The sequence below is a fragment of the Ammoniphilus sp. CFH 90114 genome (genome assembly GCF_004123195.1).
Classification (GTDB): Bacteria; Bacillota; Bacilli; order Aneurinibacillales; family RAOX-1; genus YIM-78166.
Window position 1 is genome coordinate 56985 of sequence record NZ_SDLI01000004.1, and the last position, 230686, is coordinate 287670.

General features: G+C 42.9%; 246 protein-coding genes, 4 pseudogenes and 3 riboswitches (1 of these 253 running past the window's edge). Of the genes and pseudogenes, 61 read left to right on the forward strand and 189 right to left on the reverse strand.

From position 1 onward, the window contains the following. From EIZ39_RS10390 to EIZ39_RS10460, 15 genes are all read right to left on the reverse strand, one after another. Positions 1 to 673, reverse strand: partial view of a pilus assembly protein TadG-related protein gene (locus EIZ39_RS10390; protein WP_129199908.1) — the 5' portion only. Its footprint begins 14 nt before the window's first position; 673 of the gene's 687 nt are visible here — the first part of the coding sequence; the start codon lies at positions 671 to 673; the stop codon falls past the left edge of the window. A gap of 26 nt (positions 674 to 699) precedes the next feature. Further along, a complete protein-coding gene (locus tag EIZ39_RS10395) occupies positions 700 to 2100 on the reverse strand; it encodes an S-layer homology domain-containing protein (RefSeq protein WP_129199909.1) in 1401 nt (466 codons plus the stop codon). Between the two features lie 21 nt (positions 2101 to 2121). Beyond that, complete coding sequence (locus EIZ39_RS10400; protein WP_129199910.1) at positions 2122 to 2388, reverse strand: hypothetical protein; 267 nt, start codon at positions 2386 to 2388, stop codon at positions 2122 to 2124. A gap of 34 nt (positions 2389 to 2422) precedes the next feature. After that, positions 2423 to 4273 carry a hypothetical protein gene (locus EIZ39_RS10405; RefSeq protein WP_129199911.1) on the reverse strand — a complete coding sequence of 617 codons (1851 nt, stop codon included), beginning with the start codon at positions 4271 to 4273 and terminating at the stop codon, positions 2423 to 2425. 72 nt (positions 4274 to 4345) lie between these two features. Next, the gene (locus EIZ39_RS10410; RefSeq protein WP_129199912.1) at positions 4346 to 4720 is read right to left on the reverse strand and encodes a TadE/TadG family type IV pilus assembly protein; all 375 of its coding nucleotides are present in this window, start codon (positions 4718 to 4720) and stop codon (positions 4346 to 4348) included. Next, positions 4714 to 4905: a hypothetical protein gene (locus EIZ39_RS10415; protein WP_129199913.1), complete on the reverse strand. Its 192-nt coding sequence runs from the start codon at positions 4903 to 4905 to the stop codon at positions 4714 to 4716. Before EIZ39_RS10415 ends, EIZ39_RS10410 begins: the two co-directional genes overlap by 7 nt. Positions 4906 to 4935: 30 nt before the next feature. Then, the gene (locus tag EIZ39_RS10420; RefSeq protein WP_129199914.1) at positions 4936 to 5856 is read right to left on the reverse strand and encodes a type II secretion system F family protein; all 921 of its coding nucleotides are present in this window, start codon (positions 5854 to 5856) and stop codon (positions 4936 to 4938) included. A gap of 5 nt (positions 5857 to 5861) precedes the next feature. Beyond that, complete coding sequence (locus tag EIZ39_RS10425; RefSeq protein WP_164985006.1) at positions 5862 to 6806, reverse strand: type II secretion system F family protein; 945 nt, start codon at positions 6804 to 6806, stop codon at positions 5862 to 5864. Then, entirely contained in the window at positions 6803 to 8137 is a 1335-nt protein-coding gene (locus EIZ39_RS10430; protein ID WP_129199916.1) for a TadA family conjugal transfer-associated ATPase, read from the reverse strand. Before EIZ39_RS10430 ends, EIZ39_RS10425 begins: the two co-directional genes overlap by 4 nt. Before the next feature lies 1 nt (position 8138). Beyond that, entirely contained in the window at positions 8139 to 9311 is a 1173-nt protein-coding gene (locus tag EIZ39_RS10435) for a CpaE/TadZ family protein (protein WP_129199917.1), read from the reverse strand. Between the two features lie 19 nt (positions 9312 to 9330). Continuing rightward, positions 9331 to 9963: a Flp pilus assembly protein CpaB gene (gene cpaB, locus EIZ39_RS10440; protein ID WP_129199918.1), complete on the reverse strand. Its 633-nt coding sequence runs from the start codon at positions 9961 to 9963 to the stop codon at positions 9331 to 9333. A gap of 336 nt (positions 9964 to 10299) precedes the next feature. After that, positions 10300 to 11334 carry a cytochrome d ubiquinol oxidase subunit II gene (locus tag EIZ39_RS10445; RefSeq protein WP_483296033.1) on the reverse strand — a complete coding sequence of 345 codons (1035 nt, stop codon included), beginning with the start codon at positions 11332 to 11334 and terminating at the stop codon, positions 10300 to 10302. Further along, entirely contained in the window at positions 11331 to 12653 is a 1323-nt protein-coding gene (locus tag EIZ39_RS10450; RefSeq protein WP_129199919.1) for a cytochrome ubiquinol oxidase subunit I, read from the reverse strand. Before EIZ39_RS10450 ends, EIZ39_RS10445 begins: the two co-directional genes overlap by 4 nt. Before the next feature lie 300 nt (positions 12654 to 12953). Next, entirely contained in the window at positions 12954 to 13760 is an 807-nt protein-coding gene (locus EIZ39_RS10455; protein ID WP_164985007.1) for a C39 family peptidase, read from the reverse strand. Between the two features lie 65 nt (positions 13761 to 13825). After that, the gene (locus EIZ39_RS10460) at positions 13826 to 14569 is read right to left on the reverse strand and encodes a thermonuclease family protein (RefSeq protein ID WP_164985008.1); all 744 of its coding nucleotides are present in this window, start codon (positions 14567 to 14569) and stop codon (positions 13826 to 13828) included. 134 nt (positions 14570 to 14703) lie between these two features. Between EIZ39_RS10460 and EIZ39_RS10465 the strand changes: the two genes are divergently transcribed. Beyond that, positions 14704 to 15003 (forward strand): DUF1292 domain-containing protein, encoded by a 300-nt coding sequence (locus tag EIZ39_RS10465; protein ID WP_129200255.1) that lies wholly within the window; start codon positions 14704 to 14706, stop codon positions 15001 to 15003. 38 nt (positions 15004 to 15041) lie between these two features. Here EIZ39_RS10465 and EIZ39_RS10470 read toward each other — a convergent pair whose 3' ends face one another. Beyond that, positions 15042 to 15590, reverse strand: a complete 549-nt coding sequence (locus EIZ39_RS10470; RefSeq protein WP_129199922.1) for an SLOG family protein — start codon at positions 15588 to 15590, stop codon at positions 15042 to 15044. Next, complete coding sequence (locus tag EIZ39_RS26550; RefSeq protein ID WP_164985009.1) at positions 15590 to 15751, reverse strand: hypothetical protein; 162 nt, start codon at positions 15749 to 15751, stop codon at positions 15590 to 15592. The genes EIZ39_RS10470 and EIZ39_RS26550 overlap by 1 nt, the downstream gene beginning before the upstream one ends. A 103-nt stretch (positions 15752 to 15854) precedes the next feature. Here EIZ39_RS26550 and EIZ39_RS10475 point away from each other — a divergent pair, with 103 nt between their 5' ends. Beyond that, complete coding sequence (locus EIZ39_RS10475; RefSeq protein WP_129199923.1) at positions 15855 to 16262, forward strand: hypothetical protein; 408 nt, start codon at positions 15855 to 15857, stop codon at positions 16260 to 16262. Here EIZ39_RS10475 and EIZ39_RS10480 read toward each other — a convergent pair. The 5 genes from EIZ39_RS10480 to EIZ39_RS10495 all read right to left on the reverse strand — a co-directional run bounded on the left by EIZ39_RS10480 (position 16259) and on the right by EIZ39_RS10495 (position 19409). Continuing rightward, the gene (locus EIZ39_RS10480) at positions 16259 to 17092 is read right to left on the reverse strand and encodes a deoxyribonuclease IV (RefSeq protein ID WP_129199924.1); all 834 of its coding nucleotides are present in this window, start codon (positions 17090 to 17092) and stop codon (positions 16259 to 16261) included. The two genes, EIZ39_RS10475 and EIZ39_RS10480, sit on opposite strands and share 4 nt — an antisense overlap. 59 nt (positions 17093 to 17151) lie before the next feature. After that, positions 17152 to 17319, reverse strand: coding sequence for a hypothetical protein (locus EIZ39_RS26555; protein WP_164985010.1), 168 nt, complete (start codon positions 17317 to 17319; stop codon positions 17152 to 17154). A gap of 56 nt (positions 17320 to 17375) precedes the next feature. Then, the gene (locus tag EIZ39_RS10485; RefSeq protein WP_129199925.1) at positions 17376 to 17732 is read right to left on the reverse strand and encodes a YolD-like family protein; all 357 of its coding nucleotides are present in this window, start codon (positions 17730 to 17732) and stop codon (positions 17376 to 17378) included. A 289-nt stretch (positions 17733 to 18021) separates the two neighbouring features. Continuing rightward, positions 18022 to 18828 carry an alpha/beta hydrolase gene (locus EIZ39_RS10490; RefSeq protein ID WP_129199926.1) on the reverse strand — a complete coding sequence of 269 codons (807 nt, stop codon included), beginning with the start codon at positions 18826 to 18828 and terminating at the stop codon, positions 18022 to 18024. Positions 18829 to 18908: 80 nt separating this feature from the next. Continuing rightward, entirely contained in the window at positions 18909 to 19409 is a 501-nt protein-coding gene (locus EIZ39_RS10495) for a hypothetical protein (RefSeq protein ID WP_129199927.1), read from the reverse strand. 255 nt (positions 19410 to 19664) lie between these two features. Between EIZ39_RS10495 and yhfH the strand changes: the two genes are divergently transcribed. Beyond that, on the forward strand, positions 19665 to 19814 hold the full coding sequence (gene yhfH / locus EIZ39_RS10500) for a protein YhfH (protein ID WP_129199928.1): 150 nt from the start codon (positions 19665 to 19667) through the stop codon (positions 19812 to 19814). Between the two features lie 50 nt (positions 19815 to 19864). Here yhfH and lpdA read toward each other — a convergent pair whose 3' ends face one another. From lpdA to EIZ39_RS10525, 5 genes are all read right to left on the reverse strand, one after another. Further along, positions 19865 to 21277, reverse strand: a complete 1413-nt coding sequence (lpdA, locus tag EIZ39_RS10505) for a dihydrolipoyl dehydrogenase (RefSeq protein ID WP_129199929.1) — start codon at positions 21275 to 21277, stop codon at positions 19865 to 19867. A 4-nt stretch (positions 21278 to 21281) separates the two neighbouring features. Continuing rightward, positions 21282 to 22601: a dihydrolipoamide acetyltransferase family protein gene (locus EIZ39_RS10510; RefSeq protein ID WP_129199930.1), complete on the reverse strand. Its 1320-nt coding sequence runs from the start codon at positions 22599 to 22601 to the stop codon at positions 21282 to 21284. Between the two features lie 27 nt (positions 22602 to 22628). Then, positions 22629 to 23609, reverse strand: a complete 981-nt coding sequence (locus EIZ39_RS10515) for an alpha-ketoacid dehydrogenase subunit beta (RefSeq protein WP_129199931.1) — start codon at positions 23607 to 23609, stop codon at positions 22629 to 22631. 2 nt (positions 23610 to 23611) lie between these two features. Further along, positions 23612 to 24703 (reverse strand): pyruvate dehydrogenase (acetyl-transferring) E1 component subunit alpha, encoded by a 1092-nt coding sequence (gene pdhA, locus EIZ39_RS10520; RefSeq protein ID WP_129199932.1) that lies wholly within the window; start codon positions 24701 to 24703, stop codon positions 23612 to 23614. Positions 24704 to 25109: 406 nt separating this feature from the next. Continuing rightward, positions 25110 to 25922: a lipoate--protein ligase family protein gene (locus tag EIZ39_RS10525; protein ID WP_129199933.1), complete on the reverse strand. Its 813-nt coding sequence runs from the start codon at positions 25920 to 25922 to the stop codon at positions 25110 to 25112. 188 nt (positions 25923 to 26110) lie between these two features. Here EIZ39_RS10525 and EIZ39_RS10530 point away from each other — a divergent pair, with 188 nt between their 5' ends. Together EIZ39_RS10530 and EIZ39_RS10535 are read left to right on the forward strand one after the other, a co-directional pair. Next, positions 26111 to 26569 (forward strand): YhcN/YlaJ family sporulation lipoprotein, encoded by a 459-nt coding sequence (locus EIZ39_RS10530; protein ID WP_129199934.1) that lies wholly within the window; start codon positions 26111 to 26113, stop codon positions 26567 to 26569. Between the two features lie 70 nt (positions 26570 to 26639). Continuing rightward, a complete protein-coding gene (locus EIZ39_RS10535) occupies positions 26640 to 26981 on the forward strand; it encodes a hypothetical protein (protein WP_129199935.1) in 342 nt (113 codons plus the stop codon). A gap of 37 nt (positions 26982 to 27018) precedes the next feature. On the opposite strand, the gene EIZ39_RS10540 is transcribed toward EIZ39_RS10535, so the two are convergent. The 3 genes from EIZ39_RS10540 to EIZ39_RS10550 all read right to left on the reverse strand — a co-directional run bounded on the left by EIZ39_RS10540 (position 27019) and on the right by EIZ39_RS10550 (position 28935). Further along, on the reverse strand, positions 27019 to 27363 hold the full coding sequence (locus EIZ39_RS10540; protein WP_240675765.1) for a carboxymuconolactone decarboxylase family protein: 345 nt from the start codon (positions 27361 to 27363) through the stop codon (positions 27019 to 27021). A 17-nt stretch (positions 27364 to 27380) separates the two neighbouring features. Next, complete coding sequence (locus tag EIZ39_RS10545) at positions 27381 to 27665, reverse strand: hypothetical protein (protein WP_205668538.1); 285 nt, start codon at positions 27663 to 27665, stop codon at positions 27381 to 27383. A gap of 157 nt (positions 27666 to 27822) precedes the next feature. After that, complete coding sequence (locus tag EIZ39_RS10550; protein WP_129199936.1) at positions 27823 to 28935, reverse strand: DUF2515 family protein; 1113 nt, start codon at positions 28933 to 28935, stop codon at positions 27823 to 27825. A gap of 171 nt (positions 28936 to 29106) precedes the next feature. Here EIZ39_RS10550 and EIZ39_RS10555 point away from each other — a divergent pair, with 171 nt between their 5' ends. Then, positions 29107 to 30240, forward strand: a complete 1134-nt coding sequence (locus tag EIZ39_RS10555; RefSeq protein WP_129199937.1) for a tyrosine-type recombinase/integrase — start codon at positions 29107 to 29109, stop codon at positions 30238 to 30240. A 221-nt stretch (positions 30241 to 30461) separates the two neighbouring features. Here the strand turns inward: EIZ39_RS10555 and EIZ39_RS10560 are convergent, their stop codons facing one another. From EIZ39_RS10560 to EIZ39_RS10575, 4 genes are all read right to left on the reverse strand, one after another. After that, positions 30462 to 30659, reverse strand: coding sequence for a cold shock domain-containing protein (locus tag EIZ39_RS10560; RefSeq protein WP_129199938.1), 198 nt, complete (start codon positions 30657 to 30659; stop codon positions 30462 to 30464). 227 nt (positions 30660 to 30886) lie between these two features. Then, the gene (locus EIZ39_RS10565) at positions 30887 to 33160 is read right to left on the reverse strand and encodes a YcdB/YcdC domain-containing protein (RefSeq protein WP_164985011.1); all 2274 of its coding nucleotides are present in this window, start codon (positions 33158 to 33160) and stop codon (positions 30887 to 30889) included. A 90-nt stretch (positions 33161 to 33250) separates the two neighbouring features. Continuing rightward, the gene (locus tag EIZ39_RS10570) at positions 33251 to 33799 is read right to left on the reverse strand and encodes a SprT-like domain-containing protein (RefSeq protein ID WP_164985012.1); all 549 of its coding nucleotides are present in this window, start codon (positions 33797 to 33799) and stop codon (positions 33251 to 33253) included. A gap of 65 nt (positions 33800 to 33864) precedes the next feature. Next, positions 33865 to 34416: a DUF502 domain-containing protein gene (locus EIZ39_RS10575; RefSeq protein ID WP_164985013.1), complete on the reverse strand. Its 552-nt coding sequence runs from the start codon at positions 34414 to 34416 to the stop codon at positions 33865 to 33867. A gap of 81 nt (positions 34417 to 34497) precedes the next feature. Here EIZ39_RS10575 and EIZ39_RS10580 point away from each other — a divergent pair, with 81 nt between their 5' ends. Continuing rightward, positions 34498 to 35226: a ZIP family metal transporter gene (locus EIZ39_RS10580; RefSeq protein WP_129199942.1), complete on the forward strand. Its 729-nt coding sequence runs from the start codon at positions 34498 to 34500 to the stop codon at positions 35224 to 35226. 225 nt (positions 35227 to 35451) lie between these two features. Here the strand turns inward: EIZ39_RS10580 and EIZ39_RS10585 are convergent, their stop codons facing one another. Then, positions 35452 to 35883, reverse strand: coding sequence for a hypothetical protein (locus EIZ39_RS10585; RefSeq protein WP_129199943.1), 432 nt, complete (start codon positions 35881 to 35883; stop codon positions 35452 to 35454). A gap of 149 nt (positions 35884 to 36032) precedes the next feature. On the opposite strand from EIZ39_RS10585, the gene EIZ39_RS10590 reads away from it, so the two are divergent. The 6 genes from EIZ39_RS10590 to EIZ39_RS10615 all read left to right on the forward strand — a co-directional run bounded on the left by EIZ39_RS10590 (position 36033) and on the right by EIZ39_RS10615 (position 42345). Continuing rightward, the gene (locus EIZ39_RS10590; protein ID WP_129199944.1) at positions 36033 to 38084 is read left to right on the forward strand and encodes an ATP-dependent DNA helicase; all 2052 of its coding nucleotides are present in this window, start codon (positions 36033 to 36035) and stop codon (positions 38082 to 38084) included. A gap of 563 nt (positions 38085 to 38647) precedes the next feature. Next, on the forward strand, positions 38648 to 38971 hold the full coding sequence (locus EIZ39_RS10595; protein ID WP_129199945.1) for an ArsR/SmtB family transcription factor: 324 nt from the start codon (positions 38648 to 38650) through the stop codon (positions 38969 to 38971). Between the two features lie 14 nt (positions 38972 to 38985). After that, positions 38986 to 40272 carry an arsenic transporter gene (locus EIZ39_RS10600; RefSeq protein WP_129199946.1) on the forward strand — a complete coding sequence of 429 codons (1287 nt, stop codon included), beginning with the start codon at positions 38986 to 38988 and terminating at the stop codon, positions 40270 to 40272. A gap of 17 nt (positions 40273 to 40289) precedes the next feature. Continuing rightward, positions 40290 to 40712 (forward strand): arsenate reductase (thioredoxin), encoded by a 423-nt coding sequence (gene arsC / locus EIZ39_RS10605; RefSeq protein ID WP_129199947.1) that lies wholly within the window; start codon positions 40290 to 40292, stop codon positions 40710 to 40712. Positions 40713 to 40744: 32 nt separating this feature from the next. Next, on the forward strand, positions 40745 to 41215 hold the full coding sequence (locus tag EIZ39_RS10610; protein ID WP_483296034.1) for an ArsI/CadI family heavy metal resistance metalloenzyme: 471 nt from the start codon (positions 40745 to 40747) through the stop codon (positions 41213 to 41215). Positions 41216 to 41718: 503 nt separating this feature from the next. Beyond that, positions 41719 to 42345 (forward strand): LysE family translocator, encoded by a 627-nt coding sequence (locus EIZ39_RS10615; RefSeq protein ID WP_129199949.1) that lies wholly within the window; start codon positions 41719 to 41721, stop codon positions 42343 to 42345. Positions 42346 to 42510: 165 nt separating this feature from the next. Here EIZ39_RS10615 and EIZ39_RS10620 read toward each other — a convergent pair whose 3' ends face one another. Continuing rightward, positions 42511 to 43317, reverse strand: a complete 807-nt coding sequence (locus EIZ39_RS10620) for a serine hydrolase (RefSeq protein ID WP_129199950.1) — start codon at positions 43315 to 43317, stop codon at positions 42511 to 42513. Positions 43318 to 43500: 183 nt separating this feature from the next. Between EIZ39_RS10620 and EIZ39_RS10625 the strand changes: the two genes are divergently transcribed. The 6 genes from EIZ39_RS10625 (at position 43501) to EIZ39_RS10650 (ending at position 48701) form a co-directional block, all read left to right on the forward strand. After that, a complete protein-coding gene (locus EIZ39_RS10625) occupies positions 43501 to 45492 on the forward strand; it encodes a transglycosylase domain-containing protein (RefSeq protein ID WP_164985014.1) in 1992 nt (663 codons plus the stop codon). An 82-nt stretch (positions 45493 to 45574) separates the two neighbouring features. Then, positions 45575 to 46054: a hypothetical protein gene (locus EIZ39_RS10630; RefSeq protein ID WP_129199952.1), complete on the forward strand. Its 480-nt coding sequence runs from the start codon at positions 45575 to 45577 to the stop codon at positions 46052 to 46054. A 24-nt stretch (positions 46055 to 46078) separates the two neighbouring features. Next, a complete protein-coding gene (locus EIZ39_RS10635; protein ID WP_129199953.1) occupies positions 46079 to 46618 on the forward strand; it encodes a hypothetical protein in 540 nt (179 codons plus the stop codon). A 3-nt stretch (positions 46619 to 46621) separates the two neighbouring features. Further along, complete coding sequence (locus EIZ39_RS10640; RefSeq protein ID WP_129199954.1) at positions 46622 to 47920, forward strand: glutathionylspermidine synthase family protein; 1299 nt, start codon at positions 46622 to 46624, stop codon at positions 47918 to 47920. 14 nt (positions 47921 to 47934) lie between these two features. Continuing rightward, positions 47935 to 48324, forward strand: coding sequence for a DUF350 domain-containing protein (locus tag EIZ39_RS10645; RefSeq protein ID WP_129200257.1), 390 nt, complete (start codon positions 47935 to 47937; stop codon positions 48322 to 48324). Between the two features lie 134 nt (positions 48325 to 48458). Further along, entirely contained in the window at positions 48459 to 48701 is a 243-nt protein-coding gene (locus tag EIZ39_RS10650; protein ID WP_129199955.1) for a hypothetical protein, read from the forward strand. Between the two features lie 22 nt (positions 48702 to 48723). On the opposite strand, the gene metA is transcribed toward EIZ39_RS10650, so the two are convergent. The 4 genes from metA to EIZ39_RS10665 form a co-directional block, all read right to left on the reverse strand. After that, complete coding sequence (gene metA / locus EIZ39_RS10655; protein ID WP_129199956.1) at positions 48724 to 49656, reverse strand: homoserine O-acetyltransferase MetA; 933 nt, start codon at positions 49654 to 49656, stop codon at positions 48724 to 48726. Between the two features lie 209 nt (positions 49657 to 49865). Further along, complete coding sequence (locus EIZ39_RS10660; protein WP_164985015.1) at positions 49866 to 51053, reverse strand: dihydrolipoyl dehydrogenase family protein; 1188 nt, start codon at positions 51051 to 51053, stop codon at positions 49866 to 49868. Positions 51054 to 51080: 27 nt separating this feature from the next. Further along, positions 51081 to 51221: a hypothetical protein gene (locus EIZ39_RS26560; RefSeq protein ID WP_164985016.1), complete on the reverse strand. Its 141-nt coding sequence runs from the start codon at positions 51219 to 51221 to the stop codon at positions 51081 to 51083. A 229-nt stretch (positions 51222 to 51450) separates the two neighbouring features. Beyond that, entirely contained in the window at positions 51451 to 51927 is a 477-nt protein-coding gene (locus EIZ39_RS10665) for a DUF3939 domain-containing protein (protein ID WP_164985017.1), read from the reverse strand. 210 nt (positions 51928 to 52137) lie between these two features. Here EIZ39_RS10665 and EIZ39_RS10670 point away from each other — a divergent pair, with 210 nt between their 5' ends. Beyond that, on the forward strand, positions 52138 to 53034 hold the full coding sequence (locus tag EIZ39_RS10670; protein ID WP_368666313.1) for an oxidoreductase: 897 nt from the start codon (positions 52138 to 52140) through the stop codon (positions 53032 to 53034). A gap of 69 nt (positions 53035 to 53103) precedes the next feature. Here the strand turns inward: EIZ39_RS10670 and EIZ39_RS10675 are convergent, their stop codons facing one another. After that, complete coding sequence (locus EIZ39_RS10675) at positions 53104 to 53982, reverse strand: LysR family transcriptional regulator (protein WP_129199960.1); 879 nt, start codon at positions 53980 to 53982, stop codon at positions 53104 to 53106. 125 nt (positions 53983 to 54107) lie between these two features. Here EIZ39_RS10675 and EIZ39_RS10680 point away from each other — a divergent pair, with 125 nt between their 5' ends. Further along, positions 54108 to 54848 carry an SDR family NAD(P)-dependent oxidoreductase gene (locus tag EIZ39_RS10680; RefSeq protein ID WP_129199961.1) on the forward strand — a complete coding sequence of 247 codons (741 nt, stop codon included), beginning with the start codon at positions 54108 to 54110 and terminating at the stop codon, positions 54846 to 54848. A 234-nt stretch (positions 54849 to 55082) separates the two neighbouring features. Here the strand turns inward: EIZ39_RS10680 and dat are convergent, their stop codons facing one another. From dat to EIZ39_RS10705, 5 genes are all read right to left on the reverse strand, one after another. Next, a complete protein-coding gene (gene dat, locus EIZ39_RS10685) occupies positions 55083 to 55937 on the reverse strand; it encodes a D-amino-acid transaminase (RefSeq protein ID WP_129199962.1) in 855 nt (284 codons plus the stop codon). A gap of 56 nt (positions 55938 to 55993) precedes the next feature. Beyond that, positions 55994 to 57076: a DmpA family aminopeptidase gene (locus EIZ39_RS10690; RefSeq protein WP_129200258.1), complete on the reverse strand. Its 1083-nt coding sequence runs from the start codon at positions 57074 to 57076 to the stop codon at positions 55994 to 55996. 114 nt (positions 57077 to 57190) lie between these two features. After that, a complete protein-coding gene (locus EIZ39_RS10695; RefSeq protein ID WP_129199963.1) occupies positions 57191 to 57931 on the reverse strand; it encodes an amino acid ABC transporter ATP-binding protein in 741 nt (246 codons plus the stop codon). Positions 57932 to 57940: 9 nt separating this feature from the next. Continuing rightward, positions 57941 to 58603 carry an amino acid ABC transporter permease gene (locus tag EIZ39_RS10700; protein WP_129199964.1) on the reverse strand — a complete coding sequence of 221 codons (663 nt, stop codon included), beginning with the start codon at positions 58601 to 58603 and terminating at the stop codon, positions 57941 to 57943. A gap of 47 nt (positions 58604 to 58650) precedes the next feature. Beyond that, positions 58651 to 59457 carry a transporter substrate-binding domain-containing protein gene (locus tag EIZ39_RS10705; RefSeq protein ID WP_240675766.1) on the reverse strand — a complete coding sequence of 269 codons (807 nt, stop codon included), beginning with the start codon at positions 59455 to 59457 and terminating at the stop codon, positions 58651 to 58653. Positions 59458 to 59830: 373 nt separating this feature from the next. Here EIZ39_RS10705 and EIZ39_RS10710 point away from each other — a divergent pair, with 373 nt between their 5' ends. From EIZ39_RS10710 to EIZ39_RS10720, 3 genes are all read left to right on the forward strand, one after another. Beyond that, complete coding sequence (locus EIZ39_RS10710) at positions 59831 to 60718, forward strand: LysR family transcriptional regulator (protein ID WP_129199965.1); 888 nt, start codon at positions 59831 to 59833, stop codon at positions 60716 to 60718. A gap of 113 nt (positions 60719 to 60831) precedes the next feature. Next, the gene (locus tag EIZ39_RS10715; protein WP_129199966.1) at positions 60832 to 62169 is read left to right on the forward strand and encodes a PepSY-associated TM helix domain-containing protein; all 1338 of its coding nucleotides are present in this window, start codon (positions 60832 to 60834) and stop codon (positions 62167 to 62169) included. Between the two features lie 31 nt (positions 62170 to 62200). Next, positions 62201 to 62671, forward strand: a complete 471-nt coding sequence (locus tag EIZ39_RS10720) for a FixH family protein (RefSeq protein ID WP_240675788.1) — start codon at positions 62201 to 62203, stop codon at positions 62669 to 62671. A gap of 513 nt (positions 62672 to 63184) precedes the next feature. Here the strand turns inward: EIZ39_RS10720 and mobA are convergent. The 7 genes from mobA to fdhD all read right to left on the reverse strand — a co-directional run bounded on the left by mobA (position 63185) and on the right by fdhD (position 70391). Continuing rightward, entirely contained in the window at positions 63185 to 63775 is a 591-nt protein-coding gene (gene mobA, locus EIZ39_RS10725) for a molybdenum cofactor guanylyltransferase (protein WP_129199968.1), read from the reverse strand. A 24-nt stretch (positions 63776 to 63799) separates the two neighbouring features. Next, complete coding sequence (locus EIZ39_RS10730) at positions 63800 to 64627, reverse strand: formate dehydrogenase accessory protein FdhE (RefSeq protein WP_129199969.1); 828 nt, start codon at positions 64625 to 64627, stop codon at positions 63800 to 63802. An 85-nt stretch (positions 64628 to 64712) separates the two neighbouring features. Beyond that, entirely contained in the window at positions 64713 to 65633 is a 921-nt protein-coding gene (gene nrfD, locus EIZ39_RS10735; protein ID WP_129199970.1) for an NrfD/PsrC family molybdoenzyme membrane anchor subunit, read from the reverse strand. A gap of 12 nt (positions 65634 to 65645) precedes the next feature. Beyond that, a complete protein-coding gene (locus EIZ39_RS10740; RefSeq protein WP_129199971.1) occupies positions 65646 to 66446 on the reverse strand; it encodes a 4Fe-4S dicluster domain-containing protein in 801 nt (266 codons plus the stop codon). A gap of 3 nt (positions 66447 to 66449) precedes the next feature. After that, positions 66450 to 69002 carry a formate dehydrogenase-N subunit alpha gene (fdnG, locus tag EIZ39_RS10745; protein ID WP_205668539.1) on the reverse strand — a complete coding sequence of 851 codons (2553 nt, stop codon included), beginning with the start codon at positions 69000 to 69002 and terminating at the stop codon, positions 66450 to 66452. A gap of 12 nt (positions 69003 to 69014) precedes the next feature. Next, positions 69015 to 69590 carry a twin-arginine translocation signal domain-containing protein gene (locus tag EIZ39_RS27065; protein WP_205668546.1) on the reverse strand — a complete coding sequence of 192 codons (576 nt, stop codon included), beginning with the start codon at positions 69588 to 69590 and terminating at the stop codon, positions 69015 to 69017. Between the two features lie 36 nt (positions 69591 to 69626). Next, positions 69627 to 70391, reverse strand: coding sequence for a formate dehydrogenase accessory sulfurtransferase FdhD (gene fdhD, locus EIZ39_RS10750; RefSeq protein WP_129199973.1), 765 nt, complete (start codon positions 70389 to 70391; stop codon positions 69627 to 69629). A gap of 207 nt (positions 70392 to 70598) precedes the next feature. Between fdhD and tatA the strand changes: the two genes are divergently transcribed. After that, positions 70599 to 70784, forward strand: a complete 186-nt coding sequence (tatA, locus tag EIZ39_RS10755; RefSeq protein ID WP_129199974.1) for a twin-arginine translocase TatA/TatE family subunit — start codon at positions 70599 to 70601, stop codon at positions 70782 to 70784. A gap of 16 nt (positions 70785 to 70800) precedes the next feature. Continuing rightward, positions 70801 to 71343, forward strand: a complete 543-nt coding sequence (locus EIZ39_RS10760; protein WP_129199975.1) for a hypothetical protein — start codon at positions 70801 to 70803, stop codon at positions 71341 to 71343. Between the two features lie 829 nt (positions 71344 to 72172). Here EIZ39_RS10760 and EIZ39_RS10765 read toward each other — a convergent pair. From EIZ39_RS10765 to EIZ39_RS10780, 4 genes are all read right to left on the reverse strand, one after another. Further along, on the reverse strand, positions 72173 to 72931 hold the full coding sequence (locus EIZ39_RS10765) for an SIMPL domain-containing protein (protein WP_164985018.1): 759 nt from the start codon (positions 72929 to 72931) through the stop codon (positions 72173 to 72175). Positions 72932 to 73235: 304 nt separating this feature from the next. Then, positions 73236 to 74954: an assimilatory sulfite reductase (NADPH) hemoprotein subunit gene (cysI, locus tag EIZ39_RS10770; protein ID WP_129199977.1), complete on the reverse strand. Its 1719-nt coding sequence runs from the start codon at positions 74952 to 74954 to the stop codon at positions 73236 to 73238. 27 nt (positions 74955 to 74981) lie between these two features. Continuing rightward, positions 74982 to 76808, reverse strand: a complete 1827-nt coding sequence (locus EIZ39_RS10775) for an assimilatory sulfite reductase (NADPH) flavoprotein subunit (protein WP_129199978.1) — start codon at positions 76806 to 76808, stop codon at positions 74982 to 74984. Between the two features lie 247 nt (positions 76809 to 77055). Continuing rightward, positions 77056 to 77586 (reverse strand): acyl-CoA thioesterase, encoded by a 531-nt coding sequence (locus EIZ39_RS10780; RefSeq protein ID WP_129199979.1) that lies wholly within the window; start codon positions 77584 to 77586, stop codon positions 77056 to 77058. Between the two features lie 185 nt (positions 77587 to 77771). Between EIZ39_RS10780 and EIZ39_RS10785 the strand changes: the two genes are divergently transcribed. Beyond that, positions 77772 to 78371, forward strand: coding sequence for a nitroreductase family protein (locus EIZ39_RS10785; protein WP_129199980.1), 600 nt, complete (start codon positions 77772 to 77774; stop codon positions 78369 to 78371). 901 nt (positions 78372 to 79272) lie between these two features. On the opposite strand, the gene EIZ39_RS10790 is transcribed toward EIZ39_RS10785, so the two are convergent. Further along, positions 79273 to 79821 (reverse strand): GNAT family N-acetyltransferase, encoded by a 549-nt coding sequence (locus tag EIZ39_RS10790; protein ID WP_129199981.1) that lies wholly within the window; start codon positions 79819 to 79821, stop codon positions 79273 to 79275. 128 nt (positions 79822 to 79949) lie between these two features. On the opposite strand from EIZ39_RS10790, the gene EIZ39_RS10795 reads away from it, so the two are divergent. Beyond that, positions 79950 to 80285 carry a winged helix-turn-helix transcriptional regulator gene (locus EIZ39_RS10795; protein ID WP_129199982.1) on the forward strand — a complete coding sequence of 112 codons (336 nt, stop codon included), beginning with the start codon at positions 79950 to 79952 and terminating at the stop codon, positions 80283 to 80285. 50 nt (positions 80286 to 80335) lie between these two features. On the opposite strand, the gene EIZ39_RS10800 is transcribed toward EIZ39_RS10795, so the two are convergent. The 4 genes from EIZ39_RS10800 to gucD all read right to left on the reverse strand — a co-directional run bounded on the left by EIZ39_RS10800 (position 80336) and on the right by gucD (position 84686). Further along, positions 80336 to 81316: an ABC transporter permease gene (locus EIZ39_RS10800; protein WP_129199983.1), complete on the reverse strand. Its 981-nt coding sequence runs from the start codon at positions 81314 to 81316 to the stop codon at positions 80336 to 80338. After that, complete coding sequence (locus EIZ39_RS10805; RefSeq protein ID WP_129199984.1) at positions 81309 to 82220, reverse strand: ABC transporter ATP-binding protein; 912 nt, start codon at positions 82218 to 82220, stop codon at positions 81309 to 81311. Before EIZ39_RS10805 ends, EIZ39_RS10800 begins: the two co-directional genes overlap by 8 nt. A 13-nt stretch (positions 82221 to 82233) precedes the next feature. After that, entirely contained in the window at positions 82234 to 83010 is a 777-nt protein-coding gene (locus EIZ39_RS10810) for an SGNH/GDSL hydrolase family protein (protein WP_240675767.1), read from the reverse strand. Between the two features lie 209 nt (positions 83011 to 83219). Beyond that, positions 83220 to 84686, reverse strand: a complete 1467-nt coding sequence (gene gucD, locus EIZ39_RS10815) for an alpha-ketoglutaric semialdehyde dehydrogenase GucD (RefSeq protein WP_129199985.1) — start codon at positions 84684 to 84686, stop codon at positions 83220 to 83222. 412 nt (positions 84687 to 85098) lie between these two features. On the opposite strand from gucD, the gene EIZ39_RS26565 reads away from it, so the two are divergent. Then, positions 85099 to 85263, forward strand: a complete 165-nt coding sequence (locus tag EIZ39_RS26565) for a hypothetical protein (protein WP_164985019.1) — start codon at positions 85099 to 85101, stop codon at positions 85261 to 85263. Positions 85264 to 85513: 250 nt separating this feature from the next. On the opposite strand, the gene EIZ39_RS10820 is transcribed toward EIZ39_RS26565, so the two are convergent. From EIZ39_RS10820 to EIZ39_RS11030, 46 genes and pseudogenes are all read right to left on the reverse strand, one after another. Further along, positions 85514 to 86044, reverse strand: a complete 531-nt coding sequence (locus tag EIZ39_RS10820) for a hypothetical protein (protein ID WP_129199986.1) — start codon at positions 86042 to 86044, stop codon at positions 85514 to 85516. A gap of 87 nt (positions 86045 to 86131) precedes the next feature. Then, the gene (locus tag EIZ39_RS10825) at positions 86132 to 87007 is read right to left on the reverse strand and encodes a radical SAM/SPASM domain-containing protein (RefSeq protein ID WP_129199987.1); all 876 of its coding nucleotides are present in this window, start codon (positions 87005 to 87007) and stop codon (positions 86132 to 86134) included. Positions 87008 to 87216: 209 nt separating this feature from the next. After that, the gene (locus EIZ39_RS10830; RefSeq protein WP_129199988.1) at positions 87217 to 88206 is read right to left on the reverse strand and encodes an ABC transporter ATP-binding protein; all 990 of its coding nucleotides are present in this window, start codon (positions 88204 to 88206) and stop codon (positions 87217 to 87219) included. Continuing rightward, on the reverse strand, positions 88206 to 89183 hold the full coding sequence (locus EIZ39_RS10835) for an ABC transporter ATP-binding protein (RefSeq protein ID WP_129200261.1): 978 nt from the start codon (positions 89181 to 89183) through the stop codon (positions 88206 to 88208). The genes EIZ39_RS10830 and EIZ39_RS10835 overlap by 1 nt, the downstream gene beginning before the upstream one ends. A gap of 32 nt (positions 89184 to 89215) precedes the next feature. Next, on the reverse strand, positions 89216 to 90043 hold the full coding sequence (locus EIZ39_RS10840; protein ID WP_129199989.1) for a M55 family metallopeptidase: 828 nt from the start codon (positions 90041 to 90043) through the stop codon (positions 89216 to 89218). A gap of 17 nt (positions 90044 to 90060) precedes the next feature. Beyond that, positions 90061 to 90930 carry an ABC transporter permease gene (locus EIZ39_RS10845; RefSeq protein ID WP_205668540.1) on the reverse strand — a complete coding sequence of 290 codons (870 nt, stop codon included), beginning with the start codon at positions 90928 to 90930 and terminating at the stop codon, positions 90061 to 90063. A gap of 9 nt (positions 90931 to 90939) precedes the next feature. Further along, complete coding sequence (locus EIZ39_RS10850) at positions 90940 to 91887, reverse strand: ABC transporter permease (protein WP_129199990.1); 948 nt, start codon at positions 91885 to 91887, stop codon at positions 90940 to 90942. Between the two features lie 8 nt (positions 91888 to 91895). Next, positions 91896 to 93530 (reverse strand): ABC transporter substrate-binding protein, encoded by a 1635-nt coding sequence (locus EIZ39_RS10855; protein WP_164985020.1) that lies wholly within the window; start codon positions 93528 to 93530, stop codon positions 91896 to 91898. Positions 93531 to 93581: 51 nt separating this feature from the next. After that, the gene (locus EIZ39_RS10860; RefSeq protein ID WP_129199992.1) at positions 93582 to 94739 is read right to left on the reverse strand and encodes a hypothetical protein; all 1158 of its coding nucleotides are present in this window, start codon (positions 94737 to 94739) and stop codon (positions 93582 to 93584) included. Next, on the reverse strand, positions 94736 to 95797 hold the full coding sequence (locus EIZ39_RS10865; protein ID WP_164985021.1) for a response regulator: 1062 nt from the start codon (positions 95795 to 95797) through the stop codon (positions 94736 to 94738). Before EIZ39_RS10865 ends, EIZ39_RS10860 begins: the two co-directional genes overlap by 4 nt. Next, positions 95794 to 96462 carry a sensor histidine kinase gene (locus EIZ39_RS10870; RefSeq protein WP_164985022.1) on the reverse strand — a complete coding sequence of 223 codons (669 nt, stop codon included), beginning with the start codon at positions 96460 to 96462 and terminating at the stop codon, positions 95794 to 95796. The genes EIZ39_RS10865 and EIZ39_RS10870 overlap by 4 nt, the downstream gene beginning before the upstream one ends. Before the next feature lie 100 nt (positions 96463 to 96562). Further along, the gene (locus EIZ39_RS10875; protein WP_129199995.1) at positions 96563 to 98200 is read right to left on the reverse strand and encodes an ABC transporter substrate-binding protein; all 1638 of its coding nucleotides are present in this window, start codon (positions 98198 to 98200) and stop codon (positions 96563 to 96565) included. 235 nt (positions 98201 to 98435) lie between these two features. Further along, a pseudogene (locus EIZ39_RS10880) lies at positions 98436 to 98762 on the reverse strand (isocitrate/isopropylmalate family dehydrogenase); the annotation flags it as partial. A gap of 175 nt (positions 98763 to 98937) precedes the next feature. Next, positions 98938 to 99543, reverse strand: coding sequence for a class I SAM-dependent methyltransferase (locus EIZ39_RS10885; RefSeq protein WP_129199996.1), 606 nt, complete (start codon positions 99541 to 99543; stop codon positions 98938 to 98940). A 22-nt stretch (positions 99544 to 99565) separates the two neighbouring features. Further along, positions 99566 to 100144, reverse strand: coding sequence for a 5' nucleotidase, NT5C type (locus EIZ39_RS10890; RefSeq protein WP_240675768.1), 579 nt, complete (start codon positions 100142 to 100144; stop codon positions 99566 to 99568). Between the two features lie 511 nt (positions 100145 to 100655). Then, on the reverse strand, positions 100656 to 101984 hold the full coding sequence (locus EIZ39_RS10895; protein WP_129200263.1) for a hemolysin family protein: 1329 nt from the start codon (positions 101982 to 101984) through the stop codon (positions 100656 to 100658). Between the two features lie 192 nt (positions 101985 to 102176). After that, the gene (locus EIZ39_RS10900; protein WP_129199998.1) at positions 102177 to 103487 is read right to left on the reverse strand and encodes a hemolysin family protein; all 1311 of its coding nucleotides are present in this window, start codon (positions 103485 to 103487) and stop codon (positions 102177 to 102179) included. Between the two features lie 251 nt (positions 103488 to 103738). After that, on the reverse strand, positions 103739 to 103912 hold the full coding sequence (locus EIZ39_RS26570; protein WP_164985023.1) for a hypothetical protein: 174 nt from the start codon (positions 103910 to 103912) through the stop codon (positions 103739 to 103741). A 59-nt stretch (positions 103913 to 103971) separates the two neighbouring features. After that, positions 103972 to 104280, reverse strand: coding sequence for an HPr family phosphocarrier protein (locus EIZ39_RS10905; RefSeq protein ID WP_129199999.1), 309 nt, complete (start codon positions 104278 to 104280; stop codon positions 103972 to 103974). Positions 104281 to 104748: 468 nt separating this feature from the next. Beyond that, entirely contained in the window at positions 104749 to 105318 is a 570-nt protein-coding gene (locus EIZ39_RS10910) for a class I SAM-dependent methyltransferase (RefSeq protein WP_129200000.1), read from the reverse strand. A gap of 11 nt (positions 105319 to 105329) precedes the next feature. Further along, positions 105330 to 105719, reverse strand: a complete 390-nt coding sequence (locus EIZ39_RS10915) for a DUF302 domain-containing protein (protein WP_129200001.1) — start codon at positions 105717 to 105719, stop codon at positions 105330 to 105332. 96 nt (positions 105720 to 105815) lie between these two features. Next, a complete protein-coding gene (locus tag EIZ39_RS26575; RefSeq protein ID WP_164985024.1) occupies positions 105816 to 105980 on the reverse strand; it encodes a hypothetical protein in 165 nt (54 codons plus the stop codon). Positions 105981 to 106131: 151 nt separating this feature from the next. Continuing rightward, positions 106132 to 106509 carry a rhodanese-like domain-containing protein gene (locus EIZ39_RS10920; RefSeq protein WP_129200002.1) on the reverse strand — a complete coding sequence of 126 codons (378 nt, stop codon included), beginning with the start codon at positions 106507 to 106509 and terminating at the stop codon, positions 106132 to 106134. Between the two features lie 26 nt (positions 106510 to 106535). Then, entirely contained in the window at positions 106536 to 106796 is a 261-nt protein-coding gene (locus EIZ39_RS10925) for a metal-sensitive transcriptional regulator (RefSeq protein WP_129200003.1), read from the reverse strand. Between the two features lie 81 nt (positions 106797 to 106877). Next, positions 106878 to 107360, reverse strand: coding sequence for a DsrE/DsrF/DrsH-like family protein (locus tag EIZ39_RS10930; protein ID WP_129200004.1), 483 nt, complete (start codon positions 107358 to 107360; stop codon positions 106878 to 106880). A gap of 107 nt (positions 107361 to 107467) precedes the next feature. Beyond that, positions 107468 to 108256: a sulfite exporter TauE/SafE family protein gene (locus EIZ39_RS10935; protein ID WP_129200005.1), complete on the reverse strand. Its 789-nt coding sequence runs from the start codon at positions 108254 to 108256 to the stop codon at positions 107468 to 107470. Between the two features lie 70 nt (positions 108257 to 108326). Beyond that, positions 108327 to 108554, reverse strand: coding sequence for a sulfurtransferase TusA family protein (locus EIZ39_RS10940; RefSeq protein ID WP_129200006.1), 228 nt, complete (start codon positions 108552 to 108554; stop codon positions 108327 to 108329). Positions 108555 to 108583: 29 nt separating this feature from the next. Then, entirely contained in the window at positions 108584 to 109723 is a 1140-nt protein-coding gene (locus EIZ39_RS10945) for an MBL fold metallo-hydrolase (protein ID WP_129200007.1), read from the reverse strand. Positions 109724 to 109754: 31 nt separating this feature from the next. Then, the gene (locus EIZ39_RS10950; protein WP_129200264.1) at positions 109755 to 110324 is read right to left on the reverse strand and encodes a sulfurtransferase TusA family protein; all 570 of its coding nucleotides are present in this window, start codon (positions 110322 to 110324) and stop codon (positions 109755 to 109757) included. Between the two features lie 133 nt (positions 110325 to 110457). Then, entirely contained in the window at positions 110458 to 110613 is a 156-nt protein-coding gene (locus EIZ39_RS26580; protein ID WP_164985025.1) for a hypothetical protein, read from the reverse strand. Positions 110614 to 110812: 199 nt separating this feature from the next. Then, positions 110813 to 111601, reverse strand: coding sequence for a sulfite exporter TauE/SafE family protein (locus tag EIZ39_RS10955; protein WP_129200008.1), 789 nt, complete (start codon positions 111599 to 111601; stop codon positions 110813 to 110815). A 302-nt stretch (positions 111602 to 111903) separates the two neighbouring features. Next, complete coding sequence (locus tag EIZ39_RS10960) at positions 111904 to 113052, reverse strand: MBL fold metallo-hydrolase (protein ID WP_129200009.1); 1149 nt, start codon at positions 113050 to 113052, stop codon at positions 111904 to 111906. Positions 113053 to 113081: 29 nt separating this feature from the next. Continuing rightward, positions 113082 to 113309: a sulfurtransferase TusA family protein gene (locus EIZ39_RS10965; protein ID WP_129200010.1), complete on the reverse strand. Its 228-nt coding sequence runs from the start codon at positions 113307 to 113309 to the stop codon at positions 113082 to 113084. 14 nt (positions 113310 to 113323) lie between these two features. Next, positions 113324 to 113719, reverse strand: coding sequence for a DsrE/DsrF/DrsH-like family protein (locus tag EIZ39_RS10970; protein WP_129200011.1), 396 nt, complete (start codon positions 113717 to 113719; stop codon positions 113324 to 113326). 26 nt (positions 113720 to 113745) lie between these two features. Further along, the gene (locus EIZ39_RS10975; RefSeq protein ID WP_129200265.1) at positions 113746 to 114291 is read right to left on the reverse strand and encodes a sulfurtransferase TusA family protein; all 546 of its coding nucleotides are present in this window, start codon (positions 114289 to 114291) and stop codon (positions 113746 to 113748) included. Positions 114292 to 114421: 130 nt separating this feature from the next. Continuing rightward, positions 114422 to 115069, reverse strand: coding sequence for a thioredoxin family protein (locus EIZ39_RS10980; protein WP_129200012.1), 648 nt, complete (start codon positions 115067 to 115069; stop codon positions 114422 to 114424). Between the two features lie 19 nt (positions 115070 to 115088). Next, the gene (locus tag EIZ39_RS10985; protein WP_129200013.1) at positions 115089 to 115646 is read right to left on the reverse strand and encodes a peroxiredoxin family protein; all 558 of its coding nucleotides are present in this window, start codon (positions 115644 to 115646) and stop codon (positions 115089 to 115091) included. Positions 115647 to 115661: 15 nt separating this feature from the next. Continuing rightward, positions 115662 to 116378 (reverse strand): cytochrome c biogenesis CcdA family protein, encoded by a 717-nt coding sequence (locus EIZ39_RS10990; protein WP_129200014.1) that lies wholly within the window; start codon positions 116376 to 116378, stop codon positions 115662 to 115664. Position 116379: 1 nt separating this feature from the next. Next, entirely contained in the window at positions 116380 to 117060 is a 681-nt protein-coding gene (locus EIZ39_RS10995; RefSeq protein ID WP_129200015.1) for a hypothetical protein, read from the reverse strand. A 71-nt stretch (positions 117061 to 117131) separates the two neighbouring features. Further along, the gene (locus EIZ39_RS11000) at positions 117132 to 118235 is read right to left on the reverse strand and encodes a sensor histidine kinase (protein ID WP_240675769.1); all 1104 of its coding nucleotides are present in this window, start codon (positions 118233 to 118235) and stop codon (positions 117132 to 117134) included. Further along, positions 118222 to 118911, reverse strand: coding sequence for a response regulator (locus EIZ39_RS11005; RefSeq protein WP_129200017.1), 690 nt, complete (start codon positions 118909 to 118911; stop codon positions 118222 to 118224). The genes EIZ39_RS11000 and EIZ39_RS11005 overlap by 14 nt, the downstream gene beginning before the upstream one ends. 83 nt (positions 118912 to 118994) lie before the next feature. After that, positions 118995 to 119402, reverse strand: a complete 408-nt coding sequence (locus EIZ39_RS11010) for a class I SAM-dependent methyltransferase (RefSeq protein WP_240675770.1) — start codon at positions 119400 to 119402, stop codon at positions 118995 to 118997. A 965-nt stretch (positions 119403 to 120367) separates the two neighbouring features. Further along, positions 120368 to 120610: a hypothetical protein gene (locus EIZ39_RS11015; RefSeq protein ID WP_129200018.1), complete on the reverse strand. Its 243-nt coding sequence runs from the start codon at positions 120608 to 120610 to the stop codon at positions 120368 to 120370. Positions 120611 to 120762: 152 nt separating this feature from the next. Next, positions 120763 to 123750 carry a PAS domain S-box protein gene (locus EIZ39_RS11020; RefSeq protein ID WP_129200019.1) on the reverse strand — a complete coding sequence of 996 codons (2988 nt, stop codon included), beginning with the start codon at positions 123748 to 123750 and terminating at the stop codon, positions 120763 to 120765. 135 nt (positions 123751 to 123885) lie between these two features. Further along, the gene (locus tag EIZ39_RS11025) at positions 123886 to 124539 is read right to left on the reverse strand and encodes a DUF421 domain-containing protein (RefSeq protein WP_240675771.1); all 654 of its coding nucleotides are present in this window, start codon (positions 124537 to 124539) and stop codon (positions 123886 to 123888) included. 252 nt (positions 124540 to 124791) lie between these two features. After that, positions 124792 to 126003 (reverse strand): threonine synthase, encoded by a 1212-nt coding sequence (locus tag EIZ39_RS11030; RefSeq protein WP_129200021.1) that lies wholly within the window; start codon positions 126001 to 126003, stop codon positions 124792 to 124794. 178 nt (positions 126004 to 126181) lie between these two features. Here EIZ39_RS11030 and panD point away from each other — a divergent pair, with 178 nt between their 5' ends. Continuing rightward, on the forward strand, positions 126182 to 126586 hold the full coding sequence (panD, locus tag EIZ39_RS11035) for an aspartate 1-decarboxylase (protein ID WP_129200022.1): 405 nt from the start codon (positions 126182 to 126184) through the stop codon (positions 126584 to 126586). After that, positions 126576 to 127313, forward strand: coding sequence for a YheC/YheD family protein (locus tag EIZ39_RS11040; RefSeq protein WP_129200023.1), 738 nt, complete (start codon positions 126576 to 126578; stop codon positions 127311 to 127313). The genes panD and EIZ39_RS11040 overlap by 11 nt, the downstream gene beginning before the upstream one ends. Before the next feature lie 173 nt (positions 127314 to 127486). Here the strand turns inward: EIZ39_RS11040 and EIZ39_RS11045 are convergent, their stop codons facing one another. The 5 genes from EIZ39_RS11045 to EIZ39_RS11065 form a co-directional block, all read right to left on the reverse strand. Next, on the reverse strand, positions 127487 to 128908 hold the full coding sequence (locus tag EIZ39_RS11045) for a hypothetical protein (RefSeq protein WP_129200024.1): 1422 nt from the start codon (positions 128906 to 128908) through the stop codon (positions 127487 to 127489). Positions 128909 to 129214: 306 nt separating this feature from the next. After that, entirely contained in the window at positions 129215 to 130003 is a 789-nt protein-coding gene (locus EIZ39_RS11050) for a class I SAM-dependent methyltransferase (protein WP_129200025.1), read from the reverse strand. Between the two features lie 58 nt (positions 130004 to 130061). Continuing rightward, positions 130062 to 130742, reverse strand: a complete 681-nt coding sequence (locus tag EIZ39_RS11055) for a formate dehydrogenase subunit gamma (RefSeq protein WP_129200266.1) — start codon at positions 130740 to 130742, stop codon at positions 130062 to 130064. Further along, positions 130735 to 131754, reverse strand: coding sequence for a 4Fe-4S dicluster domain-containing protein (locus EIZ39_RS11060; RefSeq protein ID WP_129200026.1), 1020 nt, complete (start codon positions 131752 to 131754; stop codon positions 130735 to 130737). The genes EIZ39_RS11055 and EIZ39_RS11060 overlap by 8 nt, the downstream gene beginning before the upstream one ends. A 155-nt stretch (positions 131755 to 131909) precedes the next feature. Further along, positions 131910 to 133844, reverse strand: coding sequence for a CoA-disulfide reductase (locus tag EIZ39_RS11065; RefSeq protein ID WP_129200027.1), 1935 nt, complete (start codon positions 133842 to 133844; stop codon positions 131910 to 131912). Between the two features lie 273 nt (positions 133845 to 134117). Here EIZ39_RS11065 and EIZ39_RS27070 point away from each other — a divergent pair, with 273 nt between their 5' ends. Further along, the gene (locus tag EIZ39_RS27070) at positions 134118 to 134654 is read left to right on the forward strand and encodes a CueP family metal-binding protein (RefSeq protein WP_205668541.1); all 537 of its coding nucleotides are present in this window, start codon (positions 134118 to 134120) and stop codon (positions 134652 to 134654) included. 80 nt (positions 134655 to 134734) lie between these two features. On the opposite strand, the gene EIZ39_RS11080 is transcribed toward EIZ39_RS27070, so the two are convergent. From EIZ39_RS11080 to EIZ39_RS11130, 11 genes are all read right to left on the reverse strand, one after another. Further along, positions 134735 to 135184, reverse strand: coding sequence for a hydrogenase maturation protease (locus EIZ39_RS11080; RefSeq protein WP_129200030.1), 450 nt, complete (start codon positions 135182 to 135184; stop codon positions 134735 to 134737). Continuing rightward, the gene (locus EIZ39_RS11085; RefSeq protein ID WP_129200031.1) at positions 135181 to 136590 is read right to left on the reverse strand and encodes a nickel-dependent hydrogenase large subunit; all 1410 of its coding nucleotides are present in this window, start codon (positions 136588 to 136590) and stop codon (positions 135181 to 135183) included. Before EIZ39_RS11085 ends, EIZ39_RS11080 begins: the two co-directional genes overlap by 4 nt. Before the next feature lie 3 nt (positions 136591 to 136593). Beyond that, on the reverse strand, positions 136594 to 137484 hold the full coding sequence (locus EIZ39_RS11090) for a hydrogenase small subunit (protein WP_129200032.1): 891 nt from the start codon (positions 137482 to 137484) through the stop codon (positions 136594 to 136596). After that, positions 137485 to 137985, reverse strand: a complete 501-nt coding sequence (locus EIZ39_RS11095) for a cytochrome b5 domain-containing protein (protein ID WP_129200033.1) — start codon at positions 137983 to 137985, stop codon at positions 137485 to 137487. It lies immediately after the preceding gene. A gap of 69 nt (positions 137986 to 138054) precedes the next feature. Beyond that, positions 138055 to 138312 (reverse strand): hypothetical protein, encoded by a 258-nt coding sequence (locus EIZ39_RS11100; protein ID WP_129200034.1) that lies wholly within the window; start codon positions 138310 to 138312, stop codon positions 138055 to 138057. Between the two features lie 19 nt (positions 138313 to 138331). Further along, positions 138332 to 139330: a hydrogenase expression/formation protein HypE gene (gene hypE, locus EIZ39_RS11105; protein WP_129200035.1), complete on the reverse strand. Its 999-nt coding sequence runs from the start codon at positions 139328 to 139330 to the stop codon at positions 138332 to 138334. Further along, a complete protein-coding gene (gene hypD, locus EIZ39_RS11110) occupies positions 139327 to 140433 on the reverse strand; it encodes a hydrogenase formation protein HypD (protein WP_129200036.1) in 1107 nt (368 codons plus the stop codon). The genes hypE and hypD overlap by 4 nt, the downstream gene beginning before the upstream one ends. Then, entirely contained in the window at positions 140430 to 140654 is a 225-nt protein-coding gene (locus EIZ39_RS11115) for a HypC/HybG/HupF family hydrogenase formation chaperone (RefSeq protein WP_129200037.1), read from the reverse strand. The genes hypD and EIZ39_RS11115 overlap by 4 nt, the downstream gene beginning before the upstream one ends. Beyond that, a complete protein-coding gene (gene hypF / locus EIZ39_RS11120; protein ID WP_129200038.1) occupies positions 140623 to 142995 on the reverse strand; it encodes a carbamoyltransferase HypF in 2373 nt (790 codons plus the stop codon). The genes EIZ39_RS11115 and hypF overlap by 32 nt, the downstream gene beginning before the upstream one ends. Next, on the reverse strand, positions 142908 to 143609 hold the full coding sequence (hypB, locus tag EIZ39_RS11125) for a hydrogenase nickel incorporation protein HypB (protein ID WP_129200039.1): 702 nt from the start codon (positions 143607 to 143609) through the stop codon (positions 142908 to 142910). Before hypB ends, hypF begins: the two co-directional genes overlap by 88 nt. A 6-nt stretch (positions 143610 to 143615) precedes the next feature. Then, the gene (locus EIZ39_RS11130; RefSeq protein ID WP_129200040.1) at positions 143616 to 143858 is read right to left on the reverse strand and encodes a hydrogenase maturation nickel metallochaperone HypA/HybF; all 243 of its coding nucleotides are present in this window, start codon (positions 143856 to 143858) and stop codon (positions 143616 to 143618) included. A gap of 183 nt (positions 143859 to 144041) precedes the next feature. Continuing rightward, a riboswitch (cyclic di-AMP (ydaO/yuaA leader) is annotated at positions 144042 to 144215 on the forward strand. 6 nt (positions 144216 to 144221) lie between these two features. Between EIZ39_RS11130 and EIZ39_RS11135 the strand changes: the two genes are divergently transcribed. Then, the gene (locus tag EIZ39_RS11135; RefSeq protein WP_129200041.1) at positions 144222 to 144767 is read left to right on the forward strand and encodes a C40 family peptidase; all 546 of its coding nucleotides are present in this window, start codon (positions 144222 to 144224) and stop codon (positions 144765 to 144767) included. A gap of 412 nt (positions 144768 to 145179) precedes the next feature. Beyond that, positions 145180 to 145386, forward strand: a pseudogene (locus tag EIZ39_RS11140) (GyrI-like domain-containing protein); the annotation flags it as partial. 117 nt (positions 145387 to 145503) lie between these two features. Here the strand turns inward: EIZ39_RS11140 and EIZ39_RS11145 are convergent. The 5 genes from EIZ39_RS11145 to EIZ39_RS11160 form a co-directional block, all read right to left on the reverse strand. After that, a complete protein-coding gene (locus EIZ39_RS11145) occupies positions 145504 to 146403 on the reverse strand; it encodes a response regulator (protein ID WP_129200043.1) in 900 nt (299 codons plus the stop codon). A gap of 3 nt (positions 146404 to 146406) precedes the next feature. Continuing rightward, positions 146407 to 147687 carry an ATP-binding protein gene (locus EIZ39_RS11150; RefSeq protein ID WP_129200044.1) on the reverse strand — a complete coding sequence of 427 codons (1281 nt, stop codon included), beginning with the start codon at positions 147685 to 147687 and terminating at the stop codon, positions 146407 to 146409. Positions 147688 to 147756: 69 nt separating this feature from the next. Continuing rightward, positions 147757 to 149721: a TRAP transporter permease gene (locus EIZ39_RS11155; RefSeq protein ID WP_129200045.1), complete on the reverse strand. Its 1965-nt coding sequence runs from the start codon at positions 149719 to 149721 to the stop codon at positions 147757 to 147759. Between the two features lie 173 nt (positions 149722 to 149894). Beyond that, the gene (locus EIZ39_RS26585) at positions 149895 to 150047 is read right to left on the reverse strand and encodes a hypothetical protein (protein WP_164985026.1); all 153 of its coding nucleotides are present in this window, start codon (positions 150045 to 150047) and stop codon (positions 149895 to 149897) included. A gap of 29 nt (positions 150048 to 150076) precedes the next feature. Then, positions 150077 to 150418, reverse strand: coding sequence for a hypothetical protein (locus EIZ39_RS11160; RefSeq protein ID WP_164985027.1), 342 nt, complete (start codon positions 150416 to 150418; stop codon positions 150077 to 150079). 274 nt (positions 150419 to 150692) lie between these two features. On the opposite strand from EIZ39_RS11160, the gene EIZ39_RS27720 reads away from it, so the two are divergent. Next, on the forward strand, positions 150693 to 150881 hold the full coding sequence (locus EIZ39_RS27720; RefSeq protein WP_368666315.1) for an IDEAL domain-containing protein: 189 nt from the start codon (positions 150693 to 150695) through the stop codon (positions 150879 to 150881). Positions 150882 to 150926: 45 nt separating this feature from the next. Here EIZ39_RS27720 and EIZ39_RS11170 read toward each other — a convergent pair whose 3' ends face one another. Next, positions 150927 to 151583: an FMN-dependent NADH-azoreductase gene (locus EIZ39_RS11170; protein ID WP_129200048.1), complete on the reverse strand. Its 657-nt coding sequence runs from the start codon at positions 151581 to 151583 to the stop codon at positions 150927 to 150929. A 21-nt stretch (positions 151584 to 151604) separates the two neighbouring features. After that, a complete protein-coding gene (locus EIZ39_RS26590) occupies positions 151605 to 151745 on the reverse strand; it encodes a hypothetical protein (protein WP_164985029.1) in 141 nt (46 codons plus the stop codon). 200 nt (positions 151746 to 151945) lie between these two features. On the opposite strand from EIZ39_RS26590, the gene EIZ39_RS11175 reads away from it, so the two are divergent. The 3 genes from EIZ39_RS11175 to EIZ39_RS11185 all read left to right on the forward strand — a co-directional run bounded on the left by EIZ39_RS11175 (position 151946) and on the right by EIZ39_RS11185 (position 154965). Then, positions 151946 to 152668: a DsbA family protein gene (locus tag EIZ39_RS11175; RefSeq protein ID WP_164985030.1), complete on the forward strand. Its 723-nt coding sequence runs from the start codon at positions 151946 to 151948 to the stop codon at positions 152666 to 152668. Between the two features lie 435 nt (positions 152669 to 153103). Continuing rightward, positions 153104 to 154435: a hypothetical protein gene (locus EIZ39_RS11180; RefSeq protein ID WP_164985031.1), complete on the forward strand. Its 1332-nt coding sequence runs from the start codon at positions 153104 to 153106 to the stop codon at positions 154433 to 154435. 125 nt (positions 154436 to 154560) lie between these two features. After that, the gene (locus EIZ39_RS11185; protein WP_129200051.1) at positions 154561 to 154965 is read left to right on the forward strand and encodes a RidA family protein; all 405 of its coding nucleotides are present in this window, start codon (positions 154561 to 154563) and stop codon (positions 154963 to 154965) included. A 99-nt stretch (positions 154966 to 155064) separates the two neighbouring features. Here the strand turns inward: EIZ39_RS11185 and EIZ39_RS11190 are convergent, their stop codons facing one another. The 7 genes from EIZ39_RS11190 to EIZ39_RS11220 form a co-directional block, all read right to left on the reverse strand. Beyond that, positions 155065 to 155445 (reverse strand): sulfurtransferase, encoded by a 381-nt coding sequence (locus EIZ39_RS11190; protein ID WP_129200052.1) that lies wholly within the window; start codon positions 155443 to 155445, stop codon positions 155065 to 155067. A gap of 18 nt (positions 155446 to 155463) precedes the next feature. Then, complete coding sequence (locus EIZ39_RS11195; RefSeq protein WP_129200053.1) at positions 155464 to 156111, reverse strand: DsbA family oxidoreductase; 648 nt, start codon at positions 156109 to 156111, stop codon at positions 155464 to 155466. 122 nt (positions 156112 to 156233) lie between these two features. Then, positions 156234 to 157445 carry an iron-containing alcohol dehydrogenase gene (locus tag EIZ39_RS11200; RefSeq protein WP_129200054.1) on the reverse strand — a complete coding sequence of 404 codons (1212 nt, stop codon included), beginning with the start codon at positions 157443 to 157445 and terminating at the stop codon, positions 156234 to 156236. A gap of 123 nt (positions 157446 to 157568) precedes the next feature. Continuing rightward, the gene (locus EIZ39_RS11205; RefSeq protein ID WP_129200055.1) at positions 157569 to 157988 is read right to left on the reverse strand and encodes an Rrf2 family transcriptional regulator; all 420 of its coding nucleotides are present in this window, start codon (positions 157986 to 157988) and stop codon (positions 157569 to 157571) included. A gap of 57 nt (positions 157989 to 158045) precedes the next feature. Beyond that, positions 158046 to 159275, reverse strand: coding sequence for an MDR family MFS transporter (locus tag EIZ39_RS11210; protein ID WP_129200056.1), 1230 nt, complete (start codon positions 159273 to 159275; stop codon positions 158046 to 158048). Continuing rightward, the gene (locus tag EIZ39_RS11215; protein WP_240675772.1) at positions 159272 to 160186 is read right to left on the reverse strand and encodes an ArsR/SmtB family transcription factor; all 915 of its coding nucleotides are present in this window, start codon (positions 160184 to 160186) and stop codon (positions 159272 to 159274) included. Before EIZ39_RS11215 ends, EIZ39_RS11210 begins: the two co-directional genes overlap by 4 nt. A 116-nt stretch (positions 160187 to 160302) precedes the next feature. Then, positions 160303 to 161295, reverse strand: a complete 993-nt coding sequence (locus EIZ39_RS11220) for an NADPH:quinone oxidoreductase family protein (protein WP_129200268.1) — start codon at positions 161293 to 161295, stop codon at positions 160303 to 160305. Between the two features lie 138 nt (positions 161296 to 161433). After that, positions 161434 to 161522: riboswitch (cyclic di-GMP riboswitch) on the forward strand. Between the two features lie 13 nt (positions 161523 to 161535). Between EIZ39_RS11220 and EIZ39_RS11225 the strand changes: the two genes are divergently transcribed. Further along, on the forward strand, positions 161536 to 161733 hold the full coding sequence (locus EIZ39_RS11225; RefSeq protein ID WP_129200057.1) for a hypothetical protein: 198 nt from the start codon (positions 161536 to 161538) through the stop codon (positions 161731 to 161733). Between the two features lie 89 nt (positions 161734 to 161822). On the opposite strand, the gene EIZ39_RS26595 is transcribed toward EIZ39_RS11225, so the two are convergent. Next, positions 161823 to 161966 (reverse strand): hypothetical protein, encoded by a 144-nt coding sequence (locus EIZ39_RS26595; protein ID WP_164985032.1) that lies wholly within the window; start codon positions 161964 to 161966, stop codon positions 161823 to 161825. A 232-nt stretch (positions 161967 to 162198) separates the two neighbouring features. Here EIZ39_RS26595 and EIZ39_RS11230 point away from each other — a divergent pair, with 232 nt between their 5' ends. Together EIZ39_RS11230 and EIZ39_RS11235 are read left to right on the forward strand one after the other, a co-directional pair. Next, on the forward strand, positions 162199 to 162972 hold the full coding sequence (locus EIZ39_RS11230; RefSeq protein WP_129200058.1) for a sporulation protein: 774 nt from the start codon (positions 162199 to 162201) through the stop codon (positions 162970 to 162972). 187 nt (positions 162973 to 163159) lie between these two features. Next, positions 163160 to 163402, forward strand: a complete 243-nt coding sequence (locus EIZ39_RS11235) for a DUF1450 domain-containing protein (protein ID WP_129200059.1) — start codon at positions 163160 to 163162, stop codon at positions 163400 to 163402. 53 nt (positions 163403 to 163455) lie between these two features. On the opposite strand, the gene EIZ39_RS11240 is transcribed toward EIZ39_RS11235, so the two are convergent. Then, on the reverse strand, positions 163456 to 164868 hold the full coding sequence (locus tag EIZ39_RS11240) for a cryptochrome/photolyase family protein (protein ID WP_129200060.1): 1413 nt from the start codon (positions 164866 to 164868) through the stop codon (positions 163456 to 163458). Between the two features lie 158 nt (positions 164869 to 165026). On the opposite strand from EIZ39_RS11240, the gene ric reads away from it, so the two are divergent. Further along, complete coding sequence (ric, locus tag EIZ39_RS11245; RefSeq protein ID WP_129200061.1) at positions 165027 to 165728, forward strand: iron-sulfur cluster repair di-iron protein; 702 nt, start codon at positions 165027 to 165029, stop codon at positions 165726 to 165728. Positions 165729 to 165776: 48 nt separating this feature from the next. Here ric and EIZ39_RS11250 read toward each other — a convergent pair whose 3' ends face one another. The 5 genes and pseudogenes from EIZ39_RS11250 to EIZ39_RS11270 all read right to left on the reverse strand — a co-directional run bounded on the left by EIZ39_RS11250 (position 165777) and on the right by EIZ39_RS11270 (position 171093). Then, on the reverse strand, positions 165777 to 167477 hold the full coding sequence (locus tag EIZ39_RS11250) for a methyl-accepting chemotaxis protein (RefSeq protein WP_129200062.1): 1701 nt from the start codon (positions 167475 to 167477) through the stop codon (positions 165777 to 165779). A gap of 177 nt (positions 167478 to 167654) precedes the next feature. After that, a pseudogene (locus EIZ39_RS11255) lies at positions 167655 to 168866 on the reverse strand (sulfite reductase subunit alpha); the annotation flags it as partial. Positions 168867 to 169043: 177 nt separating this feature from the next. Then, a complete protein-coding gene (locus EIZ39_RS11260; protein WP_129200064.1) occupies positions 169044 to 169655 on the reverse strand; it encodes an FMN-binding negative transcriptional regulator in 612 nt (203 codons plus the stop codon). Between the two features lie 15 nt (positions 169656 to 169670). Further along, on the reverse strand, positions 169671 to 169874 hold the full coding sequence (locus tag EIZ39_RS11265) for a tautomerase family protein (protein WP_240675773.1): 204 nt from the start codon (positions 169872 to 169874) through the stop codon (positions 169671 to 169673). A 25-nt stretch (positions 169875 to 169899) separates the two neighbouring features. Beyond that, positions 169900 to 171093: a YbfB/YjiJ family MFS transporter gene (locus tag EIZ39_RS11270; protein WP_129200066.1), complete on the reverse strand. Its 1194-nt coding sequence runs from the start codon at positions 171091 to 171093 to the stop codon at positions 169900 to 169902. A gap of 148 nt (positions 171094 to 171241) precedes the next feature. On the opposite strand from EIZ39_RS11270, the gene EIZ39_RS11275 reads away from it, so the two are divergent. Continuing rightward, on the forward strand, positions 171242 to 172123 hold the full coding sequence (locus tag EIZ39_RS11275; protein WP_129200067.1) for a LysR family transcriptional regulator: 882 nt from the start codon (positions 171242 to 171244) through the stop codon (positions 172121 to 172123). Between the two features lie 131 nt (positions 172124 to 172254). Here EIZ39_RS11275 and EIZ39_RS11280 read toward each other — a convergent pair whose 3' ends face one another. Further along, the gene (locus EIZ39_RS11280; protein WP_164985034.1) at positions 172255 to 173514 is read right to left on the reverse strand and encodes an ATP-binding protein; all 1260 of its coding nucleotides are present in this window, start codon (positions 173512 to 173514) and stop codon (positions 172255 to 172257) included. A 278-nt stretch (positions 173515 to 173792) separates the two neighbouring features. Here EIZ39_RS11280 and EIZ39_RS11285 point away from each other — a divergent pair, with 278 nt between their 5' ends. Then, the gene (locus EIZ39_RS11285; protein ID WP_129200069.1) at positions 173793 to 174323 is read left to right on the forward strand and encodes a helix-turn-helix domain-containing protein; all 531 of its coding nucleotides are present in this window, start codon (positions 173793 to 173795) and stop codon (positions 174321 to 174323) included. Positions 174324 to 174462: 139 nt separating this feature from the next. On the opposite strand, the gene EIZ39_RS11290 is transcribed toward EIZ39_RS11285, so the two are convergent. Together EIZ39_RS11290 and EIZ39_RS11295 are read right to left on the reverse strand one after the other, a co-directional pair. Continuing rightward, entirely contained in the window at positions 174463 to 175440 is a 978-nt protein-coding gene (locus EIZ39_RS11290) for an aldo/keto reductase (protein WP_129200070.1), read from the reverse strand. A 27-nt stretch (positions 175441 to 175467) separates the two neighbouring features. Next, positions 175468 to 176892 (reverse strand): MDR family MFS transporter, encoded by a 1425-nt coding sequence (locus EIZ39_RS11295; RefSeq protein ID WP_129200269.1) that lies wholly within the window; start codon positions 176890 to 176892, stop codon positions 175468 to 175470. Positions 176893 to 177140: 248 nt separating this feature from the next. Here EIZ39_RS11295 and EIZ39_RS11300 point away from each other — a divergent pair, with 248 nt between their 5' ends. Together EIZ39_RS11300 and EIZ39_RS11305 are read left to right on the forward strand one after the other, a co-directional pair. Then, the gene (locus EIZ39_RS11300; RefSeq protein WP_129200071.1) at positions 177141 to 177635 is read left to right on the forward strand and encodes a hypothetical protein; all 495 of its coding nucleotides are present in this window, start codon (positions 177141 to 177143) and stop codon (positions 177633 to 177635) included. Beyond that, positions 177610 to 178119, forward strand: a complete 510-nt coding sequence (locus EIZ39_RS11305; RefSeq protein ID WP_129200072.1) for a hypothetical protein — start codon at positions 177610 to 177612, stop codon at positions 178117 to 178119. The genes EIZ39_RS11300 and EIZ39_RS11305 overlap by 26 nt, the downstream gene beginning before the upstream one ends. A gap of 18 nt (positions 178120 to 178137) precedes the next feature. Here the strand turns inward: EIZ39_RS11305 and EIZ39_RS11310 are convergent, their stop codons facing one another. Then, complete coding sequence (locus EIZ39_RS11310; protein WP_129200073.1) at positions 178138 to 178764, reverse strand: bifunctional 4-hydroxy-2-oxoglutarate aldolase/2-dehydro-3-deoxy-phosphogluconate aldolase; 627 nt, start codon at positions 178762 to 178764, stop codon at positions 178138 to 178140. Positions 178765 to 178932: 168 nt separating this feature from the next. On the opposite strand from EIZ39_RS11310, the gene EIZ39_RS11315 reads away from it, so the two are divergent. The 5 genes from EIZ39_RS11315 (at position 178933) to EIZ39_RS11335 (ending at position 181292) form a co-directional block, all read left to right on the forward strand. Beyond that, positions 178933 to 179175, forward strand: coding sequence for a spore germination protein (locus tag EIZ39_RS11315; RefSeq protein WP_129200074.1), 243 nt, complete (start codon positions 178933 to 178935; stop codon positions 179173 to 179175). Positions 179176 to 179195: 20 nt separating this feature from the next. Then, positions 179196 to 179438, forward strand: coding sequence for a spore germination protein (locus EIZ39_RS11320; protein ID WP_129200075.1), 243 nt, complete (start codon positions 179196 to 179198; stop codon positions 179436 to 179438). Between the two features lie 136 nt (positions 179439 to 179574). Beyond that, the gene (locus EIZ39_RS11325; RefSeq protein ID WP_164985036.1) at positions 179575 to 180012 is read left to right on the forward strand and encodes an Hsp20/alpha crystallin family protein; all 438 of its coding nucleotides are present in this window, start codon (positions 179575 to 179577) and stop codon (positions 180010 to 180012) included. A gap of 32 nt (positions 180013 to 180044) precedes the next feature. Further along, positions 180045 to 180620, forward strand: a complete 576-nt coding sequence (locus EIZ39_RS11330) for a hypothetical protein (protein WP_129200077.1) — start codon at positions 180045 to 180047, stop codon at positions 180618 to 180620. A 435-nt stretch (positions 180621 to 181055) separates the two neighbouring features. Next, positions 181056 to 181292, forward strand: a complete 237-nt coding sequence (locus EIZ39_RS11335) for a spore germination protein (RefSeq protein WP_129200078.1) — start codon at positions 181056 to 181058, stop codon at positions 181290 to 181292. 47 nt (positions 181293 to 181339) lie between these two features. Here the strand turns inward: EIZ39_RS11335 and EIZ39_RS11340 are convergent, their stop codons facing one another. The 9 genes from EIZ39_RS11340 to EIZ39_RS11380 form a co-directional block, all read right to left on the reverse strand. Continuing rightward, complete coding sequence (locus EIZ39_RS11340; protein WP_129200079.1) at positions 181340 to 182134, reverse strand: sulfite exporter TauE/SafE family protein; 795 nt, start codon at positions 182132 to 182134, stop codon at positions 181340 to 181342. A gap of 100 nt (positions 182135 to 182234) precedes the next feature. Continuing rightward, positions 182235 to 183626, reverse strand: a complete 1392-nt coding sequence (gene fumC / locus EIZ39_RS11345) for a class II fumarate hydratase (protein ID WP_129200080.1) — start codon at positions 183624 to 183626, stop codon at positions 182235 to 182237. Between the two features lie 135 nt (positions 183627 to 183761). Further along, complete coding sequence (locus EIZ39_RS11350) at positions 183762 to 185591, reverse strand: homocysteine synthase (RefSeq protein ID WP_129200081.1); 1830 nt, start codon at positions 185589 to 185591, stop codon at positions 183762 to 183764. 25 nt (positions 185592 to 185616) lie between these two features. Next, positions 185617 to 186543, reverse strand: coding sequence for an ABC transporter permease (locus EIZ39_RS11355; RefSeq protein WP_129200082.1), 927 nt, complete (start codon positions 186541 to 186543; stop codon positions 185617 to 185619). Continuing rightward, entirely contained in the window at positions 186540 to 187340 is an 801-nt protein-coding gene (locus EIZ39_RS11360; RefSeq protein ID WP_129200083.1) for an ABC transporter ATP-binding protein, read from the reverse strand. The genes EIZ39_RS11355 and EIZ39_RS11360 overlap by 4 nt, the downstream gene beginning before the upstream one ends. 9 nt (positions 187341 to 187349) lie before the next feature. After that, positions 187350 to 188459, reverse strand: coding sequence for an ABC transporter substrate-binding protein (locus tag EIZ39_RS11365; protein ID WP_129200084.1), 1110 nt, complete (start codon positions 188457 to 188459; stop codon positions 187350 to 187352). A gap of 21 nt (positions 188460 to 188480) precedes the next feature. Continuing rightward, positions 188481 to 188963, reverse strand: a complete 483-nt coding sequence (locus EIZ39_RS11370) for a TlpA family protein disulfide reductase (RefSeq protein ID WP_129200085.1) — start codon at positions 188961 to 188963, stop codon at positions 188481 to 188483. Next, positions 188960 to 189619 carry a 3-oxoacid CoA-transferase subunit B gene (locus EIZ39_RS11375; protein WP_129200086.1) on the reverse strand — a complete coding sequence of 220 codons (660 nt, stop codon included), beginning with the start codon at positions 189617 to 189619 and terminating at the stop codon, positions 188960 to 188962. The genes EIZ39_RS11370 and EIZ39_RS11375 overlap by 4 nt, the downstream gene beginning before the upstream one ends. Continuing rightward, positions 189609 to 190274: a CoA transferase subunit A gene (locus EIZ39_RS11380; protein WP_255433922.1), complete on the reverse strand. Its 666-nt coding sequence runs from the start codon at positions 190272 to 190274 to the stop codon at positions 189609 to 189611. Before EIZ39_RS11380 ends, EIZ39_RS11375 begins: the two co-directional genes overlap by 11 nt. A gap of 244 nt (positions 190275 to 190518) precedes the next feature. Beyond that, positions 190519 to 190634, reverse strand: a riboswitch (SAM riboswitch). Positions 190635 to 190804: 170 nt separating this feature from the next. Between EIZ39_RS11380 and EIZ39_RS11385 the strand changes: the two genes are divergently transcribed. From EIZ39_RS11385 to EIZ39_RS11395, 3 genes are all read left to right on the forward strand, one after another. Continuing rightward, positions 190805 to 191578, forward strand: a complete 774-nt coding sequence (locus EIZ39_RS11385) for an enoyl-CoA hydratase (RefSeq protein WP_129200088.1) — start codon at positions 190805 to 190807, stop codon at positions 191576 to 191578. 427 nt (positions 191579 to 192005) lie between these two features. Further along, the gene (locus EIZ39_RS11390; RefSeq protein ID WP_129200089.1) at positions 192006 to 192257 is read left to right on the forward strand and encodes a DUF1450 domain-containing protein; all 252 of its coding nucleotides are present in this window, start codon (positions 192006 to 192008) and stop codon (positions 192255 to 192257) included. A 47-nt stretch (positions 192258 to 192304) separates the two neighbouring features. After that, positions 192305 to 192496 (forward strand): CDGSH iron-sulfur domain-containing protein, encoded by a 192-nt coding sequence (locus EIZ39_RS11395; RefSeq protein ID WP_129200090.1) that lies wholly within the window; start codon positions 192305 to 192307, stop codon positions 192494 to 192496. A gap of 35 nt (positions 192497 to 192531) precedes the next feature. On the opposite strand, the gene EIZ39_RS11400 is transcribed toward EIZ39_RS11395, so the two are convergent. The 3 genes from EIZ39_RS11400 to EIZ39_RS11410 form a co-directional block, all read right to left on the reverse strand. Next, positions 192532 to 192996 carry a CBO0543 family protein gene (locus EIZ39_RS11400; RefSeq protein ID WP_129200091.1) on the reverse strand — a complete coding sequence of 155 codons (465 nt, stop codon included), beginning with the start codon at positions 192994 to 192996 and terminating at the stop codon, positions 192532 to 192534. Positions 192997 to 193542: 546 nt separating this feature from the next. Further along, entirely contained in the window at positions 193543 to 194385 is an 843-nt protein-coding gene (locus EIZ39_RS11405) for an MBL fold metallo-hydrolase (protein ID WP_129200092.1), read from the reverse strand. Between the two features lie 70 nt (positions 194386 to 194455). Then, the gene (locus EIZ39_RS11410) at positions 194456 to 194902 is read right to left on the reverse strand and encodes a MarR family winged helix-turn-helix transcriptional regulator (RefSeq protein WP_129200093.1); all 447 of its coding nucleotides are present in this window, start codon (positions 194900 to 194902) and stop codon (positions 194456 to 194458) included. A gap of 136 nt (positions 194903 to 195038) precedes the next feature. Here EIZ39_RS11410 and EIZ39_RS11415 point away from each other — a divergent pair, with 136 nt between their 5' ends. From EIZ39_RS11415 to EIZ39_RS26600, 3 genes are read left to right on the forward strand one after another with little or no spacing between them, the layout of a single operon-like run. Then, positions 195039 to 196160, forward strand: coding sequence for an NAD(P)/FAD-dependent oxidoreductase (locus tag EIZ39_RS11415; RefSeq protein WP_129200094.1), 1122 nt, complete (start codon positions 195039 to 195041; stop codon positions 196158 to 196160). A gap of 45 nt (positions 196161 to 196205) precedes the next feature. Next, the gene (locus EIZ39_RS11420; RefSeq protein WP_129200095.1) at positions 196206 to 196460 is read left to right on the forward strand and encodes a hypothetical protein; all 255 of its coding nucleotides are present in this window, start codon (positions 196206 to 196208) and stop codon (positions 196458 to 196460) included. A 27-nt stretch (positions 196461 to 196487) separates the two neighbouring features. After that, complete coding sequence (locus EIZ39_RS26600; RefSeq protein WP_164985037.1) at positions 196488 to 196628, forward strand: protein-tyrosine phosphatase family protein; 141 nt, start codon at positions 196488 to 196490, stop codon at positions 196626 to 196628. A gap of 56 nt (positions 196629 to 196684) precedes the next feature. On the opposite strand, the gene EIZ39_RS11425 is transcribed toward EIZ39_RS26600, so the two are convergent. From EIZ39_RS11425 to EIZ39_RS11445, 5 genes are all read right to left on the reverse strand, one after another. Next, positions 196685 to 198073, reverse strand: coding sequence for an L-cystine transporter (locus EIZ39_RS11425; protein ID WP_129200096.1), 1389 nt, complete (start codon positions 198071 to 198073; stop codon positions 196685 to 196687). A 78-nt stretch (positions 198074 to 198151) separates the two neighbouring features. Beyond that, positions 198152 to 199615 carry a cardiolipin synthase gene (gene cls, locus EIZ39_RS11430; protein WP_240675775.1) on the reverse strand — a complete coding sequence of 488 codons (1464 nt, stop codon included), beginning with the start codon at positions 199613 to 199615 and terminating at the stop codon, positions 198152 to 198154. A gap of 131 nt (positions 199616 to 199746) precedes the next feature. After that, positions 199747 to 200577: a 1,4-dihydroxy-6-naphtoate synthase gene (locus EIZ39_RS11435; protein WP_129200098.1), complete on the reverse strand. Its 831-nt coding sequence runs from the start codon at positions 200575 to 200577 to the stop codon at positions 199747 to 199749. Next, entirely contained in the window at positions 200574 to 201251 is a 678-nt protein-coding gene (locus tag EIZ39_RS11440; RefSeq protein ID WP_129200099.1) for a futalosine hydrolase, read from the reverse strand. Before EIZ39_RS11440 ends, EIZ39_RS11435 begins: the two co-directional genes overlap by 4 nt. 133 nt (positions 201252 to 201384) lie before the next feature. Further along, a complete protein-coding gene (locus EIZ39_RS11445; protein ID WP_129200100.1) occupies positions 201385 to 203562 on the reverse strand; it encodes a malate synthase G in 2178 nt (725 codons plus the stop codon). Positions 203563 to 203738: 176 nt separating this feature from the next. Here EIZ39_RS11445 and EIZ39_RS11450 point away from each other — a divergent pair, with 176 nt between their 5' ends. Continuing rightward, the gene (locus EIZ39_RS11450) at positions 203739 to 204641 is read left to right on the forward strand and encodes a LysR family transcriptional regulator (RefSeq protein ID WP_129200101.1); all 903 of its coding nucleotides are present in this window, start codon (positions 203739 to 203741) and stop codon (positions 204639 to 204641) included. A gap of 26 nt (positions 204642 to 204667) precedes the next feature. Here the strand turns inward: EIZ39_RS11450 and EIZ39_RS11455 are convergent, their stop codons facing one another. From EIZ39_RS11455 to EIZ39_RS11480, 6 genes are all read right to left on the reverse strand, one after another. Continuing rightward, positions 204668 to 206497 carry an SLC13 family permease gene (locus EIZ39_RS11455; protein ID WP_129200102.1) on the reverse strand — a complete coding sequence of 610 codons (1830 nt, stop codon included), beginning with the start codon at positions 206495 to 206497 and terminating at the stop codon, positions 204668 to 204670. Between the two features lie 137 nt (positions 206498 to 206634). After that, positions 206635 to 207735, reverse strand: coding sequence for a metallophosphoesterase (locus EIZ39_RS11460; protein ID WP_129200270.1), 1101 nt, complete (start codon positions 207733 to 207735; stop codon positions 206635 to 206637). Between the two features lie 15 nt (positions 207736 to 207750). Next, complete coding sequence (locus tag EIZ39_RS11465) at positions 207751 to 208443, reverse strand: dienelactone hydrolase family protein (protein WP_164985038.1); 693 nt, start codon at positions 208441 to 208443, stop codon at positions 207751 to 207753. Between the two features lie 154 nt (positions 208444 to 208597). Further along, positions 208598 to 209767, reverse strand: a complete 1170-nt coding sequence (locus tag EIZ39_RS11470) for an aminotransferase class V-fold PLP-dependent enzyme (protein WP_129200104.1) — start codon at positions 209765 to 209767, stop codon at positions 208598 to 208600. Further along, a complete protein-coding gene (locus EIZ39_RS11475; protein WP_129200105.1) occupies positions 209768 to 211222 on the reverse strand; it encodes a Na+/H+ antiporter NhaC family protein in 1455 nt (484 codons plus the stop codon). 90 nt (positions 211223 to 211312) lie between these two features. Beyond that, positions 211313 to 212446: an aminotransferase class V-fold PLP-dependent enzyme gene (locus tag EIZ39_RS11480; RefSeq protein WP_129200106.1), complete on the reverse strand. Its 1134-nt coding sequence runs from the start codon at positions 212444 to 212446 to the stop codon at positions 211313 to 211315. Positions 212447 to 212499: 53 nt separating this feature from the next. On the opposite strand from EIZ39_RS11480, the gene EIZ39_RS11485 reads away from it, so the two are divergent. Further along, the gene (locus tag EIZ39_RS11485) at positions 212500 to 213234 is read left to right on the forward strand and encodes a Crp/Fnr family transcriptional regulator (protein ID WP_164985039.1); all 735 of its coding nucleotides are present in this window, start codon (positions 212500 to 212502) and stop codon (positions 213232 to 213234) included. 105 nt (positions 213235 to 213339) lie between these two features. Here EIZ39_RS11485 and EIZ39_RS27865 read toward each other — a convergent pair. The 9 genes and pseudogenes from EIZ39_RS27865 to EIZ39_RS11530 all read right to left on the reverse strand — a co-directional run. Then, positions 213340 to 213633, reverse strand: a pseudogene (locus tag EIZ39_RS27865) (IS110 family transposase); the annotation flags it as partial. 652 nt (positions 213634 to 214285) lie between these two features. Continuing rightward, complete coding sequence (locus EIZ39_RS11495) at positions 214286 to 214708, reverse strand: acyl-CoA thioesterase (protein WP_129200108.1); 423 nt, start codon at positions 214706 to 214708, stop codon at positions 214286 to 214288. Positions 214709 to 214737: 29 nt separating this feature from the next. Further along, on the reverse strand, positions 214738 to 215526 hold the full coding sequence (locus tag EIZ39_RS11500; RefSeq protein WP_129200109.1) for a cyclase family protein: 789 nt from the start codon (positions 215524 to 215526) through the stop codon (positions 214738 to 214740). Beyond that, entirely contained in the window at positions 215523 to 215819 is a 297-nt protein-coding gene (locus EIZ39_RS11505) for a hypothetical protein (RefSeq protein WP_129200110.1), read from the reverse strand. The genes EIZ39_RS11500 and EIZ39_RS11505 overlap by 4 nt, the downstream gene beginning before the upstream one ends. Further along, positions 215807 to 216847: a thiamine pyrophosphate-dependent enzyme gene (locus EIZ39_RS11510; protein WP_129200111.1), complete on the reverse strand. Its 1041-nt coding sequence runs from the start codon at positions 216845 to 216847 to the stop codon at positions 215807 to 215809. Before EIZ39_RS11510 ends, EIZ39_RS11505 begins: the two co-directional genes overlap by 13 nt. Beyond that, positions 216847 to 218112 carry a phenylglyoxylate dehydrogenase gene (locus EIZ39_RS11515; protein WP_129200112.1) on the reverse strand — a complete coding sequence of 422 codons (1266 nt, stop codon included), beginning with the start codon at positions 218110 to 218112 and terminating at the stop codon, positions 216847 to 216849. Before EIZ39_RS11515 ends, EIZ39_RS11510 begins: the two co-directional genes overlap by 1 nt. A 1-nt stretch (position 218113) precedes the next feature. Continuing rightward, positions 218114 to 218410, reverse strand: coding sequence for a 4Fe-4S binding protein (locus tag EIZ39_RS11520; protein ID WP_205668543.1), 297 nt, complete (start codon positions 218408 to 218410; stop codon positions 218114 to 218116). 7 nt (positions 218411 to 218417) lie between these two features. Next, on the reverse strand, positions 218418 to 218993 hold the full coding sequence (locus tag EIZ39_RS11525) for a 2-oxoacid:acceptor oxidoreductase family protein (RefSeq protein ID WP_129200113.1): 576 nt from the start codon (positions 218991 to 218993) through the stop codon (positions 218418 to 218420). Between the two features lie 91 nt (positions 218994 to 219084). After that, positions 219085 to 220647 carry a phytoene desaturase family protein gene (locus tag EIZ39_RS11530; RefSeq protein WP_240675790.1) on the reverse strand — a complete coding sequence of 521 codons (1563 nt, stop codon included), beginning with the start codon at positions 220645 to 220647 and terminating at the stop codon, positions 219085 to 219087. Positions 220648 to 220840: 193 nt separating this feature from the next. Between EIZ39_RS11530 and EIZ39_RS11535 the strand changes: the two genes are divergently transcribed. After that, positions 220841 to 221491: a Crp/Fnr family transcriptional regulator gene (locus tag EIZ39_RS11535; RefSeq protein WP_129200115.1), complete on the forward strand. Its 651-nt coding sequence runs from the start codon at positions 220841 to 220843 to the stop codon at positions 221489 to 221491. A gap of 113 nt (positions 221492 to 221604) precedes the next feature. Then, positions 221605 to 222243: a Crp/Fnr family transcriptional regulator gene (locus tag EIZ39_RS11540; RefSeq protein WP_240675776.1), complete on the forward strand. Its 639-nt coding sequence runs from the start codon at positions 221605 to 221607 to the stop codon at positions 222241 to 222243. Between the two features lie 84 nt (positions 222244 to 222327). On the opposite strand, the gene EIZ39_RS11545 is transcribed toward EIZ39_RS11540, so the two are convergent. The 8 genes from EIZ39_RS11545 to EIZ39_RS11580 form a co-directional block, all read right to left on the reverse strand. After that, a complete protein-coding gene (locus EIZ39_RS11545) occupies positions 222328 to 223776 on the reverse strand; it encodes a purine-cytosine permease family protein (RefSeq protein WP_129200116.1) in 1449 nt (482 codons plus the stop codon). 102 nt (positions 223777 to 223878) lie between these two features. Further along, on the reverse strand, positions 223879 to 224658 hold the full coding sequence (locus tag EIZ39_RS11550; protein WP_129200117.1) for an SDR family NAD(P)-dependent oxidoreductase: 780 nt from the start codon (positions 224656 to 224658) through the stop codon (positions 223879 to 223881). Further along, complete coding sequence (locus EIZ39_RS11555; RefSeq protein ID WP_129200118.1) at positions 224658 to 225914, reverse strand: acyl-CoA dehydrogenase family protein; 1257 nt, start codon at positions 225912 to 225914, stop codon at positions 224658 to 224660. The genes EIZ39_RS11550 and EIZ39_RS11555 overlap by 1 nt, the downstream gene beginning before the upstream one ends. Positions 225915 to 225992: 78 nt before the next feature. Next, a complete protein-coding gene (locus EIZ39_RS11560) occupies positions 225993 to 226397 on the reverse strand; it encodes a riboflavin kinase (RefSeq protein ID WP_164985042.1) in 405 nt (134 codons plus the stop codon). Positions 226398 to 226427: 30 nt separating this feature from the next. Further along, positions 226428 to 227744 carry a TRAP transporter large permease gene (locus tag EIZ39_RS11565; protein ID WP_129200120.1) on the reverse strand — a complete coding sequence of 439 codons (1317 nt, stop codon included), beginning with the start codon at positions 227742 to 227744 and terminating at the stop codon, positions 226428 to 226430. Between the two features lie 13 nt (positions 227745 to 227757). Further along, the gene (locus EIZ39_RS11570; RefSeq protein ID WP_129200121.1) at positions 227758 to 228270 is read right to left on the reverse strand and encodes a TRAP transporter small permease; all 513 of its coding nucleotides are present in this window, start codon (positions 228268 to 228270) and stop codon (positions 227758 to 227760) included. A 72-nt stretch (positions 228271 to 228342) separates the two neighbouring features. Beyond that, the gene (gene dctP, locus EIZ39_RS11575; RefSeq protein WP_129200122.1) at positions 228343 to 229383 is read right to left on the reverse strand and encodes a TRAP transporter substrate-binding protein DctP; all 1041 of its coding nucleotides are present in this window, start codon (positions 229381 to 229383) and stop codon (positions 228343 to 228345) included. Between the two features lie 155 nt (positions 229384 to 229538). Beyond that, on the reverse strand, positions 229539 to 230615 hold the full coding sequence (locus tag EIZ39_RS11580; RefSeq protein ID WP_129200123.1) for an LLM class flavin-dependent oxidoreductase: 1077 nt from the start codon (positions 230613 to 230615) through the stop codon (positions 229539 to 229541). Between the last annotated feature and the right edge of the window lie 71 nt (positions 230616 to 230686).

The following is a 230686-nucleotide window of genomic DNA, read 5'->3' on the forward strand; positions in this document are numbered from 1 at the left end:
GTACCTTGTGCGACACATCGATGTCAAAGGAAGTTTGCAACCCTGCGGCGGAGTAAGAAGGAATGTCTTCACTAAAGGTTACAATCTGATCGATGTTGATTGTCTTATGTCCCTTTACTTGAACCTTAGGCTCTCCATCGACAGGAAATGTTAAGGTAAGCTGGCTGCTTCCCTCATTCCTTACGGATAGATCAAGAGCGGCAGCTCGGATGGCCGAAGCTTCTCTTCTACACACATCATATAACCGATCTCCGTTCTTCTGAGCTGTAAACTCCCCACTAAAATAGGGTTCCGTGACCACCAGCAGCCACTCCACTTCGCTCGTCGGATCTAGCAGCATCTGTCTGAGTCTAGCGTCCTGAATTCTCTGCTCCACTAGCTCCTCTTTCGTTAGACAAGGAAGCACACCGCTTGCTAGGCAGGTGGCGATCTCCAAGTCGATATCCACCCAAAATTCATGGAGCACATAGTCTACCTTATCCTTCATTTCTTCTTCATACTTCTGTTTTAGCACTTGTACGGCTGCGAGTGATGCACTGTCTGCTACATTCTGAGATTGTCTCTTCACAACGTAAACCCCAAAGAAGTGAGAGATGATCATCGTGCCCGCAATAACAGCTAAAACCGTATAGAGAGCAAGGATCGCAATGCTTCCTCTTTCGTTGCTGAACAAAACCGTCTTCTCCTCTCTGAAGGTCCTTACGGATGAGTCGTATCAACGATCCACTGCACCGCTTCTGCCCGTGTGACCGGTACTTGAGGATTAATAATCGGAGTATTGCCGAATACCGTTCTCATCATAGGGAAATAAGCGCCGACAGCGTATCGGTAGGCGTCTCCTACCTTATCCCCGTCTTTTGCGTATTTTAAGGCGTTCAATGTATGCCCAGCCTTTTCTGTAATGGAACGGTGCTGCACATACTCTCCCCACAACAAAACGAGTTCTTCACGTGTTAATAAATCGTCTAATCGCAGGGTTCCCTCGGGGTCTCCCATAAGTCTTTGTTTGGCAACCATCCCTTCCACAATCCCATAGGACGGATCATCAGAAGCAACGTCAGAAAACGTAGGTTGACTTGGAGACATCGGTTCAATCCCTTTGGCATCATTCTGATACATCCAGTGGATGAAGTCACGACGCGTGATCCGATGATCGGGGCGGAATCTCTTCTCTCCTTGCATGTCGATTACCCCAGACTCAATCATCCAAACAATTTTGTCTTGGACCGGGTGGCCCGTAATATCAATGATCTCAACCTGTTGGACGACCTCGGAAGATGACTCCATGTTTAACCTCGCTCTTGGGGGCGATTCCACTTGTTCAACTTCTCCTCCAACCCCTTTTGGCCCTTTGACCATCCAACGGGCCGCTTCAGCTCGAGTGACCGCTTGTTTCGGACGCAGCTCTTCCTCATCTCCAAACACTTCCTTATACAACTGACGATAACCGCCAACAGCGTAGATATAAAGCTGGCTAATTTTTTCTTTATCTTTGTAAGGAATCAAGGCCTGAATATTGTCAAAAGGGTTCATCACATTCCCGTCCTGTTGATATCTACCCCAGATGAGTCCAATTTCCTCACGAGACAGGGGCAGATCCACACCAATCGTCCCGTCCGGATAACCCATCACGACTCCAGCCGCGGTGATTCCCTCAATGGTAGAAAAATACGGATGTTCCGCACTTAAGTCAGGGTATGTCCCCCGGTTGGGCCTGTGAGGCTTAATCCCCTTGGAATCATAACGATACATCCAAGTCATGAATTCTCCTCGGGTCACTTTCTCCTCGGGTCTAAACTGACCATCTTCCGACAGAAGGACGGCCCCCGACTCAATGACTTCCTGAATTTCAGCCAGAGCCGCATGGTCAGCAATATCTACAGCGGACTGAGGCAACTCGGATTGCTCCAAACTCGGCAGGATAACTTCTATTCTTGGAGCAGGCGAGAAGATTTCTTCTACTTTCTCTTGATCGACCAAGACCTCTGCTTGCATTTCTACCGGTTCTGTTTCAACAGGAGGTTCACTGTTACTTGTACATCCACTAACCCCTAAGACTATCACAAACAGAAGACATCCATTCCGTAAACTCTTATTCATATTTCTCCTCACCTATTTTTCTCAAGTAAACACCATTTTTAATAGATAGAAAGCGGAGGTGAGTCCTAGTCCAATCAGGACCACCCTCCGATTCGCAGCCTCCATGACGAGCAGCCACGGTATACCGGAAACGACCAGCGCGCCGATGAGAACGGACATGGCCGTCCAATATTGATCATTTCCCATGACCTTTAAGTCTCCCGCTAAATAAGACAACAAAAAGGAAATGAGGATAAATAGCCCTAAGGTCCATAGAAAGATTTTTTTGGCGACTTTCTCATTTAGCATCTTTTACACCTTCCCCCCTTCCTGCCCCATTGCCTTAGTTTCCGGACGTCCCCGTCTTCTTCAATGAATCCTCCTTACTCGTATCGAGCAGATCCGACACTTTCGAATCCACATCCTCAAATTTCTGATCGAGATACTGGTTCATTTTTGCATCGGTTTCACTGATGATATCCGTTGCCTTCTCCCCAGCCTTCTCTGCCAAATCGACACCCGATTCCATTCCAGGTTTTAAAATATGAGTATTGAACTCATTTTTAAGCGCTTTTTCGCCTAAACCATAAATCCCCTTTTGCATCTCTAACTGATTCATGGCTTTTGTATTTTCTAGCAACTGATCCATCTGTCTTTGAGTGACCTGCCCCTGAGAATGCTTCAATCGATCAATGGCTTGCTCGGTTTGACGCCCTTCAGTTGTTCCGATTTGATCTAACCTTTTATTCGTCACCGTTTTTTGACCTAGAGTCGGTTGAATTCCATGCTGATTTAATTCGGTGATCGTCGTTCCGATCTTTCGCTTTTCTCTTAACTTCTTAAAATAATGGGTGACGGGCTTAGGCAAAAAGCTTCCAGCCACACCAGCCAAGTAGCCGGATACCGTATGAGCTCCACCTTTTATTGTCGTAGCCACACCTGATTCTAGGACACCTACGGCTGATTCGCTTAATCGTTTGGTAAACCAATTTTTCCGTTTCGAAGCAACAGCACTTGCCACCTTTCCAAATACGAGGGCAGACAGAGCACTCGTGCCGAGCATCACCCCAAATTCACCGGCGGTAGGGGGTCTACTCCAATTGTTTTTCATCCCAAAATCCAGGACATTCCACACCATGGAAAATCCAAAACTATAGTACACTCCAGGGTTAAATACTTGCCCCTTTAAGAAAGCTATAGGAGCTTGCTTAATAGCTTGGAAGCCATTCTTCACCGCTTGAAGGCCACTCATGGCCCCTCGCTTCAAGAAGCCGCCTGCAGCCCTTGCAATGGCTACAGCTCCCATCTTTGCTATTCCCATAGCGGCAATCGAAGCCAAACCGCTGATCGCTGCTCCCTTCAAAAAACTGAAGTTATCGCCTGAAACAAAGGAATACACAACGCCTGCAGCAACTCCCACTCCCAATCCAATGAGAATCACGGGTGCGGAGAGCGTAACCCCAACGAGAGCAGCCACCCCGGCAACGATGGCGACCACAACCCCTGCCCCAACGGCTCCTGCCGCAAGGCCGCGTCCTAACTTCTTACCAGCATCCTTTACTTTATCCCACGTTTTAGATGCGGTTTCTTTGACTTTATTAAGGAGTTTTTCTTTCCAAGTAAGAGGGGGAACCTCGCTGCCGTCTCCTGTCTCTACCTGGCCACTGCCAACGGACGGATCTCCAACCTCCTTGGAACCGATCTCCCCACTGCCCACTTTACCGCTCTCGACCCCTCCAGGGGTCACATTGCCTACCTTCAATGGATTTACCGGATTATGGTTATCTGGATTGATATTTCCGGGGTTATTAGAGTCTGGATCCACACCCCCCGTGCTAACATCACCGGGGTTTACCCCTGGAGGATTCACCCCATCACGTCCAATATCAGGGGGATCTACATCACTAGGATTGATTTTTTCAACGTTCGTGTCCCTCTCTCCATCGATGTCCCCATCGCCAATCGACGGATCACCGTCGACATCTCCAGGGGTGATACCAGGAGGGTTAACGGAAGGGTCCACATGACGGATCGGAGCCTCAATTACTTCAATTGGACTGCTGTTCTTTTCCCCAATCGTGTGGCTTCGATATTGCACCTGTATGGCATCCTCATCCTCCGCCCCTACGATCCCACCGCTCATGGACGACAGGAAGAGGACGGTAATGATGAAAGAAAGCCATGATTTATTCATCAGAGCCTTCTCTCCTTTAAATGGTTATTCCCCGCCTTCTCTGTTAAAAAACGGGGAATATACGCTATATTTTTAATTTTCTTTTCGAAGCGTGACATCCGAGGATATCGGCAGAGATAATCCGGTTGTATTGAAAAAAGCATTACTAAATAACGGAACCTCTAGTCGAACCGATACGGTTACATAGTCCCCGCTTTCTGCTTTCGTTACGACGACACCTTGATAGCGACTGGCTACATTTTGCGCAGCAGCCTGATAGTCCCCATCTACGATCGCCATTCTAGCTCCATCCATCGCTGCCGCTTCTGCCGTCAGTTTAGCTCCGGCCCCCGCTGCAAATTGCCACACAATCGTGACCATAAGGAAAAATAGCGGCAGGACAGCAACAAATTCGATCGCTTGGGACCCTCTCTCATTACGGATCCACCCTACGAGTTGGCTTACCATTGATTCACAAACCCTCTTAATTTATTCAGCACCGCAGTGGCAATGGAATTATCCCCTTGGATCATCGTGATGATGGTTCCGAGCAAGGCTACGACTAATGCTGCAACCGCTACATACTCAATCGCCTGAGCCCCTCTTTCGTTACGCAAGTAAGAAAATACTTTCTTTCCCCAATTTTTCAACATTTCCGGTCACCTCCTTTCAAGTATACGTTCCTAGAATGGCCAACCACTAAGCCCCATTCCCTCGCGATTATAGATAAAATTCAGAATGAGCAGACCCATAATACAGAGAATGACTCCGGGTAAAATACAAAACGAGGTAATCAGGGTAATCTTCGGACCAGCTTTTCCTGCCTTTTCTTTGATTTTCCCGATCCGTGATTCCCGCATATCTTCCGCCATAACACTAAACGTCTTCGCGATTGGAACCCCGAGCTTACTGCCCTGCAATAAAGACAGCACTAAGGTCTCCAATTCAGGACAATCGTTACGCTTCATCAATCTCTGGTAGGCCTCTTCTCTCGGTACACCAAAGTCTAACTCTTGTTGGAAGCGTATCAATTCCTCCGACAAGGGACCCTCCATATGACTAGTGATTTGTTTCATCGCCGCATCCATTGGAGCACCTGCTTGCAGCGTCACACTCATGGTATCGAGGAAATCAGGAAGATCTAACCCGATCTGCTCTTGGCGTCGTTTTGCTAGCCACCTGATCCATAGACTAGGTCCGAACAGCCCTGCCGATACAAGAAGAAGCAGCACAAGCCCTCCGAATCCAAGCCAGCTAAACACATTTCCGATCAAGAGAGCCGCGACAAGCATGACAAAACGTAGTCCAAGAAAGGCGGATACCGTAAGTCCTTCTGGAAAACCTGCCAAGTGCAACTGACGTTCAAGGTCCTTCTCATTAACAAACAGGGTGAATCTCTTTCCTGCTGGAGAAAATCGATTAGACCATTGCAAGAGAAGCATCTTTAACTCTTGTGACCAACTCATTTTTTTCTTCTTCGGAGAGATCAGAGATAAGTTTTTTAACAACTTGATCTTCTTCAAGTGGTACCGCAAGAAAAAATACATGGCCAAGACCCAACTCAAAAGGGATAACCCAAGCAATATATAAATCCATATGCTCATGCCATTCACACCTTTATATTGGCCACATTACGGATGAGAAGTAATCCAGCACCTATGAGTAGTAATACAACAGCGAGAAGAATCAGTCCTGGCAAGGTAAACAACGGCATCAGGAATCCCTGAAACACCATGTTAAAGATCATGATAATAAATACAGGCATAAGGCTTAACGTTAAAGCTATATAGCGGGCTTCTGTCGTGTTGTTCTTGAGTTCCTGATTAATTCTTTCCCGCTCCTCTAGTGTTTTAGCTAGATGATCCAAGGCCTGGCTGAGCTGACCTCCTGTCCGTTGCTGGATGATGATCGTATGATTCATGAGATGGACATCCTTACTGTTTACTCTCTCATTCATCCTTTCCAGCACCACTTGTAACGCTGTTCCCATCTTCAGTTCGGAAGCCATCACCTGATAGAGATCCCCAACCGGCTTTTTCATCTCCTTCGCCACCATCTCAATGCTTTGCTGGATGCTTAACCCCGCACGAATACTGCTGCCCATCAAGCGACAAACTTCAGGAAGCTGTTGATTGACGGCTTGAGCCAGCTTGCTTTGCCTTGACTCAAACCATTTTTTAACCGAGAGCTTCAAGACGAGATAAGCCAACAAAAATTGATAAGGAAACGTTACACCTAGCAACAGTAGAGCGAGATAGCTGAGCACCAACCAAGTCGTGACATAGATGAGTATCCATTGGAAAGGCGTTAACCTCAGGTTAGATGCCTTTAGCGTGACTTCGATCTCTTTTCCATACTCGGACTTATTAAACTTCGCCGCCAGTTTATCAAAGAGACTGTGGCTTACATAAGCATCCTCCCTGTACAAAGGCTTGATTTGCTTATTCAGCTGCTTGAGAAATTTCCTCGTGGCTAAGGCTTCTAACAACCCGAGTACCCCACAGCCTACTGCCGCAAACAATAAAACGACAAGCGTCCATTCTTGTGGAGTCATAGAGACCCCTCCCCTCGGGAAAAGAATTCCACAGGGATCTCCTGCCCGAAGGCTTTCAACCTGGTGTAGCATTGCGGGACAAAGCCCGTAGCCTGAAATTCCCCAAGTACGGTGCCATCAAGCTCAACGCCTTCGCGCTGGAACTTAAAGATGTCATGCAAGATCAGACCGCCCCCCTTCCCCTGCACTTCAGAGACGGAAACGACTTTTCTTGTTCCATCAGAGAGACGGATGGTTTGAACGATTAAGTTCACAGCAGACGAAATATAAGGCTTCACGACATCTACCGTCAGGGATGGATTACTCATGATAATCATGGCTTCCAGACGTGAGAGTGCATCTTGTGCTGTATTGGCATGAATCGTCGTGAGAGAACCCTCATGTCCCGTATTCATCGCTTGCAGCATATCCAAGGCTTCCCCTCCACGAACCTCCCCTACAATAATGCGGTCAGGCCTCATTCTTAGGGCATTCTTCACCAATTGACGAATCCCGATCTCACCGGTCCCTTCCATATTGGCAGGCCGCGCTTCGAGTGACACCACATTCCTGCGGTTCAACCTTAACTCGGCCATATCCTCAATCGTAATCACTCTCTCCCCGTGGGGGATCGCAGCGGAAAGGACATTCAACAAGGTCGTTTTCCCGCTTCCTGTTCCTCCAGAGATAATGATGTTAAGCTTCGATGCCACTGCTGCTTCTAAGAACTGAGCCATCTTCTCTGACATACTTGTGAAGTCAATCAGGTTCTGGATGGTGTAGGGGTCTTTCTTAAATTTTCGAATGGTTAATACCGGTCCATACAAGGCAACGGGAGGGATGGCGGCATTGACCCTGCTTCCGTCCTCTAGTCGTCCATCTACTAAGGGAGAGCTCTCATCTACCCTTCTCCCAATTGGAGCGATGATTCGATCGATAATATTGCGGATATGCTCATGGTTCTTAAAGGTAATCGGGGTAAGAGAGATCTTTCCTGCCTTTTCCACATAGACCTCGTTGGGGGCATTCACCATGATCTCGGTAATTTCCTCATCCCCAAGCAGAGGCTCTAAAGGACCGTACCCGACTGAATCATCAAGAATCATTCGTAATAGACGTTCCTTATCTTCCGACGGAATAATAACCTTCTCTTCTTCCATCATGTCATGAATGAGCTTCTCAATGGTTCTACGCTTTTGATGAACGGGCAGTCGAATCAGCTGATCCAAATTGGTCTCTTTCAACAGTCTTTCTTTATAATGCTCGAACATGACATCGATAGGATCGGTATACTTCTTATCTGCAAGGGGATTCTCAGCCAAGCGAGCCCCTAATTTATTGAAAATCGCCATTCTACTCACCACCAATAACAGCTAAAGTAGAATTTTTTAGATCCAACAGACTTTTTACCGGGCCCTTCTTAACTTTCACCTTGGGGTCGGTATACCATGGCTGCCCTAAGTTGATATAGGGTTGAAGCAACTTGAAGTCATCGGCCACCGTGCCAAGCACAGGGAAGCGAGTCATCTTCTGCAGCTCCGTTAAACTAATGTCATGTTGCTTGTTGAATCGATTGACGATGACGGAGACATTATCATCCTTGATAACGTGGTATCTCTCTAACAAATCAAGGACGCTCTGCATATTGACGATGGCAGGCCGCTCCAGGTGCACCACATAAAAGATATGATCTGAACCATTTAAGGCACTGATGGAAATCTCATTTAACTCTTTCGGAATATCTAGGATGATGACATCAAAGTATAATCGACAGGCATTTAATAGCATCTCAATTTCTTCACTCTTGAACTGCTCGGCTTCTTCTGGACTGTTGGGGGACAGCAGAATATGTAATCCTGACTCTTCCATTCGGTAGATGACGTTTTTCACTTGGGATTCCGTCAACTCGCGGATCACCGGTTTGAGATCACCGATATGGCGACTATGATTTATATTAAATAACGTATGAATCGCGCCAAACTGGAGGTTCAAATCCACCAGGAGAACATTGAGCGAACGATCAAGAGCCAGGGTGTGGGCTAGATTTGCACTCAGCAAACTGGTCCCTGTCCCGCCTTTTCCACTGTACAGGGATATAATGGTTCCGGCTCCTTTACGCAGGCTGGATTTTTCCTTCTCTGCCTTATGCAAGTTTTTCTGAAGCCGATCCAATGTCTTCTCTAGGGCTTTCTCTAAGTCTTCCAGCTCATCAGGAAGCTGAAGAAGATCCGAAACGCCCTCTCGAAATAATTGTCTGATTTTTCTGAAATCGTTCGTCTTACTGAAATACAGGATCGGAGCTGTTTCGTTTACTTTTTTCATTTGCTTTACAATCTGTTCTGCCGATTCATCCTCTTCTGGTTCAACAAATAGGATGACTCTAGGCTCACTAGAGGTAATTTTCAAATAAGCCTCCCTTGGACGGTCAACAATTTCCCCTACCCGTACATCCAAGAGACCAAGCATTTGTACGAGACGTTGCGTCAGTCGCTGATCATCACTTATTATCGCTACCTTTACGCTCATAACCCAACTCCCACTTTCCTCACTTAACTAACGTATTGTTGCTTTTTAATACCCTTATTTCCTTCCCGTAATTTAGCATCCAGATCACTCTCTTCGCCTGCTCTTGGGTAAGGGCGACTCCAATGGCATTTATGGTTCCATCTTGTTTTGTCACGCGAAGGACCTCCACGTCCGTAAGAAGAAGATCGGTCATACGGCTGTCTGCTGCTGGATTTCCATTCCCAGCCAATTCATACGATCCATACAAATCCACCCGATCCAACACATCGACTTGATCATCGAATATCGCCATCGGAGTTCGAAGCTGAACCAGCCGATGCTGACTTGGTACATTCGAAATATCGCGTAGCATCGCTGTTGTCAGGACTTCCCCTGATGGAATCGGCACGAGGGAGATCTTATTTTTGAAGTCCTCAGCACTCTGTAAAAACGATGCCGAAGCATATTTCACCGGAACCTCCATCGTGGTCAGCATGTCGGTTTGGATGGGACTTCCTGCCGGGATATCCTTCTGAGCCACATAAATCGAGACAAGCTCCCCTAGATTTCTCTTGGTCTCATTCATATAATTTGAGAACAGAAAGGCCGCCGCTAAAGCGAAGGAAACAGAAAGAATCGTAAAGATGAACACGCGCTTTCTCGATTCAAACAATCTTGAGTTCTCCTTCCAGTTACAACTTGTGAAGATCCTCAAGGAGGATCTTCCTAGCTTCTGTGCAGGTCTTAAGTACGTCTTAGTAAACCTTACCAACACTTAACACTATTTTACTTATATACTAAATTACTGGGTATAGGGCGGATTTACTGTATTATCCAGATATGCCTTTGTAACCATTCTCGCTGATCTCAGGGTGTTTTTTATCAGAAAACACGTGTTATGTCTGGGAAAAAATAACTAAATGATCCGTGAAGAGCAAATAAAACGGTGTTGTAACAATCGTTTTGTTTTAAATTAAAATATTCTAGAACAACAAAGAAGCGAGCCTCCTTAAGACCCGCTTCCTTTCACATATCTTGCATTAAATAAGAACAAACGAACCAGTAAATAGAGGGAAGGCAAGAGAAGCATTAGTCCCGCTAAAAAAGCAAGAATCAAAGCGTCTAGCATTTGTGGATTCGTAACGCTGTCTTGAATCGTAATGTACGGGTACAGAATATAAGGCAGATGCGAAGCTCCATAGCCATAGAAAGCAAACCCAAATTGACACATCACACATAAAAAAGCGCAACCATATGCTGCCTTACTCCAAAGCAGTCCAACCGCAATACTAAAAAAGAATAGAGAAGCCCCAAACATCCACGCTAACTCTACTATCGATTCAAAGTGCCATGGACTGTGTTGTCGCAGCGAAAGAAATACAAATATGCTCGCTAGAATCGTAGGCACACTCCAACTTAAGGCAAACCCCCGCAACACCCGTTCTGCAGGCTGATCCTGCGCTTTCCTTGCGTAATAAGTTAAGAAGCTAGCGCTGATGAAAAGCACACTCACGATCGCAAGAAGCACCACAGACCAGGAGTATGGGTTAAGCAGTAGCTCTTTGGCTTTAAAGACAATAAGGCCATTTTGTTCCTCTATAAATCCTCCTTGCGATATCGTCAGCACAGTTGAAAGAGAAGCGGGAATCAGCAAACCTGTACTCCCATAGAGAAACATGTAGAGAGAACTCTCTCGTGCCCCATACCGGGAAAAAGCGTAAAAGGAGCCTCGAATAACAAGGAGAACTAAAGCCAAGCTTCCTGGAATGAGTAATGCTGTTCCGTAGTAATAGGCCGTGTCTGGGAAAAAACCGATTAACCCTACCATAAAGAAAATAAGAAAAACATTGGTAACTTCCCACACGGGGGACAGATAGCGATGAATCAATCCGTTGGTTATGTGATCCTTCTTTTTCAGCTTGCAGTAATAAGAATAAAAACCCGCCCCAAAGTCGATGGAAGCCACAATCAGGTAGCCATATAAGAACAGCCACAAAATGCTGATGCCAAACACTTCGGGATGAATACCAAGCCATTGACTCACCCTATTCCCCTCCTTATTATCTCAGCTTCTGCTGTATTGTTCCGATACAATCGAAGGAGAACACCAATACAGGTCACTGCCAAGACCCCATACAACAAGCTGAAAAGAAACAGCATTTCACCTACATTTGAAGCCGTAGTTACCCCATGAGCGGTTTTCATATACCCTCGAAGAATCCAAGGCTGCCTTCCCGCCTCCGTAAAGATCCACCCAGCTTCAATCGCAAGCATAGCGAGAGGCCCTCCCGCGATAATGAAGCGGTAAATTCCGTTCGGCATTCTGTTCTTCTTCATGAGAAAGTAAAAATAAACGATCGGGACGATGATGAGGTAGATCCCAATCCCTACCATCAGATCGAACAGGTAATGAATAAACAACGGTGGCCAAAGCTCTCTTTGAAAGTCATGAAGTCCCTTCACTTCCGCTGTAGGATTCCCATACGCTAGGAGGCTCAGAGCATACGGAATCCGAATGGCGCCTCTCACCTCATTCTCCTCCGTTAGATAACCTCCAAGAATGAGATCCGCATTTCTCTCCGTGTGAAAATGCCACTCTGCCGCTGCCAGCTTTTCCGGTTGATATTCCGCTAGGAACTTCCCTGAAAAATCACCAATGACAGCCGTTAAAATGCCAAACAGCAAGCAAAAGAACATCGTAAAGGTCAGCGCCTTCCGATAATAAACATGCCTTCTCCCCTTTAACAGTTGAAAACCAGCAATAGAACCTAAGATGAATGCCGAGGTCAAATAGGCTGAGGCAAGCACATGCAGCACCTTCGTCGGCGTAGCAGGGTTAAACATGGCTTTCCATGGCTCGATAGCGGTAATCATCCCGTTCTCCAAGGTAAAACCGGTAGGGGTATTCATGAAGGCATTCACGGTCGTAATAAAAAAAGCAGACCCTGCAGACCCGATGACCACCGGAATGGAAAAGCTCCAGTGAATCCACGGATTTTTAAACCGATCCCATGTGTACAAGTAAATCCCCAGGAAGATCGCTTCAAAGAAAAAAGCAAAGGTCTCAAGAAATAAAGGCAGCCCAATCACTTGTCCGGCAATTTGCATAAAGCTAGGCCAAAGCAAGGACAACTGCAAACCAATACAAGTCCCTGTGACCACTCCAATCGCGACCGTAATTACGAATCCGCGCGCCCAGCGGCGAGCAAGCAGTATGTAGTGAGGATCGTTCTTACGGATCCCCCACCATTCAGCCAAACAAATCAATAAGGGAACCCCAACCCCAATGGTAGCAAAAATGATATGAAACCCTAGTGTCATTGAGGTTAATAACCGACTTAACATGAATGTATCCCATTCCATGCCTCTCCCCTCCTCCTTTTGTTCATATGATAGGAAGAGCGAAGGTATGATGGTTTTTGTTCGATGTTTCAAATGAGTGAGAGGTGGTGGACAGGATCCTTAAGCGTAGATTTTTCCGTTATTTTGTTTGATAGGGGTAAAACAGGGGGAATAGGGGGATTTTTTTCCGTAATGTTGGTGAAAATACCCTTTTTATTTGATTTCGAAGGGAGTAGGCGGAATCTGTTCCGTTATTTGACCACTTAGAATGAAAAAAGCGAAAATAAGCGGAATCTCTCCGGCTATTTTCGCCTATCGGTTCTATCTATTCAATACATACCAGTGCTCGTGATCCACAATCGTCACAGCTTGACTTCCCAGCTGCTTCCAGCTCTCGATAAAAGAGCTCTTCGGCACCTTCGCTGCCTTAGATCCTGGGAGCGGATCATTGATATACACATAGTTCTCATCATAGCCCACTAACAGGACAGCATGCAGTTGAAAGGTAGCCTTAATGGCTTGATCGTCTTTCTTCCACGATACCCAACGCTCTGTCGGTTGGTAAGAAACGGTTGTCCAGACGACGACGGGATTGCCCTGACTGAGAACCCATTCCAGGGAGGCAAAATCTTTTCCTGTTAGATTGACAGCCCCAACCGATACATACTCCTTCAGCAACTCAAATAAAGGACCGTTATAAACGCCATAGCCTTTTTTCTTTCCTGTGATGTCTCCAACAAAGCCCTGGTTTGGGTCACCCCATTCCTGAATCTTCTGTAAGGAAGTTCCTTTAAACGGAGTGGGATCTTTCTTGACTTTTTGAGCGAGTTCCATCTTGTCCACCGGTCGCCCTGAAGCTGCTAAGAGCATCGCAAGACTCGTGACCTCACAGCCGTTATACAGCTCAGGCATCTGACGAACAACAGGGGCATCAAGCAGCACGGAATCGGCGCGTTGCGCAAAGGTGTCCATCACATTGACACTCGTCACTTGAGAGATGGGCTGAGAAGGGACGGACTGCTGATCAACCGTTTGGGCTTGGATCTTAATTATAGGGCTTACGGTCGTTTCTTGGAAAAGAAAGAACCCGGCAAGTAGGGTGATGGGTATGATACATGCTTTTCTCATAAATAACCTCAATAAAAAGAATCCTGTCAAAACTACATATTCGACAGGATCCTGTTCTATTCCTTCTATCCCTTCGTACATCCAGAAACTTTACACATCCGGCGTCCGCTCTCTTTGGCTTCTTCTTCACTCTTAAAATACAATTTATTATCTTCTGCGATATTAACAGCTCCTGGGCAGCCGACCTCGTGATACACCTCCGAGTTCTTGGAAGCAAGAAAGGAACCTTGCGAAGCAGGAACCGCAGACGTTGTGCTAGGTTGAGTTGGTTCCGCTGTCTCCTCGGTCTCTAGTGGCTCTACTGGCTCTTTCCCCCACAAGCCTCGTACCTCTTCTCTTGCCTTCTTTTGTAATTCTAACAAATACTCAGCATGATCGGGATTATCCTTAAACGTATAGACTTGTGCATATCCCTCCGCTACAAAGTGTCCATTCACAAAGGTGCCATCCGGTAACCAAACCCAAGCTAACCAACGATCATATCGATCCTTAGGGGTTCTTCCCCACTGAATCAGCACCTGCTTACCCTCTAACAGCTTCTTGGTATACGCACTGGCTTCCTTTCCGTAAAACTCCACAGGTCGACGAGGATCCACGGATTCCGGAGTATTAATGCCAATCAGACGAACCTTTCGGTTATCCTCCAAAACGAAGGTATCCCCATCCACCACTCTTTTTACTACTAATTTTTTAGCATCTTTCGGCATAGCAGGTCCGTCCTGTGATTGTGACACACAGCCGCTTAAGAGTCCACTTACAATAAGAATCAAAAATCCGATAAAATATGGAATCTTCACTTTTCTAACCAAACGCTCTCCACCTCTATGTATTTGTAAATTTTTCGTATAAAATGAATTTGTCATTGGGAAGATAGGCAATGATAAGATATACTGATAATAACCTTACTCTAGATGGTAAGGAATGGAAAGGGGAATTTAACAATATGGATCAAATCGAAGTAGGAGAAATTTTTACCCTTGTAGACGAAAACAATGAAGAGCAAGAAGTCGAAGTTTTAGGCATGATGGAGATTGAAGGCTCCAATTATATTGCAGTTAGCTTTGTCCAAGAAATTGAAGAAAACGAAGAGGAAGATATCGACGTGTTTTTCCTTCGCGTGGATGGTGACGGCGAACTCGCTGCCATTGAAAGCGATGAAGAATTCGACAAAGTGGCTCAAGCGTTTGAATCCGCAATGGATGCCGAGCACGATTGCGACGATCCTACACATAACCACGGATAATAGAATCCCCCTTCTTCCCGAAGGGGGATTTATTCATGTTACCATCCCTGATTTAGATCATCGACTAGGCCCTGCAATTCCTCGGGCTCCATCACCCACAGCTTGTAAGCTTCTTTTTCCTGCTTTTTTTTAGCTTCCATAATGTAGTACCAAGGATACGTTCGCTCGACCCCATTAAAAAAGGTAATCAGTCCCTCGCTCTTCTCAATCAAATATTTGTTCTTCTGTGCCAATTGCCAGGGCTGAACATACTCTCTCTTCGATATATAATCCACGTAGTCAGCCTGAGCCAGCACCTCGTGGTAGAGCTCTTGGGCATCTTCTTTCCAATTCTTCTCTTGATCAAAAAAGGGCAACAGCATCGCTAATTTAATATGGCGATACTCCTTGCGCAGTTCGGCTAGCCATCTGGCACTGTAGAGCTCTAAACCTTGGCCTCCACTGCATAGGAACCATTCTGCACCCTCCTCAATCGCTTGTACTATTTTCCTTTGATAGGCGGTCTTCAAGTAAGGAAAGGCCGGATGCTTCTCCCCCCACAGCCCGATCTCTTGCTTCTTATGCCCGGTTAGGACAACCGTTTTCATTATCGTTTCGATTTCGCCTGGATATGGCTCGAAAACGCCTCTTGGGCCATTTTGTCATAGTCCACCTTAAACTTTCCACGAGCAACCTGGATCCCCGCTATAACAAGAGCACCGCCATAGACAGCCACAATCAGCAAACCTATAATCATCATGATACTCACGGATTCACCACTCCTTCCTTGAGGTATTATATCATACTGTCCTTGCACACGGGCTTTTCAATTGGATAAAATAAGCCTATGAGAAAATATGGGGGACAAATAAATGAACTTCTGCTGCGGGGCTGATATGCTTCTTACCATTGCCCATCTGAATTTAGAAGAAACAACCATGAGAAATGTACCGATTTTGTTTTGTCTTGCTTGCGAAAATATGAACATCCATCCGGATGTGGAATTAGAGTTTGAACTGTTAAAGGAATACGCATGTGGAGACCGAGCAGGAGAGGTGGATCTTCAACCTTACGTAAACAGATTGGCAAGAGAAAGGCTTTATGACCCTAAAAACCATGTGGAATATTTACGAATGGAACATGTGGTCAAAGAACAGATTGATCGGGCCTTAGAGATGTACTCCGTAGCTCAGTCGACCGAAGACCCTGAATGGAAAGAAGAGCTCGTCCAACGCCTTGTGGCACTGAACGAGAAGGGGAAGAAAAAAGTACAGTCTTAATGAAGCAACTCTTGCCTGATAAATTGAATTTCATCCTGATGGGTGTAGTTGTCCATATTTGGCGTTTCCAAGATGAGGGGTAATTCTTGAATCACATGTGAGCGTAGAAACTCTATCATGGCTTCTCTTCCGATATGCCCCCTCCCGACATTGGCATGCCGATCCCGAAAGGAGGCATAGCCATAAGCGGAATCATTCAGGTGAACGGCTTTGAGATGGGAGAAATAGTCCAACGCTTCCCCTTGGGAGACAATCTCGTCCCAATTGGATCCACTCCATAAACCGCTCGCATAGGCATGACAGGTATCGAGGCAATATCCAATCTTCTCTGGATAATCCGTTAACTTCCTTACCTGGACAAGCTCCTCGAGCGTGGTCCCCATCCTCACGCCTTGGCCGGCGTTATTTTCAATCAGAAGGAGGAGCTGACCCTTCCAGTCTCTCAGTACACTGTTTAGCATATCGATCATTAACTTATAGCCCTCTAGTGCATCTGCCCCTTTATATTTTCCGAAGTGCACCACTAACCCAATGGACCCACACGCTTCTGCTATTTCCATGTCATTGGCTAAAGACGCCTTTAACACCTCACGCAGGTCGGGTTCCTCCTCAGAAAGATTCACAGGATAAGGAGCATGGGCGATGGATTCGATTCCATTTTCCCTGCAGAATACCGCACATCTGGCTGCATCCTTCGTATCGAATGCCTTCACCGTCAAGCTGCGGGGATTCTTAGGGAAGTATTGAAAGGATTGTGCCCCTATCTTCACCGCATGCTGTGCTGCCCCGATGTAACCATTCCGTATACTCACATGACTGCCAAGTTTCATCTAAGTCCCTCCGATGACTAGCAAAAACACACCCTTATTCGAAGAGTGTGTCCTCTGGTTTACCGTATTCTTTGTTTTTGCCGAACGAAAAATCGAATAGCATAGAGGGCTCCTGCCCAAACCAGGGTAGCGAGTGCCGCTGTACTAATCCAATTTTCTGTTCCCAAGGCAAAATACAGAGCAATATGAGCAACAAATATAATCCCAATCCAAGCTAGTAAGTTCATGCTCTGCTCCCTCCTAATCCCTTTGATTTTTCCAGTATGTGATAATCGAAGGGACTTTATTCGAAGAATTCTCTTCTAGAGGCGTGAACCGCATCCACTAAGGAAGCAACCGATATAGGATAAGTATACTCATCCTCACCTACTACATGAAGGGTCTGGCGGAGAGGATCAAACTTTTTTACTTTACCTGTAAAGTGTTTAAATCTTTTATCCGCAAAGAAAGTAAGAGTGACCTCTACCCCTTCTCCCATCGCTTCCTGAATGATATATTGAATTTCTTCCCATCGATCTTCCGTCAGTTCTGGACAGCTCTCTTCCTCTTGAGAGAGTTCAAGTTGCTGCAGTAACTTGCGATGCTCCGGCAACATCATCGTTGACCACTTTATATTCCCACGATCCCGAAGGTTATCCATATTCCCCTCCAAAAAAGAAACGTTTGTTCTCTTATTATACCATCCTCACCTGTAGGTATGCAAACAAACGTTCTTGTTCAGAGGGGATAACCGACGTAACTTCCGCTATTTCAGAAAATGAGGCCATACCGGTCAAAATAAGGGGACAGACTCCGCTTATCGGCTTCAAACTCAAGGGATTTAAGCATTTTTAGCAACATAAAGGAAAAAAATCCGCCTAAACTAGCCTATTTTCACACCAACAGCAAAATAAGGGAAAAATCTCCGGCTATTCCTCAGAGGACCAACCCTAAGTACGAACCAACCCTAGAAACTGAACCGCTTCCTCACCTGCTTGAATCAAGGCCTCCGTGGCTGTTGGGGTATCAAAGGAATGAGGAGCAGATGCAACCTCAAGTATCTTCTTTTCCTGTGTTCCAAGGGTGTTAAAAAGGCGAACGGATTGCGATGGAGGGACTACGGGATCTTCGTTGGAGTAGATGATCACCGAACGTGCCTGTATCCCTTGATAATCAACAGGGTTAAAACGAGACAGATCGCGGTAGAACTCATAGGCAAGCGGATAGCTTGTTTGATCCTTCTGGTTATAAATAGGAAACGTCTTTTCCTGCTCCCATTTCGCTAGAGCAGCCTTCACATCGCCATACGTCGCCTTAGCCACACCTAAGATGATATCTCGAATGGAAAAGGGAGGAGCGACTAACAGTAAACCATCCACCTCGTTTTGCAAAGCGAAGTTGGCGGACACCGTGCAGCCCATACTGTGGCCGATTAAATAGATCCTTTCATAACGATTACGATAGGCATCATAGACCACCTTTAGGTCCTCAATCTCTCCTGTGATCGTATGGTCGCGAAAGGATCCATCGGAGTCATTCAAGTTATTCGTAAAATCAACGGAAACATTCGAAATTTCTTTATGATTCAAGTATTTTCTGAGTGAGGCGATCACATGGGAGTTGGAACTTCCCGTAAATCCATGGGAAAGTATAAAGAGTTGCTTATCGTCATGATGATGTTCTACATGGTGGATTTTTAGACCTTGCTGATTATGTAAATATCGTTTCACTTTTGGCTTCCCTCTCTTTTCCTCCATAATATATTAGTTTCCCCCAAATTTCGGTTGAAAGCAACCTGTCATACCAGAAAAAAACACACTCGCTTCAAGCACGAGTGCTACGACTTATAGAATGTGTTTGTCTTTTCCATCAACTCTTTAAGCAAGGATAATGCCCGCTTGAGTCCTTCTTCCTTGCCGAGCAGGAACTGAGCTTCTGCCTTTGTTTCAGTAGGGAGCTTCGAAACAATACTAGCCTCCTCCTCAAACATTTTACATAGAACATTAAGCTGAAGCTTGCCTAACTCTCGATCCATTTCTTTGTCTTTTTCCTTCGCCTTATTCCTCAGTACAGCCTCTTCCACATATCGATCAACTTCGTTATCTTTGTAACGCTTCGCGCTCTTAATAATGTCCGAAAACTCATCTGTGCGGTTGGGAATGGCTTTAATGTGGTGCCCTAAATGACAGAGAAGGAAACGACAGAGCAATTCATCACTCTGCATCCGCTGATTATGCAACAAAGAATACTCCCCTTCAAAGTGCCCTTCCTTCTCCACGTAGTGCCCTAAAGAACTGTATTCATCACAGTACGTGCAGTAGAGAAGATATTCCCTCAAGTTATCACCTCAAAAAAGGATTTATACCAGTATATGTGACATAACCTAGTCTTCGTGAGTCCATTTCCTTCTTCTTACACTGTTTTGTAACAACTTAAAATTTTTTCTTTTTGTTTAATAACACGAGATAAAGAAAGAAAATTCGAGCAAAAGGGGTAAAACAACGGGATAAGCCTCTAAAACAGCATTTTGTGATTTCTTACTGTTATAGTACATTATATATAAATCAAACACACATCATGGAGGGGATAGAAGATGATCCAATCAACAACTGAATTTTTTAGAATGCTACCTTCGAAGTGCTGCACGAAGTGCGGGAATAAAATAAATGAACAAGCTGATTGCTATACGGTAACTTGTGAAGACTGTAATGATTTCCAACACTATGCTATTCATCAGAACTAAATAAAAAAGTCATTCCACAAGGTAATCCCCATGGAATGACTTTTCTCTTGTTATTTATTGATTTGATGAATCGCGTGACCTAAGGCTCCTTCAGCCGCTTCCATCACAATCTCTCCTAATGTCGGATGAGCATGGATCGTGAGAGTAATATCCTCTAGCGTAGTTCCCATCTCAATCGCTAAGGCCACTTCTGCAATTAGGTTAGACGCTTCCGGCCCCACAATTTGTGCACCAAGGACAAGTCCTGTTTCTTTATCTCCGATAATCTTTACAAAACCTTCCCCTACATTCATTGATAAGGCACGACCATTCGCAGCATAAGGGAATTTTCCTACTAACACCTCATACCCCTGATCTTTAGCTTCCGTTTCACTTAAACCGACACTAGCAATCTCCGGATCGCAGAAGACGACGGCAGGAATTGCTTTATAATCAATCATGCTAGGAAGACCTGCAATGACTTCAGCCGCTACTTTTCCTTCATAGGAAGCCTTATGGGCCAAGGCTGGTCCTTCGATGACATCCCCAATGGCATAGACATTTGGAACATTCGTCTTACACTGATGATCCACTTTAATCAAGCCACGATCGGTCATCTCCATATTAATTGCTTCTAGTCCTAATTCATCTGTATTCGGGCGTCGTCCGACCGTAACCAATACATAATCAGCTGTTACTTTCTTTTCTTCACCCTTCACGGTGAACGTAACCGTAGCTTCGCTATCTGTTTGTTCCACACTTTGAGCTAGAGCTTCCGTGTGTGTTGTAACACCAAGCTTCTTGAGATTACGTTCTACCCAGCGTGACATTTCCTTCTCAAAACCAGGAAGAATGGAATTGGATCCTTCAAGAATCGTGACTTCCGTACCGAATTTAGCATAGGTTTGCCCCAACTCAATCCCGATATAGCCACCACCAATGACGACCATACTCTTTGGAATTTCTTGAAGTTCAAGAGCTTCCGTAGAAGAGAGAACGCGGTTTCCATATGGGAAAGCCTTCAACTCAATCGGACGAGATCCTGTTGCAATGATGCAGTGCTCAAAACGGTAGCGATTCACTTCATAGTTATCGAAGACGCGAACCTCATTCTCATTCACAAACAGCACTTCACCCTTCAGGCGTTGAATCTTGTTCCCTTTAAGCAAGGAAGCGACTCCGCCCGTGAGCTTGTTTACCACACTCTTTTTCCACTCTTGAACCTTAGAGAAGTCCACTTGAACATTCTCCGCACGGATTCCGATATCGGAAGCATGGTGCATCGATTCGTATTGATGCGCTGCTGTAATCAAGGCCTTCGAAGGAATGCAGCCACGATTTAAGCAAACGCCACCCACTTCATCTTTATCGACGATGGCAACAGACTTTCCTAATTGAGCTGCACGGATCGCCGCTACGTAACCGCCAGGACCTGCTCCGATGACAAGAACATCAATTTCTGTTGTAAATTCTCCTACAACCATGGAATTAAACCTCCATCACAAGCAGCTGAGGATCTGCAAGCAACTGCTTGATATAGTTTAAAAAGTTCTGGGCTGTCGCACCGTCAATCAAACGATGGTCAAAGCTTAGAGATAGCGCCATAACAGGAGCAGCCACGATCTGTCCATCTTTTACGACTGGCTTTTCTGTGATACGACCAGTTCCAAGAATCGCCACTTCCGGGTGGTTGATCACAGGAGTGAAGAACATTCCACCAGCAGACCCGATGTTCGTAATCGTAATCGTGCTTCCCTTCAATTCATGAGAAGCAAGTTTGCCTTCGCGTCCACGGGCAGCAAGATCCTTAATCTCTCCGGCAATGCTCCAGATGCTCTTACGATCGGCGTCCGTTACCACAGGAACAATCAATCCATTATCCGTATCGGTAGCAATGCCCACGTTATAGTACTTCTTGTAGACAATTTCGTTCTTCTCATCATCAATAGAAGCATTCAACTCTGGATACTGACGGCATGCTGCAACGAGCGCCTTCGCAATGAATGGCAAGTACGTAAGCTTCAAGCCTTTCTTCTCAGCAAAAGCCTTGTTCGCCTTGCTGCGAAGAGCCACTAATTCTGTTACGTCTACTTCATCCATTAAGGTTACATGCGGTGCCGTCTGCTTAGATTTCACCATGGCATTCGCAATGACTTTACGGATTCCTTTTAATGGTACGCGTTCTTCTACACGATCTCCCGTAGTTACTGTAACTGTAGGAGCAGAAGGTGCTGAGACTTTCGCTTCAACAGCTGGAGTGGCTTCTTGAGCCGGTGCAGCCGCTTCTACCGCCGGTTGAGCTCCACCGGATACGAAGTTCAACACATCCTCACGCGTGATACGGCCGTTTCTTCCTGTACCCGTTACTTCTACTAAGAAGATTCCTTTTTCTCTAGCCAACTTGCGCACGCTTGGAGTCGCCATGACTTTACGGTTGGTCGTTGCTGGTGCAGCTACAGAAACAGCGCCTGCTGCCATAGGGGTTTCGATCGTAGCTGCAGCTACATTAGCCGCTACTCCTCCACCTACTGCACATTCCACTCTTTCTTCTTCCGCGTTGCCTGCTCCCTCTACTTCAAACACAAGGATGACATCTTCCACTGTACATACCGTACCTTCTGCCACCTTAATTTCTACGATCTTTCCGCTCACAGGAGAAGGCAATTCTACAACAGACTTGTCGTTTTGGACATCTGCTATAATTTGGTCTTCTTCTACTTGATCGCCTGGCTTAATATGCCACTTGACGATTTCCCCTTCGTGGATTCCTTCACCCAATTCTGGGAGTTTCATCTGATACAATGCCATCTCGAAAACCTCCGATCTTCTTGTGATTTAGAAATCAAGTACTTTATTCAACGCATCGACAACTCGAGCTGGATTCGGTAACCATTCATCTTCAATTTGTGCGAATGGATATACGGTATCTGGAGCTGTTACACGCAGTACAGGAGCTTCAAGAGAAAGGATGGCTTTCTCATTGATCTGGGCAATAATCTCAGCAGCTACACCGGAAGTCTTTTGAGCTTCTTGAACAACGATTGCACGGTTCGTTTTCTCCACAGAGGCAACGATCGTATCGATATCGATCGGGCTAATCGTGCGAAGGTCGATCACTTCCACTTTCGCTCCTCTTGCCTTTTCAATTTCTTCTGCCGCTTTTAACGAAGTATGAACCATCGCACCATACGTAATAATGGTCACGTCGCTTCCTTCTCTAACGACATTCGCTTTTCCTAATGGAATGGAATAGTCACCTTCAGGAACTTCTCCACGGAAAGAACGATACAACTTCATATGCTCTAAGAAAATAACAGGGTCATTATCTCGAATAGCGGAAATTAATAGTCCCTTTGCATCGTAAGGGTTGGAAGGGATAACGACCTTCAACCCTGGAGTTTGAAGCATTAAGCCTTCTAAGCTGTCGGCATGAAGCTCAGGTGTCTTTACCCCACCCCCGAACGGAGAACGGAAGGTAATTGGGCTGCTATACTTTCCGCCGGAACGATAACGCATACGTGCTGCTTGAGCCGCTACAGAATCAAACACTTCAAATACAAATCCAAAGAACTGAATCTCTGCAATAGGACGGAACCCTTGTAAAGTAAGACCTACGGCCAATCCACCGATTCCGGATTCAGCAAGCGGAGTATCGAATACACGATCTTCCCCAAATTGCTTTTGCAATCCATCCGTCGCACGGAATACCCCTCCGTTCAACCCTACATCTTCCCCGAACAATAGTACGTTCGGATCGCGTTCTAATTCTACGCGCATCGCATCCGTAATCGCTTGAATCATAGTCATTTGAGCCATGATTATTTACCCTCCTTAGCCACGTAATCTGCCTTCTGTTCTTCCAAATGCGCAGGAGTTGTTTCAAACATCGTATCGATTAACCCTGTAACGGTCATCTTCGGTGTTTCGTCTGCTTTCTTAATTGCGTCAGCTACAGCAGCCTTCGCCTCTTCAATCACTTGATTCTCATCTACTTCTGTCCATAACCCCTTGTTTTCCAAGAACTTGCGGAAACGAGTTAATGGATCCTTCTGTTCCCACTCACTAGCTTCTTCACCTGTACGGTAACGAGTAGGATCATCACCTGCCATCGTGTGAGGACCAAAACGATAAGTAAGAGCTTCAATCAAGGTTGGACCTTCACCGTTTCTACCACGCTCAGCTGCATCAGCAACCGCTTTGTACACCGCAAGAACATCCATCCCGTCAACTTGAACCCCAACAATACCCGCCGCAACGGCTTTATCCGCTAGAGTCTTAGCTTTCGTTTGCTTCTCAATCGGGGTAGAAATCGCATAACGGTTGTTCTGTACGACAAAGATAGCCGGAAGCTGATACGCACCCGCAAAGTTTAAGCCTTCATAGAAGTCACCTTGGGAGGTACCGCCGTCTCCAATATAGGTGATAGCTACATTCTTCTTGTTGCGCTTCTTAAAGCCCATCGCTACGCCGGAGCACTGGATAATCTGAGCACCGATGATAATTTGAGGCATCAGGACATTCACTCCATCAGGAATCTGTCCTCCATGCTGATGACCACGGGAATACAGGAATGCTTGGTAAAGCGGAAGCCCGTGCCATACAATTTGAGGGATATCACGATAGCTTGGTAGAATGAAATCTTCTTTTACTAGAGCGGATTGGCTACCAATCATACTCGCTTCTTGCCCTGCAACCGGAGCATAGAATCCTAAACGACCTTGACGATTCAAGCTAATCGCGCGTTGATCCCATACACGGGTGAAAACCATCTTTCTCATTAACTCTCTTAATTGCTCGTCACTTAGCTTAGGCATTGCCTCTTCATTAACGACTGAACCATCGGGAGCGAGGATGGACAATGTTTGAACTTGTTCAGCACGAACCTCAGAAACCGCTTTACTCAACTTCATCACCTCATATAAAAGTTAGGTTAATTATGATCCTAAACATATCTGTTACATAAAACACTAGATCCTGTATTATTACAATTTGGTTAATATTGTTTACAACATCAACACTGTAAATATTGGTTTTATAACAGTCAAGAATCATTATATAGTACAATCCAATACAAATCTACCCTTATTTCTCATGATATGCTCTGATGTTCTTTGTGGTGTTACAGTGAGGTACTTATTTATATTCAAACAGATCAATACACCAAAGTTATACAACTTAATTTTAGAACACCCCAGAGTTATGATAGATACAGAATGAGGATTTTGGTCGGGAGGTTGGAAGGATCCGCAGAATAAACAGAGTTAAAAAACAAAGAAAATAGCCGGAAGGCTTCCGACTACTTAGCTACAGAGATGGCTAACTCCTCTTCTCATACCGATTTCTCAGTTCAACTATCGTCCTCTCCATTTCCGGCATGAATAAGGACAATCCATCACCTGGCGCTGCTACTCCACCATAGTTACTCAACACACCTTTCAGCCCTTCAACATAGGTTACAACGGATCCAACATCAACCAACTCTTGCAAACTAGCCATACGATCCACACTCACCAACGGATAGTTCCCTTTCTCTTCTCCTCCTGATGCGATCTCATAGAACCTCCGGACCAGCTCAGCTCGTTCATCCCCTTTCCCTTCCACTACAATAAAGGCTTGAACGACAAACGCTTTCGTCTGGCGACGCTGAGCTATTCCACAGAATTTTTTCCCCTTTACACTCAGATCAAAATCACCAGGACAGTATGAACCTACGATTTCCCCTTTTTCAACGAACGACCCCAAGCTATCTCGAATGATCTGGTACATTAGTTCAAAATCCTGGTGGAAATCGATCTTGGATGTTGGATTCGGCAGGATGATAGATAGGTTGACTACACCAGGATCCAGCGGGACCGCTGCCCCTCCCGAGTTTCGTACCGTAACCGCATATCCTTGGCGCTCCAGCCACTCCATCGCTTGGTCGGAGTAAGGCAATTTTCGATCCCTTAACCCCATAACAAACGCTTTCTGATGGCGCCACAGATGGACAAGCGGTCCAAGAGTCCCCTCCCCTACCTTTCTAGCACAGAGCTCATCGAGAGCAAACGGATAAAGGATATCCCCCTTCATAACATCGACGGTAGAATCTACTATATTAAATTGAGCTGGCAATAACGTAGCTTGAGACATTCCGTTCCTAATCCCCTTCTTAAGTAACATAATAGAAAATAATTATGCCCATTATACCCTATCATCTAAAAGAATGTCCTCATCATCAACTTTGATATCACCAAGCATTTCGCACGCATAAAAACCTCCATTCTTGTAAAAAATACCCTTATGTTCCATGCGAAATTAAAGGAGGAAGCTTACCGACCATGAAACGATCGCACTTTTCCCTACCCCTATTATTGGTCCTATGGGTACTTAGCGGCTGTCAAGCTGCCGAACCGAACCAACCAAGAGTTCAAAGTCAAGAAACCGATGCAGTCTATCAACAAATAGGGTACAACCCAGTACTGTCTAATCACACGGCATCCATGGTAAAAAAGAGAATAAATGGAGTAGATGACGCGGTTTCTGTTGTTATAGGAGAGGATGTTTCCATCGCCCTAAAGGTTACAGGGATTGATCGTTTCCGATTGAAAGGAATAAAGAAGGAAGTGGCTAGTCAACTCAAGAAAGACTTATCCGACCGATATACGATTCATGTTACAACTGATAAGAAACTCTTTCAGGACTTACAAACATTAAAAAGAAAAGTAAACCACGGCGAAGGAACCCCTAAGGCTATCATAAAAACCTATAACAAAATTAACAAAGACATGCATGGATAGGCTTTTATCATACCTAGTCCCTCCAAACGAATGATGTGCTATATTAGAATAGACAAAAGGAGGGATGCATGTGGGAAAGAAAAGAAAAACCTACTATTTAGATGAAGAAATCATTCAAAGAGTCAAAACACACGCACAACAGCAACAGATTAGCGAGAATGATGCCTTCGAGCAAGCCGTCTTTATTTATGAAAAATTTTATGAACACGCCAATCAATACATCCCCATATCCAAAGAGTTTCAACCCTTATTACTCGAAGCGGTAGATCATATGATTTATCAAAGCGAACGGATGATGCAAACACCATATCCAGACCCTCTGTTAGCTCAGAACGTTCAAGACAGCCTTTCCGCGCGTATTGCCTATTTATACGAAATACGAAAAGTCTTAACAGATACAAAAAACGGCTAAGTCTACGAAGAGACTTGAGCCGTTTTTTTGCATTTCCTTATTGTTGCGTTCCGTTCCTCATGGAGATCGTATCCGATACCCAATGGACACTTTGCGAGACAATCATTCCACCACTCATCGCCATCGCTACGTTGACTGTTTCCCAAATCTCCTGATCCGTTGCCCCCTTGTGCAGCGCTTCTCCTACGTGGTACCGAACACAATTTTCATCTCGATGACTCAAACTGATACCAAGAGCAATTAATTCTTTGTTCTTTTTACTCACGACACCTTCTTCAAAACAAACCCCTGTAAAATCATTATACCGATCCACCACATCAGGCATGATATGGTGCAGCTCCTGAATGCCGAGTTTATAGTTGTCTTCCTGTTGCATACTCATTCCTTTGCCCACCTCCCTTATTGCTTCTCGTAATTGGCTTGAGTTTCCTCTTCCGTCCCATCCCCTTTATAACGTATCGGGTCTGCTGCTGGATCTAAGCGCGGTAGTCCCGTGTGAAGTTGCTCAAACTCATAGCCGAAGCGTTGTTCATTTTCTTCACCCGTATCCCAACCGGAGCTCTTCCCGAGGTTTTCTGTCAGCAGCGTACTCCCATAAGGCCCTTCCGGAAATTCTTCCAAGGTTCGTGAATGAAGGTGTATTTGCTCTGTGGACAACAAGGAATGTTTCGGTTCTTCTGCCATATTTTAGCCCTCCTTTAAGCCATTAATCACGGTAATCAACTATAGAATTCCCCGACAAAAGGAAAACTAGTTCGATAATTTATCTACAAAATACACTACCTTGTACAAAGTTTGTACACTCATTCAGGTGTACAACTTTTGTATAATTTAATTCTCTTTAAGAATCAACAACCACTTGTTTTGCGTGAACTAATAAGTCCATCTTTTGAATGACCTGACAGTATTCTTGCTCACACCGGCGCACCTTGCTTTCAGACGGCCTTAACGCTTCAACTACTTCACTCGTTTCATACCAGTCTTCTCGCTTTGGCGGTTGATGATCGACATCGGCCCATACATCCATGAGCTTAGGACTATAGATCATGGGTGATTCTTTTTTTACACGGCAACGTTCTATGCGATTTTCGTAGGGGAAATTAAGGTTTTCAGATAACCCTGAGGAAAATAAGCCCGGCCAATAGACTTCGCGTGAGCCCGTATGTGGATTCCGTTTTGACCATTCCAGAACATAGGGAAGCACATCTCTATCGAACAACAGGTCATAGAGCTCCTTGCCCAGTTTTATTCTTTTCTTTAGATTCGGAAATGATTCGACTTGTTGTCCGAACAATTGAGGTTCTCCATCCACCAAGGCGGGGAAAAGAATCATACATAAATCTAGCCAATCTTCTACGAGGAATTTCATATCTCCAAATACTGGCTCCGCATACAAACTATTTTTCACAATTCTAGACTGAATGTAATTCTGTTCATTGATGATTAACGCAATCGTAATGGTTTGTTGATCTCGCTGTAGCCAGAAATCACTCCAGATGACTTGCATAAATTTAGAAATATGAAACGTTGGTAAAAGATGAAATAAATTCTCGTCCATTTGTTTAGATAATTCATAAAGAAGCAACTGAGGGTAAGCATCCTGGAAGATAAGCCAATTGGAACGCTCTAAAAAACGAAAGTACTCCTCCCCTTCTAATTTTTTCATCAATCTCGAGCACCAATCCCCTTTTAGATCGGTCATATTCCATCCTGCATTTCGTGACACCATATGGGCTAACAGGGCCCAATGAATTTCGGGATTGCGGTTATAGTACTCCCAATAAGCCATCGTTCTTGTTATATTGTTCCGGTTACTTTCTACGGTTTTCGCGCGTATAGCGTCGACCCAACGCCTGTCTTTAGTGGACAGCTGAGGTGTAACAGGTTCATAACGTTCGAGTTGCTCTTTTAATTCGGGATTAACAGAGGGATGAAACCATGATAACCAACTCATCGAAGACCTCCCCCTTTTTCGCTCAACTATTACTTCTTAAGATTGAAGAGATCGACCATTTCTATGCATGTTCTTTCAACTTGTTATATAATGGTGCAAAAACCAAAAGGTGTTTAGGTTATTTACAGAATAAACATTATGTAAACCAAGTATGAAAGTGAGGTAAATATCGTGACTTTCGAATCCTTATCAGGCTTTGTAAAGAAAGATCCCTTCCAACAGCTGGATGAATCTGTTCGAATGATGGTGATGAAGCTTCCAAATGAAGCCCAGCAGTATATTGCAGATTTAATTGCAGAGGAACTTTCCTTACTTTCCATTAAAAACTATGTATATGATTTAAATTTATTGTGGGATTATTGTAGAGCCGAAGGCATCTCTTCTATTCAAGAGATCGACTTTCGTGTCCTTAAATCCTTTTTTCTCTATATTGCTAATGGATATGAACGAATTGTATTCACCAAGGTTGTTAAAACCCATGCTGAAACCGGAGAAACGACGGAAGAATGGGTGGAAAAGCGCTATTTTCGCAAGAATTCCATGACAGGCGGTCAAGCCCGCAAGGTATCTACCTATAATTCTTTCTTCGATTATCTGTTACGGAATTACGAAGTCGAAGTCAACCCGATGAAAGAACTGGAGAAGAAAAAAGCCAGCAAACGAGGCGGTTCAAAAGTCCAAAATGAACCGATCTTCCTCACCTACCAAGAATGCTTGGATTATCTAAATGCCATCAATAAATATTACGCGGACCATCCGGATGATAAGCGATTCAAAGCCGAACTCGAGATTCGCGACAGAGCCATTATCCTATTGTTCCTTAATTCAGGCCTGCGTGTCTCGGAGTTATGCAGTTTAAACACGGAAAGTCTGCGACTTCATCGTGAAACAACGACCTTATCTGTTCTGGGTAAAGGGAAAAAGAACCGCACCCTGCACGTCAATGATCAGACCTTTCAAGCGATCAGCGATTATTTAGAATCTAGACCTAAAAAAATCCCGAAGGAGCATAAGAATGCCCTCTTCTTAAACCGGGATCATACGCGAATTAGCCGAAAAGCCGTTTATGAAATTGTGAAAAAATATGCTCGGATAGCTAACATTGATGAAACCTCGGTCAGCAAGCTTTCACCACATAAGCTTCGTCATACCTTCGCTACCCTCCTATTGCAGAATGGAGCGAACATTAAAGTAGTTCAGGAGCTACTAGGCCATGAAAACATTTCAACGACTAATATTTACGTCCATGCCGTTGACCGTGAAAAAGAAGCTGCCATATCCTCACTCAATCAGTTGTTTTCTTAAAGACTAGGGGTAGGATTCCCGGGGATTCCGCTGATTTTACGTCCATTCGACAAGTTAGTTAATCGACTAACTAAATAAATGCATTTTTCTGACGAATGGAGGCGGAAAGGGAAGGTCGGCTCAACACCCTGGTCGTTCCATAACAAGCAAAAAGAAAGAGGGTGCCACTAAGGATTCGGTTTTACCGACCTTTTGGGTTACCCTCTTTTCCTACCTGTCTATTAGAGTTTTACTACATTAGAAGCTTGAGGCCCACGGTTGCCGTCCACGATATCAAATTGCACGGATTGGCCTTCCTCTAACGTCTTAAAACCTTCTGACTTAATTGCACTATAGTGAACGAATACATCTCCACCATCTTCTCTTTCAATGAATCCGTATCCCTTCTCCGCATTAAACCATTTAACTTTTCCTACCATATGCTTGAAAACCTCCTTAGGGCTAATAGATCAGTGTCGAAAAGCGGACAACAAAGCTTCTTCAGCCTTAAAGCTGGTCAAGCAGATATGGCTTGTAAGAACGCGTAGTCTTTAACCACTCTCAAACACCCTTCACCTTAATCATATTCACTATGGGGACCATGAACGAGTGTCGTTCTCCTCACCCTGATCCTCATGTGATATTCTATGCAGGAGGCTAAATTTGGTTAGTATCTTAATTCATTTCTTTTGCTTAAATAACGAGAGAACGCTACGGCTGCATCAGCTCGAGTCACGGTTCCTTGAGGAATAAATTTACCCTCTTGTGTCTCCATAATGCCAAGCTTCGAAATCAGGATGGCTGCGCCAACGGCCTTAATGGAATCCGCATCTTGTAGGTCATTAATAAATAAGTTATCGATCTTCGCTAAATGCTCAAAGCCTAGGGCCCGAATAATCATCGTAGCCATTTCTTCTCGGTTAATTTTTTCATCTGGTTTGAAGTTTTCTTGGTTGCGGTCAATCCAGTTACGCTCTACTGCATTCTCTATATAAGCAAAGTATGGAGAACTTTTCTGTACATCTTTAAATGTAGATGATCTCGCCTCATCGTACCATACCTTATATCCATTGTTTTCAAGTAAGACAAGCATTTTAATCATTTCCCCGCGAGAGATCTCTTCGTCAGGCTTAATCTGTTTGTTCTCCACGTCAAAGACATTGTAACGCAGAAGTAATTGAAGCTCCTTCTCGGCTCGGTGCCCGCGGATATCTGTTACACTTCCCGACTCTACAACCAGCTGTCCTGTTTCCCTATGGGTCCACTTGCCTGTTTCGGCATCCAAGTATACCGGCTCTCCAAATTCCTTCACTCTTGGCTGGTAAACTAACATGGCTTCAAGATTACGCTTTACTGCTCCAGGAACCAAGGACGGCTTTTCATTCGGAAGAACATAGACTAATGGCATATCAAGACGTGCTACGTAAGCCTCTAACGCCTCCCCTGGACTCATCACTTTCTTTTTGTTTTCAGAAATTAACAGATTATCAGCATTGAACCAGTAATTGCCGACTTCACCTGTCATCATATCGACATTGACATGGATCCCGCCATGCTCTAGGGAAATCCCATTCACTTCGCGCATAAAGGTAAATGATTGGAAGCGTCCATTATAGACTTCTTCATGAGGCATTCTCGGCATTTTCATCAAGTAAAGCTGGTGAGCAATATCCGGGTGTAGGGCTTTCATGAGCTCTATCGCTTTCTTCTCGGCTTGCTCTTTTGTAATCTTTGTTTTTTGGTCCTGTTGGACCCCTTCCTTCTCCATAATGACATGTCTTTCGTTACTGTAGTTTAGGATTCGACCTGTTTTCGCATCTACAGCCGCCATCGCCCAGCTGTTCATCATACCTTCGTTTCTTATTTCCCAATTAAACTCCCAAACGGAGGTTTGCGTCTCTCCCCACTGTTCGCGGAACGATGCCCGAATCATATTTTCGTCCTTCGGCAGTTCAAAGTGTGCCTTCAGGATCTCCATGGCTTTCTCCTGTGTCACCTTCCCGTGGTTTAGCTCCCCGAGCTTTTTATCTGATAAGACGACACGCCCCACATCACCTGTCTTCACTTCATCCCCCCACAAAGTGACTTGTGAACCATCCGTAGCACGGATATAGATGGGTTCATAGTAGTAGGAGGTATTGTCTGGCATATATCCCAGCTTCATCGTCCTGGCAACTCCGGGACCCCATAAAGAAAGTTGCTTTACAGCAAGATTGACTTTTTCCTGGTAGACCTTCAGCGCTTGTTCTTTTGTAATGAGCTTATCAAAGGACGGAAATTGAATAGCATCGTCCCATCGATAGCCTATATTTACGACCTTCCCATCCCCATTCACATTGATGCGGATCTCATTATTTTCGAATGGAATTCCATTGACTTGTCTCTTATAAGTAATGGGGTATTCTACATGACCATTTAAAGGGGGTTTGGCAGCCTGCTCGTAGCGATCATCGTAGACGATTTCCTTCGCTTTATCCGGGAAGTTCTTCTGAATATATTCCATAGCGATATCTTTAGCCTTTGTGATATCCACCTTCGGAGGGTAAGTAGACTTAGTATTTTCACCGTTGTACATCTCGACTTGAAGGACATGACCATCGTTTGCATCTATGACGATGTGGATATGACCGTAATTCGGAGGGGTTTGTTTGTCCCAATAAACAATCCATGCCGCTGTTTGATTCCCCCACCAGTTTGACTGGAACTCAATATTTCGCTGGGTAAAGCCATCTGGAATCGGGATCGTCTGCTTGGCAATCTCCAGTGCTTGATCCTTGGAGATCTTAGCCGATGCCATCGCTTTGCTGTCCTGTACGGCAACAGGGGCAGGAGCGGGCTTTGTCGTGGCAACGTCTTGGGCATAAGAGGGGAGAACACCGCTCGTAAACATTAAGGTACTGGCCAATAATATAGGAAAACCTTTCTTCTGAAAGCGTCTCATTGTAATCATTTCCTTTCCAGGTAAGATGTTCTTCTTACTGGATTAGACGAGGGCTTCTAAAGAAAGGTTGCATGAAAATGAGGCACGAAATTATGACAAAATAATCCTTACTTTGCTATTCTTCAAGATCCTCCCATCATATTGGAAGGATCCCATCCAGTCTTCCTCCCGTTGGATAGGAGCCTGACAGCAGCCGCTTCGATAGCGGTCTGGATTAAACCGCTTCATCATTCCTAGAGATTTCTTACAGTGCTGGCAGGTGAGTTTATACACCTTCGTGGGAAGTTTGACAGTGTTCGTAGAGATGGCACCCACCCGTCGCAATTCCTGCTCAAACACGGGATGATGATCCTGATAAGGTTTGTTCTGGATAAAAAGATGATAATGGCACATCTCATGAAGTAAGACAGCAATAAAAATCTCTCGATCCACAAACTGGGCTGCATATTTGCTCATCTCAATTTTTAGGGGTTCCCGCTTCTTTCCTTGCTGGCGAAAAACAAACCGACCCATTGCTCTTGTCAGTCTGCCGTTCCAGACAACAGGAATTTGCAGTTTATCCTGCCAAAAATGTTGGGATAACTTGTCAGCTAAAGCTTGTAATTTCTCAGGGTCAAAATCAATTTCACGTTTCTCCACCGCTTTTCCCTCCAACCTCTCCTCATTATACACAGAGATGACAGGAAAATACAGCACAAACGTTCTTATTCTTTCTTCTTCGAAGCCACGCCAGCGCTCACACAAAATTGGAGAGCTTCCTGGACAGGTGTATCCACAAACACTAATTTTTCTCGCGGCAGCAAACGAATCTCACCAGACACTTGCAGCCCGTGCGGAAAATAGACGGAAACATACTCTGGCCCCAATTGAAACTGATGGACATCTTCCGTTGTGAGAAAACCGATCCTCATTACATCTTCCTGCTCCTTATAGAGTACCACTTGAGAAAAGGCACGTTTTTCACCTGCTAATGAGGAGATGGTTTCTTTCGTCATTAAGTAAAGGGTCTTCACCCCAGGAAATTTCGTAATAATGGCTTCCATGATCGCAATCCCTTTTTTTCCAACCCACCATTGACTAACAAAGCCAATTAGAGAGATAATCAAAAAGATATAGATTACACCTGAGCCCGGAAACTCCGGAAGGGGAATAAACGCAGACAATGAGTGCAGCCAATGATAGATGAGATAGAGTACATAAAAGGTAATTCCAATCGGTACAGTAACCATTAGTCCGCTAAAGAGAATCTTCTTCAACACTTTCGTCTCCTTTATTTCCATATTCATTCTTTAATGTATACGTACAACCAGATCACAAGTTTCACGGAGGGAACAACCATGGAAATTTATATAGGTAGTATCTTATCCGCCTTAGCTACTGGAGTCGGTGCTCTACCCATTCTCTTCTTTAAAGAAGTCACCCATCGCTGGCGTGATATTCTACTAGCGTTGACTGCAGGCGTGATGATGGCCGCTGCAACATTTAGTCTCATCCCAGAAGCGCTAGCGTTATCTAATATTTTCGTATTATGCTTTGGAGTGTTATTAGGGACGGTTTCCTTAACGATCTTGGAACGATACATACCACACATGGATCTCGAGCATACCCGCTTTAATATAGCTATGGATCAGAAAGCTCTTTTAGTCCTGACTGCAATTACTCTACATAATCTGCCAGAAGGATTGTCAGTTGGAGTGAGTTACGCCAGTGGGCATGAAGAATTAGGCGGGCTTATCGCCTTTGCCATTGGGATTCAGAACGCACCCGAAGGCTTTCTTATTGCACTCTTCCTCATTAATCAGCAGGTAGGCCGATGGAAAGCCTTCTTCCTCGCCTCCATGACGGGTGCTGTAGAGATCGTGACAGCCGTTATGGGCTACCATCTAACCTCCTATGTATCTGGCCTTGTCCCCTATGGACTGTCCTTTGCTGCAGGAGCCATGCTCTATATCGTGTATAAGGAATTAATCCCCGAGAGCCATGGTGACGGACATGAAACAGGTGCTACCTTCTCTTTTATTATCGGGCTATTAATTATGGTCAGCTTGATTCAATGGTTTGGATAGAGGGTGAGTTTTAGAGTGAGTTGAGGTTTGGAAACCAAAATAGAGGCAAGGTTTTCCGTTATTTTGGAAAGTTAGATCAAAACACGCAAAATAAGGGGAGATTTTTCCCCTATTCTTCTAAAAGAGACTCCTAGATGTCCTTTTTTTCAAATTAGCGGGAAATCGTTCCCTTATTTACCGACTTTTCCTCAGCTTTAACAAAATAAGGGGAAAATTTCCCCTTATTTAGTCTTCTTCACCGAACACCTCTATGATATCTTCAGTGAAGGTCGTCTTTTCCCCTGCATTGTAACGATCGATCATTCGATCTAGGAATTGCTCAAACATGCCATTATAGAAAGTAGATGAAAATTGTCCCTTCTCCCCTTCTCCGTATTGGAACACGACCTCATCTGGCTGTTCTAACAAGTGGTTCCAATCCTTCTTTAAGAGGGCAATATAAAACTCCCCATTGGCATTGCGAAGGCGAAATCCAATGACGGATTGTCCTTCTAATTCCCCACCATCGAAGTCAAGCGTGGCCTGAGTAGCTCCATCTAGCAATTTCTTAAAATGTTCAGCAGCCTGCGGGACCTGACAATGAAGAATGGCATCCCCCTCTGCTTCATTATATTCCAACTCTGTCTGTTGACTGATATGATATATCTCCCATTCCATCGTTCAAAAAACTCCTTACTTATTTATATATGGTTCATGTCTATGGTAATCTTCTCCACGTAGAATTGCAAATCCTAACTAGACCCACAGGGTCGAAACACGATATAGTAGAGGGACGGACTCGACTTTGTTAGAAGCAGGGAAATAATATGACACATTTTCTTTATGATATATTCAAACGAGACGGACACTTGTCTAAACGACTTCAGCCTTACCAACCGCGTAAGGCTCAATTTCGCATGGCAAGAACCGTATGGGAAAGTTTATCTTCTAGTCAACACGGTTTGATTGAAGCGGGAACCGGCACGGGAAAATCGTTCGGTTATGCCCTCCCCGCTGCTTACTGGGCGATGAAAGAGGAAAAGCGTGTCGTCATCTCTACGAACACGATCACTCTCCAAAATCAACTATTACAAAAAGAACTCCCTCTCGTGAAGTCCATACTTGCCGACATGGACCCCGAATGGGGGGAGACCTTTCGTTATGAGCTGGCAAAGGGCCGTGGGAACTATATTTGCAAACGTAAACTTGATCAATTGATTTCTTCTTCCCTTATGAAGGAATCCCCTTATGCAGCTCTCGCCAATCAAGTTCAACAGCAACTAAAAGGAATGAAAAATGGGGACAAGGATGACGTACCTTTTCCGATCCCTGGAGCGTTCTTTGATGAGATCCGAGGGGACGCAGATGACTGTATGGGCAAGGAAAGCCCATTCCATGACTCTTGCTTTATTCAGAATGCAAGGCGGAAGTTGCAGAAAGCTCAAGTAATCGTAGCCAATCATGCCCTGTTTTTTACGGACTTGGTCCTGCGAAGTCAAGGGGCAAGTCTCTTGCCCGACTATGATTGTGTCATTATGGATGAAGCTCATCGGATTGAAGATCAAGTAACGAAACAATTTCAATACACGGTTAACCTCGACTTAATTACGAATCTTTTTTTCCGTTTTACAAGAGGTCGGACCCACTGGGCCAGATCCGTCGAAGACCAAGAACTGAAAGCTACGGTAGAAGCCAAGTACACTCAGTTTTATAGTCGCTTGGTAGAATTGTTTGCACCCTTAGGCAAAAATCTAGCCACCCGTGATCGGACACAATATTTGCTCCAACGCCCCATAGTCGAGCATTATCCGTTTGAGGACGTGTTCAAAGAAACGATCCAACTTATTATAGACAAGAAGAACTTCCTTGAATTAGAGCACGGCGAAAATGAAACGACAGCCGGGTTAGGACGCTACGTCAGCCACTTAACCGCCATGGATCATATGCTTCGTCACGTACTATTACGATTGAAGTCAGCCGAATGGGCCACTTGGGTAGAATTCACCCCTCCTAAGAAGGATCAATTAGTGAAAGATGACACGTATTGGGCCCATTGTTTAACCCTGAATTCTGCCCCTATTGAAATTGCGGATATTCTAAGAGAAGAACTTTTCCAAAAGAAAACAGTGATTCTAACATCGGCTACCCTAACGACACAGGGGAACTTCGGCTTTGTCGCGGAGCGATTGGGGATTGATGAATACGGTACGTTTGAGGCCCCGAGTCCATTTAACTATGACGAGCAATCTCTTCTCATCGTTCCCGACAAGGTGCCGGAGCCGACTCATCCCTCATTTGATTCGTTTGTCATGGCTGCCATGAAGGAGATTCTCATGCAAACAAAAGGTCGGACGTTTCTCCTATTCACATCCTATCAACAGATGAACCGAGTCTATCAAGAGCTTCAGCCGTGGCTCAGTAAGTCTGGCATGAAAGGGCTTCTCCATGAATCAGGAGTTTCTCGCGAGCAACTTTTAAAAGATTTCAAGAATGACTCCAATACCGTGTTGTTTGGCTGTGAATCCTTCTGGGAAGGTGTCGACGTTCCTGGACACGACCTCATTTGTGTCGTCATCAGTAAGCTTCCGTTTCCTGTTCCGACCGATCCGATAACCAAGGCGCGAACCGACCGCCTCGAATCACTGGGTAAGAGTTCGTTTGAAGAATATACCCTTCCGTTCTCGATCCTCCGATTAAAACAGGGATACGGGAGATTAATTCGAACCAAAAATGATAAAGGTGTCGTCGTCATTTTAGACTCACGCTTAAATACCAAGCGCTACGGGAAAAAAGTACTGGATAGCTTGCCGAACAGCCCCATATCAACGCACCTTGATGATATTGGCTCGGCTTTAAAGCGATTTAATATCCAGCCTTAAGGTGGTGGGGGGTGACCTCTGGGTTCGGGCAATTCGCCTTAGATTTCGGGCGATTCTACGCCACTTTTGGGCAATCCCCTAGAGAAAGTCGCGTTTTTCGTAGTGAGACATCTCCGATGTCCGAGTAGATCCTCTGATCTTACCGCTGCGAGTTATCCGGACATAGAGTACGTTATTTAACATAAAAAGTCGCATCTTACGTGTTTGGCGGTCATGGAGTACGTTATTTACTCAAAATCATACCGGAATATGATAATTTTACCCAGGTAACGGAACCAATGTCCGATCAGCCTCAAGAAATGGCGTTTTCTTTAAAAATAACGGCTCTGATGTCCGAACGAATAGTCCCCTTTGATCTCATCGTTACGGGTTATCTGGACACGTCGTACGCTTTCTTTCTCGCATAAGGTGGGGCACGCCAAATCTGATAATAAAAACGCAGTGGTTCACCTATGATAAGGTGGACCACTTTTTTTGTTAATCTTATGTTAAGATTTTTCGCTTTATATTGATATAACGATATGGTTATATTATGATATAGCAGGAGAGGAGGAATGGAGTTTATGGAGATTGAAAAAATTGCGGATAGTCTCAAAGCGCTGGGAGATCCTACTCGCTTGCAAATGGTGGCCATGCTTAAGCATAGGGATTGTTGTGTGTGCGAATTTGTTCCGGTGTTTGGGATTTCTCAACCTGCCATTTCGAAGCATCTCTATCGTTTGAAATCATCCGGGTTAGTCAGGGAAACGCGAAAAGGTCAGTGGGTATTCTATTCTCTCAACCCTGAGCAGTTTGATTTAATTGGTTTTTCTCTAGCTCAACTTCCTGACCTGTCAGAAAAACTGCATGAATTAGAAAAACAAGGTCTTCTTGTTCAATGTGATTAAAGGAGAGAAGAAACATGTTAGCAGCCATTATTTTTGCCATCACGTTAGTTTTTGTGATTTGGCAACCGAGAGGTCTTTCCATTGGCTGGTCCGCCTCTGTTGGGGCACTACTCGCCCTCACTTTTGGGGTGGTAACCTTACAAGATGTTTGGACGGTTACCGGTATCGTCTGGAACGCCACTTTAGCGTTTGTAGCCATTATCTTAATTTCTTTAATTCTTGATGAGATTGGTTTCTTTGAGTGGGCCGCATTGCATATGGCTCGACTGGCAAAAGGAAACGGAAAATTAATGTTTGTGTACGTCATCTTCCTTGGTGCGGCGGTTGCTGCGTTCTTTGCCAACGATGGTGCAGCCCTTATCTTAACCCCCATCGTTCTAGCTATGGTTCGTGCCCTTAAGTTTGATGAGAAAATGATCATCGCCTATGTCATTGCGAGTGGGTTTATCGCCGACACGACCTCATTGCCCTTGATTGTAAGTAACTTAGTGAATATTGTTTCTGCAGACTTCTTTGGGATTGGCTTCGTCGAATATGCGAGCAGGATGATTGTTCCTAACTTCTTTGCCTTATTCGCTAGCTTAGGTGTTCTGTATCTATATTTTCGTAAGACCATTCCTAAAACTTACGATCTAAGCCAACTAAAAGTACCTCGTGAGGCCATTCGGGATATGAGATTATTCCGTTTATCTTGGGTCATTCTAGTGGTTTTACTTCTAGGATATTTACTAAGTGAAACCCTTCATATTCCGGTATCCTTTGTTGTCGGTATTGTAGCCATCTTTTTCATTATTGCGGCCAAGCGAAGTCAGCATGTGAATACTTGGAAACTAGTTAAAGATGCACCTTGGGCTGTCGTAGTTTTCTCCATTGGGATGTATGTGGTGGTGTATGGTCTTCGCAACGCTGGACTAACCGATATGTTAGGGCAAGTGATCCAGTGGACAGCAGATTATGGATTGTTCTCCGCTACCATGGGGATGGGATTCATAGCGGCTATTCTGTCCTCCATCATGAATAACATGCCTACGGTCATGATTGACGCTCTAGCTATACAAGGTACTGCAACCGAAGGGGTCATCCGCGAAGCCCTCATTTATGCCAATGTCATTGGTTCTGACTTAGGACCTAAGATCACTCCAATCGGTTCCTTAGCTACCCTTTTGTGGCTGCACGTACTTTCTCGTAAAGATATTAAAATTACCTGGGGACAATATTTTCGAACAGGAATTGTATTAACGATCCCTACCCTATTTATTACCCTTCTTGGGCTGTATTTATGGTTAATCATTATTCACTGATATTGGAGGAAAATACAATGAAAAAACCCCTTGTTTACTTCTTGTGTACAGGAAACTCTTGTCGGAGTCAGATGGCTCATGGCTGGTTGCAAGCCGTTGCAGGTGATCAATATGAAGTGAAAAGCGCAGGGCTTGAAGCACATGGGTTGAACCCGCGTGCGGTACAAGTCATGAAAGAAGCCGGGGTGGATATCAGCCATCACACTTCCGATGTGATTGACGCTGAAACCTTGAAAAATGCAGACTATATCATTACCTTATGCGGGCACGCCAACGATAACTGTCCCGTTGTGTCCAACCCAAAAGCGGAGAGATGGCATTGGGGTTTCGATGACCCTGCAAAAGCGACAGGAACGGAAGAAGAGATCATGGCTCAGTTCCGGATTGTCCGCGATGAAATCAAGGCACGTATGGAGCAGTTTGCAAGAGAAGGAAAATAAATAATCCGTTAAGTGAGGGAAAGAGAATCATGATAAAAAGAATGCATGTTGCGGTCAATTGCCAAGACCTAGAAAAGTCACTCCAATTTTATCGAGCTTTCTTTGGAACAGAACCTACGAAGGTTAAAGAGAACTATGCAAAATTTGAACTGGATGATCCCGCTTTGCACTTCTCACTGAATGTGAGACCGTTTGAAAAAAAAGGGGCACTAAACCATTTAGGCTTCCAAGTGAACACGACCGAAGAAGTATTAGCAATGGGAGAGAGATTAAAAGAAGCCGGACTCGTAACCATTGATGAGATGGGAACCACTTGCTGCTATGCGGTTCAAGACAAGGTTTGGGTTTATGATCCAGACGATAACGCATGGGAAATCTTCTATACGAAGGAAGACTCTGAATTTGAGTCTGCTGGAGACGCACGTGATCTATCCCTCTGCTGCGCACCTAGCCCGAACCAAGCAACTCCAGTCACTATTGAACTGGGGAGCTTTAAAAAATAGCTCGGTGTGGTATAAGCGTAGATTCATATTGAATCACGCTTTTTTTATTATTTAACATTAAATCGGACAATGGACCACTGTTGGGCATCCTGGGTTAACCGGAATTTTTTCCGTTAAGCAACTGGATCATCCATTTCAGCCCAAAATAAGCGGAGAATTTCCTGTTAATTGCCCAAAAGCAGCTAATCCTAGGCTTTTAGAGACCATTAAACGGAATTCGTTCCGCTATTTTGGTCATTTTGGGCTACTTGGGAGGAATAGACGGAAATAGTCCGCTTATTTTTCTGGCATGATGAGGCCGTCCCCCGCCACTGTTGGGCACCCTGTGGCTAACAGGTATCTTTTCCGTTAAGCAACTGGATCATCCATTTTAGCACCAAATAATCGGAGAATTTCCTGTTAAATGTAAAAATCCTCCTTGTTAATACAGGAAAAAATTCGTATTATATTCTCTATATTAAGAATTTATATTGAACAAGAAACCATGTATTCGAGGAGGAGCCATGTTTTTAAAATCTCTATTACTTTTTATCCCTGCATGCTTTGCTTTGAATATGGCATTTGGTCCTAACAATCTGCTGTCCTTGATGAACGGAGCCCATCGTGGTGCAACCCCAGCTATCATGGCAGCTATGGGTAGACTCCTTGCTTTTCTCATCATGATTATGATCACTGCTGTAGGTCTTGGTGCACTTCTGATGGCGTCTGAGATGCTTTTCTCGCTCGTCAAATGGGTGGGTGCAGCTTATTTAGTCTGGATAGGCATAAAATTATTTTTAACTAAATCCACTCAGAGCATCTCTCCTACTCGAAGCAGCGATTATTCCTTATTGGACATGGCAAAGAAGGAATTTATGGTTGCGGCAGGTAACCCAAAAGCCATCCTTATATTTACGGCATTCTTCCCTCAGTTTATTGAGCCGAATGCCTATGCTCAAAGTTTCATTTCTATGGGCATTATATTCCTTGTTCTAGAGGTTGTAGCGGTTGCTATCTATGCACTAATTGGTGCTCGCATTGGAACCTATGCTAAGAACCCGAATGTTTTTCAATGGATAAATAAAGTTAGTGGTTCTCTCATGATCTTTTTCGGAGTGTTACTAGCATTTGCGCGTAAACCAGCAACTTAAGAAGTAAACCGAGCCCTAGGCTGGACGCCGAAGAAATCAACCTAATCTCAGGCTCAGTCCTGGATTACCTATCACTGATCTAGAAACAGAACAAACAGGGCTATTTAAGAGTAGCCCTAACTTTCCTCTTATTATGTTCTTCCATTATCCAAAAAGGGCACGCCTTTATTCCCCCATATAGTCATACACAGCAAGCCCAATGTTAGCCATCGTTTGTCTAGCTTCCTTCGTTTCTAAGCCGCGTGAAAACACACTCAAGAGAACAGCTCGCCCGTTGCGATATAAAACCCCCACATCATGGTGAATCTGAGTCACCATCCCGGTTTTATGAGCGAAAGCCCAACTTGGTGGCATACCGGATATCTCCCCATCAGGATCCGAATAGTAAGAAGGCAGGAAATCATTTAGCTGTTGTTTTTTCATAATCTCTATCATTTGCTCACAAGCCTGCCAAGAAATGACTTTCTGTGTTACTAATCGTTTCATCAACTGGGCTGCGTCGCCTGCGGTCATCTGATTACTGCCCTTCAGTGGATAAGGGATCACTTGCAATTTATTAAAGAAAACGGTTCCTGAGAGTTCAAGCTCTTTTATTACTTCACGAATCCGCTTCTTTCCTACCAGGTCAATCAGCATATTTGTCGCTGTGTTATCGCTTTGAATAATCATTAAGGTCACCAGATCATAAATGGAAAGACGCGTCCCCGCCGTCATGTGTTGAAGGACCCCTGCTCCCGACGTCATATCCTCTCTACGCAGAGCAAGTGTGTCAGATAAATGGAACTTCCCTTCATTCGCAGCGTCGAACACAGCCACCATAATCGGAACCTTAATAATACTTGCCGCATAGAATCGTTCCTCAGCATTATGGCGAAACTCTTCCCCAGTCTGAAGGTCTTCAATTACGACTCCCCACACTCCGCCCGATGATTCCGTCAATTCCTTCACATGATCCACAAGTTGACTAAACATATATTATGTAACCCCTCTCTCATTCTTCGAATTCCTAAACTATAAACCTTATAAAACTATGAATTTTCTCATAATGTACCATTCTGTTTTTAACAATACAAGAGTTTATCCCCGACCCACAAAATCGAAAGCTCCATGCCGAATCAATTAGGAGTAAAAGACTACCCAGAAAGAGGAATGGATATGAAAAAAAGATGGCTAGTGGGCATACTTCTAGTCCTCATGGCACTATCGGTAACAGCAATAGGGGGCGCTGTTGCCTATGTCTATCAGACGGTCGAACAATTAGATATCAAACAACTTTCCAGTGAACCTGTCCCACCTACAGTGATTTACGATAAAGAAGAACAACTCATCGCAGAATTAAGCATAGCAAAAAGTGAACCCATAGCTTTCGACAAGATCCCGAGCCGATTAATTCAAGCCGTCGTAGCCACGGAGGATCGTCGTTTCTATGATCATGTAGGGATTGATTGGATAGGAATACTGCGGGCCGGCTGGGTGAACTTCCGTGCGGGGCAGGTTCTGGAAGGCGGAAGCAGTATTACGCAACAATTGGTAAAGAATGCTTTCCTTTCATCTGAGAGAACAATGGATCGAAAAATCCAAGAAGCTTTTGGTGCAGTTCAAATGGAGCGAACCTATTCAAAGGACCAGATCATTACCTTATATCTCAACACCATATACTTTGGTGAAGGAGCTTGGGGAGTACAACGGGCAGCCCAAATTTATTTCGGGAAAAGTGTGGATGAACTAACTCTTCCTGAGGTAGCTTTACTTGCCGCCTTACCTAAAGCGCCTAACCATTATTCCCCTTTCAAAGATGCAAAACGATCTCTAGAGAGGCGAAACCTTGTGCTTCACCTCATGCAGGAAAACGGGTATATCACGGCGAAGGAACATGACCAGGCATCTGAAGCTCCTCTTCCTGAAACCAAACATGAAATCAACCGAGACATTAAACATCCTTCCTTCGTATATCAAGTCATCCGAGAATTGAAGCAACATTATAAGATCTCTGAAGATGAGGTATGGGGGGGCGGACTCAAGATTTATACGACCATGGATCGCCATTTACAAGATACTATCGAGAAACTCTATCAGAATAACGCTCACTTTCCCAAAAGTGCAGATGGAACGACCGCACAAAGCGGTGCCGTGGTCTTAGACGTGAAAACAGGCGAGATTCAAGCCTTGATGGCAGGGCGTGGTGAAATTCCTTACCTCGGTTTTCATCGTGCGACAGATCTCAAACGCCAACCTGGTTCGTCCATTAAGCCGGTTGTTGTCTATGGGCCAGCGCTTGAACAAGGCTATCATCCCGACTCCATGCTCTATGATAAACCGCTCGACATTGCGGGATACCAACCCCAAAACTGGGACAGAAGCTATCGTGGGGAAGTGACCCTTCAAGAAGCCGTGAATAAGTCATGGAATATTCCAGCCGTGTGGCTGCTTCATCAGATGGGGATTGATCAGGGCTTAAACTTTGCTAAGAAGCTGGGTATCCCCTTTGACAAAGACGACCGCGTTCTTCCCGTGGCTCTTGGCGGGATGAAGCATGGCGTTTCTCCCTTACACATGGCACAAGCCTACGCTGCTTTTGCCAATCAAGGACTTTTGCATGAGGCGCATACAATTAAGGCTATATATGATTATGACGATCAGGAAATCGCCATCTGGGAGGCTTCCCCTCATCAGGTCATGAAGAAAGAAACCGCTCTGCTTATGAGCCATGTTCTGCAAGGCGTCTTACAATCGGGAACAGGTGCGCGTGCAGCCATCGGCCGCCCAGCTGCAGGTAAGACGGGAACGACTCAGCTCCCTCCCGCCCTTGCCTCAAGTTCAAATGGTTTATTAGATTCATGGTTTGTGGGGTACACCCCTCAATTATCAGCTGCAGTTTGGATCGGCTACGATTCAACCACCGCCCAGCACCACCTGCCTAGTGATGGAGGAAGGTATTCGGCTTTATTATGGAAGGAAATCATGCAGCACGCCCATCAGGGACTGCCCGCCGAGGCCTTTCCACAACCGCCAGCATGGAAAAAGCCAGAACTATTGCCTGCCCCACCTGTTGTAAAGAGAGCGCCACAACCTAAGGCTAAAAAAGATAAGAGATCAGAAAAGAAGAAGGAAGAAAAAGGAAGAGGGAAAGGAAAACGCGACGATTAAGGTCGCGTTTTTTTTCAGTGAAACCTTATCCCCTCTTCCTACGTCTATAAAAGATGTAGAAAAAAATAAAGGAGGTGTTCCCATGGACCAACTGCCTCTCATCTACAGTGAGTGGAAGGAAACTGAACAACAGGCGGGAGAAACACTTGCCCAAGTTTTAGTGGATCAGCATGTTCTTTTTTTACGCAAGCTTGTCAATGCTACAATAATCCGAAATCAGATTTATCAACATACCTCTAATGAAAGCGATGAGAAATATTCTTATATCTACCTGCAGCCTTTTTCTGAGACTTCAATAGAGGAAAAAGAGGCCATAGAACAGGCTGTATTTTCTCGTCATGATGTAGCCCCGCGCTATGAAGCAGAATATTGGACAGCTGGAGATCACAGCTTTATCTGCAGACAAACACAGCGGTTTGAACTTCCATTGGATGCTGCCATGCTGTTACTAGACCATTTTATACACTTGAACGGTATTCATTATGAGTACCTGTATGCGGTTTTAGATCCGGCCCGTCGCAAACTGCTCCTATTTCTCAAGAGAACGGTATATAATCCTTAAGGGAGAAGAAGAAAGGAGTCTATCATGAACCGACAACAGATAGAAGAATGGTATGAAGAAGAATGTCAGAAAGCAGGTCAACCCCAATCCAAGGTATCTGTTCCCTTCCAGGAAAAGTGGTTGGCTTACTCCCTAGTAGCAGCGGTGCCAGCTGTCTTAATTGGTTGTTCACCTGAACCCGTTATCCAATCCTCCCCGCCTAAGGTTCAAAATACAGCAACAACGGTGAGTCATCCCACGAGTAACCGGGAACTAACAGCCTATGAGGAATGCATGTGGGAACGAGAATCGCTTGGGGATTGGGAACTGGATTGCGGCGATGACTCATCCACCTGGTATAGCAGCCGCGGCTACAGTTCAAGGCATTCCTATGTTCCGTCGTCCTCCAAGTATTATCAAAAAATGAAAGGAGGAGCCTCATCAAGCTCAAGTCCGAAGGCCGTTACATCATCACCGAAACAAGTGACACCATCCCCTTCTAGTATGAGTTCGGGTTCAGGCTCCTATAAATCGGGTGTCGGAACCGGTGGTATGAGCAGCGGCGGAACTTCAACAGGGGGTTAAAGCATGACTAGGGTTTACTCGTTGCCAATCAGCCATGATGAATGCTTTCACGGAGATCGTGGAGAGCATATTCCCTATCACAGAATGCATGGAAAGGAATACTGTCTTCCTTCCCTTATCCTTTACAGCAAACAGGAATACGAAGACTTAAAATTCGCTTCCATTCAGGTGGATCGAATCTTTCGTAAAGCCCTTCGCTTCGTCCAGCGATACCTTCCGGATCCGATGCTTGTTAATCAGTTAGGCATCCATCCTTCGCTCATACCCGCCGCAAGAATAGAAGTTCCTTTCCATGGGGTATCGAGACAAGATTGGATTATTCGGAATGGGAGCATGAAGGTCATTGAAAACAATACAGATACACCAACAGGCATACCAGAGACAGCCTATTTGGCAAATTCGCTATTAAGCGAGTTCTCTGATTTTAACAATCCTTCTGACAAAATGAATAGTTCCATTGTAGAGGCTTTCTCCTCTCTTATTACCTATTATCAGCAGCTAGGATTCGGTTCCGATATCGTGTTCTCTTGTTACGATTGGCATGAAGAGGATCTCTGTAATACCCTTTATCTCATGCATCTCGTTCAACAAGCAGGCTATTCTGTTCGATTTGCCCCCTTAGATAAGCTAGAGGTTCGAACAGGAGAAGGATTGTTTTTTGAGGGCAGAAAAATAGACATCTGGTATCGACTCTATCCGCTAGAATATTTGGTTTATGATCAGGATGAGAATGGGTTTGCGACAGGCGAGGAAATCCTCTCTTTAATAAGTCAGAAAAAACTTGCTGTCATTAATCCTGTACAAAGCATCATTACCCAATCTAAAGGATTCATGGCTATGATCTGGTCCCTATATGAAAGGCGGGAGTTCTTGCCAGAGGTGTTCAGCGATGAAGAATGCTCGGTGATTGAACGTTACTTTTTGCCCACTTATTTTCATGATGAGCCCCTTCTTATACAGAAAATTCCTTATGTGTCGAAGGCCTTGTTTGGAAGAGAGGGAAAAGGGACCCTCCTTTATGATCAGAGAGGCATTCAAGAAAAGGTTGGGCTTGAGGATGAACCCGCCGACTCATCCGAGGAAGACCTGTACTATCTTAACCAGCCTCGTATTTTTCAGAAGAGAGTAGAGCTAGAGGAAGTTACGGTACATACGGAAGAGGGAGACTTTAGGGGTTATTTACTTACAGGTGTTTATGTCATTGGAGGAAAGTATGCAGGACTTCTCCCAAGGATTGGCGGGAAGATCACAGGAAATTTAGCGTACTTTGCCCCCGCGGCATTAAAAGATAAGGAGGCATAAAAGCAGTGATAATTATGGATTTAATCAACATCGTTATCGGGATGGTCTTTATTATTATCATTTTATTTCTCGGATCCTTTGTGTTTAGCAAATTAACTCGTTTTCAAGATATGGAGGAAATTCAGAAGGGAAATGAAGCAGCCGGTATCTACATGGGCAGTAAATTACTCGGTTTATCCATTATCGTGGCTATGGTTTCTTATAGCAGTCACTCCTGGCTAGCAATGGCTGGTTGGTCGCTTATCGGTATTCTTGCGCTGAGTCTAATCTATCTCGTTTTCGATTTCTTGACACCGAAATTCAAAGTATGTGACGAAATCGCCCGTGGAAACAAGGCGGTAGCTCGACTGTTAAGTGCGGTTATCATCGGTTCGTCTATCGTCCTTGGAACGATCCTCATGTAGCATCATCTCTAACGAAAAGAGCGTTGATTTCCAATCGGAATCAACGCTCTTATTGGTTTTGAAGAAATGTTTATTTTCAAGCAAGAAATGGCAACCTAAACCAGACATCTTCTCTACAGGGAGGGACTATCCGCATGAAACTCTCAGAATTCAAGTCCTTGTTACCTAATCAAGAAGTGGAATTTGGTGAAGAGATAGCTGGTGATGAGGTGTTCCGATTAATGGTGAAACTAGCCCAAGAGCAGTCAGAAACCCTCGATCCGGCTAGCTATGTGCACCACGAATGGGTAGAGTCTGCGCCCGATCAATATCGGCTAAAGGTCAAAAACATTACCGGAAGTCCGATTTATGTAGCTATGGGGGACGCCAATGAGTAATTGGCGTCCTTCCTTTTTCTAATTACTTCTCCTGTTTGACTGCCTTTCTCGGAAGTTCATACGGAGTTTCTTGATAGACATAGTAATTCAACCAATTAGAGAAAAGTAAGTTCGCATGAGATCTCCAGGTTTGCACAGGTCGCTTGCTTGGGTCGTTGCCTGGAAAGTAATTTCTTGGCACCTCGATCTCAAGCCCCTGCTGAACATCTCGATCATACTCACTCTTAAGGGTAAGTGGATCATATTCGGAATGTCCGGTTACAAAGATTTGTCTTCCATCCTTAGAGGCTACGATATAGATGCCTGATTCTTCTGACTCTGACAAGATCTCAAGCTCCTCTACCTTCTCAATATCTTCTCTTCTTACCTCCGTATGACGAGATTGAGGTACATAAAACACATCGTCAAAACCCCGAAGAAGCTTCATATTTTTCTTCTCTACTGTATGTGGGAACACTCCGAACATTTTCCCTAGCAGAGGATACTTCGGAACCCCGTAATGATAATATAAACCAGCTTGGGCTCCCCAACAGATATGAAGAGTGGAAGTCACGGACTCCATCTTCCAATCCATGATCTCCTTTAGCTCCTCCCAGTAGGTCACGTCCTCAAAATCCAATAGCTCGATAGGCGCCCCTGTTATAATCATCCCATCATAGGATTGATCCTTAATGTCATCGAAAGTCTTATAGAAAGACTCCAGATGAGCGGCAGAAGTATTCTTCGATACATGTGTCTTCGGATGAATCAGATCAATCTCCACTTGCAATGGGGTGTTTCCAAGCAAGCGAAGAATTTGAGTTTCTGTCGTTTCTTTCGTTGGCATGAGGTTAAGAATAACAATCTTTAGCGGACGAATATCTTGATGGTAGGCACGACTCTCAGACATAACAAATATATTTTCATTATTGAGAACTTCCATGGCAGGAAGATGGTCTGGAATTTTAATAGGCATGGTCTTCTCTCCTTCACAACACAGCGTTTTATAAATAATAAAAAGTTCGTTTATATTCTATATTTTTTTTATTTCTATATTTTATATTAAAATATCTGGACTTAACAGAAAAAATTCCTACGGAAACTCTTTTTCGCTTTAAAACGTAAAAAGTGATTCCAGGATACCCTCCTTAAGAATCACTTTTCACGGCTTTATTCTGATGTAACTTACCTTATTCCCCTTAAGAATTCGATCAGTGACTCAGCCAATGTGGGGTGAACGGGAATAATGTCAACAAAATCATCGATCGTCAAATTCCCCTTTATAGCCACCGTGATGAGATGAATTAACTCATCAGCATCTTGCCCGACAAAATGACCCCCTACAATCCGTCGAGTGTTCCGATCGACTATGACTTTAAAATGACCCTCTGTTTCCCCTAATAGGATGGCCGTACCGGAGTGGGCATAAGGCAGCTTGCCAACCGCGATGTCGATCCCTTGCTTCTTCGCTTCCTCTTCGGTCAAGCCGACACTCCCAATCGGAGGTAAGGTAAAGATCGCTCGTGTCATATACTGATAATCCGGCTTCTGATGATTACCCTTTAGCGCATTACGAACAGCTACTTGAGCCTGCTTCGCGGCAATCGGCGTAAACATATATCCACCAATGGAGTCTCCCGCTGCATAGATGCTTTCCGAGGTCGTTTGCAGATAATCATTGACCTTGATCCCCCGATCTGTATATTCCACCCCTGCTGCATCTAGTCCAAGCCCTTGGATGGCTGGCTTTCTTCCCGTGGCAAGGAGGACCACTTCGGCTTCAACCGCCTTATCTCCGTCCTGTGTGGTGACGTGAACGGTTTTTCGCTCCCCTTCGGCTGTAATCTTCTGAACGTTACAACTCAGGAGAATATCCATGCCTCTCTTACGAGAGACCTCTTCGATTATCCGAGAGCTCTCCACATCTTCCGTCATTAACACACGATCCGCACGCTGTACTACGGTCACACGGGTCCCGGCACTCGCAAACACATGACCAAACTCCATCCCGATAATCCCGCCGCCGATGACGACCATACTCTCAGGCAGCTTCTCCATGAACAAAAGCTCTTTACTCGTGATCCCATGCTCCACGCCTTCTATAGATGGAATCACGGACTCCGAGCCTACCCCGATTAAAAAACGTTGGGCCTTATACCGTTGTCCGCTGACCTCAATCTCTTGCGGTGAAACGAATCGGGCCTCTCCCATCACTAAATCAACACCCATTTTTTCTAAATAAGGTCCTTTTCCCCCAACAAATCTCCCAATAATCTCATTCTTACGCTTGACTACATGAGACCAATCTAGAGTACGTTCCGGTAAAAAGATTCCAAATTCAGAGGCATTCTTTACCGCATTCCATATTGCCATAGACCTTACCAAGGCCTTCTTCGGCATTCATCCCCAATTCAAACAGGTGCCGCCGACTCTTTCTTTCTCCACCAGTAAGACCTTGGCTCCGAGCGCTCTTGCTTCCCTTAGTCCATCAAACCCGACGGTTCCTGCTCCAATAATGATTAAATCATATTCTTGAGTCATTCGTTTCCTCCAAAAGAAATTATTGTCATGAATTAGCCTTTGTAGGGAAAAGAGAAGATATACAAAAACCCAACCGGACTTAGAGGTCTGGGTGGGTATGCTTCATACACAGATTGCAAATGAGCGGCATATTCCGCTTGGTCATATAAACGAACGCCAATACTTTAGCAAAAGAGCGATTATCCTTTTTCCGACCGCATCGTTCACACTTTCTCATCATATTTCACCATTATTGAAGAATCGGCTTTCTCCAAGTAATCAGATTCTCATCAGCCGTTAAGTAGGTTTCAAATGAAGGAGTATCGTTTAGATAACTCCGTAGCTTCATATAACAAATCTTCATCTCAGGATTTCCATCTTGTATCGGGAATTTCCCTTCCATATCCACATAATCATCCACGGCACGCTGAATTTTATCAATCGTCTTGGCAAAATTTCTATCCTCAAAAATCTCATACGTCTCCCGCGACATATAGTAAGTCTGTCTAGGAATCGCTTTAAGATAAGGAGTTAAGAAAGTATAATCTATCTCATGATCATCCTTAATCAAGACACTAAAAGGGATGCCTTCAGGCTTTTCCTTCAGGAATGCAGCAGCCGCCTTCCGTACTTGGCCAATCGAAATGTCTTTCACTGGCCATTGTACCTCTACCGGGGGCTTAGGGGAGTTTGGAGAGCCAAACCATTTCTTTATAAAGTTTAACAAGACCCTCACCTCCATGATTTAACTTCTATCCTTATTATACCATGTCCTGTGTGATATTTACGCGTAGATCGCTATGAAAATAAGAAGAAATAGACACAAAAAGTTTTATCTCTCCTTCGCTTTAAAAAGGGAATGAAAATAGCATATGATCCCTCAATGTGGTAAGGTACTACGTATTGGATCATTTGGATATAAATGGAGGGAATCAGCTTGGAAATACGAAAAGTAAAGGGTATGAAGATCATCATTACCGGAGCGAATAGCGGTATTGGTTATGAAGCAGCCAAGTTTCTTGCAAGGCATGGTGCCCATATTGTACTTGCAGTTCGGAGTGAGGAAAAAGGCCGGTATGCAGTACAAAGTATTGAGAAAGAACATCAGGGCGCAAGCGTTTCGACCATGAAGCTGGATCTGTCAGATCTAGCCAGTGTAAAAAGATTTTCCGATGCCTATCAAGAACGGTTCGACCAACTGGGCATCTTGATTAACAATGCGGGTGTGATGGCTCCTCCCTACCAGAAAACGAAGGACGGTTTCGAATTGCAATTTGGCGCTAACCATTTAGGTCACTTTGCCTTAACCGGACAGCTACTACCTTTGTTGAAAGCGACACCCTCTGCCCGTGTAGTTACTTTGAGCAGCATTGCACACAGAGGAGCCTCCATCGACTTTAACAACCTTGATGGTTCGAAAGGGTACAACAAGATGAAGTTTTATGGGCAAAGCAAGCTTGCCAACCTTCTTTTTGCCAAAGAACTTGACAATAGACTGAAGAAAGCTGAAATAAACGTCATCAGCTTGGCCTGTCACCCGGGAATTGCTTCAACGAATCTGTTTAAGCTCGGCGGGGAACGCATGCAGTCGTTCTTGAAGACCTTGCTCCAAGCGTTCTTTCAGTCACCGGAGATGGGAGTTTTGCCTACGCTGTACGCGGCGACCGAACCCACGCTGAAAGGTGGGGAATACATTGGACCCGACGGAAGAGGAAACCGCAAAGGGAACCCTCATATCGAAGTGCCAGCCAAGGAGGTCTACAATGAAGCAACCATGAAGAAACTGTGGGATGTGTCCGAGGAATTAACAGGTGTCGTGTATGATTTTTCTTAAGCTCCATCGGGGACATGATGATTTCAGTTTCCACCACACCACCGACTTTTATTTGCAAGATAAGGGTGGTTATTTGCAATTCTCTTTTAAGAATTCATAGAGCTTGGCACTTGCCTGCTTTAATGGATAATCCGATGATTTGAAGAGGACGCCGAAGGTCATATGAACAAGGCTGCCGTTCAAAGGCCGAATCGTTGTGCCTGCAGGAATAGGTTTTAAAGCGATTTCTGGCACGAGTGCTATACCTAACCCGCTTTCGACATAATAGGGTAAAGCGGTCATGCTGCCAATTTCCATGGTTTCTATCGGTATATTCCCTGATTCTTGTAAAACCATCTCCAGTTTCTTGCGGTATGGACAAGTGGCTGAAGTAATGAGGAGACGATGTGACCGAATATCCTCCGGCGAAACCGCTGAAAGATGGGCAAGAGGATGATTTTCCGGCATCAAGACCACAAAGCTTTCCTTAAACCACGGTTCAAAATGCAGGTCAGAACCGATATCCGGTGTTGAACATAGAGCTAGGTCCAGATCCCCTTTAAGAAGCCGCTCGCTTAGCGTTGGCGTGTTAGCAACCTCTATGGCGATTCGAATCTTGGGATACTGAGTTAAAAAGCTCTCTAAGATCCTCGGCAATCGGTAACTGGCTGTTGGCTCCGTAACCCCTAAACGAATATTACCACTTTCCCCTAGTTGTAAATCCAATAAATTCTTTTCTAACCGATCAATGTCCTTCATGATCGGCAAACTTTGTTCGTAGAATAGCCTTCCCGCTTCGGTTAAGCGGATTTTTTTCCCGCGTTCGATAAGCAGAATGCCCAATTCAGACTCAAGCTTCTGTATCTGCATCGTGACAGTAGATTGCACATAGTTCATTTCATCAGCTGCACGATGGAAGCTGCCATACTTCACGATCATATGGAAAGTTTTTAACGTTTTAAGATCCATCACTATGCCTCATCTCAATAAATATTCATTTTTTTTGAACCGAATGTTCAATTAATTCAATTATACAAATAGATTACAGGATTATACAATAATTTATATCATTGTGAAAAAAGGAGATGACAAACATGGATTTAAAAGATAAAGTGGCTCTTGTTACAGGCGGTGGCACAGGAATTGGGAGGGCTACTTCTCTTGCACTAGCCGAACGAGGGGCATACGTCGCCGTAAACTATTCGCGCTCAAAAACTGACGCTGATGAAACCGTTCAACTCATCATGAACAAAGGTGGACGCGCTATAGCCATTCAAGCCGATGTCTCGAGGGATCAGGAGGTTCGAGAAATGGTAAGACAAGTGGTCGAGCAATTTGGAACCATTGATGTACTCGTGAATAATGCCAGTATTACACGACACATTCCCTTTGATGATCTAGAAGCGGCTACAGAAGAAGTGTGGGACGAACTGTATAACGTCAATGTCAAAGGAATGTACTACTGCGCGCGCGCTGTTGCTTCTTTCATGAAAACGAATCAGCAAGGTGCCATCGTGAATCTTGGTAGTATTGCTGGGCAAACAGGATTAGGCTCCTCTCTTCCTTACGCCGTTTCGAAAGCAGCCGTTCACGGTCTGACGAAATCGCTAGCACGTGCCTTGGCACCGGATATTCGAGTCAACTGCGTGGTACCGGGCGCCGTGTCGACAAGATGGTGGGCGGGAAGAGAAGAACAAATGAAGAGATTAGCCCCTCATCTTTTATTGCAACGGATCTCCACACCTGAAGATATAGCTACACTGATTTGTGCAGCCTTAGAACAAGAAGCCATGACAGGCCAAATCATTACAGTGGACAGCGGACAAACGTTGTAAGACTTACACTCAAAATAAAATGACCGAACAAGTAAACGCTTGTTTCGGTCATTTCTTTTACATCGTCTTATTTCACGCTTTGTAGATTCTCTCAGAGCTAAGCTAGAATAACAGTCATATTTATTAGTAGAACAAAGCAGTCACTTTCAAGGGACGAGATGTCTCCATAATTCAGTAGGATCCACTCCCAATACAGAGGTAGTACGGCCTAGCGGTCCACCTCTCTATTGTTTTTCATTTATTAATAGTGCCTTTACTACTAAGCATTACTTGATGTTCATATACTTTTTGTAGCATTTGAGTAACAGGACCAGGACTGCCATTGCCAATTACTTCTTGATCAACCTGGATTACAGGTGCAATTTCCATTGTAGTACTTGTGACAAAAACTTCATCAGCATTAAGTAATTCTTTTACCGATATGGGCTCTTCAATAATTTCACGTGTGATCTCCCTTGCTAGACGGAATACTTCTGCTCGCGTTATCCCTTCCAGAATTAGATTGTTGGCTGGGTGTGTATATATCAATTCATTTTTAACTATAAACACATTTGTAGAGCTTCCTTCTGATACAATATTGCCACGATGTAATATGGCCTCTTCACATCCAGATTCCTTTGCTGCTTGCTTTGCTAATACATTTCCTAGTAAATTTAAGCTTTTTATGTCACAGCGATGCCAACGAATATCCTCACTTAATATTGCTTTTATTCCGTGTTTGTTCTGTTCGATAGGTCGCTTCGTTTCTTGGGTATATGCAACTACCACTGGAGTAGATTGGTAAGGAAAATGATGTGTTCTAGGTGCTACGCCGCGCGTAACCTGGATGTATATATTGCCATCTTGTAGTCCATTTCTTTTAACAAGCTCTAGCAATCTATTACTAACTTCCTCCGATGAAAATGGCAAAGTCATTTTAATTTTGGATGCACTTTGTTCTAAACGATGAATATGAGCATTTAGTCTAAAACAGCCGCCATTGTAAACACGAATTACTTCATACACTCCATCACCAAATTGGTAGCCACGGTCTTCGATATTAATCGAATCTTCGGCATCTTCGATAAACCTATCATTTAACAGAATCATTTTTGCCACATCCTTGATAATTATATGTTATTGCGATGAGCAATACTTTCCGTTTATTATTCAGTTAATAGACTGTAAGGAAAACTTTCTACCTGTCTACCTTTTCTTCCGGTCGTAGTCACAGCACAACTTATTGAATTTAAGATTGCTTCTTCCGTCACTTCTGCTGCCGCGGTAAATAAATTATTCATAATAGGTTTATCTTCCCTAAGCGTGGTTAATTTCTCTTTACTGTCATTATTAAAATGCTGGCATATTTGAGCTGTTGAGAAGGCAATTACGATATCCCCACTTCCATGGCTCATATGACTTCCCGTTCTACCTAAGCCTATTCCACACCGTTTGGCAACTCTATTCAACTGCCGCTCGCTCAGTGGTGCATCCGTTGCTAAAACGATCATGATGGAACCATCCATTGACCTTTCTTGTGAGGAGGAATTATTTCCTTCACCATCTGAGTTATTACGTTTTATAAAACGACTGTAATTATACAACTCTTCTTGTTTACCAAAATTACTTAATACAAGACAACCTACCGTATATGTTTCTCCACTTTCAGATATAGTTATCAAACGAGATGAACAACCAATGCCTCCCTTATAATCGAAACAGATCATTCCAGTGCCAGCACCCACCGCACCTTCTTCAACTCTATTGGTTGAAGCTTTAAAAATAGCTTCCCTAGCATGCTCAGTTTGGACAGGCATATACCTAATTGAGTTTAAGTAGCTGTCATTGCATTCTCCAACCACGATATTGATTGTCCCAGTTGTTTCACCAATTTCCGGATTTTGCTCTAGCATATACTCTAAAGTCCCTTGCGTAACAGAAGGTACAGCAAATGTGTTAGTTAACATGATTGGAGATTCTAGCTGCCCTAATTCGTTCACTTGCACTAGTCCTGTGGATTTACCAAAACCATTAAAGACATAGGTCGTGGCAATAACCTTTTCTTTAAAAAGGTTCTTACTGTGAGGTAAAATAGCAGTTACACCAGTGCATGCATATTCGTTAACTCGGTCTGTAATGGGATGATTCAGCGTAACATGCCCAACTCTTACGCCTGTCACATCAGTAATACAGTTCTTTTCACCCGTAGGTAAACGGCCTATAGAATAACCAAGTTCTCTGATTTTCATTCTTTTCAACTAAAACTCACCTCAATTCTTTATATCTTTTATATGTAAGTCAGCAGACATTTCCATATAAGGAAAATACCCCACATCCTAACGGACATGAGGTACAATTATCCGCTATAACACCCTGCTCAAAAAATCCCTCGTCCTTTCGTTTTTCGGTGATTCAAATATTTCAATTGGACTACCTTGTTCAACTATCCGGCCGTCATGCATATATATGACAACATCAGCAACTTCTCGGGCAAATCCCATTTCATGAGTCACTACTACCATAGTCATTCCTTCTTCAGCCAGCTGTTTCATTGTTGTCAGAACCTCGCCCACTAGTTCTGGATCTAGAGCAGATGTCGGTTCATCAAATAGAAGGATTTCCGGTTTCATGGCTAATGACCGAGCTATAGCAACTCTCTGTTTCTGCCCACCAGAAAGTTTTGATGGATATACATCAATCTTGTCAATTAGCCCCACTTTTTCTAGCAATCTCTTTCCTTCCTCAATTGCATGTTGTTTAGGTATTTTCTTTACATAAATAGGGGCTTCAATAACATTCTCAAGTACTGTTTTATGTGGAAAAAGATTAAAATGCTGGAATACCATCCCTACTCTTTCCCGATGTTTATTCATGTCCTGACTCTTAGGATTAACTGCAATTCCATCAAGCAATATTGTTCCACTATCGCATTGTTCAAGAAAGTTTAAACATCTTAACAAAGTACTCTTTCCCGATCCACTAGCCCCAATTAAAACCACAACTTCACTTTGATTTACAGACAGATCAATATCCTTTAGTACGTGCAATTTTCCAAAACACTTATTAAGTTTATCTACTCTTAAGATCTTATGACGATTCTCCATGTTAACCTCCTAATTACTTACCTTTAATCTCTTTTCAAGAATCTTCACAAAGAAAGTAAAGACATAAACTATAAAGAGGTAATAAACGGAAACTATCAATAAATAGGTCATAAAGTCAAAATTGGTTGATCCTTCAAGGTTAGCGACTCCAAACAATTCCTGCATACCGATGAAGGAAGCTAGCGCGGAGTCTTTTAGAGCAATTATAAATTGGTTGCCCAATGAAGGAATTGCACGCCGAAATGCCTGCGGTAAAATTATTCTTCTCATCGTCAGAGAGGCACTCATACCCAAAGATCTTCCCGCTTCCATTTGACCATCGTCTATAGATTCAATGGATCCTCTTATAATTTCAGTTAAGTAACCTCCCACATGGAACGCAAGGCCAATTGTTACAGCCCAAAAAGTTGGTATTAAAACTATGTTGGTTAACCCATAGAACAAAACGAATATTTGCACAACTAAAGGTGTACCTCGGATAATCCAAACGTAAAAATCTGAGATCCACATAAGCGGCTTTATCTTCGAGACTTTTAAGAATCCAAAAAACAAACCAAAAACAAGGGCTATTGAAAAGGCGCAGACTGTAACCGCTATCGTCCAGAACATGGCTACAATAAATAAATCAAAACTATCAATGAATGTTGTAATAAAATGACTGATACCTTCCAAGCTGTTCACTCCTAACCATTTAAACAACAGGTTATTAAACAGGGTAATTAATCCACAGTATTTTTTGGTGGTTCAGTAACATCAACCCCAATCCACTTCATGGATAGTTCCTTTAATTTCCCGTTCGCTCTTAACTGATCCATTGCATCATTAATTGCTTCTAGTAATTTTTCATTATCCTTGTCTATAGGAATCGCTTGTTCTGTCTTATTAAATTGTTGTTGCGCCTCTAGTTTTAAACCGTTTTGGATAGCCAATTGCCCGAGTATGGCATCAGTAATTCCTGCATCTCCATGGCCACTAGCAACAGCTTGTAATGCGCGTAAATCATCATCATAAAAGTCGAATTTATCCGTGTACTGCTGTGCTTCTTGGTAGTAGTTTGAGCTTCTATTTAAAGCGATTGTGGCACCTTTTAAGTCGTCTACTGTTTTTATGTTACTTCCAGGTGGGGAAAAGATCATAGATCCTGAATAGTAATAAGGTTGTGTAAAATTCACTTGTTTCTTACGGTCTTCAGTAATAGTATGACTGTTAATGGCTATATCGTATCTTCCCTGTTGTATTCCTGTAATCATCCCGCTAAAATCAGCTTTTTCAAACTTCGGCTCCAAACCTAATATCTTTGCAATTTCTCTACCAACGTCGATATCATAACCTACCATTTCTCCATTTTGCATGTCAGTAAATGGTACAAATCCTCCGGATGAAACAATGGTCAGTTTTCCTGGCTCTACAAGATCAAATTCTTGAGATATGTCCTTACTGCCAGTCTCAACGCTATTACTTTGACCGCAAGCAGTCAGTATCATCAATATTATGAATAAAAAAAGAGTGCTAAGTTTCCTCATCATTTTATCTCCTTTACATTTTGATTTATTACTATAGCTTATTAATTTTGGATTTCTTCCTTTTATTTACTAGTCGATTCCACTCACCCCTTGACCTATTAAATTACATCTGAATTGATCCTCAACAAATATGGCTTGTGATCCCTCCTTATTAAGTCACAGTGATGAATTTTATAAATAAACCAGCAATAAACACTGGATATTTACATAAGTAATATCCTTTCAACATACGTGCCAAGAAGTAAGAGTTGGCTCTTTTGTTTTTTATAAAATTTCTGTATATTTCATATAAACTATATTAGATTAGTTAAATTAATAGATCCAATCGATTTTTTAATTTTTAGAATTATACATTTCTATTACAGGTGGGATGAAATTGAATATCGAACAAATTGAGGCTTTTCTATATGTATCTTTAACAAAAAGTTTTAAAAAGGCGGGAGAACTGCTATATATCTCCCAACCAACAGTTAGTGCAAGAATAAAAACTCTGGAAAATGAAATAGGTCATCAGCTTTTTGTCAGAAACGGCAAGCAAATAACATTAACCAAGGAAGGAGAAGCATTTATCCCTTATGCAAAAAAAGGAGTAGAATTCTTACAAGATGGATTATTAGCTATTGATGATACCAAGGGTAAAACTAAAGGAAATATCAGCGTTTCAATAGTATTAACAATGACCAATTATATTTTTCCAAGCCTGATCAGGGACTTTAATCAATCATTTCCTGAGGTGAAGTTAACTGTACATACAGGACACTCCCATAATGTACTGAATATGGTTCTGAACCATGATGTCTCACTCGGAATCTCACGTTCTGTAGACCACCCCAAAATTAAAACGATTCACTTATTAGATGATGAAATGGTACTTGTTATCTATCGTGACCATCCTTTTTTCTCTCGAAATTCCATTCTCTTAGAAGAAGTTGTAAACGAACCCTTAATATTATTTAATCGAGGTTCACTTGATTGGGCACTAATAAACAATGCTTTTGGTCATTTGAACCGAAAACCCAACGTAGTTCTAGAAGCTGATAATATCGAATTTGTAAAGCAGATGATAATGGAGAAAATGGGCATAGGGATTCTTCCACGAACCTCCATTGAGAGAGAGTTAGAGTTTAATAATCTTTGCGTTGTGAAGATAAAAGACCTCCCCCAATTAAGTCGTCCTTTTCAACTAATCTATCTAAAGGAGACAAAGGTAGAAGGCATACTAAAGGTTTTTATTGACTTTGTGCGTGAAAGAATGACCCTTTAACCCCAATGTATTTTTAATAAATAGCCAGAATGGGTCATATACACGATAGATTAGAGTTCCTATAATATTCACTAGTAGCAGAAATCCAAAGTAAACAGCAAGGAGTGCTAGGAATGAAAAAGCAGGAATCCTCATTCTATCAAATCATTTGGAGATGGCATTTTTATGCAGGCCTTATTTTTGCCCCTTTTATATTCATCCTAGCTGTAACGGGCTCCGTTTATTTGTTTAAACCACAAATAGAGCAATGGATGTACAAGGATTATTACCATGTTGAACAACAGCACCACAAGATGCTTCCATCTGGGCAAATTGAAGCCGTCAGGCAGCAGTATCCTGAAGCTCAAGTAACTAAATATCGTCCAGGAGAAAGTTCCACACGTTCCGCTGAGGTGAAAATCAATATGCACGGGGAATCTCTAACCGTATTTGTGGATCCTTACACCGGAGAGATCATGGGAGAACTGAACGATAAGAACAGATTAATCGATAGAATCGAAGAGTTTCACGGAGAGTTGATGTTAGGAACCGTTGGAGACCGAATCGTAGAGTTGACCGCTTGCTGGACCATTATCCTCATTGTGACCGGGATTTACTTATGGAGTCCGAAAGGGAAAAGAACAATTGCAGGAGTTCTGATTCCACGTTTCAGTAGTGGAAGGAAAAACTTAATCAGAGATTTACATGTCGTTCCCGGTTTCTGGTTATCTGCTGCTATACTTTTTCTTGTTATCACCGGTTTGTTGTGGTCTGGACTATGGGGAACGAAGGTTCAATACTTTGCTACGAATGCGGGAGTCGGATACCCTCCTTCGGTTTGGGTAGGCAGCGCTCCGACCACCATCGTAAAGACCAAAGAGATTGCGGATGTTCCATGGGCGGCTCAGAATTTAGATGTCCCCCAATCCCAACTTCAAGGTTATATTCCCTTAAGCATTGATGATGTCGTAACGATTACGAATGGACAAAACATACACCCCACTTACACGGTGATCTTCCCCAAAAAGCCAGAAGGGGTTTATACGATATCCGTCTTCCCTCCCAGAGCGAGAGATGAGGCTACGTTGCATATCGATCAATACACCGGCGCTATCCTAGCCGACTACCGATATGACCACTATCAACAGATAGGTAAACTCATGGCATGGGGGATCACGGTTCATAAAGGATTGGAATACGGATTACCCAATCAGATCTTAGGTTTAATCGTTTGCATAGGGATCGTCGGTCTAGTAGTAAGCGGATTTATCTTGTGGTGGAAACGTAAACCAATAGGTCATTTAGGAGCGCCAAAGTCTCCCGGCTTAAAGAAAATAAAAGGATTAGTCGTAATCCTTACTCTTTTTGGAATCGCATTTCCTTTAGTAGGAGTCTCCCTTGTTTTCGTTTATGTACTAGACAGATTCGTTATCCAGAGAGTAGATCGCTTAAAGAGAGTCTTTAATGCATAGAGGCTAGGAAAGGAGCCGATGGGAAGTGAAAATGTATAAGTATGCCCTAACGTATAGTTTGATTTTCTTATTAACAGCCTGTTCCTTCGATTCGTTAAGCGAAGACGCGGCAGGACATTATAAGGTAGAAAGTCCACTTCAAGTAGATATCCTTTTACCTGAGCCAGTTTTATTACATGAACCGCAATTCTTAAACGTCATACTCGTGCAAAATGGCAAACCCGTAAATGGATTGGACGATGTTCAGTTTACCGTATGGAAAAATGGGAGTCCTGACTCGAACGAAGTCATGATGGCAAACCGCGACGGTAGGGGCCAATATTACGTGGAAAAAACCTTTATTGAAGAAGGCTTATATTATGTCAAAGTACAAGCCAGCTCGAATGGTTCTACTATTATGCCAACGAAGCAGTTTATTGTAGGGGAATTATCTGAAAAAGATCTACTAGAACTTCAAAAAGGCCACCAGGCACCTAAACAGAGTCATGAAAACCATCATTAGGGAAAAGAGACCATCAGGGATGATGGTCTTTAGAGCAAAGTTTTTAATGATTAAGTCTATTTTCAACCCTATTTTTTGTTTTATTTGGAGACTAGAACAAAAAACCACCAGTTTAGAGCACCTGATCCGGTTAAAGATCTTTCTATTTTTGGATAGTCGAGGAAAATCTTATTCACCAAGCAAGAAAAGAGCTTCCTACCCTAAGGATGATGCCTTAAAGTGTACGGAAACTCACGATTTTCTTAAAATACTCACGTAATTATTCATTTTTATCACGAAAAGTTTCCCGAAACTCCCAAAGCCGTAATCGTTACAAATTAAGATGCCCATAAACTCACGAATTAAGGTGCTTTTCTCACGTTGGTGTAGCCATTCCAAATAATTCAGCTCTACTCCGATATCCAGCAAACCATATTTAAAAGAAACTCACAAATTGTAATCCCTTTGTCACGAACAATTGTTACGGACTCACGAACCAGCAATCATTACAAATTAGAACGCTGGCCCATCAACCTACTCCTTCCCCGCCCACTCCTTAGCCTGCTCAAAGTCACTCGGACGGTTCATATTAAAGAACGCTTTTTCGAGATCCATCTCTAATGAGGAATCCTCTACATGGATCTCGTTCACCTGGATCTGCTTTAGAAAGTCAAACATCCGTAGTCTTTCCTGTTCCAAGCACTCTTCAACTACCGGCAATGTTGACTTACGGTAGACGGCAAATAAGGGATGGTGCTTTCCGTTTAATACCGGGACAACGGCATCGTAACCTTCAAGCTGACTCCATAGAAACTCACCTAACCTACTAGAAGCAAAAGGCATATCGCACGCAACGAGGAGATTATCCTCATAAGGCGAAGCCATCAGGCCCGCATGCAAACCGGCCAAAGGTCCTTTTCCAGGGTATTTATCCCCAATCATCTTTAAACCAATCGTTTCATAGTCCTCTGGTTGATTCGTAACGAGAATCGGCGGTGGGAAAACGCGGGTTAATTCTTCAATAATACGTACGATATTTTGTTGTCCGTTAATCGGAAGGAGCGCCTTATTCATTCCCATCCGGCTTGATTGTCCTCCTGCAAGAAGGATGACTCCAGCATTCATGTCTATTAGCACCTCTTTATAATTTCAGTAACGATAGAAGCCTTTTTCCTGAGCCATCATATCGAGATGAAGGGTCGCAAGATCTTCAATTAATAGGAGCGGATACTCTTGGGCGGACAAGGCATTGACCCCTTTGACATAGCATTGGCATTTTTCGCAAACATCAACCCGATGCTTCGTCTCCCCCTCTAAGTACAAATAATCTAGAGTATGATAATCTTGATTATGACATTGAGGGCATCCGACCCGAGGGAAAACCCAATCACAAGCACAAGACCCACAGCGTAAAAACCGAAACTTCTCCGATTCCCGGTATTCAGCTAGAATCGGGTGCGACCCGCAAACCGGACAGTAGCCTTGATGCCAACCATCCAATGAAAAGTCTTTCGTCCATTCCTTATTCACTCGGTTTAAGGTAGGCAGCAAGCTGTATTGCACTAACAACGCCAGCATGTCCGCTTCCAGCTCATAGCGTTCAATAAAAGAGGAAAAAAGAGCTTCATCATTAGAAAGTCCAGACCAAAGTACAGCATCGACCTCTTCGTCTGCAAGGCTCTTGCCAAACTTTTTGAGTGATCGTTTAGCTTTACCTACTCCCTCCCATTCTAGCAAATCCCGAAAGAGACAGCGAGCAAAAGAGAGATCAACTTGGTCCTCCCATTCATACAAGAGATAGTCACCGCGAGCTAATTTATCTGCTTTCTCCTCTTCACTGACCTGGACTACGTTAATCACCGGAGTCCACTTGTTCATCCGCTTGATGAGATCGGCCTGAATCCCGGCTAAGGTCTTCATGGATTTATTTTGTGCTTTCAGCTTCTTCAAACGGTTTTCGACAACATCCGCAAGCATCACGAATCCCCTCCCAACTTTCCCCGTACTACTTTGATAGAAAAAAGAGTGGCGAAAAAGCCTTTTCACCACTCAAACAGGCACCTTATTGAATGCCTACGACCATTAAGTAGCGCAGTATTAACCCGCCGAACAAGATCAGACTACTCGACAAGATTAAACTGTTTTTCTTTCCTAAGAGAGGCCGATATCTGAGATACAGCGGAAGCAGTAATCCAGCTATGATAACCCCTCCAATCATCAGAACGGCATTGCTTCCACTGAGCAAGACACTTGCCCACGGCCCAAGGCTCAATAAGAAAATCGCAATAATCACAATTTCTCCTACCATGATATAGGTATCTGCTTTCTCCAAACGATGGATATAACCTTTAGCCTGATCGAGACGCTTCAATAAGGTTAAAACCATCGCTGCAAGTCCCGTTGATACCCCAGATATGAGGAATAACAGCGGAATTAACGGGGTCGAGGACCACACAGGCCAATGCGTCGTCGTTAGCAAAATTCCCGTGTAGGTTCCAATATACGCTGCAGATAAGATGCCAATCCCCAGATAAATCCCTTTGTAAGACCCTTCATGTAAAGAAATAAGCATCTTTGCTAAAGGAACTTTATTCTCCCATTGATATCGCTTGACGAGAGCATATCCGAATGAAATTGTGGATAGGACGCTAAACAAAAGAATCACCCAAGACCCTAAGGACATCACGGATTCGAGTTTAAACGTCAGCCCGCCGTCCCGCGGATTCCACATCATATGGAAAAATCGAATAAATCGATCCGGAACGGATAAATCAAGGATCAGCATCAAGCCGCTAATCACCATCATCGGCATCGCGAAAAAATACCCCGTCACCGAATGCTGCCGGTCGGAACGACTTCCCCATAATTGTCCGAAGGCGGCAAACATGTAAGTCCCAACCGCAATTCCAGCTACGAAGAAATAAACGACGATTTCCCATTTCCAGAGGGGATTTTGCAATCCTGCTTCATACACATATCCCATATTTTGTCCCCCCTAGTTCTGGTCCTTGTGTTGTTCTTCTGCTTGTTCCTTCATCCGGTTCGCTCTAAAGGATAAGAGACCGACGAGGCCGACACCGAGAAAACCTAGTAAACTGCTGAAGTATCCCATACCCGCCTTCTTGCTCGGGAGCTTAGGGTTCGACGGAAGCCCGTAGACTTCTGGCTTATCTAAAAGTAGATAAAATACATTCAAGCCGCCCAACACATCTTTTTTACCATAAATCGAGACTTCCTGTTCCCCAGTCTGCTTAAGATGATCCATTCTCTCATCGGCCATGGCCTGCAATTCATCCACATCACCAAATTGAATACAATCCGTCGGACAAACCTGAGCACATGCCGGCTGTTCCCCTTCCTGCAGACGATCATAGCAAAGCGTACATTTCTGAGCTGTACCTGTAATATGATCCATGCCAATGACGCCAAACGGACATCCAGAGATACAATATCGGCAACCAATACAGACATCGTGATCAATATACACCGTGTCAAATTCGGTACGGATAATGGCGTTCGTTGGACAAACTTCCATACATCCTGCATCCTGGCAATGCTTACAGGAGTCACTCAAAAATAGCCAGCGCTGCTTCGATCGATCATCGGAAAATTGCTCAATGAACTTGACATGCCGCCAGTTCTCTGCACTTAATTTACCGGTATTATCATAGCTGTTGGCCGTAAACGCCATCTCGCCCATCGGGAGCTGATTCCACTCTTTGCATCCGACCTGACAGGCTTTACACCCCGTACACGTGGACGTATCGATAAACATCCCTTTACTACTCTCAGCCATGGCTTACACCCCCATCCGAATTCGACCTTTGCGCACGTCGCATGTAAAAGCCTTCGATTCATGAATAAAGACATTCGGATCAGCGACAATGGCAGTCAATTCATTGGAAGCGGATCCTGTGGCTATCCCCGCATATCCCCAGTGGATGGGCATCCCCACTTGATGGACAATCTTTCCTCCTAGATTGAAAGGGCGCATCCTTCTGGTAACCAGGGCCTTCGCTTCGGCCTGGCCCCGAGCGGTTGTGATCGTAACCCAGTCGCCATTTTTGATCCCTAATGGACCTGCCATCTCCGGACTGATCTCGAGGAATACTTCCGGCATAATCTCTGCTAACCAGGGGAGCCAGCGTGACATCGGTCCGCTTAAATGATGCTCTGTCACCCGATACGTGGTCATGACATAAGGGTATTGAGTGTTGCCCACCCCATGCACTTCGTTATGCGGCAGATCCTTATAATAGACAGCTACTGGGTTATGAGGATATTTGGGATACAGTTTATTGCCAATGGGCGTATCGACCGGTTCATAATGTGTGGGCAAAGGACCGTCGGCCAATGGCCCGAATAATTGAATCCTTCCGTCCAGATTCATAATAAACGGCTCAAATCCAGCATGCGCATCCATTCCAATGCCTTCAGGCTTAGCCAGAGTGTCTGGGGCCTTCGTAGCGATAAAATCAGGGATGTCGAGTCCGGTCCATTTCTTTTCGGCAGCGTCCCACCAAACATATTTCTTCCGTTCGGACCACGGACGTCCGTCTGGGGCCGCGGAAGCCCGATTGTACAAAATATGGCGATTAGCCGGCCAGCAGAATCCCCAGCCTAAGCTGACATAATCATCGCCATCTCTCGCGGCTGCGCGATTCGTCTTATCATCCGGCATGATTCCCGTATAGATCCAAGCTCCCGATATCGTCGACCCATCATCCTTTAGGTTCGCGAAGCTTGCAATCGGTTTTCCGGTGGTCACCTCATAGCCATTGATTTCCTTCAGAATGGCATGATCATCAGGTTCGTGGACCTTAAATCCATCATTCATGTCTGGTTCATAGTTCCACAGTAAGTTCTTGATCGGCCAGTCACGTTTCGCTGAACTGTTTTGATACAGTTGTTTCAGACTCTTTCCTAGTTCGTAAGTGAACCACATATCGGATCGACAATCCCCTGGCGGATCTGCTGCCTTCTCCTTCCATTGAGCCATCCGGTTGGTGTTGGTAAAGCTGCCTCCTGTCTCCGCAAACACGGCGGTCGGGAAGAAGAAGATTTCCGTCTGAATGTCCTTCGCCTGCACCTCCCCATTCACTACTTCGGGAGCCTGATACCAGAAGGTCGCCGTTTCCGTAAGGAAGGGATCGCGGATGACCAACCAATCGAGCTTCGCCATCGCTTCTCGGTGGAACCGCGCATTCTGCCCCCCTGCCGCCGGATTTTGACCCATGACGAAAAAGCCTTTGATCTTTCCTTGATACATACTCTGGAACATATTGTAATGAGAGTGATTGCCAATCAACTTCGGCAAAGCATCATAGCCGTAGTCATTCTCGGCCGTAGCTGCATCCCCGAAAAACGCTTTGAGCTGACTGATCATATATTTGGGGTAATTCACCCACCATCCCGTCGCCCGCGTCTCGGTTAGGAGATAGTCTTCAAGGGTATTATGATTTTTCTTGACGGACGGCACAGCTAAATAACCAGGGAGTACGTCATAGAGTGTCGCTAGATCTGTTGCTCCTTGAACATTAGCATGGCCTCTCAGCGCCATGATGCCTCCTCCAGGGCGCCCCATATTCCCAAGTAAAGATTGAAGTAGACCTGCAATACGAATGGTTTGCACGCCGAGTGTATGCTGCGTCCAGCCCATCGCATAACAGAATGCACTGGTTCGATCTTTACCCGAATTGGCCGCAAGAGCCTCGGCCACCTTGAGAAAATCAGCCTTTGGCGTACCGCAAACTTCCTCCACCAGCTCGGGTGTATAGCGAGCATAATGTCTTTTCATAATTTGGAAGACACTTCTTGGGTGCTGCAAGGTCTCGTCTCGCTTGGGTCTTCCTACCTTTTTTTTGCGAGCCAGTTGCTCGGTCAGAGTAGCCGCTTCCCCTTCAGGGAGAAGGGGCTCATCTCTTTCAAAATCCCAAGTCGAGCGATCATAAGTTTGTGTATCAGGATTATACCCGGAGAAAATACCCTCGAGATCCTCCGTATCCCGATAATTCTCATTCAGGATAAAAGGGGCGTTCGTATAATGTACAACGTATTCTTTAAAGTATTTCTCATGCTGAATCATGTAGTTAATGAGGGCTCCCAAAAAGACGATATCCGATCCGGATCGCATGGGAACATAATCTGTCGCTAACGCCGATGTCCGCGTAAAACGAGGGTCCACATGAATCACTTTGGCCCCTTTGTTCTTCGCTTGGATTACCCATCGGAAGCCGACCGGATGGTTTTCAGCAAAATTGGAGCCCATAATCACAATACAGTCACTTTCTGCCAAATCTCTAGGAGTCGTCGTAGCTCCGCCACGACCAAATGAAGTACCCAGCCCGGGCACTGTAGAACTGTGTCAAATACGGGCCTGATTTTCCATATAAACGATGCCAAGGGACCTCATCAGCTTCTGATGGATATAGTTCCACTCATTTTCCATCGTGGAACCTCCAAGAGAAGCAATAGCTGGGTTGGTGTTCACCGTTTTCCCATCCACCGTCTCAATAAAATACTTATCGCGCGTTTCTTTCACTTTTTCCGCTACCCGTTGCATAGCCCAATCCAGCGGTTTTTCCTCCCATTTGTCGCTGTAAGGAGCTCTGTAGAGGACTTTCGTCTGTCTCTCTTGATTATCCACCATCTGATAGGCAGCTGCCCCTTTAGGACAAAGCGCTCCTAGGTTGACCGGGCTATCTGGATTGCCTTCAATATTAATGATTTTCCCTGCGGATTCCGTGATCAGCATTCCGCAGCCCACAGCACAATAAGGACATACACTCGGCACTTGTTTACCCTTTCTGACCTCGAGCTTAATCCGGGTAACTTGGGCTTGAACCGGCTTCATATTCACCCCTGCCATCGAGGCGACTGTCAAGCCTGCTACGGTTACCCCCGTTCTCTTCAGAAAGTCACGGCGTGAAATCTGACCCATGCTTCCCCTTTCCCCCTTCAATGGAGATAAAATCTGCTAGAATCCCCCGCCAACCTTTTCTTCATTCTCAAGGACGCGACCGACTGTCGTGTAGACGGAAGCCATCTGACCGCGTATGTAACCGACCACTTCCACTTGCAACTCCTCAGCTAATTCAACCGCCTGACTGGTGGCAGCCGTACGGGACCCGACGATTCCTACTCCGAATCTGGCGGCCTTCGCCAGCATCTCATAGGAGATGCGCCCCGATGTCAAGAGAATCAAGGAGTCCGCTGATCCAGAACGTCCCTCTCTCAGGGCGTACCCGATCACCTTATCTACCGCATTATGACGGCCGATATCTTCTCGGACCACCACGAAGCTGCCTTGCCTATCTACGAGACAAGCCGCATGAACTCCTCCTGTTTGATGATATAACGGCGTCTTTTTTGCGAACTGCCGCATATACTCCTGGACTTCATGAATCGTGGCTCTTCTGCTGCCGATCACCGGTTTGAATTTTTTCACATCCGCTTGTGAGTGGAAAGTTACCCCCTTACCGCAGCCCGCGGTCAGATGACGACGACGCTTGAGTAAGCCTTCGACATCCATGCCTGGCTTTAAGTCGGCCCAAACCTTAAGACGATGCTCATCTATGATTAACCTTTTGAGGTCGTGGGGCGAATCAATCATACCTTCAGAATACAAATAACCAACAGCCCAATCTTCCCAATCTGTCCGACTTAACTGCAGGGTTGCCAATTCGTAACGATTGACATAGAGCGTCACAGATAATTCTTCAGGACACCTTTTATTCAGCACCTTTAACACCCTTTTCTCTTCATAAAGTGACAGGATCTTATTATTACTAGCAAACGCTTACATTTCTCCTACAACTTATGAAAAAAAAGGAGGAGCTATTCCTCTCTTAAAAATGTTTTTTAAATACTAATAAAATTTAGATTAAGTTTGCACCTAGAGAATATATCTAATAGAAACAACCTCAGTCTCTCAAAGGGGGTGAAAAGAGTGTTTAACAATATTGGTGTTCCCGGACTCATTTTGATCCTCACGCTTGCTTTGATCATTTTTGGACCAAGTAAACTGCCAGAACTCGGCAAAGCCGTCGGACGCACCCTTCGAGAATTTAAATCTTCCGTCAACGGGTTAGTCGACGATGGTCCTGAAAAAGAAAAAGAACAAATTCAGAAGTAAAAAAAGGAGCCTTGTCATGATTATTCATCCTCAAGGAAAATGGGAAAAATGGATCCTACGATTCGAAGGGGTGGGGAACAGCATTGCTCTATACTTGCTGCTAGGCATTATTTGTCTATCTGTCTGGCAGCTCTCCCCCCTTCCGAGTCCTGATTGGTCACCTAGTGGTACAGCCTTTGGCTTTGCCGCCCTGATCTTTATCGGACTGACAAGCCTTCACGGTATCCTGTGGTGGATCTTGACCCGAGAATTTCTCCCGTTAACACCGGTGATCAAACGCTTTCTGTCGAGTTCAATTCGACTCGTCCGCCCTCTGCACATGATGACGGGGATGGTCGGTTTAGGTCTGGCGATATTTCATGCCATCGCCTTCCTCTCGCTAACTATGGTATGGAATGGGGCAGCAATCACAGGAATCATTGGTTTAGTAACCCTTGTCCTCTTGGCGATTGATGGAATCGGCCTGATGGTCAGTCCTTTCCTCAGCCGAGCTGTGCATCGATGGATTGCTCTAGTATTTCTCGTGGTTACCGTGATCCACTTGGTTATTGTGTTGTAAACGGTTTAAGGAACAGGGAGTGATGCTGTTCCTTTTTCGTATTTATTGGGGGTATGGAGACTCAGATTGATCTGAGCCTTTTTAACATTTATAACGAATTTCATTCCTGTTTTTTAGTCTATTTTTATAATTAGTACAGAAAAGGATAGGGTTGATCCTTGGATCTGTTCAAAAAGGCCTTCCTTTTTTGGGCAGTATAGAAAGATATCTTTCTCCAGGAAAGAAAAAAGCTGCCCACCCTTCATATGAGGCTTTAAACCAAACCGAAACTCACAATTTTTTCTGTATACTCACGATTTTTTCATTTTTTGTCACGAGAAACCTCCCCAAACTCCCAAAGCCGCAACTATTACAAATTAATACACCAATAACCTCACGTATCTCACTATTTTTCTCACGTTGATGTAATGATTCCTAATAATTTAACAATACTAAGGCATTCAGCAATCAGGGCTGGTACGAAACTCACGAATTCTAACTCGTTTATCACGAACAATAGTTACAGATTCACGAACCAATAATGATTATAAATTAAATGGACAATCAAATAGCCTCTATAAGAGTCCTAACTCTTATAGAGGCATTACTGCAATTAACTAACTTAAATTCATTATCGAAAAAGTTTATAAAGCTTGTCTCATTTTTTCCCAGAGCCTGGTAATCATCGGTTCAGGTTAAATAATCAGAATAAGTGTACTTTTTATCCGGATCACTCTTGGGCACGCTCATTCTAAGAACCTCCCTTTCGTTTGACTACTCTAATTATTGTCTGAAAAACAGGAAACAGGATCACCACAAGCAATATGACGACTGCTCTAACTAGCTCCTATCAAAACTCATAGGTTACTTGCACTTGTGTAATCATTTTCAACTCGCCTTGGTTAATTACTGTAGATGAATCTTGCACGGCCGCTTCCGACTTCATCAGGTTGGCTTCACGATAAACTATGGGAGGAGTAGATGTACCTAATTCCTCGATAATAATGACGTCCTTTATCTTCTTTCCTGATCTTGCAGCTAGGGCTTCGGCTTTCTTTTTCGCATGATCTATTGCCTGTTCTAGTGCCTCAATTTGATACTCGTCCTCTTTTTCCGTACTAAATCGGATGTTTTCAACTCGATTCACGCCTGCATTAGATACCGTATCTAGAAAATAACCTATGTCATCCATCTTTCGGTATGTAACTTCTACGATATGCTCCGTTCTATATCCTTTCAGTACGTTTTGTTCCTTCTCCCATCGATAATCCGGTTGAGTATAGTACCTGACTGTTTTAATATCCGCTTTATCTACCCCTTGTTTTTGGATTGCATCTTGAATTTGAGAGAATAATTGTGCATTTTTTTGTTGCGCCTCTTGTGCCGTTTTCCCTTCCGTATTCAGCCCAAATTGAACGTATGCTACATCTGGAGTGATGGTTATTTCTCCTTTTCCTGCTACCGTTATGGTATTAATTCGTGATTCACTTATCGCACTTACAGAAACAGGTTGTAATGCAGAAGAAATAGCAAAACCTGCACCGACCATTAGCGCCAAAACAACAGGGACGGTAATACTTTTCCTCCAAATACGTCTTGAATCTTTCATAACGTCATCTCCTTTATGCTTTTCTATCTCTTTAGACATAGCATATCCAACAAATGTTGCATAAATAGAGTGTTAAAATCCAGCCCAAACCAATACATACATAATACACATTATGTAATCTAAAAAAAGACATGGAGTCCGCTATTCGCGTTACACCAATTTGAAGGATAACCTTTTGTTCACGCCCAATATCACCTACAAAATTAAAGAAGGGCTCCTTCATCAATTAATAGTTGAGAGAAGCCCTTCTTTTGTGATTTTTGATCTGATTATAGTTGGTCAAAACACCTAAAATCTATTCCCATTATTCATGAAAATTAGTGCCGTCAGTCACAGCTTCAATAATTCCTGCGCGGATCACAAAGTCACCGAAGTGCTCGCCATCCTGGCGCTCTTTCGCATAACGAGGAAGAAGGGTTCGAAGCACAGTTAGTATCTCTTCTTCTCCGATATTTTCACGGTACATTTTACTTAAACGACTTCCGTCGAAGGCAGCTCCGAGATACATATTGTATTTTCCAGGCGCCTTACCGATAAAGGCAATCTCACCTAATGCATGGCGGCCGCAACCATTCGGGCACCCCGTCATACGGATGGTGATTTCCTTGTCTCGTAGGCCGTTCTCATCCATTATCTCATCAATCTTATCCACGAGAACAGGCAAGTAGCGTTCCGCTTCCGCCATGGCAAGACCGCAAGTGGGTAGCGCCACACAGGCCAGAGAACTGCGACGTAAAGCGGAATAATGTTTTCCATCCGTTAAGCCATATTGCTCGATGAGCTCTGTAATCTTCTTCTTTTTCTGACTCGATACGTTCGCGATCATCAAGTTTTGGTTGGCGGTCAGACGAAAATCCCCTGTATGAATTTTGGCGATTTCGCGCAAGCCTGTCATCAGCTTGTATTCTTCTAGATCTGTGATGCGTCCACCTTCTACGAACAAAGTGAAGTGCCATTTTCCTTGATGTCCTTTTACCCAACCGTATCGGTCACCATTATGATCGAAGTGAAACGGCTTCGCCTCAGACAGGCTCCAGCCAAGACGAGCTTCTAATTCCGCAACAACCGTCTCAAGACCTAGACGGTCTACCGTGTACTTAAAGCGGGCATGCTTACGTGCGGAGCGGTTTCCATAATCGCGCTGAATCGTAATGATTTTTTCGGCTACATCATATATTTTTTCCGGCTTACAGAATCCAATCACCTTAGCCAATTGCGGATACGTTGTTTTGTCCCCGTGCGACATCCCCATACCGCCGCCAATCGCCACGTTAAACCCAGCTAATTTTCCGTCCTCTACGATGGCGATGAAGCCAAGATCTTGGGAATAGACATCGATATCGTTGGATGGCGGCACCGCGATTCCAATTTTAAACTTACGGGGTAAATACAACGGTCCATACATAGGCTCGATTTCTTCCACATCTGAAGTACCAGCCACTTTTTCTTCATCCAACCATAGCTCATGGTACGCTCTAGTACGCGGTAATAGATCATCACTGAGTTTTTTCGACCATTCAAAAACTTCGCTGTGAAGCTCCGATAAATCTGGATTGGGGTTACACATGACGTTACGGTTTACGTCGCCGCAAGCCGCAATCGTGTCTAAAAGGGAAGCATGAATTTCTTGAATTGTCTTTTTCATATTCCACTTTAGGATTCCGTGCATCTGGAATGCTTGACGCGTCGTCAGCTTCAAGGTCCCATTTCCATACTTTTGGGCGAGATCGTCCATCACCAGCCATTGTTCTGGTGTCGCCACACCACCTGGCGTACGTACACGAAGCATGAACTGATAAGCAGGTTCTAGCTTTTGCTTTTGACGCTCGTTGCGTAAGTCTCGATCATCCTGCAAGTAGCTGCCGTGAAATTTCATCAGACGATTATCATCATCCGAAATTCCCGCGCTTAAATGTTCTAGCATCGATTCTTTTAACGTCCCGCGCAAGTAATTACTTTCGTCTTTAATCCGCTCCACATCACTCGGCGGGCCTTCCGGTGCTTTTAATATTTGGTTTGCCATATGGAAACAACCCCTTTCTCATCCAAATCAATATACATCGCGCTGATAGCGTTTTTGCTGTTGCATATCGGCTAGGTAAGCCTCTGCTTGCTCACGACTGATCCCGCCTTCTTTTTCAATAATCTCGACCAGCGTGTTATGAACATCACGTGCCATATTCTTTTCATCTCCACAGATGTAAACAACGGCACCTTCCTGCAGCCAAGCAAACAATTCTTTACTGTTTTCGAGCATCCGGTGCTGAACATATACTTTCTCATCCCTATCACGCGAAAACGCAACATCCATCTTCGTGAGGACCCCGTTTTTGATCCACTTTTGCCATTCCGTCTGGTAAAGGAAGTCTGTGACAAAATGCTGATCCCCGAAGAACATCCAAGACTTTCCTTCTGCTCCACTTTCTTCGCGCTCTTGCATAAAGGAACGAAACGGTGCAACCCCAGTCCCTGGACCTACCATGATGATCGGCGTATCTGGATTGGCCGGAAGCTTAAAGTTTTGGTTCTGTTGGAGGTAAATAGAAACCTTATCTCCTGGCTGTAAACGCTCCGCACAATAGATCGAGCACACCCCTTTTCTCTCACGTCCATGCGCATCATAGCGAACCGCTCCCATCGTAAGATGCACTTCATCCGGATTGGCCGCTAAGCTGCTTGCAATCGAATAAAGACGAGGGGGGATCTTGCGTAATACGGAGATAAAGTCTTGAGCAGATCCTTTCCATGGTCCATAATCACGGATTAAATCAAGCAAATCGCGCCCCTGGAGATAAGCCTTTAACTTATCTTCGTTGCCCGCTGCTATCAGCTCTTTCGCTTCATCCTTCGATAAGAAACTTGCTGCCTGCTGAAGAAGCGGTTTAGTTAAAACCGTTATCTCAAAGTGAGAGGTCAATGCTTCCTTGAGCGCACGAATCTCTCCTTGTTTATTGACCGTCACGGTCCCTTGCGGATCCCATTTCAACTCCTCAAGAAGTTGGTCTACGAGGACAGGATCATTTTCCGGATAAATCCCGAGACTATCTCCCGGTTCAAAGCTCAGTCCAGAACCTTCTAAAGAGATTTCAAGGTGACGCGTTTCCTTATTCGATCCACGTCCATTTAAATTGATATTTTCGAGGACCTCTGCGTAAAAGGGATTCGTTCTAGAATAAACGGATTCCTTGACTTGAGCAGCCGTTGCTGAAGTGCCGGTTGGCATGGAAACCGAACCTTCCCCTAAGCGGCTTAGAACGCCTTCGAACCATTCAGCTGCCGGCTCATCATAATCCACATCACAGTCTACACGAGGGAAAAGACGTTCTCCACCCAGCTCTTCTAGACGCTGATCAAAATCGATACCCGTCTTACAGAAGAATTCATAAGAACTATCTCCTAGTGCCAGCACCGAGAAGCGCAAACCTTCGAGCTTAGGAGCTCGTTTGCTATGAAGAAACTCATGGAACGACAACGCATTATCCGGTGGCTCGCCTTCCCCATGCGTGCTCACGAAAACAAGCAGGTTGCTTAATTTTTTTAAGTTATTTGGCTTGAAATCACTCATGGACGAAACGGTGACTTGATAGCCACGTCCTTCTAGCGATTTTCCTGCTTTTACACCAAGACGCTGAGCATTACCGGATTGCGATCCGTAAAGAATTGCTACCTCCTTCGAAATCGGCTGGGGCGCGGCTGGGGCAGAAGCTTGCGTTTGCGATACTTGTGCTTCTGTGGATTCTATAGCCGTTGTAACCTGAGATGCAGCCAAAAAGCCGCTCAACCAGACCTTTTGGGATGGTGTTAATGTAGGCAGAAGACGATTGAGGAGCTCTGCCTGCTCCTGATTAAACGGACTGTTCACAACTTGAAGTTGCATGAGATACCACCTCACAAAGGAATCTTCACTTATGTACCTAACGATTACGTTCATAATTGGGTTGAACTTTTTTAACGTACACATTTATATAGGAGAATAAGTAACTTCATTATATCCTATCTATTCCGATAAGTTAAGTCACCTTACAAGGAATTATAAAAATAAATCTGAATGACAAACCAAAAAGGGGAGTATGCGTTCCCCTACTCCCCTCTCTACTCTGGCTTTTTTCTATTCCAAGTCTCAATCACTTTCCTAATTCCATTTGATCCCAATAATCGGCTGTTGATAAATAAGAAGCAAATTGCTTACTTTCTTCGCGTCGTGCTTTCCTCATCATCGCTCTCTGAGGAGCCATTTCGTTCAACTTTTTTTCCTCTTCCGTGCTTGGGACGACAGCAGGTACCTGCAGCGGTTTCTTATTCTCATCTAAGGCCACAAAGGTTAAGAACGAGGTCGCCGCAATCCGACGTTCTCCCGTAAACAGATTTTCTGCAATAACCTTAACAAAAACCTCCATGGATGTCTTCCCAGTAGATACCACATAGGATTCAAGGGTCACAGAGTCGTCTAAAGTAATCGGCATTAAAAAATCAACAGAATCCGTAGATGCCGTCACAACTTTTTGATGGCTGTGTCTGATGGCAGACAAGGAGGCAACATCGTCAATGTCAGACATTAATTTCCCTCCAAATAAGGTACCATGGGTATTCGTATTCGGTGGCATAACTCGACTCGTTTTCACAATACGGGATTCTTTACAATGCTTTGGTTCCATCCTTGCCCATAGCTCCTTTGATCACCTTCTATGTTATGTATCCTATCATTTATAGGAAGCGAAATGCTAGATTAATTTATTATTCCTAACCATCTCTACGATAATACATCAGTAACTTCCATTAAATAAGTAAACAAGTTATAATAACAGAATTAAATATACACAAATGAAAAGGAGTATGAAACATGAGCAACTTACAATCTGTCGTTGAAAAGTTTCGTCAACCTACATATGATATTAATCCTATATTCTTAAATCGCTGGTCTCCTCGTTCCTTCCTAGAGAAGGATGTCCCTGAAGACGTCCTGCTAAGCCTGTTCGAAGCAGCACGTTGGGCCCCTTCTGCCTTCAATCTGCAGCCATGGCGATTCATTCTTGCCCGCACGAAGGAAGATCGCGAAAAATTTTACACTTTTATCGGAGAATTCAACCGGACATGGTGTGAGAACGCTCCCGTCTTGGCTCTTATCGTTTCACAGAACACCACAGATAAAGGCAAAAATAAATCACACTCGTTTGATGCAGGATCTGCTTGGGGTTATTTATCTTTGGAGGCTGTTAATAAAGGTCTCATTACCCATCCTATGACAGGTTTTGACTTCGATCAGGCACGTGAAGTTTTAAATGTACCGGAAGAATACTCCATTGAAGCCCTCATCGCTATTGGGTACCAAGGGGAAAACAACAGCCTACCTGAGAACTTACAGCAAAGGGAGCAACCATCTCCTCGTCGTGAGTTAAGAGAATCCCTGTTTGAAGGCGGATTTGGTCGAGAGATAAAGTAGATCGGGAAACTAAATCACAAAAGAAGGGCTTCATCCGACCACTTTGACGCCCTCAAATCGTGGCCACGCCATTTTCAGGGCTTCATTCGACACGGTTGACGCCCTCAAATCGTGGCCACCCCATTTTTAGGGCTTCATTCAACCACTTTGACGCCCTCAAATCGTGGCCACCCCATTTTTAGGGCTTCATTCAACCACTTTGACGCCCTCAAATCATAGCCACCCCATTTTCGGGGCTTCATTCGACACGGTTGACGCCCTCAAATCATGGCCACGCCATTTTCAGGGCTTCATTCGACACGGTTGACGCCCTCAAATCATGGCCAGCTCGTTTTCCGGGCTTCATTCGACACGATTGACGCCCTCAAATCGTGGCCACCCCATTTTTAGGGCTTCATTCAACCACTTTGACGCCCTCAAATCATGGCCACCCCATTTTTAGGGCTTCATTCAACCACTTTGACGCCCTCAAATCATAGCCACCCCATTTTCGGGGCTTCATTCGACACGGTTGACGCCCTCAAATCATGGCCACGCCATTTTCAGGGCTTCATTCGACACGGTTGACGCCCTCAAATCATGGCCAGCTCGTTTTCCGGGCTTCATTCGACACGATTGACGCCCTCAAATCGTGGCCACCCCATTTTTAGGGCTTCATTCAACCACTTTGACGCCCTCAAATCATGGCCAGCTCGTTTTCAGGGCTTCATTCAACCACTTTGACGCCCACAAATCACAGCCAGCTCGTTTTCAGGGCTTCATTCAACCACTTTGACGCCCACAAATCACAGCCAGCTCGTTTTCAGGGCTTCATTCAACCACAGCCCACATTCGTACAGCCTTGCACTTTCCCCCCTCACCCTGTCCGAATAAGACCCGCTTTCAGACTCCCTTACGTTTGCTAGGCTCTTCTCAAATCTTCTTTCTTACTCCGTAAAACGGTTATAAAACCATCCAAGATATCATGACTAACAGCAAAGCCCTTTCTTTTATAGAATTCAAGGGCGTTGTAATTCCCATTAGAAACGTAAATAAAATAATCCTCTACATCATCAAATCCCTTCAACCATTCCATCGACATATCAAACAAGGTTGAACCAACCCCGTGTTTCTGATACTCTTCTCTGATATAGAATTGGGATAAACACCCCACATTTTTTCTGCGAACAGAATCAAGGTCAAAGAAAGTGGCAAACTCATTAGAATACGTTTCTTTAGGAGAGATATTAGAATAAACGTAACCTACTATTCTATCGGCGTCCTTCACTACTACAATAAAATTATGTATGGCCTTTTTTATAGAAGGTACCATTCTCGTTTCAAAGTTCATACTATCAAATAACTCTGTTCTGATGTGGGATTTGGATTTTTGGAAAGCCATGAGTTCGTTACACAAGTCTCTACAAACTTCCATTTTTTCTTCCGATATGACCTCATATACTAGATTCATATTTTTCACTCCTATTAATCTGATCTATCATACTCTAGCTAAATTCATTTTAATGTATAATGAAAAGAAAACAAGAATGCAGGTATTTCTTACTAAGTCAGGAAAAACTGATTAAAGGAGACTCTTTGATGAGTAGTGAAAAAAAAGAAATAAATAATTATAATGACTGTCCTTTAACCTTCGCCTTGAACATCATTGGAGGAAAATGGAGACTTCCTATCATCTGGGCGTTGTGGAAAAACAAGACGTTGCGTTACAACGAATTGAAAAGAAATGTATCTGGCATAACAAATATGATGTTAGCTCAATCCTTAAAAGAAATGGAGACTTACGGACTTATTGTTCGAAAACAATATATGGAAATTCCCCCAAGGGTTGAATATTCCTTGACTAATGCAGGGGTAGATCTTGTACAAAACCTGGAATCACTAGCCAAATGGGGGAAGAGGATGCAGGAGAAATAGAAAAAAAAGGACAGAAGAACGAATTCTTTCTTCTGCCCTTTTATTTATTGTTAATACACATCCTGCCTAGTAAAGACGCTAAAGGAAACAAGCAGTGCACCAATCCCCCATACGGCTAGTACAACTAAAGAAAAGCCGAGGGTCATACCTTCAATAGGCGGTGTGTTTCCTGCCAAATAATCGGTAACCTTTAAATTAATCATAAATAGATACTTTGCGGATTCCCATGAAGCCACCATGTTGTTTAATATAGCTCCAGAAATCAAAGCCGCTAACATCACTCCCATACCCGCCGCTGTGCTTCGCATTAAAACAGACAGCATGAAGGTAAGGGTACCCACGATCAACGCCACAAACCATACTAAACCGAAAACCATCAGCAAATATTGCCATTGTGGGATCAGGTGAACACCAGCTGTATTCAACTCTCCCCCCTCAACCGTAAATCCGGTAATGACCGGTGCTGCCCATCCTCCATAACCGAAGACGACGCCAGAGATGAGATAGGAAAGCAGACCGAACATAGCCACAATGAAGGAAACCGAGAGCACTAAGGTGATATACTTGCTCATGAGGATTTTCCAGCGCCGAACCGGCCGAGTTAGAAGGAGCTTCACTGTCCCCCCGCTCCGTTCGGAGGAAACCAAGTCGGCAGCCACTACCATAACCATCAGCGGGATAAACAGATTGATTGCATTCTCTGCAAACATGCGCATGAACGTTGGAGCTCCCGGCTCCATCGGATTAATATCACTATCTAGGTAATACTGCTGCTGCTGAATACGTAATTGCAGTTGGCTTCTCCATTCATCCGAAATTCTGCTGCTAGTAAGGCGATTCTGGGTGTCGATAATTTGTTGCTGAAGCGTCGTCCGCCAATCCACTGTCCCTAATCTCTCGACTGTTCTTTCCACAACCTTAAATTGAGCATAAGTGAACATTCCCACGAGCACACTAATAATCAGGGCAATCACGACCAGCTTTTTCTTACGGACGAGCTTAAGCATTTCATTTTGAACTAGATTAATCAACCGTTTCACCTCCTGTCAATTCAAGGAATAGATCCTCCAGCGCAGGGAGTTTTCTTTGCATTTCTTTTACCTCTACGCCCTGTTCCACTAGATTTCGATTCCACACCGCTGCATACTCATCGCTATATGTCGTGACAAGTGTCCCTTCAGGCCCAACAGATACAGGCGTCCATTGTTCTAGTAAGGCTTTAGCCTTGTCCTGAGGAGTCACCCGCCAAATTAATCTTTCCTGCAAAGATAGAAGAGAATCAACCGTATCTACTTTAATGATTTCTCCTCTTGATATAATCGCGACTCGATCACACATGAGTTGAATTTCACTCAGCAAGTGACTAGAAACCAAGACACTAAGTCCTTCTTCCTCTGCCAAGTATCGAATAAAACCGCGCATCTCTCGAATTCCAGCCGGGTCAAGACCGTTTGTTGGTTCATCGAGGATCAGAACCTTCGGCTTTCCAAGAAGAGCCTGAGCAATGCCCAGCCGCTGTCTCATTCCTAAGGAGTACGTCTTAACCGGATCATGGATTCGTTCCTGTAACCGTACTAGTTTCACAACAGAATCCATGTGCTCACGATCGACTTGGGGCAGCATATGGGCAAAATGTTCGAGATTTTCCCACCCTGTTAGATAAGGATAGAGCTCGGGATTTTCTACGATACACCCTAGTTGACTCATGGCTTTGACAAAGTCCTTTTCCACATTATATCCGCAAATTTCAATCGAGCCTGCCGTGGGTTTAATTAAGCTTACGAGCATGCGAATGGTCGTGGTCTTCCCCGCCCCGTTAGGCCCTAGAAAACCAAAGACCTCTCCTCTTTTCAGTTCAAAGTCCAGCCCCTTAATAATTTCCTTTTTGCCGATCGTTTTTCGAAGTCCTTTCACCGAAAGCGTAATCTCGCTCATCTTTTATTCCCCTTTACTTTGTAATCAATGCAGCGACACGCTCCGCCATCATCTGATACCCGATTGTATTCGGGTGGAATTTATCTGAGAATAAAAAGTCATCTACTTGTAATTGAAAGAGATCAAAAGTAGGTACGAACACACTATGCTTGTCCTGGTCGAGCCACTCATTGGTCTCATAGTTCCACTGGCGTACCGCCTTTGTCGTGATATCTGAATCATCGAGGTTAATGAATGGGTTATACAACCCTAAATAATAGATCGTAGCGTCCTGATTGACAGACCGAATTTCATTCGTAATTTGCTTAAAGTTTACTAGATATTCCTCACGAAGCTTATCGATCGCATCCACATCAAGATCAATAAGAGTTCTTCCTCCACGGAAAAGGTCATTTCCACCGATGGTCATGACAATCCAATCCGCGTCTTGGATCTGCCGTTTTACTTCTTGCTGTTTTACAAGCTCGAGCAATTGATCAGAACGATAACCCTTCACACCAAGATTTTGAAGAACCACCTTCTCACCGGATTGTTCCTCTAAGAGATCGACTAAATAGCCAACATAGCCCTTGCCATTGGAATCTCCTGTTCCTCTCGTGAGAGAATCGCCCAAGGCTACGAGAGTTCTTCCTTCTACAGCCTTTTCCGAGCTATTAGCTTCCGTTTTTGTCACTGATGCAGCAACGGTACCGAAAAAGTGACTTTGCAAGGTCAAACCAAACCCTATTAACAAAAGCAAAAAGGATAAACCAGATAAAACAGTAATCATTTTTACCGTATACTTTTGCACATCTCCACCTCTTTCTGCCTACTCTAAGACTAATTGTATCATTTCCACTTTAGAAACGTGAACAACGCAAATTATAGTAAAGAACATTGAACTAAGCTCGTACATCCCCTTTATACGTAGGAGTCGTCAATCTGTTTCATCTTCTTTATAGAAAAAAGGGCAAAGTCCAAAAGCCATAAACTTTTGGACTCTACCCCTTGTTTATTTCATTATGCTTTGATCGTTACCGTTTTAATGGTAGTGAAGAATTCCATGGCGGCTCTTCCTTGCTCTCTCGCCTGAGTGCTAGAGGCCTTTACCCCACCGAATGGAGCCTGCAGTTCTACACCTGAGCTCTCACCATTCACTCGGATCATACCGGCTTCAATTTCATTTAAGTATTGGAAGACTTCGTTTAGATGATTGGTAAAAATGGAGGCACTTAGACCATATTTCACATCATTGGCTACTTGTAGCGCCTCATCTAAAGAGTCGACCTTTATCAGCGCTAAAACAGGACCGAACACTTCTTCTTGAGCAATCCACATGGACGGATCAACATTCTCAATTAAAGTAGGTTCGATAAAATAACCGTATGCCATTTCATCCTGATCCAACGGCTTTCCACCCCAGACTACATGTCCACCTTCATCGATCCCTTTTTGAATCGCAGCCAGAACATTATGATACTGGTTCTGAGATGCAACAGGTCCCATATACGTATCTGCTGCTAATCCATTCCCTACTTTTATACCCTTTACTTTTTGCAGGACTTTCTCGCGGAATTCGTCATAAACCTCTTTAACAACGATAGCCCGGCTCGTTGCTGTACATTTTTGTCCCGAGGACTTCATACTTCCGCTCACCGTTAACTCTGCTGCTAGCTCCAAGTCAGCATTTTGGGTAACAACAACCGGATTTTTTCCACCCATTTCCAATTGGTACTTAGCTCCGCGCTCTAGTGCTTTTAAAGCAATCAACTGTCCCACTTGGTTTGATCCCGTAAACGAAATAGCTTTCACATCCGGATGCTCAGTAAGGGCATTCCCAACCTTACTCCCTGAACCACTCACAACATTGATTACACCAGGAGGAAAACCTGCTTCTTGTAGACATTCCATGACCTTCATAGCCGTTACGGTTGCTTCCAAGGCAGGCTTCATCACAACGGTATTCCCATAAATGAGGGCTGGAGCCATCTTCCAAATAGGGATAGCAACAGGGAAGTTCCATGGTGTTATGAGTCCAACTACACCTAAAGGAGAACGGGATGTAAATAGAAGGGTCCCTTCCTCGTTAGAGGGAATGACTTCCCCAATGGATCTCATCCCTTCACTGGAATAGTATCGCAAAATGGCTACCGCCCGCATTACTTCTCCTTTTGCCTCCGCTAATGTCTTTCCCATTTCACGGGTTAACGTTTCGGCAATATCGTTGACTCTTTGTTCCATAAGATCTGCCGCTTTCCGCAACACATCCCCGCGTGCTCCTCCTGACAGCTTAGACCAATGAGGAAACGCCGACTTTGCTGCTTTAACCGCCATGTCCACGTCCTCCGCTGTAGATAACGGTACGTAACCCACGATCTCTCTATAATCGGCTGGATTAATGCTTTTCTCCACTTCTTGTTTTTGAGCGTCTACCCATTGACCATTGATTAGATTCTGATACGTCTTAACTTCTGTTTTTACTGTCATGATTTTTCCTCCTCGTGATCTGTATTTTTCGTCCAAGCGATGACCGAAGAAAACAAAAAAAGCCAATTATATTTCTGAGGGCATACTTACCCTACAAAATATAACTGGCTCTATTCCACTTTAACTCTTCGATTGCTCGAAGTTCAGCAGATTTATCAGTTTCATTAGGTTATTCAACTGTATTGTACTTAAAAAAGAAGCATCACTGATCTTAGAAGAGGTAATCTACAAGGAGTGATGTTTTTCTTATTTATAATATTATAATAGTTTCAAACTAAAGGACATGTCAATCATTAATTTGCTCTTATTGGTTTTTATTAGTTCCTATTGGTATAAGCCTGCCAAACTCATAAAAAATTTCAAGAGGTTCATATTAAAAAAGGACGTTCATCAACAGGAAAGGAGGATATGTATGCCGGATCGCAAACAACCTAATGACCAAGCACAAAGGAAAAATGCCGTTGGTCAAATTCAAGAGCAACTAGAAAATCAGGCACAAGCCCTAGAAACGGTTCAATCTAACCAACAACAAAATGCCAAAGCAGTGGCATCGGTACAACAAGACCAAATGGATTAATATTTTAATGAAAAGGCAGGAAACGGGGCGAACTATTATACAAGTTCATGAAAAGTCCGTAATTGGTAAACCGTAAAAAGAGTGAGCTGTAATCCGTAATCCGTCTAATCTTTGGCAATGGATTAATTAAAAGAAAACATTCTTTTGATACGCTCAAAAGATAAGCGGTGCCCACAATATCCTGCCTTTTCTGCTGGATTACACCAGCCGTGAAGGGACAATCATCTTACCCCCTCAAGGCTAGGTACCCCTAATCTATATACTTGCTTGCGTCAAACGGAATAGATACCATATGGTTTTGGTGTTCAATGGATGCTGAAAGACGATTGACCTGTCGTTCAAGTTTGAGTGCTTTTTGCCTATAGACTTCTGGATCGTACAAGGCAACCGTCATCAGAGAGGAAGCATCACTACTAGGCCCTCTTCGCCCTCTTTCCATCAACCGCTCCGTTTTCTTACGTGTTGAGAAAGATTTTAACTGATTAAGATCCATCCTTAATTGTTTGGCCAGTTCAATCGCTTCCATTAAAGTGACCTCTTCTCCGTTCCAGGTCATTTTCTGACTTAGATTTGCTTCCGTAACCAATCGACCTAGGACGCGATAATCCCGCTGTAATTCATAAATTTCCTCGCTAATGATATCCATAGTCCGAGGATAAGGCTCATAACTATCGCCTTTTTCTATAATGACATAAGCGTGTTCCCAGCGCTCCGAAAACAGTTCGTTAATTCGCCGTTCGAGCATCTTTCTCAACGGAATCGCTTCAGCTAACGTAATCATCCTTTTATCCCTCCAATCCAACTCTACTATTTATAGACGTGACTCCCACCCTAAAAGTTACACACTCACATCAAAAAAAGAACAGCATCAAGCACCAAATCTTTTCCTATATCCGCACTTTCTGCATAATTCCTCAACCGCTTGTCTCCTAGAGAATCCGTAAAAGAGATTATTCGCTCTTTCGCTTTCTACAATTTCTGAGAAGGAGGAATCATTAATATTACCTAAATTGATGACACCTTCACCATCTAAACAGCACGGAACAACGGTACCATCAACAAGTATAGCAGCTTGACTTCGAAGCGCATGACAAAATCCTTTTCCATCGTCTTCCGCCGCTTGTAAACTCGGCCACTCAAATTCATGGTCTTGGTTCAAGTAGATACGATTTGCGATCTTGACTCCGCTCCCCGGCAGCACTTTTTCCTCAATTTTAAAATCAAGGTTAAACTCTTTCTCCAAGACTTCAAGAGTTTCACGGTTTCTGTTTTTTTCTAGGTTCGTCGCATTATCTTGATCTAAGTTCCACAATCTCAAAGAAATAATCACGTTGTGTTCCACAACTTCCCTGACAAAAGACAAGATATTGGACAGGTATCCTTCTCGGTTCTCAGAACCCTCATGGCCATCAAAACTATGAAGAGAGAAGTTCATTTGACGGAGGGCTGGTTTTCCTAGAAGCTTGTGCTTCACTTTCGGAAGCAACGTTCCATTCGATGTAATATTAACCTTAAAGCCTTTTTCGTGGCTGATATCTAACAATTCATCAATTTTGGGATGAAGGAGAGGTTCTCCTTTGACATGAAGATAAATATGATTCGTGTGTGGCTTGATTTGGTCCAGAATCTCACGAAATTTATCCACATTAATAAACTTAGCCTGTCGACCCGTTTGCGGACAGAAGGCGCAAGCAAGGTTGCAAACGCTAGTAATCTCAACATATACTTTTTTAAAGGTTTTCACAGCTTGTTCCCTTTCTAACGAAAATAGCTCATATAAGATTGACACCATCCATTATACCGTGCTGTATAGAGGAAAGAAACCATCAGCCTTGTAGTTCCGATATATCCCTAGATAGGGGAAAGCTTCTATACTAACCAACATACGAAAAAAACCGCTGGATTCAGCGGGTCAAATCATAAGCGATCAATTTCTCTCTAGATTCTTATTTTTCACGACATCTCCTTGCTAATAAAACAAGCACTAAGATGTGTTTCGCTTCGTCTTGTTAACTCAGGGATTGTACTTTTACATTTCTCCGCCCGCTGAGCACAACGGGAATAAAAGGAGCATCCTAGTGATTGTTCGAAAGGGCTAGGAGGGTCTCCTTCTAACTCCATTCGGTTCCTCCCCCCTCTTGATAAGCGAGGAACAGCAGAAAGAAGTGCCTTTGTATATGGATGATTGGTATTCTCAAATACTTCCGAAGTCTTCCCTATTTCTACGATTCTACCCAGATACATGACAGCTACTCGATCTGAAATGTACTTTACTACAGATAGATCATGAGAAATGAAGATCATAGTCAGGTTTAATTCTTTTTGAAGATTCTTTAGTAATTGTAAGATATGGGCTTGAACAGATACGTCCAATGCACTGACCGGCTCATCGGCAATAATCAGTTTAGGCTGTACAGCTAAAGCTCTTGCGATCGCAACTCGTTGTCGTTGCCCTCCACTGAAGGCTTTTGGAAATTTATCAGCGTCTTCAGGATTAAGTCCGACCTTAATCATCAACTGATCAATATATTGACGTATTTCCTTCTCTTGTTTATAGATATTATGAAATCTAATCGCTTCACTTAGCATCTCTCGAATCGTCATTTTCGGGTTGAGGGATGAGTAAGGGTCCTGAAAGACCATTTGCATATTTTTCCGAACGGACTGCATGTGCTTTTGAGATATTGAAGTGATCTCTTCCCCTAAAAAACGGATAATCCCACCTGTTGGCTCAGACAAACGCATTATTGTACGACTTAAAGTACTTTTTCCACAACCACTCTCTCCTACCAGTCCAAGTATTTCTCCTTCCTTCAGGTCAAAATCCACTTGGTTAACCGCATACAACTTTACGGGATCTCTGTGAAATAATCGATCAAACCAGGTACCCTTCTGTTGATAGACTTTTTCCAACCCCTGCACTTGTAAGATTGTTTTTGTCATTACACAACAGACACCCTTTCATGATGGATACAAGCAGTCCAGTGACCATCTGCTACCTTGCGTAGACGAACCGCTTCATCTTTAAGGCACTCCTTTGTAGCCATCGAACAGCGCGGCTGAAACGGACAGCCCATAACAGGCTCACTAAGGACAGGTAATGAACCTGGGATACCAATAAGTTCCTGATCCGTGTCTAATTGAGGAACAGAGCGTATCAAACCTAACGTATAAGGATGCCGGGGGTTCTTAAATAACGCATCGGTGGCAGCCTGTTCCATCACCTTCCCGGCGTAGAGAACAACGACTCGATCACACGTTTCTGCCACTACCCCTAAGTTATGTGTAACGAGTAAAATGCCCATCCCAAATTCTTTCTGCAATCGTTGTAATAACTGAAGAACTTGATCCTGAACGGTAACATCCAGAGCTGTCGTTGGTTCGTCAGCAATCAGAAGCTTAGGATTACAAGAGACAGCCAGAGCAATCATTACCCTTTGACGCATACCACCGCTCAGCTCATGGGGATATTGTGTTATTCGCTTCTCAGGGGATGGAATACCTACGAGTCGAAGCAACTCTACGGCACGACTTTTTGCTTCTGTCCTGCTTAGCTTTTCATGTCTTCGTAACACCTCCATTATTTGGTCCCCTATACGGTAAACAGGATCAAGGGAACTCATTGGATCCTGTGAAATCATCCCTATTCGCTTTCCACGAATATTTAGCATTTCCTTTTCTGCTAGGGTTGCCAAGTTTATCCCTTCAAAAAGGATCTCACCCTTTTTCATTTTCCCAATACCCTTAGGGAGAAGCTTAAGGATAGAACGACAGGTAACACTTTTCCCACTTCCACTTTCTCCAACTAACCCTACAGTTTCGCCTTCATTCACTTGAAATTCCACATTATTAACAGCATAGATTTTTCTATGCCTAGTATCCAAGACGACATCTAGGTTTCTAACCTCTAATAGCGGCATCAACGCATCGACTCCTCAGCTTATTCCTGCCTTTAAGAAAACTCTTTTACATCACCAAGTAATAACATCGCCAGTAAGGTAGGCATCAGCTGATGAACATCAGATGTTTGAAAACGTACCGTTTTACCGTTAATAAGTTCTACTTGTGGCATATAGCTTACTACCTGAGCCGAACTTGTCGTTTTAAATTCAATCTGTAAATCATAACTCTCTAATACAGGAACAGGACAAACTCGTTGTCTATCAAGGACAGCTACTCGAGCCATTTCCTTTATCCTCCTACGACTTTCTTCTGGATGTAGACAGCGAGCTGTGAACATACCAAGCCCCTTTTTTACGGCTACAGTATGTACTCCTTCGATTTCTCGACTGACCTCTTCCGTGGTTTGAGTATCCCCTGTTACGAGTACGACTGGAACCCCATAAGCCCCTGCAATCACAGCGTTAATTCCAGCTTCTCCGATCTCACGTCCATTAAGTTTAATACGTTGAACCGCTCTGTTACTCATCGTGTGATTAAGAACTGCATCTCCTACTCCTGCCATACAATGATATCCAATAAAGAAAGCAGCGCTATAAGTTGAATCGATGCCCTCCATCATAAGAAGTGGTTTTAAGAATCCACGAACAAGCTCAGCCTTGGGATGTAGCTCATCAATAATGAGATTTCGCATGGTGTCATGAGAGTCATTGACAACTACTTCACTCACCCCAGCTTCTAAAGCCCCTTCGATAGCTGCATTAACATCCTTTGTCATAAGCTGTCTATAATATTGATAATCTATCGTACCGCGGTTCACATCATCCCAGTCTGTAACGCCCGAAATCCCTTCCATATCAACTGAAATAAAGAGTTTCATAAGTGATCTCCTCCAGATTATTGGTTTTCTATCTTCTCCGCTAACCCATCTCCTAATAAACTAAAGCCAAGACCTGTAAGGATAATTCCAAGTCCAGGAAACGTAGAAATCCACCATGCATTAATAATGTAATTTCTGCCCTCTGCAATCATGGCACCCCACTCCGGTGTTGGAGGCTGAACCCCCATACCTAAGAAGCTTAGTGAGGCCCCAAGGAGAATACAAAGAACGATATCGGACATGCAGAAAATAAGAGCTGTAGTGACAACATTGGGTAAAATATGCCGAAACAATATCTTTCCATCCCCATATCCTAGGCTTTTTGCAGCAAGGATATATTCTTGCTCCTTAACAATGAGTACCTCTGCTCTTACAATTCGAGCATAAGCACTCCAACCAACTAAAAAAATCGCCAGAAAAAGATTAAATAATCCTGTTCCAAGGATAGAAACGATAGCAATAATCAATACCATAAACGGAAAACTAATGACGATATCCACAATTCTCATCATCAATGCATCCAACCATCCACCATAATAGCCTGAAAGCAGTCCTATCAGGGTACCAAATAATAGAGGCATAATTACAGAGAATATACCGATTTGAAGATCCGTTCTCGCAGCATATAGCATACGAGTGAATATATCGCGACCAAAGTTATCTGTGCCAAACCAATGCTTAAGGCTCGGTCCTTGAAGCGCCTCTGCTAAATTGTTTTTAATTGGATCATAGGGAGTTATAAATGGTGCCAATAACGAAATAAGAAAAACAAAACCTACAATAGCTAGTCCCCACCCAATCTTGGTCCGAATAGCTAAATGTTGCAACCTTCTAGGAAGTGTTCTTCGTGGTAATGGTTTGGTCATGGGTTGATGTAATGATGGCATAGAACCTCCTTACTCTAAGTGAACTCTCGGATCTAAAATCGTATAGACTAAGTCCGTCAGCATATTAACTAAAATTACCAATGTGGCAAAGATCAGCACCAATCCCTGAATCACAGGATAATCCCGTGTTAAGATGCTGTTTATGAGTAATTGTCCAAGTCCAGGTAAAGAAAATATGGTTTCAATCACCACTGATCCTCCTAGAAGCCATCCAACATTTACTCCGAGTATTGTTACCATTCCTATGACCGCATTTCTAAGAGCATGTTTGATAACAACCTGCCATGAACTAAGCCCTCGTGCACGTGCTGATTCAATGAAGTCAGATGACAAAATGGATATCATTTTAGATCTCAGAGGTCGTATAAGAACAGGGGATAGCGAGAAAGAAACGGTTAAAGCTGGTAGAGTTAAATGGTAAAGATGTTGTAAAAAATTGTCCCCATACCCAGACACAGGGAACCACTTGACCTTGATACTAAAGAGAAGCATGAGCAGAATCCCAATCCAAAAGGATGGCATAGAGAGCCCAATGATGGAAGCTGCCCTGAAACTACTATCAACCACACCATTTCTCCGTAGAGCAGACCAAAGTGAAATCGGTATACTAATAACTACACTAAGAAAAGCAGCATAAACAACAAGGAATATCGTGACTCCAAGGCGTTCGCTTATCAGAGTGAACACCGGTTGCCTAATAATGATTGAATCCCCCAAATCACCAGAGAACACATTACGAATATAGGTAATATATTGTGTCAACATCGGCTGGTCTAAGCCCATTTGCACAGTCAGTCTCGCAATATTTTCGGGGGTGGCCCGTGGACCCAGCATGACTAATGCTGGATCCCCAGGAATCATCCGTATTAATAGAAATGTAATAATAGAAACTCCAAGTAAAACCGGGATCAACTGAAATAAGTGTTTAATAATATACTGTAATCTTACGATGATCATCACCTTCTTTACGGTTTAAGCCAAACTTCCTCTAGGCGATAACTACCCATAGGCGATAGAGTAAATCCTTGCACATTCTTTTGCGTTACATAAGAGCTTGGTACATGGAATAAGAAGACATGAGGGGCATCCTCACTAAACATCTTCTGCATTTCCATATACATCTCCTTACGCTTATCTGCATCATTTTCTCCTTGAGCCTGCATTGCTAGTTCATCTAAGCGAGGGTTCTTGTAGCCGGTATAGTACGCGTTTGTGCCACCTGTTGAAACGGCTCCAAACATAGTAATTTCATCAGGATCAATAATATCACTAGAGTAATAGGTAGTAATTAAGTCATACTTCATAGAAGCCAAAAGCTCATCAACAACACCTGGCTCAAGCTGTTGAATTTCTATATCAATGCCAATTTCCTTTAACTGTTCTTTGACGATGACGGCAACTTGACTGTTAATTTCATTACCAGCATTGATCGTAAGAGTAGTCTTAAACCCATTCGGTCTGGAAGATTCGCTCATTAACTGTTTGGCCTTCTCTAGATCGTAAGGGTATCCCTTAAGCTGATCGTTAAAGTACATGACCTTTGGCAGATAGGAGGCGGCTGGTTCCCCTTGTCCCATAAGCACAGCTTGTATAATATCTTTCTTATTTACCGCATAGTTCATAGCTTGACGGATTTTCACATCATTGAAGGGTTCCTTTGTTGTATTAATAGGAATCATATCTACCCTTGCAAATGGTGCAACAATTACCTCAAGAGCTGGATCAGTCTTTAATTGCTCTAAGGTGTTAAAAGGAACATTAGAAGCAATATCTAACTCTTTGGCTTGAAGTTTAAAGATTTTTGCTGTGTCTTCAGGTACTTGAAGGAACTCTACTCCATCTAAATAAGGTTTGCCTGCTTGCCAGTATTCCGGATTCTTTTTTAACACTACTTTTTGTCCACGTTGCCAGTTATCAAGCATAAAGGGACCAGAGCCAACTGGATTGTTCGTAAGGTAATCCTTTCCATTTTCTTTTACGATCTGTTCTGGAACAATGGAAGAACTAAACAATGCTAAGGTCGATAGTAACGGGATGTAAGGAGTATTAAGATGAATGACCACTTGGGAATTACTTTTTACCTCTACTGAGTCAAAGGCTGTGTACATCCAATTCCAATTACTCTCATCACTTTTAGCTCTTTCTAAGGAAAATTTCACGTCCTGTGCGGTTACTGGCATACCGTTATGAAATTTCACTCCTGGACGAAGATTAAATGTATAGCTTTTCCCATCATCTGAAATACTCCAATCCGTGGCCAAACCAGGTTCAATATCACTTCCGTCGGCATTGAGACGAACGAGTTGATCGTACAAATTAAGTATCGTCCAGATAGACATGTTATCAGTTGGTACAATGGGATCAAAACTAGAAACATCTTGGTGGCGCGCAAGTCGTAGCACCCCACCTGCTTGCGGGTCATTGGAACCCTGTTCATTTGTAGCCTTTGGTGTACCCACGCTCGATTCTGTTGTCTTGCTTGAGGAATCACTGCTGGCTGGATTTGTGCTTGTGGAAGAACAAGCAACAGAGCCCGCGACAAGAAAAGTACTTAGTAGACCTAGCATCCATTTTTTAAAGTGACTTCTGCCAAACATCATCTTTTTCATCCCCTTCTTTAAAATATAGGCCTATTTCTCTGCTGCTTACTTTTAATGCTCCATAGCCCCATTCCCCCTTTCCTTCCGAGACAAAGTGAAACAGATTCCTACAACGGTAGAGACGAATGCTCCTGTTAAAATAGCTAACTCTATACTTTTTAGACAGAGAATCAAAATAGCTACAGTCACCCCAGCTGTAAGGGTAAACCATTCCTTCCCTTCCCCAATATGACCTAAAAAAAATAGGGGGAGTATCGCCACTTGAACCATACCAAAACCAAGTATTAACTCTAGGATAGTAAGCCCTGGCCAATGAGCTAATAGAAATGCTGTACCTGAAACAACACACCATAAGGAGGCTTTTTCCGTTACTCTCCTTAGCTCTTCGTGCATCCGCAATAACAAATAAATCATCATAGCTAGGAGGGTAATAATAAATAGATACTTTCCAAACTGTCCAGCGTATTGTTCAATGACTAGAAACCCAACCTGATCAGACTGCTTTGGCCATATAGCCTGCGCCTGTGCAACGAATGCTAATGACCCTAGTGATATAGGTAAGGGTGACCAAAGCAATGCGGGTAGAATACGGTATGGCCCACCTTCTACTAGTAGATCTCGTACAGTGCCGCTTAAATAGAGTAGCGGGATCGAAAAGGTTACTAAAATGAATACAAAAAACAGTAAAGTTTCATGCGTACCATGTAGCTTTATAGAGGATGGAGCCAAGAAATGCAAACCTGAATAGACGGTTGGAATACTAATATTTAAATAAACAAGGCTAGGTATCAAAAAAGAAGCTATCATTCCCAGCCCAACCACACTGACAGTAATTGATTTTGTATATCCTTTACGCCATAGAAAATAAATGATCATAAATACAATTGTAAAAAGTAAAATGATTACCCCCCAATCCCCTGATATCAACGCCCTTGTCCATAGGTTTTTGGTAACCAGGATCATAAAAGAAAGGGCCTCTGTAATAAAGAGAAGCTCAATACAAAGGAGTAGGATTTTACTGGTAGGCCGTACGATGAACTTGGAGCGCAGCAAAATGAATAAAGAGATCCCAATCATACTCGCTAATGTGAATTGGAGTACACCCACCATCCCGTAATCATACGCAATTTGTGGAGTTAACAGGAAAATTACTGGTGTAATCATGAGACTGAGTAAGTAAACAGCCTGTGTCACTTTGCCATTTCTCAATTCCTTTCCCTCCGATAACTACTGGGTGATTGACCAGTCATCTTCTTAAAAGTGACTGTAAAATAGGTAGTGCTATTAAAGCCTGTCACACTCGCTACGTAATCAATACTATATGACTTCCTAAGTAATTCCTTAGCTCTCTCAATACGGGCCGTGACTAAAATCTCTACAAACGTAGTTCCTAATTCCTTTTTCAACAACCGATTGAGATGGGAAGGACTTATATGGATAGAACTGGCAACATCAGCTAAGGTAATCATTTTATCGAAATTTTCTCGTATAAAAGCCAAACATCGATCGACCATTCTATGGTGCCCCTCTCTAACTTGTTGTAGCGCTTGATGAAAGGCATTGGATAGATCTAAGGTTCTGGATATACCTATAGCGAAAACCAATTTTGAATCTTGTATCCTAAGACCCATTAACAAATGTTGAATCTCTTCAAGATACTCCTCCCGACTTAGAAGAACATAGTAATTTGACACCTTCTCTGGAGCCCAAATCCCCCATTCTGTCTTAATTTCAGATTGCAATATATGAACAAGCTGGTTCTCCATAATTTCGACTACAAAAACAACATTAGGGATAAAACCAATATGAGATGTCCAAAGATCCACTTCCAGGGTGGCTCCTGAGAGGAGTACTTTCTCTATGAGACTTTGGCGTATAATAGGAACAGTAGCATAACGTGCTGTATGCCGTTGAATCAATTTATCTAATGTTTCATAAAACTCTGCCGTACGAAAAGGTTTTAACAGATAAGCACTCGCTCCTAAATCTAAGGCTTTTTTTGCAAATTGAAATTCACCGTAGGCCGAAATCATGGCTACCTCAGTTGTTGGCCATCGGTGATGAATGATTTCCAGAACCTCCAGCCCATCGCGCCCCGGCATCCGTATGTCAAGGAACACCAAATCTACTGGCACTTTTTCTAGTAGAATAATAGCATCTAACCCATTGTCTGCTATTAGGATTTCTATAGGTTGAGAGGCCTTTTGTAGTAGGGTTTGTAAGTTCAGCAACTCAAGGGGTTCATCATCAACGATTAGTACCTTCAACCTTCCCTCACCTCCGTTATCATCACACGGACTCTTGTCCCCTCCGACCATGGCTGAATGAGAAGTTCAGCACGCTCAGCAAAATAATGCTTCAAACGCTGGTGTGTATTTTTCAACCCAATCCCCATTCGATCCGCTTCTATACCCTCCTGCTTCCAACGCTCAAACTGTAAGATCCATTCTTCTTGAATCCTCGTTCCAGTATTTGCAATATCAATATACAAGGTATGATTATTCAAATAAGCTGATATCGCAACCTCTCCTCCACCAAGTTGAGGTTCAATCCCATATTTACAAGCGTTTTCTACCAGTGCTTGAATCATAAATACAGGAATCTTAAAACATCTAATCCGCTCATCTAACTCATACCTCCATGACAATCGTTTTCCAAAACGAAGTTCTTGAATGTTCAGATATAAACCTACATAAGATAGCTCTTCTTCGATAGAAATTAGGTCTTGCTCCTCACGAATCGTATGGCGAAGTAAGTCAGAGATTCCATGAATGGCCTCCGTAGCTTCTTCATATTTCCCTATTCGGATTAGTGATGAAACCGTGTTAAGTGAATTAAACAAAAAGTGAGGTTGAATTTGAGAAGCTAAATGTGATAGTTGCATTTCCTTCAGTAACATTTCTAGTTCGGTCTTCCTTTTCGCTATATGCATCACTTCTCTCTCCTTCTCAGAGATTAGAAGAAAGACAAGAGTTGCTAGACCTATAACCCCACCGACTATACCGAATACTATGAATACCGTAAATGCCGTCTCAGAAAGGATCATTGGATTGACCTCGGATGACAATTTCTTTTGTAAACGCTTGCCAATACCACAAAGGAGATAGCTCATATCCTAAAAGATCCGTTCGAGTGACCATTGTTTGTTTTGGATGAGATAGCACTAACCAAGGTAGCTCTTCGGCGATGATCCTATACGCGGACATCATTTGTTCTGCTCGTCGGGCTTCATCGGTATTCTCCAAAGCACCTTCAATAAGTTCATCCATAATTGGATTTACATAATTTGCATAGTTCACACCACCCTCACTCGTCTGACTTGAATGAAAAATCGGATAAAGATTGCCTAATGGATCTGGAAAGTCAGCACTCCACTGAGTAACGACCATATTGTATGAACGCTCTTTACTAAAAGTCCGAAGGGTTAACTCCTTACCTGTAACCTTCTCAATCTCTACGAGGATTCCAAGTGGCTTTACTGCTGCTTTAAGTAAAAGAGCTGCATCAATGTTAACGTCCTGATTATCAGTCAAAATCGTCGTTCTAAATCCAGCGGGTACGGAAGATTTCGACAAATACTCTCTGGCTAGATTTAAATTCGTCTCATTTCCATCCATTTGTTCGAGAAAGGGCTTCCAAACCGCCTCATTCTCAACAAGCATTGTTTCCGTCAACGGAATCCGCTTCGAAAGAATCCCATAATCGCCAATAATCTCCCGTTGAAAAGCAGCATAATCAAACGCTAAGCTTATGGCCTTCCTCACCCATATTTCATCGAATGGTTTGCGGTTTAAATTAAAGGCAATAAAATGGCTCATATAACCAGGTGTAGATTGAATGGTTATACTCGGTAGCTTTTTAACTAGAGGGAGGTATGTCATAGGTAAACCAAAGGACATCGAAATTTGGCCTGATCTCAAACCTGAAAGACGGGTATATTCGTCAGCCACTACCTGAAAAATCACTTCTTGGAGATAAGGGCCTCCAGTCGTGTCCCAATAATAGGGGTTCTTCCCCAACACAATTTGCGCTCCTGGCTCCCACTTCTTAAAAGCAAAAGGACCAGTCCCCAGTACTCCTTTTTCCGAACCGCCAAAATCTTTTTCTTGGCGCATAAAATGTGATTTACTAATAATATGTCCACCCGTTGTAGCGAGAGTATATTTCCATAGTGCATCAGGCTTTTTCAAGATCACACGGATACTCCAATCACCCTCTTGTTCAATCCGCTCCACATTACGGTACATCCAAGATAAGTAAGAGCCACCTTTAGCATCTAGAATTCGTTGCAAGGAAAACAATACATCTGCAACCGTCATTGGGGATCCATCTTGGAAGCGAACATCTCTTCGAATGGTATAAACATAAGTGGTTGGATTTTTCATCTCCCAATGACTTGCTAAGTTTGATACCAGACGACCATACTTGTCAAATTTCAGTAATCCTTCGGTTACTTGACAAACCACCTGCATCGTAGAGAAATCATGTGCATAAGCCGGATCCAAGGAAACAATATCGGAGTTTAAAGCAATGGTAACACTCCCTCCTGTCTCACTTAGAGCAACAGGTCTTAGATTGCTATCAACCTGTGGAGTAACTTTAGTCTGGACGGTACTGTAAATAATCGTTAATAAAAAGGGTAAAAGAAAGATCGAGATGCGCTTTACCATCTCTCAATGTCCTCCCCTCTGCTTACTTCTAATCATAAAATCAACTCCCATTCTAAATTTTAAGTATTTTTCCATAATAACTTAAATTTTTAACCTTCTTAATTAATAAAGTCAAGCTTAGAAGGTATAAAATAAAAGAGCTTCCCTAGAGGAAAGTTTATCATTCCTGTCGTCGAATACGGACATCATAGGTCAACAAATAAAAACAGCGCCCTTTATTAGCTGCGCCGTTGTCCTTTACAAAAGGGGAATACGATACGTTTGGCCTAACATTAGCAAATAAACCCAAAGTTTTTCGAATCGTTACATTAAGACTTTTATACCCACCCCCTTGAGGTGTGGTGATTGGTCCCTTAAAAAATACCTTTGTACGTCTGAGTGACTCCCACCCCTCATCCGTAATTCCTGAAGAGTTGCCGGCCAGATAAACTTTTTCACCAATATCTATAAATTCGGGATCAATCATAGCCCCTGCATGATCAAGAATCTTAAGAGTGGCATCCATGATCTCAGGCCCGATTCCATCTCCTCTTGCTATCGTAATCGCTCGTTCTTGTGCCATAACGTTCATCTTCCTTTTTTGTTGTAAATGATTCAGCCGTAGATAAAAGGAGGATTAATTGAAATCATTTTCTTAGTTCAACTCTCTTTTAGTGTGTCCACTTCTCCTTTACATAGTAGTGGATTTGCCATAACCTCAATATATTACCAATGGTTCCAAAATAAAAAAACCCAGCTTATTGCCGGGTCTTACATCCTGTTTTGGATTCAATAGTGACAAAAATGTCGTGAAAGAATACATCCATGTGGATGATCTGAAATCCCTCTTTCTCGATAAGTGATATAGTTCTTCGATCTAAGCAGCAACCATCGCACAACCTGCTCCAAACCGGAGTTAACCAATCCTGGAGTTTACCCAAAAAGGCATCATGTACCCGAACATGCTCAAAGAAAAGGACTTTAGCATTAGGTTTGGAAACCCTGATGATTTCCTGTAATGCCTTCTCAGGATTAGGAATGGTACAAAAGACAAGCGTGGCCACCACCGAATCAAAATAGTCATCTGGAAACGGCAGCGCCTCAGCTCTAGCACCAATCACGTCGATCGGAACTTGAGCCTGGCCTATTTTCCTTAATGATTTCTCTCTCATAAGCGGATGCGGTTCAATGGAAGTCACCTTCTCGACATCACGATAGAGGGGAAAGTTAATCCCTGTTCCTGACCCAATCTCCAACACGTGGCCTTGCGCCCTTGTTAATAATTCTTGACGAATGGACTTAAATCTTCCCCTTTCCAAAGGCCCCATTAAAAAGTCATAATACACTTGGAATAATTTGCTCATTACTGCACCATCTGCTTACGCCTTAGCGACGATCTTGCTTCTGGTTAAGGATATACCCTAACTCAGACCAATCACGAATGCGTGGTATAGTCAAATCTCGATTATAAGATTGATCTTTCACGATCGCCATTAGCTTCTCGTTCGTCAATGTATTCAAGACGGCAGGCTTATCATCGAAGTAATAATCGAGTTGCAGTTCTCTTATGATCTCTACTTTTTCCTGATCCTGCATGCCGTAGAAGAATCGGTCATCTCGCACAGGAAAGCCGTTTTCTTGTAACCATTTTTTGGTTCGTTCCCCATGCTCCTTGGATCTAGCCGTTATATAGTAAATTTCATGCCCTTGGTGATCAAGTTCTTGTAAAGTTTCGATAGCGTTAGGGTAAGCTGGACAAGACGTGTAATAGATTTCCTCCATGGAATTCTTCCACATTTCATACCCTTGCTCCGCACTTAATCCGAAAAGTTCGTGAATTTCTACTTGCTTCAACCCATGAAATTGTTCAATGGGAACACTCTGCTTCAACTTTTTATTATAAATGTGAAAAGCATGTTCTCTTAGATTTATTAAGGTATCGTCGATATCAAAACCTAATTTCATTGTATGAATTCCTCGTAAGTTTATTTTAGTCCTTCGGACTAATATTACTGAAATAATAATACATACAAATATAAAATTACAAATGCAAATATCCACCCCACACTTGCAAATATCCATCTATTCAATCCCAACACGAAAAGAGGAAGCTCCACTACGCTTCCTCTTCGCTCATTTCATCCTCAACTAAACAAGTTGAGGGTCCTTTACAATCATGTAATTAAATTTCATCGCTTCCGCCAAATCACGATATCCCTCATTAACAGATAGAACCCAACGGTTCATTATGTATCACTAGAAAAAACTCTTCACCAGGAAGTAAATTTCCCACATCACACACAGCATGAGGGGTATAGCCAATCACCTGAAAACCCTCTTCCAACGGTAACACCTCTATTAAACAAAGTTAATACTCATTATAAGTTTATATTATAACAACAAAAGGTACCTGTCACCTATCGAAAAAACGACAAAAAAATAACGAGAAGAACTTCGTCTTCTCGTTCATAGCCATCTACATAGATAAAGATGATTCTACACTATTCGTGTGGATGCTCTCTGGGGATAGTAACCTTTTCACTAAAACACGAGTTACCCTAAGATTATCCACTTCTATTACAATAAACTCAAATCCCTCAAATTCGACTCTTTGATTAATCCTTGGAGGCGTTTCCACTTGCGAGTAGATCCATCCGCCAATCGTATCGATCTCTTCGCTCTCCATTCTGAATCCTAATAAATCGCTGGCCTCTTCAAGAAGCAATCGGCCATCCAGGGAAAAGGTATCTTGATCTTTTATTTCAATAGACTGACGCTCCTCATCAAATTCGTCATGAATTTCTCCTACAATTTCTTCAATAATATCTTCAATCGTCAATAGTCCTGCGGTTCCTCCGTACTCATCAATCACAATGGCCAATTGATTTCTGTTCTTTTGCATGGCTCTTAACAGAGAACTAATGGGCATCACTTCAGGGACGCTAATGACAGGTCGAATTAATTCACCTAGATCGTTATGACCATGTGACAAGGCGGCAAATAAATCCTTAATATGAACAAAACCAATAATATTATCTTTATCGGGACTACAAACCGGGTATCGCGTCATTTGTTCGCGTAATGCGATGTCTAGATTCTCTTCAAAAGATTTCTCAGCGTATAAGCAAATCATATCTGTCCGAGGAATCATGATTTCCCTTGAATTTCGTTCTGCAAAGTCAAAGATGTTATCCACTAGAGCCAATTCTGTTTTATCAATGTAGCCACTCTTATGACTTTCTTCCATGAGAATACGAATTTCTTCTTCCGTATGTGCCGCTTCATGTTCTCCAGCAGGCTGAATATCAACCAGCCGAAGAAGTCTGTTTGCTGTACCATTTAAAAACCAAATAAATGGATACATGACTTTGTGGAAGACAATTAATGGTACTGCTGTCCACATGGTCACCCCTTCTGATTTTTGAATAGCCAACGACTTAGGAGCTAATTCTCCAAGGACAATGTGCAGGAACGTAATCATCCCAAAGGCAATTGCAAATGCAATCGTTTGAATCAAACTGTCTGAAAAACCGAGGTTCTTCAAAAATGGTTCGATCATCTTTGCAACCGCAGGTTCACCCACCCAACCTAATCCAAGGGAAGAAAGGGTGATACCCAATTGACACGCCGATAAATAAGCATCGAGATTTCTCGTCAATTTTTGGGCGAATTTTGCTCTGTGCTTCCCTTCTGAAACCAGGGTCTCGAGTCTCGTGTTCCTTACTTTCACCATTGCAAATTCGGCAGCAACGAAGAAACCATTCGCAAATACAAGAAGCATCACAAGAATAAAATTAAACAACATCGGCTCAGGGTCCAATGAATCTCTATTTACCCCAGATTGGAGTAAATAGTACACCTCCTTTAGACGTTCATATTGTTTTTATCTTATTTTACACGAATTTTTTTATTCCTCAAAAGATTATTGTCATTAAAAACAGATTGAACACTTTTTTTTGGCACACAAAAAGCCCGCATATGCGGGCTATCTATACCATCATTCTGATATTTCAGTTCTTGTGACCTTCACTTTGGTTATTCGCTTATCATCGGCATCCTCAACCGTAAAGATATGACCTTCAAAATGAATGGACATGTCCTTCTGTACATTTGGCAGGCTTCCTATTTGACCAATCAAATAACCGCTAAGCGTATCGAACTCGTCTGTCTTGAAATCGATATCGAGGATCCTTTCCACATCGTGCAAACTCAACGTCCCGTTCAAAATAAAAGTATTTTCATCTACTCGAATAACCTCAGACTCGTCCTCGTCATGTTCGTCAAAGATATTTCCCACAATCTCCTCAATCAAATCCTCGACTGTTACAATCCCAGCCGTACCCCCGTATTCGTCAATAACCACTGCCATATGCACTTTGTTCTTTTGAAAATCCTTCAGTAAATCACTCGCTTTTCTTGAACTGGGAACAAAATAAGGGTGACGAATAATACTTTTAAAACTGAACTCCTCTTCACCCTTTCTTTCCTCTATAAATTGAAGCAAATCCTTAGTATGAAGAATCCCTACAATGTTGTCTACATGATCTTCATACACTGGAAAACGTGTATACTTCTCCCGATTAGCCAATCGCATGATTTCATCGAACGTCATTTCTAATGATAAGGCAAACAAGTTCGTACGATGAGTCATAATATCTGACACCATGGTATTGTCAAATTCAAAAATATTGTTAATCATCATCTTCTCAGCAATCTGAATAACTCCTCGCTCTTCCCCCACATCTACCATCATTCGTATTTCCTCTTCTGTGACTTGCTCATCATTAGCATGAGGATCAATTCCAAATAGCCTAACCATCCCATTCGTAGAATACGTAAGCAACTTAACAAAAGGGGAAGTGATTTTGGACAAGATCGTCAAAGGCTGAACCACAAACATGGCAATCGGCTCTGCTTTTTGCATCGCTATTCTTTTGGGAACCAGTTCACCTAGCACCAAAGTAAAATAAGATAGGATCAAGGTGATGATGACAACAGAAATCGTTTCAAGCCATTGTGTAGAAAGGGGAACTCCCATATTATACAGGAAATTCGCTAAACTCCCTGCAAAACTACCGGCTGCAAATGCACTTGCCAAGAAACCTGCCAACGTAATACCCACTTGGATGGTGGCCAAGAACCTGCTTGGCTCCTCTAATAAACTTTGCAAGAGTTTTGCCTTCTTATCTCCCGCCTCAGCTAGCATCTTCACTTTATTATCATTTAAGGAGATGAGAGCAATTTCTGATGCAGCAAAAAAAGCATTTAAAATAATAAGAAAGACTAGAATGATAATTTCAACAGACAATTTTGGTTCCTCCAATGTATTTAATCAGTTGTGCACTATCGTTATACTTGAGTTAGTCTGCTTCAATCTAGTCTCCTGTATAACTTGGCACATCTAAAATTCATCATCACCATCAAAAAGGATGAATCCACTTGTGGTTTATTCATCTCCGATTCTAATCTTACGTTGTAGATCGACATGAAGTTTCAATTTAGCATCTTTTCTCGCAAAAAAAAATGGATTGCCGGAGCAACCCATCCATAATAGACTTTCTATCGAGCAGAAACCGATAGGAACTTTTTATTCTTCATCCTAACTACATTTGTTCTATTTAACTTCTTTATGTCATTTACCTCACGGTAACAATCTAAGCATTGATCCTTTAATTCTTCTTTCTCATAATTCGTTAGGGTAATATCACAATCTCGGCAATTTCTTCTCATCATACGATCACTTCCTTCTCTTTAAGTTCTTTAAATTTATTCGAAAACGGTTTACGATGTCTTTAGTTTTGATAACCTTCATCGACAGATTTCTTCCCCCTACATTTGTATAAGACCTGAACCAAACGTGCTACAGCCTGTTCTGCATCATCACCTTTAGCCGTTAACCAGATACGTTCACCCTCCAAAAAGGAATGAATGTGAATCATACTTAGCACGCTTTTACCATTCAGTTGTAAGTTCTCATTCTTAAGGAGAATATAACTTTGAAATTGATTGGCTTCTTGTACAAATAAGATCAATTTTTCTCGATCCAACTCTTGAAATAACCGGTTAGAAAGCTCTTTTTCTATGAGACGCTCTTCGTTCATGGCAAATCGTCCTCTCAGGATGATGACAAAACTAAGATTTTTTGACTTGACTCCATCTTATCCTTTTCATCGCTTTTGTGTGGATCCACTCCATAATGACCGCAATCTAAACAAAGCACAAATCGTTGATCCCCTTTGTCATTTACTTTCAGTTCACATCCGCATTGACAAATAAAGACAGTCATGAACATCCCATTCCTTTAATAGATTTTTGGCAAAATAAAAAGACCTCTACCGTATGGCAAAGGTCTTGCTTAGTACATATAAGTACCAACAAAGCCGGAGGATATAAATCCACGAAGTGACGACTTTGTTTCAGGATAACCTGATAGCTACTCCCCTTTGGGGATAATCATTATAATTTAGATGTTACGTCTGATTATATGAAAATCATCCGAGAAATACAACAGGCAGCAGTAGATGTTCACACGAAGTTCATAATTGAGAACCAATTTCAGGAACGAACCCTTATTTCCTTGCAATCAATACATAATGCGCTGCAGTAGGAAATGACTTTGAGACAATCTGGAAGCCTTCCTTTTTCATGGCTTCTTCCATATCTGTAGAATGTATGCGGTGATGCAGTGGCGGGCCTTGTTCCGATTCTACCTTTTCCCATTCTAAGCAGAAACACGTACCATTTTCTTTAAGAGTTCTGTATATCTCCTGAAGACCTTTCGAGAGGGGCTCCACTTCATGCAATACAAAGGAGGCAATGATATGATCGGCAACAGAGTCCTGAAGCGGGATGTCTTCGATTACTCCTTGAACATACTCGACGTTCTCAAGACCCTGTTCCTGGACTCTCTCTTTTAGGACATCTATCATCATAGGTTCGACATCAAGAGCATACACTTTCCCTTTCGTTAGTTGCGCAGCGGGTATAGTAAAATACCCTGTACCTGCACCCAAGTCCAAAATATCCTCATACTCCCCGATCTCCAAAGATTCTAGCAGCTTCTCAGGCGGAAGCGCTTTTCTCCTTTCGGGATTATCGAGTTTCGCTAGTTTTGCTGGGTCAAATCGACGTTCTGACATATCCATCACCCTTACTTACTTTTATCTAATACCTCGACCAAAACCTGTTCTATGTCCTTCGCAATATCCTTCAATAATTCATCATCAAGTAGGCCAATCATAGCTGTCGGTTTGGGAAGCCCTATTTTTGTAGTTCCATTGCTCTCATAAACCACAATTTTGCAAGGCAGGAAATAACCCACTAATTCATTCTGATTCAGAACTCTAGCTGCTTCAAACGGGTTACATACTTCTAGAACTCGATAAGGATTCTTATATGTTTCAACCCCTTTTTCCTGAAGCTTAGCCGGAAGATCTAGCTGCCATAGAATACCGAACTTGTGTGCTTTTAAGTTTTCTTCTAATGAGGATATCGCTTCATCTAACGTCTTTTGGGTGGTGACAGTATAATGAAAGTCCATTTCAATCTCTCCTTCAAAAGGTTATAGTCTAGCTTAGCGTTTGATAGATGCGACTTTTCTATGTATGACCAACAGGGGCCAGACTTCCCCTGTGGCTTAAACTCTAAGAAGCTTAAAATCCCCGCCAAAGATCCCTTTGACATAGTCTAGCTTGGTTTGATGGAAGTAAGGTTTTTTATTCGTGGCAATGAGGAAATGGATTCCTTCCACTTCAAATACTTCGTCTTGTTCTCCTGCTGACTCCTCCAGAGTCAGTTCCAATCGTGGTCCCCCTCAGCCTACTCCCATATTTAAACGAACATAGTAATTTTTCTGCTCGCTGTATTTTTGCTTGGCTTCGTCGATCTTTTTCTTAGCCGCTTCTGTTACCTGAATCATCCCTGTTCTTCCTCCCTATTTCACGATTTCTCCATCATTTTCTAGTCTTCCCCTTCCAGGCCATCATTCCCCCTTTTAGATGGGCGAGGTCTGAATAACCACTCTTGGCTAGAACTTTAGCTGCTTGTTTACTTCTCATCCCGCTTCGGCAATACAGTAAGACAGGACGTTCTTTAGGAATTTCCCCTATTCTCGCTTTCAACTGGGATAGAGGAATATTTTTTGCTCCTTGTATATATCCCCCTTGGAACTCATGCGGCTCCCGAACATCAAGTAAGACCCCCTTAGATAGGTGTGAGGCAAACTCTTGCTCAGTTAGATTTATCAAGCCTCTTACCGGTGCAAAACGGGTAAAGAGGAACCACCCCAGCAATACATAAAGGATTATATTGATTACCGTTGTACTTTCCATTCCTTCAGCCTCCTTTCTATTCGACTTTAGCGACTCTTGACTAATAGATCAACCGCTTGTTGGACGAAAGATCCGGTTTCTCTACCAGCAGCTTGTTCTTCTTTAATGCACTGTTCTAAGTTGGTTGCCACCACGAGTGCGATGGCCTTATCCGCTGCATTCCGAACAGCGGATAATTGATTCACCACTTCCTTGCAATCCTTCTCTTCCTCCATCATGCGCAGAACCCCTCGAACTTGTCCTTCCAGCCGTTTCAAGCGTCTTTTCATTTCATCTGTATAATACATGTCAACCCTCCTTCTCATACTCCCATAGGTATTGTTCTTGCAAACATACATCTCCTATCAAAGTATAGCTGGAGATCTATCTTAAATAAATAAATTCACATTTCCTTCAGACGCATCACCTAGGTAAGCGGCAACCCCTGCCAATTCAACTCCGTCAATTAACTCTTCTTGTTGAATGCCCAACAAATCCATCGTCATCGTGCATCCCACTAACTTAATTCCTTGATCCTGAGCCATCTCAATGAGCTGAGGAAGAGACAAGGCATTGTGTTTTTTCATGACATGCTTAATCATCTTAGGACCCATCCCTAACATGTTCATTTTTGATAAAGAAAGCTTCTCCGGACCACGAGGCATCATCCATCCGAATGCTTTTTCTAATAATCCCTTTTGAACAGGAACTTGCTGATCCTTTCTCAGTACATTCAACCCCCAGAAGGTTGTGAAAATGGTGACTTCGTGATCATAAGCAGCTGCTCCATTCGCAATAATAAAGGCTGCAATTGCTTTATCCAACTCTCCACTAAAGAGAACGATCGTTGTTTTTTGTTTTTTGTTTTCCATTTTTATATTCCCCTCTCTTTTATATAAACATTTATAATTTTAATACTTATACCCCTAATGGTATAACAAATGAGCGTTTAGGTCAATCGTAAATTCTTCCTTCTTTATCATCCTAATAAAATTTCAGACCAAATCTTAATGACAGTTGCAACGATTAACGCTGCTAAAATCCATTGCAACACCTTCGTATTGAGTTTTTTACTTATTTTGGCCCCCAGCGGAGCTGCCAGGGTACTCGCAATAATCATCACAATAGATGGAATGAGCAACATGTGGCCCCCCATAAACTTTCCGATGGTGGATCCAATAGAAGAGATAAACGTAATGGCTAAGGATGAAGCGATCGCCACTCTTGTAGGTATTTTTAGAATGACAAGCATAACAGGAACCGTAATAAAAGCACCTGCTGCTCCAACAATACCTGAAACGATCCCAATGATACCGGCTAGGGTAGCGGCCAAGGGCTTGTTAAATTTTAATTGAGTAAAATCCATCTCGTCGTTGCCTTTTTTCGGTAAGAACATCATAATAGCGGCAATAAGGGCTAATACGGCATAAACGAGATTAATAGTAGAGTTAGCAAGAAACTGTGATCCATATCCTCCAATAAAACTTCCGAATACAATAGCAATACCCATGGTAAGAACTAATGCTTTATTAATATAGCCTCCCTTACGGAAAACCGCCATTCCAGCTAATGTAGCAAAGAAAACTTGGACCGCACTAATAGCGGAAACTTCTTGAGCAGTAAAAGCCACAAAACCCAGCATGGGCGGAATGTAAAGGAGCATAGGGTACTTAATGATAGAACCCCCAATGCCTACCATCCCTGAGATGATGGAACCAATAAATCCAATAGCAAATAAGACGATAATATAGGTGAGATCTAGATCCATAATTCTCTCCTCCTTGCCTCCATTGATATAGGGGAAGGGGTAACTTTAATGGGTTACCCCTATTTCACCCTTATCCTTTTTGAATCCAGAATTTAAAGATGCCATCCTCTTCACGGTCTTCAAGCAGTTGATGACCGGAAGATTTCGCCCATGCGGAAAGATCATTTTTTGCGCCTTTATCTGTCGCATGAATTTCTAGAATTTGTCCAGATTCCAATTCGTTCATTGCTTTTTTTGTCTTTACAATCGGCATAGGGCAAGCTAATCCTTTAGCATCTAAAATCATATTACTGTTCATTTTTTATTCCTCCTCGTTTATGGTTTAAATTAAGCTGTATGGTGAACCGCACAGCGATTGGGTCCGATCTCTAATTCTTGTTCACGTTCGGTTGTTGCTTGGTCGATTCCACGATTGATCGCGATAATTTCCTCAAAGTTCGGAGGTGTTTCCGTTTTCGCGGATTGCGCTACTGCTTCGATGAACTCGTCTTCTGTTTTATTGACCATCATTTCATTGGTTGAGCGGATTTCCCCTAAAGTAGCACCAATGAATCCTTCCTCATTCATCTCCACATTCAGATCTGCATAGTGAGAAGGAAGGACAATGGTCGCATCTGCCATACCCGCTACTTTTTCATATACCGTTTGATACAGATCTTTTGCCCATTCTCTTGCTTTTCCTCCAAGATCCGGACGACCTAACCCACCGACAAAGATGGTATCTCCGGAGAAGAGAAGTTGGTCATTAATCAAGAAGGAAACACTCCCCGGGGTATGTCCAGGCGTTTTAACAGCCAATACTTGTAGATGAATATTAGCAAAGTTAATCGTTTCATGTTGTTCAAAGGGAAGATGCTCGAATACCGCTCCTTCACTCTTCATGAGGTAATATTTCGCACCCGTTTCATCTGCTAGTCTTTTTCCCCCAGAGATGTGATCCGCATGCAAATGGGAATCCACAATATGCGTAATCTCTACCCCTTGGGATTGGGCCATCGTCAAGTAGGCTTCCGTCAAGCGAGACGGATCGACGACTAAGGCTTCTTTTCCTGAGATCGCCATATAAGATAGACAGCCTTTTCCTACACGAATAAATTGATATACTTGTACTTCGTCATTTTCAAACACTTTAACAGGTTGCAGGTAATCACTCCAAGACTTCATTCCACCTTCCAGGAAGTACACTTCTGAGTGTCCTGCTTCTGCAATTTGTTCAGCGACAAACTTGGATGAGCCTTCTTTTGCACAGACAACCAAAACTTTTCCATCTTTCGGAAGGTGCTTCATCGCTTCATCGACACCATCCAATAGGTCAAAGTAAGGAATGTTCATGATGCTCACTTTTTCCCCTTCAATTTTCCAATCGTTAAAATCTTCATTGTTACGAACGTCCAAGATAAATAGTTCTTCTTTATTGATCACCATATGAGCCACTTGGGCTGCGGTCATTGGATGTACTTGATTCATGTTCTTCCCCTCCATTTTTTAGGTATATTGTTTACTCATTTTTTTCGATCGGCCCTGTCCAACCCGTCATACCTGGTAAGACATTCACGACTTTAAATCCTTGTTCACTTAACCATTGACAAGCCATATCACTACGATTCCCAGTACGACAAACCACGTAGATTTCATTTTCTTTGCTTAATTCTTGACCTCGTCCTTCTAACTGACCCATAGGAATGGAGATCGCCCCTGGAATGTGACCGAAGGCATATTCCGCTGGTTCACGAACATCAAGGACAACAACATTGTCACCACTCTCTACTTTTTGTTGTAAGTCCTCGTTCGTGATGACATGAGGAAACTTCGCTACTTCCTTGACTTCTTGAGGATCTGCTTTACGCAAGTAGTGCTTGAACACCCCATTCTCTTCAATAGATCCAAGGTATTGGTGCCCCGTATTTCTTGCCCAACCCTGAATATCAGCTAGAGAGCCCTTGTCTGTTGCTTGAATTTCAACGACTTGCCCAGCATGAACCTCTTCGATCCCTTTTTTGGTTTTAACAATCGGCATGGGACAAGCTAATCCTTTGGCATCAATCATTTTGTCTACTAAAATATTCATCATAACTCCCTCTTTCTTTTAAATTTACTTATACCCCTATAGGTATTAATTTGACTAAAAAAATATTCTGCTCTTTTTTATACCCCTACAGGTATGATACTTTACTCTTGAACTAATGTCAACCCCTTAACTTTTATCTTACTTCATAATAAGACTTGGCTCCTGTTCCCCACTGCATAATCGAGAGATTACGCATGTACGGCTCTTCCCATTTTCTGTAGACAAAAGGAAGATCATCAATCATTTCGACTTCATCCTGTTCCCTATCTCTTGACCCATCCAGGGTCAAACGAATCTCTCCACCTGCTCATGAGTCTACATAGGATAATCGGATGAATCGTTTCCCTTCGCGAACTAAATCTGCAAGTAATGAGTTCTTCACATTGTTTGAGACTTGAACCTTATACAGGTGTATCACCCCCTTAAACAACACATAACGTGTACCCCCGTGGGTATTATTATATACTCTTTTCAACTCATGTCAACTGCTAGAGTATTTCGCTCCAAATCTTAAAAGCAGTTATAGAAATTAATACAACCAACCCATATCTTAAGACTTTCACGTTGACTCCCCTCCCCACCATGGACCCAATGGGAGCTCCAAGTATACTTCCAATAACCGTAAATACTGTGGGTAAGAACGGGGTAAATCCAGCCATGAGCTTCCCTATACTCCCACCAACAGCTGAGATAAACACAATGGCAAGAGAAGAGGCAATGGTTACACGGGTAGGAATCTTTAATACGGTCAACATAATGGGTATCAAAATAAAAGCACCCCCTGCTCCCACAATTCCAGATACAACTCCGACAGAAAAGGCAGAGGATATTGCGATGACTTTATTAAAGGGAATATCTGTTGAAACAGTTTGTTCCTGCTGACCCTTACTTGGAATAAGCATAAGGACAACGGCTAAAATGGCTAATACACCATAGACCAGGTTTATCATAGCACTAGGTAAATATCGAGAAACAATGCCACCAAGCAAACTCCCAATCAGTATACTGACTCCCATATACAACACAAGACGCTTGTGGATGACATTCTCCCCACCATGTTTGCGAAAGGCCAACACACCCGCTAGCGAAGCGAATAACACCTGAAACATACTAATCGAGGAAACTTCTTGGGCACTGAATTGTGCGACACCAAGGAGATCTGGTACATAGAGTAATAGGGGATAGTTGATAATAGCTCCACCGATGCCAAGGAGTCCAGAAAAAAACGAACCAATTAAGCCTAATACGAGCATGACAACATAAAGCAGAATATCCATTCAAAACCTCCATTTCCCAACATAATAGATAAGGAAAACTGAAATACTAAAGTCCGTATATCGGATAAAGGAGAAAACGATGCTGACTCAGTTAAAAGATCTTTTCCAAAATATCTGCCCCGAATGCAAACAACCACTCACATGTGAAGATAATGGACTGTGCTGCACAAAACAGTGTCCACACGGTCATTACAAGGAAGAAACCTATTGTTCTCTAGGTGTATCGATTATTTATGATAAATAAATACGTAAGAAAGAAATCAGCGAACTCTTGCAATAGGGTTCGCTGATTTAATTAGCCTCTATTTATCATGAACAGCGCAACGATTAGGCCCAATCTCCATTTCCTGCCGTTCATCCTCACTCGGTTGAATCTTCCCCATGTTGGTTTGTCTAATCTCCTGATATGCATTGGGCTGAGGGGGTAAGTTCTCTGTAACGACTTTCCTGAACTCTGTCTCATTATGGATGTTTAATCCCGGATTATTCCGATATAAGTCACCTAATTTACCAGCAACCAGCCCTCCATTACCCAATTCCGTTATTTTGCCGAAATGAGCAGGAAGGACGGTCAAATCTTCCGCTAGACCTTTATAACGCTGATACAAGGTTTCACGTAGATCCCCAACCCAATCTTCTGCTAGACCGGCTAAATCAGGACGACCAATGGATTCAATGAATAAGATATCTCCAGATAACAAATACTGATCATCCACAATTAACGAGGTACTTCCAATCGTATGCCCAGGAGAGTAGACTGGCATAATGGAGACATTCCCTACTTCAATCGGTTTGCTGTCTACTAGTGGTTCATAAGCAAACGTTACTTCACCGGCATCCTTAGAAGGCAGCCAATAAGTAGCACCGGTCTTTTCAGCAAGTGGCCTTCCTCCCGAGATATGGTCAGCATGTAAATGGGTATCAATCGTATGCTTGATCTTCACCTGGTGCTGATTAGCAAACTGCTCAAACTCATCCGCCATCCGAAGCGTATCAACAACGGCAGCTTCACCATTAGAGATGATCATGTAAGAGAGACAACCTTTGCCGATGCGAACAAATTGGTAAAGCTCTCCCCCAGATTGAAGGTTCCCTACTTTAACAGGTTCGAGATGTTCACTCCATCCCTTCATCCCGCCCGTGAGGTAATGAACATTGCTTCTCCCTTTTTCGGCGATCTGTTCACCGATATAAACGGAAGAACCTTCTTTCGCACACACGACAAGCACTTTCTTCCCATTTGGAATCTTGTCTAGGGCAGGATCCACTCCATCTAATAAATCAAAATAAGGGATATTGATCATCTCAATACTTTCCCCTTCAATCTTCCAATCATCAAATTGACTTTGTTCCCTCACATCTAGTATAAATAGTTCTTCTTTATTAAGGACGATTTTAGTTAATTCTCCCGGCGTCATGGGGTGAAGCTCCGTTCTAACTGCTGTAGTCATAGTAAGCCTCCCTTCTCTACATTGGTGTTCTAGTGCTTCTTAATCCAGAATTTATACGTTCCATCTTCTTCTGTATCTTGAACAAGTTCGTGTCCCGTGGATTTTGCCCAGGCTGTTAGATCATTCTTAGCCCCTTTGTCTGTAGCATGAATTTCTAGCACTTCACCAGCCTGCATTTCATCGATCGCTTTTTTCGTTTTTACGATAGGCATTGGACAAGCGAGTCCTCTCGCATCCACTACTTTTACACTTTCCATTTTTATTACCCCTCCTAAAACGTTAAAGTAACGTTCGCATCTTTGGCAAAGTCCAAGAAAGTGACAGCTCCTCCCACATCAATCCCATCCACAAAATGCTCTTTTTCTAAATTCATGACGTCCATCGTCATTTGGCAGGCAATAATCTTGACCCCCATTTCTACAGCCATACCGACCAACTCAGGGATAGCTGGAACGTTCGCTGCCTTAAACCCTGCTTCAAAGTGCTCTTTACCCGCTGGCATAGGTAACTGCTGAAACTCTTGTTTATGAATTAAGTTTAAACCTTCAAAAGTAAAAAAAATCGCTACTTCCGCATCCGTTGCTGCAGCCGCTGTAGCAATGTTAAATACCTTATATGCGTCAAACAAACCACCATTACTGGCAATAATCGCTACTTTTGTGGACACAAGCTTTCCCTCCAAGCCATAATAAATTAATTCTTCTCAACCGATCCGGTCCAGCCAGACATACCCGGAAGAACATTCCTTACTTTCGTATAGCCTTTCTCCGCTAACAACTGACAGGCCATATCGCTCCGATTCCCCGTCCTGCAGACCACATGAATCTCTTGTTCGGGGCTTATTTCATGCAATCGTTCTTCTAATTCCCCTAGGGGTATCGACTTGGCTCCAGGTATACGACCGAAAGTGTATTCGGCTGGCTCCCGAACATCAAGAACCGTGATATTGTCGTTTTCTTCAAGTCTTTTTTGAAGCTCTTCATTTGTTACCGTATGCGGAAATTTCGTTTCCTCTTTCGTCTCACTTGGATCTGATTTCCGTAAGTAATGTTTCAGCGTATTGCCTTCTTCTACGGTTCCAAGGTATTGATGGCCGGTATTCTTGGCCCAGCTTGAAATATCCGCTGTAGATCCTTTATCGGTTGCTTCTACTTCCATGACCTGACCTGCTTGTATTTCTTCCATAGCCTTCTTCGTCTTTACAATCGGCATAGGGCAAGCCAGCCCTTTACAATCCATAGTTTTATCAGCTTTAATAACAGTTTCAGTTCCCACTTTTTTCACCTCTTAGGGATCAAATAGAGTGCTTATACCCTATATCTAGACTTTCCAATAAGGAAAAAACTATAGATCACTCGAGGCACCAATGTTAACCATTGATGTAAAGTTCAAGTTCCACTTCTTTTATCCCAAAAGTCTCTAGAGATTTTTCTGCGGCTCTCTTCATTTTCATACGCTCGTCTTCGGTCGTATCAGAAGCTCCCCTTAATGTAATCGTTCCTTTATCCCCGTTAAATTGGACGAGCTCTAAGGAAGAGGATACAGGAAAGGGATTATGTAAATGATGTACAATACTCTTTAATAAAAGTTGGAGCAAGGTAATCCGAGGCGTTTTTATGGAGGTTAGGTTCCTGTGAACCACTTCAACCGGTACAAGTGTGCCCTGCTCATCATAAAGGTAGATCACGTACTTCTCTTGAGACTCTCGATTCGCCTCTATGGGTTCACTTGGGTGGATCCCCCTACTATCCGATTGTTCGATTAGCTGAAGCATCTCCGACGTTTCCTTAAAACCCTCTACTCGGACAAGTTCCTTCCCATCCTCGGAGAGCAACAAGGTAGTTGGATTCTGTTTAATTCGATAGACATTGGCCTCTTCTACTTGAATATCTATATAATAGATGTCGATGGACAACTCTGGACGGCAATCCTTCACTTCTTGAATCACCGTCCCCATGGTTCTTCCCATGGGGCAAGCGGATGCGGTGAAGAGTTTTACTTGCATTACCTTTGTCATGTTCTTATCCTCCTTTATATCAATTTAGACTCAACAGCATGTCTTCCATCATTTCCTTGTTCATAGGACCTACAATTTTTTGATGAATGATACCTTTGGAATCAATGATGTAGCTTGTAGGGATAGAAACCGCCTGATAAAGATCCGCCACATGACTCTGCTCATCCAATACGATAGGAAACGTGAGACCAAACTGTTCAATAAACTTAGCAATATTTTCCGGTTGTCTTTCCGTTGCAGTCAGATTGACTCCTAGGATCACAATCCCTTTATCTTTATGTGTTTCATAGAACTCTTGCATATCCGGCATTTCTGCTCGACAAGGCGGACACCAGGTCGCCCACATATTGACAATCACCCGATTGCCTCGCAAATCAGAAAGTTTCATATTCTTTCCATCTAAAGTTTTCAGCTCAAAATCAGGAGCTAGGTTCCCTTGCTCCAAACCCACCGGCGCGTTCACTTCTTCTTGAGAAATTTCTTCTTTGCCTCCAACACTAGAGTCCTTCCCCGAGTCATACACACCCCAAATCACTAGACCGACTAATACCATCACTGCCAAAATATTTTTACCCATCGTCAAATCCTCCTTTTAATAAATAAAGGGTGTAAAGGTGGCCAGCCAAGCGCTCAATTTTTGCAGTTGGCCCGTAAAGAGCAATAAGCCCATAGAAATCAAGATCCAGCCGTTAATCAAAGATAGTCGCGGAAGCATTTTATTGACCTTTCTTACAGCACCAAGTGAATACGTAATCATCCAGGAAATCAAGAGAAAGGGGATCCCTAGACCTAAAGAGTAAACCAGTAAAAGAAGCAGACCACTGTACATCGTATCAACAGAACCGGCAAGCAAAAGAATAGAAGACAGAGCTAACCCCACACAGGGCGTCCAACCTGTACCAAAGGCTAATCCCATTAAAAAAGAAGTTCCATTGTTTTTCTTCCGACTAACATCAACCTCAAATCGCTTCTCGAACATCAAGAATCTTAAACTTAAGAAACCCGCCATCTGCATGCCAAACACAATAATCAAAAAACCACTTACCTTCTCAAGAATCCCACGATATTCAGCAAATAGTTGACCTAACACGCTTGCTGAAGCCCCCATTAGCATAAACACTAGGCTAAACCCTAAGATAAAATAAATGGAACGAGACATAAGGACCCGTTTAGGAACAACGATTTTCTCTGACTGAACCGTAGAACCGGTTAAATTGGCAATATAAGCAGGAATCAATGGAAAGATACAGGGGGAAAAGAAGGATAACATCCCCGCAGTAAAAGCAAAAAATATAGATATATTATCCAATCTATAAGGCTCCTCTCTCATTTCGTATAAAACGTGGGCTTGCAGCCCCAATAAAACCGATCAGGGAAATAGCTAGAAAGATAAGCTGATCTCTGGATAACCCCCACCACATTCCAACATGAACGTCTTTAAAATAATGAATAAAAATTTGGCTAAGTCCAAGCCAAACCATCCCATGAAAGGCTTGACTGACCGATTCCCTTCTATAAAACCACCATACAAATACGACCGATAATAAGATTTCACCAAGGTGGAACCACCGATCATTGTAGCTTGTGACCCAAGAAATTCCATGATAGAGAGCGCTAGCTCCTCCATATCCAAGTCCTAGCAAAATGATATAGAGATGAATGGTCATATCCTGCTTCTTTGCTTTATATAGAAGATAGATAAATACCGAAACAACAGCTAGGATCCATCCTTTGTAACCCCCTGAGAAATAAACCAAAGTCATCGGATAAGATAACACGGACATCGGATTAAAAAGAATATAACTGAATTTCCAAATACCAATACTAACCCAAACGGAATGGGTAATTGTATCCAGTATACTAGATCTCTGATCCTGCTCCATTCCCTTTAACCTTAGCTTAACTAAAAGATATCCGACCCCCACTGAAGCTAACAGCACAATCCACTTCCACTTCACAAGTAATGGTCCCCACTTGATTGCATCTTCCATCGTGTCCCTCCTTTATATTCCTTACTATAGACCAAGTTTGTTAAGATTCTTTAAAGAACCCCAGTAAATATTTAATTAATTGATCTCTCTCCTATCATTGGCACCTTAAACCAAAAGGAATGATAATGGTTCTTTGAATGGACTCCTACCTCTCCACTATGCTGTTCCACAATTTCTTTCACCAAGGCAAGCCCTAATCCAGAACCTCCTGTCTCACGATTTCTTGAAGGGTCTATCCGGTAAAAACGGTCAAAAACATGTTCGACATGTTCACTCGGAATAGGTTGTCCTTCGTTCATTACACTCACCTTGTAAGATCCGTCAACGATTTCACCCTCCACACGAACCCATCCACCTCGATCGTATTGAAGTACATTTTTCAACAAATTCACCATCACCTGTTTTAAACCATCCTCATGTCCCATCACTTCGCCAGCTTGGATACATGTGTGCATTGCTATTTCTTTGTTCTTAAATTCTAGAGCGAAACTCTCTAGTGCTGTTTCAATGACCTGCTCCATCTCTACTTTTCTCACCGTTTTCTCAGACCATTTCCTTGATTCCCATATATTTAACTGATGCATTTGTTCAACTAATCTTGTAATTCGCAGAGATTCCTCATGCAAGGATTCATAGATTTCTGGGTTCCCTTCTATTACTCCACTTTTTAAAGCTTCTAGGTATCCGTTCATGTTCGTAAGTGGTGTTCGTAATTCATGGGCAATGTCACTAACCATCTTCTTTCTCCATTCTTCCGTTTGCTGCAACTTTCTACTCAAGTTATTAAAATCAGCAGTCAGCATGCCTATTTCATCTGTAGTGTGAACGGGGATAGGCCCTGGGTATCTCCCCATTGCCATGTCCTTCGCGGCAAGACTTAGTCTTTTTAGTGGAGAAAACACTCTCTTAACAAATAGATAATGGATTAAACCTGCAATCAACATAGCCAAAAAACTCGCTTTGAGCAGGAAAGATTGCATCGTTTGATTAAATAATTCACTTTCTTCTCTTCCTATTGAAGGGTACTGATTCACAAGCAAGCAGGCATAGTCCTTCACGGAAACACCTGCAAGCCAGACGGCAATCCCAATGACCAGTCCATTTACAATAATTAATTTCCAGAAAACACTAAGACCCTTAAACCACTTTAGGATAGAAAAGTTAGTAGGCTGCAAACCGATATCCCATCCCTCTCACCGTTTCGATCAACTCTTGCTCTCCATCATATTTCACCTTCTCACGCAGCTTCCCTACATGGACGTCTATTGTTCTTTCTATCACGATCTTCTCTTGATTCGGATACAACTCATCAAGGAGTTGCTCGCGAGTCAGGATCTGATTAGGATGCCGCATGAAAAAGTAGAGAAGTTTGTATTCATGCTGTGTCAATGCTATTGGTTTCCCTCGGTAGTGAACCTCACCCCGCAAGGGTTTAACTGTAATCCCGCGATACGTAATTTTACTGCATCGATGTCCTGTCCTTCGCAATACAGACTCAACGCGTGCGACTAACTCAGCTGGGCTGAATGGTTTGGTCACATAATCATCTGCTCCCATTTTCAGACCTTTAATCTTCTCCTCTTCATCCACTTTAGCCGTTAGCATAATAATGGGAACCTCCGCCTTGTACTCAGACCGTAAGTTCTGACAGACCTCTTCTCCACTAACCTTGGGCAACATTAAATCAAGTATAATAAAACAGGGATCTAATTCATTAAAAGTCTGAAGGGCTTCCTCTCCATCAACCGCTTCAAATACTTCATATCCTTCTTTCTCTAAGTAAAGTTTGATTAACTTACGGATCTTATAGTCATCTTCAACAATCAGTATGGACTTTCCTTTTGTATTCATGTCTAGCCCCCTCAAGAATGACAAGCCTATATTCTATCGTATATATTTTTTGTTAAGATTCGTTAAAGACTTACTTTCATCTTCTATAGTTTTACTTGTTTGGACCTAGAACTAGGCGTCGCATGATCGTTCCCATTAACAATTCCTGTTGGTCGATGGTTCATAGCATCCATCAGTAGTCCAACAACTTCATTTTCACTGCGCATATGTTCCAATAATAATACTTTACCTTTTGGCTTACATACCCTCCTCATTTCCACCAACCCAGCAATCGGATCGGGTACAGAACAATAAACACAGGTAGCCACCACATAATCAAATGTATTGTCGGGAAAGGAAAGCTTCTGCGCATCCATCTCCATTAGTTTTACTAGTAGCTTTAAACTTTCTGCTTTGCTCCTTGTGAATCGTAACATCCCGGGACTGAAATCGATTCCCGTTAGGGACACTTCCCGAGGATAATACGCTAGATTCGCACCCGTTCCATACATGAGTCAGCAGTTCCTTTCTCCATTCTTGGTTAATCATCCTATCCATCCAATTAAATATCGCAGATATGCGATCATATCGTCTTTTAATGGTTTCATTTAGATTATTATCCATCGGTCTCTGTTCCTCTCCATTGATGTATCTCCTTTTTAACGTGTCCAATAGGTGTAAGTATCACTGATTCCCCATAAAATAAAGATGATTCTTTCAGTTAAATAGACAAGGGAAGGTACAATGCTTAACACTCTTTCCATTTTCAATGATAAAGGCAGTTCTTGAAGAATATGTAAAGAAGAGCAATACCCATGGGAAGAATCCCGTTTCTCCCCAGTAAAGAAAAAGGAATCAAGAACATCTCTTAAGACGCTCTCAATCCCCCTTTAATGAAGTAAAAAATTCAATTGCTTCTTTGAGATCATTTGGTTTAATAGTAATGGATTTTGAAATTAGAAAAAATATTCTATACCGAATTGAATTATCCAAATCAGTACAGTAGTTGTTAAAACAAAAACTAAAATATGGCTAACGGGTTGCTTCTTTCCTTCAAGGTATCTCAACAACAAGGCAAAGATAAAAATAGCAACAAGAATTTCTAAAAAAGAATCCATCGACTAGCCCTCAATATTAAAATATAAGATACATTTTTGAGCAATTGTATCACAACAATTCCCATTTGTATCCCATAGATTAGAAGTTTATGGAGCCAGCTTAGCTCCCAATACTTGAATAGTAAAAAGGAACAGGGATCTTGCTGTTTTGGGCTTCCCCTGTCAGAATGAGGCTGGTATTCTGACAGACTGGTGTTTGGGGCTTCCCCTGTCAGAATAAAACCCGATTTGGTTTCTCGTTGCCCTATACCGCAGTAACAAAGCAGGGAAAGATATAATCCTATCCGGTTCTACCGATCTCCGTCATAGCTAAAAAGATAAAGATTAATATACTCCCATGAATTCTAACCCTCTTCTTTCTACCATGCAACGGTTTTGGAAATAAAACCGTGTCCGGTTGAACCTTTTATAAACCAGAAACTACCACTTTGGCCGATTACATTTAGCTTCTCATTCTTTTCAACTGGACCCCTTAAATATCCTTGAGCTGAAGGGATATTTAAAAGGAAAGCTTTAGGAACTTTCACTGTAACTGCCCTTGCTTTTATAGATTTGATACGTGGTTGTAACATTTTCATAAAGATAGTCATAATTTCCATCACTGTTTATATCTCCAGAAAGCCCAATCCAACCTTCATCTTTGCGTTCAGCAATTACTTCAGTCCCATATTTCCAAGTAGCAATCAATCGATGTGCCTCATAGAAAAAGGGACTGTTTTTTAAAAAACAGCCCCTCCACAAATCATTGCTTTGTTTAGTTTGAAATTATGCTTCTTTCATAAGTTCTTACACGATTTCTACCCTCTTGCTTCGCTTGATAGAGAGCCCTATCCGCAGCTTCAACAAGATCATTTGCAGAAGTATACATAGTAGGAACCATAGTCGCTGTACCTAAACTAATCGTGACATGATCGCTAACTTTAGAGCCGGAATGAGGTATATTTAGGGCATCAATGGCTACTCTTATTTTTTCAGCCACGTGAATGGCTCCAGCTACATCTGTTTCAGGAAGAATCACACCAAATTCTTCCCCTCCATACCGAAACACTGTATCTCCTGATCTATCAAGGCTATCTGCAACCGATTGAGCCACTTCTTTCAAGCATCCATCTCCCGCTTGATGTCCGTACGTATCATTGTAGGCTTTAAAATGATCAATATCAATCATGATTAAGGATAGGGACGTTGAATTGCGAATCGCACGATTCCATTCCATTTCCAACATTTCATCAAAGCTACGCCTATTCCTTACTCCAGTTAAGCCATCCACCGTTGAAAGATGCTGAAGGAGCTTATTTGCTTCTTGAAGCTTTTGTTCCGTCAATTTTCGCTCCGTAATATTACGTGATACCACAATGAGTTTAGAACCTTCCAAATGGGTTTCATGCAAGACCCTTATGGATGATTCAAACCATATATATTCACCATCTTTTCTACGCATCCGGTAAGTAGAAATAATGAACCCAGTCTCCAGTAAAGTTTGATGATGTCTTTTAATAATTTCTTGGTCCTCAGGATGAATAAAATGATAGGCATCTTGGCCAACTAGTTCTTCGTTTTCATATTGAAGGATGATCTTACTAGCAGGTGAAGCATAGAGGTATTTCCCTTCAGCGTCATGTAGCGTGATCATATCGCTTGAATACTCTGCGAGCAGTCGGAAACGCTCTTCGCTTTCTTTTAGAACCTCCTCCATTTTCTTGCGTTCGGTAATATCCCGGGACACGGCATGAATTTCGTGGAGGGTACCATCTTCATTCCGTAGGGCTCTCGCTGTGGATTCAAGCCATGCATACTGACCATCCTTCCGTCGGACACGATAGCTAAAAGTAACCACATCCAATTCATTCATGACTTCAAAATGCAGTTCTGTTAAGGTTGGAAGATCTTCAGGGTGAACTTTATCAAAGACGGATTTCCCTATTAATTCCTCTGGCTCATATCCTATTAATCTTTTACATGCAGCAGATTGAAAAATATTAGTCCCATCTGCTGACATGAGTGTGATCATATCCGAAGAATTATTGGTAATGAATCGATAACGTTCCTCACTTTCCTTTAAGGCTTTTTCTGTCCTTTTTCTTTCTGTAATATTTCTAATAATGACTTGGCTTGCATTTTTTCCCTTATAGAATGTGAAATCAGATGAAATCTCAATATCAAAAATCTGTCCCATTAGATTCCTCATTTTCAATTCTGTTGTAGCTAATGGTTGTCTAGTTTCAAACAAGTGCTTAATTCGATTGGACATCCCCTCATGATAATCAGGATGGATAAATTCATAGATAGATTTGCCCACGATTTCATTATAGTCTGCTCCACCAATTAAATCCGTCGCCTTATCACTTACAAATAGAATGGTATGTCCATCATGAATAAGGATCGGGTCTGGAGATAAAACAATTAAACGTCTGTATCTCTCTTCACTTTCTCTTATTTGGTTCTCTATTTGCTTACGGTTTGTAATATCCCGAAAAATGGTTTGAGCAGCACGCTGATTTAAGTAAGTGACTGGAGCTCCTGTAACTTCTGCATCAAAGACTTCTCCATCGAATCTTACAAGTTTTTCCTCAATCCAATCTGCATTTACTCCTAACTCCTGTATGGAGTTCACGCGTTTTTGTGCAATCTGACGAAAATCTGGATGTATAAATTGCAGGATTGGTTTTCCTATCAATTTATCCTTTTGGGCTCCTAATAAAAGTTCCCTTGCTTTTGTATTATGATAGACAATTTTCCCTTGAGTGTGGACAATGATCCCTTCCGGAGATTGCTCGACTAATTGCTTATACCGTTTTTCACTATCCTTTAAAGCTTCTTCTGTCAATTTTCTTTGCGTAATATCTCTAGTTATACAGAGGAGTTCTTGAGAATCCTTCATGCTTCTTGAGGTTGTCTCCAACCAAATATAAGATCCGTCTTTTTGGAGAAACCGATATTGGACGCTGTAATTATCTGGTGTACTCATTATCGTCTCATGAGATATCTTAATCTTTTCCAAATCATCCGGAAGGTAGTAATCATAAGGATTTTTTCCTATCAGTTCTGCCACTTCATATCCTAGAATACTTCTACAAGAAGGCGATATGTATTTAAAAGTACCGTCTGCATGATGAGTAGATATGAGATCCATGGAATTATCAGCTATCATTTTATAATGCATAATTGAACGGTGATTTTCATTGGACGTTTTAATGTATTCGGCAAAAAAATAGGTAAAAATACCTGCAATCAACGATATGAACCAATAATTATATAGAATAAATTCGATAGAACCTGTATCATTTTTTGAAAAGAAATAGATTACAGCTGAGCTGATCGAAACATAGGAGACATTCATCAAAACGTACTTAACTATTTTGGATATATTTCTACTAGAATAAAAACCAAATAGAATCCCCATGACAATCGCTACCGTTCCAGCAGTAAGGGAAGCAGCATTTGCCCCATATAGCAATACGCGCATGACTCCAATAATCATCCCCGAAACAATCGATGATACAGGCCCACCAAAAATTCCAGCCACAACCAAAGCTAAATGTCTTAGATCTACGATGACAATATCCGTGACGTGAATTGTACTAACCATTAATAAGGTTCCGAGTATTCCTGCCCCGAGTCCTGCATAAATCCTTGTCATGACTGGTACATTCAAATCTAAGGGTCTATCCTGAAAAAACTTCCCTGCAATATATAAGAGAGCTGCTGTAATGGCTAGGTTATTTAATAAATCAATATACATAAACTTGCCTCCGGTAAATCCATTTGAAATCCCTCTATTATGTTTCAAAAGTGATATACCTATTTTAGTTTACTTTCTAATATTTTCATATTAATAAATGTGAAGATATGTTGAACTACTCATGGTTCATTTCTCTCAGCGAACACTAATGGTTAATTTCTCCGTTTTCTCACTGACAAAGGCATAAAGAATCTGCTTTAATTCAACATTTTCCTCGTTCAATTTTTCCAATAGCCATTGTTTGCTCTTTTTTTGTTCTTTCAGATTATTATGCTGGATCTTTCCATCAATAACAACAGAGATGGGCATTCCATCATCATCGATGTCAAGATTCAAGTGCTGTACCGTGACAGGCGTATTTTCCGATTTTGGGATAACGCTGATTTCCCCAATCGGTTCAAGAACGGCATAGTCGATATCCGATATTTTAGGATAGCCCCGGCTTCTCAAGATGGATAGAAGTTGGGCTACGGAGATTCTCGCCTTCTCCAATTGGTCTTCTAAGATTTTCCCCCGTTTGATCAGGATCGTTGGCTTGCCCAGGAAGAATCGATTAAAGATTTGATTCAATGTCAGCTTTGCGAAAATAATATGCAGAACTACAAGAATTCCTAATACCTGAAGTGTTGGTTTGATCTCCGTACTAATTAAAGGCTCGGAGGCTACTGTTCCGATGATTATGATGGCTACCAAGTCATAAGGTGTCATTTGGACGATCGTGGACTTCCCCATTAATCGCATGATAGCTATGGTAATGAGATAGAGCGATAGGATTTTTATGAACAGCATAAGTGCCTCCGAATGAAAGATTGTAAACATGATGAGATTGGAAACTCAAACCCCATCCATTGTTTGTAGTAATTTTATTTTCCCATAAAATGGCCATTTTTATTAAGCTATTCTGCCCTTTAGTGGAGTCCCTTTTACAAAAGTAAAAGAATGCCCAAGTATCCCCATAGACGATATTGGTTCCGTTAGGGAAACAAAAAGGTGGCAACAGCCCCATTTAATAGGTACCTATCACCACCTGTATATTGAAAATTATTCGGGTTGATTTAGTCTAAGCCAATCTTGATAATTCTTCACAATCGGCAAATGAGCTTGATCCCATTCTAGGTATTTCATGGCATGAGATGTATTAAACAGTACCACCTCATCCGTCGGCCGAATCCATCCCTGATCAAGCAAACGTGTCAATCCAGCCCACGTTGCCGCTCCTTCTGGCGAGGATGAAATGCCTTGTGTGCCAAACGAGCGTTGAGCATTTTGGATCTCTTCGGGAGAGACGGCTACAGCGGTGCCGCCAGATTGACGGAGAATAGAAACAATCCATTCCCCGTCCGGTGGATGGGGAACCCGCATTCCGGTTGGATTGGAGGTAACCTCATGAAACTGGGGCTGGAATTTCCCCTTGCTCTCCATAGTCTTAACAATAGGTTGACAACCCATTTCCTGTACACTCACCATCCGAGGCAAATCTCCCTGGATAAATCCCAATTTCTTCAATTGCTGAAATGCATTCCACATTCCGATGACACCAGAACCACCGCCTGTCGGATAAATAATCACATCGGGAAGCTTCCACCCTAACTGCTCAGCCAGCTCCAATCCCATCGTTTTTTTTCCTTCAGCCCTTCCAGGTTCTTTCAGCGTCCCAACGTGGTACCAACCTTGCTTTTGCTCACCTTCCACAATAATTTGACCTGCATCGTGGATCAACCCATCCACCAAGAACGTTTGAGCCCCGTAATGACAACATTCCTCAGCAATCAGCCCTGGACAATCTTGGGGTAGGAAGACATAGGCTTCCATTCCTGCATGAGCAGCATAGGCTAATAAGGCTGAAGCTGCGTTGCCATTGGAGTTCACCGCCACCTTTTTTATGCCATGCTCTTTTGCAATGGAAAGAGCAGCAGAAAACCCACGTGATTTAAAGCTGCGGGTAGGGTTCTGTTCTTCCCTTTTTACCCAGAGCTTTTGTAGGGGGAAGGTTCGTTCAGCATGATGCAATCGAATCAAAGGGGTCCAGCCTTCACCCAAGGAAACAATATTCTCCTCCTTTGCAACAGGCAAAAGTTCTACATATCTCCACATATTGGTTGCTCGCTCTTTCAAGCTTTCTTTAGTCAAGGTTCGACTAACAGCATCAAGATCATAATCTACTAACAATGTTCCACCACAGCTGCACTTCGTTTCTTTTATCTTAAATGGCTTTTGCTTCCCACAAATTTTACAGGTTAATCCGAAAGACACGACGAGAACCTCCTATCACCCAATTAGCTTTTACTAGATTATGAAGGAGTCTGAAAAGTGTGATAGTTAGCCTAAATTATACAAACTTCAGCTCATGAACATTCATTTTTGCCTCTTTTACATAGTCTGTTGTAGAGAATAATGAACATATGGACAGAAATGAGGCGATTCCTAAGAAATGAATAGGCTCATGTGCAAGGGGAAAATTCATCGAGCAACCGTTACGGAAGCGAGTCTAGATTATGTCGGGAGCATTACCATTGATGCTCTTTTAATGAAAATGGCCAATATTCATCCATACGAGATGGTACAAGTAACCAGTCTGCGAAACGCAACACGCTGGAAAACCTACGCCATACCGGCTCAAGAAGGATCGGGGAAGATTTGTTTAAACGGTCCTCCTGCTCATCTATTTGAGCCTGGAGATCTTGTAATTATCTTAAGCATGGGACTCTTCGATGAAGAGGAAGTAAAAAAACTTGTTCCCAAAGTCGTTTTTGTTGATAACAAAAATCAGATCACACATTATGAGGATCACCCGTTGTTTACTGAAGACGGGGAAGTGAATTGGAGTGGCTTATAGTCGAAGCAAACTGAACAAACATAACCTGATGGCAAAATCCTCTTCTTTAAATTCCGCCCTTCCTCAAACTAGATCCCTATCTAAAGACAATTTTATATCCCTGCTAAAAAAATACCGAGATGTCATTGTCAAACCATCCATCGGATCAGGCGGCGTTGGCGTCATGTCAGTTTCTTCCCTAAACAATGGAAAATACAAGATTCAATTTGAAAAAACCATTAAAATGGTCAAAGGACTTCAATCCGCCTATTCCTTTATTCGGAACAGCACAAATGGAAGTCCCTATATCGTGCAACAGAAAATAACCTTGGCGAAAGTTGGAAGGATGCCTTTTGATGCTCGTGTGATGATCCAAAGAAATAAGAATTCAGATTGGATCATTACGGGTAAATTAGCAAAAATAGCAGGCGCTGGCTATATTGTCACCAACGTCGCACGCAGTAGAGGGAGAGTCATTCCTTTATCCTCAGCGATAAGACAATCCAATTTACGAGGAAAATCATCCAGTCAAATCCAGAGCCAAATGGATTCGATTTCTCTAAAAGTTGCAAAACAACTGCAAAAGTATTATCGAATTGATACGGTGGGGTTGGATCTGGGAGTCGATCCAAATGGCAAGGTGTGGATAATAGAGGCGAACTTTACTCCGATTATATCATTATTTTTAAGATTAAAGGATAAATCGATTTACAGGAAGATTAAGAACTATCGATTAAAACGTTACTGAATAGTCCCTATAGACACTTCCTATTTCTAAAAGCAATAAAATCCCCACTTCTATAAAGTAGTGGGGATTAGTTGTCATAGTAAGATTATATCTCAATCTTTTTTTTCACCCTGGTGCGATTACAACATTGTTTCCAAAAATAATCTGTTTAGCGTATTCTCTACCCAGACTCCTCATTGCTCTTTAACTAATCGAAGCGATCCGCTGCGGTAACAGGTACTCGCCAGAATGCAGACAAACGGCATGACCGGAAGATGGTAACGCGGCTGAACTTCATAAAATAGATGGAAAACAAACGTAATGAGAATAAATCCCGTCATCAGGATCATGCCCCAATGATTCGACCGGAGGGTAAGGATGACGCCCACAAAGGCAAAACACCAAAGATAAAAATAATAAGCATTATGAGCCCTATGAAGAAAGTCGAATAAGGTGCTGTGCTTTCCCTCCCTAAACAACTGAGACTCCTTCGTTGACCAACTCAACAGATGATCGTTTGCCCACATTCGATCGAATTTTTCCCCTAATGCGAAATGAAGGAAGCGCCTTGGCTCTAGCAGAATTCTAGAAATGGCTTCTTCTTTAGCTTTTTGCATGATCGCCAGATGGTCCAGTGATTCTCCTGCCCTTTTCCCCTCTTGATACAAGTTCATCACTTCCGCCTTATTATAAGTGCCGTTTGTCGCTTGGCTTGTTCCAAAAAGCAGAACGATATCTCCCCACGGATTACTGGTGATCGAAATCATCCCGTATTTCTCATAATTCCAAACGACCTGCGGGAAAACCGTAACGGCAAAAGAAAAGGTAATCATTACACTCATGATCATACGCTTAGACATCGTAAACTTGGGCTTGGGAATCATCCACAAAACACTGCCCATGATCAAAAGATAAAGAATTGAAACATTCCTCGATAAATAGGCGACCCCACAGCATAAACCGCACAAAATCAGTTTCAATACAATCAATGAGTCCGTTTCATACATAATGGAAAAAAAGAAATAGACCGTCAACAAGATGAACGTCATCATTAACACTTCTGAACTGATCACAGAGGTAAAACTGATCCCACCTGGGTAAAAAGCATAGAGATACGAAGCCACCCAGCTTTTCTCGTTGCGCGTAAGCATCCACACTATTCGGTAAACTAGCCATACTTGAAGTCCCGCCAAGGCGGAATTAGCCACATAGGCCAGCCAAACCCCATCGACCAACCTTCGCATCATGCTATAATACAAGATCGATGCTGGAGCCTTGCTTTCAAAAATAGAGGAAAGACCTTGAGCTACAAAATAAGCTTTTTCCCAAAAGGTCAAGAAATCACTCATAGGCTGGGTTTGGACAAGGAAACACCATATCATTCGGACAAAAACGGAAGCTAAAACGATTAAAAATACAAGATATTTCTGGTGATTCAACCGAGTTTGAATGAAAAAGGGAACTAAAAAAAGAATCAAGACCAAAGAAAACTCGAGTAACCCATCCCTAAACAACCTGTGATAAGAAATAAAGCGCAAGAGCAGCCAACTCGAGAATAAAATAAAGGAAATTGAAAACATCTTTTGAAGGATGCCCGATGGCGTTAATGTTTTCATCGTTTTTTCACCTTGGATTATTTTGTCGTTAGGACTAATTTATCCAGATTCTACCATTCAAACTCGAGTTTAAGAAAAAATACTACTTAATAAAAGGAATTACTGCTTCTATGTAGGAATACTGCTCATCTGGGGAAAGAATGGGACATATTAACCAACTCGTTCAGTTATTCTGCCCAATACTACAATAGGAGCCTCTCGGAGAGATTGACAGGATATCTTGACACGGATGACAAAATTCTGCGATCAACTTTGGGATTTCAAATGAGGCTCGTATTCGGACAGAGCAAGCCTTCCGTCGATGTACTAGACTTTCTTTTGAAGAATAAAGTGATAAAAGAAGGCAATGTCTTTGTACGGACCACTTTGTCCTAACTGTAGCTCTAGTTCAAGCAAATCTTGAAATATTTTGGGGTTATCTTGAATTTCTGTAGTTGTATAGTCAAACACGCAGCGTACACCATAATGCTCTACAAGCTTTAAACTTAATTGTTCAAACCACGTAAGAAAGGTTGTCAATGAATATTGATGTACATACGCCCCAATTAAAGGATTGTATTCTTTTTCTCTGTTCATCATTTCTTTAGCAGCGAATAGATCCATTTCCACAATCGCTTTTTTTAGAACTTTTCCAGCTGGGTTATGTGTAATAATCGATATATATCCTCCAGGATTAAGCAAAGAGTAAAGTTTCCCCAATGCGTCAGTAGGACGATCTAAATACCCTAGCACATTGTGACATAAGATCCAATCATATGTTTTACCTTCCAATAGATCATCTATGTTTTCTAGCTGGCCTTGCAGAAAGGTAATTTCTTGTTTCTTTTCTTTCGCTTTTTGCTCAGCAACACGAATCATGTCTGGTGTCATATCAACACCCGTAACAAGATGTCCTTGTTCAGCTAACCATATCGATGTTAAACCGAAGCCACAGCCTATATCCAAGATATTTAATGTTTTATTCTGAGCTAAATGCTCGGCAATCTGATTCCAGGTGATGGTATAAAAGAGCTTCCCTGAAGTGGTTTCTACATCTCGAAGATAGTCTGGCAAACTCTTCGTAAAAGCTTCAATGATTTTCTGATTTTCAGTCACTGTGTCTCACCTTCTTTTTTACATAGCTATAGGATATCTCCAACATGAGAAGAACATACTAATCACTTAGTCCGTTTTTATCTTTCTTTAACAATTTTGAATACCATATGGAGTGTCGCTTCTTAATATAATCGGCATCTACATACCCTGAAAACATACCCGGAATGAGGTGTCTATTCTCCTTCACGATAAAGGCGGCTAAGTGACCCAAAATTCCAACAATCAAGGTTACAGTCGCTAAGTTATGAAGATGAGTGGACCAGGCAATTACTTCAAATGGTATGTTTAAGCCTGACATATTTTTTATTATTTTGATGATCCCAGTGACTACCAATACCAATATACTTAACCCTATGAATACATAAGCTAGGCGCTGTTCGGCTAAATATTTATCAGACGGTGGTTCTTTTCCTCTTGTAATCATGGCTTTAATAATTTGATAGGATTCCTTTAGATCTCCTCTTCGTGGAACGATGTCATACTCTCTTCTTAACACATGGAATACGATATGATAAACAACTACAAACAATAGTAATATTGCCCCTAGATAATGTAAATACAGGGTGCTAAAGTAATCCCCTAACCATTCGCTGTACGGAAGCTTCGTTACGTTGTATCTCTTATAGAATGGAAGTTGACCTATACCGGATATAATCAAAGTAAAAATGGAAAGAGCGGCAAACCAGTGGACGAAGCGATTGGAAAAACTATGCCTTTTTATTTTTTCTTTCTTATTCATACTCACCCTTTTTCTCTCCTTTCATTGTCCTATAGGCTGCAATTCCCGCCGCCGCTGCTCCAGCAATAGGAGCAATCAAAGCACTCATCATCATTCCGTCAAATGTATCCAGTTTGTTCTCAATATCGATACTCATGCCGGGTCTCCCTGGCAACTGGTCCTTCGTTGTCAACTTATCTTGACGAATCGCTTGATCAATCTTCTCGAACGGTACCTTAGAAACATAGAACGTAGCCGTTCCACCGTTTTGTTTATCCCCGTATACATAGCCACCAACTTCTTTAGCCCTTTCATAAGCTAATGCTTTCATTTCTTCTTTTGACCCCAATATAATGGCTTGCTTTGGACACGAGGTGACACAGGCTGGTTCCATTCCTTTTTCTAGCAGATCCGCACAAAAATCGCATTTGTACATAACACCTCCGCCTGCTAGTTCAGGAAGCAATTTCATATAGAGGCCAACTCCCGCTTGACGCTGTGGTATATCCCAAGGACATGCATCCCGGCACTTTGCTCCTCCCATACAAATCTCATCGTCTATTGTTACGGCTCCAGAAGAAGATTTTTCAATAGCGGCAAAAGGACATAACTTCATACAAGTTGGTTCATCACAATGCATGCACCTGCGTGGAACAAAAACTTCTTCTTTGCGACCCTCATGCTCTACTTCTACGCGGTCTACAAAAGTCAAATTATAGGGAGTTAATCGATCTGTTACCTCTCTTTGATCAGACCAATCTTCGTACTTTTTTTGAGGCCAATAAGGCTTGATAGGTTGCTGAGGTTCTGGAAATCGAGCAGCATTTTTCTTACTACAAGCAGAAACGCATAACGGGACAGGTTCATCTCTACAACCGTCGCATACCGTCAAGTCTATAACCGTTCCCATTCTTTGATCTTCTATGTTTTTTGCTGACACCACAGTCTTTAGCCCACTAACGGCAACTGCTCCAATGGCACTAGATGCTGCCGTTCTCTTTAGAAACGTTCTTCTTGAAATATTATTACTCATTTATCATCCCTCCTTCCCCATAATACCTATACATGTATATATATGCTGTGAATTTTATCACTTCATGAAAAAGATAATAAAAAAACCGACCTTCACAAAGGTCGGCACTGATATCGCACACTTAGTGGGTAGCAGAACCCTGAATCAAAATACTCCTACCCTTTCCTGATATATGCTTTAATTCCTGTTTCAGTGGTGTCTAAGGTTAGCAAGGTATTACCCGTTTTCTTGCACCACGCTTCGACGTCCTGGATAAATCCCCGGTCCGTAGCACAAATTTCTAGAACTTCACCCTTCTTCATTTCTTTCATATTCTTATTGACGGCCAATACAGGACCAGGACATGAAAGCCCACAAGCATTAATCGTTCGATGAATAGGAGTATCATATTGAGATACTTCCTTTGCAATCCCAGAATCATCAACCTCAACTTGAGGACTTGCATTCTGTCCATATACGGCTGAGTACGTTTTCCATCCGCCATCTAGGTTTTTTACAGTAATTCCGTTCTCCCTTAGAATCCGAGCGGCTAAATATCCTCTTAACCCTACTTGGCAGGAAACATAGATCGTCTGATCCTTCGGTAGTTGCTCCAAACGTTTACGAATTTCACCTAAGGGAATATTGATAGATCCTTCAATAAATCCAAAATTCCGTTCAATCGGCTCACGAACATCAACCAACATTCCTCCGTCTTGAATAACTTGATCAATTTCATGCCATTGTACGGTTTTCATTCCATCTTCAATCATGTTGGAAGCGACAAAGCCAGCCATATTGACAGGATCTTTCGCGGAAGAATAAGGGGGAGCGTAAGCAAGCTCCAAGTCGGCCAAATCAAAGACCGTCATCCCAGCTTTAATAGCTGTAGCGATCACATCCATACGCTTATCCGCACCGTCCACTCCAACCGCTTGCGCCCCTAGAATGAAACCCTCCTTGGGGTCAAAGATCAATTTTAAAGCGATGGGATGGGAACCCGGATAATATCCAGCATGGGAACCTGGGTGAATATGAACAACTTCATAGGCTATCCCTAGTCTTTTTAAATTCTTTTCATTATTACCTGTAGATGCTGCTGTATAGTCAAATACTTTGACAACGGAAGTTCCCATCGTACCTGCATACTTTTGTTTTCTATCATAAATATTGTTAGCCACAATTCTTCCTTGACGATTAGCAGGACCCGCAAGTGGGATCATGGCTGGCTGTTTTGTGATGAAATCCACTACTTCAATGGCATCCCCAATCGCATAAATGCTCTCATCGCTCGTCTGAAGGTATTCGTTGACTCGGATTCCACCACGCTCTCCGACCTGCAACCCAGCCTCGACCGCTAGTTTGTTCTCCGGTTTCACTCCAATGGATAATATGGTCATATCGGTTTCAACTTCAGTTCCGCTTGAAAGGATGATTCGCTTTCCTTCATAACTAAAGGATTGAACTCCATCCTGTAAAATCAAGTTTACACCCTTATCCTTCAAGTGCGTATGAAGGATAGCCGCCATCTCATAGTCCAACGGTGCCATGACCTGATTGGCCATTTCTACAAGAGTAACATGAATACCCCGATCGACTAGATTTTCAGCCATTTCCAAACCGATAAATCCACCACCAATCACAACGGCTTGCCTTGGCTTTTGTTCATCTACATGTGCTTTAATTCGATCCGTATCTGGAATGTTTCGAAGAGTAAAGACATGCTTTGCCTCCTCGATACCTGGAATGGGAGGAACGATCGGACTGGCTCCAGGCGACAATACCAACACATCATACCCTTCTTCATAAACCTCTTGAGTAGCTAGATTTTTGACTTCCACGGTTTTTTTATCCCGATTGATGCGCTGAACTTCCGATAGGTTTCGAATATCCAAGTTGAATTTCTCACTCATTCCTTCTACCGTCTGCACTAAGAGCTTATTTCGTTCTTTGATCGTTTCCCCAATATAATAAGGAAGTCCACAATTAGCAAAAGAAATGAACTCTCCACGTTCAAATAGTATGATTTGTGATGTTTCATCAAGTCTTCGTAAACGAGCTGCCGTTGTTGCTCCACCTGCTACACCACCAACGATCATAATTTTCTTCATGGTTTCTCCCACCTTTGGTTGTTTTATTTTTATGTTTCTTTGGATTTAGTTGTTTTCATGGGTTAAGTATAAAAGAGAACTCGCCGATAGTATGTGAAAAAACTCACACATGTACAGGTATATGTATATTTGTTTCCCTTTTCATTCAACCACTGGTTTAGCTTTCAAAAAAAAATGAAGATAATGTGACGAATCTAGGAAAGCCAACATTCATAATGAACAAATGAGTATAATGTATGTAAAAGAATAGAGAGATAAGGGTGGTGGATCTACATGAAATTAAAGTTCTTTTCCGTCGCTTTATTGGCAACGCTTGTCTTAACGGGTTGTACTGGAGGAAGTTCGAGTGATAGTAGCTCTTTAACTATAAAGGAAACAAAAAACATGAAAGAATTGGTGCATGATTACAGTGTTGGCAACCAAAAAGCTGAGTCTGCCTCCATCACGTCCCACCAATTAACTGTCACCGATAGTAAAGGAAGTAAGTCTGTTTATGATTTACCAGAAGACGAGTTTTTTGTTTCTATTGCACCTTATGTTAGTCAAACCCATCCTTGAACGAATCATAGCCTGACAGGTTGTCAAGGCGAATTAGTAAGTGAAGAGTTTAAAGTTTACATTGAAGACGCAGAAGGTAATGTGATACTAGACGAAACGGTAAAATCACACCCGAATGGATTCATCGATTTATGGCTGCCGCGCGATAATACCTACCGAACCAAGATTGAACACGGTGGAAAAATAGTGGAATCAGAGATTTCTACTTTTGAGGGTGACCCCACCTGTATTACAACTATGCAATTGATGTAGAAACAGCACCTTAGGTGCTGTTTCTTTTTTTTAGGGCCTCATATTGGAGTATGCCTCATCCCGGACTATGGTCTTTTTTCCTAGTTGCTTTTATACTGATTGAGAATGGACATAACGTCGTTTAGTATGCGTTTAAACTGTTCCTTCAACCCTTTACTTAATCCTAAATGGAAATCCAATTCAAACGGTTCTATCCCAATTAGCATTCCTTGCTTTCGCTCTCCGAACTGATGTAGTAAGTCAAGAAAGTGTAAATGGTGCATGGATAGGCCCGGTTTACTTCGTACAAGTTCAGATAGAGGGAGTACCGAGGCTTCCCCTGGCTGTTTCCCCATCATGACAGCATCAATCACAATAATATACTGCCTGTTCTCAATCACATCTAGACAGTAATTAAGGTCTGTTTCTCCTACTGCATATTCTATTTCTTTATCCATGTACTTCTCGTTCAGCAAGGCTTCCACCAGTTCGACCCCTATGCCATCATCTTTCATCAACCGATTCCCTAATCCTAAGACAAGAATTTTCATCCGAACACCTGTATGGTGAAAGGATCTAATCCTGGAGAATAAACGTGAGTAGCACAAGACATACAAGGGTCAAACGAACGTAATATCCTGCCAATCTCAATCGGTTGGTTAAGATCTTGGATCGTCGTCCCGATTAAAGCTTGTTCCGCTGTTCCATGAACACCGTGAGCATCCTGTGGTGAAAAGTCCCATGCAGAAGGGGTAATGATCTGATAAAACGTGAGGATTCGGTTCTCCATTTTCAGCCAATGTCCTAATGCCCCTCTCGTCGTATCGACTAATCCGGCCCCTATGGCCTGTTCAGGCAACTCCCATTCTTTTTGCAAGGAAATATTCGGGTGGATTTGGTTGAGTAAAACTCTTAGAACATCAGCGACCACTTTCAACTCGAGAACGCGAGCAATGGTTCGGTCCATTGTGGAAATTCCTCTTTGATATTTACCACTTAACCATAGTCTGGCCAAGGGCCCCACTTCGAAGGGGTGTCCATTATAGCGTGGAGCTTTGACCCAGGAATAAGCCCTTGGTTTATCCATATTGGGTTCTGACATTTCTTCCAGCGGAGCGTATTCCTTCTTCCCATCGTACCAAGATCGCTCGATACTCTCTGTAATGTTTTTCTCCTTAAAGGGCCTGATCTCACCGTTCTGATATATTAACGGGTCTACATATAGGGTCCCCAGGCTTTTATATTGATGAAATACACCAAAGCTCATGAGGTGGCCAGGACCTTTTCCAATCTGGTAGTAATCATCATAGTACTTCGCAATGGTATACACATCGGGGATGGCCTTCGTTTCTATAAAAGCCGATAAGGATTGCAATATCGACTTCATCTGAATAATTTGGTCTGCTGTTGGAGGGGTAGCCACTCCTCCAACAAAGATCCCATGGTTATGGGGAGCCTTACCTCCCATGACGGCTAGCATTTGATGAGCCAGACGACTCATTGGCAAGGCTTCAAAATAATGCGCTACGAGCTCATCATTGACCTTTTTCGGCAAACGGAAATCACGATAGTCCGTATGGTAGATTTGGCTGACCTCCGGCAGTATGGCATAATCCGGAACCGTATACTGATAAAAATGCCGCAGATGATTTTGTAAAAACTCACAACCGTGAATAATATCCCTTAGATATCGTCCTTCTTCACTCACCTTGACTAGCATGGCATCTTCTAAGGCCAAAGATGACCCTACGGAGTGTGCTGTAGAACAAATACCGCAGATTCTTTGGGTAAGATAAATCGCATCGTATGGATTTCTTCCCACCATCATCTGCTCAAATCCACGAAACATGTTTCCTTTAGTTTTTGCACTCGTAATCACATGATTCTCAACTTGAACATCAATCTCCAAAAATCCGCTAATCCTTGTTAAGGGATTAATCACAATCCGTTTTTTCATTCTCTACTCCCTAGTAATGTCATAAGATACAAAAGGGCTCATCTGATCAGGAAAACCAAATTGTGAACAGCCTATACAAGTGCTCACCCCGATTGGCCAATTGACCCCGCCATTCCACTGTCGCGTCGGACAGTCTACGCGGGTTACAGGTCCACGACATCCTAGCTTGAATAAACAAGTGTTCTCTTCCAACGTTTTAGCAAATATCCCCTTATGGAAAAAATGAAGCCGCGGGCAACGGTCATGAATGGTTGTGCCATAGAACATTAAGGGCCGATCCATGGCATCTAACGGAGGCTCTCCATACATCAATAGATGAGATAGCGTACCTAAGAACCAATCAGGATGACAAGGGCAACCTGGCAACTTAATCATCGAACGTTTTACTACATCCGGTACTCCCACACATTGAGCAGGGTTCGGTTTGGCGGCGGATGGGCCTCCGTCAACCGCACAAGCACCAACTGCAATTACGTGAGTGGCCCTATCTCCTAGTAATTCTGCCGCCTTTAATGCAGTCAAAGGCTGTCCTTGCCAACTTCCAATCACATTGTAAAGACCGTTGTTTTTGAGGGCTACGGCTCCTTCCACCGCCAAGATAAATTCCTCGTCCAACAGATCCATCAATTGTTGAGTAGCCTTTTCCCCTTCTGCAGCCATTAAACTGTTGCTATACACGAGATCTACCATTTCTGTGATGGCGTGTTCAAAGTTAGGATGAAAGCCATTCAACAACGAAATAATATTTCCCGAACAGCCTGTTAGCTCTAACCAGACCAGTTTTTTCCTCTTCCATTGCCCTTGCTGAATTTGTTCCCTTACTTCTTCTCTTAGCCGATGAGTTACAGCTTCAGGACTGACCGATTCCGGGGGCAAGATATAGTCTTCATTCACTTAAGCCAACCTCCCCACCGGCTTTAATGTATTCAAGATCCACTGCTGTCCGGCATGACAGGAGGCAAATTCTGCGGTTAAATCTTTTCCAGCAGACAAACCGAAGTGGGAAGCGGCGGACCAGGCCTTATTATTGGTTACATCATAGACCGTTCCATTCACAGCAACATAAGCTGGTTTTCCGTTTCGTCCATTGTTCTCAGATAGTTGATCCCTCGTTATGGCAGGAAGACTCTGAGTGGTTGCCTGAGTCTGAGTGCTTGGTGCGGTTAATGCTTGATGGGATGGCTGGGGCAACGTGGGAGTAACCGGTAGGGTTTGTGTTGGCTGATCTGATAAAGTAAACAGAAAATGAAGAAGGGATACTTTATTCCAGAGCTGATTTAAAATTAGATTTTTAGTATGGTAATCCGTTGTCGAATAAAGTAATCGAATAAGGTATTGAACTTCCGAAAATGCAATTTGAATCTGTCTTTGTATAACTTCTTTATTTTGACTCATTTTTCTTATCGCCTCCACGGATTCATTGATGGGCTATCCTATTCTGTCAGTGAAGGTCAGGTGTATCCATTACTTAAACAGGTGAATCGTAATCTCTGGCTTTGTCTTTAGGTTACTTTTCATCTGTTCTTGGATTATTTCTAAGGTTTGCTGCAGTTCGGCTGCTTTTTCAGTCGCTTCCATTAGTTGCGCGCTCCATGTTGAGATGCCCTTCTCCTCTAGCTCTTGTTTCCATTCGCGAGTAGAATGCTCAATGAGATTAACAAACTGTTGAAGCTGTTTTATACCCGTTGCCACTTCACCTATTGATGTTGTCGATTGACACATGTCAACTCCTCCTTTCGTGTTAACAAATCCTTGGTAGAGGGGCGCCAGATAGCATCTCGATTCTTCTGGTTCCGCCAAAGGCCGTTTTAAGCCAGACCTTCCCTTGCCCCTTGCGAACCCTTCCAATTACCCCGGCGAGTTGTTGATCAAACTTTTCTCTCATCCACTTGATCACAGCATCGGCTTCCTGTTCACCCACGATCAAGATCACCTTCCCTTCATTCGCCAGATAGAGGGGATCAAGCCCTAGGATTTCCACAGCCCCTCGAACCTGGTCGGTAACCGGCAAGTGCTCTTCGTAGAGCTCCAGATCTAAGGATGTCTTCAACGCAATTTCCTGAAGGGTTGTCGCTACTCCCCCTCTGGTGGGATCACGCATAAACCGAATACTATGAAATTGGTCAAGTAAGGACTGAATCATGGAATGAAGGGACGCACAATCACTCAAAATAGGTGGAGAAAATTCGAGACCCGCACGCGCACTTAGGACAGCTATCGTATGCTCGGCTATCGCACCATTAATCAAGATCCGGTCACCTGGCTGAATACAAGAATAAGCTAACCGACCAGGATGACGGTTGATTCCGATTCCTGTCGTGTTAATGTATAGGCCATCTCCTTTTCCTCTTTCCACGACCTTGGTATCCCCTGCTACCAATCTTACTCCCGCTTGTTGAGCTGTATGCGCCATGGATTGCACAATTCCCCTTAGCTCCTCCATGTCCAAGCCCTCTTCTAATATAAATCCTGCGGTTATGTACTGAGGAATCGCCCCACTCACGGCCAGATCATTCATCGTCCCGGTGATCGCAAGCTTTCCGATGTTTCCTCCTGGAAAATGCATAGGAGAAATAACATAGCTGTCCGTGCTTACCATAATATTTCCCGACGCTAACGTGAGAGCGGCTGCATCTCCCTCTTCCTGCAAGTGGTCATTGTGGAACGCACGATGAAAAATATTTTTCACGAGCTCGTGAGTCAATTTTCCCCCGTCGCCGTGGGACAACAAGATCTTCATGGTTTCCCCCCTCGTTCATAGAAGTAATAGGTAGAACACGTCCCTTCCGAAGATACCATGCAGGGACCCAGGGGCTTCTCAGGAGTACAAGTTTTTGCAAAAAGCCCGCAGGACAATGGGGTAAGCTTCCCTGTAATCACCTCACCGCAACGACAACCTCTAACACTACGACTTCTCGGTGCCTCCCAGGAAAAACGGAATTTCGCATCTTGATCCCTATAGAAGGGCTTTAACTCCAAACCGCTGTCCGGTAACATTCCAAATCCCCGCCATTGTGAACTCACGGGCTGAAAAACCTCGCCTAGAACTTGCTGTGCTCGCTCATTTCCGTCCTCTTTCACCATTCGCCGATAGTGATTAACTACCTGCCTTCTCGGTTTTCTCATTTCTTTTACCAAGATATACGTGGAGGCAAGTAGATCAAGCGGTTCAAATCCTCCAATGACTGCCGGTTGATTGTATCGTTCCAAGAAACTCCACCCTTTTCGACCAATGATGACCGAAACATGTCCCGGTAGAAGAAATCCATCAATTTCATGCTTCGCTTGAATAAGAGCCTCTAGTGCAGGCGGAGTACATTTATGAGCGGAATAGACCGAGAAATTCCGGATGTTTTCACGTGATGCTCTTTGAATCGCTAGCGCCGCACTTGGGGCGGTCGTCTCAAACCCAACACCAAGAAAAACAACTTCATGATGAGGATGCTCAATGGCTAGTTCTAGTGCCTGAGTTGCACTGTTCACCATTCGTACATCCACGCCGTTCGCTCTTTCTTGAACGAGTGTAGAATGAGTACCTGGAACCTTCATCATGTCCCCATAGGTGGCAATCATCGTTCCTTTTTGCTGGCCTAATGAAATCATCCGGTCTAAATCCGTTTGATCTGTAACACAGACAGGGCAACCCGGACCACTCATCAGCTCCACAAAATCCGAGAGGAGCTCACGCACCCCTGTTTTGGAAAAAGAAACCGTATGTGTTCCACACACTTCCATCATGCGTATCTTTCTTCCTAAGGACTCCCTCACTTCCAAAAGGAGGGGAATCGCCTTCTCGAGAAGCTGGGAGAATAAGGTGGGGTCTCGATAAGATTGTACCTTCATCCTTCTGCAATCCATCCCTTCCATAGCTCAAGTGTCTCTTGGGCCTGTTCTTCATCAATCACCTGAATAGCCTCTCCCGCATGAACGAGAACGTATTGATCAGGTTCTACTTGTTCGAGTAATGCAATGCCCACTACCATTTGCGTGCCAAAATATTCCACCTTTGCCCGCAGGCGAATCACATCTACTTCAAGAATCTTGGCGGGTACCGATAGACACATCTCGCTGCCACCTCCATAACGCGCAAACCGCTTGCCCCAGGGCAATCCCACCATCTCCTGCGGGAACAACCTGAGGGATATAGACCTTAAACCCTTCCTGTTCTAGTAAACCCTTTGTATAAGAAAGGAGATATCGATTATGCCAGACCCCACCACTCAAAACAACGTCAGGATAACCCTTTTCTTCTCGGGCCAGCTTCGCTCCCGCACACACCATGTGTGCCACCGTATGATGAAATTTTCGGGCAATCGTAGCATGAGGGGTCCTCTTATCGATGTCTATCAGAACTTCTCTAACTATCGAGCGAATGAACAACTGTCTTTCCTTTAACTCAAAAGAATAATACCCTTCGTCTCCCTTGGTGTGGATCGAGTTTTCGGCTTTTTCTCCTAGTAAAATGGCAGCCTCCCCTTCATAAGAACTCTGAAGGCATATGCCGAGCATCGCAGAAACTCCATCAAACAATCGTCCCGCACTCGTTGTGCGTAACGTTGTTACCTTGCCTTGTAATTGAGCTAATACGAGGGAAAGCTTCTCTTTGAACATCGGGAATTGCTGTTCCGCCCAACACTTCGTGCTATCAAAATCCTGCATACCTTCGTAAAAGAGAGAAACCGCTTGAATCCATGGTTGCCGTATAGCCGCTTCCCCACCAGGCAGGGGTAATTCCTGTAAGGAACAGATCCGCTGAAAATCCACATAGTCCCCTGTCAAGATTTCGAATCCCCATAAGCCCCCATCTCTTCCATACCCTGTTCCATCCAAAATACACCCGATGACTGGATGTTCCAACCCATGTTCTGCCATACAAGCGGCCATGTGGGCGTGATGATGATACACAGGAAAACAAGTTTTCCCCTGATTGGCTTCGCGAAATTCTTGGGTTATTTGGTAACGTGGATGTGGATCGTAGGCCGTGATCGAAGGATTCGTGCCCAAAAGCTGAAGCATATGATGAACGCCTTCTTTCCATACTTCCATTTGTTCCTTGGTATCTAGATCTCCCATGTGTTGGCTCATTATTGCTTGGTCGCCTTTGATGATACAAAAAGTATTTTTCTTCTCCGCGCCAGCCGCCAGTATTACTAGTTCTTCCGTCATTTCCTTAGGTTTTGGTATCTTAATAGCTTCTGGTACATAGCCCCGTGAGCGACGAAGGACTTGTACCTGATTATCTATAACTTGACATACGGAATCCTCCACTCGAATTTTGATTTCTCTAGAATGGACTACAAAGAGATCAGCCATCCCTCGTAGGTGATGAAATGCTTCTTTATTGGTTCTTACAATGGTTTGCCCATGCAAATTGCCACTGGTCGCAATAAGAAAAGATAAAGAAGTTGAAAACAATAAGGTATGTAATGGCGTATAAGGAAGCATTACTCCTATACGAGCATAGCCATCAGCTAGAATCGAAACATCAAGGTACTTTCTCAACAAAGGTTTGGGTCTGAGCAGAACAATAGAAGCCCTTCGGTCTTGCAGGAGATTTCGCTCCGTCATGTTAATCACAAAATACTTCTCTAAGGTTGCAAGATTCCTCACCATAAGGGCAAAAGGCTTGCGAACTCGATGTTTTCGTACCCTCAATTTTTTGATAGCCTCAGGTTGTGTCGCATCGCAAAGGAGGTGAAAGCCACCTATGCCTTTTACAGCCATAATCTCTCCACGTAAGAGAGATTGTTGAGCAATCCTTATCCAGTCTCCTTCTATGGGTGTATGCTCATAGATCCTCACTTGTACAAGGGGACCACAATCCGGGCAGCATAAAGTTTGAGCATGAAAGCGTCGTTCATTAGGATCTGTATAGTCCCGTTCACAGGAAGGACAGAGCTTAAATGCATGCATCGTTGTATCTTTTCGATCATAGGGAAGATGATGAATGATAGAATATCGGGGACCACAATGAGTGCAGCTGGTAAAGGGATAGTGGAATAATCGATGCTGGGGATTCAGAATCTCCGATAAGCAAGACTGGCAAACCGCTAGATCGGCTGGAAATGGAGGGAACGCTAACCCACCTTGCTTGCTTTCACAAATACTAAACTGCTGATATCCGACAGGAGCTAAAGTCACATGACTTAAGGTATCAATACGAGCTGGCTCTTTTGTTTCGTATTGCAAGGATTGCATAAATTGATCAAGCTGATGTGTCCAGCCCTCTACTTCTATTGTGACCGCTCCGGTATCATTTCGCACGTATCCTTTCAAATGATAAGCATGGGCCAATCGAAAAACAAAGGGACGGAAACCTACTCCTTGTACGATTCCGCTGACCTCCACTCTTCTTCGTTCTTTTTCATGAACTGTACTTGTCGATCCACGAGCCAATTGATCCATGTATCCATTCCCTCCCCCCTCAATGCCGATACGAGAAAAAGTTGTACTTTAGGATTCATTTCTCTTAGGGTTTGGCAGAAGGACTCAAGATGAAAAGGAACATAGGGAAGAAGATCTATTTTATTGAGAATCACCACATCCGCACACTGAAATACGGTAGGATACTTCAGGACTTTATCTGTCCCTTCTGTTGTACTCAAAATCGTAATACGAAGATGTTCTCCTAGATCAAACTCGGCTGGGCAGACTAAATTTCCTACATTTTCAATGAGGAGACAGTCTAGCTCCTGAAGTTGAAAGTGAGGTAAAACAGAACCAATCATGTTGGAATTGAGGTGACATGCACCATGGGTATTAATCTGAATAACCTTCGTCCCAAGGGATGCAATTCTTTCCGCATCAAGCGAAGTCGCTACGTCTCCTTCTATTACACCTATTCTCAACTTATCTTGAAGACTTTCTATCGTTCTCTCAAGAAATGTCGTTTTCCCAGAACCAGGTGAACTCATTAGGTTGATGGTTAAGATAGAATATTGATTAAATTTCTCTCGATTTTCGTCTGCCTTGAGTTTGTTATCCCATAAGACATCCCTTTGGATGGCGACCTTTTTCATCTCCTGCTATTCTCCTTCCATATAGTCAATATAGAAGTCATATCCTATCCTTTCTTCTATTTCTAGAGACGCACCATTCAACATGGATTCCTTTATCAAAAGACTAAAAGCGAACTGTAAAGACTCCACATGAACCATCCGACTAGAGCCCACAACCAATTTTACATTTTCAATTCTATTCCAACCCTCTTTTAGTGCCATCTCCTCGACAATGGTTACAATGCCACTCGCTAAACTGAATTCATGCATAGTTATGTATATTCCCGACAAAGGAAACTATACGACAATCCTAAACATAAAAAATCAATAAAAGAGCTTTCACACCTAGAAGATTGGTGATCAAGCCCTTATTTAATAGCTGAACAATGAGAATGGTTAATAAAAACAACATACCCAATATCCTTACATTAACATACCATAGACAGTATGCTACCCTTTTTATAGCCGAAACTTCACCATTTTTTTAATGAAGTGCGGGGGATATCTTTTCTAAATCGGGCGTTACTCGCTTGATTTTGGGGTTAATCGCAGCATCGCATTGCGTAGGGTTGTCATCCTTCAATCCGAACCCGACAACTAACCTCGTAGGCAAACAAAAAGGAGGCATATGTAATGAAGAGACCACTTGCTTTACTAGTGGCGGCGATGACGATCACAAGCTCTAGCATCGTATTGTCTTTCGCTGGACAAGCTAGCGCACAAACCTTCCAAACTCAAGCCACAACGGGGCAAAAGATTATACAAGCAGGAATGAAATATATAGGTACACCTTATGAGTTTGGTTCTGACCGCACAAGCAAGAGAACCTTCGATTGCTCCGACTTCACCCGACGCGCCTACTTAGATGTGGGGATTCGAATTCCTAGTAATTCAAGAACCCAAGCTGAACATGTAAGGAATTTAGGTAAAACATCTACCAAGTGGCAAAATCTAAAGCCAGGAGACCTCATGTTCTTTATGTCTTATAGAGGAGTCAATGCTTCTTCCTATGCCGGTTTAAACAAGTTTAATCAAAGAATTACTCATGTTGCTATCTATCTAGGCAACGGTAAGATCTTACACACCTATTCAAACCAATCAGGTGGAGTGAGAATTGATAGTATCTCCGGAAGGCATTGGGAGCATCGCTTTATCTTTGGTGGAAGCGCCACTCAATAGAAAAGAGCTATTAGAGCCTGCACACGATCTTGTTGTGCGGGCTTTCTTACGTGGAATTAGCGGAGAAACTTCCGTTATTAGCCAAAGATTGCTAAAAATGCCCTAGATAAGCGGAAATTTTTCCGCTAAGCTCGCTGGATGCCACAAAATAAGTATGATACTTGCAAATAACAGGAAATATTTCCTCTATTTAGCCTAATTTCGTGCCTTTTCTAGAAATAAGCGGAATTCCTCCGCTTATCTCAACCCCTAACTAACCACCATGTATCTTTCTATATTCACATCTACCCTCTTTTGATAGAGTATAGTCAGTAATACCGGTCTTATGATCGCACAGAATAACCGGAATACATGGTTCGTCCATGATAGGATAATGATTAAAGGAGATGACGAGTGTGGAGTGGCTGATGAAGAGGAATTTACGCTTAGGACGATCCCGGCTGCTACCTGGGCTGTATTTACCTCCATCGGACCCATGCCAGGGGCTATACAACAAGTCTGGTCAAATATCTTTCAAGAATGGTTCCCTTCTACAGGCTACCAACATAGCGGCAGACCCGAACTTGAGGTGTATCCAGCAGGAGATACTACCGCAGAGGATTATCAGTGTGAGATATGAATTCCCATTGTTAAAAAATAAAAAAATTTGAGGGTGTCCCTAAAGGTCGGTAAAACCGACACCTAGGGACCATCCTAGAATATTCTACTGTTATTCGATTGACGTTCAACGGTCGGTCTATTGTTCCACTAACTTATCTAACGTATCTAGATACAAAACATGCAAGAACTTCTTAATGTTGACCTTGCTTTTCCCTCGTTCTTCTGATTTTTCAATTTTCATCATTTCGAGTCTGACATCGTGAAAATCAAAGTAACGGACAGCGTAATGTTCAAATTTTGGGTGAGCATAGTCAGTCAACCCGAGCGATGCAAGATGATTCAAAGAAGCCAAAACCACCCGGCGAAGTCGCTGCTCGATGGCCTTGCCTTCCCGAATGACCTCTGAGGGTTCGGCTTTGGATCTGGTTGCTAGCGATTCGTATAATTCTTTTAAAGGAGGAAAGTTTGAACACTTCGTTTGCACGAGGTACTCCATTATGCTAATGATCTCCTCACTGCCGCTCTCCCCTACGATTCCCAAGTCGCTTAATAAGGAAACCACGACTTCACGTATTGAATGAGTCTTGGCACTGACGATGCGCTTAGGCTGGAAATGATCTAATCCATTCAGCGAATTTTTAATTGTCCATAATGAACGTTGGAGGTGTACATATTCTTTCACTTTATTCATTACGTTTAAAACCTCAATCTTATTAATCGGCTTGTGAATGTAGAATTCCACCCCCATTTGATACGCTTCACCCACCATATCCTTATTAACAACTTGAGACAGCATGACGACTTTTCCCTCGTAATTCCTATCCCTTAGTTCCTTCATGGTTTCTATCCCGTCAAGTTCAGGCATGAGAAGATCCATCAGAACAATGTCCGGATTTTCTTCTTTCACCATTCTTAAGGCCTTTGACCCATCTTCAACTGTTCCGATTACAACGCCTATGTCATGGTCCTCTATAATCTGGGTAAGCATCCTGCGACACACCGGATCATCATCAACAATCAGAATACGAGCGTCCATTATCTACTCTCCTTTTTTCACTAATTCATAAGTGGATAGCACGATCGTAAAGATGGTCTCCCCTGGCCTTGACTGAACACGAGTATACCCATTTAAGGATTGCACAATGTCGCGCACATGTGACAACCCAATTCCAGTTGCAGCGACTCCTCTTTCATTGAACTTCGTAGTAAAACCACCCTCGAATAAAATAGACATGTCCCCAGGGTGTATGCCTGACCCGGTGTCTATGACCCGGAAGATGGTTTCGGCAGAATTCCCGTGCAACTCTAGTGTAATTGTCCCTTCTTCCGATATCGCTTCAACGGCATTTGCCGTTAAATTATTCAGAAGGGTAAGCAAGGGAACATACTCTGTCGTTGTATAATCCATTTCTACTAGGCAATGAATTCGGACCTTCTTGTGCAGCATCTCTGCGTATTTTCCATTTGCCCTTGCCACAAAATCCATTACTTCTGAAAGTTTCATTTCCATCGTACTTTCGCGGTCTACTAAATTCATTAATCCCGCCAGGATTCGTTGGGAATCCTTCTTGACCTCATGAATCTGCTGAGAAATATCTAGAGCCTGTCTGCTTAATTCAGGATGGTTCATCTCCTTCAAACGACGATATAAATCATAACTTCTGGCCGTGATTTGTTCAATATGATCCATCGACTTTTGCAGATAAAGAGTCTCTCCGTATAATCCCGTACCAACCTGAAGCATTTGTTCGATACGCTTTTGCTGTTCTATGTGCTGGGTACGCAACCGATGGATGGATAAGCTATTATATAAACCTAGAATAAAATAACTGCGGAAAAGAGCAACGATCATCAAATAGGCCACTAACCGGGGGCTGAATTCAACTCCTTCAGACAATAAATGCCTTATAAGTAATTCTACAATATTTGAAGAAAAATCAACTAAAGAAATATACAGCCCTAACCGAAAGGGAATAAATTCAGGGTCATCTCTCCGAAGGATTCGCAGGCCTACGGCGAAGAAGAAATAAAAAAAGCTCGAAGGCACATGATTTGCCAAACTCTCAGTCAATGAAAATCCGTGGAATGGAAAGGAAGCAGCATCAAGTCCTACCCTAAATACCAGGATGAAAAGCGCTGTAATCAATCCGCTGATTGTCCACGAAACATAAGGAAATAGCAAAAGCAGAAATAAAAATACACTGGTTCCTAGGGCAAACCTGAAGTCCTGCCCGTTAAAAGGGGTAATGCTCAATTCTCCAGCTAATGTGGTTAGGAAAGCAATCAGAAAAACAATCCGGACTTGTCTGTCCAATTCCATAGTTCTCCCTTCTATAAAGAAGGAAAACAGCCAACCCTCTTGTAAGGTTCGCTGTTTTCCATATTTTATCTATGCCGCATCCAAAGTAGTATCGGCATTTTTTCTTCTTTGGCTTAGCCATTGCGAGCCAAAGATGACAGCTAGTGTACCAATACCGATTGTATCGGTGATCAGGCCCGGAACGATAAGCATTAATCCGGCCGCAACCGACATAATTCTTACCCACCAACTCATAGGCTTGTATCCGTATCCAATTAATCCTGCACTTACACCGATCATTCCAATTAAAGAGGTCGTAACTACCCATGCTGTTTCTGACCATGTGGCGTCAATCAGAAGTAACTCTGGCGACATAACAAAGACATAAGGGATGATGAAGGCGGCAATAGCTAACTTCGTAGATAGAACACCGGTCTTCATCGGTTTCCCTTTTGCTATCCCCGAAGCGGCAAAGGCAGCGAGGGCTACCGGCGGTGTAATATCGGCCACGATACCAAAGTAAAACGTAAACATATGCGCTGCTAGAACAGGCTTACCTAAAGCAATAATAGCTGGTGCGGCAATTGTAGAGGTAATAATATAGTTGGCTGTAGTGGGTGTTCCCATCCCTAAGAGTAGAGAAGAGATCATAGTAAGGAACAATGTCAAGAGAATGAGGCCACCTGAAAAGGCCAATAATCCATTAGCAAATTTCAGCCCCACGCCAGTTAAGGTTACCACACCGACAATAATTCCAGCACAGGCTGTAGCAGCAGCAACCCCTAGAGCGGAACGTGCCCCGGTTTCCAGAGCTTGTAAAATATCTCGAAAAGACATTCGGGTCTCCTTACGGAAAGAACCTACTAAAATAGCAACTACTATCCCGTATAAAGCTGCTCTAATAGGCGATACTCCGGTCATCAAGAAGGCAATAATCGCTACAATAGGAAGCAGAAGATACGACTTTTTCCATACCTCTTTCTTATCTGGCAACTCTTCATCTGTAAGTCCGCGCAAGCCAATACGCTTTGCCTCTAAGTGCACCATCACCCATATCCCGGTAAAGTAAAGGACTGCAGGGATAGCTGCCGCTAAAGCTATTTCCCAATAGGGAATACCCGTAAACTCCGCCATAAGAAACGCGGCCGCCCCCATCACAGGTGGCATAATTTGTCCTCCAGTTGAGGAAGCTGCTTCAACTGCTCCAGCGAATTCCTTCCGATACCCCAGCTTCTTCATCATAGGGATAGTAAAAGCGCCTGAAGTCACAACATTTGCAACGGAACTTCCACTGATTGTCCCTTGAAGGGCACTAGAAAACACAGCAACTTTCGCAGGTCCGCCAATTCGCTTTCCGGCAACCGCTAGAGCTAAATCATTAAAATACGCACCCACACCTGTTTTTTCAAGAAATGCTCCAAATAGTAGAAACAAAAAGATAAAGGTAGCAGATACGCTTAGAGGCGTACCGAAAATCCCTTCTAGTGTATAAAATTGATGACTAATCAAACGCTCAACTGAAACCCCTCTATGATGCAGAAATCCGGGCATATCCTTCCCATATAACGCGTATAGCATAAATACACCGGCAATAATAACAATAGGAATACCAACCACTCGGCGTGCTGCTTCCATTACTAGAAGAATGGCTATTCCTCCCACGATTAAATCCACTTGATTAAAATTTCCGATTCTTTGAATGAGCTGTTCAAAATTAAAGACCCAATAAAGACTCACTGCCATTGACAGTATGGACAACCCGGCGTCGATCAGAGATATTTTCGTTCGATCTGCCTTTTTAGTTGCGGGAAACAATAGAAAAGTCAGACCTAAAGCAAACGCCAAATGGATTGAACGGTGCATCTGCGCTGGAGGCGGCGGAAAAATAGATGCGTATATCTGGTATAAAGAAAAACCGATGGCCAAGATCGAAATCAACCAACCCAGCTTCCCTACTAGCACACGATAAGAAGACTCCTTATCGTACTTGGACAACAATTCCTGCATCTCATTCTCCTGAATAGGAGCATCAGATCCTGAGTTGATCTTTGACATATAATAGTAACCCCCATACATTTTTTATATCCTACTTTCTACATCCTAAAGGGGCCCTACCAAATCCGACAAAATCCGAAAACAAACAAAAAAATAAATTTTTTAACATATACCTAAAGGTAAAAAAAACGGTCGCCCTCATGGCAACCGCTTAATTCTCATCCTAGTTTCATTTATGGTTGAAAGTAGTAAGCAATTGGAAAGACCACCAACATCAAAATAATAGACAACAAGAGACTAAATTTAAGATCCCTTGCCATAATCTCCTCTTTTCTCACTCTATTATCCAATACATTGCTCGTTTCTACGTTTAAGTTCTTTTCCATTTATACTAGCTCCTTTTCTTATTTAGTTTCTAGGAAAAAGGCCGGAGCTTGTCTAAGAACTTGGACCCATACTTTATAGGTTGTAGAGTCTCCTCATGTTTTTGATATAAGATAAATAGATGTAAAAACCGCATGAACCGAGCAAAACTTTGTAAAATGAAACTATACTTAAATAGGTAGCCAAGCAAAGTAGGGATAACGAATAGTAGTATAAGTACACGCTGTTGAATCAGCGAGAGTTGATCATCGTTCTCATGATCCACCCAATAGGTTTGGGTTTGGTCAGTCCATGACTTCTGAAGTGGAGAAGCAGAACCTAGCAAAGATAAGAGTAATACCATGACAATACAAAGGCATTTGAATAATTTCAATTCGATCCCCTATCTCTCTGATCATTACTTGGTACATGTTATAGATTATATCCTGATTGAAGGAAATAATCAGCAGCCATTATTTTGTTTCTGCACTCTATCATCCTATTTCCCCTTGCGCATGTTATACTGTATCTAAAGTATGTCAAGGAGGCATGAGGACTTGTTTTTATATTTCTTCACAAAGTTGAACGAAGGAGACTTATGTAAAATTAGTTCGCTCAGCAACCCTTTGTATGAACATAAAGTACGATTTAAACAGATTGACTATTTTATGCAAGCCCCATGCTTTATATTTGAAACTCTGGATAAAGAACGAGTGGTCCTTTATTGTGAAAGTCACTTTGAAACCTTACCATATAAAAAAAGTTTAGAATTCTTAATCGATTTAGCCTTACATACTCGTGATAAGGAATGGTTTGACGAATTAGCTTATAAATTAAACTTTGAATCCCAACCATAATTTCATATAGAAAAAAAGCCCGCATGGGCTTTTTCTCTCAATACTCTACACCCTCACTGTTTCCGCAGCAAATCTAGATGCCACTTCTTTTGCATGGGCTATAGCCCTTTCTTTAATCGCTCCTGCTTCATTAGGCATTTGAGCCATCCCTTCCACGATGATGGATTCCGCATCGGTAATCCCAATAAAGCCAAATATCGCTCTCATATAACGATCCCCAAACTCAACATCCTTGGCAGGACCTTCAGAATACACCCCACCACGAGCTTGAATATGGACAGCCTTCTTATCCGATAATAGCCCAACAGGACCATTCTCTGTATACCTAAAGGTTTTCCCAGCGATACAAATGGTATCGATATAAGCTTTCATCTTAGGAGGAATACTGAAATTCCATAATGGGGTAACAAAAACATATTTATCTACCGATATGAATTGCTCTGTAAATTCATTAATCTTAGCGACTTTCGCCTTTTCCTCTGCGGACAGCTGTTCAAAGGCTGTTCCTTGCTGAAGCTTTCCCCAACCATTAAATACATCCGTATCAATATATGGAATATCCACCTGATAAAGATCAAGTTCTATAATTTCATCGTTGGGCTTTGCAGTACGGTAAGCATCAAGAAAAGCTCTACCGACAGAAAGACTGTAGGATTGTTCGTCTGCTTTCGGATTTGCTGTAATATATAGTACTTTAGCCATGGTCTGTTAATTCCTTTCCAGTTATGTAAGATCATCTTCGGTAAAGATTTCTTTCCCATAAGCAAATACATGCGGACTGGGTTCTAAGGGGGTTCTCTGTTTCATTTCACTTGCTTCCGGTGGAACATCATCAAGTGGAATCTCTTGACCATATGTGAACATTCTGTCCCTCCTTCCCGTACAAGGAATATCCATCTCTTGCTATATTTCCCCTTAGATAGAAATTTATTTAGCCTTGGAGCATTGAAAAAAAGAAGCGCTTTTTTAAAGTTAAATTATCTACTGGTTTTCTCGGAGAATATGAGTTAGACTTTCCTTTATTAGGAATGACAAGAGTAAATGAAAGAAGGAGTAGGAGCAATATGGGAAAGAAAAAGACGAATAAAAAACCTAACGCTAAACAATCACCTCCCTCACAACGAGTGATGGGCTGGACCCTGGTTGTTATCCTATTGGTATGTGTCGGAGCTATTTTTTACAAGGCTGCTTCCGGTCCACAGACGGGGCAAGTTGTGAATGACGAGGTCTTTGAGTATGACCAGCAACCCGCACTCGGTTCGAACGACGCTCCAGTAAAAATGGTTGGCTTCGCCGACTTTAAGTGCCCATCGTGCAAGGCCTTTGACGAGGAAATTCTCCCCCTCATCAAAAAGGACTTTATCGACAATGGAACCGTTCAATATTATTTCGTAAACTATCCGATTATTAGCCCTAATGGTGACTCCACAACAGCTGCTCTGGCGGCAGAGGCCATTTACAACCAAAATCCAGAGGAGTTTTGGAAGTTTCATGATGCTGTCTTCACGAACCAGAAAGATGAGAGGCAATCCTGGGCTACGCCAGAGTACCTCATCCAAGTTGCTCAGGAGGCAAAGTTAGCTATCGATTTTGATCTACTTAAGAAGGACATCGAAGAAAAGACCTATGCGGATCAAGTCAAATTAGATACTTCCATTGGAAATAAGGCTGGTATACGAGGAACACCGACTATTTTTATTAATGGTAAGGAACTGTCCATCCACGAGACCTTCGATTACGAAGCCATCAAAAGTGCCATTTTACAGGCTAAAGACAATACTCCATGATCAAACAGTATAACTAATCACTCCCTATAGGAAAGGCAGAATAGGTTTTGAAATCTAGCGCTCCGAAGATAACCGGACAATTTTCCGCTATTCCCTACAAGTAGCGAAAAACACGATAAATAGCGGAACGATTTCCGTCTATGGGCCTCGAAAACCCTAAGATCAGCTAGTTTTGAACAAATAACGGAGAATTTTCCGTCTAAATTCCTCCTTTTGAGGTTAAATCCTAAGACAGTGGAACATTCTCCGCTTATTTTTTTATATTGTCTGCTAGATTACCTCCCAATCCAATCTAGCTCCAATTTATCATGGGTACCTTTTTAAATGACACTTGCAATTGATAATCCAATTGACGAAAGAAAGTTACATTCGATAAGATAAGAGTTAATTATTGTATACCAAGAGCCTAGGTCAAACCTATCTGAGGTGTTTGTGTTGAGAAGCTATCTCATATTACTTATGTGTTTACTGTTCCTCGTTCAATACTTTGTTGGTTCTCAAGTTCTTGAGTACGTCCTTGCCATATGTGCCATTATTGCTTTTCTAGGTAGTATTACGCTTGCAAGAGCTACACCGCGTTTTTTTAGTTTACTCATGTTTTTAGCAGCCATTGTTTTCACCATCTTGAAAGGGGACGGAATAGAAGAAGCGGTAAATGGAATTACGGCCAATCTTCCCTTATTGACCCTGCTCGTCCTCGTTCCGCTACTATCCATACCACTGAAGATGGGTGGTTTTTTTGATTCCATATTGATCTATCTTAAACAGTTTCGGAATCATCCAAGAAAAATGTTTATGGGTATTACGTCAGTGCTGTTCTTTCTCGGGCCCATACTGAATCTTGGATCTATTCGAATTGTTCATGAATTTACTCAGAGGTTGCAGTTGAATTCAACTTTTTTGTCCAAAGCCTACCTGGTTGGATTTTCTACGACAATCCTTTGGTCACCCTATTATGCTGCCGTGGCCATTACTCTTTTGTATCTCAATGTTTCGATCACCGATTATGTAAAGTATGGATTCGGTTTGGCTATTCTCTTCTTAATCATAGGTAATTTGATGTTTGGCTTTTGGGCAAGAAATCAAAATTTTGACCCAGTCCATGATCAAATAGGAACTGCATCGCCCGAACACGGAAAAAGATTGAAGTTTCTTGCTGTCATTATCTTTTCATTGATGGCTGTAACCATTATCGCGGAATCGATCACCCATTGGTCTATGCTTGTCTTAGTTAGCTTTCTAGCCATCCTATTTCCACTTTTATGGTGTTTGTTTTCCAACCAGTGGAAATCACTAAGGCATTATCTCATGGATTATCGAGATAACTCGGTACCTATCATGAACAATGAAATTATTATGTATATAAGTGCGGGATTCTTCGGACAATCGCTTACTGGAACAAGCTTTGGTCAAGGACTTAGCCTATTTATGATCGACATTTCGCAGATATCATTCCTACTCTTTGCCCTATTTATCCTTGTGACCATGGTTGTGGTAACCTATATGGGAATCCACCAAGTCGTTGTCGTAACTGTACTTGCTACTCAGATGGATCCTATTCTGCTAGGTACGAGTAAAGAAATATTAGCGATGATCATTATGCTTTCCTGGGCCACTTCTTCTGTACTAAGTCCGGTAAATCCTCTTAATCTATTAGTCAGCACACTAGTAAAAAGGTCCAGTATTGAGGTGGGAACACGAGATAATGGATGGTACCTACTCAGCATATGTACGATCGGTATTGCTATACTCACCTTGTTTCACTAGGTAGAATAAAATAACGAATTTTCTAAAAATAATCTTGATATCTACCATATATAATGCTACCATTGTCTCTAGTGTTATAATATTGATAAAATTCTAAATTCATTCTCACCCTAAGGAGGCCATCTATGCACAGTAAACACAGAGAAATTATTAACCCTAGTACCATTCATGATCCGTTTGGTTATACCCATGTCGTCATTCCGAAAGGAAAAAAGATTGTTTATTTGTCTGGACAAGTCGCTTGGGATAGAGATTTACAAGTCATTGATATTGGCGATCTTGCCAAGCAGACTGACATGGTTTACCAAAATATTCAACATGCATTGAACGAAGTGGGAGCTACTTGGGATCACATTGCAAAGACCACGATTTATACCACTCAACCTCACGAATATGCCATCATCGGTGCAGCAACAGCAAAGTTTTTTGGAGACGCACCTCCCCCTGCTCAAACCATTATTGGTGTAACCGGTCTAGCATTACCTGAATTTTTAATTGAAATTGAAGCTACTGTCGTGATGGACGAGTAAATAATAGGAAAAAGGGTGACCCATCAGTCGGTAAATCTGACTGATAAGGGGCACCCTGAAACACAGCTGAATCAATTTCAGGCCTCAGAGCCTTCATTTTTACAACGCCCTGCATTCCTTTCTATCTGCAAGGAAGGTGTTCTCTCCCTCTGCCTTAAAACATCCCACAATAGAAAACCCCTTTCCCCTTAGGAATCGAACACTCAGATTGAGCAACAGCTGGTCACTTGTCACAATAATGATATCCTTACGTTCAATTTCTCCATAGTGTCGCTTTAGATAGGCGTAAGGAAGTTGTAACACCCCTTTTACAGGGTGCATCGTCGCAATGTTGTAGTCCCTCACATCTAACAACAATACATCTTCTCTCGGGACGATTTGATCCCTATCTATACATGGTACATTCCCTACCGGAACATATCTCCGGTAAAGAGTGAACAACAAAGTGTTAGTTAAGATCCCTAGGATTAAGGCAAGCATTTTCTTTTTCTCCCTCTCTTATTCACATCCATCTATTCCACAGACTAAACCATCCTTATGAATAGACGGAGTTTTCTCCAATTCTTGTTGGATAACCTGTTCTAAGGACTCCTTACTATAAAGACCTTGCAACTTACGTTCACCAATATAAAAGGTCGGAACGGCTTGAATATTCGCTTCTTCATACGCATGACGTAAAGCTTCTTGATGAACCTCCTTGTATTTTCTCGTCTCTAAGGCCCCTCTGTAATCCTGTTCGTTAAGTCCAATCTCTCCAGCTAGTTGAGTAAGCACATCAATATCACCAATATTCAGTTCGTCTTGAAAGAAGGCTGTAAGCATTCGGTGATTATATTCATTTCCTTTACCTTGTTCTTTAGCCATTTGGTATCCTTCAAAGGCTAAATGTGTATACGGTTGAGGCGATACCCTCGGCAACACCATCTTAGTTCCGAAATGTTCTGCAGTTGGATAAACGGACTGCTTCCATGCCATTTGCAAATAATCTCCCTCAGGCTTTAACGTTGGTTGAGGATAGGGGCGCAATTCAAAGGGCATCCATTCGACTTCCACATCTTTTCCTTTCATCGCCTCTTCTAGCGGACCCTCCGCTATTAAACAAAACGGTCAAACATAATCGGAATATACTCGAATTTTTAGGGTCATTATTTTACCTCCAAATTTGTTGTTGTTAGGTTTCCTACTAGAGGACTCTGCTAAAAATAAAATAATTTTTGTTACAGTTAATCCCGTGAAAAGGAGCCCATAAATGGCCCCCTAAAATGATGCTACACCTGTGTATGATATACTTCCTCAAAAATACTCAGAATGTCTTTGGCATACAAAGATCTCGTTCCTGCTATATAGTTCTGGTCCCCTCCACTAATACGGATGGTTTCTTCTGCCATCATTTGAAGATCAGACTTTGCAACCCCAACCGCTTCAAGAGTGTCATAAACATTCAATTCCTTAAACCACTTGATTACCTCTTGTATAGTCGCTTCCGCTGCCTCTACATCATTAGGAGCTGACACCTGAAATACCGCTCGGCCAAGGCGTGCCAAACGATGTGGGCGATCCTCCTTCACCACTCTTCGGAAATAGGCAGGAGTGAGAATGGCGAGGCCTCTCCCATGAGAAATATCATAGTAAGCGGACAAAGTATGCTCCATCTGGTGAACTGGGAAGCTTCCCCCTCTTCCTGCATTCGGTATCCCTATTAGCGCTAAGGTGCTAGACCATAACAGGTGGGAACGTGCTTCGTAATCATCAGGAGTATCGATGGCTTGTTTGGCGTAACGAACGACGTTGCGAATAAGTCCCTCTGTAATTTCATCCTGTACGTTAGCTTGCTCATCTCCGGTCATGTAAGCCTCGTACAGATGAGTAAAGATGTCTACAGCACCATCCGAAGTATAATTCGTTGGCACGCTGTATGTCAGTTCTGGATCGAGAATGGCCTCCTTCGGAAACAAACCAGGACCTGAAATACTCGATTTTTCTTTCGTTTCCCAATTCGTAATCACGGCACCCGAATTCGCCTCAGATCCTGTCGCTGCTAAGGTTGGAATCGTAATAATAGGAAGCGCTTGTTGAATAGGGAGTAAGGTTTTCCATAATCTGGTTTGATTCCCTCGAATGTATTCATGTATCGGCCGACCGGATATCGCGACAGTAGCGATGGCCTTCGCCGCATCCATAGCAGATCCTCCACCAAGACCAATGATGAGCTCACATTGTTCCTTCCTGGCTAATTCTCCCGCTTCATCAATTGTCGTAGCTCGGGGATTGGGTTCCACTCGATCAAACAATACCATTTCGACACCACTTTTTTCTAAAGAGGCCATAACCTTTTGTAGTGTTCCAGTCTTTTTTGTTGAGGAACGACCTGTAACTAGTAAAACCTTCTTCGCATGTTGTCTTACAATGTCCCCGGTTTGGTTCACTACCCCTTGTCCGAAGTGGATTCTCGTAGGAGAGTGCAGTACAAAATTTAACATAAATTTTCACTCCGTTTTCTCTTATACTCATTCATAACCTGTATTATGTGCATATCCTTAGGTCTATCTTCCGTTCAAACTGTAATAAAATTATATACATTTATTCCAAAAAATTAAACAATATCATTGACATTGTTTAATTTTCTTCAGAACTGAGGCTATCGTAATCTGATCCAGATATCTCTCAAAATACAGGTCAGCTTCATCGAAGATGTCATCCATAACGACTTGAATTTTAGAAGAGACGAGACAATCCTCATCCGGATCACCGGTACACCAATGCGGCTTAATGGTACCGCAGGATACCGTACGATAAATTTGAGCTAAGGTAATGTCTTCGGGTTCACCATTCAGAATATACCCTCCGCCAATTCCCTCTTTGGTCTTGACGAAACCACCTTTACGCAAACAACTCATAATCTTCCTAATTCTTGCAGGATTGGTGGAAACATTCTTCGCTATTAAATCACTACTGGCCATATGATCAGGTAAATAAGCTAAAAAAACAAGACTGTGAACGGCTATCGTAAATTCACTATTCACTGAACTCATTCCTCCTTATGAAGGATACTGTAATAGTAGTGTACACAGTTCATAAAGTCAATATCCAACTTGCCATGACGGCGTTGATCCTGTCCTCTTTTTCTTGAAAATTTGCTGACCCTTCCAATAAAAAACTAGGCTTGTTATGGATACGATCCCAAGAGTAAGAAACATGGTCTTCCCTCCAAATGTAGAGAGGATCATCCCACCTGCCCAAGGCCCAAGAAAGCTGCCTAATTCACAAAAGCTTTGTGCTCCATAGAAAGTCCCACGCATTCCCTGGGGTGTAATCTGATCAATTTGGGCATATTCCGCTGGCACCACTAATATTTCTCCAATCGTAAAGATCATCATAGCAAGAATAAATCCTGTCCAATGAACTGAATAAGCAAACCCAATTTCCCCACAGAGAAAGAGGAAACACCCCACCCCAATTCGCCTAAAGTTAGAGAATCTCTCTGACCACTGAGTTAATTTAATTTGTAAAAGCAATACCGTAAGTCCATTAATACTCATTAACACGCCAAATAACCGTACCCCATCTACTATATTTTCTTTCAAATATTGAGATAAAGTAACCGACATCTGTCCATGTACCGTCATCAAGAGTGTGCCGCCTATAAGAAAAAGGAGCAATGGCGTATCTCGACGGAGGACACCTAAGGTATAGCTTATCGATACTTTTGATTCTGTTGCAGCAGCTTCATGGATTTTACTTTGGTTTACTTGTCTCCATAAGACGGCAGCATATAAAAGGTAAATTCCCCCTGCTAGCAGGAAGGTTTGCATACTCCCTCCAAATCCTAAAAAAGTACCTATCATAGGGCCAATGGAGAATCCTAGGTTAATTGCTAAGTAGCGATAGGAAAACATACGTAGCCGCTTTTCCTCAAGTGTCAGGTCGCCCATAAGCGCTTTAGAAATAGTGTTGAAAAAGGAAGCAGAAATCCCTCTTGTTAAGCTAAGCCCCAGCAATATTAAGGTATGAGTCGCAAAGACGAATCCGATGAAGGATAAAGTAAGAATAACTAACGATAAGAACATTAAACGACTTCTTCCCAACAGGTCAGACAGATATCCCCCGACGAAACCCCCAAGCGTTGCAGCTAGAGGTCCTGCCCCCACGATTAATCCAATGGTGGCATAATCCAACTTCGTGGTTTCTAATAAGTAAATTGCTAGAAAAGGCATACTCATCGAACTGGTCAGCGATACAAAAATAGTTCCTATGAGTAACGTATTGACCACAATATGGTTTTCTCTTAAGTCCGATAGCAGTGACTTCATTCATCCTCCATACGAAAGAGAAGAAATTTCAAGCTATGATCTAGCTGCGCAATAAAAGAATCCCGAAGGCTATAATAGGCAACATTCGTACTGTTGATATAGTGAGCCCTCACAAGCCCCGCTCGGCGAAGAGAGGTCATATGATGATGGACTGTACTTTTAGCAAGCTTCAGATGTTGATGAATCTGAATCAGTGTCCTTGGTTCCCTACTAAGGTATTGTAATATAGTTAAGCGCCTCTCATCCCCTAGACATTGGGCGATCTGAAGCACATTTTGTCTTGCCTCTTTCCCCTGTGAGTTAGGTCGCAAAGGATATAGGCAGACCGCTATTGCACGGTAAAAATCCAGAATCGTGCTTGGTGCGCAGTGGTATTGAGGTACTAAGATGACTTCTTGTAATTCTTGTACCGGTTCAATATAAATGCCACCTGTCACTTGGTCGATCAAATCAACCGGCTTCTCTACTTCGAGACGAGACATTAAAGTATGCGCCTCTTCTTGCAAGTCTCTGAGACACGACTGATCAAAAAACTGAAAATAATACTCGTGCCAGCGTTGTAAAAGCCATACAGCTTGGTCCCTGACTTCCGCTAGATTAAGAGGAATCGTCTGAACCCATGGAGATAGTCTTTCATATAATTCTCCTGCAGGCAGCTGTTCTAACCACCCTAAAAATCCTTCCACCGTCTCAGCGTTGGGGCACTGGGAAACTAACAGCACCGTACGATGAAGAACCTCCCAGCGTTCATCTAATAGTGTTTCCGCATAATCTTGAGGAAGTCGTTCTCGTATCTTCTTCAACCATTGATCATCTAGCGTAATCCCCTTTAGATTAGGGTAGTAAATATAAGCATAGAAGCTATTAATTAGCTCATAAACAGGGGAATATTTCACTTTTATAGAATACACAACGACGTTCGACCTCCATCGAATGACTTGAAGCAATGATACTATGAATTAGAAAAAAAATCCAGTATCTTGTACTGGATTTTTGTGATTAAGTTATCCTAGACAATTTTTAATAACTATTGCAAACCTACAACACTGCGCCCACGAACATTCCCTTTCACAATCCTTGATAACACTTCGGGTAATTCATCTAATCGAACTTCGGTAGCGATGTCGTCTAATAGACGGTTCGTTGAGAAGGTATTCGCCAATCGCTCCCAGATTTTGAGGCGTGTAGCCATAGGGCAGTAAACGGAATCAATTCCGAGGAGATTAATGCCGCGTAAAATGAAAGGATAAACGGTTGTTGGAACCTCGCCTCCCCCCGTTAATCCACTAACAGCAACGGATCCCCCGTACTGAGTCGTACTTAATACATAAGCCAAGGTCTTCCCCCCAACCGGATCAACAGCAGCCGCCCAGCGTTGTTGATCAAGTGGACTTATCTTTTCTGGCGTTAACTCTCCTCTATTGATGATCTCCTTAGCTCCAAGGTGATGTAAGTACTCATGCTCTGATTCCTTGCCTGTGCTTGCGGCGACATGATAGCTATTCAAACTCAACATCGAAACAGCAATACTGCCTACCCCACCTGTTGCTCCTGTTACCAGTACAGGCCCTTTATCGGGTTTCAAACCGTTTTCCTCTAAACGCTGAATAGAAAGCGCCGCTGTAAATCCCGCCGTCCCTAAAACCATCGCACCCTTCAGGGTTAATCCCTTAGGGAGGGGGACCACCCAATCTCCTGGTACACGAGCATATTGACTAAAACCTCCAAAATGACTCACACCCAGTTCATAACTTGTTACAATCACCTCATCCCCTTCACGATAACGGGAATCGTCAGATGCAACCACGGTTCCAGCTAAATCAATTCCAGGAATAAACGGATAAGACCTCACAATACGTCCCTTCGGATCAGCAGCTAGTCCATCCTTAAAATTAACACTTGAATAAGCTACGCGAATCGTGACATCTCCACTTGGTAAATCGTCGAATGTCATTTGCTTGATATCAACTGTAAATTGATCGTCAACTTTATTTACAACTAGGGCAGAGAACTTTGACATCACCGAACACCATCCTTCGCTATTCTAGTAACGTCTTCATTATATCATGATAGCAATTCCTACCAATGACCAAGTTTGATAGAAGAATGCAAAAAAGCCTTCCCAAAACGAGGAACTTATGGTAAAAATAAAGAGAAACCTCGATAATAGCAAATTCATTGAAAGATGAAGACGCAAAGCCACGGGCCTAAAGTTTATGTATAAACCATGGTAGCCGGGCTACCGAAAGGAGTAATTTTTATGAAGTTAGATTTATATCGGTTAGAGCTCATTTCCAATATTCATGAGCTGATGGAGCTGAAGGAAAGACTTAAGAATGACGTGTTAGACCCCAAGTTGAATTGGCGTGAACGAATGGAATTGTATCAATCGATCCAGGGGATTAATTGCAGGATAGAAAATTTAAATAATAGATTGGAGAACAGGCCTTCTGCATAGAAGTGCCTTTTTTCTTTATTGGGTTGTTTAAATGGAGTATAAGGACTTGTCCTCAAATAAAAAAAGCACTCTATTTAATAGAGTACTTCTTACACATAATATCTATCGTTATCCATTTGTCTTTTTTCAAGTTCTCTCTCCAGCTGATCACTGAGCCTTTCATCCTTAGATCTTTGTGACTTACCCTTTCTCTTAAAACCAAACCATTGAATCAAAATGACCATTAGCTTCATATCCTATCCCCTCCTTGGAAATAGGATATGATAAATCAAGCAACAATTCTAACGATTGTTTTTCATCATTTTCATCGAAAATAACGATCGATATGCTATTCTAACACAATAAGAACCGTAGCTATGGTTTCGCAGTAGGATATAACAAATTCTTCACAGTACATAGTGACGACAAGACACAAGTAATGGTACTATCAAGAGGAAAAGGATTCCATTACGTTAGGGGGAAAACATGATGTCTTTTTTTGACAAGGTCAAAGCTAGTATAGGAATTGGCGCTGCTAAAGTAGATGCGAAACTAGATAAGAACACTTATACTGCCGGTGAAAATCTCACAGGGACTCTTTTGATCCAGGGCGGAAACATCGACCAAGAGATCAATGGAATAGATCTTCGTTTAGTAACTGAAGTCATCAAGGAAGTGGATGACAAAAAGGTTAAGCAGAATGTTTCATTTATGTCCCATAGAGCTGTATCTGGATTTACCATTGCAAGAGGGGAACGCAAAGATTTGTCCTTCTCTTTCCCAATCCCTATGGACACCCCTATTACCATTGGCAACAGCAAAATCTGGCTTCAAACCGCTATGGATATCTCTTTAGCAATGGACCCAACTGATCGAGATTTTGTTACCATTCGACCTCATGAAGCTGTTCAAACAGTATTGGAAGCAACACAATCTCTTGGTTTCACGTTGAGAAAAGCAGAAAATCTTCCATTTGGCCGAAGTTCAATAGGCTTAATTCAAGAGTTTGAATTTGTACCAACCAGCGGAGCATTCAGGGGAAAGTTAGATGAAATCGAATTGGTCTTTTTTGTACAAAGAGACGGTATACGTGTCATGATGGAAATCGATCGGAAGGCTCGAGGGCTTGTATCGTTCCTTGCTGAAAGTTTAGATCTAGATGAGTCTAAGGTCTCCATATTTCTTCCGTTCCAGGAAGTGAATCGTGGGGTTCAAGCTACGGCCTCTCGCCTTCACGGAGTCATTAGCTCTTATTGTTGATTCTTGCAACAGCCACCTCTTAATGGAGATGGCTGTTGTTTTAGTATGTCACCTTTATTCGCATACAAACTTTTCGAATCCCAGATGTGAATTTTTTCTAGATGACGAGGAAATTGGTTTCTGATAGGATAATCTTAGAGGTTATTTTGATAATGATTATCAGTTTGATTGAGGGGTGTTAAGGGCCATGCAGAAACTATCCTTTTGTAAAAAGAATGCTTCTGAAACTAAGAAATTGTATAAAACCTTAAAATCCATATATAAAGGAGTCAATATTAAACGCAAGGATTGCCTTGGAAAATGTAAAACTTGCAAAAAAGAACCTTTCGCCCAACTAGATGGTAAGACCATTGCCTGTGACAGTGTTGAAGATCTCTACGATTACATTAACCGTCGCATACTTAAAGAATGGAAAGAGTCCCTCCGTTAATCCAAATAATACCGTACTTTCTTTACATCAATGTAATATAATTCTCGAATCTTTTACTTTTTTATCATCTGATAGGCATTTAAGGCTCTTTCCCTCGCATACAAGTGATCAATGATAGGTAAAGGATAGGTGTTTCCTAACTCAATCCCTGCTGCTTGCAAAACTTGCTGAGGAGCCGTCCATGGGCGATGGATATATTCACTAGGTAAACCTTCAAGTTCAGGGACCCATCTGCGTATGTAATCCCCATTGCGATCAAACTTCTCCCCTTGTGTAATAGGATTAAAAACCCGGAAGTAAGGGGATGCATCGAATCCACAGCCCGCAACCCACTGCCACCCCATCGTATTATTAGCTATATCCATATCAAGTAATGTTTCTTCAAACCAGTTAGCTCCCTTTTTCCATGGAATGAGGAGATGCTTGACAAGAAAAGAGGAGGCAATCATCCGAACCCTATTATGCATCCACCCTGTTTCCCACAACTCCCTCATACCAGCATCTACAAATGGATAACCGGTTTGTCCTTGCTTCCACTGCTTAAAGGCTTCCTCATCCTCTTCCCATGGAAAGGACAAAAATTCCGCCCGTAGAGGAGAATTCGTAATACGAGGAAAATATTGTAATTGGCAATAAGCGAAATCTCTCCAAACCAACTGTCTAAGGAAGGCTTCAACATGCTCCTGATTTTCACTAATGTCGCTGATTTCCTTGAGGTTATGCCATATCCATCTTGGACTCAACTCTCCCCACGCAAGGTGCGGAGATAATCCTGAAGCGTGAGAGGAGAATGGAAAATCTCTTTTCGTTGAATAGCCATCCAATCTCCCTTCAGCGAATTCCTTCCATCGAAGCATAGCTCCATTTTCCCCGGGTGTCCAATACGAAGAAAATTTATTATACCATTTGACTTTAGGCAATAGACCTAACTCTTCCAACGAAACGGTTTCTACATTTCCCTGAAAGGTTGGGATTTTGCCAGGACTCGGAAGTGGAACAGTTACATCCCTTCTCCTCGATTGCTTCCAAAATGGAGTAAATACCTTATAAGGCTGTTGTTGTTGCGTCAAAATAGAGTTGGGTTCAAACAACAAGTGGGCATGAAAGCTCCGAACCTCAACATATTCCCGCAATGCTTGCTTTATTTGTTTATCTTCATCACTTATCGTCGGTTCATACCTTTGGGTAAAATATAGGGCATCAGCGTTCGTCTCTCTCAGTATTTCCTTTAGAACCACAAGACTCGAACCTTGTCTCAGGATCAGCCTCGACCCCAATTTTTGGAGGGTCTGTTCTAGTTGAGCAAGGGATTGATGTAGCCACCAAGAAGTAGCCTGCTCTGACATACAATCTTCCCAGATAAAAACAGGTAGAACCACTCCCCGCTGCACGGCTTCCCATAACGCCGGGTTGTCATGGATGCGAAGATCCCTTCGAAACCAAACAATTGTTGTCTTTTCCTTCATGTAAGTTCACCTCTTTCTATCTGGAAATGTCGTTAGGCTAAGCCGGTCTTTGCTTCTAATTCTAGCATATCAAAAAAAGTGATATCCATCACGGAAATCAGTCTCCTTTCGTCTTACAATAAAGATGTAAAAGACATCTAAATTAAGGGGGATAAGACATGTTACGATTTGATCGTGCAACCCATACTGGAGAGATCGTTATACAAGTGCCTCAAGCCAGTTCTATCTTAAAGAAGTATCGAATTGACTTCTGCTGCGGGGGCAATCGTCCGATAGGCCAAGTGTTGGATGAGAAAAATCTCAATAGTGAGGATATCCTTGAACAACTAAATACGCTAGCTTTAGTAAGCCAGGCTCCACAAGAGGATAAAGATTGGACACAAGCTTCCTACCATGAAACAATCAACCATATTCTTCAAACCCATCACACCTATCTCTCCCAGCAACTTCCGGAGATTAGTCCCTATGTTACTAAGATTTTGCGTGTCCATGGCTCCGATCGACCAGAGCTCGAAGAACTGCATACCCTATTCCATAAATTGAAGAAAGAGTTGGAGGATCATACAAAGAAAGAGGAAGAACTCATCTTCCCAGCCATCCTTGAATATGAAAGTAGTCCAACTCCTGAACGTTTAGCCAAGCTTCGCGATGGAATCTATGAATTGGAAAATGAACATGAGGGTGCTGGCCACATTCTGTTTAGAATGCGAGAGATCACCAAGGACTATACTCCTCCAGAGGGAGCTTGCATGACTTATCAGCTTACATTTAAGAAACTTGAGGAGCTAGAGACGGATACTTTCGCCCATGTTCATCTAGAAAATTACATCCTCTTTCCACGTGTACTTAACGCAAAATAAAGCATAGAGCTCAATCCATAAGAATGACGGATTGAGCTTTTACTATGCCTACACCTTATACGTTTTGATTAATACCTGTAATTCTTCCGCCATACTGGATAAAGAATGAGCAGAACTTGAAATTTCCTCTAAGAAGACTAATTGTTCTTCCGTTGCAGCAGAGACTTCCTGTGTCCCCGATGCTGTGATTGCCACACCGTTGTCTATGGACTGCATAGCTTGAACAATAAGTTCTGCACCGCTTGCCATTTGTTGTACCGCAGCAGAAACCTCCTGGATTTGCATCGTAACCTCATCAATAGAGGCTCGAATCTGACCGAAGGATTCTCCAGCCGTGTGGACTACCCCTATGCCGGTTTCTACTTCTTTTATCGCCAATTCCATTGAATGAACAGCCTTCTGTGTTTCCTCTTGGATAGCAAAGATTAGCTGAGAGATTTGCGTCGCTGAAGTGGCGGATTGCTCAGCAAGCTTGCGAACCTCACTGGCTACCACGGCAAAACCACGTCCTTGTTCCCCTGCTCTTGCTGCTTCAATAGCTGCATTAAGTGCTAAAAGATTGGTCTGAGCAGAGATCCCACCAATCACTTTAATAATCTCGCCAATCTCTTCCGAACGAGCCCCTAACCCTTTTACCACGTCCGCTAATCCATTTACGGTTTGATGAATGGAATGCATCTGTTGCTCTGCCACCTCGATCGCTTGGCCCCCTTCGGAGGCTTTTCCAGAAGCATCCAAGGCAGTTACCGAGACTGAATGTGTCCGATTAGCCATTTCCTTAACACCTTTAGACATATCTCTTACCGTATTCGTGGTTTCATCCACATACCCTACTTGATTATCTACACTGCTTGCAACGCTTCTCATCGTGTCAGCAATTTGTTTTGTAGCATGATGAGTTTGCTCCGCTCTCGATAACAATACTCCAGAAGAAGTGGTGACCTGTTCCGAGCTTGAATGAACTTTCTGAATGAGCACGCGGACATGGTGAGCCATGAGGTTTAAGGTCATCGCTAAATCCCCAATTTCATCCTTGTTGTTCGTATGTACATCTTTAATGGACAAATCTCCATCCGCAATTTTCTTCGCATACTCGATTAAATCACTAATCGGTTTTGTTCTTCTTCGAATGAGCCAGATCGTAATGATCGAAGCAAGGGTCATCGGGAATAACCCCATAACGAAAGTGCCCATTACCGATTCCCATGTCCTAGCGGTAATGATATCCGCATTAAAATCAATCGCGTTTAAAGCCAATATCTCTTTACTTGGATCATGATCTTGAAAAATAGGGGCGTACCCCGTCACTCGTTTCATTCCGCCAAACTCGTAAACAGGGGAATAATGAGGATGCCCCGTTTCTTTCATTTTATTCAACACTTCTTGATCAATATAAAACGAATCGCCCGCTTTAAAACCTTGACTCTGTAGATTGGCATCTGCAGCTAGCACAGTCCCGTCAAGGAGGAGAATATAATGCGCTTCAAAAAGACTTTTATGGTCCGTTGTCCAATTAAGTGTGTTTTGCAAGGCTATTAATTTTTCTTCGTTCCCTTTAACAATCTCCTCTATATCGTTTGGTTTAACTAAACCGGTGGTAATATTAGCACAGCCAACCGCCTCAATTCCTGCTGCTTCATAAGTCTTCTTGTAACTAACCCAGTAGTTGGATAAGGAAGATATGATCATCGAAGCAAATATGACAACAATAATAATAACCCCTAACTGCCAAGTAATCGTCCTTCTCACGGTTTCCAGCCCTCCCCTTTTCTATCTATTATCTGAACCTTATCACTTGTTTCGAATTTTGACAGTGATATAGGTCACTATCCGCTGATGCTTTGTGTAAATAACATCACACCTAAAAAAAAAGAGTGACTATATCCGCTGGATGCGGTATAAAGTCACTCTTTTTTCACTTACCTTTTAATACACGTCACGTTGGTAGCGTCCTTTTTCTTGAATATCATTTAGATAGGCTTCAGCTGCATCACGCGTCATCGCACCTTCTTTTTCAATAATGTCGATGAGTGTATTATGAACGTCTTTGGCCATATATTGCTTGTCTCCACAAACATAGAAGTAAGCTCCATTTTCTAACCAATTAAACAGTTCTTTGCTATTTTCAAGCATTTTGTGTTGTACATATACCTTCTGTTCCGTATCACGAGAGAATGCTGTTTCCAATCTTGTCAGGACACCATTTTGCTGGTACTGTTGCAGCTCGTCCTGGTAAAGAAAATCAGTTGCGGATTTTTGGTCACCAAAGAATAGCCATGATTTACCGGATGCTTTAGTAACCGCACGTTCCTGGATAAAGGAACGGAATGGCGCAATGCCTGTCCCTGGCCCAACCATGATAATATCTTTATCAAGAGATTCGGGCAGATGGAAGTGTTTGTTAGGCTGTATAAATACTGGCAGCGTGTCGCCTTCATCAAGACGTTCAGCACATAAAACGGAACAAACCCCTTTACGTAAGCGACCATGCGCTTCGTAACGAACAGCTCCAATCGTTAGATGCACTTCCTCAGGATTAGCCGCAATGCTACTCGCAATGGAATACAGACGTGGTGTCATCTTCCTTAATAGGGAAACAATGTCTTGAGCAGAAGCGTTCCAAGGACCGAAATCACGCAACATATCAAGCAAGTCACGTCCTACGGTATACTCCTTCAGTTGATTTGCGTTTTCAACTAATAAAAGATTCTTCAGATCCTCGTTGACTGTGAACTCGGCTGCTTGCTGTAGAATCTTTTTCGATAACAACGTAATTTCAAAGTAGGATGTTAACGCTTCCTTCAGTGGAAGTGTGTCTCCTTGCTTGTTAATTTCAACTAACGTTTCGTCATCCCACTTCATTTCCTCAAGAAGTAAAGCCACTAGTTGAGGATCATTGGAAGGGACAATACCTAAGGCATCACCAGGAATATAGGATAGGCCGGATCCTTCTAATGATAACTCGATGTGCCTGGTCTCTTTGCTAGATCCTTCTCCGTTTAGGTTTACATTTTTGAGAACTTTAGCTTGAAATGGATTGGTCCTTGAAAATGTTGTTAGCCCCTTTTTGGCTTCAGTATGTTGCTCAGTAAGTTGCATACTCTTCACCCCATAATGTTTATATAATCTTAGGATAACACGGGATGAGAAAATCAGATATGTTTTTTTTACAAACATTTAATAATAGGTAAACTGTCTTATTAAAATTCCCCTGAATTAAAGTTATTTATACCTCAACGGACCATTCCTCCGATTTTCCCGATTAAACTAAAAAAGGTAACCCCATAAACTTGGGTGTGGGGTCACCTTCCTTTATTATTCATTTCTATTCTTTTTCATTAGGTTAGCGATCTGAATGGAATTCTCATCCCCTTGACTATCTAGGGCTTCAATCACTCTATCTTGTCGCTCCCTCGAATGGTTCTGACTTAGTTTCCACTTTCCCTCTAGCTTCTCGATCTCAATTCGGAACCCTATAATTCCCTTCGATAGGTTGGAGATAAAGGTTGAATCTACGCTGCTCATACTCCAGGGGTTAGGCATAGTTGATTCATAAACGTTCACGGAGTCGTCAAGAATGCGTCTCAGTTCCTCAGGATCTTCGATTAGTTCTAGCTTTCCATATGCATGAACAGCAACATAATTCCATGTTGGAACGGCTAGTGTGGTCTCATACCACGAAGGCGAAATATACGTATGCGGACCGGAGAAAACGACTAGGACTTCATTTTCCCTACTATTCCAATGAGGATTGGCTTTCGCCATGTGTCCATACAAGCATCCTTCTTCCCGTTCTAACAATAAAGGGACATGGGTTGCGTAAGGGCCATTTTCCGTTTGCGAAAAAATGATAGCAAAGCTATTCTTCTCTATAAATTCGTATAACGATTCCTTCTCCTTCACTTCAAAAGATGAAGGTATATACATGTTATCCTCTCCCTTTTACTTCCCTTGTTGCCTCCGTACGGTAACACTCTCGCCCCCAATTCCCCAATTATCTGTTTCCACTTCATCAATAACGACAACCGTCGTATTGGGGTTCTTACCTAGCACATCTACAAGTAGCTGGGTAACGCCTTTAATTAATTCCGCTTTTTTCTCAGGGGTTACATTTTCGTTTGTAATTTTAATGTTAACATATGGCATAGCGTTTGACCTCATTTCGTTTATTTTATAAGTAATCTGTACTCGTTAAGCGAACGGCTTTTTTCTCAAATTGAAGGCCTACCCATAATAGACTTGCCCCTACCGCTACCACTCCTGCTGCTCCAATTAAAACTTCATGGTAACTCTGCGTAACGGAGGATAGAATGCCAGCAGCACTAGGTCCTATCATTTGCCCAAGAGCATAGAACGACGTAAGAATGCCAATAACCTTACTGCTGTTGGATGGGCTGATTTGCCTTGCTAACATAGTAGCTAGTGTCGTTATACCCATAAATGTAGCTCCAAATAATAATGCACCTACCGTAAAACCCATGGGTGATGACCAATAAACAGGGACAACCATTCCTATAGACTGGAGAACCATAGCAAGCCCAAGCGAACGTACCCATCCTATCTTCCCTCCGAGCATGGACCACAACATACAAGAAGGAATGGCAGCTACTCCCACCCATATCCATACTCTTGTCGCATCACCATAAAATTCAGGAAGTCGATCAGCAAAGGACACGATGAACGTCCCGGTAACGATATATCCGAGTCCTTCGCACCCATATGCTGCAATCAACCAAGGAAGCCATTTCTTCGAAGGAAGCTTGAGCTTGACAAGAGAATCTTGTGTCATGCTAGGTTCGGACGTCGTCCTCTCATCTCTTAGTAAAAACCAGACAAAGAGGAAGAGTACGACACCGGTTGCAGCCAGTCCCATCCAAGCACCCTTCCATCCATATGAATGTTGTAACAGAGGAACAATGAGTCCAGTGTAACATATTCCCAGTCCAACCCCTCCATAGAATATACCGGACCAATTCATCTTCCCCCTTGAAGCCAACTGATCCATGACTATACCTGTTGCCAACACAAAGACGAAGGCACTCGCCATTCCAGATAAAAAGCGCCAGATAAACCATAACCAATAGGATGGATACAATCCCATGAACGCCGTGGTTAAGATGCTGAAAATTATACCCAGCTTTAAAAAAACAGCTCTACTTCTCCTTGACGTCATCCCTGCAAGCATCGCTCCTAGAAAGTAACCGGCATAGTTACTAGAAGCAAGATACCCCGCCACAGCGTTCGAGAACTCAACATCGTTTTGCATTAAGGGCAATAGAGGTGTGTAGGCAAATCTCCCGATCCCCATGGCAATGATTAGAGCGAATCCCCCTCCGATCAAGGCAAAAACAGGATGTCTCTCCATTGATTCTCGTCACCTCCTTCACTCTTAGGTCTTCTTTATCATAATCTGATTTCACTATCTGGTAAAATACAGAAAAAAGATCTTTCCCATCTGAAAAAAAGATGGCAAAATGAAAGAAAACGGCAATAACGAGAGAGGTGCATTTTTTTTGGATTTACAAGCACTTAAAGTGTTCCAAACGGTTGTTAAGGCGGGCAGTATTACACGTGCGGCCCAAGAGCTTAATTACGCCCAATCAAATGTAACAACTAAAATTCAACAATTAGAAACCATGTATCAAACTACCTTGTTCTACCGACATAATAGAGGAATTACACTCACAACTAAAGGACAACTACTACTTGGATACGTTGAACGAATCTCTCACCTCATTGATGAAACAGAAAAAGCCATGAAAGACGATCATACCCCTAAAGGGCCATTACGACTAGGTTCAATGGAGACAACGGCAGCCGTTCGGCTCCCGCGCCTTCTTTCTCAGTATCACCATCTATACCCTGACGTCGATCTTTCTCTTGTAACAGGTCCAACTGAGCAGCATGTTCAAGGTGTCCTGCAGTATGAATTAGACGGAGCATTTGTCGCTGGCCCAATCGACCACCCTGACCTTATTCAGAAGGTCGTTATCGAAGAAAAACTCGTCCTCATCACGGATAAAATTCATCCACCCTTGTGCTCTCTAGGAGACATTCGAACTCGCACTTTACTTGTTTTTCGTGCCGGATGTTCCTACCGAGCCAAGCTCCAACAGTGGATGCACCAAGAGGGAATTATAGATCCTAAAATCATGGAATTTGGTACACTTGAAGCCATTTTGGGTTGTGTCTCTGCCGGTTTGGGTGTTAGCCTGCTTCCCTTCTCCGTAATAGAAAAACATGTTCAGTCCAGTACCCTTACCTATCATTCCATCCCAGAGCCTTACTCGTCTGTTCAAACCCTATTCATACGACGAAAAGACGCTATCACGACGACAGCGCTAGCTAGGTTTATGGACATGATGAGTGAAGCAGGTCACGAATCCATAGATTGAAAATAGGTAATCAATAAGGAAATTTGTTGCGCTTTCGCAAAGTGGAACAAATTAAAACAATGATCCGAAACCTTTAATGCAGACAAGGGATTCGTTGATATGAACGAATCCTATGTCCTCCCCAGTCTACCCTAGGTGCCCTCCTTCCACCTAGGCAATAAAATGGAGAATTGAGTTCCTTTTCCTAATTCACTTTGCACTTGTATTCTTCCGTTCATCATCCTGACGATCTGAAAACTGACCATCATGCCTAAACCTGTACCCTTATCCTTCGTTGAATAAAATGGAAAGCCTAATCTCTCTATTTGTTCTTGGCTCATTCCGATGCCTTCATCAATAATATGAATCAAAATTTCATCGTTTCTAGTCTCTGTACGAAATTCCAAAGTTCCACTGTGGGGCATAGCTTCTACAGCATTTTTTGCAATGTTGACAATGACCTGGGTAAGCTTTCTCTTATCCGCTTGAAGATACAGATTCTCATCAAGGTTCTGTACAATATCTACACCATTAGCTGTAGCATAAGAGGACATGATGTTCGTAGCATTAGACACGATGGAGTTTACATCAATCACTTCAATTCTGCCGATCTCAGGCCTAGCAAAGCTTAGATAATCATCAATAATAAACTGAGCCCTTTCTAACTCTTCTAGCATAATCTTAGAATATTGTTGCCGTTTATCTGGTGTGGTATTTCCCTCAATAAAGAGTTGAATAAAACCACGAACGACAGTAAGGGGATTCCTTACTTCATGAGCAATGGACGAAGCAAGTTGACTGACCACCTTTAACTTTTCTGCCTCCCGCAACTGTTGTTGAATTGCATTGTTCTGTTTGATTCTTTCAATTAGTGAAATCGTTATGGCCATACCGATGGTTACAAAAGGAATAGACAAGAGGATATAGGAAATGATCTCCTTTCCAAAGAGGTCAGGGATCCAAGCTATAGAAACGATCAGATCGATGACAGCAACACCAAACGAAACAAGAACTCCCATCATCACTCGTTTCTTAGGGTTACAAGTACGGAAGCGAGGGACCCAAAACAGGATGAAAGGGATGACAAAAATCATAATTATAACAGAGAGGTAGAATCCATCCCCGCCAATGATATATCGATATCCAAACATGATGAGACTGACCAAGAGACATACCTCATACCCGGCATATAGCGTTATCAACACAAGCGGGATATATCGCAAATCATAGATAAAACCAGACGAGGAAGCAAAAGGAAAAGACATACACAGAATAATAGACAAACTGCCAAACAGGGCAGTTATCGCTTTCCCTTTTTTTGATTCGGTAATATTTATTTTGTCACTCCAGAAAATCTCATATAAAATAAATCGTAGGATAATGCTAAACATCTGATTCATAAGTTCCTTCATAATTATCATCCCTTAACGTTTTAGGATGTACCTACTAAAAAACCCTCTTATGGGAAGAAGGTTGGATACACGACATCCTACAAAAACAATAGAACTGCAATAAAATGGTTCTTTCGATGGTCTTTAACAAGATGTAATAAGATATTACCATTTTTTACAATTAAATTCATCATAAAAGTTTTTTTCTCATGTGGCATCTTGCCACAATTCCTTCTATTTATCCTAAGAAATAGATTTAATAGTGTTCTATTCCTAATAGAGAGTAAGTGGTGAATCATTTGAGGAACTGGTTAGTAGACTTAAGAAAGAGGAAAGGTCTAACCCAAGAGGATGTTGCTGCTAGATCTTTCATCAACCGGGCTTATTATGCCCAAATTGAAAAAGGAAGTCGTAATCCTAGCATGGATGTAGCTAAACAAATTGCTCAGACACTGGGGTTTAGTGCTACAGCATTTTATATGGATGATCTCCGTGAGCCTTTCCAACTGGCATTACAAAACTCCCCTATTATCATTGCTCATTGCGACCTAGAACTTCGATACACATGGATTTTCAATCCACATGCCGACTTTCAGAACCAGGACGTCATAGGGAAAAGAGATGATGATCTTGCTATGAATCAAGGGATCCTGGACTTGATGTCTCTTAAACAAAAAGTGAAAGATACTGGGCAAACTGTAAAAGGAAAAATTAGATTTCCATTATCTGATGGCGTACATACCTATTACGTATTTGGCGAACCTCTGCGAAATCTGGAAGGTGAGTTGATTGGAATCATGACGGCTTCTATGGATATATCGGACTCTTAGGACAAATATAGAAAAAACTCAGAGGGAACGTATAATGGTACCTCTGAGTTTTTAAAAACTCATCCAATATGTGTTAGACCAAGGTCCCTTAAGAGGGTAAGGAACAGGATCGCGCTTTTCACCCCTCAGGCTGAAACCCCTAAGGTAGCTTTCCCCCCCGCGCTGTCACATAAAGAGCGTACCATTCCTCCCGTGTCATCAGCTCAGACTGGCGCACCGCATCCTCACAATTCTTAATCCGTTCTGGGTTGATCGTCCCGATCACTGGCTGAATCTTTATGGGATGTCGCATCAACCAACCGAGGACAATGGCTTCCTTTGTTGTGTCCTTCTCAACAGCCATCTTCGCTACCAATTTCCTCGTATTGATCTCCACCTCTGATAAGTGACCCTTATCTTCTCTAGAATAGATACCTTTGGCTAGAGGAGACCAGGCCTGAATTTGAATGTTATGGATCATGCAATGTTCAAGTAAGCCATCGGCAAAGTGAGTGGATATCCCTTCTTTCTGATTCACCAAAACTCCTTGATCTAGCCAATCCAGTTTATTTAAACTCATCTCCAACTGATTAACGACAAGGGGAACCTCACAGTAGGTTTGCAGTAAATGAATTTGCGCCTTATTCATATTGGAAACGCCAAAATATCGAACCTTGCCTGACCCTTTTAGCTGTTGAAAAGCACTGGAAACTTCTTCCAGATCCATTAAGGGATCTGGGCGGTGTAACAACAAGACATCGAGATAGTCAACACCTAAGCGTTGTAAACTTCCATCTACAGATTGAATGATGTGTCGCTCGGAAAAATCGTACCTACCAGGTCCTTTCTCATCAGCGAAGCGTATCCCACATTTACTTTGAATGATGATTTTCTCTCTTAGATTTGACTGTTTACGTAAAATCTTGCCGAATACAGCTTCCGCTTTTCCCATCGTATAAATATCTGCGTGATCAAACATCGTAATTCCGACAGAAAGCGCGACATCTATTGCTTCTTCCGCTCTCACGATGTCCTCCACAGTAATCGGATCTGCATTCCATCCTCCGCCAAATCCCATGCAACCTAATAGGATACGAGTCCTTGTTATACCCCGCTTCTCCAATGGCATCACTCGCATAGACGTTAAACCTCTTTTCCTAGTCAATTAATGCGCAGGTATCCGCTTCTCCTTGAGTTCCATGTCAGGTGGAACAGCACGTTTAAGAAAGAACGAGGCAATCCAGGCAATTACAACCAGTGCGAAAGCTAATAAAAAAGCACTCTTCATTCCAGCCGTCAAGGCTAATACCTGTTGGGCAGGATCAGGAGTTCCACTTGAAGCTCCCAAATTTTCAAGAAATCTTCTCGAACCATTCGTCATTACTGTAACAAGTAACGCCGTACCGACAGCACCCGCAACCTGTTGCAGGGTACTAATAATTGCAGTCCCATGTGGATACAACCCACGAGGCAACTCGTTCAGAGCGTTGGTCATGACCGGCATCATCAACATCGAGATCCCAAGCATAAAAAACGTATTTAATACCATGATGGTAACGTAAGCTGTAGACACGGTAATAAAAGCAAACTGCCATAGCGTCAAACTCATCAATCCTAATCCAACAACGGCAAGCCACCTCGCCCCAAATCGATCAAATAACCTTCCCGTAATCGGGGACATAATCCCCATCACAATACCACCCGGCAACATGATAAAACCCGCTTCTAAAGGACTGTACCCTAATCCGTTCTGCAAGAATAAAGGCAGTAACATCATACCCGAGAACAGGGCCATCATCACGACCATCATAATGACAGTCGACATTCTAAACACGTTGTATTTAAAGGTTCTTAAATCAAGTAACGGCTGTTCTATCGTTAGCTGCCTCCAAGTGAACAGTGCCAAAGAGACCAACCCGATGGTAACAGGGATAAGAACCTCATAACTTGACCATCCCCCATGTCCTTCTCCAGCACTACTAAAACCATATACGATCCCCCCAAATCCAAGGGTAGATAGAAGAAGCGACGGAAGATCAACCTTAGGATGCGTGGTCTCCGTCACATTTTTCAGCTTAAAGTAAGCAAACCCGATTACAAATAGAGCAATAGGCAAAACACTATAGAATAGCATACGCCAACTAAAGTGTTCTACAATAATCCCCGATACAGTGGGTCCAATAGCAGGAGCGAAGGTAATCACAATTCCGATGGTCCCCATAGCAGAACCTCTCTTTTCAAGAGGTACGATAGAGAACACGACATTCGTAAGTAGAGGGAAGAGTAACCCTGTTCCTGCTGCTTGCAAGACTCTTCCAATTAACAAGACGAAAAAGCCCGGGGCAATGGCTGCAATAAAAGTCCCCAGTGTGAATACCCCCATCGCCGTCAGGAACAGTGTTCTGGTTGAGAACCGCTGGATTAAAAAAGCGGTGACGGGTATCAGCACGCCAATAACAAGTAGATAACCTGTTGTTAACCATTGAGCCGTACTCGGTAAGATCCCGATTTCGCCCATAATTTTGGGCAGGGCCACATTCAGGAGAGTTTCGTTCAGAATCGCAACAAAAACCCCTAATATCATGACCATGATGACTAAAAAATTCTCTTTATTCCCGAAGGTCCCTCCCTTGTCTCGGGATTCATTAGGATTATTCACATTCTTCCTCTCCTATCTTATATACCTTTGTATTTTTCCAAATGAAAACCAATCCTAATCATACCACATCCTTCGACGGATAAAGTAGTTCTGCAAATTCAAATTACTGAGTTGAATCTTAGTAAATTCGAGATAATAATAATACGCCCAAAACCCCATGTGAGAAAGTGGAAAATATAATGAAGTTGCTACTTATTGTTTTAATTTTAGCTGCCCTGCTTTTCCTTTACTTTACAAAAAAAGAAAAAATGTTATCTCAACTAGAGATAGTCGCTAATTATCTTTTCATAGCCACCATCAACCAAAACGTCATGGCTTTATTTACTGTTGGATTTTTTTTCTTGCAATCTCCGTCCGCCAAAACGATGTATTGGGCACTAGTAGTCGTGAGACTTGTGATTTCCCCCATTATTATTCTGTTGTTCTTACAGGTGTATCTGCAGTCTAATACCATAAGAAAGGCAAAATCCCTGATCTCTTACATCACTTTATTTGTTGTAATAGACGGAATCATGCATGCAACTGGATTATTAGTTTTGGATGCCTGGCATTGGTGGTGGTCTGTACCAAAATGGCTCTTCATTTTAGTAAGCAGCATCCTATTTATGAAGTTTTTCCGTCACTCTTTTATTCATAAGGAGGAACCTCATGAGTCTCGCACTTACATTAAATGATTGGTTTATACTTACTTTTAGTGCGCTTTCAGTGATCATTTACGCTTTTATAAAACCCTTATTCCCAAAGCCTATACGAATCAGTATTTGGATATACATCATCTTCCTAGTTCAGAGCGTGGATTATATCTTAGGTGTCAAACCTTATGATCTATATGATTTTATGGATAAACCGAGATGGGAGTTCACCTATGGGATTTCACATTTTACCCTGTATCCCGTTCTCGGATATTTATTCCTCCATTTTTATTACAAGAACAATTATAAAGGACTGAAACTCGTTACTTATATCCTCATATGTGCAATACTATCTGTTCTCTTTGAATGGACTACTGTTCAGTTTAATGTTCTAACCTACAAAGGGTGGAAGCTCTGGTACTCCGGAGTGGTTTACATTCTAGTGTTTATCAGCGAGGTATATTATTTTGAGTGGATACAATCTTTATATCGCAAGCATAAGAAAGGCTCCTCCTCCCATGCATAAGGAATCGGAGCCGCTATTTTATTCTTTGACAGCTTCTACGAAGGCCCGGGCCTTTTCACGAATCACATGATAATTCCCTTTCCTCATCGCTTCCTGATTCAGTATACTACCACCTATGCCAATCCCTACAGCACCTGCTGCCAAAAATTCCTTTGCATTTTGTAATGTCACTCCCCCAACAGCAACCATAGGAATGTGTCGAAGCGGGCCTTGCAATTCTTTAAAATAGTCGAGGCCTAGACTCTTAGTCGGAAATAGCTTGACCATCCTCGCTCCAGCACGATGAGCCATGACAATCTCTGAAGGGGTCATGACCCCTGGCAGAACATCTACTTGATTCTCTCTCCCAAAATCTAGCACCTCAACATCTAGGTTTGGGGTGATCAAATATTTTGCCCCAGCTCGCAGGGCAGTTTCTGCAATTTCTTTATCGAGAACCGTACCCGCTCCGACCAATAGTTTTCCGTCAAATTCTCGGGATAAAGATTCAATTTGCTGCGCAGCTCCCTCTGTGTTCATAGTAATTTCAAGTAAGCGAATCCCTCCTGTATACAAGGCATCAGCCACAGCAAGCAGATGCTCATCCGGAACATCCCGAAGAATTACGACAATACGTTCTTCCTTTAATCGGTCATAAAAGCTCATTTACTTTCTCCTTTCGTAAAACAGCTTCCTCTATAACATTTTGCCTATTTAGTATAAAGGATTTTACAATGTTGTATTATTGTTTTGAAAACTATTATCGTAATAAATAGCACACGGGCTGATGCCTGCATAGGATATTAAATATTTAGCGGTAAAGGAGGAGACGAAATGTCCACCATCATTAACATCTATTGTATAAAAATAAACAATATATCTAACAATGGTTCGATTAATATTGGTGATGCCCTTCATAACGCTCCTACTGCAAACACAAAATCTCAGGGGGTAAATTCCTCCTATGGAGACCAATCTCCTACAACCGCAGGTATGGAAAATGTGTTTATTGATCCTGATATGAATGACCAAGGCGATATCGGTAACACAGAATCGACAACTACCACACAAGGCTGACGCCGGAGAGGAGCATACTTTTGCCTTTTGTGATTAACATTTTTAACATGAAAACCAATTCCGTTGCCCAGAATGGTAATATTGATATCGGAGGGGTTGTACATAACAGTCATACAGCCAACTCCAAGTATATCGGGGCTAATCTATCGTTTGGTGATGTTTCTCCATCTAACTCCCTGATGACTACGAGTAATGTAGATACAGATGTTTCTGATCAAGATCAAATTAGCAATCCATCCTTACCGATTACGAATCAATTATGACAGATCGGCTCTTCCAAATGACAGGACGCTCTCCAGAAGGGGCGTCCTTTTTCCATTTTGATCAATCAGTGACATGAACAAGTAATTTAAAAATATGATAGAATATGGCGACACAAGGGAGGAAAAAGCATTGGAGATGGATAAGTTGAAACAGTGGTTAGAAATCGCTCAACAAAACCAGCCCAAGCAATTTTGGAATAATGTTTTTCATCCCTCATCAAAACAAGATGGTAACATATCGAGTCTTGATGATAGAAAAGTAAAATTTCCGACTGCTGATATCTATGTGAATGATACTTCTGTTACGGTCATTATTGAGCTTCCAGGCTTAACAAAGAATGATATTGAAATATTAATCTCCTATAACAAATTGGTGATCAAGGGGAATATGCCTGCACCCACAGGAAGTATGCAATCTATACAAACAGAAAGAAGATATGGTCCGTTTGAAAGAGTCCTTGAGCTTCCGGAGCCAACCGAAGCGAGACACGTTCAGGCAAGATTTGACCATGGTCTTTTAATCTTAACTTACATGAGGAGAAACAATCCGGCAGAGAAAGTATTTATTGAATAACATCAATTAACTAAAAAAGTGTGGTGTTTCCCTTGCCATTCGGAAGACTCTTTTCCCGTAAGAAGCCGAATGAAGGCTTGGAAGACCTTCAAGGTAGAATGAAGGTTCTGGAGAGAGAATTACATCGATTAAATACACGCCCCTTATCGACAAGAACAGAGACCCCACCGCATTCTGTAGAAGAAATTTCACGCATGTCACTCAAATTAAAGTCTCTAGCTCGTGATAAGGCTGACTTAAACCTTCGCCTTTCTCAATTGGAAAACCAAGTTCACTCTTTAACAGAGCTTTTAGAACAATGCCACTTGAACATAAACAAACTCCATAAGGAATTGGAATATATGAAAAAACAACCTAAGACAGAAGAAAATTTCAGTCAACAGCCTGTTATTATCAACGAAGTACATGTTGAAAAGATGTTTTTAGATAAATATGAACTAAACAACAATTTTGCTCAGTTAGGAATTAATGAACTAAGTGGCAGATTAAATATAGGTGCCACTTACGGAAAGGGGGTTTTGTCTGACGAAATGAATACGGAAGAGCTACAGGAGATGGAGGAATTAAAGAAGGAATCAGATGAAGAAAACAAGGAAAATCCTGTTTAATAATCCTTGTTTGAGTTAATATACTGGACAATTTTCCTACACAGGTAAGAAGGAATACATTAAGGTAACAAACACCTAAATATCCTTGGTTAGGAGAGAGAAACGTGACTAATTTTAACTCCCTTTTACAAGATCAAAGATATCCATATGTATACACACCCTATCCTTATAATCCATATTGGATTCCTTACTACACTTATACTGGGATGCAGCCTTATGTTCCTTTACCTTCGCTTTCCGGCCCCGTCTTTCCTTTACCCTTACCTCATATGTCACCAATACCGCATACCGTTCCGCCTATATCACATATCCCTGCTATACCTCATGTTCCTCCTATCCCTCATGCCCCAATTCCAGTAATACCACATATATCCGTTCCACATGTAAGAAGAACTAATATTGAATAGATAACTTTTATCAGAAAGGATTTTTAAAATGCTACTTCCCAATCTCGTTGGATCCGTAAATATTAATAATAATGCTTATGGAGGGATTCATGGAGCAATAAACTTCGGTAATGCCGTCCATGTTACACCTAAGAGATCTATCTCTATCTTTATTGGTTCAGGGGGAGGAAATACAGGAAACTTCATTAAAACAAATAACCTACTCTCCACTACGAATACGGGACTTATTTCACTAAAGGATCAAATCATAAGCGAGAATCAATAAATACAGACGTACTCCTGCATAAACCACTTCATTCTGATCCATAATGCCTAATCCAACAAGATACCTGACCATATCTTCATCGCTGTTAGAGAAATCAGAACGACTAATCCGTACCTTAGGACTTTAACGTTTATTCCTTTACTCGCTATTGCTCCTAATGGGGCCCCGATCAATCCACCGATTACGGTAAATAAGGTTGGTAAGAAGGGGGTGTAGCCTGTTGTTAGTTTACCGATCGTCCCCCCAATGGCTGATAAAAAAACAATGGCTAAAGAAGATGCAATAGTAATCCGGGTGGGGATTTTTAATATGGTTAACATAATCGGAATTAAGATAAATGCCCCTCCTGCACCTACCACCCCTGACAACAACCCGACGATCAAGGAGATCGTTATGGCAAGGCGCTTATCAAAAGTAACTTCGTCTATATTTACTGCTTCTTCTCTAACCCTCGTCGGGATCAGCAACAAGACAACAGCCACGACAGCTAGAAGTCCATAAACCATATTAATCGCTTCGTTTGGGAAAAACCGGGATAACACTCCCCCAACTAAACTCCCAATAAGGATACTAATACCCATCGTTAGTACAAGACCCTTATGTATTAGACGATCATCATGATGTCGGCGGTAAGCCCATACTCCGGCGAGAGAAGCAAAAAACACTTGAAACATACTAATAGAAGAGACTTCCTGTGCATTAAAATATCCAACACCGAGAAGAGCCGGTACATAAAGGATTAAAGGATAATTAATAATCGCTCCTCCAATACCCAGCAGCGCAGAAAAAAAAGAACCAAAAATACCGAGACCCAGCATAACAAGGTATAGAGAAAATTCCATCCAACACCCTCCTTTTTTATGAGTGCACCTCTGATGGAAGAAATGTCCTTCCTTTATTCTAACATAATAGTCTCCGCATGGTTCCTTCTTAATCCTGATCTTAATCCTCCCTTGGTCGGATCATGTCTTCTGGTTTTACTATCGAATCAAACTGTTCCTCCGTTAATAACTTAAGCTTCGTTGCTGCTTCCTTTAAGCTAATGCCTTCGTTATAAGCCAGTTTGGCAATTTTAGCTGCATGATCATAACCAATATGAGGATTGAGGGCTGTAACCAACATGAGCGATCTCTCTACGTTCCGCTTAATCGTCTCTCTCTCTGGCTGAAGGTCCACTATGCATCGATCGTTAAACGATATCATAGCATCAGCAAGCAGCCTGCAGGACTGAAGAAAGTTGTGAATGACAACCGGCTTAAATACATTCAACTGAAAATTCCCCTGACTTGCAGCGAAGCCAATAACGGAATCATTTCCCATCACTTGGCAAGCTACCATGGTTAAAGCCTCACTTTGCGTAGGATTAACCTTACCAGGCATGATCGAGCTCCCCGGTTCATTAGCCGGAATTTTGATTTCTCCTATCCCACTTCGAGGGCCACTAGCCAGCCATCTGACATCATTGGCTATTTTCATTAAATCAGCTGCTAACGCCTTTAATGCCCCATGGACAAATACGATTTCATCGTGACTTGTAAGAGCATGAAATTTGTTAGCAGCAGAAACGAATGATTTTCCAGTTATTACTTGGATCTGCTCAGCCATCATAGGTCCAAATTCCGGGTGAGCGTTAAGCCCTGTTCCTACTGCAGTTCCACCTATCGCGAGTTCCCTCATCGTTTTTAGGCTATCCACCATCATGTTCTCCGTTTTCTCTATCATCCGGTGCCATCCACTAATTTCTTGACCGAGGGTTAGGGGAGTCGCGTCCTGCAAATGAGTACGGCCAATCTTCACGATATCCTTCATTTCCTCTATTTTTTGCTTAAGGGTTGTTTTCAAACGGGCAAGTGCCGGTAAAACCTGATCTTCTATGGCTAATACCCCTGCGATATGCATGGCAGTAGGGAACGTATCGTTTGAGCTTTGAGATTTATTGACATCATCATTAGGATGCACTCGTTCAGGATATCCATTTTGTTCAAGCCATTCATTGGCCCGGTTAGCAATGACTTCATTAACATTCATATTGGTCTGTGTTCCACTTCCCGTTTGCCATACAACCAATGGAAAGTGATCGTCCCAATCTCCTTGAAGGATTTCCTCTGCAGCCAGAGTAATCGCTCTTACTTTATGAGGAGAAAGCTTGCCTAATTTCTCGTGGACCAATGCCGCGCTTCTCTTAAGTATTGCAAACGCTTTTATGACTTCAAGAGGCATCCTTTCTGTACCGATCTTAAAATTTTCAACACTTCGCTGGGTTTGCGCCCCCCATCGTTTATCTTCCGGTACTTCTATTTCTCCTATAGAATCTCTTTCTATCCGATACTTCATCGCTAAACCTCCTAAATTTTTTAAAATCCTTCTTCACAAAGTGTTCCCACCCTTATTCCATTACTATCCACTCTATGCTCGTTGGACCGTTTAAAAAACAAATAAAGAAGAGGGAGCATCTGCCCCCTCCTCACATTATATAAAGCAAACCCCTTCACTTTTAAACGTACTCATAGATCCCTTATAACGCTGAATTTCCTTGTAAGTGCATCGATTATGGACTACATTTAGGCCCGCTTCCGCTGCAATAGCGGCTGCTTCTTCATTTACAACGCCCTCTTGCAGCCAAAATACGCGCGTTCCTACTTCAGCCGCTTCATGTGCTGCCGCGATAGCATGTTCTGGACTACGGAAGATTTGGACGATATCAATTTGTTCAGGTACACTCTTTAAATCTGGATAAGCTTTTTCACCTAATACTTCGGTTTCGTTCGGGTTAACTGGAATGATCTTATATCCTAACCGTTGCATCTTGCGGGCAACTCGGTTACTTGGACGAGCTGGGTTACTAGATAGGCCCACAAGAGCTGCTGTCTTTGGACGTTCAATGAACTGACCGTCTTCGTTTACCTCTTGAACAGTTGAAGTTAAACAAACCCAACGAATGACACTTTCATCGTTAATGATATTTTGTTTTGCGGCACCTTCTTCTAAATCGCTCCCTGCTGCAAGCCCCGTAGCCGAGAACAAGGCTTGGTTCAGATCGCTGATAAGATCCGCTGCTCCTTCAATTCCAACCGATGCACGAATTAAGTCCTCCGTTACCCCTGTTGCTTTACGCTGTTCGTCACTCAATTGTTGGTGTGTCGTACTAGCAGGATGGATCACTAAAGACTTCGCGTCTCCCACATTCGCTAAGTGAGACCATAGGGATACAGAATCAATGAATTTTGCTCCAGCTTCTTTTCCGCCTTTGATTCCAAAATTCAGTACGGCGCCTGCCCCTTGAGGAAGATACTTCTGTACTAAATAATAGGAAGGATGTCCTTCTAGACCTGGATAGGACACCCACTCCACAGCAGGATGGGAAGACAGGTATTCCGCGATCTCTACTGCATTCTCACAATGCTTGCGCATACGCAAATGAAGAGTTTCTAAACCTTGCAATAGCATAAATGCATTGAATGGGCTTAGACAAGCCCCCATATCTCGAAGAAGCTGAACCCGGACCTTGGTGATAAACGCTAAGGATCCGAAATCGATCGCGTACCTAACACCTTGATAGCTAGAGTCCGGCTCCGTGAAGCCAGGATACTTCGGACTGTTCCAGTTAAATCTTCCACCGTCAACAATAATTCCGCCAATTGACGTACCATGTCCTCCAATCCACTTCGTGGCAGAATGGACGACGATATCTGCTCCCCATTCGATCGGACGGCAAAGATAAGGAGTCCCAAAAGTGTTATCTACAATTAAAGGAATGCCCGCGGCATGAGCTACGTTCGCTACTCCCTCAATATCTAACACATCCAGCTTTGGATTTCCAATCGTTTCTGCAAAAATCGCCTTCGTATTTTCCGTGATAGCCTTACGGAAGTTATCCGGCTGGGATGGGTCAACGAATGTCACTTTGATTCCATACTTAGGAAGCGTGGTTGCAAAAAGATTGTACGTTCCGCCGTAAAGGCTCGTTGCCGCCACAATCTCGTCCCCTGCATGCGCAATGTTCATAATTGCGTAACTGATTGCCGCCTGACCGCTGGCTGTAGCCACAGCACCTACGCCACCCTCCATTGCAGCAATTCGTTTTTCCAGCACATCCGTCGTTGGGTTACCCAATCGAGTATAGATATTTCCTGGCTCATCTAAAGCAAATAAGCGGCTTGCATGATCCGTATTGTGAAAAACATAAGAACTAGTTTGATAAATCGGTACGGCACGGGATCCCGTTGTAGGATCAGGGGCCTGCCCTCCATGCACCGCAAGGGTGTCTAATTGATAGCTTCTCGTCGTAGATTTCTTCATTTTTGTCTCTCCTCTTGTATTCTATTTATCTTTGTTTCCAACGTAGACAATATCTTTCAAATCGCTGTAATAAAGTCATTAAAATGGTCACATAAGCCCCGATAAGAATAATACCTACAATCACCCTAGCAAAATCACCAAAGTCCGTATGATACTTCACATAATAGCCTAATCCTGCAGTTGCCCCGATCAATTCAGCAGCCGTCAAGAGGATGAAGGCGAACACGAGACCAATGGATGCCCCAGCGAAGATTCCTGGCAACGCTCCTGGTAGCAACACTCTGCGGAACATGGTGTACGGGGACAGTTGCAGCGTCCTCGCCGAATCAATTAAACGATGTTCGATATGGACAACCCCGTTTAACGTGTTAATTAGAATAGGCCAGAACGCCCCAACGAATATCACAAAAACGGATGATAGAAAAAAAGACGGCAATAGTGTAATAGCATAAGGAATATAAACGATTGGCGGAATCGGACTTGCAATGCTTGCCAATGGTTTAATCAACTCATGCAGTCTTGGATTCCACCCTGCATAGAGTCCTAAACTAATGGCTGCCACAACGGCTAATCCATAACCCGTTAGTAGTAGTTTAGTAGAAGCCCAGATATGGTCCGTTATTTCTCCTTTATCCTGCCCAATCGTACTCAGTACTGTAGCAGGCGAAGGAAAAACAAAGGAGTCAAGGACATCCCACTTGGCCGTTAACCCTTCCCAGAAAAAGAATACTACGGAAAAAACAATGGCTAGATCAGCTAAGGTTTGACGATTTTTTTCCTTATTCTTTAAAGCAACAAAGGAAAGTAATAGAACCAACCAAAACCCAGCTAATAAATAAACAAGACTACCTTCTGGCTTGCCCACAACTGTATCAAAAAGCAAGACAAACCCAATGACAACCAACCAAAGCCCAAGAGCCGCTAGTGAACGAATCCCAAGTGTGCGGATCATGCCAATACCACCTTTCCTTCCTGCTCTGAATCGTTATGCAATGAGGAAAGCAAATGCGCTCTCAACTCGACATACCTTGGAGACATGAATAACTGAGATCGCTTCCGTGGACGAGGGATATCGACAGAGATCACTTCCTCCACTTTCCCTGGACCAGGGCTAAACACAACAATCCGATCCGATAATAGAATGGCTTCATCAATATCATGTGTGACCAGGATCACTGTTTTCTTTGCTTCCTCACCGCTCCACAGTTGAATGAGACAATCCTGTAAGGTTGCTCTTACCGCGGCATCTACAGCTCCAAACGGTTCATCCATCAAGAATACGGGAGAGTTGACCGCAAACAAACGAGCTAGAGCGACACGCTGCTGCATACCTCCTGAGAGCTGAGCCGGATACTTCTGATCCGCCCCCTGCAGTCCTACCGTGTCAAGTAACCGATGTGCGACTTTTTTTAGTTCTTGCGGCGACTCCTGCCTACGAACTTGCTGAAGAGCTAACAAGATATTTTCCTCAGCTGTCATCCAAGGGAACAAAGAGTAACTTTGGAATACTACTCCCCGTTCAAGGCTAGGGCCTTGAACGAGATGGTCATTACAATAGATATTTCCTTGTGTGGGTACCAAGAGACCCGCAAGCATATTGAGAACCGTACTTTTTCCACAACCACTTGGACCGATAAAACTCACAATCTCCCCTTGTGCGATCTCTAGGTTGACGTCACGAACCGCCCATTGTATCTCTTGGTTCTGCTTGTAAGCATAAGAAACATCACGAATCGATATCATACTCATTTTTTTCACCTACAAATTATCTTCCTTAAATTTTTGTTCAAGTTCCTTTAGAAACGCATCTTCTGGGGACTGCTTAAGTAAGGCATTGAGAGCTTCTTCGTATAGTGCTACGTTGATATTGTTTTCAATGCCCTCTTGGGATTGAACGTACTCAATTTTCTTCATCCCTTCCCAGAATTCTTCTACACCCTTTTTATTAGGATCAGCAGAGATTAACATGGTTCCGCCATAGGCATCCGCTTCAATGAGCGCACGGTCTACCTTGACATAGCGAGTAACGATATCGATGGTTTCTTCTTTATTTTCATGATAGAACTTCTCTGCACGAATTAAAGCACGGAAAAACGCTTCATAATCACCTTTACGCTTTAGAATGTTGTCGTTAAGCGCCACTTGACGGCAGCATGGATGCCCTTCAAAATATTCATCTGTATACGACACTACTTCTAGCCCTTGCTGCTCTGCCATTTCCATGAATGGAGCCCAAACCACACCGGCGTCTACACTTTTATTCTTTACGGCTTGAAGCACACTAGCCGGTTTATCTAATTCCACGATCTCCACATCGTTCTTCCAGTCGATTCCTGCATCTGCTAAACCTTTTCTCCAAACCGCATCCCCATTGGCCAGCTTTACGGTAGCGATTTTCTTTCCAACAAACCCTTGAATATCTTGAAACTCCGAAGCACGGTCAGGTAAGGCGATGATCCCGTTCCCTTTTCCACCAGCGCCTCCAATGATCGTCATATCCGACGCCCCTTTGTCGATGAAGCTTAAAGGAGCTGCCGTACCAAACGCTCCAACGTCTAATTTACCAGCCTTAATCGCATTAAGTCCTTCCCCTGAATTTCCGAATTCGATTAATTCCGTTTTCAAACCCTCTTCAGCAAAATATCCTTCTTCTTGTGCTACGAAGAATAACAAATCAATCGTTGCCGGTAGATAACCGATCCGGAACGTTTCACCCGTTGTCTGAGCACTCGCCTCTGCCGGTTGAGCTTCCGCTTGTGCGGATGGTTGCTGTGCTACAGGAGCCGTGCTCGAATTACATCCTGCTAGAATCAATAAACTTGCGGCTGTCCCCAACGTTACTACTCTCTTCGTCCAATTCTTTCTCATCTTTCTCTCTCCCTACTCTCGTTATTTTAATAATGCTTGTATTTCTTCGAGCAATTGCTGCTCACTTAGCGCTCCCGTATATTGCCGGACAATCTGTCCCTTCCCATCAATCAGGAAAAGGGTGGGCAAAGCTTGAACTTGATACAGCTTCGTTATTTCTCCTAACTTATCTAATCCAATGTCATAGGTAATCTGATGATCTTCGAGAAACTTCCGAACCTCTTTACGGTCATCTTGGTAGGTTAGATTTACCCCAACAATCGAAAGCTGATCCTTATATTGGTCATGAATCCTTTGTAAAACCGGCATCTCCTCTTTGCACGGTGGACACCATGTCGTCCAGAAGTTTAAAATTACCGGTTTTCCTTTATAGTTTTCTAGAGAAATTTCTTCTCCTTCAACGGAACCGAGTTGGAAAATCGGAGCTAGTTGAGCCTCCGAACCTGAGACAGCCGTACTGCAGCCACCAAGTAAGAGGCAGATTATCAATACCAACGGTTTCATCGACTCACTTCCAAATGTTGCACAGCGACTCGAAACGGAGCTGCCGTTTTTTGTGTCACTTCCTCGATCGTTGATCCTGGCTGTAACTCAACGAGTACCAAACCTTCCCTGTCAACTTGAAAAACAGCAAGTTCCGTTACAATGAGACTAACCTTTCCTTGTGCCGTTAGAGGCAATGTGCATTGTTCCAGAATTTTAGACTTCCCGTCTTTCGTCGTATGCTCCATCGCTATAATTACCCTCTTCGAACCAACGACTAAATCCATTGACCCACCAATTCCTGGGGTAAACACACCTGGGATACACCAGGATGCTAGGTTCCCGTGTTGATCCACCTGCAGAGCACCTAATACCGTGACATCAACATGTCCCCCACGAATAATAGAGAAGGAGAGCGAGGTATCAAAGAATACTCCACCTTGCCGTACGGTTACGGGTTTCCCCCCTGCATTGAATAAGTCTTCATCTTCCTCTCCTGGCTCAGGTGATGCCCCCATGCCAATCATGCCATTCTCAGATTGAAGAAGCACTTCAATATTATTAGGTATGTAATTCGCTACCAGAGTAGGAAGTCCGATGCCTAAGTTCACCAAGTCCCCATCGCTTAATTCCTGTGCCACTCTTCGAGCAATCGTAGAACGAATATCAGCCGACATGCGCTTCACTCCTTTCTTTCTGAACTAAGTAATCAATGAAAATTCCGGGTGTATGGACAATATCTGGCTCAAGGTCACCTAGATCTACAATTTCATTCGTCTGTGCAATAACCAGATCAGCAGCCATTGCCATCGTAGGACTCCAATTGCGCGTCGTCTTGCGGTGAAATAGATTACCAGAACGGTCTGCAATACTCGCTTGGATAAGAGCCACATCGGCTCGAAGCGGAAGTTCTAACAAGTACGTTTTACCGTTGACCTCAATCACTTGCTTCCCCTCTGCTGCTATCGTCCCCACCCCAGTTGGGGTAAGAAAACCGCCTAGCCCACTTCCACCCGCTCGTACTTGTTCTACCAAAGTTCCCATCGGAACAATCTGAACCTCTAATTCCCCAGCCAACATCTGCCTTTGAGTTTCTGGATTCGTCCCGATATGACAGGTGATCACCTTCTTCACCTGACGCTTGGCAATTAATTTTCCAATCCCTTGATTCTCGTAACAAGTGTCATTGCTAATAATCGTTAGATCCTTCACCTTCGAGTCCACCAAAGCATCAATCAAAGTTTCTGGAGCATTCAAAAATCCTGCGATCATCACTGTTGCCCCATCATGAATATGAGACACTGCCTCTTGTGCACTTACTATACGTTTCACTCGAACTCCTCCTACTCTCAATATGCAACTACACCGATATCTCTTATCTAAATACTCAGTTTTAAAAGTGTAAAAACCCATCAAATGATTGCACTTCGCCAAATTTTCAATTATTTAAATGTCTAAAAGTGTTGTTGATGTGATCTGATCACTCAGGTTGTTTCAACAAGTTTTTAGTCGAAGCTTCACATTTTGGTATAAAAAAAACTTCCTCGGAAAAGAGGAAGTTTCGCTTGCGGCTTCACTCTTATCTGCCAGGTTATACTACCTGAAGGAATTAGCACCTTTCTATTCTTGTCAAAAGAATAAATGGTTGCCGGGTATCATCGGGCCAGTTCCCTCCACCGCTCTGGATAAGATTTCTCGGATATGTATTTGTTGTTTATTACATTAACACTCTAAAACCTACTAGTCAACTAGTTTTTCTCACTTTAGTGAATAAAAACATATACAACGAATTACTCTCTTGTCAGGGAATGGCTTAACGCTTTATGATAGTAAATACAAAAATAGCTGAGGAGGTACTCATAATGGAATTTTTATCTTATCGTACAGCGGACAGAATAGGCTACATTACCCTACGAAATGACAAGCAACGCAATGCCCTATCCTTGCCGTTAATCCATGAAATGGAAGCACTGCTTCAGCAAATTGAAAGAGAACAAGCCGTTAATGTCTTGGTTATAGAGGCAGAAGGCAAAGTATTCAGTTCTGGCCATAACCTCCGTGAAGTAGAAGGCCAATCTACTCAAGACGTTCTCCACCTGTTTAATGAGTGCCAACGCTTAATGTTAAAGATTCGAAACATTCCACAAGTTACCATTGCTAAAGTTCATGGGATTGCTACCGCTGCTGGTTGTCAATTGGTTGCTGCTTGTGATTTAGCTGTTTCCGCAGAACAAGCTCAGTTTGCCGCACCTGGCGTACATATAGGCTTTTTCTGCAGCACTCCTGCTGTCTTCATCAGTAGAAACGTAGGAAGAAAGAAAGCAGCGGAAATGCTCTTTACGGGTGACTTTATCTCTGCCCAAGACGCCTTAGAATCTGGTTTGGTGAACAAGGTTGTACCGCAAGAAGAATTGGACAAGGCTGTAGACGAGCTTGCTGCATCGGTTGCTAGACATAGCTTACATACCCTTGCCATTGGTAAGCGAGGATTCTATCAGCAGCTCCAAATGGATGATTTCCAAGCTCTAAGTTACGCATCAGAAATTATGGCAACCAACAGCCAACATCCAGATGCCGTAGAAGGAATTAATGCGTTTCTATCTAAACGTAAACCAAATTGGAGCGACAGAGCATAAGAGGCATAAGTCGTTACTATTACTAACCCGAGAGGGCTTCACTTGACGCGGTTGAGGTCCTTCTTTGGTTGGGCGGTCGTTTGAGTGCTCCAATCCTCGCGGACATACGATCCGTTAAATCAGCTAAAAAACCCAATTTTGAGGTTCTATGGGACATAGGATTCCTTATTCACTCCAAAACGAAGATGAAACTATGAATTTCTCGTAAATAACGGAAGCTATGTCCATTCCACCCACCAATATCACGGTTTTTACCGAAATAACATCCCCCATGTCCGTGAGAAGCCTTCCTGGACTCCATCCCTTTAATACAGAAAAGCTCTACCGCCCGTTCACTTCAAAGGGTATATTTGTAAACTTTTTTAGAATTAGTATAATTTTCTACAGTGTCAATTTAAGATCTTATCTTAAGAAAGGATGAGGTATTGTGGAGATTATAATTAAATACTGTAGCGGGAATGAGATGGCTCCTGTATTAGCAAATGGCCTTGAGGTAAATGCTAGTAGTTCTGAGATAAAGGTTATGCAACAAGGTTGCTTAAATTATTGTGGCGATTGTTTAGTAAATCCATATGTTTTCTTAAATGGTGAAATGATAATGGATGATAGTGTAGAGTCTTTACTACAGACGATTAAGGAACGGATTGAAGGCAAAGAAACCGTCCCATCAACTACCTAGTAGGAATAAAGACCTCCATAATAGACCAACATGGTAAATGGAGGTGAATGAGCATGGCCGAAATAAAAATTAGGGATAATGGCCCCTTAGTTGTAAGTGGAGTTCCTCTACTTGATGGGGAAGGCCAACAACTAGAGACAAATGAACAAGTTTTTCTATGTCGATGCGGACTTTCAGACAATAAGCCCTACTGTAATGGCGCTCATAAAGGAAAGTTTGAAAGTATTGTACGGGCTTAAGAAGGAGGATTACCCTTAGCGGAGATCCTCCGCTTTTACTTCCGCCTATCCCACCTTATGAACCAACGGAAGAGAAACAAATTAACCCCATAATTTAAGGCTCCACTAATCGCCGTATGATATAATGTCCACTTATGTAAAACCAATAGCTCCGTATGCTTCATTATAAAATAATCCTGAACAACCAAAAACACAACATACACTCCCATCCCCCACCACAACATCCTCAAACGAATAGCATAATGAAGAACAAGTAACGTAAACCCAGGAAGTAGAAACCCATCATAGATCAAGTTATTAGCTGTCAAGTGAGGTAGAAATCGGTATGGGAATTCTAAATAGTTTAAGGAAACTAAGAAATTAGATATGATCGTATTTAATACAGCTCTTACACCGAAAAAAAGTAGATAAGCACGAGCAAACTGTGCCCAATCCAATCCTCTCCAAATAACAATGAGAACAAGGATAGCCGAAGAGATAAGGATGAAGTCTTCTAACATGTCTGATACATCCTCTGTCTTTTTAGAATTATTCTGTTCCTTTTTGTTCGGGCCTTGGAATGACCCCAACACCGTTTTCAGGGTGCCAGTCTGACGTTTGGATTACCCCAAATCCAGTCAACCCCGTTTTCGGGGCACCATTCCGACTCTTTGATTACCCCAAATCCAGTCAGCTCCGTTTTCAGGGTATCATTCCGACTCTTTGATTACCCCAAATCCAGTCAACCCCGTTTTCAGGGCACCATTCCGACTCTTTGATTACCCCAAATCCAGTCAACCCCGTTTTCGGGGCACCATTCCGGCTCTTTGATTACCCCAAATCGAGTCAACCCCGTTTTCGGGGCACCATTCCGGCTCTTTGATTACCCCAAATCAGCTCATCCCTGTTTTCAGGGTACCATTCCGGCTCTTTGACACCCTCAAATTAGCTCATCCCCGTTTTCAGGGTGCCATTCAAGCGCTGAGTCAATCGGAGTTTGTTCACCCTGTCCTGACCCACAACCCGGTACTATCCAACCTTATGTGACACCCTCAACCTTCACCTTCCTAAATAAACCGTCCGTAATCTGGAATAGCAATTTGATCAAACTCATTGACTAGCTTATCCAAGCTTTCTGACAATAAGTCCCCTTCCATCGGCATTCCATGACCGGTAATGGCAACAGATGGTCTTAAGCCTTGTAAGGTGCGAACCGATTCGTAAGCCGAATGCCAATCAGTCGTTAGATACCTCGGAGGTCCACTAATCTCTAGCTCTTGGGTTAGGACTTTATATAGAGAATCCTGTTTCACTGTTACAAAAGCATCTCCCACAATAAGCGATCTGTCTTCTTCTCTGAAGAACGAGACATGTCCTGGTGTATGTCCAGGAGTTGGAATCCAGCGCCAACCGGGCATATGTGGAACTGTCCCTGTGGAAGGAAGCTCATGAACATGCTCACCTAAGTTGATAGGCTCATTAGGGAAAAAGGGTGAAATCTTGGCGATCATTCCGCCTTCCACTGTAGAGTCGGGTTCTGGGTAGCTCTTTTGTCCAGTTAAGAAAGGAATCTCTAATGGATGAGCGTAAACAGGTACTTTCCAGTAATCAATTAATTCAATGATGGCGCCTACATGGTCGAAATGACCATGAGTTAAAATAATGGCGCTCGGACGTTTCCCCTCCCCATAGCGCTCCTCCACAACAGCCATAATTTCATGAGCTGAATCTGGCATTCCTGCATCAACCAAAACAAAATCTCCTTCATTCGGGTTCCCAACGAGACAAATATTGACAATCTGAATCGTATGACAATATATATCTGGCAACACTTCGATTCCTAGTCCACTCGCGACAGATGTTGCAGGAATATAGTGATAGTCCGTCCCGTAAGACATTTCTTTTTCCATTTTGACACACCTCTCTTGTATATTGATAAATATACCTACTAGTGTGTCACGAATAGGAAGGGTTATGTACTTACCTTAATGGTTGACAGCATACCGACGACTTGGACATCGCTTCGTTTAGAAGCTTTATCGACCGGATCACGCTCTCTCTTTCCATCTCATCGATATGGGAAAACACCTCATGCAAATAAGCATTCATTTCTGCATCAATGGTAGCAGCTATGAATTTCCCTTCTGTTGTTAAGGAAAGGATATAAACTCGCCGGTCCTCAGGCAATGGGTCCTTTCTCACCAGCCCCATCTTCATCAGATTTTGAATCTGTCGGCTAAATGTAGTAATATCAATCCCAAGTGTTTCAGCTACTTGTTGCATCGACGGGGCCTTTTGCCGATCTATTTCATAAAGGATATGACTATGGACAATAGACAGTTCTACACCACCTACTGTACAACAGTTCTTATTTAGTAATCCGAAACGACGAGTCATTAATTGAAATAATGGACGTATATTCTCCAAAACGCTCACCTCATATCATTTATAACACCGTTAGTTGCAGTATGCAACAAACTTAAACAAAACCACTTGGCTTTCCCGTGCAACTATACGATATAATGGATTAAAATGAGTAGGATTAGAAAAGGAAGCTTTCGATATGAAGAAGATTTTAATCATCGGCGCTGGAATCCTTGGTGCCTCTACGGCCTATCAGCTTGCAAAACGAGGAGCTGATGTAACCATTATTGATCGAAAAGATAGAGGACAAGCCACCGACGCTGCTGCAGGCATTATCTGTCCTTGGATTTCTCAGCGTCGGAACAAGGCTTGGTATAAGCTGGTCAAGGAGGGCGCTCGCTTCTATCCCAGACTCATAGAAGAGCTTAGAAAAGACGGTGAAAGTCAAACAGGATATGCTGGGGTAGGTGCGTTAAGTTTACATAGAGATTCTGAGAAGCTAATCAAATTGCAAGAACGAGCACTAAAGCGTAAAGAGGAAGCTCCCGAGATGGGTGAGATCACCTTGATGGATGCTAAGCAGACTAAAGCTTTATTCCCTCCCCTCACAGAAGACTTTTCCTCTGTGCATGTAGAGGGGGCAGCTCGTGTAGATGGACGAGCACTCCGAGATGCTCTTCTGCGAGCAGCACAAAAAAACGGTGCCCAACTCTTGTACGGGGATGCGAGTCTGCTACATCAAGACTCACGAGTGACAGGTGCCGAAGTCGCCGGAGAATCCCACTTCGCTGACACGGTCATCGCTTGTACTGGAGCCTGGGCTGGCCAACTGCTTGAGCCGCTTGGTGTTCACTTCAAGATTACTTACCAAAAGGCTCAGATTGTTCATTTAGATCTGCATCAAGCAAACACCGAGCAATGGCCCGTGATCATGCCTCCTACAGACCAATACCTCCTAGCCTTTGAGGACCAGAGAATCGTTGTTGGAGCTACACATGAAAATGACATTGAAGGGTTTGATACCAAAGCTACAGCAGGTGGAATCCATGAGGTTCTCACTAAAGCTTTAGACACCGCGCCGGGATTAGCCCAAGGCACTTTTCTTGAAGTTAGAGTAGGCTTTCGTCCCTATACCCCCGGTTTTCTCCCTGTCATAGGCGCACTTCCGGGCTTCGAAGGGATTCTCTTGGCTAACGGCCTCGGAGCATCTGGTTTAACGATGGGTCCCTATCTTGGTTCTCAACTAGCCAAACTTGCTCTCGATTTACCGACCGATATTGATATAAGTTTATATGATATAACCGGTGCCATAAGCGATTAATTCAAGGTATGATATACATGGAAGACATGAAAGGAGGATCTACAATTGGACTATCAATCATTTCTTGAGGGGTTATTTATATGCGGGGAGGATGTCGTACCCTCCGTTGTTTCGGAAGAAAAACTTACGCTCATTGTTGATGTAAGAGCTGAGGCAAAGAATAGCGCAGGTTCAGGTAAAGAGACTTGGATCAATGTCCCTTTAGACAGTGCAAAATCTAACCAAGCCATCTTATTGAAAGAAGCAATTGAGCAACTCGTACAAGCCTACCAAAAGGGCGAGAGAGCCGTGCTTCACTGAAAAGGCGGCGGTGGCCGCGCTGGAAGCGTGGCAGTAGGTGTTTTGCTAGCCTTAGATAAGGCTAAAACCATTGACGAGGCAGAATCAATGATGAGGGAAATCCGTCCCCAAGTGAAATTATCACCCGAATTCAAACAAGATCTAAAGACCTTGTTCCCATTTGCGTAATAAACCAAAAGACCGAACATAGCCATATGGCTTGAAGTTCGGTCTTTTACTATTACTTAAGCTTGAATCTCCATACGAAGATCCGGATTTTGGTACATATCCTTGTCTATTTCTTGGGTCACCTTACTCGTAAGTATACCAGCCGTCATACTTCCGCTTACATTAACCGCAGTACGTCCCATATCAATCAACGGCTCAACTGAGATGAGTAGACCTGCAAGTGCGATTGGTAAATCCATTGCAGATAAAACTAGGATCGCTGCGAAGGTAGCTCCTCCCCCAACCCCAGCTACGCCGAAGGAACTAATGGCTACAACCACGATAAGCATGAACAAGAAGGAAGGCTCCAAGGGATTTATCCCTACTGTAGGAGCGATCATCACAGCAAGCATGGCTGGATATATACCTGCACATCCATTCTGTCCAATCGATAAACCAAAGGATCCCGCAAAATTGGCTATCCCGTCTGGTACACCCAATTGCTTCTGAGTAGCAATATTAAGAGGCAAGGCGCCTGCACTTGTACGTGACGTAAAAGCAAAAGCTAATACCGGAAAAGCTTTTTTCACATAAGTAACTGGATTTAATCCTGCACCTAAAAGGAGTAGCAAATGAATAATAAACATGATTCCTAAGGCAACGTAGGAAGCTACAACAAATTTACCCAAGTTATATATAGCATTTAAATCGCTCGTCGCTACAGTTCGGGTCATAATCGCTAACACACCGTAAGGGGTTAGACGCAAAATAATCGTTACGACACGCATCACGATAGCATAAAGCGTATCAATCATTTTGGCAAACATCTCCGCTTGCTCAGGCTGCTTTTTTCTTACTCCAAGATAAGCAAACCCTAAGAATGCAGCAAAAATAACAACCGCTATGGTAGAAGTAGATCGTTGACCCGTGAAGTCAAGGAATGGGTTGGCTGGTAATAGCTCTATAATTTGCTTAGGCAGGGTTTGCCCTTGCATGCTGCTGAACCGTTGTTCAAGAGATTCTCCACGTGCCTTTTCCGCCTCCCCACTCTCAATTTGTACAGCCTCTAAGTTAAAAACAACAGTCGTTCCTATCCCTACAGCCGCTGCTACAGCAGTGGTCCCCACCAAGATCGTGAGAATAAGGGTACTAATTTTCCTTAGATTATTGGATAACTTTAGTTTAGTAAAGGCTCCGATAATTGAAACAAAAATAAGGGGCATAACAATCATCTGCAAGAAACGAATATAACCCGTACCGACTAGATTAAACCAATCCACCGATCCTTTGACCACATCAGATGTTGGACCATACACATATTGCAAGATAAGTCCAAACACGATTCCTACTCCAAGTCCTGTAAAAACACGCTTTGAGAAGGATACATGTTTTTTCTGCATCTGATATAGACCGAAAATAATGAAAAGCATAATAGCAATGTTTAAAATGATTAAAAATGTATCCATATTTTCCCTCCTCTTTCCTATTTCACATCCCTGAGTATAAAATCGGCATTCCGATTTGTCAAGTCGGAATTTAAGGAATTATAGAAGAGGAGCGAGAAGTCTGGCCAACGTTTCTTTCATTTTAGCTGACCATCCGCGTTGTTGATAATCCTCGAAAGTCAACTGTGTTGTGTGTCCGGCATCCTGTTGAAAAATCTCATACAACTGTCTGCCCAAATTCTTATCGTAAAGAAAAGCGCTGATCTCAAAATTTAGTTTAAAACTTCGATTATCCATGTTCGTGGTTCCTACACATGCCACTTCCCCGTCCACCACTACAGTCTTGGCGTGAAGAAATCCTTTTTCATATAGATAAAATTTTGCTCCCGCTTGTAACAACTCACCTATATAAGCATGAGCTGCCCATTCAACGAACCACGAATCCGGTTTCTTTGGTACCATGATCCGAACATCAATGCCCGAAAATGCTGCAATTCGCAAGGCATGTAATACACTTTCATCAGGGACGAAGTAAGGGGTTTGGATAAAAATACTCCGTTTCGCCTCATAAAAAAGTTTTAAGTGGGCGTTCTTTAATTCTTCTCGTTCGGAGTGTGGACCGCTAGAAACCATTTGTATCGGGGTGTTGCCTGTAGATGATCTAACCTCCGGAAAAAATTCCGGTTGGAAAGTCATGAGATCCTTTGACGCGACATTCCAATCTAGTAAAAATTGAGCTTGCAGCCATCCTACCGAACTTCCTGTCACTTTGATATGGGTATCTCGCCAAGCTCCTATTTTAGGATTAAGTCCTAAGTACTCATCTCCTATGTTGTATCCCCCAACAAAACCTACTATCCCATCCACTATCGCGATTTTCCTATGGTTGCGATAGTTAATCCGATGGTTGAGGTAGGGGATCTTAGAAGGAAAGAAAGGGATCACTTTTCCTCCTGCACGAATTAAAGGTTCAAAAAAATGTAGAGATAACCCTTTAGAACCAACATGATCATACATCACCCTAACCTCAATCCCTTCTTGAGCCTTCTCGGTTAGGACCTCTAGCACCTTACGACCCAAGTCATCATCGCGGAATAAATAATAGAGTAAATGAACATGGTGATTTGCCTGTTTGATTTGCTCAAAAAGGGCATAAAACTTTTCCTCACCAGTGGTGTAAACCGTCACTTCATTGTCAAGGGTCAATACCGATTCACCGCTTACTAAATTCATATAAATAAGAGCATCGTACTTACTCAAGATTTCGGACTGTTTCAGAAGTCCCTGATTGATTTCTTCCGCTTGCTGCTGAATCTTTTTATGAAGCTCCTTCATACATTGATTATTGAGCTTGTACACCTTTTTACGCGCCATGTTTCTTCCAAAAAACAAGTACAGAACGAACCCCAAAATTGGAATTAGGAGAAGCAACATCAACCATACCCATGTTGAGCTTATACTTTTTCGCTCCAGAAATATGATCCCTATAGCGAGCAGAAAATTAATGAACGGGATAACCAAAAATAAAGCGAAATGTTCCGATAGGAATGGTATGGCTTCCATGACATATCCCCCCATTTACATTGGAAAAGTTCACTTAGTTTATATGAGTCTCCTACCTTTTATACATAAGAGCTTTTTACATATGAAAAAAGGAGTCCTCTCCAAGAAGACTCCATCCATTGAACTTCTAACTAACGCAGTTTCGCTAAGTCCACCATCGGAACAAGTCCTTCTTCGGAAGCACGATAAAGTAGCGTAGAGACTGCCTCATATCCTTTTTCCCCAAGATTCGCTGTATATTCGTTTACGTAAAGATCAATATGGGCTTGTGCTACTTGTGGGGACAATTCTTGAGCATGACATAACACATATTCTCTAGAGGCCTCAGGATGCGCCCACGCATATTCCACCGACTGACGAATCCAGTTCGCAATGGCTGTATGGTCAAGAGAGCGATGGGCGATAATCGCACCTAATGGAATGGGTAATTCCGTGTCGGTCTCCCACCATTGTCCTAAATCAGCTAACATTGTAAGTCCATAAGTAGGATAGGTAAAACGAGCTTCATGAATGACCAGTCCCGCATCCACCTTCCCATCGCGGACAGCTGGCATGATTTCGTGGAACGGTAAAACTACGATCTCGCCAACGCCCCCAGGCACATGTCTTGCTGCCCATAAACGGAATAATAAGTAGGCGGTCGAACGCTCACTTGGCACAGCCACACGTTGTCCGGACAGGACGGATGGGTCATTCGTCTCGCTGGAAGTTAGCACGAGTGGGCCGCATCCTCTGCCCAAGGCTCCCCCGCATGGAAGTAAAGCGTAATCTGTCAACACCCATGGCAAGGCAGCATAAGAAATTTTCAAGATATTAGGTGCGCCTGCTTCCGTAGCTAACCGATTGGTAATATCAATATCCGCATACGTGACATCAAGTTTTGGGGCACCTGGTATTAATCCGTGTGCCCAGGCGTGAAAAACAAATGTGTCGTTTGGACAAGGGGAATAAGCAATTCTCATGTAAACACCTCCGAAAGTACTGAACTAGCTGATTCTAATGTCTGTAACGCTTCCTTTATACGCCATGCCGCTCGGTCTCTTGGTCCTACTTGATTGGAAATCGTGCGAATCTCCAGTACAGGGATAGAGTACATCTGAGCGGCCGTAGCTACCCCAAATCCCTCCATGGCTTCCGCCACCGCACCAGGAACTCGTTTAGCCAGCTCCATAGCTGTCTCTGCCGTACCCGTTGCAGTCGAAACCGTAAGGACTGGACCAAGCTTAGCGGGTAAACCTGCTCGGTTCAGCGCCTCAATCACCCGAACCGCTAAACTTTCATCTATAGGAACACGAGTAAAACCGAACCCTAGCTCGTCTAGACTCAAGAAGCCCTCTGGGGTTTGCGCCCCTAGATCGGCTCCAATGATCTCCTTTGACACCACAAGGCCCCCATCCTCTATTTCTTTAGGAAAACCTCCGCCTATTCCCGCACTTATAACGAGATCATAGCTCTTTCTCGCTAGCAGTCGTGCTGTATTCGCAGCGGCTGCAATAGGTCCCACACCGGCAAGCTCGACATCAAAGCTTTCATTGCCCTGGAGTCCTCTCATCACCGCTTCTCGTTCTGCCGACACAGCCGTCATCACGAGCGTCCGGTTCGTTTTCCTGGTTTCTACCACTACATCCGAATTCATTCCTTTTTCTCCTCTGTTTTCCTGTGCAATAGTTATACCCTTCCCGGATTGTACCATGTTAAGCTTTCGATGTGAAACGTACAAGCTCGCTGAAAAACAAACAAGCCACTCTTGAGAGTGACTTATTCTAAACTTAGGCATTCTGAGCCATCTTTGCTTTAAATTCAATACGTCGACGATGTAAGATCGGTTCGGTGTAACCACTAGGCTGCTCATATCCCTTAAACACAAGTTCGAGGGCCGCTTGGAACGCTACCGAATCGTCAAAGTTCTCCGCCATCGGCCTGTAAGCAGGGTCTCCAGCGTTTTGTTCATCTACCACTCTCGCCATACGCTGCATCGTCTCTAAAATCTGTTCCTTAGAACAAATTCCATGGTGCAGCCAGTTGGCCATATGTTGACTAGAAATCCTCAGAGTGGCTCGATCCTCCATCAGTCCTACGTTATTAATATCAGGTACCTTAGAACATCCAATGCCTTGTTCTACCCAACGGACCACATAGCCAAGAATACCTTGTGCATTATTATTTAGCTCTTGTGCGATTTCTTCTGGACTCCACTCAGGATTCTTAACAACCGGGATTTCCATGATCTCCCCTCGTAAATCACAAATGGATTCTTTCAACTTATTTTGCACCTCACGTACATCCAACTGATGATAGTGAAGGGCGTGCAAGGTAGCTGCAGTAGGAGATGGCACCCATGCTGTGTTCCCCCCTGCTTGCAGGTGTCCGATTTTTTGTTTCAACATTTCCTTCATCAAGTCTGGCATGGCCCACATTCCTTTTCCAATCTGGGCGCGACCCTGTAGTCCACTAGCAAGACCAACATTTACATTCGATTTCTCATAAGCCTGCAACCAAGTGGAGGATTTCATATCGTTTTTACGAATCATCGGTCCCGCTTCCATCGAGGTATGCATCTCATCTCCAGTTCGATCCAGGAAGCCGGTATTAATAAAGACAATACGTTCCTTTACTTCGCGTATGCAAGCCTTAAGATTCAATGAAGTACGACGCTCTTCGTCCATTACCCCAATCTTCAATGTATGACGCGCAAGCCCTAACAGGTCTTCCACACGGTTAAACAAAACGTTTGCGAAAGCCACTTCAGCAGATCCATGCATCTTCGGCTTTACGATATAAACAGACCCTGTGTTAGAATTATGAAATGAACTATTACCAAGTAAATCATGCTTCGCAATCAAGCTGGTGATCACGGTATCAAGTATTCCTTCAGGTACCTCTTGGCCTTCTTTATCAAGAATAGCACCGATAGTCATCAGATGCCCTACGTTACGAATAAATAACAGGGAACGACCTGGCAGAGTGAACTCCTCTCCACGAAGGGATCGGTAAGTTCGATCAGGATTTAACGTTCTCTCTACCGTCTTCGTTCCTTTCGCAAAAGTGGCAGTTAATGTCCCCTTCATGAGCCCCAGCCAGTTTCGATAGACCAGCACCTTATCCTCTGCATCTACGGCCGTTACGGAATCCTCACAGTCCATGATCGTCGTTAGAGCCGCTTCCATGAGAATGTCCTTCACACCAGCTTGATCGGATTGACCAATGGGGTGATGACGATCCACTTGAATCTCAAAATGAAGTCCGTTATTAATTAACAGTAGAGCAGAAGGAGATTCTGGCTGTCCCTCGAAACCTACAAGTTTCGTTGCATCAGCCAATGTTGTCGCTTCTCCATTCGTTAGGGCAGCGGATAACTTCCCGTCAACGAGACTGTATCCCACCACTTCCCGGTGAGATGATGTAGCTAAAGGAATCGCTTGATCTAGAAAATCCTTAGCAAAAGAAATGACCCTCTGACCGCGAACCGGATTATACGTGGCTTGTCGCTCGGCTCCCTCTTCCTCGTCAATGGCGTCGGTTCCGTACAAGGCATCATACAAGCTACCCCAACGTGCATTGGCCGCATTCAAGGCATATCGGGCATTATTAATCGGTACAACCAATTGGGGACCTGCCTGCATCGTGATTTCCTTGTCTACCCCAGCGGTAGATACTTCGAAGTCTTCAACATCTGGCTCTAAGTAACCAATCTCTTGTAAAAAAGCTTTGTACTTCGCAAAATCAAAGTCTTTATTATCCTTATGCCATTGATGGATGGCTTCGTGAAGCTCATCTCGTTTGGCTAGCAATGCTTTATTCTTAGGTGCTAAGTCATGAATTAAGGCATCAAGACCAGACCAAAACTGCTCGCTAGTGACCCCGGTTCCAGGAAGAGCTTCCGTATTCAAAAATTGATATAGTACAGAAGCAACCTGAAGCTGGCCTACTTGAATATAATCTCTCATATGTCTTTCCTCCTTATATTCATATGACTAGCCTCCTTCAATCCTTTAAGGATTTTTTTGGCTGTCATAGATACATCCCATCTTCTTTGTTTCTATTATATAATAAGAAGGACCATAACAAATAATATATATTTTGAATGTACATTATGCATTTAAGTTATAAAGAGGGTGGATAGATGGATATTCGTCATTTAGAGTATTTTTCAGAGGTTGCCAAACACTTGAGTTTTACAAAAGCAGCGTCAACACTGCATGTTTCCCAACCTTCGATTAGTAAAGCGATCAAGACCATTGAGGAGGAACTAGGGGTTCCTTTGTTCTATCGTTCTTCGAAGCAACTTGAACTCACCGATGCAGGAAAGGCTGTACTGGTTAATGCCAAGAATGTCCTCGATGCCTTTAACAATCTAACTTCTGAGCTAAGCGACCTCATGGAGTATAAGAAAGGTGAGATTAGAATAGGGATTCCTCCAATTATGGGGGCGGCTTTCTTCTCTAAATTAATTAGTCAGTTTAAAGAGGCTTATCCCTTGATTACGATTACGTTGACTGAAGTGGGTACCAAGCTAATTAAACAGGGAGTCGAGGAAGGTTCACTAGATATTGGATTAATCTGTAGTTTGCCTGTACATAGTGAACAATTTGAAGTTATCAAACTATCAAAAGACCCCTTGATGTTGATTGTACATCAGGACCATCCGCTTGCTTCAAAACCAAGTGTTAATTTACGAGAGCTAGAGAAAGAACCCTTTATTCTTTACCGCAAAGACTTTTCGCTGCATGACCGAATTATCGAGCAATGTTCAAAACATGACTTCTATCCTCATATCGTTTGTGAGAGCTCTCAGAAGGATTTTATGATCGAACTTGTAGAAGCAAAATTGGGAGTGGCGTTGTTGCCTAGTAGAATCTGCCGTAATATGAATCATCCAACTATTCATGCCGTTTCTCTAGACCAGGCTGATATTAACCTTGAACTAGGTTTGGTGTGGAAGAAAAATAAATACCTCCCGTTCAGTGTAAGGGAATTTATCACCATCGCCAGAGAAGAAATCAAAAAGGATACAGCCTCATCCTAGGATGAATGGTTGTATCCTTCTTAAGTCTAAAACGGAAACAGTAACGGTAATACGATTAAGGTAATGATCCCGATCATCACCTGGAGCGGCAATCCAACCTTTACAAAATCTATAAACTTATAGCCACCAGCCGTCATCACCAGGGCATTCGTGGGTGAAGCTACAGGTGTGGCAAAAGCCATGCTTGCAGCGATAGAAACCGTCATAAGTAAAGGATAGGGACTTACTCCCATATTGGTTGCTGCCGTTATAGCAATCGGGGCAAACAATACAGCGGTTGCTGTATTACTAATGAACTGACTGAAGATATTCGTTAAGAAATAGATTCCAGCGAGTACTGCAATGGGTCCGTAAACTCCCAGGTTTTGTACAAGTCGTTCTGAAATGAACGTGACTCCCCCTGTTTTTTCTAAAGCTGTTGCCATAGGCAGCATCGCTGCTATTAAGACGACACTCTCCCAGTTAATACTGCTGTATGCCTCCTCAAGATTGCGCAAACACCCAGTTAAGACCATGAGAAAAGCAGCAACTAGAATCGTCGTTACCGCTGGAAGAATCTCAAGCGTCATCGTTACCAACATGGCTACCATAATCAAGGCTGCCACCGGTGCTTTTCCATTCGTAGCCGCTTTACTTGCTTCCTCCTTCGGCTGACCTACAACCACTACGTCTTTTGCTTCCTGAGCAAGCAGTTCAATGTCTTCCCAACTTCCTTCCACAAGCAGGGCATCCCCGAATTTGAGCTTTTCCTTCGTAAAATCCTTTAACAACATTTCCCCTCGCCGATTTAATCCCAGGACGTGGACTTTGAAGCGTTCACGAAAACGCGTATCAAGGATCGTTTGATTCAATAGACTGGAATGAGGCGTCAACAATACCTCTACGATGCCAATGCCCTTACGATTAAATACTTTTTCTGATTTTGACATTCGGTCCGATAATAAGAAAAGTCCGTAGTGATTGATGAGCTTCTGCATGTCGATCCGTGCACCTTGGACAAAAAGAATGTCGTTCTCAGCAATCATAGTTTCTGGTCCAGCGAGGATGTGTTTACCTTTTCGCTCGATATGTAAAACATAGATGCCAAAAGTTGCAGGAAACTTTAACTCCAACAGTCTCTTTCCTACGATGTTAGAATCTCGACCTACACGGATCGGATAAACTTGATCCGACAGCTGATAAAGGTTAGCCAGATTGAGAGAGTCAGGGAAACCCGTTCTCTTTTGTTGGTAGTCTGCTATCGTGGTCTGTGGCAACAGTGAACGACCGATAAAAACCATGAAAAGTAACCCGCAGACTAGGATTACAATTCCCATGGGAGTAAAATCAAAAAACGAAAAGGGTTCTAACCCGTACTTTACCAACACTTGGCTAACCACAAGATTCGGTGGCGTTCCAATAAGAGTCAGAACTCCTCCCAAGCTGCTAGCGAATGACAAAGGAATAAGAAAACGTGAGGGATGGATATTTAAATTCACAGAGAGACTGACAATCACCGGAAGCAAGACGGCTACTGTTCCTGTATTGCTCATGAAGCCACTAAAGATCGCCACCGTAACCATAATAACGGTCAATAACTGCGCTTCATTGTTTCCGGCAAGCCTTAGAAGTGAGTTCCCCATCATCTTAGCTAGACCCGTCCGAAATATCCCCCCACCTACAATAAATAACGCTGCGATCATAATCACAACCGAATCAGAAAAACCTGCTAACGCTTCCTTAACATCAATAATCCCAGCTAACAACAAGCATAACAAGGAAGCAACAGCAACGAGATCAGCCCTCCACCGCCCCCATACAAATAAGACTGTCGTAAATATAAGAATAAAGAAAGTAACCCACATCTGATAAGGCATAAACGAATCGTATATCTCCCCTCTTGATTTAACATCATGCCCATTGGAATATTACTCCATTTCCCCTTCCTCTATTATATATCAGAAGGAATAAGACAAAAAGAAATAAGCACGAGCAAAAAGCCCGTGCATTTCCCTTAGTCAAAACGGATATCAATTTGTACAATCTCGGATCGACTGCCAATTCTGATTGGAGGACCCCAGAAGCCAAAACCAGAGGATACAATGACATGCAACAAACCTTTCTTTAAGTATCCCCAATCTAGTTCATACATTTTTTTCGTGATGAGATGATTAGGTGCCATCTGACCCCGATGGGTATGTCCCGATACCATCAGATCAATGCCATGTGCTCGTGCTTCATCCAATCCATAAGGCTGATGATCCATTAGAAGAAGGGGCCGGGCTGGATCAAGTCCGGTTAATAGATCATTTAACTTTAGTCGATTTTTTTCCGTTCGATCTTTTCTTCCTATAACATAAAACCCTTCTTCTATTTCAATCGCTTCATCTAATAGAATCTTTATATTGATTTTTTCCATTTGCTCTATGAATCGCGGGATTTTCCCACCATAATATTCGTGGTTGCCAAGCACCCCAAACACACCAAGTGGGGCCTTCAGTTGCTTCATTACTTCTCCCATATTCTTACGGATAAAAGGTTCCGGGTCATCATCAATAATGTCACCTGGCAATAGAATCAAGTCAGGATTGAGTTCATTTACTCCCTTTACCAATCTTCGCAAATGCGCCTTACCAGAAAGAGTGCCGAAGTGCATATCGGAAGCCATCGCGATACGAAGCTGCTTGAACGGCCCCGCCTTCTTAGGGATATGAATATCATATCTTCTTACGACCGGGCTGTGTGCATTAAATGTACCATAGGCAAAAATCATAAAGAAAATAAAAATCGTCAGGTAGCCAGACCAAAAGATACTCGTCTCTAGGGGTATGGAAAATCCATAGGTACTCATGATGACTAAAATATTGACTATGGGTAACAGGAGAATGGCATATTGAAGGATGGCCATCCAATAGGAACCTATCATTCTAAATATCGAGAAACGATGGCCGAATCGACTTAAAAAGTAAGCAAAAGCTATAAATCCAACGATTAAGGCATAAAGGCCTGGGTACTGGAATTGAAACACGGTTTCGAGCCAGACCCATCCATTCCAGCCAATATAAAAAACGAGTAAGGAATAAAGGGTAAATATCCCAAGGACACTTCCTGCCATCTTTGAACGTTTCACTTAGAGATTTCCTTGAAGAAACTTGGATAAAATGATCCAGGCATCTTCTGAAGCTTGTTCATGATAGTTACGATGTCCCTTCAGAAAAAAACCGTGTCCTGGTTCAGGATATAATTTATATTCAGCGATCTGACCTCTTACTTGAAGAGCACGACACATGTCCACGGACTCTTGAGCATCAAAGATTGAATCCTGTTCACCATGAACAAAAAGCATGGGTATCTTAACTTTATCCGCTAGATCGATAGGAGAGACTGGTTTTTTATGATCCAGAACAGGGTAATAAGCTTGTCCGTAAAATGATACTGAGACTTTAAGTTCCTCTATATTTGCTCCAGATAGCATTGCAATGCTTCCACCGCGGCATATCCCAATGAGACCTAGTCTATTGTAATCTACTCTCTCATTTTCCTTGAAGAACTCAATAGCTTGCCGAATTCCCTCTACAATATCTTGATCGGACGGATCCTTTTCTTTTGATTGCCATCCATGAGCTAATACGACATAACCTAGTGAAGCTAGTCGACGGGCAAAGTTGATGTCCATTTCCTGCAACCCAAAGATTCCATGAATCGTGACGATCGCCGGAAGCTTGCCCATCGCTTCTGGTTGACATAGCACGGAAGAAAACAACGTATTCTCATTCTCGTAGTTTACCTGTATGACGTTTACATCCAGTTCAGAAGATTTCATTCGTATGTGCCTTCCTTTTCCGATTTTGGGCTTGTGGGAGATCATAGCCTTCTTCTATCTTATTAGAAAAGGGGTTTTGGAATCAACTTGGTGATGCTGGGAATGCGCTAGGCATAAAGAAAGTGCCTCAGAACAAGTCTGAGACACCTTCCGGTTATTTTTTCACTTCTCCCTCAACCATCTCCGCGAGTTTATCCACATCCTCCATGGTATTACAATAGTAGGGTGAAACCCGAATCCCCCCGATACCACCGATCGAACGCAAGGAAACATAAATTCCTTCCGCTTCAAGCTTACCTAGTAGACGCCGTTCTTGCTCTAGACCTCCTGGAAGGGAGAAGGTCACAATCCCAGAACAATGGATACTTTCACTTCCCCCTAGAATATACTGTTGAAGGCCAAGAGTCTTCAGATGACTCTTTAACCGTTCCGTTAATTGAAGGGTGCTCTTTGCAATGAGATCCATCCCCTTCTCTTGGATCTCCTGGACCGCGGCCCTTAATCCAACCGCTCCCATCCAGTTTGGGGTCCCACTGGGCTCATACTTTCTCGCCTCTTCTAAAGGGATAAAGCTATCGAATGCCGTCCTGGTGCGACTTTGCAGATAACTATCCCAGCCTTCCTTAGGCTCATGCACGTTCAGATAGCCGTCAAAAGAGGGATGACAATTCTCCGCTAGTGCAGGATGTACATACATGATGCCTAATCCGAATGGATTCCCTAGCCATTTATGTCCTCCCGCACAATACGCATGTACGGGAGTATCTATTAAGTTTCTTGGAAGCACCCCTAGTTCCTGAATCCCATCCACCATCAGAAAGGCCTGATTAGATTCTGCCAATTCATAGAGTCCCTGTAAGTCCGTGCGATAACCACTGACTTCCTGTACCGCACTGACCACGAGCACCTTGGTGTTCCGATCCATGACAGACTCAAAATCTTTTACCCCTACTTGCCCGTTGGATGTAACCACTTTCCGGATGTCAAATCCTCTTATTTTCTGCGCCTGTTGCCAAACTAAGGTAGAACTCATAAACTCAGTGTCTGGAATGACAACATTATGATGTTTCTCCAGTTGTAGACCAGATGCTAATGTACCGAGACCATGTGTCGTATTATTTACAAGAGCAATATGTTTACTTTTCACACCTAGCATCTCGGCAGCTTGAATTCTTGCTTGTTCCACCTCTTCAAACAGCTTAAGCGTTTGTGCGGTTCCAGGCAGTTCCCACTGGCTCATCTTCCTTATGGCCTCGGCTACGGCTGACAGCGTGGACGGGGCCGGACGCCCCATACATGCATAGTCCATATAACGAATTCGCACTTAAGCCTCGATCGTCTGGCCCGGAATCGCCTGAACACCTTGCAATTCCTTCGCTTCTTCATGATAAGTCTCGCTGTCAATAAAATCTCTTCCCCAACCGCTGAAGGCAGCGAAGATCGTCACAATCATTAAGGCCCAACAATAAAACACAAACGGCATCACTCCGACGGGGTTAAATCCTATTGCATTTGCGTCTTTTACCAGATCACCTACAAAGGCAAACGGAATTAATACAGCCACACTATATGGCAAGAAGCCAATGATAGATGTGGAGCAAGCATCTAGCAGATTACCTCGACGCCATGGTGTAATTTTAAACTTATGTCCTAATCGCCTCACCCAGGGTCCAAGCATAACCATCGTTGGTGTTCCAGCTGTGGTAAGAGCATTAACCACTAAAGAAACGAATACGATAGCTACTTCGGCTCTCTTCGGAGTAGTGGCAAACTTTTCTGATTTCTCCATTAGCCATTCAATAAACCCGCCTCTTTGCAAGGTACCAATCATTCCCATTAGGAAGACGGTAAACACAACAACTCCAACCATACCATTAACCCCATTAATAATAATACCCGTCGCAGAAAACTCAGCTACATTCACATAGAGAATATCTGACCATTTCAGCAATCCCGTTACTAGTCCAATAAGGAAACCAAAAGCTGTACTATATAATAAACCGGTCACAAAATGATGACCTCTAACCATTAAAAAGATGAGAAGAATAGGGACGAGTAACATAACAAGACCGTTTGGTTGTAATTCCATGTCAGCTGCTGTCGCTACGCTTCCAGATTCTCCGAAAGCAAAAATAACATAGAGCAGTAGCGTGATTCCTCCCGCGACGGCCGCATACTTCACTCTTGATCTGACCACCTTATCCACTGTCGTCCCTTGGGAGTAAGCGGATACAATGGTAGTATCGGAGATAGGAGCTAAATTATCACCAACAAACGAACCCCCAATGATCGCTCCAATAAGTAGTACCGGGTCAGCTCCTAAAGCATAACCGACAGGAAACATAATAGGGCTTGTCGCAATTAGTGTCCCTACGGCCGTTCCTGTAGACATAGAAAGAATCGCTGCCACCAAGAACGTAATTAAAGGGAACCAGGCAGCACTTGCACCTACTTCAAGAAACACCCAAGCAAGTCCTTGGATAATCCCAGTAACACCAAGCAACTTGGCCATAATACCGGCTAAGAACCAGGCAAGCATCATGATGGCTAGCATATTCGAGCTAATACCTTCGACTAGCGCATCGACATAGGTCTTTTTATTTTTGGCAAGGAGCATTCCAAGAAAAATGCCTAACAACGCCATAGGCCAAAACGCTTCTGGGAGAGCCGCGCCATTCACACCTAACCATAAGATTCCGATAAACATGGCACAAAAAGGAATAAGAAGTACAGGAACACCGCCATAAAACTCGAGGATCTGTTTGTTTGAATTTTTCATACGCGCCTCCTTTTGTAAATGAAGTATTTGTCAAGCCCTATCCTTTAGTATCGAACCCTAGTACATCCCCCCTTTCATCGTCCATCTCTACTAAACCTTTATTTCCTCACAGAGAACATCGATAGCCTTCTTAACATCTCCTTCGGTATTATAGAAATGCGGAGCAATTCGAATGACATTTAAACGGGAAGCGACAATAATTCCTCTTTGTTTCATTCTTTGTTCCACTTCGCTGGCATTCGGTACAAATATAGCTGTATTAGAGCCTTTAATCTGAACATCAAGTGGGCTTCTCACGGCCAACCCTCGCTCAGCAGCATATTGAAGAGCAAATCGTGATAGTTTCTTTAAATGAGGTTCAATCCTATCCATCCCCACTTCGAGAAGGAAATCGAGAGCTGCTTGTGCTGCAAATCCGTTGATCATCGGTGGGGTCCCTGCATCAAACTTTCGTGCCCCTTCCGCAAACTCCAGTCGCTCAACATCAAAGGCAAATGGATTCTCTTGACCAAACCAACCTGTTACTCGTGGCTGAAGTTTCTTCGCCACCTCTTTGTTGACATAAAGAAAAGCAATACCGGGTATTCCCAATAAGTATTTCTGTAGCCCCGTTGCTAGAAAATCAACCCCCATCTGTTTTACGTCAATCTTTACGTTGCCAGCGGACTGATAAGCATCCACGAACAAATAGGATCCTTTCGCGTGAGCGATTCTAGCGATTTGCTCGATATCCTGCTGAAATCCGTTGTAATAGGACACATGAGAAATAGAGGTGATAAGAGTATGATCCTCTATATTTTTTTGATAGGCTTCGAGAGGAATTTGACCTTGCTCTGACGAAATAAAATTTACAGTCATATCCTTTTGCGCGAGCCACACGTGGCCAATCGTGGGAAAATCCATATCTGTAACGAGGACTTGGTTCTTATCCCCCTTAATCTCGAGGCTTGTTGCAATAGCGGATACCGCATGGGAGACAGAAGGAACCACGGCCACTTCTTCTACTTCCGCATTAATTAAACGAGCGAAAGATACCCTAGAAGCCTCGACGGCTTCCATCCATCCCATCCAATCCATGCCCTCCTTCTCCCAGGAGTCCATATATTGGTTGATCGCCTTCTTCACCCTCATACTTAGTGCACTCTGGGAACAACTTGAGAGCTGAACCTGATGTTCAAGAATAGGAAATTCTGCCCGATAATCAGACAGTTCGATCGATGACATCTGCATCACTCCTCATTAACGTAATTTTTTATTTCATACAAAAGGAGGCAAAAATGAAAACCAAAACCCTGATCACTGAGTATGATTCCTTATCCCCCTGGCTAGATGAGCTTCCCTTTCAATGGACAACGTTAGAAAAAGAAGGTCAACTGATCGAGTTGAAGAAAGGTGAGGTGATCTTTCATAGCCACCAGCCATCCGAAAGCGTTTACATTGTTAAGGCTGGTCGAATTCGACTCTTCTCTGTTTCTGAGCTAGGTGATGAAAAAGCCATTGCTATCATGGGGAGGAACGGACTGTTAGGCGAATGCAGCCTCTTTCAGGAGAAAACCTATTCAACGAATGCCGTTACAGCAAGCCCCTCTCAACTCATTAAACTTACTGCAGCAACCTTCATGAAAGAAGTCTTGCATGATCCTACATACTGTCTCCAAGTCTGGGAGATGATGAGCGTGAAGATTAGACTGCTATCTTTTCATACCACACAACTCGCCTTTCGCTCGTCTTTCCAGCGTACTACTGATATGTTCCTGCAACTTGGGCTTACCTATGGGGATAAGTTAGACGCAAACCGAATTCACATCACCATCCCGTTCACCCACCAGGAGATGGCCAACTTAGTTGGGGCGACCAGAGTCACCATCGCCAATCATATCAGAAGCCTGCTCGAACTAGGGGTCATATCTAAGTCAGGTAAGGAATATACGATTCAAGATCTGTCCAAACTATTGCAACATGTGAATCATCCTCGCTCTTTCCTTGATTATAAAAGAGAAGAAGAAAAATAAATGTAAAGGATTTTACAAAACTAAAAATACTCTATAAAATTTATATTTACAGAAAAAATAGGATATGTTTACTAAAAACAAAATTTGAGCAAAGTTTGCTTAAATTTCAGGATCTTCCTTGCCTTCGGAGATTGCATGAAGCATATTGGTAGATAAAAAGCCCATAAATCAGGACCAACAGAGCCTAGCTTGATGTTGGCTCCTTCTAATACTTTTTGGATTTGACTATGCTACCGAGCACGTCCTTCAATAATGCTTCGACTGATAGCGAACCAACTCTCTTAAACCCCGTTGATTTGGACAGGGAATAAAGCTTGCTTTGAGTAATCCTTGACGGAGCAGTTTGGCAATCTGTTCCGCATCCTTCACATCGGTTTTGCGGTCTGGAACAGTGCTGAGCTTTATTCAATATCTCCCGCTTTGAGTAAATTCACAAGTCATTTCGAGCGTCGATTCGCATAGCGATTCAGGCGTTTCTTTCTGTTGTTTTACATGGTTTAATTCCATATAAAATGAAGTGTGAATATAAGTTGTTTTTTTTACTAACGAACTGGATTGCTTAAAGTTAGTCTTAAAGCGAGCCTCATTCGAACAGTTCAAGCAGAAAATAGCTCTCGCCTGTCAGAATACGAGCCTCATTCGGACAGCCCAAGCAGAAAATAGCTCTCGCCTGTCAGAATAAGAGCCTCATTCGGACAACTCAAGCAGAAAATAGCTCTCGCCTGTCAGAATAAGAGCCTCATTCGGACAGCTCAAGCAGAAAATAGCTCTCGCCTGTCAGAATACGAGCCTCATTCGGACAGCTCAAGCAGAAAATAGCTCTCACCTGTCAGAATACAAGCCTCATTCGGACAGAGCAAAGCGATAAAAGCTTACGCTTGTCCGAATGCAATCTATTCCTCCATCGATTCGAGTTCAATAACACAAAACAAAATTAAAAAAGGGCTTCTTCCAACATAACAGTTGAGAGAAGCCCTTCTTTTGTAGTTTTTTATGATGTTATTTCGCACTTCTAAACGGAACCTGTTACTTCATCAGAGAACCTCTAGCTCTATTTAACCTCTACGCTTTCCTGCGTTAATTTTCTTCTCACTTCATCTGGTATCGGATACGCCTTGAGTATACCCTCATCAAATTTTACCCATCCACGCAGCTCATGTCCCTTGCCTGTTAATTCTTCTCCTCGATAGACCTCATGAACTAACTTGAATGTTTTTTCATTCACTTCGGCCACCCTTGTTACGACACGAATCTCATCATTATAATAGAGGGGTTTTCGGAACGTACACCCAACATCAATGATGGGGAAGGCAATCTTTTGCTCCTCCATTAACTCTTTAGGTGCTATCCCAAGCTTTTTAAACAAATGAAACCAACCGATATCAAACCATTTAAAGTAATTGGGGTAGTATATGATCCCAGCCATATCGGTATCTCCCCAATAAACATTTAGGTTCACCGTGTTCTCTACCATCCGCTTTCAAACTCCTCCCTATCTATCTTTTATTTTTTAGGTACAAGGGCTATAGGACGAATCGGACTTCCACTACCGTTTGTAATTTTTAATGGTGTAGCGATAATGACAGAGCCACGTGGCGGCAATTGATCGACATTAGCCAATTGAGCCAAACCATATCGGTTCGCTTGATGCATATAAAAATGATTGGGGAAAGGTGGGTCAAAAGTAGCAGCAATCCCGGCATCGGTTCCCACTGTCTCCACACCAAAACCAAGGATATTTCTTTCTTGAGCTAAGAAAATAGAAGCTTCAACTGTTGTCCCAGGAGTATGGGGCATACCATCCTCACCTATATTAAAGAACTTTTCTGGATCCTGACCATACTTCCCCCAGCCTGTGTAGAGGATAACCCAGGAATGATCTGGAATACGTCCGTACTTATCTTCATACGCCACAATATCCGCAACAGTCAGACAATAATCAGGATTCTCGGCACTTTGCTGACTGATGTCGATCACACAAGCTTCTCCAATCATGTTCTTTGCAGGCATAGAATCGACGCTATCACCTTCTTTACCAGAGATCCAATGGTTAGGAGCATCAAAGTGAGTACCACAGTGCTCGCCGGCAACAAAATCATTCCAATACCAGGCAGGGCCCGCATCGTCATATTGGGACAATTGAATGTATCTGAATCCTCCTGTATTCTTAAATGGTTCTGGAAGTTGAATCACAGGTGTACTTTCGTTTAATGGTTGGGCAAGATCTACTACTTCGACCTCCCCGTTAATAATTCCCGCCATAAGATTGTTAATTGCTTGATTTGAACTCATCCCTTATTCCTCCCCTTTAACCATTCAAGAAATTGTGCTTCGTCCATCGTCTTCATGACTTGCTCTATCTCAAGGCGTCTATGCCATGCTGCCTTTCGCGACTTCCCATAATACTCCTCATGAACCACTTGGCCCTTCTGATTTTTTACGAACAGCGTGGTCTTCCCTAATCGAACGGCATCACCCGCCCGAAACAACATTTCAAACAAGGCGACAAACGGCTTCCTCCAAGCATGAGAGGTTGCTTCTATTTCAACGAGATAAGGCGTTCCGTTCTTCGTTACAGTTTGCATAGCTTTTCCAACCTTTTATAATTGCTGTCTACAATGCCTTGCAACTCAGAGATCTCTTCTGGACTAAGATGGGCATACTTTTGCATCGATTGGGTGTAATCACTGATAGGGCGTCTTTTCCACACTTTGTGCGTAAGCTTGAACTTCCCATTTTCACACTCCCATAAAGGGTAAAGGTTCGTTTCAACAGCGATCTTCCCCACTTCGATCGTTTTCTCCGTAGGAAACTTCCACCCTGTTGGGCACCCGGAGTAAAGATGAATGTAGGACATCCCATTCTTCACTTGCATTGCTTTCTTCAGTTTTTCAATATAGTCGGGTAGAAAGGATGGATTCGCTGTCGCCACATAAGGGATCCCATGCTGGGCCATAATCATGGGCATATCTTTTCCCTTCTGTGACTTTCCTCGGCTGCCATCTCCAATCGGAGTGGTTTGGGTCCATGACCACTTCGGAGTCGTTCCACTCCGCTGTACCCCTGTGTTCATATAAGCTTCATTGTCATAACAGATATAGATAATATTCTCTCCACGCTCTGCAGCGCCAGATAAGGATTGGAAGCCTGCGTCAGCGGTTCCTCCATCCCCTGCGAAAGCTACGACATTAATATCATCCCGCCCCTGCCTGCGGTAAGCTCGCTTAATTCCTGCTAACATGGCGGCCGTATTATCTAACAAGGGGAAGAATACCGGAATCTTCGTACCCGCCCCCCCCTGGAACCCTACCACTCCAATTCCACCCATACATCCTGGAGGAATCGCAAGAATGGTGTTCGGTCCTAGGATACGAAGCGTGGTTCGAAGCGCGAGTTCAGCATGACATCCAAGACAAGCGGAGTTCCCGGGAGAAAGCATATCCTCGACCTTGGTAATTTCCTTGTACGCTTCTTTTATTTGTTTTTCTTCATTAAATATAAAACCAAAGCGCTTCTTCGTAAAAAACGAATCATCCTTTACAAGGGTTGGCTTCGCTCCTTTCGGAATGGTTGAAAAGTTGACGTTATCTCTTTCCCCATCTTTTACTCCCATCAGCTAATCACCCCTCTCAGCAACTCATCGTCCTGATCATCACCCATCATTTTTCGCAGTTTACTCTGGTCAAGTTGTTCAAAATCAATAGGGTCTAGTCCAAACCACGTAACGTCCTTCCATTTACCACCGTTAGCTACGTATTGAGTTAATAGGACCGCATCTCCAATATTGGCCAGCGTCACGTCAGAACCACCTAATCCACCGATAAAGTCCAGCATAGGAGGCATTTTCTCTCCTCCGAAAGCCTGTTTAACTTCTAAGTAGCTGATACCAAATCCAGCTGCAAAAGAAACATTTCGATCGATGACCCCGATGGCTTTCACCTTAGATAAGATCTGCTTTACGGCTTCAACAGGGAAAGGGCGAAGAACTCGGATACGAAGCATTCCCACTTTAATTCCCTGCTCTCTCATTTGATCGATGACGACTCTCGCCGTTCCAGCGGGACTTCCTAAGCAAACAATCGCTATCTCTGCATCTTCCATGCGATAAGTATCGATCATCCCCCCGTGGTCACGCCCAAACTTTTCTGCCCATTCCTGTCTTACCTCTTCTATTACTTCCTCAGCTCGTTTCATTGCGGTTACTTGCTTATGCCGGAATTCCGTTAACATAGGTCCTGCTGTCAGGGGATCTACCGACATAGGCTTTGCTGGATCAAGCTTTAAGTGGGAAATATCCGACGCTGGAAGAAATTGATCCACCAATTCTTGGTCCGGAAGCTCTACTCTTTCAGCCATATGCGACAAGGAAAATCCGTCATAACATACATTGACTGGAATCAATACTTCCTTGTTTTCCGCAATTTTATAAGCTTGAACGACAGTGTCTAGAATCTCCTGAACCGTTTCACACCAGATCTGAATCCATCCGGCCTCGCGAACCGTAACAGCATCCTGTTGCCCACCCCATACGGTTTGTGGGGAAATCACTTCTCTGGTGACTAAGGCCATTACAATTGGCATTCTCATGGTACTTGTGCGAATATAAGGTTCATACATCAAGGCTAATCCCTGTGAACTCGTTCCGGTAAAGGTTCTTGCTCCCGCTAACACTCCCCCTTGGAGTACACTGAGAGCGCTGTGCTCGCTTTCCACTTCTACTAGATCAGCATCAATCTCCCCGTCAGCCACATAGGTTGCTAGATATTCTACTAGAGGGGTTTGTGGAGTAATGGGGTAGGCTGCAAGCAGTTCTACTCGAGCGAGTTTTGCTCCATAGGCTGCTGCCTTATTCCCGTTTAAGACATCAATTTTCCCCATCTTACTCGTCTCCCCTTTCCTCATACATGGTAATGGCATTGGCAGGACAAACCTCAGCACATATACCGCAGCCCTTACACCAGTCCAGATCTGTATCATAGTGGGTGGAGAGTTCAATCTTACAACCTACCGGGCAATACATGTAACAGGCAGAGCATCGTTTGCACTCATCCGGGTCTGTCACCGGACGCTGATAGCGCCAAAGCCCCGTATTCACCACATAAAGCCCACGACCAACAGACGCAATTTCCTCTCCCGTTTCCTTATACTGAACTTCCGGTTTCACAGTAAGCTTCAATTTTTTCTCACTTCACTTTCCTTAGGACTTCTTCTCGCTCGGCTACAACCACTTCCTCATAACCTCTCGCCACAGCTTGAATGTTCTTGTCAATGATCTTCTTGGGGAACGCCCCTAATATCGCTTCTTTCAGAGATTCTAAGCTTACAAGTCCTGTTGCGGCAGAGAAAGCACCAAGTACAATGGTGTTCGTAATCGGGGCATTAAAGATATCTAAAGCGATACGATTCGCATCGACTGTGGCAATCATCTTGAGCCCCGCGGGTGCACCTTCAAACCCTCTTGGCTTGCGTGAGTTCAGTATGGCAAAACTATTATCCCGGATTCCCTCATAGACAGGAATTTGGGCAAGAAGCGATTCATCAAGGACGATGATGCCGTCCGGTTCATAAACCTGAACTCGCTCCCGTATAGGTTTACTATCCAGCTTAACAAACGCCTGCAACGGGGCCCCTCGTCGTTCAAAGCCATAAGCAGGTATGGATTGACCAAAGTTACCCTCACGAACCAGAGCGTGTACAAGTAACTCTGATGCCATGACCGCTCCCTGTCCTCCTCGACCGTGAAAGCGTATTTCCTTCATAACATCACCCCTCTTTCCTAAAGTTTATAACGTTTATATATATTTAAAATATTAATGATTTAACATTTATTCAGAAAATATTGTTTATACTCTATTTCTTAAGAAGCTTCTTCGCAATCATATAGCCAGATCCCCCATGCAACGCCGAACCCGGCCATGTTGCAGCTCCAATCATGTAGAGATTGTTAAAAGGTGTGTTGAACCTTGAATATCCTGGGAATGGACGGAACATAAAGTTCTGATCAAAATGATGACTTCCTCCAATGCACCCCTCCCGCAAATTGGGATTCTCTCTCTCTAAATCCTTCGGAGTCATCGTATGTACCCCTAAGATCTTTGACTCGATTCCTGGAGCATAGCTGGCGATTTTCTTAATGATTCTTTCTGTGTATTGCTCCTTAATCTCATCCCAGTCCGTCCCTTTAATCTCTCCAGCCATATCCCCCTTGATCTCATAAGGAACAGTCCGCACTTGAACCCATAAGGTGTGTTTACCTTCTGGAGCCCGTGTAGGATCGACCGCACTTTGTTGTCCGACGACAACTAGTGGACTCTCCGGCAACATGCCAATGTTCGTGGAATACGCCGTCTTTTCAATGTCTTCTACAAATGGAGCTAGGTGTACATAACAAGCATTGCCTAATTCACTTCCCGCTTCCCAACCTGGATCGCCATCTAACGCAATGTCCAATTTCATCTGGGCATGACCATAACGATAACGTTTGACCTTTTTCACAAAGCCGGTAGGAAGGTGAGATTCTCCGATTAAATTCAAGTAGAGTTGCTTGGGCTCCAGACCTGCAATGATGGCCTTGCGAGCCTCCATAACATCACCGTTAGCTTCGATTGCTACCGCTCGGTTATTACGAATATGAATCTTGGTCACAGGAGTATTCCGATAAATCTTTCCTCCGTAGGCTTCAATCATTTTACCGAAGGCTTCCGGCATCTTCCCGCTTCCACCTTCGGCAACAGGATTACCCATAACTTGCAAGGCAGCCATAGTCGAATAGGCAAACATAGCACCAAAGGCCGTGTTTGGATCAAAATCTGGGTGGTACGCCCATGCCGTAAACCAAGACTGAACTTGCTGGTGCTCAAAGTGGGACATAGCCATTTGCTTCGGTGTCTTAGCTAAAGTCTGGCCGAAATCCATAAAGCGTTCTTTCCCCAGTTTCCTATAAAGAGCGTAAATGCTTTTGGCCGTCCCCCAAGAAGGAATCTCGTTATAGAGCAGGGAACCAAAACCATCTGCAGCTTCACCGAAAAAGTTAATCAGTTCCAACCAGGTTTCGGCATCTGCTTTTGATTTTTGACTTAACTCACGAATGGTGCGTTCGACATCAGAATACGCAGAGATACTTTCGCCACCAGGGAATAAACTAGCAAATGAGTGGGTAGCCGTTTTATACTTTAGTCCATAGGTCTCAAGTTCCTTCCCAAACTCCGCATAGATGGGAGATCCATAAAATAAAACATGGGATGCAGCGAAAGGGTCATGCTTAAACCCAGGAATCGTCAATTCTCTCGTTTGGCAGGCCCCTCCTATTTCGCTGTTACGCTCAACGACGGCCACCTTCCACCCCGATTTGGCTAAATAAGCTCCTGCAATGAGTCCATTGTGTCCTGAGCCGATTATAATTGCATCATACATAGTCAACTCAAACTCCCCCTCTACCCTAAAAAATAAGATGAACCCTTGATTATTTACTTTGAATCCCTATAATTAATATTGTAATCGCTTGCATAAGTTAAATTTTCATATTTTTCAATAATCTTATCATGTTCGAGGTTTGTGCTACTATTAATGAATTAACATTTTCCAACAATTTTGAGAGGGGGATTCCATGAACTCCTTACAATTTCAATGGGAGCCTTACATAAGGTTTGGTGAGGAACGACGCCTTAAGAAGAATAATATTTTATTCAGACAAGGAGAGACGGGACGTGGATTTTATTATCTCTACGATGGGATGGTTAACGTGAAGATCCTGTCATCAAAGGGAACCGAACGGATTGTCGATTACATTCCTTCTGGTTTTTTGCTTGGTGAACAAGGGATTCAAGAAGTTCCCTACTTCTCTACAGTTGTTTTGGATGTCGATTCTCTACTCTATTATTTTTCATTCGAAGCATTCCATCGTCTATGTAAGGAACATCCTGAGGCTGGTGAGATCTTTATGAACTCCCTCATCTATAAGGTCAGGCTTCTTGCTGAGACGGTTACTCTCCTGAACAGTCCGCCCGAATACCAGATGGCTCACTTTTTGTTCAAGCTACATCAGAAGCTAAATAGGACCGATCTCCCGATCAACCAAACAGCTTTAGCCCGCTACATTGGAACTTCACGGATTACCGTATACAAGATTCTACAACAATGGTTGAAAGACGACATGATCGAGATTTCTAACCAGACCATCCTTCTTAAGGACATTAAAAAAATCAAGTATATCCTCAACTTAGAGACTCCCGATAACACCAAATTACCGTCTATATAAAATATTTTAAATCTTTAAACTACATTGTTGTATTTCATTCCTAAAGGAACTATAATAGGCGAATAGAAGATTCTGCGAGCACATCAAACACATCTATCGGGGGAGGATGGTTTATGTCAGCCATTATGGGGAAGGTACGTCCTATGGGTCCATCATGGGATATACTGCTTAAGTACGCTAGTCGCCGTTTCTTGAAGAAGAAGACCACGATCTACAACCAAGGAGATGTTGGAGAAGGGTTCTACTACATCGACAAAGGTGCAGTAAAGATTGTCTCCTTATCTTCTGGCGGAGGTCGAATTTTAGATATTGCAGGACCCGGTACATTGATTGGCGAACAGGTCCTTGATGATAAACCCTACTTTTCATCAGCGATTGCTATTGAAGATACCGTTGTCTACTATTTTTCGAGAGACACATATCGTACGCTCGTGAAGGAGCATCCTGAGCTCGTTATCTTCTTTGCCAATCTCGTTATTCTCAAGGTTCGAATGCTCATCAATGAGATAAATTTGAAACCGCTTACTTCTGAGTACCAAGTCGCCTACTCCCTACTTAAACTAGCAGAATCCTGTAAGAAGATGGAGATTGATATTTCTCAACAAGAATTAGCCGACTTTACAGGATTAACTAGAATCACCATCTATAAGATTATGAAAAAGTGGAAGGAAGAAGAATGGATCGATATACAAAATCGAAAATTATTAATCCGTAAACCTGAAGCGCTTAAACAATATATTTCTGTTTCATAACCGAAAATGAGGGTCTCAATCTACACGATTGAGACCCTCATTTATCTCCAGTCAAAATTTCAGGGCCTTATCACAGAACCCTTCCTAAACAGCTGCTCCCCAATCTCGATCTTCCGTTTTTGTGTACTTTGGTTTAAATACATATAAGCGAAGAATTGGATATACGGCAAACGAAACGATTAGAGACGTAAAGAACTCAATCGGAACAATCTGATTAAGGACATAGTGAGCCAATACGAAGCCAACTACAGTTGATAACACACCAGCCCAGTTCACTTGGTCTGCACCGAATTCCTTAATATTCTCGTGTCCAAGCTTTCGTCTAACAATAAAGTAATCTGCCATGATGATTCCTGCAAAACATGTCGTTAATACCCCTAGAACAGTGATCCACGCATTAACCAATTCTAGTATACTACCATAGAGCATAATAAGTCCGATAATATTTGCCAATACAACAAACAAGAAGCGACCAGGGCGCCAATGAAACAAGACATCAAACAAGTTGGATAGAGCTAAGGAACCACTGTAGGTGTTAAGAACTTGCGCCTTAGACTGAGCAAGGACCATCAGGATTGTCCCTATAACTCCCCCGAAGATAATAAAGGCCGCAGCTATACTATCAGGGCTTTGTAGAGCGATCTCTGCTGCCGCAGCCTGATCCATTCCCTTCACGGTCATATAGTAATCGATAAGTTTGCCCATACCCGCATACATCACAATTCCGCCGATACAAAACATGACAACATCCATGAAAAAGTTTCCAACAAATGCAGCGATCCCTATATCCTTTGAGCTTCGGGAATACCTTCCAAAGTCCGCATCGACTAGAGCCAGCGCGCCTGCCGATCCAATCAACACATTGATTCCAAAAATGAGCTTACCTGTATCGGTATCTGCCCCCATCGCCGCTAACACCTCTGGAGGAAATTGCGCCCCAAAACTCATGACATCTCCCCAGGATTGTCCGGATCTGGTGATAACATCAAATACCATATATACCAATACAGCAAGGAAAGCTACAAGGGTAATGGAAGACACACGCGCTACCACTTTAAAACCGTAGGTTGTCAGTAATACCCAGACCACGGTCAAGATCCCATAAATAATAATCCGTGAAGCTAAGGTGTCATCAAGATTAAAATAAAATAAGAATCCTTTATATAAGAGTGCATTTTCAAGAGCTAAGAATCCCAAAATCATAAATCCAAAGATCACCGATGCTACCACAGAACCTTTCGTCCCAAACCCATAATATCGGGCTAATACGGTGCTTGATAATCCAGAGCGATAAGCAATGTGACCGACTCCCCACCCTAAGAGTCCCCCTACAATCGTAACAAATATCCCCGCGATGATCCCCAGCTTAATCCCTGCAACAAAAGTAACCAAGGCCCCAAAGAACAATTGGATCAGCGTTGTAACAATTCCTGCCGTCCCCCATGATAACTGAAGCCAACCCTGTCGCTCGGACTCGGGAACTTGCTCAAGCGCATGATCCTCAATAACCGTATTTAGATCCTTTTCACTCACTTTCATTTCCCCCTCATGATTTCGTCTTACAGAACCTTAGAAAAGAAAAAGAGAATACCCGTTTCCTTTCTAAACCGGATATTCTCTATGTTGCTAGTTCATTTAACGGGCTAGATACCCGCCATCCATAATCAAAGGTGCACCGGTCATAAAAGATGACTCATCAGAAGCTAAAAATAGAATACCATTCGCTATTTCAGAAGGGTCACCGTGTCGACCCACTGGATGGGCATCTCCGGCGAATTTCCAGAATTCATCCATGGTGACCGCATTCTTTGTATGCTCTTCTGTAATCTGATTCGTACGGGTACCTCCGGGACATATAGCATTCACGCGAATCCCATCCGACGCATAACGAGTAGCTAAGGACTTCGTCAGCTGCAAAGCTCCAGCCTTTGTGATGTTATAAAGCACCGTACTCTTACCCATCATTTCTTGACCAATAAAGGAAGAGATGGAGCCTAGATTAATGATAGATCCTTTTTGTTGTCTCTGCATTTGAGGAATAACCGCCTTGCAGCAGAGGAACATGCTCTTTAGATTAATACCGATGCAGCGGTCAAACTCTTCTGCGGAAATCTCCGTAATATCCTCGATATAATGAATCCCCGCATTGTTAACTAATACATCGATTCGGTCATACTTCTGCACTGCCGTTTGGGCTAAGCGAATCGCTGTATCCTCTAAAGAGATGTCCCCGGTGACATAGGTGTGACGATCCGGGAAATCGGTTGCCGCAATGACTGCTTGCAAGCCTTGCTCTTGTATGTCATTCAAGACAAGCATTGCTCCTTCCTCGGCAAACCTGAGTGCAGTGGCTCGTCCAATTCCGCTTCCAGCTCCTGTAATAATAGCTACCTTCCCTTGTAGACGTCCTCCCATTAGCTATTCACCTCTTCTTTTACTGTTGGTACGAATAAGGGTTCCTCTACTTTCATCGGCGGGCAAGCCTCTGAAGGATTCAGACCCATGGTCAATAGGCCAATTTGATCCGCGCAAGCATCAATATTAGGTGGCATAATCGGAGCAGTAGACGCATCACGAACCATGCGCTCAAGATGGAACTCTTTAAACAATCCATGTGCTCCATTTGCAATGGTAGCAGATCGTGCAGCGTTCGATGTAGCAGCTGCAATCATATGCTTAGCTTTTAAGAAATTGTGGAAAGTCTCGACACTTGGTCCGTATGTATCGGAATACCACGCGGCATACATCATGGACCAGTAAGCGGCATGAAGCTCGGCTGCCATTTCTCCTATCCTGCGGCGGCTGTCTGGATGGAAGGCTTGTGGCTGAGAGAAGCCCTTCGGATTCTTAGCTGTAAGCAGTTCACTTGAATATTCTAAAATGCCTAATCCGACTCCAAGATAAACAGCAGCGAAACCAGCGAAGGCCCAATTCGCTCCACGTATGATGAAATCGTTTAGGAATTGATCAGTTTGATGTAAAACCAATTCATTTGGAACAAAGACGCCGTCATATTCCACCGTATTACTACGAGTTGCTCTCATTCCAAGCGTGTTCCATGTATCATAAATGGTAACACCTTCCATTCTTCCCTTATCAATAGGAACGAGGAAGCCAATGCTGGATTGAGGATTCGGATCCCCCTTGGGATGACCGTATAGATAGACATAATCACTAGATTCAACCATAGAGCAGAATGCTTTTTTTCCGTATAATTTGTAACCGCCTTCAACTTTCTCTGCCTTTAAAGATGGAGTATACGAAGTGGCTAGTAGGCTTGATGATGTAGGCTCTGATACAGAGGTACACATGAGCTTTCCTTCTTTAATAGCTAAGTCTACAACGAGTTGTTTAACGTTCTCAGGAATATCAGGATGCTGCAGGATTGCTCCTGTCGCGTTTGCATGCATGTTAAAGGAATTCGCTGTAGCTGCACAGCCTTTAGCTAATTCCGCAATGGCAGCAGAATAACCAAGAAATCCAATACCTATACCTCCGTACTCCTTAGGAATGGCAATCCCAAACAAACCGCTTTCCCTTAAGATTGCATAATTTTCCTCTGGTGCCGTACGGTTGAGGTCATGCTCAGGGGCTCTAGTGCGAAAATCCTTAGCCAGTTCCTTGCAAAGGTCGATTACTCTCTGCTGCTCTTCTGTAAAACGAAAGTCCATGCTTGTTTCCTCCCTTTAGTGAATAATTTATCTCTTTTCTATATTCAGATAATACATATAAATCAGCATGATCAGTTATTAACGATTTAACATTTGTCTGAACTTTTCCTTGGTAAATTCAATGTCTCTTTTGATCTGAGCCTTTAGATCCTCAAAAGAGTCAAATTTCCTTTCATCCCGGACCTTGAACAAAATTTCTGTTTCGAGGGTTTCCCCGTAGATCATCTCAGAGAAGTCCAAGATATGAACCTCAATAACAGGAAAGGCATTCTCATGAAAAGTAGGCTTAACCCCAATATTCATGATCCCCTGATAACATTGATCTTGAAGACGCACCTTTACCCCATAAACACCAAAGGAAAGCCAAGATGCCTTAAAATCTATATTTGCGGTTGGAAATCCTAATAGTCTACCTCTCTGCTCCCCTTTTACCACTTCCCCGCAAATATACGGACTCCCTTGAGTCCTCATCCTCGTTAACATCCCCTTCATTCCTCCCCATTTAATTTTTACTTACTGACTCATCAATCCAGGCAACCAGGTGACAAGAGCTGGGAAAAAGATCACAATAGCAATAAGAGCGATGTCCAATGCGATAAAAGGTAAAGAAGCCGCATAAACCTCTTTCATCTTTGTATCTGCTGGGGCAACCGACTTCATGACAAAGAGTCCTGTGCCGAAAGGTGGAGAAATGGTCCCTAGCTCGATGGTAATGAGCAACAAGGTGGCAAACCATAAAAGGTTGAAATCAAGCAACTGGGCAATAGGAATAAAGATCGGTAGAACAATCATTAAGATGGATAAGGACTCCATAAATGTGCCCAACAAAATAACCAAACCCAGCATGACTAAGAGAATCATCATAGGAGAAATAGGAAGTTCGCCAACTGTTTTTACAAGATGGCGCGTAGCCCCTGAGAAGGACAAAATTTGACTGAAAGCACTTGACCCTGCCACAATGATCAACATCATCGTAGAAATTTTCATCGTACCAATTAAGGCTTTCATGAGATTAGGCAAATTGAGCTTTCCGTAGCCTAGTGCCAAAATGAGGCTTCCAACAGCTCCCATCGCGGCTGCTTCTGTTGGCGTAGCCACCCCAAGGAACATAAGACCAATCACTAGGAAAACGATAAGACTTAAAGGGAAGATATAGATAACGGTAGCCTTGATCTTCTCGACAAGAGGAACAGGTTGTAATTCATAAGAAGGTGCTAGTTCCGGCTGCAACTTCGCTCGGACAATAATGTAGACACAAAATAAACCTGCCATAACAAGACCTGGTAAGATAATAGCCATCATGAAGGCACCAATAGAAATCTGACCCATGGAAGCGAGAAGCACTCCGAGAGCACTAGGGGGAATCATCACCGCAAGTCCCCCTGCCCCTAGAATCGGACCAAGTGACATCGGTCTTTTATATCCTCTCTTCTCCATTTCTGGAACAAGGGTTGACCCAAGCATCGCTGTACTCGCCATCGTAGACCCTGTCAGAGTCGATAGCAAGCTTCCCCCACCCACAGCAAGCAGACTCAGTCTTCCTGGAACCCGGCCAAACCATTTATCAATGGTGTCGATCATTCGTGGAGCAATGCCGGTATGAAACATAATTTCCCCCATCAGGATAAAAAGGGGAATGGGGGCTAAGGCAAACGTGGTAAGAGAATCTTCAATGCTCTTCACCAACAGGTTTAATCCCTTTACTCCCCCCCATAAAAAGATGGCAGCTACAATATTTATCGCCATAAAGGCAAAGGCCACAGGCACTCGAAGCATCATCAAACTGATTAAACTACCAACGATTAGTAAAAGAGTTACCCACCAGTCCATTTACAATCCCCTCCTACATTGATACAGTGTGCGATTGTTCTTTGGTTGCAGAGACACTTCTGTATAACATTCGTGTAAACTCCAAAAACATTAACAGGGAACCTAATGGAATAATGACGATCACGTAGGCTTGAGGAATTTGTAAGACGGATAAACTACGGATATCTCGAGCCAATATATCCATCATAGTGGTAAATCCATACCAGATTAGAATACCACTTACAAATAAGCCAATGAGGGAAATAAACACATTATTAAGTACCTTCATTCTTTCCGAGAGAAACTGATCGATTAGATCCACTGTAACATGACCCTTTTGACGCAAGAGCCAGGCTGCCCCTGTAAAAGGAATGTATAGGAGAATATACTCACTAATTTCATTTACCCAAATCAGTGAATAATTGAAGAAATATCGTGAAATGACTTCCGCTGCAATACTAAACATCGAAAAGACGAGCAAAGCCCCCCCAATCAAGGCAAACGTATTTTCCGCCCAATCTAGTGCCTTTGATAACCCATAAAGCATAGATTACACCTCCTTAATCGATAAGAAGAGTTACCTCATTGCACAATAGGTAACTCTATTAGATATAAACCCTTATTCTTGATATAAAAGCTTCTTCAGATCATCATACTGTTCTGGGGCTGTCTTCTGTAAACTCTCCCACTTCACATCTCTCACAAGCTTTCGGAACTTTTCACTTTCCGCATCTGGAAGTTTAATTCTTGTAACTCCAGCTTGTTGTATAGCATTCCATTCTTTTTCATTTTCTTGATTAAAATGCTCTACCATTTCCTTCTCAAATGCCGCCGTCAATTCAAGCATCTTCTCTTGAATGTCCGGACTCAAGGAATTAAAGGCATCTGAATTCATAAGGATCGTAGCATTCTGATTCAAGAATGGTTCTTCAATAACGTACTTGGTTACTTCGGTCCATCCACTCTGATGAGGCCCTAGTAATGGAAAGCCAAATCCATCTACCATCTTTCTTTCAAGAGAGGTATACACCTCACCCGGAACGATCTCAACGGGCACCATGCCTACGGCTGTCATAATATCGTGATAGGTCGGATTAGAACGGAATTTTAATCCTTTCAATTCATCTAGAGATTTAACTTCCTTATTGCTCCAGAAATAGAAAGGAGATGGTCCAAGCCAGCGGCCTAAATAAACAAGCCCTTGGCCCTCAAATTGCTTAGACATATAGTCAAAATATCCTTTTTCTCTTTCTTCCCAAGGGGTATAAGGTGATAAATGCAAGGAATGGGACTCCGGCATAAGATGTCCATAATACGAACTTACATTAAAGCCTATATCTACCATGCCATTTCGTACCGCATCGAATTGCTCCTTCACGGGTACCGATTCTGGACCTCCAATCCAATCAATCTTGACTGCACCTTGAGTCTCTTCTTCAACCGTCTTCATCCATAGTGGAACAACATCCTTCGTAAATGGATGATCTACTGCCAAAAAACTCACTGCCTTAAGCTCAACAGGCTTCGGACTGGAGGGTGCTGCATCTCCTTGCGCTTGCGTCGAAGTCCCTGTTGTCCCTTGGCCGCCACAGCCGACAACGGCTAAAACGAGTGCTGCCAACATCATGCATAGGAGTGAGTAACGTTTTTCCTTTCTCATCTAAGATCCCCCTTGTCTACTTGAGTTAATATTCATTTTAATTAATTATTTGAGAATTTTCCGTTAACCATTTAACGAAAGTTCCATTTATTTTAAAATAAACGATAAGGCCCCCCACATCAGCATGGGGGGCCTCACCTTGAAACCGCTAACAATTAATATGTTGCTACCTTACTCTTCGTTTTAAATTGAGGCATGATTTTTTTACTAATGATTTCTTGTTGTTTTATCACTTTCCAGTGGTCCATTCCCCCATAATTCGTTAAGAAATCAATTTCGGCCAATCCTTCAATATTTCTTACACAGTAATCAATTTTTTCGCAGATCTGCTCAGGAGTCCCTGCCCAAACCACATCACCTGTTGTAATTTGCTCGTATGACATATCTGCAAGGCTCTGTAAAATCCCCTTCGCATAGAACTGATAGCCCGCGTTCATCATGCGCTCTTTATCTGGTAATCCGGTGAATGCCGGAGAGGCATTGCCTGCAAGGAAGTTATGGAAGTGCTGCTCTGATTCTCTTCGAATATTATCCTCACACTCATCCATATAGACAGCATGCAACCAGATAATATTTGGTTCATTCCCTGCCTTGTCACAAGCACGCAAGTAAATATCAAACTGCTCTCTTAGACTTTCTAATGGTAAGAGAGGAGGAACAAAGATTCCCCAGCCTTTTTCTCCAGCTTGTTGGTACGTATGATTGCTCGTACCTCCCGTCGTAAATTGCATCTTCTGTTGAACAGGCCTCGGCGTGATCTGGACATCTTCTGCCGTATAATATTGTCCATAATAGGTTACTCTCTCTTCTGTTAAGGCCATCTCCAATATTTGCAAAGCCTCTTCAAAACGGGGCTTCGCTTCTTCAATGGGGACAATGCCATTGTTCGGGAACACCCAGGCATGTCCTCTGCCCACACCAACCTCAATGCGACCTTGGGTTAGAATGTCTGCAACCGCAATCTCACCGGCCAAACGGAGAGGATTCTGCTGCGGTAAAATATGTAGAGCTGTGCGGAAACGAATATTCTTAGCCAGTTGTGCAGCAGCAGTATATACGGCAAGGGGGTTGGCAGAAACAGAGAATCTTGAAAAATGGTGATGATCTATGAGAGAGTAGACATCGAACCCTACCTGATCAGCGTGGATGATCTGCTTTAATACCTCGTCATATAACTGTTGATCCGTCTTTCCCGGGTGCAGCTGCATTTCGGAATATAATCCAAACTTCATGAATACCCCTCCGTTTTTTAAAAAAAATTCTTTTTTGATGATTCTGACTATATGGTATCCTGAACCAGTCC

Excerpts from the sequence above, each read along its gene's own strand:
- EIZ39_RS10395 (WP_129199909.1), bottom strand. The coding sequence starts at position 2,100 with ATGAATAAGAGTTTACGGAATGGATGTCTTCTGTTTGTGATAGTCTTA.
- EIZ39_RS10400 (WP_129199910.1), bottom strand. The coding sequence starts at position 2,388 with ATGCTAAATGAGAAAGTCGCCAAAAAAATCTTTCTATGGACCTTAGGG.
- EIZ39_RS10405 (WP_129199911.1), bottom strand. The coding sequence starts at position 4,273 with ATGAATAAATCATGGCTTTCTTTCATCATTACCGTCCTCTTCCTGTCG.
- EIZ39_RS10410 (WP_129199912.1), bottom strand. The coding sequence starts at position 4,720 with ATGGTAAGCCAACTCGTAGGGTGGATCCGTAATGAGAGAGGGTCCCAA.
- EIZ39_RS10415 (WP_129199913.1), bottom strand. The coding sequence starts at position 4,905 with ATGTTGAAAAATTGGGGAAAGAAAGTATTTTCTTACTTGCGTAACGAA.
- EIZ39_RS10420 (WP_129199914.1), bottom strand. The coding sequence starts at position 5,856 with ATGAGCATATGGATTTATATATTGCTTGGGTTATCCCTTTTGAGTTGG.
- EIZ39_RS10425 (WP_164985006.1), bottom strand. The coding sequence starts at position 6,806 with ATGACTCCACAAGAATGGACGCTTGTCGTTTTATTGTTTGCGGCAGTA.
- EIZ39_RS10430 (WP_129199916.1), bottom strand. The coding sequence starts at position 8,137 with ATGGCGATTTTCAATAAATTAGGGGCTCGCTTGGCTGAGAATCCCCTT.
- EIZ39_RS10435 (WP_129199917.1), bottom strand. The coding sequence starts at position 9,311 with ATGAGCGTAAAGGTAGCGATAATAAGTGATGATCAGCGACTGACGCAA.
- EIZ39_RS10450 (WP_129199919.1), bottom strand. The coding sequence starts at position 12,653 with ATGGAATGGGATACATTCATGTTAAGTCGGTTATTAACCTCAATGACA.
- EIZ39_RS10455 (WP_164985007.1), bottom strand. The coding sequence starts at position 13,760 with ATGAGAAAAGCATGTATCATACCCATCACCCTACTTGCCGGGTTCTTT.
- EIZ39_RS10465 (WP_129200255.1), top strand. The coding sequence starts at position 14,704 with ATGGATCAAATCGAAGTAGGAGAAATTTTTACCCTTGTAGACGAAAAC.
- EIZ39_RS10470 (WP_129199922.1), bottom strand. The coding sequence starts at position 15,590 with ATGAAAACGGTTGTCCTAACCGGGCATAAGAAGCAAGAGATCGGGCTG.
- EIZ39_RS10475 (WP_129199923.1), top strand. The coding sequence starts at position 15,855 with ATGAACTTCTGCTGCGGGGCTGATATGCTTCTTACCATTGCCCATCTG.
- EIZ39_RS10480 (WP_129199924.1), bottom strand. The coding sequence starts at position 17,092 with ATGAAACTTGGCAGTCATGTGAGTATACGGAATGGTTACATCGGGGCA.
- EIZ39_RS26555 (WP_164985010.1), bottom strand. The coding sequence starts at position 17,319 with ATGAACTTACTAGCTTGGATTGGGATTATATTTGTTGCTCATATTGCT.
- EIZ39_RS10485 (WP_129199925.1), bottom strand. The coding sequence starts at position 17,732 with ATGGATAACCTTCGGGATCGTGGGAATATAAAGTGGTCAACGATGATG.
- EIZ39_RS10490 (WP_129199926.1), bottom strand. The coding sequence starts at position 18,828 with ATGGAGGAAAAGAGAGGGAAGCCAAAAGTGAAACGATATTTACATAAT.
- yhfH (WP_129199928.1), top strand. The coding sequence starts at position 19,665 with ATGATCCAATCAACAACTGAATTTTTTAGAATGCTACCTTCGAAGTGC.
- lpdA (WP_129199929.1), bottom strand. The coding sequence starts at position 21,277 with ATGGTTGTAGGAGAATTTACAACAGAAATTGATGTTCTTGTCATCGGA.
- EIZ39_RS10510 (WP_129199930.1), bottom strand. The coding sequence starts at position 22,601 with ATGGCATTGTATCAGATGAAACTCCCAGAATTGGGTGAAGGAATCCAC.
- EIZ39_RS10515 (WP_129199931.1), bottom strand. The coding sequence starts at position 23,609 with ATGGCTCAAATGACTATGATTCAAGCGATTACGGATGCGATGCGCGTA.
- pdhA (WP_129199932.1), bottom strand. The coding sequence starts at position 24,703 with ATGAAGTTGAGTAAAGCGGTTTCTGAGGTTCGTGCTGAACAAGTTCAA.
- EIZ39_RS10525 (WP_129199933.1), bottom strand. The coding sequence starts at position 25,922 with ATGTCTCAAGCTACGTTATTGCCAGCTCAATTTAATATAGTAGATTCT.
- EIZ39_RS10530 (WP_129199934.1), top strand. The coding sequence starts at position 26,111 with ATGAAACGATCGCACTTTTCCCTACCCCTATTATTGGTCCTATGGGTA.
- EIZ39_RS10540 (WP_240675765.1), bottom strand. The coding sequence starts at position 27,363 with ATGAGTATGCAACAGGAAGACAACTATAAACTCGGCATTCAGGAGCTG.
- EIZ39_RS10545 (WP_205668538.1), bottom strand. The coding sequence starts at position 27,665 with ATGGCAGAAGAACCGAAACATTCCTTGTTGTCCACAGAGCAAATACAC.
- EIZ39_RS10550 (WP_129199936.1), bottom strand. The coding sequence starts at position 28,935 with ATGAGTTGGTTATCATGGTTTCATCCCTCTGTTAATCCCGAATTAAAA.
- EIZ39_RS10560 (WP_129199938.1), bottom strand. The coding sequence starts at position 30,659 with ATGGTAGGAAAAGTTAAATGGTTTAATGCGGAGAAGGGATACGGATTC.
- EIZ39_RS10565 (WP_164985011.1), bottom strand. The coding sequence starts at position 33,160 with ATGAGACGCTTTCAGAAGAAAGGTTTTCCTATATTATTGGCCAGTACC.
- EIZ39_RS10580 (WP_129199942.1), top strand. The coding sequence starts at position 34,498 with ATGGAAATTTATATAGGTAGTATCTTATCCGCCTTAGCTACTGGAGTC.
- EIZ39_RS10585 (WP_129199943.1), bottom strand. The coding sequence starts at position 35,883 with ATGGAATGGGAGATATATCATATCAGTCAACAGACAGAGTTGGAATAT.
- EIZ39_RS10590 (WP_129199944.1), top strand. The coding sequence starts at position 36,033 with ATGACACATTTTCTTTATGATATATTCAAACGAGACGGACACTTGTCT.
- EIZ39_RS10595 (WP_129199945.1), top strand. The coding sequence starts at position 38,648 with ATGGAGATTGAAAAAATTGCGGATAGTCTCAAAGCGCTGGGAGATCCT.
- EIZ39_RS10600 (WP_129199946.1), top strand. The coding sequence starts at position 38,986 with ATGTTAGCAGCCATTATTTTTGCCATCACGTTAGTTTTTGTGATTTGG.
- arsC (WP_129199947.1), top strand. The coding sequence starts at position 40,290 with ATGAAAAAACCCCTTGTTTACTTCTTGTGTACAGGAAACTCTTGTCGG.
- EIZ39_RS10615 (WP_129199949.1), top strand. The coding sequence starts at position 41,719 with ATGTTTTTAAAATCTCTATTACTTTTTATCCCTGCATGCTTTGCTTTG.
- EIZ39_RS10620 (WP_129199950.1), bottom strand. The coding sequence starts at position 43,317 with ATGTTTAGTCAACTTGTGGATCATGTGAAGGAATTGACGGAATCATCG.
- EIZ39_RS10625 (WP_164985014.1), top strand. The coding sequence starts at position 43,501 with ATGAAAAAAAGATGGCTAGTGGGCATACTTCTAGTCCTCATGGCACTA.
- EIZ39_RS10630 (WP_129199952.1), top strand. The coding sequence starts at position 45,575 with ATGGACCAACTGCCTCTCATCTACAGTGAGTGGAAGGAAACTGAACAA.
- EIZ39_RS10635 (WP_129199953.1), top strand. The coding sequence starts at position 46,079 with ATGAACCGACAACAGATAGAAGAATGGTATGAAGAAGAATGTCAGAAA.
- EIZ39_RS10640 (WP_129199954.1), top strand. The coding sequence starts at position 46,622 with ATGACTAGGGTTTACTCGTTGCCAATCAGCCATGATGAATGCTTTCAC.
- EIZ39_RS10645 (WP_129200257.1), top strand. The coding sequence starts at position 47,935 with ATGGATTTAATCAACATCGTTATCGGGATGGTCTTTATTATTATCATT.
- EIZ39_RS10650 (WP_129199955.1), top strand. The coding sequence starts at position 48,459 with ATGAAACTCTCAGAATTCAAGTCCTTGTTACCTAATCAAGAAGTGGAA.
- metA (WP_129199956.1), bottom strand. The coding sequence starts at position 49,656 with ATGCCTATTAAAATTCCAGACCATCTTCCTGCCATGGAAGTTCTCAAT.
- EIZ39_RS10660 (WP_164985015.1), bottom strand. The coding sequence starts at position 51,053 with ATGGCAATATGGAATGCGGTAAAGAATGCCTCTGAATTTGGAATCTTT.
- EIZ39_RS26560 (WP_164985016.1), bottom strand. The coding sequence starts at position 51,221 with ATGACTCAAGAATATGATTTAATCATTATTGGAGCAGGAACCGTCGGG.
- EIZ39_RS10675 (WP_129199960.1), bottom strand. The coding sequence starts at position 53,982 with ATGGATCTTAAAACGTTAAAAACTTTCCATATGATCGTGAAGTATGGC.
- EIZ39_RS10680 (WP_129199961.1), top strand. The coding sequence starts at position 54,108 with ATGGATTTAAAAGATAAAGTGGCTCTTGTTACAGGCGGTGGCACAGGA.
- dat (WP_129199962.1), bottom strand. The coding sequence starts at position 55,937 with ATGATTCTGTTAAATGATAGGTTTATCGAAGATGCCGAAGATTCGATT.
- EIZ39_RS10690 (WP_129200258.1), bottom strand. The coding sequence starts at position 57,076 with ATGAAAATCAGAGAACTTGGTTATTCTATAGGCCGTTTACCTACGGGT.
- EIZ39_RS10695 (WP_129199963.1), bottom strand. The coding sequence starts at position 57,931 with ATGGAGAATCGTCATAAGATCTTAAGAGTAGATAAACTTAATAAGTGT.
- EIZ39_RS10705 (WP_240675766.1), bottom strand. The coding sequence starts at position 59,457 with ATGATGAGGAAACTTAGCACTCTTTTTTTATTCATAATATTGATGATA.
- EIZ39_RS10715 (WP_129199966.1), top strand. The coding sequence starts at position 60,832 with ATGAAAAAGCAGGAATCCTCATTCTATCAAATCATTTGGAGATGGCAT.
- EIZ39_RS10720 (WP_240675788.1), top strand. The coding sequence starts at position 62,201 with ATGTATAAGTATGCCCTAACGTATAGTTTGATTTTCTTATTAACAGCC.
- mobA (WP_129199968.1), bottom strand. The coding sequence starts at position 63,775 with ATGAATGCTGGAGTCATCCTTCTTGCAGGAGGACAATCAAGCCGGATG.
- EIZ39_RS10730 (WP_129199969.1), bottom strand. The coding sequence starts at position 64,627 with ATGCTTGCGGATGTTGTCGAAAACCGTTTGAAGAAGCTGAAAGCACAA.
- nrfD (WP_129199970.1), bottom strand. The coding sequence starts at position 65,633 with ATGGGATATGTGTATGAAGCAGGATTGCAAAATCCCCTCTGGAAATGG.
- EIZ39_RS10740 (WP_129199971.1), bottom strand. The coding sequence starts at position 66,446 with ATGGCTGAGAGTAGTAAAGGGATGTTTATCGATACGTCCACGTGTACG.
- EIZ39_RS27065 (WP_205668546.1), bottom strand. The coding sequence starts at position 69,590 with ATGGGTCAGATTTCACGCCGTGACTTTCTGAAGAGAACGGGGGTAACC.
- EIZ39_RS10760 (WP_129199975.1), top strand. The coding sequence starts at position 70,801 with ATGATTATTCATCCTCAAGGAAAATGGGAAAAATGGATCCTACGATTC.
- EIZ39_RS10765 (WP_164985018.1), bottom strand. The coding sequence starts at position 72,931 with ATGAAAGATTCAAGACGTATTTGGAGGAAAAGTATTACCGTCCCTGTT.
- cysI (WP_129199977.1), bottom strand. The coding sequence starts at position 74,954 with ATGGCAAACCAAATATTAAAAGCACCGGAAGGCCCGCCGAGTGATGTG.
- EIZ39_RS10775 (WP_129199978.1), bottom strand. The coding sequence starts at position 76,808 with ATGCAACTTCAAGTTGTGAACAGTCCGTTTAATCAGGAGCAGGCAGAG.
- EIZ39_RS10780 (WP_129199979.1), bottom strand. The coding sequence starts at position 77,586 with ATGGAACCAAAGCATTGTAAAGAATCCCGTATTGTGAAAACGAGTCGA.
- EIZ39_RS10785 (WP_129199980.1), top strand. The coding sequence starts at position 77,772 with ATGAGCAACTTACAATCTGTCGTTGAAAAGTTTCGTCAACCTACATAT.
- EIZ39_RS10790 (WP_129199981.1), bottom strand. The coding sequence starts at position 79,821 with ATGAATCTAGTATATGAGGTCATATCGGAAGAAAAAATGGAAGTTTGT.
- EIZ39_RS10795 (WP_129199982.1), top strand. The coding sequence starts at position 79,950 with ATGAGTAGTGAAAAAAAAGAAATAAATAATTATAATGACTGTCCTTTA.
- EIZ39_RS10805 (WP_129199984.1), bottom strand. The coding sequence starts at position 82,220 with ATGAGCGAGATTACGCTTTCGGTGAAAGGACTTCGAAAAACGATCGGC.
- gucD (WP_129199985.1), bottom strand. The coding sequence starts at position 84,686 with ATGACAGTAAAAACAGAAGTTAAGACGTATCAGAATCTAATCAATGGT.
- EIZ39_RS26565 (WP_164985019.1), top strand. The coding sequence starts at position 85,099 with ATGCCGGATCGCAAACAACCTAATGACCAAGCACAAAGGAAAAATGCC.
- EIZ39_RS10820 (WP_129199986.1), bottom strand. The coding sequence starts at position 86,044 with ATGATTACGTTAGCTGAAGCGATTCCGTTGAGAAAGATGCTCGAACGG.
- EIZ39_RS10830 (WP_129199988.1), bottom strand. The coding sequence starts at position 88,206 with ATGACAAAAACAATCTTACAAGTGCAGGGGTTGGAAAAAGTCTATCAA.
- EIZ39_RS10835 (WP_129200261.1), bottom strand. The coding sequence starts at position 89,183 with ATGCCGCTATTAGAGGTTAGAAACCTAGATGTCGTCTTGGATACTAGG.
- EIZ39_RS10840 (WP_129199989.1), bottom strand. The coding sequence starts at position 90,043 with ATGAAACTCTTTATTTCAGTTGATATGGAAGGGATTTCGGGCGTTACA.
- EIZ39_RS10845 (WP_205668540.1), bottom strand. The coding sequence starts at position 90,930 with ATGCCATCATTACATCAACCCATGACCAAACCATTACCACGAAGAACA.
- EIZ39_RS10850 (WP_129199990.1), bottom strand. The coding sequence starts at position 91,887 with ATGATCATCGTAAGATTACAGTATATTATTAAACACTTATTTCAGTTG.
- EIZ39_RS10855 (WP_164985020.1), bottom strand. The coding sequence starts at position 93,530 with ATGATGTTTGGCAGAAGTCACTTTAAAAAATGGATGCTAGGTCTACTA.
- EIZ39_RS10870 (WP_164985022.1), bottom strand. The coding sequence starts at position 96,462 with ATGCATATAGCGAAAAGGAAGACCGAACTAGAAATGTTACTGAAGGAA.
- EIZ39_RS10875 (WP_129199995.1), bottom strand. The coding sequence starts at position 98,200 with ATGGTAAAGCGCATCTCGATCTTTCTTTTACCCTTTTTATTAACGATT.
- EIZ39_RS10885 (WP_129199996.1), bottom strand. The coding sequence starts at position 99,543 with ATGAGCAAATTATTCCAAGTGTATTATGACTTTTTAATGGGGCCTTTG.
- EIZ39_RS10890 (WP_240675768.1), bottom strand. The coding sequence starts at position 100,144 with ATGAAATTAGGTTTTGATATCGACGATACCTTAATAAATCTAAGAGAA.
- EIZ39_RS10895 (WP_129200263.1), bottom strand. The coding sequence starts at position 101,984 with ATGTTGTTTAATTTTATTCTTGTGATGCTTCTTGTATTTGCGAATGGT.
- EIZ39_RS26570 (WP_164985023.1), bottom strand. The coding sequence starts at position 103,912 with ATGATGAGAAGAAATTGCCGAGATTGTGATATTACCCTAACGAATTAT.
- EIZ39_RS10905 (WP_129199999.1), bottom strand. The coding sequence starts at position 104,280 with ATGAACGAAGAGCGTCTCATAGAAAAAGAGCTTTCTAACCGGTTATTT.
- EIZ39_RS10910 (WP_129200000.1), bottom strand. The coding sequence starts at position 105,318 with ATGTCAGAACGTCGATTTGACCCAGCAAAACTAGCGAAACTCGATAAT.
- EIZ39_RS10915 (WP_129200001.1), bottom strand. The coding sequence starts at position 105,719 with ATGGACTTTCATTATACTGTCACCACCCAAAAGACGTTAGATGAAGCG.
- EIZ39_RS10920 (WP_129200002.1), bottom strand. The coding sequence starts at position 106,509 with ATGGAAAGTACAACGGTAATCAATATAATCCTTTATGTATTGCTGGGG.
- EIZ39_RS10925 (WP_129200003.1), bottom strand. The coding sequence starts at position 106,796 with ATGTATTATACAGATGAAATGAAAAGACGCTTGAAACGGCTGGAAGGA.
- EIZ39_RS10930 (WP_129200004.1), bottom strand. The coding sequence starts at position 107,360 with ATGGAAAACAAAAAACAAAAAACAACGATCGTTCTCTTTAGTGGAGAG.
- EIZ39_RS10935 (WP_129200005.1), bottom strand. The coding sequence starts at position 108,256 with ATGGATCTAGATCTCACCTATATTATCGTCTTATTTGCTATTGGATTT.
- EIZ39_RS10940 (WP_129200006.1), bottom strand. The coding sequence starts at position 108,554 with ATGAACAGTAATATGATTTTAGATGCTAAAGGATTAGCTTGCCCTATG.
- EIZ39_RS10945 (WP_129200007.1), bottom strand. The coding sequence starts at position 109,723 with ATGAATCAAGTACATCCAATGACCGCAGCCCAAGTGGCTCATATGGTG.
- EIZ39_RS10950 (WP_129200264.1), bottom strand. The coding sequence starts at position 110,324 with ATGAATATTTTAGTAGACAAAATGATTGATGCCAAAGGATTAGCTTGT.
- EIZ39_RS10955 (WP_129200008.1), bottom strand. The coding sequence starts at position 111,601 with ATGGATATTCTGCTTTATGTTGTCATGCTCGTATTAGGCTTAATTGGT.
- EIZ39_RS10960 (WP_129200009.1), bottom strand. The coding sequence starts at position 113,052 with ATGACTACAGCAGTTAGAACGGAGCTTCACCCCATGACGCCGGGAGAA.
- EIZ39_RS10965 (WP_129200010.1), bottom strand. The coding sequence starts at position 113,309 with ATGGAAAGTGTAAAAGTAGTGGATGCGAGAGGACTCGCTTGTCCAATG.
- EIZ39_RS10975 (WP_129200265.1), bottom strand. The coding sequence starts at position 114,291 with ATGGATTGTAAAGGGCTGGCTTGCCCTATGCCGATTGTAAAGACGAAG.
- EIZ39_RS10980 (WP_129200012.1), bottom strand. The coding sequence starts at position 115,069 with ATGACAAAGGTAATGCAAGTAAAACTCTTCACCGCATCCGCTTGCCCC.
- EIZ39_RS10985 (WP_129200013.1), bottom strand. The coding sequence starts at position 115,646 with ATGGGTAAAAATATTTTGGCAGTGATGGTATTAGTCGGTCTAGTGATT.
- EIZ39_RS10995 (WP_129200015.1), bottom strand. The coding sequence starts at position 117,060 with ATGGAAGATGCAATCAAGTGGGGACCATTACTTGTGAAGTGGAAGTGG.
- EIZ39_RS11005 (WP_129200017.1), bottom strand. The coding sequence starts at position 118,911 with ATGAATACAAAAGGAAAGTCCATACTGATTGTTGAAGATGACTATAAG.
- EIZ39_RS11010 (WP_240675770.1), bottom strand. The coding sequence starts at position 119,402 with ATGTATGGAACGGGTGCGAATCTAGCGTATTATCCTCGGGAAGTGTCC.
- EIZ39_RS11020 (WP_129200019.1), bottom strand. The coding sequence starts at position 123,750 with ATGTATATTGATTTATTAAATAACCTAGCCATTACAGCAGCTCTCTTA.
- EIZ39_RS11025 (WP_240675771.1), bottom strand. The coding sequence starts at position 124,539 with ATGCTGTTCATAAAAATCCTATCGCTCTATCTCATTACCATAGCTATC.
- panD (WP_129200022.1), top strand. The coding sequence starts at position 126,182 with ATGAATAGGCTCATGTGCAAGGGGAAAATTCATCGAGCAACCGTTACG.
- EIZ39_RS11045 (WP_129200024.1), bottom strand. The coding sequence starts at position 128,908 with ATGAAAACATTAACGCCATCGGGCATCCTTCAAAAGATGTTTTCAATT.
- EIZ39_RS11055 (WP_129200266.1), bottom strand. The coding sequence starts at position 130,742 with ATGAATAAGAAAGAAAAAATAAAAAGGCATAGTTTTTCCAATCGCTTC.
- EIZ39_RS11060 (WP_129200026.1), bottom strand. The coding sequence starts at position 131,754 with ATGAGTAATAATATTTCAAGAAGAACGTTTCTAAAGAGAACGGCAGCA.
- EIZ39_RS11065 (WP_129200027.1), bottom strand. The coding sequence starts at position 133,844 with ATGAAGAAAATTATGATCGTTGGTGGTGTAGCAGGTGGAGCAACAACG.
- EIZ39_RS11080 (WP_129200030.1), bottom strand. The coding sequence starts at position 135,184 with ATGAAAATTCTTGTCTTAGGATTAGGGAATCGGTTGATGAAAGATGAT.
- EIZ39_RS11085 (WP_129200031.1), bottom strand. The coding sequence starts at position 136,590 with ATGAAAAAACGGATTGTGATTAATCCCTTAACAAGGATTAGCGGATTT.
- EIZ39_RS11095 (WP_129200033.1), bottom strand. The coding sequence starts at position 137,985 with ATGAGTCAAAATAAAGAAGTTATACAAAGACAGATTCAAATTGCATTT.
- EIZ39_RS11100 (WP_129200034.1), bottom strand. The coding sequence starts at position 138,312 with ATGTGTCAATCGACAACATCAATAGGTGAAGTGGCAACGGGTATAAAA.
- hypE (WP_129200035.1), bottom strand. The coding sequence starts at position 139,330 with ATGAAGATCTTGTTGTCCCACGGCGACGGGGGAAAATTGACTCACGAG.
- hypD (WP_129200036.1), bottom strand. The coding sequence starts at position 140,433 with ATGAAGGTACAATCTTATCGAGACCCCACCTTATTCTCCCAGCTTCTC.
- EIZ39_RS11115 (WP_129200037.1), bottom strand. The coding sequence starts at position 140,654 with ATGTGTCTATCGGTACCCGCCAAGATTCTTGAAGTAGATGTGATTCGC.
- hypF (WP_129200038.1), bottom strand. The coding sequence starts at position 142,995 with ATGGATCAATTGGCTCGTGGATCGACAAGTACAGTTCATGAAAAAGAA.
- hypB (WP_129200039.1), bottom strand. The coding sequence starts at position 143,609 with ATGAAAAAGGTCGCCATCCAAAGGGATGTCTTATGGGATAACAAACTC.
- EIZ39_RS11130 (WP_129200040.1), bottom strand. The coding sequence starts at position 143,858 with ATGCATGAATTCAGTTTAGCGAGTGGCATTGTAACCATTGTCGAGGAG.
- EIZ39_RS11135 (WP_129200041.1), top strand. The coding sequence starts at position 144,222 with ATGAAGAGACCACTTGCTTTACTAGTGGCGGCGATGACGATCACAAGC.
- EIZ39_RS11145 (WP_129200043.1), bottom strand. The coding sequence starts at position 146,403 with ATGGACGCTCGTATTCTGATTGTTGATGATGATCCGGTGTGTCGCAGG.
- EIZ39_RS11150 (WP_129200044.1), bottom strand. The coding sequence starts at position 147,687 with ATGGAATTGGACAGACAAGTCCGGATTGTTTTTCTGATTGCTTTCCTA.
- EIZ39_RS11155 (WP_129200045.1), bottom strand. The coding sequence starts at position 149,721 with ATGTCAAAGATCAACTCAGGATCTGATGCTCCTATTCAGGAGAATGAG.
- EIZ39_RS26585 (WP_164985026.1), bottom strand. The coding sequence starts at position 150,047 with ATGGAAAAGAACTTAAACGTAGAAACGAGCAATGTATTGGATAATAGA.
- EIZ39_RS27720 (WP_368666315.1), top strand. The coding sequence starts at position 150,693 with ATGCAAGCCCCATGCTTTATATTTGAAACTCTGGATAAAGAACGAGTG.
- EIZ39_RS11170 (WP_129200048.1), bottom strand. The coding sequence starts at position 151,583 with ATGGCTAAAGTACTATATATTACAGCAAATCCGAAAGCAGACGAACAA.
- EIZ39_RS26590 (WP_164985029.1), bottom strand. The coding sequence starts at position 151,745 with ATGTTCACATATGGTCAAGAGATTCCACTTGATGATGTTCCACCGGAA.
- EIZ39_RS11175 (WP_164985030.1), top strand. The coding sequence starts at position 151,946 with ATGGGAAAGAAAAAGACGAATAAAAAACCTAACGCTAAACAATCACCT.
- EIZ39_RS11185 (WP_129200051.1), top strand. The coding sequence starts at position 154,561 with ATGCACAGTAAACACAGAGAAATTATTAACCCTAGTACCATTCATGAT.
- EIZ39_RS11190 (WP_129200052.1), bottom strand. The coding sequence starts at position 155,445 with ATGCTTGCCTTAATCCTAGGGATCTTAACTAACACTTTGTTGTTCACT.
- EIZ39_RS11200 (WP_129200054.1), bottom strand. The coding sequence starts at position 157,445 with ATGTTAAATTTTGTACTGCACTCTCCTACGAGAATCCACTTCGGACAA.
- EIZ39_RS11210 (WP_129200056.1), bottom strand. The coding sequence starts at position 159,275 with ATGAAGTCACTGCTATCGGACTTAAGAGAAAACCATATTGTGGTCAAT.
- EIZ39_RS11220 (WP_129200268.1), bottom strand. The coding sequence starts at position 161,295 with ATGTCAAAGTTCTCTGCCCTAGTTGTAAATAAAGTTGACGATCAATTT.
- EIZ39_RS11225 (WP_129200057.1), top strand. The coding sequence starts at position 161,536 with ATGAAGTTAGATTTATATCGGTTAGAGCTCATTTCCAATATTCATGAG.
- EIZ39_RS26595 (WP_164985032.1), bottom strand. The coding sequence starts at position 161,966 with ATGAAGCTAATGGTCATTTTGATTCAATGGTTTGGTTTTAAGAGAAAG.
- EIZ39_RS11230 (WP_129200058.1), top strand. The coding sequence starts at position 162,199 with ATGATGTCTTTTTTTGACAAGGTCAAAGCTAGTATAGGAATTGGCGCT.
- EIZ39_RS11235 (WP_129200059.1), top strand. The coding sequence starts at position 163,160 with ATGCAGAAACTATCCTTTTGTAAAAAGAATGCTTCTGAAACTAAGAAA.
- EIZ39_RS11240 (WP_129200060.1), bottom strand. The coding sequence starts at position 164,868 with ATGAAGGAAAAGACAACAATTGTTTGGTTTCGAAGGGATCTTCGCATC.
- ric (WP_129200061.1), top strand. The coding sequence starts at position 165,027 with ATGTTACGATTTGATCGTGCAACCCATACTGGAGAGATCGTTATACAA.
- EIZ39_RS11260 (WP_129200064.1), bottom strand. The coding sequence starts at position 169,655 with ATGTATATACCTTCATCTTTTGAAGTGAAGGAGAAGGAATCGTTATAC.
- EIZ39_RS11265 (WP_240675773.1), bottom strand. The coding sequence starts at position 169,874 with ATGCCATATGTTAACATTAAAATTACAAACGAAAATGTAACCCCTGAG.
- EIZ39_RS11270 (WP_129200066.1), bottom strand. The coding sequence starts at position 171,093 with ATGGAGAGACATCCTGTTTTTGCCTTGATCGGAGGGGGATTCGCTCTA.
- EIZ39_RS11280 (WP_164985034.1), bottom strand. The coding sequence starts at position 173,514 with ATGAAGGAACTTATGAATCAGATGTTTAGCATTATCCTACGATTTATT.
- EIZ39_RS11290 (WP_129200070.1), bottom strand. The coding sequence starts at position 175,440 with ATGCGAGTGATGCCATTGGAGAAGCGGGGTATAACAAGGACTCGTATC.
- EIZ39_RS11295 (WP_129200269.1), bottom strand. The coding sequence starts at position 176,892 with ATGGTCATGATATTAGGGGTTTTTGTTGCGATTCTGAACGAAACTCTC.
- EIZ39_RS11300 (WP_129200071.1), top strand. The coding sequence starts at position 177,141 with ATGAAGTTGCTACTTATTGTTTTAATTTTAGCTGCCCTGCTTTTCCTT.
- EIZ39_RS11305 (WP_129200072.1), top strand. The coding sequence starts at position 177,610 with ATGAGTCTCGCACTTACATTAAATGATTGGTTTATACTTACTTTTAGT.
- EIZ39_RS11310 (WP_129200073.1), bottom strand. The coding sequence starts at position 178,764 with ATGAGCTTTTATGACCGATTAAAGGAAGAACGTATTGTCGTAATTCTT.
- EIZ39_RS11315 (WP_129200074.1), top strand. The coding sequence starts at position 178,933 with ATGTCCACCATCATTAACATCTATTGTATAAAAATAAACAATATATCT.
- EIZ39_RS11325 (WP_164985036.1), top strand. The coding sequence starts at position 179,575 with ATGGATAAGTTGAAACAGTGGTTAGAAATCGCTCAACAAAACCAGCCC.
- EIZ39_RS11335 (WP_129200078.1), top strand. The coding sequence starts at position 181,056 with ATGCTACTTCCCAATCTCGTTGGATCCGTAAATATTAATAATAATGCT.
- EIZ39_RS11340 (WP_129200079.1), bottom strand. The coding sequence starts at position 182,134 with ATGGAATTTTCTCTATACCTTGTTATGCTGGGTCTCGGTATTTTTGGT.
- fumC (WP_129200080.1), bottom strand. The coding sequence starts at position 183,626 with ATGAAGTATCGGATAGAAAGAGATTCTATAGGAGAAATAGAAGTACCG.
- EIZ39_RS11350 (WP_129200081.1), bottom strand. The coding sequence starts at position 185,591 with ATGAAGAAATCTACGACGAGAAGCTATCAATTAGACACCCTTGCGGTG.
- EIZ39_RS11355 (WP_129200082.1), bottom strand. The coding sequence starts at position 186,543 with ATGATCCGCACACTTGGGATTCGTTCACTAGCGGCTCTTGGGCTTTGG.
- EIZ39_RS11360 (WP_129200083.1), bottom strand. The coding sequence starts at position 187,340 with ATGAGTATGATATCGATTCGTGATGTTTCTTATGCTTACAAGCAGAAC.
- EIZ39_RS11365 (WP_129200084.1), bottom strand. The coding sequence starts at position 188,459 with ATGAGAAAGAATTGGACGAAGAGAGTAGTAACGTTGGGGACAGCCGCA.
- EIZ39_RS11370 (WP_129200085.1), bottom strand. The coding sequence starts at position 188,963 with ATGAAACCGTTGGTATTGATAATCTGCCTCTTACTTGGTGGCTGCAGT.
- EIZ39_RS11375 (WP_129200086.1), bottom strand. The coding sequence starts at position 189,619 with ATGTCGGCTGATATTCGTTCTACGATTGCTCGAAGAGTGGCACAGGAA.
- EIZ39_RS11385 (WP_129200088.1), top strand. The coding sequence starts at position 190,805 with ATGGAATTTTTATCTTATCGTACAGCGGACAGAATAGGCTACATTACC.
- EIZ39_RS11395 (WP_129200090.1), top strand. The coding sequence starts at position 192,305 with ATGAGCATGGCCGAAATAAAAATTAGGGATAATGGCCCCTTAGTTGTA.
- EIZ39_RS11400 (WP_129200091.1), bottom strand. The coding sequence starts at position 192,996 with ATGTTAGAAGACTTCATCCTTATCTCTTCGGCTATCCTTGTTCTCATT.
- EIZ39_RS11405 (WP_129200092.1), bottom strand. The coding sequence starts at position 194,385 with ATGGAAAAAGAAATGTCTTACGGGACGGACTATCACTATATTCCTGCA.
- EIZ39_RS11415 (WP_129200094.1), top strand. The coding sequence starts at position 195,039 with ATGAAGAAGATTTTAATCATCGGCGCTGGAATCCTTGGTGCCTCTACG.
- EIZ39_RS11425 (WP_129200096.1), bottom strand. The coding sequence starts at position 198,073 with ATGGATACATTTTTAATCATTTTAAACATTGCTATTATGCTTTTCATT.
- cls (WP_240675775.1), bottom strand. The coding sequence starts at position 199,615 with ATGGAAGCCATACCATTCCTATCGGAACATTTCGCTTTATTTTTGGTT.
- EIZ39_RS11435 (WP_129200098.1), bottom strand. The coding sequence starts at position 200,577 with ATGAGAATTGCTTATTCCCCTTGTCCAAACGACACATTTGTTTTTCAC.
- EIZ39_RS11440 (WP_129200099.1), bottom strand. The coding sequence starts at position 201,251 with ATGAATTCGGATGTAGTGGTAGAAACCAGGAAAACGAACCGGACGCTC.
- EIZ39_RS11445 (WP_129200100.1), bottom strand. The coding sequence starts at position 203,562 with ATGAGAGATTATATTCAAGTAGGCCAGCTTCAGGTTGCTTCTGTACTA.
- EIZ39_RS11450 (WP_129200101.1), top strand. The coding sequence starts at position 203,739 with ATGGATATTCGTCATTTAGAGTATTTTTCAGAGGTTGCCAAACACTTG.
- EIZ39_RS11455 (WP_129200102.1), bottom strand. The coding sequence starts at position 206,497 with ATGCCTTATCAGATGTGGGTTACTTTCTTTATTCTTATATTTACGACA.
- EIZ39_RS11460 (WP_129200270.1), bottom strand. The coding sequence starts at position 207,735 with ATGGCAGGAAGTGTCCTTGGGATATTTACCCTTTATTCCTTACTCGTT.
- EIZ39_RS11465 (WP_164985038.1), bottom strand. The coding sequence starts at position 208,443 with ATGAAATCTTCTGAACTGGATGTAAACGTCATACAGGTAAACTACGAG.
- EIZ39_RS11475 (WP_129200105.1), bottom strand. The coding sequence starts at position 211,222 with ATGAAAAATTCAAACAAACAGATCCTCGAGTTTTATGGCGGTGTTCCT.
- EIZ39_RS11480 (WP_129200106.1), bottom strand. The coding sequence starts at position 212,446 with ATGTCATCGATCGAACTGTCTGATTATCGGGCAGAATTTCCTATTCTT.
- EIZ39_RS11485 (WP_164985039.1), top strand. The coding sequence starts at position 212,500 with ATGAAAACCAAAACCCTGATCACTGAGTATGATTCCTTATCCCCCTGG.
- EIZ39_RS11495 (WP_129200108.1), bottom strand. The coding sequence starts at position 214,708 with ATGGTAGAGAACACGGTGAACCTAAATGTTTATTGGGGAGATACCGAT.
- EIZ39_RS11500 (WP_129200109.1), bottom strand. The coding sequence starts at position 215,526 with ATGAGTTCAAATCAAGCAATTAACAATCTTATGGCGGGAATTATTAAC.
- EIZ39_RS11505 (WP_129200110.1), bottom strand. The coding sequence starts at position 215,819 with ATGCAAACTGTAACGAAGAACGGAACGCCTTATCTCGTTGAAATAGAA.
- EIZ39_RS11510 (WP_129200111.1), bottom strand. The coding sequence starts at position 216,847 with ATGGGAGTAAAAGATGGGGAAAGAGATAACGTCAACTTTTCAACCATT.
- EIZ39_RS11515 (WP_129200112.1), bottom strand. The coding sequence starts at position 218,112 with ATGGGGAAAATTGATGTCTTAAACGGGAATAAGGCAGCAGCCTATGGA.
- EIZ39_RS11525 (WP_129200113.1), bottom strand. The coding sequence starts at position 218,993 with ATGAAGGAAATACGCTTTCACGGTCGAGGAGGACAGGGAGCGGTCATG.
- EIZ39_RS11530 (WP_240675790.1), bottom strand. The coding sequence starts at position 220,647 with ATGTATGATGCAATTATAATCGGCTCAGGACACAATGGACTCATTGCA.
- EIZ39_RS11535 (WP_129200115.1), top strand. The coding sequence starts at position 220,841 with ATGAACTCCTTACAATTTCAATGGGAGCCTTACATAAGGTTTGGTGAG.
- EIZ39_RS11540 (WP_240675776.1), top strand. The coding sequence starts at position 221,605 with ATGTCAGCCATTATGGGGAAGGTACGTCCTATGGGTCCATCATGGGAT.
- EIZ39_RS11550 (WP_129200117.1), bottom strand. The coding sequence starts at position 224,658 with ATGGGAGGACGTCTACAAGGGAAGGTAGCTATTATTACAGGAGCTGGA.
- EIZ39_RS11555 (WP_129200118.1), bottom strand. The coding sequence starts at position 225,914 with ATGGACTTTCGTTTTACAGAAGAGCAGCAGAGAGTAATCGACCTTTGC.
- EIZ39_RS11560 (WP_164985042.1), bottom strand. The coding sequence starts at position 226,397 with ATGTTAACGAGGATGAGGACTCAAGGGAGTCCGTATATTTGCGGGGAA.
- EIZ39_RS11565 (WP_129200120.1), bottom strand. The coding sequence starts at position 227,744 with ATGGACTGGTGGGTAACTCTTTTACTAATCGTTGGTAGTTTAATCAGT.
- EIZ39_RS11570 (WP_129200121.1), bottom strand. The coding sequence starts at position 228,270 with ATGCTTTATGGGTTATCAAAGGCACTAGATTGGGCGGAAAATACGTTT.
- dctP (WP_129200122.1), bottom strand. The coding sequence starts at position 229,383 with ATGAGAAAGGAAAAACGTTACTCACTCCTATGCATGATGTTGGCAGCA.
- EIZ39_RS11580 (WP_129200123.1), bottom strand. The coding sequence starts at position 230,615 with ATGAAGTTTGGATTATATTCCGAAATGCAGCTGCACCCGGGAAAGACG.